Here is a 230,686-nt window from a genome sequence, read left to right on the forward strand (position 1 = left end):
AACAAATTCGTAAAAGAAGAAGATGGGGGTTTAGTAGAGTATCTCATTCTAATTGCAATCGCAGCTGTAGCAGCAGCACTTTTATTCCCAAAACTTCGTTCGAACTTAGTTGCTTGGTTTAACAGTATGGTTACTAACGTGCAAAGTGGTATTAGCGGTGGTAGCTCATCTACACCAGGATCAGCTGGTGGTAGCCAAATTTCTGGTACGGGCTGGAATTAAAACAGGGGTTATACTCCTGTTTTTTTAAACATCAAAATTGAAAGTAGTTGCATTACCGGGGGGAATAATAGGAGAAAACAAATCGGATTCATCTAATAATCTTATATAAATTTCAATTCCTTCGTCTGATTTTTCCCTTACTGGAACCCAGTTTGAAGATCCTCTATATACAAACTTGTCATCGGATATAACCCCAGGTTCAATTTCTACTAATTCATAGGAAGTATTTCCTTTTTTAGTTTTCTTAGCTTGTCCAGTCTCATCGTATTTTGTTAATTTCTTTTTAAGTGGTTGGAAGCAGTCCTGTACTGCTTTTTGTAGGTTATCAAGATCGAATTGGGCGTAATGCTCAGGTGTTAACATTCCATTATCATCTCTTTTAAATAAGGTGTAATGGTTTAAGGTGAATTCGTAATAGCCTTTAATGGGTCTTAACTCGGGAGGAAATGCTATGGAAAGGTGTTTTCTAACTTCATTTTCAAACTTTTTTACATCCTTCGGTTTAACTAATCCAGCGCTACCATCATTCTTTCTTACAATTTTTAATTGAGTCTTCACTTTTCCTGTAAAAGGGAAGAAAAATCGGTATACTTTATTCAATTTAATTTCCTCTCTTTTATATTTTTTGTCGGTATTAATTATAAAACATAAAGAATATAAAAAGAATGTTATAATATGCAATGCATAGAAGAGAGATAAAAGAGGTGAGTATCCATTGAAAATATATTTTATGCGTTCGGTAATGAAAAAAGCCATTGATAATTGCAAACGAATTTCTGATAAAAAGGAAGTTGCAAAGGTGTGGGTGCGTTCCTTTGGGAGTAACAATATACTTTTATATACGCAACGCGATGAGAGAGGGGTAAAATACTTTCATCAAATCAAAACAATCCGGCCGTTAGAAATGGATATTTCTTTCTTAGCTAGTCCTTATGAGTTAGAAGAGATATTAAAAGGGAAGAGTAAAGAAAAAGTATGGGATTTACACCTGAATAACGAATCTTCGTATGTAACAGATGAAACGAATTTAAAAATAAATATAGGGCTATTTACTGGAAAATTTCCAATAGAAAAATTACCTTATCAGCCATTGAATGATTCTGAAATGTTTAGAGAACTATTGGGTGAGGTAATAAAGGCTTCTTCAAAAGAAGTTACCGCTGTAGAGTTCGGGGGATATGAGATTTCTTTAAAAGCCCCAGTTTATTTAAAACGTTTTAATTTGGTAGAGGATATACCTAAGTTTATCTTCCCAATAGATTACATAAATCAATTAGCAAGAAATATTATTTGTCCAAAGAGTGCTAAGAATAAATTAGCTCATTATTTTAAAGGTAATGAATTATTTTTACGTGTAGAAAGTGAAAATGTTAAGAAGCCAGAAGAGAGTTTCAAACAATTATTCGTACTAACTCAAAAAGAATCGTTTTCACCTAAGGTAAAAGCATTGGAAGAAGAGATAATCGACTCATTTAGAATAAAGGCAGAAGAGCTTTGGGAATACCTTGATCGTTATCCAGCGGTAGTATCCGATGTGTACCTATACGATGAAAATGGTAGTTTAATAATTTCTCCATACGATCAAACAGATGAACAGATTGAAGATACTGAAGGTGTTGAAATGCATCCTACATATAAAATGTCTTATGATGGAGAAGTTAAAAGGACTAAGGTGGATAGAAAAGGATTGCTATCATTAGTTAGCGGGTATGCAGGGTATCAGGATGTGAGTATTGTTAAATATAATGACGGTGATGAGGATTGCTTTGCATTTAGAATCTACGATAAATATCTATATAGCTTAGTGATGACTAAAAAAGAACCAAATTATATGGAGATTCAAAAAGAATTAGATAAGCATTTAGAATACGAGAAAAGTTTAACCTTCTTAAACGAATAAACGCTAACCTTAAATAGGATAGCGTTTATTTTTTATACCTTCTCAACCTAAAGTATGCAAAAGGTTAATTAAAGAGTGAAATTCTAAATCGTTGAAAGTTTGCTCTGCGTCATTTTTATTTATATTGAGTTTCACATCATTAGTAGTTATGTCTTCGTAATCCGGAATGGATGTATGTATTGTCGCCAATTCTTTACTTAATAATGCGATATCTTTATTTTTTATTAAGTTTTCAATGTTTACTCTTTGAATGTTTTTTTCTTTTAATAATAATTTAGCATCTTTAAGACTGATATCTTCAACTGCCGCATAAAAACCCTCAATAGTAATGAAATTTTCAAGAAGGGGAATTGCAGATTTGTTTCCTACGTTTTTGACTCCAGGAATACCATCTGATTTATCACCGACTAAGCCTTTTAAATCGATTAATTGTTTTGGTTCGATCTTGTATATCGTTTTAAATGACTCAGGAGTAAAAGGAAAATAGCCTTTTAAAGGTTTTAATTGTTGTTCACTAAAGTTTGAAAAAGTGCTATATAACTTCTCGCTATTCTTTGTATTTAACCAAACAGTTGTATTTTCATCTATTAACTGAAGTGCATCTTGATCTTTAGTGAGAATAATAACTTCATTTGTGCTAGAAAACTGTTTAGCAAAGGTACCGATTAAATCATCAGCCTCAAAATTGTCTAATTTAAATTGAGGTACCCCTAAAGAACTTAAGACATCCTGCATTACCTTGAATTGGGGACTTAGCGCAAGGGGAGTTTCTTTACGATGACTCTTATAAGAAGAATATTTTTCTCTCCTAAACGTTTGCCGTGAGACATCCCAAAATACTGCTAAATGCTTAGGACCATAACTATCTATTAACTTTAAGATTGTTTTAGTCATCCCAAAAACACCATTTACATACTGGCCATTTGAGGTTTTAAGTACTTTTTCAAGGGCTACTTGACGTTCTTGCTCGGTCTTACTGTATGTGTAAGCAGGGGGGAGAGTGCCATAAAACTGAGTCGATAGCATAGAAGAGCCATCGATTAAAAATATTTTATCCATTTTGGTTATCACCACCGATTAAAAAGAAAACAAATATGTATTGGGACAACATTCGAACAATATTGAATAATTCACTGAGGTAATTTTTATATTTGAGTAAATGAATGCAAATAGAATTTAAAAAACATAATTGTTCTAACAAAAATAAGTTTTTACGAAACGTTGTTCCAAATTCACAACGTTTATCTATATTGCTCGTACCGTAATTCCAGAAAAAATTATAGATTGTTCTCGTCCGAGACTTAAAATACATTTTGGTAAGAAAAAAGCAATATGTTTTTTTGTTTTTTATTAAAGAAATTGTTTTTTAGAGAGAAAAACAGTATAAGAATAAAGTTATGTTGAAGGGGTTGATTGACGAAATGAACGATAAAAATAATTCTGATCAGGATTTAGGGTTAGATGTAAGCGAGTATTTAGATATGTTCATTGAAGAAAGCGAACAAAACCTACAGATAATCAGTGAAGAAATGCTGAGATTTGAACAGGATCCAAATAACTTAGAGATTGTAGCAGAAATGTTTAGAGCAGCTCATACGTTAAAAGGTATGGCTGGGACTATGGGATTTGCTAAAACGGAAAAATTAACTCATACGATAGAAAATAAAATGGATGATATAAGAAATGGAGTTAAGAAAGCAGATGAAGCTGTCATTGATTTTATGTTCAAAGGAGTGGCTCTTCTAGAAAGATTGCTTGATGAAATAAAAGAGAGTGGTAGTGAACAATCTGAAATACTAGATTTAATTAGTACTGATAAAACGAATGTATCCCAGGTTAATACGAAATTAGAAGTTAGTTTAATTGATGAACTTAGTGATTTAGAAAAAGAAGCCGCGGTTTCAGCTTTTAACCAGGGGCAAAAAGTGTATGAAATTGATTTTAGTTTAGAGGATGAATGTGTTTTAAAATCGATTCGTGTTCAAATGTTCTATAAAAAGATTAGTGAGCTAGGAGAGATATTAAGAGTTAGACAAACTGATGAAGACATTGAAAATGAATCCTTTAATGGCCAATTACAACTAATATTTGTCGGTGAATGCGGAAAAGAAGAAATAGAAAATCTTGTTGATAAATTATCTGAAGTAAAAAGTATAAAAGTGAGTCAAGTTACACATTTTTCAACAAATAAACCGGATATAGATACACAAGAACCTAATGATGAAAATGAAAATAACACTAAAAAAGAAAAGATTGAGCAAACACCAGCAGCAGCTAAACCGAAAGTTGAAGGCAAGGCTACTGACAACCATAGAAAATCTAATACTTCTATACGTGTAAATATAGAAAAAATAGAAAATCTAATGGGGCTTTTCGAAGAGTTTGTAGTGGAAAAGGGTAGATTACAAAATATAGCTAATCGCATTAAAGATAAAGAATTAATTGAAACGATTGAACGAATTTCAAGAAATTCTACAGAAATGCAATCAAGTATTCTTTCTATGAGAATGGTTCCATTAGAAACTATTTTAAATCGTTTCTCGACTATGGTAAGAAACACTTCAAAGGATCTTGGGAAAAACATTAATTTTATCATTGAAGGTGCAGAAACAGAACTTGATAGAACTGTAGTTGATGAGTTAGGAGATCCGCTTGTTCATTTAGTAAGAAACTCGTTAGATCACGGTATAGAATTACCTGATGTAAGGAAAGAAAGAGGGAAGAGTGAACAAGGAACAATACTGCTGCAAGCCTACCATAAAGGTAATGAGGCGGTCATTGAAATAAAAGACGATGGTAATGGAATTAATGTAGATAAAATTAAAAATAAATTAATCACTCAAAATGTACTTACGCAAAATGAAGCTGATGCTTTAACAGATGAACAGATCATTCAATATATATTCTCCTCAGGTTTGAGTACAGCTGATAAAATCACTAATTTAAGCGGTAGAGGTGTCGGTTTAGATGTTGTTAAAACGAAAATAGAATCTTTAGGTGGTAGTGTACGAGTAGAATCAGAGATAGGGGTTGGCTCTAAGTTCATTATTGTTCTGCCTTTAACATTATCTATTGTCGAAGCTCTATTAGTACGTGAAGGTTCTCAATCGTTTGCTGTTCCGCTATCCAACGTTAAGGAGATATTACATATAGACAAAAACCAAATCAAAAAGGTACTGAACAAACAAGTGCTGTATTCTAGAGGTGAAGTTTTAAATGTACATCAATTTAGTACATTGTTTAATACTGAAGCTGATATCCCTGATGAAGTGTATGCATTGATTATTCAAAATTCAGTCCAAAAATATGCACTATTAGTTGATGAGATTATAGGACAACAAGAGATAGTATTAAAACCGCTGCAAGGATATACGAAATTTGTTGCTGGTGTGACTGGTGCAACAATTCTTGGTGATGGCAGTATCTCATTTGTATTTGATGTTTCACATTTTTAAAATAGGGGTGAAAATATGAAAATATTAACTTTTTATCTAGATGGTGATAAATACGGTATTTCTATAGAAAAAATAGTTACCATAGAAAAAAATGATAGAAAAATAACAAGTGTACCAATGGCTGATAGAACGATTTTAGGGGTAGTTAATGTACGAAGTAAGATAGTACCAGTTATTGATTTGAAAATGGTCTTACGTAATTTAAAAGATAAAGATTCATCTAATATAGGCACAAGTTTAGAAAAAGTGAATTCTGATGTGATTGAAGGACCTTCAGTACAAGAAGATGCAATAGAATATAAAACATCTTCTGAAGATGATCTGAATACGAATAAAAAATTAATTCTATTTGAGATTGAAGATAAAGTAGGTGCTCTTTTAGTAGATGATACGGATAATATCATAAATGTTGAAAAAGATGAAATCGAAGACTTTGAATTTGATGGAGAAAAAGCAAAAATCGTTAAACAAGAAAAAGAAATTTTTGTGCTGATAGATATTGAGGAATTACTTAAAGAAAAATAAGAAATGAAAGAGACCTATAAACTTATAGGTCTCTTTTTTCTGGCCAAATTTTTTGGTGTAATTCAGTAACTGCTAACAGGCAGGTGCAGAACAATTTTTTTATTATCGTGTAATGTCTTTGTCTACGGAGAGTTAATAGGGTTTCTTTTATATCTTGATAACTTAAATCTTCAGGTCTTACGCAGAAAGTATGTAAGGGGCTCTCAACTACCATATATTCCATATTAATGTACTTATATAAGAAGAATACGGATTCTTGATCGGATGTAGTGTAAATAAGTTGGCTATTTGAAATCATATCAAGCAGTTCTTCGTAAGTCCAACCATCATATCTATCAGATTCTAGTAATGCTTTGTGTCCTAATGGATGCACAGTTATCTTAAATACCATATGGTCGAAAGTTCGATACGTTCCGGTGTACTCTCTGTATACGTCTGTAGCCCAAAGACACAACTCTAACTCTCGTTTTCTGTCTGCCAATATGTTTATAAGATAGTCTATAAAATTATTCAAAATGCTTCACTTCCTTCGGTCGTATTATAGCAAAATACGACAAAAAAGTAATATCCAATTTATTCTAATGTCATTTCGCTTAATTAGATTACCTATAAAAAGAAAAGCACATAGCTTTTAAAAGCTATATGCTTGGTTGAATATTTGTTTTAGGAAAATTCTTGTTATCATAGAGTATATTAGTCTCATCATCCATTGTTACGTATTTTTTCTCACCTAATTGAAGTAAACTGTCACTATGTAAATGCTGCACCTTAATATATCCAGAACGCTGTCTAAGATGGATTTTAATCTCATTTTGTTCACTAGGCCTGTATTCTTGAATGTCGATATGTTCATCTGCAACAATATTAGTAGACAAGCATTGTCCTTGAATAATTACTGAATCGTTTGATTCAATCATCGACTGGAATGTCCCGGATCCTGTTACGTTAATTTCTTTGTATGCAAATAGATGAGAACTATTAGCACTACCTAGCATTAGGTTTCCAGTATCTTCGTTTAAGAAAGATTTCGATTCAGAAATTAACGAATAGAATTTCTCCATTTGTAACCTAATTTCTTCAGTTCCGGATTGATCATTTAAAGCAGTTTTTACTGCTTCATCGCAAATGGTATTAAACATAGTGTATATGTCTCTGATTCCTTGGCATCCGAATTGTTCAATCAATGAAAGGAATGGCTCTATACCTTGTTTAATTGCAATGAATTCACTTTTTGCAAGTTCTAATGACTTTGTTTTCTCTTCGTAATTATATCCATCCTCCGCAGCAAAACTAGCCTCAAACATTATTCTTTCCAAAATCTCTAAGTATTTTAGGCAATATGTTTCGATTTGCTTAGCTGCAATTTTGGAAAATCCGGAATAAATAACAGATTGATTTGTATTACCTTCAATGGTGATCGTTCCGTCAGAAAATATATAGGAATCGAATACTGAACCTGTAATTCTTATATTTCCAGTACATTTGATTTGGCCACCTTCTTTTACATCACCATCAATTAACACGTCGCCTTCATAAACAACTAATCCATCCTCCCAATTTATGCTCTTCTGAACTGTTGACTCTTCTATAATGTCTATTTTAAAGGGAGAGAAGACTAATCTACCTTGTTTTAAGCTCATCAATCCGCGATCCTCCACCATAATATTTGAACCGAATTCAGGAAAGAAGCTTAATTCCTCTGGTGGTAATTCTATACCGTATATATCATAACCAGAAATTCCTGGGGTCTCATCAACATATACAGCAAAGAACTGCTCCTTATTTAAAACATTATTGTTCTCTAATCCATCTATCAATTCAAATCTTGCAGGTTTCCCAGGTATAGGCTCTTTAGAAACAACAACACATAACTTAATGTCTTCTTCACTAATAGCAATCTTATGGATGTTGTCGTCTAAAAATACACCATTGAGACCTTCTTTTCTTAATAGTGATTCAAGCTCATCAAAGTCAGTAGGTGGGGGAGAGGTTTTCGTTTTAACTATTTCTAAATGTGGAGTAAGAGTAAATTCACTTATACTCTTAATCTTGTATGCCTCTCCATTGGTAATTACTTTCTTTAATTTCGCTTCACTATTGGCGGAATTTGTTGTGACTTTATATGTGCAGCTAGCTTCAGAAATAACATTATCGCAATAGGTGATGTTTAATACATCGTTATGATTAATGGTTACTTCACCACTAACATCTTTCCCATTAAGAGCGTACATAACGTAAGCGCTTTCAATGAGTTTGATTTTTGCTGGCTTTTCAATGTCTTCGAAATAAACCTTTTCATTCATTATTTTCACTTTAGAATATAGTTCTTTTTCAGATTTTGAAAACCATTTCATCAGATTCACCCCCTAAAAAGGGAAAAAGATCCGCTAGCTGAACACTCTTATTGTAAAGGAGGGGTTTATGATAGACACAAAAAATTATCATTATTTCGTTCAAGAATTCAAGAAAATAACTCATATTGATCTCTTAAAGTATAAAGATGATCAAATGATGAGAAGATTAAACAATTTTATTCGTACAAACGATTATAAGGATTACTTGGGTTTGGCTCAAGCAATGCGTACAGATAAACAGTTAGTTAAAGATTTAGAGGAGTATGTAACAATAAATGTTACTGAATTTATGAGGAATGAAAAATCGTGGAAAGATTTTTACCAAAAAATTGTTCCGGAGTTAGTTCAGAAGAAGAAAAAAATTAAGATCTGGAGTGCAGCTTGTTCATCAGGTGAGGAACCTTATACAGTAGCAATGCTGATGAAAGAACACTTCCCAGGGATTGATGTAGAAATAATCGCAACGGATATAGATATAACTATACTCGAAAAAGCTAAAAAAGGGGTATATAGAAAAGTAGACCTAAAAGCATTGGATAAACGTTTATTAACTAAGTACTTTGACGAAGTTGATGACAAGACGGTGAAAATCAAAGAGGAAATAAAAAAGAAAGTTAAATTCGAGAGACATAACTTATTAGAAAATCCATATCCTAAATTCTTGGACATTGTAATATGTAGGAACGTGCTCATTTACTTTAAGGATGATGTTAAGACATCGATTTACAACAAATTTTCTCAATCATTAAATGAAGACGGTGTATTATTTATTGGTTCTACAGAACAAATATTTAATCCTAAACAATTTGATTTCACTTCAAAAATAAGTTTCTTTTACCATAGAAAAAAAGAGGGCAAATAATCCTCTTTTATTCTCGATACTAGTTGTCTTTGTGCAGCGCGTTACACTTCAAGAGTAGAAAACACTTTTAATACTGCATCAGGTTTAAATGGTTTGATAATAAATTCTTTTGCACCGATTTCGTATGCTTTTTTACTATAAGTATCTTGTCCCATTGCTGAGCACATAACTACAGTTGCATTTTCATCGATTTCTAGTATTTCTTCTAATGCCTCGATACCGCCCTTTAATGGCATAGTAATGTCCATTGTTACAATATCAGGGTTTAATTCTTGGTATAATTCCACTGCTTCAATACCATTCTTTGCTTCGCCAACTATTTCATATCCATCTTTCTTTAAAATGTCACCTAACATTTTTCTAATGAATGGAGCATCATCGACAAGTAGTACAGTTTTTGACATTATAAATCATCCCCTTTGTTAAGAAATGCCAAGTAATTCGCTTGCTAGCTTTCTAGCAAATGGAATATTAATGATTTGCATTACGTTAGAGTGTACAAAATCTCCAATCGTCAAATCGAAGCAAACCTGAATTAAGTGTTCCTCTGGGAACAGTTCGTGAAGTCTTGTATCGTTTTCAAGTTCCACGATTGTAGTGTTTGGAGGGCAAATATCTATTGTTTTATTTAGGAAGCCGGACATAGCAGTAGAGGCTGATCCCATCATTTGGTTCATCGCTTCTTGGACTGCACTTAGTTCTAATTCACCAAGTTCGCCCTCAGCACTACCGTCACCGCCCATCATAAGGTTTGCTATTACTAAAGCATCTCTAGGTTCTAGCAAAAGCACATTATGACCTTCTAATCCTTCTGCATATTGGACCTCTACAAGTACGTGTGGATTAGGAAAAGATTTAATTAATTCTTCTTTTGTCACAACTTCCACTTTAGGGGTAGAAATATCGATTGGCTGATTTACTAGCATACTTAGCGCGGTGCTAGCATTTCCAAATGTCATATTTCCGAGTTCCCCAACTAATTCTAAAAATTCATTTTGAAATTTTTCTTTAGACATTACATCACCCCTTTGTTTGTGATCGGGAACAATTTTAAACAAAAAAATTAAAAAGTAAAAAAACAAATGCATTTTTTTCATTTTGGAGGGAATTGAATGATTCGATTAATGCTAGTTGATGATTCATCATTTATGAGGAACTTAGTTAAAAATCTTGTTTCTAAGGGGACAGATATTGAGGTAGTAGCAGAAGCTAAGAATGGGGAAGAAGCGATTGAGCTATTCTCTGATCAGATTGATGTGGTTATGTTGGATATTGAAATGCCGAAAAAAACAGGATTAGAAGTTCTTAAAGAGTGGCAAAAGCGCAATGTAAAAGTACCGGTTATTATGTTTAGTTCACTAACGAAAAATGGAGCGAAGGAGACAATTCAGGCATTAGGTTTAGGTGCATTCGACTTTATCGAAAAGCCTAATAATCCTATCTTGCTGAATCAAAAAAGGGATGAAATATTAGAAAAAATACAACTGGCTTATAAAAAGAAAAGTAAACGTAGTGGTGAACCTAAAACACCTTCAAACTTAGTGATAAGCGGCCGTCCAAGTGGGGTTGTAAGAGATAGGGAAAGACCTCGGTTCTCTGGTAGAACAAACTTAATACTAATTGGCTGCTCTACTGGAGGAGTAAAGGCACTAAATAAAATTATTCCTATGTTCCCTAAGGATCTTAACGGTGCTATTTTAATTGTTCAACATATGCCTTCAGGGAATTACATACGTACTTTTTCAGAATCTCTAAATAGAACTTCTGAATTGATTATTCACGAAGCTAAGAATGGCCAAAAGATTATGAATGGTAATGTTTATATCGCTCCTGGAGGACATCAAATGAAAATAAATTCTGCTGGAGAGATAGTAATAAATGATGATCCAGCAGAAAGTGGACACGCTCCATCAGTTGATTATTTATTCCGTGAGGTTTTAAAAGAAAACAAAGAATTCAATTTGATACCGGTTGTTTTAACAGGTATGGGTGGAGATGGTTCTAAATCCTCGTTATTACTATCAGAGAAGGGGATAGAGACTATAGTAGAGTCTGAAGAAAGTTGTGTTGTATTTGGTATGCCACGTAAAGTCATTGAGTTAGGGGCTAAGTACAGTTCACATCATTTGGATGATATTACAGAATACATAATGAAAAAAATGAAATAATTTTTGACAACTTATACTTAGAAGATATAAAAATAGAAGGCTTTAAACTAGGAGGGATCGAAATTGTTTAAAAAACTATCAATGAAACAAAAATTATTAATGCTCGTATCTACAACACTGATTGTTCCTGTTGCTACGATTTCTATTTTTAATATCACAAGTGCAACTTCTGAAATGAGTGGTATTACTGAAAATTCTACGAAGGAAACAATTAAAACGGTTGATCGTATTGTCTCTGATAAATTCGAAAAACTGTACCAAAAAATTGATTATGCTTCAGAGAATCTGAATTTGTATACAAATGATGCAGAAAAACAAAAAAATATTACATTCCTAAATACAGTTAGTAGTACTGATAAGGATATCGCGCTTACTTATGTAGGATATGAAACAAAAGAACAATTAGCTGGGCCGGTAGAAAAATCAGCATCAGGAAAAGACTATGATCCAACTACAAGACCTTGGTACGTTGAAGCGAAAAACAATGGTGGTAAAACAATATTAACTGAGCCTTATGTGGATGCTGCAACAAATGAAGTTGTTGTTACTATAGCGAAAGAAACAAAAGATAAAAAAGGTGTAGCTGCAATCGATATAGAGTTAAATTCAGTAATGAATATTATTGATGGCGTAAAAATAGGTAAAAATGGTTTTGCGTTCCTTATTGATGGAGCAGGTAAGGTATTAGTATTTGAAAATTACAAAGCTGGAAAAGATATTAAAGAAATCGATTTCTTAGCAAATAATTTAAAAGGAAACTCTGGTGGTTTTGAGTTCGTACAAAATGACGCTACTAAGAAACTTTACTATGACAAAAATAAAACAACTAGTTGGGTTATAGGTGGAAGCTTCGATGCTAGTGAAATAGATGAATTAGCGAAGCCAATATTTATTAAGAGCACTATTATTGGGATCGCAGCTTTAATCGTTTCAATCCTTGCAGCATATTTTGTTGTAAGTGCGATGATTAAACCAATCAATAGACTAAAACGTATTTCTGAACAAGTAGCTGAAGGGAACCTTCAAGAAACTGTTGAAGTGAAATCAGCTGATGAAATCGGACAACTTGGTAACTCATTTAATAAAATGATCCTTTCTCTACGTGAAATGGTTGCCTCTATAACAGAAACTTCTGTGAATCTAGCTGCATCTTCAGAAGAACTTTCTGCAAGTACAGAAGAAAACGTTTCTTCTATCCGTCAAATCTCAGAATCTATTCAAGAGATATCTAATGGTTCTAAGAGTCAATCGGATAGCACGAAAACTGTATCTGAAGTAATTGGCGATATTTCTAATGATATTAATAGAATGAGTCAAAATGTAGAATCTATTACGGAATCTACTATAGATACGTCTACTACTGCGCATAATGGTGTAAATGTAATTAATGACGCTGTTAACCAAATTAATTTAGTGAAAGAAAAAGTGAATATCACAGAAACGAATTTCAAAGCTTTAATAGATCACATCAAAGAAATGATGAAATTCAATAAAATCATTATTGAAATTGCATCTAAGACTAGTATCCTAAGTTACAATGCTGCAATTGAAGCAAGTCACGCTGGTGAAAAAGGAAGAGGTTTCGCGGTTGTTGCTGATGAGATAAGAAATCTAGCGGTTGAGTCTAAGGTGGCTGCTGATAAAATGGGATTACTTATAGAGGAAGTCCAAGAATCTACTCATAATGCATCTATATCTATGACAGAAAGTTTAAATTCTGTTGATAGTGGTAGTGATATGGTATTAGCAGCAGGTAGATCATTTGAAGATATAGCTGAAAAGGTTAATGATTTAACTGATAAAATGAAAGAAATTAATTCATTCGTGGAAAATGTATCTCAAGGTACAGAAGAAATGGTTCAATCGTTTACTGAAATCACAAATGCTTCTGATGAAATTACAAGTAGCATTGATGATGTTGCTAGTGTAACGGAACAACAAAATGCTTCTATGGAAGATATCTCGAAATCTTCTGAGGCTTTATCTAAAATGGCTGAAGAATTAAAAGAATTAATTCAGCATTTTGAAACTGAAATAAAAAAATAACCAAGAAAATATAAAAAAGAGGTGTAAAACACCTCTTTTTTTCTTTACCGAAAAACATATTTAAAAAACTATATCAAAAAACCTACACTCCGTCGAAAGTGTAGGTTTTTCTTCGCCCCGGTTCAGGCAAATAACTTGGTAGAATGGCTGTACCAGTTAAAGTATTACTTTTGGTTGGGTTTAACTAATGATTGAAAAGTTATACGAAAAATGTAGAACACAATGCATACATTTCATCTTACAAATTCATTATACAATTTTTTTTAGTTGAAAAAAAGAGTTTTTTTGCTATTTTTATAAAAAGTGATAAAATATAAAAAGTAATATTGAAAAAGGGAGAATTGTTGTGGTGAAATTTAGAACTCGAGAACCATTAGAAAACATAAAAAATATTAATCCTAATGAAAACATAGATGAACTAACAAAACTTTTCAATGAGTTAGCTGATTACGGATGGAATTCACAGCATTGGTCTAAAAAGTCTCCTCATTATACGGCAGATGCCATATTAAAGTTTTGTCCTACATACTTTGAGGTTTCGGAAAGAGCTCAAGGCAGAATTAGAATTGAGTATTACAAAACGATACCTCCTGAATTTTTCATTGAAACATTTGGAGATGAAAAAGAGGGCCTGTTAAGAGCAGAAGGTAAAAGTTTAGTAGAGTGCGCTAAGATCCAGTTAGCAAAAGCTAAAAAACAATCCGTGTGTGAACATCGATGGGAATATACCCATAGCAATGGTCACAAAACTTGTGGAGAGTGCGGTAAGTTTACTGGATGTACGATAGAGGAAGCGTTGGAAAATTACACAGTTGGTAGTGTTGAATACGATGAAGATTCAACTATCTATTTCAATAACAGTATGCCTGTTTGTGGGTGTGGTAGTCATAAGGTTTTATACCTACAACACTCGATGTTCTTTGAAAAACAATTTAAATGTATGAGCTGCAAAACGTTCTTACCACTAAAGTTTAAAAACTTAAATTATTCGAGCGTACCAATTTACCCGAATAGTGTGGAGTATAAGACGGCAACATTAAACAATACTGATTCGATGTACGATCCCCATCGTTTTGTGACGTTAGGACTAGTAACTGAAGAAGATCTACATTCTAGAATTGTTGAGTACATAAAAAATATGTTGAAACACTACGCATATATAGAGGAGAAAACATCTATATCAGAATTTATTGACTGGGTGAAACCTTATGTAAGTGAAGTGGTAAAGAAGACAGATACTCAAGTTGTTGTAAATGGTCAAAAACTGAAGTTAGTAACTGTTAAAAATCTCTCACTTGATATTAACGTAAAAGAGCAAATCTTTAATGTTGATTACGAGTTAGAGACATTGGTACCGGAAACTGAAAATCCAGAACCAGTGGAAGTTTTCACTAATTTATTTGATGCAATATTAAAAGAGGGCGAGTGAATGTAATCAATCGTAGCCTCTTTTTGTTTGCAATTATTCATAAAGGAACGAGGAATTTTAGGAATGGCTAAGTTTGGGAAATGGTTAGTATTTGCAGGTATGAACATTACAGTGCTGAATTCGATGATTTTAAATGACAATTTTATTCATATGACAGGAAGTTATTTTGCTTTCGTCGGGATTGTAGCATCGTTAAGAAATAAGATTAAGAAAAATAAATACGCAAACCTATTAGAAATTGCAAAAGGAGAATACTCATTTTTTGCATTTGCAATTGGTATTGTACTATTTGGAGCTAAGAATTATTTTTCGCATTCTTTATCCAATGCATTTAATGTAACAGGCCTTTTGATTTTTGGTTGGTTACTACTTAGTGAACTTGAAGCAGAAAATAAAATCATTACATACTCTGAGAACGAACGCTAGGAATAGCAAAAAAACATATATCTTTAACTTAATTACATATAGGAGTGATTTATTTTGAATGCAGGTTTTGATAAAGAAAAGGCTACATTTTGGTCCGTAAAGTATTATGAGCAACTGAAAAAATGCATTGAAGACTATGAAACTGATTTTGATCAGTCTCGACGCATTGAAGAAAGAAACTGCAAGACGTGTTATTACTTGAAAAAACCAGGTGTGCTGCACGCGTTCACAAAATGGTATTGTCTGATTTGTGATAAGGAAGGATTGCATCCTGACTCTGGTACACCACATTATTGTAATGATTGCTCCGATAATTTACATATTTGTATTCGTTGTGGTTCGGATATTTAAACATAGATGTATAGAAAGATTTCTATGGAAGAATTATTTTTTATGAAATGGTGGAATCAAAATGAAATTTGAAGTCAACTATGCTGTTGAATTTACTATTCGTGGAGAGAAAGATGATAAATGGTTATGGGCAACTGTTGAAGCGGAAAATGAGGAAGAGGTAGCCCGAAAAATTTATGATGAAAAAAAAGCGAAGTACATTCTTAGTATTACTCCTGTAGAAGAATAACAATAAACTTGCTTTATGAAATTGGTGAAAGAGGGTTGTGTTTGATGGTACAACAAGTTACTGATGAGTTCCTCGAGAATCTCAAACAAAAAGCCGCTGATTATAGTATGAATGATGAGTTACCTATGGAGTTAAAGGTTATTTTAAATTGTATTCCGTTAGTTATTCAGGAGCTCATTAAGGAAAAAGAAGAACGTAAACAACTTAAAACTTCTTACGATAAAGTTGTTGGGCACTGGATTAGCACTTTAGTATCAAATATCGAGATGATGGATGAGCACTGTCCTCAATGGAGGATAATTGCTGGGAAAGAAATTAACCAATTAAAGCTGTTGTTACGAGATTCAAACGGTAAAAAATAAAAAAGACGTACTATTCTTCATAGTATGGAGAATAGAAGTGGAATGAATTTATAAAGAAAGTGACTGTGAATGAAATGACATTTTTAAAAGGTAGCTTAAAAGTTATAGGGACAACTATTGTTTGGTTATCAGTAGGAACGGCTTGGGGATTGTTTATTTTTAATTATTTTTCTAAGAATTCGTTAATGAATAACACAACAAGCGTTTTTATTTTAATGGTGCTGTTAGTTGTAACGTTTGATTTATTGAAGAAAAAGAAAGTTAGAAAATCACTTGTTTAATTGTTTTTTTATTTTAAAGAAAAATTGTTTTTTAGTTTAATTGAAAAATCTAAATAGAAGAGGGTGAGTGTACATTGAGTACGTCGCATAAAGAAATAAAGTTACAATACAGAGCAATACGAGGAGAATTTAAACGAGATATTTATGAAGTAGCAAAAGAAAACAGAGCGTTTGCAATGATGATTGTTGAAACGTATATTGCCAGCCAACATAGAAGGCATATAGGCGACATATGGGAGTTGCTAGGGTTAAACTATCCTGCTGCATATAAAGATTATAACGACAGAATATCCGGCAAACATTTGACTGGTGAAAATAATATTATGCGGTCATTATATTTTTCGGATCAAGTATTACATAAAAAATACTTCGGGAGGATACCTGAGTGCTTTGCAATGGGTGATGCTCTAGCAGTTGCTTATAAAATCCTTAAATAACAGGCTCTATCAAACTTGTAATATCCGGTTTGGATAAATGTCATTATGGGAGTGAACGTAACGTGTTTCAATATGAACTATGGTTTGAATTCAAAGACTGGGAATGTAGACATACTGAAATAGCTGAAACCCCGGGGAAAGCGAAATATCAATTTTATCAATATTTACAAGATGGTGTTTGGGAAACAGATTTCAAAACATTTGTAAAATCAGTTAAATGTAAAAAGAAAGGCATTGCCGACATTACTTGTATGTTTGGCCCAACGGATCAATTCGAAAGTATGTGTGTAAGGAGATATATTCCGTTTTGTTACCAAGGTATGCGTATTGAAGTGTGTGGTAAGCCGGGAATAGTAGTTGGAAGTAATTCAAATCTGAATTTACAAGTTGTATTTGATGAGCTTCAATGGGCTACTTCTAATTGTCACCCTTATTATGAAACTGTTTATTTTGATGAAAAAGGTAATGTAGTGGCAAATTATTGTAATGAAAAAATAGGTTAAATGAAAGTAACTATTAGATAAAGGGGTTTTTGAAATGGAAAAAGGGACTAAAGTAAAAACAAACGATAAGTATTTCAAAACATTCGGGAGAACTTCATTTGGAAATGTTGTTTTTTCGTTTAACAATTTGTTTTGCATTGTGAATGTAACACATCAGGTAGGAAAAGTTATTCCAGAACATACAGGACAAGATGTTACTTTTTTAATGAAGGATCTTGTTGAAGATATTAGTGTTTGAGGGGTGAAAGTAAGTGCAATTTACAAAACTTGAAACTCAAGAACAATTTAATCAATTAAAAAAAGGTAATGTTGTTATTTGTAGATGGAAAGAAGGTTCAAGGCAATATAAAGAACTTGGTGAAATTACACACCATAATTTCTATGAAATAAATAATTCAAATGAAATGATTTTGAATAAATTCAGAAACGATTATTTTAACGTTTCTATGTATTTAAAATCCACTTCATATGCTAGAGAAGTGTATTTAGTAACAATCTAGATTCGAAGTTACCTACAAGATGGAATTCATACTGAAATGAGGAATAGATGATGATTATTAATAAACCGGCAGAACAATTTGAAGGAAATGTGGTTTACGCATACAGTATCAAAGAATACCCGTATTCCCCAGAAGAGACAAATGAAGATATGTGGGAAAGCCGTAAGTTTAAAACATTAAGTCAATTTCTTAGATTGAACTCTCAAGAAACACTAGATGAAATAAAAGAAGATATGGCAGCTCATCGTGTTTGGATCGCAAGTATTTCTTTCTCCGCGAAAAGTGAGGATGATGAAACAAAGATGAACATTGCGTTGTTTGATAACGAAAGAGTGCAGAGCTGGGTAACAACAACCGTAAATAACGAGGACGTTGAAAACCGTGTACTTGAAAATATACAAAAGGTTAAACAGATTATTGATAACACTTTAAACGGGTACCCTACAAAATACTAAGGTACAGTAATCAATTGTTTTTGTTTTAAAAGGAGTGTACATAATGAAATACTTCGAGTTTGTAAATCGAATCTATTATGCTCTTATTATTGTTGATTCAGATGATATAAATGATGCAATAAAAAAAGCAACGAACATTTATGTTGAGTTATTAAAGAAAGAAGGATTAGAAAATAGGAATGTTGAGATTGAACCTATTGAGTTAATGAGAATTGAGGCTCTATCAAAATACTTGGATGCTTTAGCTGATATGACAATGCCTGATAGTAAAATCTCCGTGTTGGTACAGGAATTTGATGCATATAAAAATGATCCTGCATTGGTTTGTCGTTATAAAACAGGAAAAGAATTAGTTTAATCGATTCTAACGAATGAATATTCTAATGAACTTAAGTGATTAAGGGTAATGCTTATCCTTACGTAACAGAAGGAGAAAGAAAATGTATAAGTACATAGTAGAATACGACTCAAATAAGTTTGTACATAACATAAAAGAATGCAAGATTATTAAGGAAATTGATTCGGAAACGGATTTGTTTGGTAGTAATTTAATTATTGATGGAAAAGTATATGGTGTTTGCTCTACATCACTAGCAGATGCCTCCATTGCCGTTGAAGAATTAACATTGGTTGATACACCTCAAAATGATGTTAGATGCGAAGATGCAGTGAAGTGTCCGTTTTGTAACTATGAAGACTATGATGCTTTTGAGCTAGTGGAAGACCGCGGTAAAGATACGTGTGGAAGTTGTGGATCTGAATTTAGTTATGTGAGATACGCAATCATTAATAAATTTGGTGAATGTGAAGAAGTAGTTTATTTCAGTAGCCCGATTAAACTAAACACACCAATAGCAATTTAATTACACCTTAACTTAACAGATAGATAGGAAGGGCAGGTAGTAAGGTGAAACCACGCAGATTTGAATATTTAATTTGTTACACATTTTATCGCGGAAACCAAATGATGATTGGAAATTATACATTTGATAGTCGTACAAAGCTCAACAGTAAAAAAGATATTCAAGATTTAACGAAACTACTAATGGAAATAAATAATGCACACAATGTATTAATTAATAACATACATTTTTTAAGAGCTAAAAGAGCCATTAGGTAATGGAGAGAAATAAGAAATGAATAACAACGATAATCTAATTAAAAAGAGTTTGATTGAGAGAAAAATACGAACTAAAAGTTGGAAGATTAAACAGCGTTTGGACAAGTGTTTGACTCATAAAAACTTAGATAATGAATCGAGATTATTAATCCAATTGATACGTGATGATTTTGCCTGTGTAAGGGATCTACAACAATTCTCTAAGCGTAATATTGATGAATTGAATGAACCGTCTAAAAAAAGACTTGAAGCAATATTAGCTGATGATTAAGTTTGTTTTTTCAGATTAATAGTTGTTGAAACAAAAAAACAAAAGAGGTGATGTAATGGGTCCAGGTAAAAAGGTTGAAGATATCGTTAAAGAGGGGTTTATTATTCGGAATGTACCTTATAACGAATACGATTATCCTTGTAATTGTGGGTGTGGAGAGCCGATGAAGTCGCGTTCTACAGCCGTTATCATCCGTGTAATCTTCTTGGTTAAAAAGTATATGATCGAGAATAATTTAACTGAATTTGACTACAATCAATTCTCTTTAATAGATGAAGAGTTTAAAAAATACTGGTACGAAGACCGAAAAAAACAAAAAAACAATTCGCTTTAATAAATAAGAAATGTTTTTTTGTTAAATAGTCTGGTGGTAAGGAGAGGTTAAGTTGGGGAAATTCGAAAATGAGAAGAAATATGTTACGAAATACAATGGTACAGAAATTGAATATAATTTGGGGAAATCTTTTGTATCAATCACTAGAAACGGGAAATTGTGGGGTGTACCGCAAGGAGATAGGTTTTTCCGCGCTTTATTGGCTGACATCGAAATATTGCAACAAGATATTGCTATGCAAAAAGAAAATCAGAATGATCAATCTGATGAAAAACAAATTGTTTCCGTGGGTGAACCATCGAAGGATAATGATTTGATTATTAAAGTGATGTTCCCTAATAGGACAGTAAAAGAATTTAGTTTTGATGAGTTAAAAACTGAAGATAGAAACTCTTTCAGTATTGGGAAAACGATTGAAATTAACAATAGAGTACCGAAATATGTGATTAGAAATATAACCGTAGTAAAGGATGGAACAATCACGATTGAAGTATATTAATCAAACGTAGTCTTCATTGTATTGGATCAGATTTTGTGAAAAAGGGTGAAATGAATGGACATTTATTCAGGGTTTCGTTGGAAACTATACGATCAAAAAGTAAGTAAAGGAATCATAGAAAGAGAAGGGACACCGGAAGCAATTAAGTACTTTTCAGAAGTGTGTAATGGACTTTCTGATTATGGGTATTGGTTCTTTCTATCAACGCTATGGGTTAGTTATGCGGGACATTCAGATTTAAATCTTTGGAAGCAGCTATTTAGTAGTGACCGGCCAAACCGTAAGAAATGCATAATGAAACCAAGTGAACTCAAAGTATTTGAACAATTACCCTACTTTATTACGGTATATAGAGCTCACAGACCAAATGAAGAAGATTGGATTGCATATACGTTGGATCCTGTAATTGCAGCAAGATTTGCTAGAGAACGAGGCGTAAATCAGATTGCTGAATATAAGGTTAAAAAAAGAGATGTTGTTGCTCTATTCCTTAGACGTGGAGAAAAGGAAATAATCGTTCTTGATAAAACAAAAGTACAGTTTGTATCTAAACTTGAAGTGCTGGTAACAAGTAATTAAACAAGAGGTGAATTTCAATGAAAGATAGTACAATTTGCCCAAAATGTGATAGTGAAAACACCTATCAACTCCAAGATTGGTTGGGACAAGAAGTTCGTGTTTGTGAAAATATAGCGTGCAAATGCATTTATACAGTCAAGTATAAAATTATTGTAGAGAGTATCACGATCAAGGAATAGCGTAATTTACTTACAGTATGGACCTTGATTATCGAAAAGAGGCTAAATTATGAATTGTTCGGTCTGCGGTAAAGAAAGTAATGGTCCTGTAATTATTATTAGTAATTGTTATAAATGGACTTGTGGCGAGTGTTCGGAGAAACAAGAAGAAAACTAAGAAGTGTTTATCTTAATTTTTTGTGTGAGATTAAAAGAATGGTAGTCAAGGAGAGAAAAAGATGATTAAAGAAACAACTTTAATGAGCAACAGATACAAATTTGAGCACCTGGTTATAGAAGTATTGGAACGTGTTGGTGAAAATGTATGTGCCTTTAGTGCTACATTTGTACACATAGGGGTAAACGATAAGATGAGTAAAGGGCATATAGAAATAAATAGGACTCTGTGGAATCAACAATCTAATAAAAGGCCTAAAGGTTTCTGGATATTAAGAACTGTTAAGAAAGATGATGGAACATCTACAACGGTTTTAGTATCAGATGAATGGTTCTATAAACAACTATCAAAAGAGCAAAGAGATGTATTTGAAGAAAGATTAGATAAAGAAATTGGTGTTCGAACTAATTAATGGTTATATCTAAGTTCTTAAGGTGTTAATTATTTAGCGTATAAAAAGGAGAGAAAATACTAATGTTTGGTCTGTATTTAAAAGGTACATTAATGGAGAAATTCATTGAAAAAGGAGAGGCAGATGCGGCAGCTGTATTTGCAACTGAAGAAACTGGTATTTTGCATATGGTAAAGCCTTTAACAACCGAAAATAATAACGGGGGTATGGCATTAGAAGAATATATTGACTACCGAAATGCTGGAATGCAAATGAAGGAAATTCAAAAAGAGGGCAATATGAGTGAGAATACGGCATTAACACTTGAATTGGGATATAGATGCAGCATAAAAGACATTCCACTAAAATCAATGCTTAACCTGGCGGACAATATAGTGACAATGTCTCCAAGCGATCTAAATACTACAAAACCATTTAAATTAAATTAGAGTTTGCTGCATCGAGAAAAATAAGCTGAGCATATTTTAATCAGTATCGAAAGGAAAAGAGAAAAAGATGTTTGAAGATGAATTAGAAGTCACAGTTTCTGAAAATGATTTAGCAATGCTTAAAAAGATATCTAACCCTATTAGGATGCAAATAGTTGTTGAGTTATCTTTAGTTGATGAATATAGCGTTTCTGAACTTATGAAAATTTTAGGTGTATCTCGGTCAACTATTGCTATAGCTCTAATGGATTTGAGACGTCTAAATGTTGTGGCTTCCCGTCCAGTACTTCAACGTATGTATTATCGACTAATTAGTGAAAAAGCTCGAAGGGTAGTTATGGCCCTTATTTAAAGAGCTGTTTTTTACACATTAGTGATACCCAAAAGGGAAGTAGACAATCTGTACACCACTGTTATAAAACGTTTAGGTGGGTGTTGATTTAATCTTGAAAGGAAAAGAAAAGAAAATGAATACAAAAGGATCAAATATTAAAGTTGCTATTGAAGATTTAGAAATGATTAGAACTTTGTCACACCCTGTTAGAATGCAAATTGCAGTTGAATTAACCTTACATACAGAATATAACGTTGCTGACCTTATGGGTATATTAGATTTACCTCAAGCAGATGTATCTACAGCACTTAAGTATTTAAGAGGGAAGAATATTGTAACATTTCGGCAAGAAGGGCAAAGAAGATATTATCGACTTAACAATGAAAAGATTCGTAAAATTGTAGAAATCCTTATCTAAGGATTGGTCTTTATTCTGGTGCTATAAAAGGATATAGGCGTTTATGTCCTTGTGAAGATATTATTTTAAGGAGTTTTATGATGAATACCCGATTAAAAGCAAGACTGAGTTTCTTTATATATATACCTATACTTGCGGTTTCAGATACAAGATTCTCGTATATGATTCTAAATATGTTTCTCGCGTTCGCAGCTTTAGAAATTTCATTTCTCTTACCTTTATTTAAGGTGAATTCGAAAAGAGAGATTTTTGTGAGTACTTTCTTTTATGGCGTATTTATATTATTGGCGCCAAATGTCTTTTATGTTGTCACGGATTTAATTCATTTAAATGGATTTAAGTTCGATTATCTAAATGGCTTAGTTATTACAGAGTGGTGGAACTTTTTTATTTTGACTAGTGGCGTGTTATTAGCAATTTATTATTTTATTCTTATGTTAGAACAAATTGAAAGTTTGCCAAAAGATATTAAATGGAGAGATGTTTGTATAGGGGCTTTTATTATTTTATCAAGTATAGGGGTCTTTATAGGACGGTTCTTGCGTTTTCATTCTATCCATCTCTTTACTGATCCTATCTCGGTACTAAAGTTATTTGTCGGTTCACTAAATGGTGGAGCACTATTATTTATTTTTGGAATTAGCTTGTTACAATTTATTATTTACTGGCTGTTTACGGATTTAAAAAAGGTTAAAGGGGTCTAATGCGATGGATTATTACGTAAGGAATTTATTAACTGTGATTATCATATTCGGCATAATATTCATAGCTCTGCAAGTATACATAGGTATACTTTTTTCTTCTTATGAAAAATCAAAGTTATGGCGCTTTTTTGCTTTCGTGATTTTATTTGGTTTAACAATATACTGCTATCAAATTTTGAAGTTTGAAAAGAAAGCAGGGTATTCATATGAAAAATTAACTGCATCTGAGCGGAAATTATGGAGAAAAATTTACACAATGGCTCTTATACAATATTTACTTCTGTTCGCTCTGTTTGGATGGATATCATCACCTCTTTAAAGTATAAGGTTGAAGGGAGTACATATATGAATAAAAGTTTACGAGAAATTAGTGTACGCGGTACTAAGTATCAACTTAATGATGTGGTGGCCTTGAATGGTTATAACGAGCATAAGGGTTATACGGCTGTTATTAGAATCGATTCCATATATAAAAGTATTGGTGGTAGCCTCCACATTGCAGAGTACAAAGATGGCAAGAAACAGTATGTGGCAAATGCAGCATACATAAGATCTCTGGCTACTCCTGAGGAGATAGAACTAGAGAATATAAGAAGACAAGAATACAGTCAAAAAAAGAAAGAAGTGTTAATGTATGAAAACGATCAATATTAATGGTGTAGAAAAAGAAGTAGATTTCGTAAGGGTGAATCAAGAAGGAAAAACAATATCTATATTTTTCAGTGATAAAACGATGATAACGTTGGAAGATATAACTATTGTCTAAATGAAGTTTTAGATGATAAAAAGGTAAAAAGATTTTTATTCTTTTTGCCTTTTTTATTTTATTAATAATAAAATATCGTAATGGACAGATTCTCTCGACAAGTATAAAATAGTCACAATACAAGTAAAACGGATAGAATACACTACAAATAGGCTTTGTGGTGATAAGTATAAATAAATTATATATTTTTAAAGGGAGGAAGAATAATGACGAAACATATGGCGGAACGTGTTTATTTCGATGGATTAAAAAAAGAAATAGGGTTTGAAGAACAGCCAATCCTATCCATACACAAAACAGACTTTGAGAGTTGGAAGATAGAGTTTACAGTATATGAAGAAGATCAGGCCGCATTTTTTAAAAACGCGTTACTTAGCTTCGAACCAATAGAGGTTACGATTTATGTTCCATTTATGAGTCGTTTGACTGGGAAGGTAATCGTTCAGAGCGTTAAAGATAATGAGATTATAGCTAAGGGGAAAGACCTTTTAAATGGTTATAGAAGTGTTTATAATCGTGGTAAATTCGTAACTACTTTTTAGTACTAAAAATAGTAATGATAGTAACTTATGAGTTATAAAGAGTGGTACATTAAGGCTTACTTACAAACAAGAACTAAATTGAAAATTATTATTATTATTACAAAGATAAACTAGGTTATGGAATTAACCTGGTTTTTATTTTATTTATAAAAAAGTATGTTAAAATATTAAAGCGATAAAATATAAAAAGGAAGTGTAATAATGATTTTAAAATTGCGTATGGGCATCTTATTAATTGCTATAGCAATGTTTGGTGTAACGATTAATTCGATGTTTTTCGATTATAAATCAATCTATGTAATAGGCACTGGTGTATTAATTCTTGCTGGAGTAATAATTCTTAATGATAAAAAGAAAGTATACGGATACAGCAACTTTAAAGAGCTCTTTAAAAAGGAGTTTGATATATTTATTTTGTTATTTGCTGTTGTCTTATTTGGTGCGAGATTCTTTGCACCTAGTCCATATGAACAGATGTTATATTTACTTAGTTTAGGCTTAATGCTAATTGTAATGTCTGTTGGCAGTAAAATGAGATCAAGAGACTAACGTAGACTTGATAGGAAATGAAACTATTTGTATATCTAAAGCATAGAGAAGTAAAACAACTAGAAAATGAGGTATATTAAAATGAATATGGAAGAATTTTTAAAACTTATTGGTGATACTGGAGACCTTAGTGAAGATCAAAAAGTATTGAGACAACCTTTCAATATTGAGACTCACAAGAAACAGTTTGTAAACTATCTTGAAGTTATTATTTCGGAAGATGGTACAGTAATGTATGCAGTTCCGTCACATCAAGAAAAGTTAATTCAAATGGCTTGTGAAAAGTTAAATGTAGAAAGACAAGAGATACACGATCTATGTCCAGATGAGTATAAATGGGACTATATGGTGTGGTTATGTGAGGTTTCTGGCTGTGTTGCGTTGTGGAACGTTTGTATGCAAGGGCGAGCTAATGAATTACAACAAAAAACAATTAGAACGTTGATAGAAGAGGGACTATATAGAGGCGATATTTTAGTATAATTGCCGTCTATTATATAGAGCAGCTTAAATAAAAAATAACTGTAATTATTAAAATAAATAAAAAAAACCGGGAAATTTATTCCTGGTTTTTTAGTATCAATTTGATGTTTAAAATTCTAATTATCTTTCTTATATGATTTAACACTTTTTGTGAAGATTCCTAATCCTGCAAAGAAGAATCCTAAGCATAATAAGCTGGCAGGTGTTCCCCAAACAATTTGATCTAACATATTTATCCCCTCCTATATATTATTATATAGAGGTTGTTCGAATTCATCCAGTTATTTCCTTGTTAAATTTTGTTTTATCTTGTGTCGTAGATAAAACAAACTCCGATAATAACAGGGGGTAAAATGTCCAAATTCTTATATTATTTATTGCCTTTATACACCATTGTTAACTTTTCGTCACCTATAGTGATATGGATTGTTTTATTATCAATTTTCTCTACAGATGCCTTTTGGTTTAGCCATTTCTTTTTTCCTGGTGGGGTTTGTGTTACTTTTCCCTTAAAATGATTTTCATCGAATTCCTTTACAGCTATGTTTAAATCGTCACTCACATTATGGTCACTTAGACCTAACAATGGTTCTTTTTTATCGCCAGGCATTGCATAGAAATAAACATTTTTTTCTCCTGTACTCAATTCCCAATATAGAGTGTCATCTTGAAAATCGTTTGTAGTATCTATGAACTTGTCATATGTACTTTTTGGTTGGTTTTGTGCGTTAGTGTCACCAGCCCCTGATAATGCAGCGAGCAATCCTCCGGCAGCAACAACCCAGAATCCAATTTTATATCCTGCACCTAACAGCCCTAGAATTAAACCCGCTAGAGATGTTCCTCTTTTGTATTGCTTTCTCATTCCTATTAATCCGAAAATGATTGCTAAGAACCAAACAGGTGCCATAAACCAACCGATGTAAGGGATAAACCCAATTATTAATCCGATAAGACCTAGTACGAATGACGCGGTGGCCGCAGTGTTCGTTTCGTTGTGAATAACAATGGTTTGTTGATTGTTGTTTTCATCCATTCCGAATACCCCCTTAGGTTTTTTAAAATTATATAACTTAGCATAGAAATAAATTACAAATATTAAAATGTGGCTATGTAATTATTTTTATTTGTTTAGTCATATGAAAGGGAAGTAAAAAAAGACCTTAATAAAATAAATAAGGTCTTTAAGAGGAATTTAATTCGTATTAAATTAAGTAAACTTAATTACTGCATCAGGGCTTTTTTTATCGTCACTTTCAAGCCAAACTGCTGCAATGAAACCTGGAGCTCCTTCTGAAGGTGTTATACCGTCTAAACGTACAAAATAGTAGACATCTTCTTCAGGTAGTCGGTTGGATAACTTAACCTGTTTCTCCCAAATTTCTTCTAGCATTCCTTTCGCTTCAAAACTAAACTTGGTAGTATTATTTACTTGAAATTTACACCACTTTTTAATGTCAGAAGCTGTGAAACTATTAATTGAATTGCAAATTTGTGTATTCATATCTATTGTCATTTTGATATCATCCTTTACGATTGTTTTTTGCATTATAGTTTAAATATTGCATAGTGGGGCAAATAATCTATTTTAGAAAATGTACTAAATTACTGCTTTATTTTATGAGTTAGGATAAGTACTACCGACGAAATAGATTGAATTTTCTGTATGGAAAATTTATACTTATTAAAGTACGGAACTTATAAGTGGATATGGAGAGAAGGGATCTCGTGCAAAACGCTATATTCATCTTTATTATTGTGTTTATATTTATTTATGTTTTTTCATCTTATTTGCGGCTGGTTCAATCGAGTAATTATATATATTTGCTCCCAGGTGTGGGAATAGGTACTGTTAGTGGCGCTTTTTATCTATATGGCCATATGCATTCAAGTGGGAGAATTGGTGAGTCAGTTACAAATATGATCCTTAGTGTTATAATGGCGGCATTTCTCGGAACATTAAGTGCGCAGATATGTATAAGTGAAAAGTAAAATACAACCGTTAAAACTTAGGACCAGATCGTTACTATTCCAAAGGGGGGTAATAAGTGAAATATATTAATGGGTTATATGTATCGCTTGTATTAATGATGTTTGTTATTTTACTTAATACTACGGTGTTTAATAATGAATATTCAGGGATAGCAATGTTTATTTCATTAGGGATATTTCTAATTGGAAGTGCGTTTTTTGTAAATGCGAAACGGCTAAAAGTTAGTGAGAAGAAATAAAAAATTAAATTTAATCATATTATAAGGGGTGTTGAAAATTTTAATATCAGCTAAAGGTTGGAAACTAAGAGAATTTAGACTAAACAATTCGTTAACAATCCCTCAATTTTCAAAAGAGCTAGACTATGATCCTACGTTGATAGGAATGTATGAAAAAGGTATAAAACGTCCGGATAATTCCTTCTGGGATAAGATGAATAGCGTCTTTATGATGTCTCCTGATTCTTTTAAATAGAAAAAACGTGTTTTGTTCATTTCCAAATGCTCTTTTCGTATAACTAGATTATTTGTATGTAAAAGTGTGGGGTGGTAAATTGAATTTTATTACTTGGTCAATTGTTGCGGCAGAAATTGGTTTTTGGATTGTTATAATAATCGGTCTAACTTTACGTTATGTATTTAACTTTAAAAAAATGGGTTCGTTCTTTTTACTTCTAACACCCGTGATTGATTTGTTTCTGTTAATCGTAACTGCTATAGATCTATTAAAGGGTGGAGAACCAACTAAGTATCACGCAATTGCTGCTATCTATTTAGGTGTCTCGATTGCTTTTGGAAAGAGTATGGTTCGTTGGGCTGATGTAAGGTTCTTATACTACATAAAAAAAGAGGGAACAAAACCTGAAAAAAAGACTGGTTACGCATATGCTCGTAATTCTTTGAAAGGGTCTTTTCAGCATTTATTAGCTTTTATCATCGGAGCAGGATTTTTATTTATATTGATATACTTAGTAAATGATGCAGACCGTACCTCTATACTTTTTGATACATTAAAAGTATGGTCAATAGTACTGGGAATAGATTTTATCATATCTATTTCAAATTTCATTTGGCCACCAAGAAAATAGGTATTATAAATAGAAGTAAGTGAAATATTTTAAATTTTATATTCACGAAATATCAAACAGAAAAGACAGATTTATCCTACACATTTTGTAGTTTAAATCTGTCTTTTAGTTTTTACAGCAACAATCTTTGAGAAAATATTCTTTCCAAAACACGTTATTCTATTTGTCTTTTATTATGATTTATAGTGGTAAAACGTAAAAAAGTACGCAAAAGAAGTGTAACGAACTACCTGCAATAACGAACAAATGCCAAACAGCGTGATGGTATTTGAATCCTCTCCAAATATAGAAGATGGATCCCAACGAATAAACAACACCGCCAATTACTAAGAGTGTTAAGCCTGAAGTAGATAAATTTAATGCTAATGGTTTCCACGCTAAGACGATTAACCATCCCATTATGACATATAACAGTGTTGATACATATAAATATTTTTTTACAAAGAAACACTTAAATATTGTTCCCCCAATAGCCAAACTCCACACGATCGCTAATAAAGTCCACCCGATCCAACCTTTAACAACAATTAACATAAACGGAGTGTATGAACCCGCTATAAAGAAATAAATTGAAGAGTGGTCGAATATCTCAAAAAGGTCTTTTACGCGTCCTGCTGGGAAGCTGTGTAGCAAGGTAGATGCTAAATATAGAAAGAGCATAGTGGCCCCATAAATAGAGAAACTTACGATATGTTCAACATTCCCGTACATTGATGAAAATACAATTAACAATGTTAAGGCTGCTGCACTAAGTGGTATACCCAAGCCGTGAGTGATGGAATTAGCGATTTCTTCACCTTTTGTAAAAGTATGTGTATTTGCCATTATGTAGCTCCTTTATAAAAAGTTATTACTGTAAAATTAGTTTACTACTTTTTGTCTTTATAACATATACAACTTTCTGTTTTCCTTTATTGGTCCCTAATTTATTATATCTTTTTTCAATTTTTATCTGTTTTTGATTAATAATAAATGTAGGGAATGAAGGAGGAGTTGTTATTGATTTTCTCATATTGTATAGGTATATATTTATTAATCGGGCTTCTCATAATGATTATTTCGGTAGTTATAGAACGGATCACTGTTGGAATGTGGAATTTTAATTTCGGTGGTGGATTCTGTCCTAATTTTATTGCTATACCATTCATACTGATTCTCTGGTTACCACTCATTTATAAGAATGGAATAGAAAAGTGGGACAACTTTAAGGAGAAACGTAGAAATAGAAAAGAGTACGAATAGCAAAATAAGAGGCGGTTAGCTTCTTATTTTTTTATTTCGCAATGCATTGCATTGTTTTGTAATGCATTGCATCGTTTTACATTGCATAGGTCACAGAGCTCCAAATAATTGTTTATAAATGTTGTTAGCGAATAATTAGGCTGCTTGTAAATATCGATACGGTAAATAAGAGTTTTCCAATTGCAAATTTATTAATAGTATCATAATTATATAGACTGAAAATTTGGAGTGATGGATAGTTGAGCTTGTTATATGAAGACACTTTAAAACAAATAAAGAGAGAAATTGATGAAGCACTTTCGGCTAGTAAAAATGGTGTGGATCCGGCTTTGATAAAAAAAGTTGATTTTATGTTTGAAATGATAATGAAACAGAAAATGATTATCGGTTCGTTGTATTCTGGTACAGAAAAGTGGTTACTCTCATATATGGAAAAACTGGATGAGTTAATGCATCTAATAGACCTAATTAAGAAGAAATAATTGACTTCTTATTAATTAATATTTATTCTTTGCTGTTATAATAAAATAAATTGTATTGCAAGGAGAGTTTGTAAGTGAATATAACTGCAAAACGAGTGCATTTAGTAAGAATGAATAAAAAAATGACTATGGAAGTGTTAGCTAACAAAGTAAACAAATCAAAATCAACTATATCTCAAATCGAGTCTGGAAAAATTATGCCAAGTAGACAGCTAATTGGAGAACTTAGTAAAGCACTGGAAACATCAGCGGATTATCTGTTAGGTATTTCTAATGGTGAAGATGTAGTATTTGAACGGAATGATGATGTCGTGACATTCAATATGTCTAAACTTAAAGAGAGTGGTATGCTTTCAGAGACTGAATATAACATTTTAGATTTAATAATTAGTAAGTTAAACTAAATTCACATTATATTGAGGGGGTGTTCAACTTACGTTGACGCCTTTTTTATATGGAGATATTTTTTCACTTATGAGTATGTAAAGTAGTATACTAATTACAGTAATTAAGTATTCCTTGAATCTTAATAGAGAGATTTTTAGTATGAAAAGAAAATGAAATGAAACAATGAACGTTTATAATGAGGTGAAAGAATGACAACAGTTAATATTAGATGGTCTAAGCCATCTAGTTTAGAAGATTTACACACAAATCCCTTAGCGCTCCAAAAAGGAATTTATGCTATCTATCGACTATATGGTGGCAAAGAAACCTTAATTTACATTGGTAAGACTACTAGGAGTTTTTACGAAAGACTAACGGAACATTATAATGATTGGCTACATACCGTAAGAGGTCAAGTCTTTATTAGAATGGGGCTATTAGAGTATCCTGACAGAGGTAGATATTCTACTCAAAAGCTTTCTGATGTTGAGTCATTATTGATTGTTTGGCACGCGCCTTCGGAGAATACGGTGTCGTCTGTTTATTACCGTGGACGAGAAAAGCTTATTATTAAAAACAAGGGTGACAGAGGGCTTGTAGCAAGAACTGTTTCTGCGGAACGATTAGTTTGGGCCTAACGGCTATTATACTTTTAATTCCTATGAATTAAGGAGTGGGATGGTATATGGTGGTTCAAGATGGTAATGTGGATGATTTTGAAAGTAAATTGAAAACGTTTTTACTGAGTGAAGGTTTTTTAGATTTTGAAAGTGATAGATGGAAACAACTTCATTTAGATTTCCAAATTCCTGATGAAACTAAAAAGAAAGAAACATTAAAGGTAATTAATGCTTCTATTCCTAAGGATCAACCAGGTGTTTATGTAATTCGTAATTTAGAAAGTAAAAAAGTAATTTATATTGGATCGTCTGAAAACATTATAAGTAGAATTAAACGTCATTACAGGAAAATGTATGGAAACAATGGCTCTTTAAGCAAAAGAGCGTTTTTAGAAAACCAAGGGAAAGTTTTAATTACTTGGAGCATTTGTGAAGATATTAGAATGCGCGGGATTTTAGAAAGAGTGTTAAAATTGTATTTAGATCCTATCTACGATGAAGAACGGTAGGTTTGTATCGTAAATTATATATAATTAATTCAGAAAACAGAGTCCTTATCGGCTCTGTTTTTTTGTTTTTTCTCTTAACAAGCTACTTACATATTTTGTTTTTTTATATTTTCTACAAATAACGCATTTTATGGATACAATATTAAAAAAATAAAAGGAGCGTTATTACAAATGACTATTATTAAATTTGATGAAGTTACACTAAAAAAGGAAGCTATTAAGATTGGTGAAAAATCAAAACTAAAAGGTGTTGGATGTACAGTTACTTTCATTCCGTCTGGGAATTCGAGTAATAATATTAAAATGGGTGTGAGCAAAGAGCTTTTACAAGATATAGAAGGATCCAAATACACTCACCTTTCAGTTGAATATGATGCTGAAAATGAACTGTTATATTTAGTTCCAAACAGTAAAGAAGGTGTGTGCTTTGTAACAGAAAATGGCACATATAATCGTCAACGAAATGCAACTTATGTATTTGGAGCATTAACGCAAGTGGCAGAAGTTGAACTCCGTAAAACAATTGTTTTCGAAAGAGAAGGAAGAAAGTTTGTTGCGTCTGTGTCTAAACGATAAAAATAAAAGAAAATTAAGGAGAGATTGATATGACAACCAAATTTGAAGAAATTACAGAGGTTCACTTGTATAAAAATATTTTAATGGTGAGTTTTAGAAGAAGTGAAGATAGAGATGCTTGGGATACATTTTACCTAAATAAAGACACAGGTAAATTTGTTACGATCCATACTTCTTTTATCACTGAAAAGAGATTTATTCGACTTTCAGATGAATATCAAAATGAATTGTTATCTATCTTAAAGGGAGCTGCAAAAATCGTCGAAATTGGTGATGGAGCTTACAAACACGATAGTGCGTTTAGGGATAGAATTGATTCAGTATTTAAAGTTACAGCTGAAGATGCTGAGGAATTGGTATTTCTATTTTAAAACAATCAATATTAGACATTTTCATTAAAACTTATAAAACATAAAAAATATAAAAATACATATTTTAAGGAGAGATTTATATGACAATCAAATTTGAAGAAACTACGTGGGTATCTAAATACAATAATAACATTCTTATGACTTGTTACCGAAGAAGTGAGGATTTAGGTAGTTGGGAGACGTTTTATTTCAATGTAGAAACAGAAAGATATGTAAACTTTTATGCTCGTAATGATAAACAATGGAATTATAAACCGTTATCTGAAGAAGAAATCGCTTATCTATTGGAATATGTAAAAAAATGTCCTATTGAAGATATGGATATCTTCTCTTTTGAAGATGTCGTGGGTAATAAATGGTTTGAAGATAGAATGCAAGCGGTATTGAAGATTACTGATAAAGACTTTAATCCAGCCGTATTGAATTAAAGTGTAGAAATAGTTGATGATTTAGTAGATTCTCAAACTAAGACTATATATAGCAAAGATATTAAAGGAGCAGAAAACAATGACAATCAAATTTGAAGAGATCAGAAGTGTAATCGCATATAAAAATATCCGTATGGTAAGCTACCGTACTAGTACAGTATGGACTTCGACTAAAACGTTTTATTTAAATCTAGATACCGGAAAAAGTGTTAATTTGTATACTGGTTCTCATACTCAATGGCACTGGGATCCTGCTAGCGAAGATTTAGAAAAAATTATGTTAAATATACTTAATAACGCTAAAGTAGTTAAAGACATTACGGATACAGCTATCGCTAAGGATATGTGGTTCTTAAAGAAAATGGATGATGTTATCAGAATGACTGATAAAGATTTTAAACCAGTTGTAATGAACTATTAATATCAGGACTGCTATAGAGAAAATGAAATAAAACATCAAAGGAGATAGTTAGAATGATTAAATTTATTTGTAATGCGTGCAAAGAGGAAAATAAAGTTGAAAAGTTAGAAACAACCGAAACAGGTGAATGGGTTATTGCGTGCGAATGTGGTGATCGTGAAATCATTGAACTCAATAGTTTTCAGCCCGTCTCAAAAAAATAAATATTTAAAGCTACTTTCTATATGAAGTAGCTTTTTTAATTATTTAAGTTGAAATGAAAGAATTATCAGATATATAAGTTGCAAAGGGGGTGTTAGGATGCTAAAACGCTTTGCAAAAGAACAAAATGCTGCACTCGTGGATTATTTTATTCTATTAGGGATGATCGCGGTTGCTTCAGTTCTTATTTTCCCAGGTTTACGTAGTCAATTGGTAGAGTGGCATAATAATATGGTTGGAAATGTAAAAGTAGCAGTAAGTAGTAACCCTTCTGATGAATTAAAAGATGAGGATTTTACTCCTCCTGGTGGTAACGATTCTAATGCTAATAACCCTGTAATAAATCCAGATTCATTTAAAACTGTGATTCTAAATAATAGCATTCCAGTTGGCCTGAATTTCGGGGACAAGGAAAGAACAATAGGGACATCTATTGTAACTGATCATAAAATACGGTTAAATTCACTTTCATTTTTTATACAAAATACTACTATACCTAATGATGTGAAGATAGGGGTATGGGATGCGAAACAATCAATCGTAGTAGAAAGTAAGCAATTTGTAGAAGGTGAAAAAATCCTTTTTGGAGGTACAAATTGGAGGAATATAAAGTTTAAATTTAGTCCTGTTCAAATTGATGCAAATAAAAAGTATTACATAGGTATTTATACAACTAACTATTTCATCATACCGGGTTCACAGCTAAATCCAGAATCAGTTACAAGCGGAGGAGGAGTCTCTATTGTGCAAGTGGCGACTTCCACTGCTGAGAAGATATTTGCAGCACCAATTGCTCAGGTTTCTAGAGTTCCTAAGTTTATACTTGAATACTCTGTTGTGAAGTAATTATGTAGTAGATAAGAAGCGGCTGAATATATCGTATAACGATTATCGGTTGCTTCTTATATTTAGTAGAACTATTAGATATTACTAATAACAATTTTGTTAGCGCACTAATTTGTTTAATTGGGAAACTTTTAACCTTATCTTCGGATTTATGCTATACATAATAAAAAGAATTAAAGGAGAATTAACTATGGACTTAAGTACTCAGATAATAAACCGAGCTATCGGGATTGACCATCCTAGTGTGAATGATTTTATTGGAAATCACTTCGCAGATGTAGAAGAAGCATTAAAAGCTGTTCATAATGGAAATTATGAAATTATTAATCATTGTGATAGAAGTGATGTAGGGGATATTTATAATAGTATAAAGAACGGCAGTTACAAAGCTTATCCTTTGCAAAACGCTTCATATGATTTCCTTGTTGTTATTGATGATTATGAGTACTTCCTAATTGAATTTCAAAAAACTAACGAAAAGAAATAAAAAGAAAACGTAAAAGTTGAAACCACTCAATATAACTTTAGGGTGGTTTTTTTATTGTTTATTTAAGAAAAATCTTATTCTATGTACTCCGAGTTAGGAGATATTCTTAATAAATTAACATAAATCTAAAATGCGATGTATACTCTGAAAAAAGTTACGGAGGAATTGAATGATGACGAAATGTGAGAAAGAATTTGATGTATTAAAAGATCAATTGGAATATGAAATTGGGGATTTGGCTGAGTTTGGTATGGATGATCCAATTCCATTGACTAATGTAGAAGCAGGAGAGATTGCAGATTTAATACTGAAAAAAGATGAACAGATTGAAAGATTTTTTGATATGGATCCTAACATTGTACTTATAGAAATGGACAATGAACACTATGACTGGGCGGATTTACATAATCAGTTGATTAATGTTATTCGCTGGTATAAAACGGACCCACTGATTAAAGCCTTCGCAGATGATGCTTATTGGGAAGATTTCAAGTACTAAATATAAGTCAAAGTAAATTATAAAACCGTAAAGATCTATTCTTTATGGTTTTTCTTTTGTTATAGAGTTTCTCCACTAGCTAACTTGACATTGAATTCACACATCATTATAAGTGTGCATAATGGGAGGGGATTAAATGACAATTAATTATGAACGAAAGGTTTTGGAATTACAGACACCTGAGGGATCAACTAATAAGTCTTTGATATTTGTTTTTCAAGATGAACAGGATATTTTAACGACATTTTTACATAGTGATGTGCAAAGCAGTGGGTTGTTTATTAAAGAAGATGTTGAAGAAGTATTGAATGGCCAAAAAGAAAATAACACTTCAAAATATAACGTTTGTATTATAGATATTGAAAAAGACGTTACAAAGGTAACAGATAGCTTGGCAGAAAAGGCTGGTTTTGAACCTGAAAGTTGTATGGTTCCTACTCGCGATTTATATGAACTTATTTTAAAATGGTTAGAAGAAAAGAAACATTTTAATAAAACAGGGGAACTCTTATAAAGCTGAAAATATTAAGTTTAAAAAGCGACTGAATTTGTTTTAGTCGCTTTTTTATTTATTTTGTTAAAGTTATTGTTCTTTCGTAGAGTTAATTAAATGATGTGATAGCCAAAACGCAATTCTTTAATGTCTACTTCCTTTGTTTCTCCATTAGGTAGCTGTATTTTTTGCATTGTATCAATACCGTTCTCTTTGTTCTTAATTCTTTTAATTAGTTTAACTTTCTCACCGTTGAACGTTACTTTGTCAGTTTTAATAATTTCTGAATTGTAATCTATTTTAAAACTGTTACCAATTTCTTTACTAAGATCCCAAATATCTATATTAAGTTCTTCCTCTTTTTTTACTACTAAGCTTAGTAAGTACTCTTTAACTTTTGTTGCAGCTTCAAGACTAAACCAATGAAATTCTTCGTCATATTTTCTACCAATTTGTACGGTCAAAGCGACTGGTTTGTCGTCAAAGAAATACATTCTGTAACCAACATAAGAATCTGTACAGTGCCAATTCCCGATCCAGTAGCATTTTAATCTTTCTTGATTAACGTAAGGGACATCGATACCAAACTCTTCTCCCATTTCTTCCGTATCAATACAACTCTCATTTTCCTTTGATTTATCAAGTCGTTGTGCAATTTCGCTTATTTTCATTGTTCAATCTCCTAATTGAATAGTGTTTATCATTTAATTGTTAATAATTATACTGGGATAATCCAAGTGTTGGTAAAATTCTAGTTATTATGTTCAAAGTATGAGCTTTTATTAGCATATGCCTCAAGCTCTAAATAAAAGATTCATTGATAAAGCGAAGAAATTCTCTATTTTTCCACAACAGCATAATTATGAATAGAATATTAGTGTTTTATAGATACCGCAAAAAACTAAAAAAAGAGGTTATGAAAATGGCAATTACAGTATTAAAAGAAAAAGGTCCTTATAAATTTGTGGATTATGGAAATGGTTTCTTTGCAGTAGAATACAGTAATGAAAGTGTTGGCCAAACTCTCAAATACAATGATAATAAATCAGTAGTTGAAGAGGTATATAACGAAGTTACGGCATAAGACACTGACATTAATAACAGCAATTATATTTCTATAACGATAGACTTCTTTGTTGAAGTCTATTTTTTTCTGTAGAGAATTTTTCGAGCGGTAGATAGTGTATATGATTTAAAGGGAAAGAGCGGGTATGACGATTTTATTGGATAGACCTTAGGTTAGTTAATACTGTTTATGTGAATGAAGTGAAAAAGACAGTCTTGTAGTAGACTGTCTTTATATATTATGAATATATTAGATAGAAATAACCATATTGGCTTGTTTTGTTATTCATTTATGCAATCAATTAATTCTTGTAATTCTTTCATTTTTTTATTAAATAGGTCATATTGATTTGATTCAGCGAAATCTTTGTAATCTACGGTTGATAGTAAAGATAGTGCTGCGTCTATTTTCAAATCGTGATTCCAGAATGGCATTTCTGATTTACCTGTCACTTGTATTTCCAAATCTCCACTTGTTAATGTGAAAGAAGTTACTTCACCTTCTATTTCATCCGCTGGTTTAATTTTTTCGTTATTTTGCAGCGCATATGATTTCAATGCTTTGTTTAGAAGGGTGAGTCCGCTTTTAATTTCAGTTTTGGTTTCCTCTACATACTTCTTAATAGTTTCGTTATTCTCAAGGTAATCTTTTTTATAAGTGACTTTAAAAGTAACATCATCTTCTTTTAAAGTGCCTCTTACGACTACTAGTTCATCCGCTGGTATCCAAGTTTTATCTGGATCATTAAAACCCTCGATTATCATTTCTATGAAATGATGCCCTTCATTATTTATATCTTCAATACTGTTTCCGTCAATCTGTATATACTTCCACATAAAAATACACCTCGTATTCTATTATTTATCAGAACTAATCAAATTACAATTTTGTATCTCTTAGTATTAATGTTCTATAACTCTAATTATTATATTTAAATATCAAATTATTTACCAGTAATTTCAATATGTATTAGTACATTATTTTAATTTGTGAAGTATTTCGGCCAACATTAAACTTTTTTTGAAATATCTATATCTCTACATATTTTCCGTTATTATATAAAAAAATTAACGGAGGTTTTTTATTATGGATAGAATTGCACTTGTAACAGAATCATCTGCGCGAAAAGATGTGCCAATGAAAGCTAAGGAATTTTACCAAGGACCACGTAACAAATGGGTAAACAATATTATCAAATACCTTGATGTTACTGGAATGCCAGAAGAAAACTGTTACTTTTTAAGTTTTCATAATGAGCGAATTATACCTTTTGGTGATGTAGTGGATCCTTATCCATTGCAAAAGAAGGCTAGAACAGCAGCTGAAGGGAAGAAGTTTGCGTTTAAGATACTTGATTTCCTGCTTAAGTTTCAGGTTAAGCCGTTTGTTGAAATACATATGGGTAAATGTATTGCAACGCCTTTATGTAAGTTGTTAGACGAATATGGTTTTACTTATCGTATTTATGCAGAATCAGTACCTTTGGGACAAAAACCTAAAGCTTATGAGGAACTAATTGAAAAGGAACAAGAAGTACTGAAGGCGAAAGAAATTCAGCGCGGTAGCTGGAAAATTGTTAGCTCAATTGAGTATCAATCACCGGCTGAAGCAGAAAAGATTCTAAAGGAGTATGAATCAGTTGCAGCTTTATATGGTGTAGAGGATATCTTTCAAGAATTACGTGATTTTATGACTAAACATTATAAAAGAACAAAAGAAATGAAGAAGGCTTTAAATGAATTTGAGGAAGTTTTAAATGAAAACCCAGATAGTGATGAATTAATCGGTTTCATTAATCAGATTAAAACTGTCCAGGACTTAGTGAAGAATCTTGATACATATGAAAAATATAAACATAAGTTTGGAAAAGAGATTGCTAAGTTTACTAGATATAAAATTAAACAAGGTTATGTACAAGAGGTAGAAAAAACTATTAGCACAATTTTATTCCGTTTAAGTATTGTCTTATTTAAAGGTAAAACAATGCAAGCTAGTGCTTAAAGAATGAAAGTAAAGGAATGATTGAAATGAATAAAGTTAAGGTATGTAGGAAACCTCTGTAATTCAGGTGCGAAAGAGGAATATATAGCACAACTACTTGAGGGAGTGGTTTTGACTAACTATGTATTTGAGTCCAGTGTGGCCGCCTCTAGCTGAGCTCCCGATGTGGAAGAGTAGCGCCCGGCTTACCCCTTGTGTTTGTAAGTAGGGAAGGGATAACAATAGAATCCCGCCTCCATCCGGTAAATAAAACTTATCGGTATATGGAGTGTTTCCAATGACTAAGACAAATAAATTAAACTCACCAGTTAAACATATTAAAGAAGTGCATTCACCTATACGTTGGTTTGGAGGAAAGTATTATCTTGCGAAAGATATTATACCTTTAATGCCTAAGCATCATTGTTATGTAGAACCATTTGGCGGCGGTGGGCACGTACTCACTCAAAAAGAAGAAAGTAAGGTTGAAGTTTGGAATGATATTGATTCAAGTTTGATTAACTTCCTTATGACGCTGAGAGGGCGCAAAGAAGATTTAACGAAAGCGCTGGAGACTTTACCGACAAGTCGTTTTCTTACTGAACTCTGGTTAAAAGAACCAATGCCAGAAGATTCATTTGAAAAGGCTGTTCGTTGGTATTATCTACTTCGTCAAACGATTGTTCCAACTAACAATCAAAAGAGTGGATGGCGAGCTGGAAAGATTAAAAATACAGCTTTTGATTTCCAAAACTCGATACAACGTTTAAATGATTTTGAAAAACGTATTAGAAGAGTTATGATTGAGTGTTTAGATTTTCGCGAACTGATTCGTAAATATGACTCCCCTGAAACATTCTTTTTCATAGATCCCCCATACGTAGGGAGAGAAGGGATGTATAAAGGTGGATTCGAGGAGAAAGATCATCGTGAACTTGCAGAATTATTGCGTAACATTGAGGGTAAAGCCTTAGTTAGTTACTATCCAGATCCTCTAATCGAAGAGTTATATGGAGATTGGCGTTCTAATAGCGTTAAAGCTTTAGTTGGATGCAATGTTACAAAGGCATCTTTAGGACAAAAGAAGAAAGTTGAAACAGAATTATTTTTGATGAATTATGAAGAAGATGGGACAAAGATAAATTTCTCAAAAAGAGATTTATTGAACCAAGAACAACAAATGCAATTACTACTGTTTTGATTAATAAATATAAAAAAGACCAAAACCGAAGGGTTTGGTCTTTTTCTTTTTATTTCATTGTTAAAAAGAGTTCTATGAAGCTTTTTTTAGTGATTATTTATAAATTCGTTCAATTGTTAGCTATTTTATAAATAATAGTAGTTTTTTATATAATAATCTATATTTGAAGTATTATCTAAGAAAGAAACAAATAACGGATTGATTTTAGGAGGAATTAATATGATTACTAATGTAGAAAAAATAGGATTTATACGTACTTTTGATAATGAAGATCCTTTTACTGATAACCCTCATAAAGGAGTAGTTGTAAATTGCGAGATTTCATCTGATAAGATGAATGATTATGATTTAAGAGATTTTTATGAACTTCAAGACTTTGATGTATGTGTACTGTTCTATAATGACGGCAGAATTGCTGTTTATGTGTATGATGTAGACCTTATGGATTATAGAGAAGAGATTACATTTAGCGAAGAGGTAGTAGAGAAACTTAGCAACTTCGCTAGGGAATATTTGAATCAATAATTAGCTCAAAAAGTATTGTTGATTCATAATAAATTTGATGTAAATTATTAAAAGCACTTGAAAATTAAGTGCTTTTTTCTTTTGTTGTTTTCAAGATTTTTAATAATATTGATACCTTCATAGATTTTTGAACTAGAATATTAAAAATCTTAAGGAGGCATTTTATATGCAAGTAAAAAAAATGAATGAAAACAATTTTATCAACTTCTTGAATGATGTGAATACGTCAGATACTTTTACTGTTCAAGAATCTATTGTGGATGGAAATAATCGACCTATACGTTTGGTTAAAGAATATGATCCTACTGAAACCTTTGCAATGGTCTATGATACTTACAAACCAGAGGACTTAGATATTTCAGACGGTCGATATGGAAAGGGTTGGCTTTATATTGGGGTATATTTCAAAGACTTGTCTGCTTTTGTTTATAAAGAGCGGTATGTAAACTTTGTTACAGATTATTGCTCAGAAATGAATACTGTGTTGGAAGATGATATGTATAATGATTTATTTAACCGCGCTAATTTAGAACTTGTTTCCCGTAAGAACCAATTAACGGAAGTTTATAAAGAAGATCAAACTTTGATAGAAGATATTATTGAAATGAATAAAGGGAAGATGTTTGAAGAATTAGTAATCGGGGTTACTGATGATAAATTGGAATTACAGAGAAAGATTTTTAATATCTACCGTTCGTCCCAGCTAGCACATCTCTATTTAAGAGATAAGGAACAATGTGTAATCGAATTCATCAACAGATATATTGAGGAAAACGAAAGAGACATAAAAAATATGACTTTGTATCCGTTTGCCCGTGATAAATATGAAAATATAATGGAAACTAATGAATATTTTAAAAAAGTTAGAAGGGCATACATTCTATTAAACAGAAAATTTGTGAAGGCAGTTAATGTATGGATCGTCACAACGGAAGGGGAACGAGTTAAAGTATTTAATGAGTTTTCAATCGATGGGGAGGAAGCAGCGATTGGTATAAATGCTAATAGAATCTATCTAAAAGATGTTGTTCAAATAGAATATAAAGGATACAACGTAACAATTTAATAGTTTAATAAATTCTAATTGATTAATGATAACTAATATATAAATTAAAGCCTAAAAAACCGTGATATACATCGCGGTTTTTTGTATGGCCAAATGAAATAGTTAAGTTAGTAAGTAAATGAATTCTATAGTATTTTCGTTTTTTTTACCCAATATTAATATAACCTTCTAAAATATAAAAAACGCTTTAGGAGGCATTTATTATGGAACAGAACAAATATACATTTAATGAGAAAGAACTTGAAGGATTTTTAAATGATACGGATACAGCGAATACGTTTGAGATGTTATTTACAAAGGAGAACCACAAGGTTTCAGAAAGCGTAAGGATTATGAAGATGTATGATCCAAGTAGGGAATATGCGTTAGTGTATAATGTTGAATATTTACGTTTGGATGAATTAGCTTCAATTCAGAGACATCAAAGGTTAAATTACATTGGTATATTTTATAAGAATGTAAATTGTTTAGTGCTTGAAAATACATATTATTATAAAAAAATGGTGGGTACAAATCAGTCTTTACGTGTTTTAACTGAGGACGATGTGTATGGATCCGTACATACTAAAGTAAACCTAAATCTTTTGAATAGGAAAGAAATTCTCTTAAATAAATTTCCATATGAAGAGAAAGCGGTTCAATCCAAGCTGGAAGATAGGAAACTCGAAATTTACAGAAGTGCAATTTTAGGGTTGGAGGTTAGTAACTTTGAAATACATCCTACAACATTTGAAAGATTCCATTCTTTAGAAATGGTACAACGGTATTTAACAGAAGGTGATAGATATATTGAAGAATTTGTGGATTCTTATATTGAATCTAATGAAAATACGGTCCGACATTTCTGTTTATACGAGTATGCAATTAGAGAATATGGTTCAAAACTTAAAGAAGACTTATATGTGTTAAAAGCGAAAAGGATACATCGACTACTTAAAGAGGAACTATCAAAGGCTAAATCTATTTGGGTAGTAAAAAAAGATGGAGTAAAAGTAAAAGTTTCAAATAACTTACCCATTGATATTGAAAAAGTATATTTAGGAGATGCGTCAATGAAAGTGAACATAGATGATGCAATTGCTATTGAATATATCAGGAAAAGTTATGAAATCAATTAAGAAAGAGGAAACTTTATGTTATCAACAGTGAATTCAAGTATATATAGCCACTTGTGTAAGACTGTTCATAAATACTTTAATGATAGGTATAAGTGGAAGTTTGATGAGGAAGAAGGGATGTTTCAGTATTATAAAGGAAAAAGAAATTTAAAAGAGTTAGAATTTATTATTAGAACAGTATTTCAAGATATAGCAGATATTGTTCAAAGAGGTTATTATTATAATATAGAAGATGAATGTAATGGTGCTTATATCATTATTTATTTATATGTAGACGCGGACTTTAATGGTGCAAATCAAGGTACAGCTGGAGATTATTTGTACTGTAAGTTTAATTTGTTTTCAAAAGCGTTTTCATATGATCAGTCGCAAAATCTAGATTATTTACTTAATGTGGAGTATATGAAAAAGTTAGATAAGGAGAGTGTGTAAATGGATATCCTAGTCGGAAATTACTATGCAAATGATCATAAAGAAGATGGTGTAATTGACACAAATATTATTTTAATTCTTCCTAAAAAGGAAGACACTCCACAATTTCAAACGCGAACAGAAACAATGTGGATCCGTAATGGTGAAGTAAAACAAATATATGCAAACAATTGGATTTCAGATTTCTTTAAACGTGAAGCTACTGCGGAAGAGATTGCTCTATTTAAAGAACATAGAAGTCGTATTGATGAGTTACCCAATTATAGTGATGCAATTTTAGAAGATATTTCAGAGTAATACATTCTCTACTATTTAAGTAAGCTAATCAGGGGTACTGATACAATTAAGTAAATTAAAAAAGCTCTTATCAATAGGTAAGAGCTTTTTCTTTTTGTATGGATCAATAAAAAAAGAAAAAGAAACGAAAATTTATGTTTTCCATTTTTAACGAAAAGTGAGATGCTAATAAACATTTTTAATCCAAGTGATCATTCGGATTACTTGAAACGGGTCAAAATAAGTAATTAAAAACATCATTACGAAGAAAGAAATAAGTGATATGAATTTTAAGCTTCCGTCTTCACGCTTTGTAATAGCTATGAAACTGAAAACAATCCCTACTAAAAAAGACAAATATCCCGAAAGTACTATAGGTTCATAAAAACCTTCTATTGCCCAATTCAGTGCAAATAATAATACTCCCAAAATCAGAAAAGTTATTGATAATGTACTAAATCTTTTCACTATTTCACCTCTATTTTCACGCTATTAATACTTCCTTAATATTTTCCTGTTCGACTTTCATCTTTATCACTTAGTGTGGCGAAAACAGGGAAGATCCACAAAAATATTGGTTCTAAAGTTAATCCATCTCTTGAAAATGCCCTTAATGTATCGGCTGACAAATATTGCGTTTGAAGACAATGAGGACAATCTTTACCGTCTCTTATAAAGAAGAGCGACCATACCTGTAAAGCGTTCCATCTTTTTTTGCAATTTGTACAACGAGTCATAATGTGTCGCCTCCGTTGTTTTTTAGGGTTTTGGGGAGTATTCGTCTTAAAAATATTCTAGATTTATATTTAAATAACCTGCTAATTTATTCCATTTAAAAATGTAATTCTTAGGCTCATTTGAACTTTTTTAAGTATTTTTCCCTAATCTTGATAAACGAAACTATAATCCTTTTATGCAATGGAAAGAGTGAAAAAACAACAAGGATGGTGTGGAATGTTTAGTAGTAAATTCATCATTCTTATCCTGGGCATCATTGGTCTTATGCATCTAAGCGAAGGCACATAAAAAGAAAATGGAGTGGTTAGAATGTCAACTAGAAAAAAATTCAACAAATTAGGATTAATGAGTTTGGGAGTTATTTGTGCTTTACAAGTTTCACCTTTATCAACATTAGATTCAAATAAGGCTTTTGCTGCAACTGAGGAACAAAGTAGTCCAGAGAAAAATTTCGGTGATGCAAGATTCCACTATGCTAATGGCGCTTATTACAACGCAGTTCATTATGCATCATTAGCATTTAAAGGTGGTTTACAAACTGTAGAAGTTAAAACTTTATTAAATAATGCAGCTGCTCAGTTATCTGCAATTGCAGATCAACAAGCAAAGGACAAACAGTATAATGACGCAGTGATTAATTACCAAAAGCTTATCGATTCTGATGGTGTACCTGCGAATATCAAAAAGGCTGCACAAGCGAATTCTGATATAATCCTTGCAGAATTTAATAAAGGGACAACTGCTTTAGCAGAGGGTAAATATGCTGATGCTGTTAAGTATACGTCGCTATCGTTTGCAAAAGGAATTTATATAAATAGAGTAGTTGCGCAACTAAAAGAAGCTTCAACGCAACTTACGATCCTTTCTGATAAACAAGCGAACAACAAACAGTACAATGAGGCTGTAGAGGGTTATGAAATATTAAAGAATTATTATGGAGTACCAGCGGACATTAAACAAGCTGCTGAGAAAAATTATGATTTAATCTTTAAAGAGTATAATGCTGGGAAAGGTTATTTAGACAAAGGAGACTATTATAAAGCAGTGTATTTAACGTCACAATCGTTATCGAAAGGGTTAACCTTGCAAAAGGTTGTTGACCAATTAAACGAAGCTTCAACAATGCTTTCAGAGCTTGCTAAACAACAAGTGGACAACAAACAACTCAATGAGGCGGTATTGAATTATACTGCATTAAAGAACACATTTGGAGTACCAGCAAATATTAAAGAAGATGCGCAAAGAAATTGTGATTTAATTCTACGTGAATACTATGAAGCTATGTATCATTTCGAAAATGAAAACTATTATAATGCTGTTCATTATGTTTCACTTTCAATGGCTAAAGGCTTATCTACAGATGAAGTGAAAACGCTAATGAATAAGGCAGCCGATTCACTGTATAAAAAAGCGGAAGAAGCGGAAGATAACAAACAGTTCAATGACGCGGTATCGAAGTATGCTGAATTAATCAACGCATATGGAGTACCAGCAGATATTAAAGAAGCTGCGCAAAGAAATTGTGAATCAATTCTTAGTGATTACTATGAAGCTAAGAAACAATTCGAAAATGAAAGCTATTATAATGCTGTTCATTATGTTTCACTTTCAATGGCTAAAGGCATATCTACAGATGAAGTGAAAATGCTAATGAATAAGGCAGCCGATTTACTGTATAAAGGTGCGGAAAATTACGAGAATGCTGGAGAAATTGGTCCAGCGTTGTCTGATTACACTAAATTAGCACGTGCTTATGGAGTACCTGAAAACATTAGACAAGCAGCACAAAGTAAACTTAATAGTTTACAAAAATAAAACACAAAAAACCGTGATTTTACTCGCGGTTTTTTTCTTTAAAATAACTAGATAATAGTGCCTTATTCTTTTCTCCGTACACGTACCTTTGAATGAAAATCTCTGAAACATAAACATATTTAGTTCTTTATTAATGTATTAGATGATTTCATACTTTTTTTCACTAGTAGATGAAATTGTTATATAATCCTTAATTGCAAGGGTAAGAGTGAAAAAATAATGAGGATTATATTAAAGGTTTGTAATAAATTCATCGCTCTTATTCTAGGAATCATTGGTCTTATGCATCTAGGTAAAGACTCATAAAAAAGAAGACGGAGTGGTAGTATGTTATTAAGAAAAAGATTTAACAAATCAAGGTTGGTGAGTCTAGCGTTTATTTTCACTTTACTCATTCCATTGATTACAGCATTGGATCTGAGTAAGGTTTCTGCTGCAACTATTGATGAAATGAAAAATGATAAGTTCGTGAATGGGACAGGATTAACAGTTGGGGACCGCTCTACTAATAGGGTTACAATATTAGCCGAAGAAAAGAAAAATTCATTAGGTAATTTTCTTGCGGTTTCTTATCCGTATGACTCTAAAATGCAAAACAGTTCTAAAGCTTATTTTAAGATTAATAATGGTGACGATGATCTTTCTGATATTTTAGCTCGGTTGGTGCCAACTGCATTTCATAATGACAATGATTTATCAGCTGAGGTTATATCTGTTGGGCAATCGATTAATACTCGCTATGATAGTCAAGTCGCTTATATATTAAACAATGCTTCTACCAAACTTTTAATGGAAGCTGATGCTGATACAAATGCATATAGATTAAATGATGCCGTTATTAAATACCGTATTCTTATGAATACTTATGGAGTACCCCAAAACATTCGAGATGCTGCGATTAAAAACGAGAGTGATATTATGGTAGACTTCAATGCTGCAAAATATTTCTCTGCAAAAGGTGATTATTTTAATGCTGTTCATTATGCTTCAGTATCAGAAGTGTTTGGACTGAGTTTAGAAGAAGTTACAACCTTCTTAAATAATGCAGCTTCTCAGTTATCTGCTGTTGCTGATAAAAAAACTAATTACAAGCAGTACAATGAAGCGGTTTCAGATTATCAAAAGTTAATTGGTGCATATGGAGTGCCCGAAAACATTAAACAAACAGCACAAAGTAAACTGAACAATTTAACAAAAGAAAGTACAAAAAACCGTGAGTAACATCGCGGTTTTTTTCTTTGTAAAAACTTAAAAAAATGGTCCGTGGTTATACATTTATATACACGTTTACTGCGAGTGAAATCACGAAAAATTATAAAAAATTGGTTTTTTATTGATGTTTTAGATATATTTATACTTTTTTTCCACTAATTAATGAAACCCATATATAATCTCTAAATGCAAAGGTAAGAGTGAAAAATAATACAAGGATGGTGTTAAGGTTTGTTAGGGAATTCATCATTCTTATACTAGGCATCATTGGTCTTATGCATCTAAGCGAAGGCACATAAAAAGAAGACGGAGTGGTAGTATGTTATTCAGAAAAGAAATTAACAAATTAAGGCTGATGAGTCTAGCGATTATTTTCGCTTTACTTATTCCATTAATCACGGCATTGGATCCTAGTAAGGTTTCTGCTGCATCTATGGATGAAATCGATAATGATGAGTTAGTGTTTAGAACAGGGTTAACTGTAGGTGATAGTTCCACTAAAGGAATTACACTTCTTGCGCGTGGAAAAAAATCTGCATTGGGTAATTTCCTATTGGTTTCTCTCCCGTATGATTCCAGATTACAAAATAGTGGTAAAGCTATGTTTAAGATGAATAATGGTGACGATGATTTTTCTGATCTTTTAGATTGGCTGATGCCAAGTAACTTTTGGGAGGGTTTCGATCTAACAACAGAAGGTGTAGCTGAAGGGTTGGAGCATTATAAAGGCGGAAAATATAAAGGTTATGGTAAAGCGATTGGGGCAGCGAAATCTGCCAAAGATGTTAGAGATCTAGGAATCAACCTAGCTAGTGGATGGGCAGAAGATTTCGATGACTTAGAATATAGTAAAAGTCTTAAGGTGGTTAATGTAATTCTTGAAGCAATGAATCATCAAGAAAAAGAAATTAGACCTATGAAAGAAAAGGGGATTAAAGGTTGGTTAAATGGCAGATGGTATCAAATGAACGAAAAGAACGAAACATTGTATGTAACAGATGCTCATATAACTTATCCTCAGTTAAATAGTATGTACATCAATAAAAAGGCTGCTAAGTTACCGAAGTATGACGGTGTTAAGAATCCATCTATAACTAAAGAGAATCTTCAACTCCTTGTTTTTGATGTTTATCGAGTGTTAAATCATAAAACTCCTCAAACTAAATTTAGTGATTATGCTAAAAAATTAGTTGCTGATTATAACAATGGCTTTAAGAAAGTAATAAAAGCCGATGGTGAAGTTTCAAGACCTACACAAACTGCATCAGTTTGTACGCAATTTGGACAAGCCTATTATTATTTCGATGAAGATAATTATTTTAATGCTGTTCATTTTGGTGACCAAGCAGCTAGCTCTTGTAAAGAAGATGGATTGCCAATGTTTATGCAAATGGCTTCTGCACGTTTACTCGAAATAGCCGATTGGACGGCTTCTCAAGGTGATAAAAATAATGCGTTTAAATACTATGAAAAGTTAATCAAAACAAAATCAGTGCCGGGTGAAATTAAACAACAAGCTAGAAATCGTCTAAAAGACTATTATGATACTCAGGCTTATTATAATCTTGAGGATTATTACAATGCTGTGTATTATGCAGGGAAATCAATTAATGCCGGCTATGGTAGTCAAGTAGCTTCATTATTGAACAATGCTTCTACGAAACTTTCAATGGAAGCTGATGCTGATGCAAATGCAAAGAGATTTAATGACGCTGTCGTTAAATACCGTATCCTTAAGAATACTTATGGAGTACCGCAAAACATTAAAGATGCTGCAACAAAGAACGAGAGTAGCGTTATGAAAGAATTTAATGATGCGAAATACTACTACGCAAATGGTAGCTATTACAATGCAGTGCATTTTGGATCGATTGCTGTGGCCAAAGGCTTATGGTTAGAAGAAGTTACAACCTTCTTGAAAGATGCGTCTGGTAAGTTATCTGCACAAGCTGATCAAAAAGCAAACAACAAGCAGTACTATGAAGCAATTAACGATTATAAAAAGATAATTGGAGCTTATGGTGTTCCTGAAAATATTAAACAGGCGGCTCAAAAAAATATGGATTCCATTTACAAAGAATTCACTTTAGCTGATGGGTATTTTAAAAATAGTGATTACTACAATGCTGTTTATTATTCCACTCAGGCGTTAGCAAAAGGTTTATCAGAGCAGAAGGTTGTCGATTTGGTAAACAATTCATCTACCCAACTTTCAATGCTTGCTGACAAAAAGGCTACTAACAAGGAATATAATCAAGCAGCTAATAGTTATGGTTTGCTTATGAATGCCTATGGTGTTCCAGCTAACATTAAAACTGCTGCAACAACTAACTATAATAAAATTTACACAGAATACACACAAGGTAATAATGAGTATAAAGCCGGAAATTATTTTAACGCTGTTCACTATGCATCTTTATCTTATGCTAAAGGTGTAACAACGGCTGAAGTTAAAATATTATTAAATAATGCGGCTGGTAAACTATCTGCTCTTGCTGATGAACAAGCTAACAAAAAGCAATTTAATGATGCAATTGCTAATTACGAAAAGTTAATTGGAGCATATGGCGTACCTGAAAATACTAAACAGGCGGCTCAAAAGAATCTAAATTCAATCTTTAGTGAATATATCGAAGGTAAGCGATACCTTGAAAGTGGAGATAATTATAATGCTGTTCATTACACAGCCCTATCTCTTCAAAAGGGTGTTTCAGTGGCAATAGTAGTGAAACAATTGAACGATGCTGCAACAAAACTTTCTTGGCAAGCTGATGAAGATGCGAAAAACAAGAAATTAAATGATGCAGTAATGAAATATCGTAAATTGTTTAACACATACGGAGTTCCATCTGAGTTACAGAATCCTGCAATAGAGAATGAGAAGAAGATTATGTTAGAGTATCGTAATGCTCAATTCTACTTTGCGGAGAAGAGTTATTATAATGCTGTTCATTACGCTTCTCTATCAATAGCAAAAGGTGTAACTTTAGAGGAAGTAACAACATTTATGAGTAAAGCTGCTAGTGAGCTTTCTAAGACCGCAGATACAAATGCGAATGCTGGAAACAAAGAACTAGCAATTGATCAATATAAAAAGTTAATTGGAGCTTATGGCGTGCCTGATAACATTAAACAAGCTGCACAAAGTAATCTAAACAATTTAACAAAATAAACTATAAAAAAACCGTGAGTAACATCGCGGTTTTTTTTTTGTTGATTCTCCTTTATCGAACAAAGAATCGAAAATCGAACAAAACCTGTTCGATATGGTTTTTTTTGTTTTATTTTAAAAATTATAGAAATAGTATGACAAATGTTGTAAAATAAACCGGGCGGGGTATTACAAGATATTTTAAAAGGGGATGTTGAGATGAGTTGGAAAATGAAATGCCTGGGGATTGTGTCTGTGTTAACAATTGGTGTAGCAGGTTGCTCGAGTGACAAAAATGTAGAAACAACTACGAAAAAGACGACGGGAACACCAGAAAAAGTAGAAAACGAGAAATACGAGAATTCCCAAGGTGGAGGGAAAACTACAGATTCCAAGAGTCCGATTAAATTAGGGAAAGCGGAAAAACAATTGGGGAACGAAAGTTTTACTAATTTCGAATTAAGCGATAAAGATGAAAGAAGAATATACTTAATTGCAGATGGTGAAAATTTGGGCGTTCTGTTTGAAAAAGATTATACACCTTATTTCTCCAGTTATACGAATGGGAAATGGAAAAAAGATATTAAACTTGATGTTAAGTCAATCTATCCGGAGGGACGTATTCTTGGTATTGGTGAAGGATATTTAGAAGTTGCAACCGGAGAAAAAGAGGGAACAAATCTATTTTTAAACTATAAAGGGGAAGTTGTATTTAAAGAACAGCCGAGATCACTTGCCGTTGGTGGAAGTGATTTAACTGGTGGAAAAAATAGTAATGTAACTAGTTCTAACAAAGGTAATGTGATTGTTCATCGGGACGATAAAAATAAAAATGAAGTAACTTTATTTTCCCAGAGTGATGGGAAAGAAATTATGAAGTTAGATGGAGTAAAAGATTTCCCATCATCTCCTGGATATTTGGACTTCGAAAAGAAATTAATGTTCCAAAACAGGGAAATTTATGATTTCGGAAAGAAAAAGTTTGTGTATGACGAGAGTGGGCAAAAACTCGAACCAGATAAAAATGGTAAAGTTGTAGGATCGGATGATGGCAAGTATTTCTTTGTAGATGAATCTAATACTGAAAAATCTAACGGTTTAACTACGGGGCTATTCGATCTGTACGAACAAAAGCTAGGACCTGAGAATGAGAGAAAAAATAAGACTAGGTTTACAGGTCCATATGTTTGGAAAGAAAGTTATGCTTTAACTAATGCAGGTAATAAGATATATTATTATGGTTATTACAAATTCGAAGATAAGCCAGCAATTTATAAAACAGAACTCACATATAAAAATAGCAATAGTAAAAAGTAATGTTGCATTAATAAACGCCTTAGAACGAATTCTTTGGCGTTTTTCTACTTTAATTAGCTTCTTCTTCTATTTTCTAAGAATTTATATACCTGATTTTCGACTCTTCGATAATCGTCTCCTAAAAGGTCATCCAGAGCCATTTCCACAGTTTTGAGAGCATCGAAGAATTCCATTGCTTTTGGTAAATCAAAGTGCGGCACATAACCCTTCTGGAATGCTTCTACGGTTGGATAAGGTCTTACCCTTTCTGCATATTTAAAATAAGTATCCAAAATACTTTCAATGGAATGATCGGACACCATAAAACCTTTTTCTATTTTATATGGAAGGGTGACTTCTTTATCCTTATACTTAAGTGCTACTTTCCACTCATCGACATTCGTTCCAGGTATTCTTCCAACGAAATCAACTGTATGTTTTACGGTTTCTATTTCTTTCTCATCAGGTGTTTTTCCAGCAAATTCATTTGTTTGTTTTACAGATTTCATTTCTTTCTCTCCCTCGCAGCAATCTGGATTTGTATCTGATCGCTGATTGTTTTCCATATTATAGACTCACTTTTGGGAGTGTCAATTGAAATTCTACAATTTAGAAGAGTGTTTCATCTTATAAGATAAAACGCTAATACTTTGATTCTTGCTATAAGGTAGTTTTTAATTTTAAATACTTAATTAAAATGTTATACTATTGCAGTGTTTTTACTATTCAAATGAAAAAGAAACATTGTTTATGTATGTAATAATTGTGAATTAGTTGAGTTAGTAATTGGTGAAATGTGGAGGTAAAGATGTTGCAAAAAGTACAATTGAAAAACTGGGGAAATAGTGTGGGTATAAGAGTTCCTAAAAATATTTTAGATAGTTTAAATTTAAAGGTGGATTCTTCTTTAGGAATATCTGTGGATCCTAAAAATAAATCTATTATTTTGAAAGCTGATGACGGATTAACTCCATATGAAAGATTGATGGAAAAGGGTCAAGAGAACAAAGGAAAAAAGCAAGTGGATTGGGATAGAAACGAAGAGGAAGAACGCTTATATAGATAAATTGAATAGTGATAAGAAAGCAAAAGAACTGTGAGTTACATCACGGTTTTTTCTTTTACTAATAATCCCCCTTTATTGTGGATTATTAGTAACTACTTGCTTGTATAAACAACTTTTGATAAACGGTTCCTTTGCGGCAGCGTAAAGTTCTAAATAGGTTTCAAGTTCCTTGTGACTCATTGATACGTTTTTAAGATAATTGACCAGAATAGGAGTAGCCTTTTCAAAGGATAGATCACTTAATCTCTTGAAATTAGATATTAAATCTAGAATTTGCAAGAGTCTATAGTTTTCTTCGGTAATTAATGTTTTGGGTTTGTGTAATAATACTATTCTTTGGTTAAAGTTAACTTCTCGTTTTTTTGATTTCTCATTTTGTGTAACAATTTCAATTGTACTTGGTACCTGAGTTGTTAAGCTTAATGAATTTGCAAAGTCTAAACCTGTTACATATCCTATCCTTTGGCCCTTTTTTACTAAATACTTGTTTAAAAGAATTTTATTAAAGCTGATGGCTTTCACTTTGAGGATTCTATCGGGTGACGGAATGAAATATATTCCGTTCCTATATACACTTCTTGCTATCTTTTCAGCATCTGTAAGGCGCTTTAACTTCTGTCGCAAAGTGTTAGGGTTAATGTCCAGGTCTTCTAATAAGTATTCTAAGAAAATTGGCTCATCGTACCCGTACTCTTCAAACAAATAAGTATATAAATCCATTTACTTTTTCCTCCTGTATCTTATTTCTGACAATATGATTTTTGAATTATGTAGGGATACCAACTTGGTAACGTGGTGTGTAAGAGAGTTGTGTAATATTATTTAAGTGATTTCTAGAAATCCGGATATACAACCACTTATAAAGAAGGCATTACATTTGCTTTTACTGTTTATAGAACTTACCGATTGCGCAATTTCTTCTCCGAAATAATCTGAGATAGCTATGATTTCAGGAGATGAAGCGAAGTACTGTGCAATATCATCTTCTTTTATTTGTTGGAGCAGCATTATATGGTCTACTTTTTGAAGTAGGGTAAGATTGCTCTTTCTGCTGGAAAATCGATTGAAAGAGTCTTCAACCATTAAACAATCATAACCTTTGTCCGTAGCAAAAAGGTTTAAATACCACACGGCCACATAAATCTGAGTTTCTTTGTAATAATCTTGCATTCGATCTAAAACGATCGTAGTCTTATCTTTTGCATATAAAAAATGGTTTGCTAGGAAAGAAAAGTAAGCAGAAATAATTATATGATCAATTCTTGGATCTACCGATTTCATAGAAAAATGTATGATTGTTAAATCGTCTTTTAAATCAAGTACTGAGGTTTTATTTATTAAATCGTAATTACTGATTAATGATTGTAATTCCTTAGCCAGAGTTTTGTCTTCGGTTGATAATGTATTAAGAAACTCTTGCATAGTGGGTGTGGAGTATTGTGTATTTTCTTCCCTGCCGTTAGGACCTTGATATAACTTTTCTAAAACACCCCAAACTGTTTGTCTTTCCGATTTAGATAAATCTCGCTTATATAAAAACTCTATATGATTACGAAGTGCTAAAAGTCTATCTGTAAAAATAGCCTTATCTATATCAGTATCGTTTTCATATTTCTTTTTGCAGAAAGTAAATATGTCGGAGAGTAGGGGAGTGTCAACTTTGTGCAGCGTTCCATTATGTGTATTATTCATTTCCTGGTAAGTATCCATTTGTGTAACGATGACTATCTTTTCATTTACTCTTAGTTTCTCCTTCGTTTCTGTCTGCACAATATAATCTAGCATTTTGCTATCTTTACCAAATACCACGGAACGATTACCCATTGAGTTTACTTCCTGAAGTAAATATCTCTTCATAATACACACCTCTTTATTCAATTTCTTATATGGTGACAGTTTATATTAGAACTATCTGTTTGTTTTTTATTTACATTGTTTATTTTTAGACCTTCTGTTGATTTGAAAAATATATATAGAGGTTTATCTTTCGTGTTAATTTGTCTTTGGTGATATAATATTTGAATCTATTAATTGAACAGGGGTTTTGCATATGGGTATCTACTACACAAATCAGTCAATTGAGGCATATAAAAAGTTTGAGGAAAAGGGCTATTTAACAGGCAATGAAGTTTTTGTTGATAGTGATTTTCTTAGTTCATATAAATGGCTTATCGAGCAAATGAATAACAAAATTAACAATGATGGATCGTTTCCAGTGTGGTTATGGACAGAAAAACCTGATTTAAATGAGGAAGGTCATTTTGATAAAGGTACAAAAGCTGTCTGCTTAACAATAGAAATACCTGATGAGAAAGTCCTTCTTTCTGATTTTGATGCCTGGCATTGTGTATTAAATAATTGGTTTTGTTCTTTAACAGAAGAGGAAGATGAGTTGTTTGATCAAGGAAAATGCGAGATGACAAAAGAGCAAAGTTGGCAAAGAGTGTTTGACCTAGAACAGCTGCAACAATCAGAAATGTGGGGGAATGCAGAACAAATTCTTCAAGGTGTTACACCGGGCGTAAAGAAAAAACAAGTTTTAAACGTTGAATATTTTACAGCCCAGTAATCTCTTGTGCAGTTTGTTTTATACAAGCTTGTAAGGGTAGGATAGCGTATATTCTCCATCTAATAATAAATAAAGCAGAGGGTGGTTTTATTGGCTATAATTTCGAATGATGAAGTATCAAAGGTTTTCGATTGGCTGTATATAGGCGGATGTGGAAATATAAGAAAAACGTTACCATTGGTTGACGTATGGTATGACTTTAGATGGGACAAAAGTAAGCCTAAGAACCTTGTTATACCTTCTGAATTGATCGTACACAATGTACCTTTTGATGATGGTGATTTAGATGTAGCTAAGAATATATGGAAGAAATGTTTTGTGGAAATACAAAAATATAAAGAATTGAACAAAAAGGTTTTGATTTCTTGTTACGAGGGTGTATCAAGATCCGCTGTATTAACTTTGTGGTTATGTTGTGAGGAATTTGGTGATTATGAAACAGCACTAAAGCATCTCAAAAGATGCAGAAACATACATCCTGATAGAGATTTCAATCCGTTTTTAGATGAACTTAAGGAATCTTATACAAGTTGCGAATAAAAAAAGAGATATACAGGTGTATATCTCTTTTTAGTTGATATGATATGAAATGTAGCAAGTACTAAATCAATATTAATCTTCAACTATAAAATTGTCAATGAATATACCTTTTAGGTGGGGAATCCAGCAGTTTTAGAAAAATCGGCTGATTAACACACCTATAATAACCGCAATAGCCATTAGTAGTATAGCAGGTGTTTGTGGTAATAAAGTAATTAGTAAGAGCAAAGTTCCTACAATAATTGCAGTAACAGTTAATGCTAAGAGCAAACCTTTCCAAATTGGCTCTACTTGTACGAAAGATGCAACATATATAAACAAGGCCAAGAGAAGAGCATTATAAAATTCGCTATGCGGAATATTCTCTGGTATCAATAAAATTGCCATAAGAATTAATACTTGCATACCTTTTTGAAGATACAGGTTTGTTCGGAACGTTTCTAAAAATTTACTCATTTAAAATCTCCTTCTTTTGTTGCTGTTAGGCCTATTTTATCACAAAATAATAGATTTTCTTTTATTTTTTTTACTCTAAATTTTTATTCTCTATAAAACAAAATAAATGTTAAATTATGAAGATAAAGCTATTGTTTTATTGAACAACTTTATATAGTACAATAAGCATATTAAAGTAAAACGTAATTATTATTAAAGCCTATGTAGAGGTTTTAAATATTTCAGCCAGTACAGAATTTGAGTAAGCAAAATCTTAATATATTTCAAAATAAATGTTATATAAATTTTATACAATAGATGGGTTAAGCGTTTTAGAATTAGGAAGAATTTTAGGGGGCCAAACTCAAACGGCAAGATAATACTAAGATTTTGATAATAATCCATTAAGAATGCGTGCAGATAAAAAGAGGGGGAGCCTAATATGGAACCTAATAAAAAAGATAATTCAATTGAAAAAATTAGTTTGAATGAAAAGTTTGGAGAGAGGTTAAAAGCTTTAAGGCTTGAATTTGAAATGGTTCAACAGGAGGTGGCAGATCTATCTGGCTTAACTAAACCGACAATTTCAAGGTACGAAAGTGGTAAGAAGACTCCTTCTAGAGAGTCTGTAGAAAAACTGAGCGCAATATTCAAGGTTTCTTCAGATTACCTATTAGGTATTTCTGATAGCAAATATTCTAATATAAGTGGCTTGCTTGCAATTAATGAAGACTTAATAGGTTTGGCGCTTAGAATTGAACAATTAGATCCAATAGATAGAGAATATATTGTAAAGCTGCTTGAGAACGAATTAACTGGTATTAAAAATAAATAGTATATAAAAAATGACCTTTCTAAATTAGAAGAGGTCATTTTTTGTCGTATCAATATCAATTAGGGTTCAGAAGTAGAAATGTATCATTTCTCTTTTGAATTTCGGTTAAGATAGCTATGGCAAGTAGTTATCTTGTAACAAACTACTTTAATTATATAATCAAATAAACAAAAAGTAAATCATTATTCTCGTATTGTATTGTCTTGAACGTAAAAGTTCTTTTTATTTTTTCACTTATTAGGTCGATTTGACGTTACAATATTGAAAAATTGAAAGAGGGATTTTAATGAATACAATATTAAAAAATGAGAGTGCTAAAAAAGTAATTGAAGGAGCAATGCAAGCAGAATTCGATGGAGAGGGTAGAGAGTATGATCTTAAACGCTTCTCTGAACGTCTTGCGTACTTAAACGAATGTATCGAAAATAACGAGGGGCAAATCACACTTAAGGAAATGGACTTATGGGAAATAGTTGTAGATGCCATAGATGATATTTTAGAACTATTTGGATATAAAGTGGATGATAGTAAATCTAATTATGATGAGCATATTTGGGTGGCTGTAAAGAAAGAGATAGTAGAGCCTAGAGCATAATTAGAAACTACCATATAAATAGCTTTAAATACAAACAAAATGACCTATCTAAGTTAGATAAGGTCATTTTATTTGTATGATTATAATAAGGTTTCCACACCTGAAATGAGCGAAGTTAGAACTACAGCGGATAGCTTTTCCTTCACAAATTAATTATAAAAAGGTTATGGTAAATATGCAAATAATAACCTCTTAGCTGATTGTATATCTCAAGTTTGTATGTAAAAGGGAGATTTTTTGAATAGAAATGAAATAAAAAATGACCAATCTAAGTTAGATAAGGTCATTTTATTTGTATCATTATAATAAGGTTCCACACTAGAAATGAGCGTCCTCATTCCCATTATGTATTAAATTAGACTAGCTACAGCGAATAGCTTTTTCTTCATCAATTTATTATAAATGTAATATTGAATTGATGCAAATGATAACTATTCAACTGTTTGTATACATTCAATTTACCATTAAAACGGATATCTTATATATATAAATAAAATAAAGAATGACCCTCATAGCGAATGATGGCCATTCTTTAATTAAACGAAATGATTTAAGGCTAAAAAAAGAAAAGCGGTATATCTTTTTTTAGGCAATGAAATGTTCAGCTACAGCGAATAGCTAATTCTTCATAGTTTGATTATATAATACTAGTTTAGTTGGGTCAATTAAGAATTGACTATATATTGGTGTGATTCTTACTGGTAATTATATCTATTGTGTTTTTGAGCTTGGAAATTTCCATTTATATCATATTCTCAAATAGATTAAACTACCTTAGTTTTAATATGTGAATATAGTTTTAAGGTTTTCGTATTAAAATTATAAAAAACACTCTCTCCTAAACAGAGAAAGTGTTTTTACTCGAGAACTCTTATTTGATTTTCGAACTACTGTGGAGAATTTTTATGATAATTATTTGTGCGCTATAATTATCTTTAAAGTAATGTAGTGATTGTTATGACTCCTTAATTATATGATTAGGAACAAATAATTGCAATATATAATTTGAATACAACATTATTTAGATGCTAAATTCCGAGAATTATTCATAAGGAGCAGTTAAATGAACAGAGTAAATCTTTTAATGGCCTCAATACAGGTGAGGAGTAAAGTCGTTATAAAAAAAGATGATAAGGACTTTGTTGAGCTAATGAATTCAGTTTCGAAATTTCTTAGTAATTATAGTGTGGATCATAGCACCTCTGATTATTCTAATCGTGTAGAAATTTCAATGGAGTGGGATTAAATGTATCAGAGTAGGTTAACCGAAATGTAATTGTTTTAGTATTTTTGCTATGTTACAATTAATCTGAAGCAAGGTTTTGTTATGTAACTTTTTGTATCTACCTATATAAAAAGTAGAAGATATTTTTATCAAATCTTGTTTTCAGAAGTGTATTATTTATGGCTGAAGAAGCGTATTAACCTCTTAAAGACGACGGCAATCGTCTAAGTGGGGCGCAAGTGTTTGGTCACCTTGCGTTTAGAATCCCGTTTTTGCGGGTGGTTCTAGTATGGCATCGAAACGATAGGATTCGTTCCGATGCTTTTTTATATTGCTTGAAACTTATTGGTTGCTACACAGTACTTAATCTAAGTGGTCACAAAATATTAAAACACCCTAGAATGTTTACTAGGGTGTTAATTCATTAACGAGTTATTATTATTCCAATCTCTTCAATTTCTTTTCTAAGTGAATGGAATTCCTCTAGGAATTGCCTATTTGCAGGAGCAACGGCCATAATTACAAAATCATTGCGCTTATTTATTTCTTTTGTTTTCTTAGTAATTGATTTACTGATTTCATCTGTAATTTCATCAGAGATTATTAGTAAGTCTATATATGATTTTTCAGTGGATTGATCACCGCGAGCCTTATCGCCGTGAAAAATTGTATTAGCATTAACCTGAGAGTCTACATATTCTAGTAATTCTTTAACGCTTTCTTTTTCAGCTGATGAGAGGTGATTCAATTCATTAATACTTGCTTTCTTAAGTGTTGCGATAACCATATTTCTCACTCCTTGATATATTTTTTCTATTTTAATTCGAGTATGTATCTATACTTCTAATTATAAACGAAAATATCCTCTTTTCGCCAATTATATTATGATAAATGAATATTAAACCATATGCTATAATTTGCGTTGGGATTTCTTTGGTTTTAAATTCCTCTAGTCGAAGTAGAACAAACGATGTATAATAAGTATATGTGTTGTATCTAGTACTTGTATCATAGGCGTATGATTATACCACTAGATTATAAAAGCACCGCGTCTTAAGGCGCGGTGCTTTTTGATGTACTTAATTAAACTGTAATGTGAATATTTGATTTGATTGCCCGCTTAAGTGATTCATTCTTATGATTTGCTTCCTTAATGATAGAGATCAATTTGTTATTATATGTTAGTGCTTTACAAGTGAATAGTGTAGCCAATTGATGTATACAGAGTGTATTTTTGTAAATATTAAGGTTGTAAATTATAAATTAAGGAGGGCTTGTATGCGAAATCATAAAAAAGATATGGAAAAATCGGGTTCTGGTATGAAAACGAATTCTGCTGGAACTGATGCACAGAAAGTAAAACAAGAAATCCAAAATGATGTAAGTAGGGGACAAGGAGCAATGACTTCCAGAGAAGCTGGAGCAATGCGCGATTAAGAGTAAGAAGTTATCCTGCGTTCCGTCCGATTTCTGAGTAAAGAAATATGCGCATTTTTAAATTAAAATATAAAAAATAACCTTTCCTAAATTAGAAAGGTCATTTTTTAGTCATATATTTATTAATCTGGAGAGATTATTATGAGTTCATAACTAGGCCAATAGTTATGAGACAAACTAGATAATATTATTATAGCTGTCATCTTAAAATGATGTCAAACTATAGATACCATAAGAAAGCAAATAGTGAAAAATGAACACTTTAATTTCACTTTAAATATTGTTATACTATTAGTAGTGAGATGATGACATATCGTTTGCAATTGCCGTTGCTAACGAACAAACAAAAGTTTTGTAACTCCTTTACTTTTGTTTATAACTTTTATTTTTAATTAAAAGATTGCCGTCGTTAAAGTGGTTTTGAAAAATGACTCTTCGTTGAAGGGTCATTTTTTTGTTTATTTTTTAATAGATATTGATCGCAAAAGGAATTAATTCGCCTTCATCGTCATCATCAGCTTCAATGTAATCATTGAATTTTTCTTCATCAAATTTAGCTTTAAGTTTATGCCAGAAGTTTACCGCGCTATAAACTGATTCACCGGTTATCCTTGTAATTCCAGGAATGCTTTTCAATATATTTATATAGATTTTTCCGTGTCCTTTCTTTTGCCACTCAGGTGAAAGTTCAATATTTTCGATATATATTTCGTTTCCACCTTCATATAAATTGGCAAATCCGATAACTTCACCTTTATATAATAAATTAAACTCCACTTCGTAATCTCTGACGATTGAGTGTCCATCTAAGTTCCCGTAAACGTTCATTGTGTGTAGACCTCCGTTTTTTCTTATTATAGGGAAAATCTACGGTTTTTTTGAAATATTGTTTTTTTACAAGATTCCAATGGAAAGTTATAAATTTCCTTTGAATAAGAACGTGTGTTTCGTATATAATAAGAACATACGTTCCGAACAAGGAGAGAGGAAAATGTTCGATTATTCTCGATGCTCTAACCGAATCATATTATGTGTTGATTTGAAGAGTTTTTATGCAAGCTGCTCTTGTATTTTGAGGGGACTCGATCCATTAAAGGTGAAGCTAGCTGTCGTAGGGAGTACGGAAAGACCGGGTTCCGTCGTTTTAGCTGCTACTCCTTTACTTAAGAAAATGGGTATAAAGCAAGGTAGTCGTATGTACAATATCCCTAAAAGAAAAGACATTATTGTCGTCAATCCAGCAATGGCCACGTACATAAAAGTATCAACATTAATAACAAACATAGTACTACAATACGCACCGGCTGAAGATTTCCACCAGTATAGCATCGATGAAATGTTCATTGACGTCACTCAATCGATACATTTATTTGCTAAATCACCAGGGGAAATGGCTGCTCGTATTATAAAGGATATTTATTCGCGTACAGGCATAACAGCTACAGTCGGAATAGGACCTAACCTATTTCTCTCAAAGGTTGCGCTTGATCAAGAGGCGAAAAAAACAAGAAGTGGTATTGCTCGTTGGACGTATAATGATGTACCAAAAAAATTATGGAAAATACATCCCCTAAGTGAAATGTGGGGAATCTCTACTAAAACCGAAAAGAAGCTAAATGCTATGGGTATTTATAATGTTGGACAGTTAGCAAATCACCCAGTGCATCAACTAAAAAAGAAATTTGGCATTATAGGTGAAGAATTATACAGGCACGCTAATGGTATAGATGAAAGTAGAATTTCTGAACCATATAAACCTGCAAGTACTTCTATAGGGAAAAGCCAAATATTACTTCGCGATTATACAGATTTACACGAAATTCAAATGATTATACTAGAGCATTTAGAAGAAGTATGTTACCGATTAAGGTCCCAGAGTAAGTTAGCAAGAACTGTACAATTTAGTATTGGGTATAGCAAAGACTGGGGAGGCGGATTTTCTAGGTCCTGCACTATTCAAAAAGCTACGAATTTAACGATGGACTTTTATCATATATGTATGAAATTATTTAAAGAATCTTATACAGGTGAACCAATAAGGAGTGTTTCTGTTTCGCTTACTAACTTTCAGGAAGACGGAGAAATGCAATTGTCATTATTTGATTTTGATGACCAGTGGGAGAAAAAACAAAAGCTTGCCTTTACAATGGATGAAATAAGAAGGAAATACGGTAAAAATAGCATTTTAAGAGCAATCAGTTATGCACCAAGTTCTACCGCGCGCCACAGAAATAATCTAATTGGTGGACATCAGGCTTAAATGAGAGGAATGGTAATTATGGAAAGAGGTATGAAAAAATGGCGTCCGTTCGCGGCAATGCCTCAACAGTTCACTGCTATTCAGCAAATGATAGATAATCAAACTAAAATATCTAAACCGATACTAGACGAGGATCAACTAGAAGAAAATAATCGCATATTAATCGAAGCTTTAGAAAGAAACCCAAGTATAAGAATTACGTATTATAAAGATGGCCGATCTTGTTGCGAAGAGGGTCAAATTATAAAAATAGATCCATATCAACAACTTCTATATATGTTGGATTGTTTCGAGTTTAAATGTAAGTATCCATTACATAATTTAATTAAGGTTGAGTTGATTGAGGACAATTCTTCATATGATATAGGTAGTTCTAATCGTATATTTTAATTATTAGTTTCTTAATAGTGAAACAGCCAAACTAGAGTGGTTTGCTCTAGTTTTTTGCTTTTTTCTGATATAGCTTTTATATAGGAGTATAATATTTGAAACCTTTTAAGGAAAATAAAATATATGCTAGGAGAGATAAAAATGAATAATACAACTATTAAAACACTTGGTGATTTTGAAATGTATACGATTGTTTACAAATACAATGATAGTATCACATTTTTAGAGGCAGGTGATTTAGATAAATTCTCTGGAGAAATGGAAGATGCAGTTCGCATTTATGAAAAGCGCGCAAATATTTGTCATAAAGATTTTGCTCGAATTGATGATTCAAAAGAGGGTTTATGGTATGTATCGCAGATTAATAAAGATGGTTTTCATTTTGGTTTTGAATTTAAGACTGCTGGTGAAGTAAGACAAGCATTACCTGAATTATTAAAAGATGCTGATGTCGATGATAACGGTAGCCCAGAAGGATACGTTGTTATTTATGGCCCCGATGCAGAATTGGTAGACCTTAATCAATGGAAATCAAAAGATAAAAGTAAAAAATAAACATAAAAAGCGGTGTGTAAACTATACACATTGCTTTTTTTAGTCTGTATGGAAAAAACTTTGGCTATCAATATCCCTATCAATAATTAGGTGCAATACAGTAATTGGATTATGAACTAGGATGCGGACACTGAAGTTTTTTCTTTTTTTTCAAAGTTATTTAGTTATTCGAGTATACTATTTGTATTAAAAAGGAAAGAAAAAAACATATATATTGGGAGAGATACATAATGAAAAAAACTACATTAACAATTGAAGAGATTTTAAATTTAAATTACAAGGAAAACGAATTTTTCGTTAAGTTTTATGAGTTACATATGTTCAGAGAATTGGCTGCATTACAAAAGACAGTTTGGGGTGGCGGAGAGACAATAAAAAATCTTAGCATCAGAACATATGATGAACATTGTGTTGAACTGTTTGTATTTGCTTATAAAGGTAAACCTTTTGCAATGAGTCAATACAAACGAGAAAAAGAAGATGATGTTTACAATTATTCTTACTGTTTCCGAAATGAAACGATCTTTAATAATGCTGTTTATAAAGAAGTTTTAACTGATTTTATGACGCAAAGTGCAAAAACGTTAACAACAAACCTATATGTAGGTCAAGCTGATAAGTCTGGTACTGTTGAATTAGCAATTACAGATGAATTTAGTGAGAAAGTTAATGAAAAAGAATTAAAACGTGCAGAGCAAATAAAAGAAGATGAAAAATATTTATACAGATTGCAAGATATTCAAGATCCAGAGGATTCAAAAGTTGTAACGCTAAGTCAAGCTAAGGAACGTTTGCACAATATGTGGACCGAATTAGAAGCTGATGACCCGCATTCAATTGCAATTGACAATGCAACTTACGAAGAATTAGAAGATATGTGTAAAGGTGTAGATTATTTATTATCTCGCCGAAATATTATGGATGAAACGCAAGATGAATCACATAAGGAATTTGAATTGTATACCGCTGTCATTAAAAAAGAAGATAGTATTACATTCGTAGAATCTTCCTACTTCTCTGATGATTTTAAAGAATTATTAGAAGGTACGGTTCGTACTTATGACGCGAATACACATATTTCTCACAAAGAATTTACTAAAGTTGATGAAAAGACTGAAGGTATTTGGTTTGTTTCACAAATTAGTGATGAAGAACATTATGGATTTGAATTTGGAACTGCTGGAGAATTAAAAGCAGCTTTACCCAAAATATTAGAGCACGCTGATGTTGATGAAAACAATAATCCAGAACCATTTGTTGTTATTTATCCACCAGATGCTAAATTAGTAGATATTCACAAGTGGCTGTCTAACTAACTAAAACAAAAATAAATTTAAAAGCAGTATGTACTTATACATATACTGCTTTTATATTGGACGGAATTACATCAGCAAATATATAAATGATAGTGATATAAAGGGGACAACTAGAAAATGACTACAGAAAATACATTTCATCAAACGACAGCAAGCGAAGGTACATATATTGGAGTACGAGGTAATGATATGAAGGCCACGCATAAGATATTGGAGAAAATCTTTAATCTTATGCGTTCGAGAGGTTGGAAAGTGCAAACTGATCAAAAAGTGCTGGAGGATTATCCCTCAATAGCTAAAGATCACTTCGAAGGAGAAAAAGGAGACCTGAAATTTAAATCTCACCGTTATCCAGTAGGGTTTGAAATAGAATTTTATCAAGATGTAAATATAATAAATCGTAATGGCGGAAAGTATGACTTTAAAAAATTGAAATTGATGCCCTACTTAATTCGATGTCAGTTTTTAGCTGAATTAAAAAATATATCAAAGTTACTTGTAGACTCGGGATATGAAGATACAAGTAAGCCAATTTTAAAGACAGCGAAAGAAAAGGTAGAGTACCACATTGGTAAGTCAATTTCTCCTGAATTAGATGATAAAAAGATTGCATCATATGACGCTGAAGATAAAGATGGAAAGAGAATACATAATGGAGAAATTAAATACTTTAGGGATCATAAAGGAAGATTGAATAGAGGTATCGTGTATCACAACACAAATAATATGTGGTGGACTGTATTAAATAAATATGAGTATACAAATCTTGCATCCTTTGAATTATTCGATTTAGATTCAGAAGAAAACAGATTAATAAAACTGATAAAACCTTCAGGATTTCATAATCCAAAATCAAGAAAGTTACCAACCGAAGAGCAAATAGCGACCTGGAGCAAAGCGGCCAGAAAAACAACTAAAGAAGTAAGGGTAGATCAAGTGAATGCTTTTCTTTCTTGGTTGTACGATATAGATTGGGTTTCGAGGAAGTTTCAATTTTACATTAAGGAAAGTAAACGTCTTGGGTTGCAAGAAATAGAAAGTAACTCTTTTGGAATACATAAAACATTTGATAAGCCTAGAGAACTTAGATTGTATACCAAAGATTTACCAATGTCTTATACAGAAAGTAGTTGGATTAAAAATTTAAGAGAATATGTGGTTTATGGTAAACCGACTATTAAACAATGGTTTACAAATGATAAAAATGGGTACGGAAAAGATTCGTATGAATGGCCAGAAGTAAGGGAGAAATTATGGAAAATAGGCGCTTTAATTAGCTAAAAAATACATAATAAAAAGAGAGATATAAAGAGAAAAGGGTGAAGTTATGAAGACTTATATTTGGGTTAGAAATATAGATGGAAAACTATTTCAGATCTTCAATACGAATGATGGAGTGCTTGAACTTGGAAATAAATTGAATTACGAGTTACTCGGGTGTGATAAAACAGATTTAATTTATTACGCTCATATGATTGGAAGAAATTTACCGGATTCAAGATTAACATACGAAGTGATTCATCAAACAAATGATGAAAAAGAATCTTTAGAGATTAAAAGAATTATCGAACTCAAGCTTAAAGAAAAATCTGAATTAATGAAGCGAAAGCAAATATTAAAGAAGATGTTAAGAAAATCATCAGATAAAGAAAAAGAAAGTGCAGTAACTTTCTTAATACAAGATGTGGAAAGTGATATTAGGAATATATATTTTGAAATCTCTATACCAGAAATACTTGAGGGGATGAAAAAACAACTTCAAAATTAATACAGGAATAAGGAGGTATTCTGAGTATGAATGTACCTAAAAAAGTGCAATATGCCTTCTATAATAATATTTTAGGAGATGTATATATTGACGAGAAGGACAAGCTAGAAAACAGAGAGTATTTCGAAGAATTTTCTAGTTGGGTAACTAGCAAAGACGTAAATAAAAGAGAAAAGTTTTGGTACGATATGGTCATTGATGTAACGAGTGAAGTGATAGAAAGAAGATATTACATTAAACAAGAAGAGTTAGATCTTGCTATTAGAATCTTTAACAGAAAACCACTTGCAGAGAAAAGAGAAGTTGCTGATAAGTATGGTTGTAGAATAAATGAGATTAGTGATTTGTTCAAAGCGACCGAAGTGTATATCGAATGGTTTAATGAAATGTACTGGCGAACAGTAAAGTATATTGATGTTGAAATTTGGAAAAAGGACTCAGGTATATTATTGAAATAAGTAGTAATCTAGTTAACTATAATAAATTTATGTAAGCTAACTTTTTGAGTTAGCTTTTTCAAATTCTATTTATCAAATTATCACTGAAAATTCAGTGAATTATACATCATACAAATATTTAAATGTATATCCGGGAATAAGAGTATATATATGAATATATATTAGATATCATTAGTAAATATTAGTGTATTTGAGAAAAATGTAGAAATTTGTAAAAAGCTAAGTCTCTTAAGGGCAAAATAAGTTGGTAAAATAAGGTTATGGATTTTATATCCAAATAGATAGAAAAAAAGGGGATGTTTTTGTGTTTAAAAAGATGTTTAGAGGAGCTACAGTAGCAGCAATTGCGGCAAGCATATTTACTGGGGGAAGTTCTGCTTACGCAGTAACAGGACAAGATATTTCTATAACAAAACCATCAGGTTCTAACTATGTTTCAACTAAAGATAGACCAGCAGGACAACAATATATAAATGGTGCTGGTGTAAACGGAATTGTCTCTGGTGAATTTGTTTCAGGTAGTGGGGAAGCATATGTGACTGTTTGTAAAGTGAAAACAGGTCCATTTGGTGCAGCGGACGAATGTAAATTAGCAATTGAGTTTAAAAGTCATAATAGAGGGGAAATCTATTTAGAAAAAAATGCCTTGTATTATATTAAAGTTAGTACTGATTACGCGGATAATTCAAATAAAGCTGTAGTTAAAGGATATCTGAGAAATTACAAGTGATATAAAATAAAAAAATGAAGAAAATTTAATTTCAATTAAAGCTATTCTCTTTGTTTTCACTTACTGAGAGAATAGCTTTTTATTTTACATTAGTTTAGATGTAGATATAATACCCACTTTGATACTATTGAAATTCTCCAACTTTAAAAACTACATAATAAAAATAAATAAAATCCCCAAAATTTACTTTCCTTACTGTAAAATATTTAAAATTTACGGGAAAAGCATTGAAAGTACTATTTCATTGCTATACAGGAGGAAATAGAAATGATTGCAACATTACCAAATAAACAAAATGAAATGAACAAAACTTTCAAAGCAGCTATTAATAAATTACGTAAGGCTGCATTTACTCTTCAAAAGAGTATTGATAAAAAAAGGGAGCCTAGATTAGAGAATACTTATAGACGCGCTACTATGGCAGCAAACATTCAAAGAGAAGCAGATCGATTAGAAAAACTTCAAAGAGTAATGATAGATATTGCTGAAGGAATTGAGAAAGAAGAAATTCAATATTTAAAAGGTATTTCTACTAAAGTACAGGTTGAAAAATTGGTAAATGAATACAACCGTCTAAAATATCGTGCAAAAGTTGGAACATACGACTCAATTACTGAAGAAATCATTAACAATTCTTCTTTACCAATGCCTAGAATATATCTTTCACAATTAGAAAGTGTATTAAAAGAGCTCGAAAGAGACTTCCGCTTTAAGGATCGTACTATTAAGGGCGCTGTGGATCGTGTTCTTATAGAAATCGGATTGCATATGTTGCTAGATGGTGGTAATCATATGTTTAATCTATATCCTGTTCTAGAAGAAATGGAAATACTCATTCCTATAGCAATTAGTAATCATAATGCTAAGTGGTATGCAGAGAAAATTAAAGAGGAGATATTAGAATTTAAAAGAATGCTATCAGCTGGTATTAGTAATGATGAGGAATTTAAGGGTGCAATGAAAGAATTACGATTTATTTTATCAGGTGCACAAAAAAGTCCGGAGCAAATAAAGAAAGAATTGCTTCATAGAAAACAAAATGAAGTAGCTAGAATGAAAATCCCTGGTTACTTCCCAACACCAAAAAACATTGTAAAGAAAATGTTAGAAGAAGCTGAGATTTCTAGTGAAATGAAGGTTTTAGAACCAAGTGCTGGTGCTGGCCATATTGCTGAAGAAATTAAAAAAGTAAGTACTAATCTTGATGTAGTAGAATTTTCAATGACATTAAGAGAGCTATTAAAGGAAAAAGGATTTAATTTAGCTGGCCAAGATTTCTTAGAAGTTAAGGACTCTTACGACCGAATTGTAATGAATCCTCCTTTCGAAAAAGGTCAAGATATTGAACACGTTATGCACGCCTTTAGTCTTTTGAATCCTGGTGGAAGACTAGTATCAATTATGTCTGAAGGACCATTCTCTAGAAGCGATAAACAAGCACAAGCTTTCCGAGAATTCTTAGAAGAATCAGGTGGTATAAGTGAAAAATTACCTGAAGGAGCATTTAAGGAATCTGATCGCTCAACAGGTGTGAATACGCGTCTTGTGGTAATCGATAAATAAGTGATAAAATAATATAGGAATTAGAAAAGGAATGGTGTAATTAGAATGTGGAATTTTGAAAGAGGTTCAGCGACATTTGCTGTAGTTATTTTTGCTATTTTAACTATGTATCAAACATATAATTTAGTTTATGTTGATAAGAGTGAAGATTATATATTTAGCTTTATATTTGCTATTGTAATGTTTCTACTATATAGCATTCAGCTAATAATGGTCTTCAGAAAAAAACAAAATAAAAATGAACTTATAAAAACTAATAAATAAACACAAAAGACTCTCGATAACGAGGGTCTTTTTCTAATAATCTCAATTTAAAAAAGCACTCTAACAACGTAACAAAAAGGCCTAATTTCTCAAAATTATCTTGTTAGAATAGGCCTTTTATTATGCAAAATATATAAACGTTCTCAATTCGTCTTCCTGTCTCTAACACTTATTTTTAATAGGGAAAATAGTAAGTAGATGTAATAAATAAACATTCTTCTATTATATGAGGGGAGGGTTCAGGATGGATCCCTTAACAGGTTTTGTTGTTGCTTGTATCCTTTTACTTACTGCGATAGTGATTAAGAAAACACTTCTAAACTCGATTAATTCTGTAGGTACTACTAAAGACTACTCCGCTGGGGAATACATTATTTCGAGAGACTACGCTCGGTTTGAAAGAGTTATTGATAATGAAACAATTTCTTTAATTGTCGGAGGAAGAAGTTTTCATTACAAGTTTAAACCAGGTGTAAAAATAAGAATGTGGGATTTAGAAATAGTATTAAATTCGTTAAGCTTAGAAAACAATACTGTGAATATCTCTATAAATAAGAAAGATAGACATAATTGATGTAAAGGTGAATAATAATCTGACATAAGTACGTTCTAGATGTTAAAATATGAAAGATGGATAATAAGGAATGAGGGGTAAATATGGGGGAAAAGTGGACTGTCTTGCTATTAGTTGTCTTATTATTATTAACTGGATGTAGCTTTAATGAAAGTGAAAAATCCAGTAAAAAAGATGATAAAACATCTGATACATCAACGGAAAGTAAAGAAGTGGTGAAGGAAAACGATACACCGGCTAAAGAGCCAATTGCATCTGATACCGAAATAAGAACTAAATACCTTGATGATATGCATAAGGAATTAAGTTATTTGTATGCAGCTTTAAAAGGTTTACAAAATCATATTGATGTTAGTAAAACAGATAAAGAGGTTCCAAAAACGGACCTTTGGAAAGATGGAATGAACAAAGGATATAGTGCTGTTGAAAGTGTGAATACGAATATTAAAACGTATCCTGAAGATAAAATACCAAGTGAATTAAAAGAAAATCATAAAAAACTTGTAGAAGGATTAGGTCTACTTGTAAAAAGTAAAGAGTTTCTAATACGCGGCATACCAGAAAATAGTGAAGAAGTTATTTCTACTGGGAATATGTTTGTAAAACAAGGAACGAACTTAGTGGATCCTGCAACAAATTTCATTTTAGATCAAAAATAATAAAACAAAGAAACCGATTCTATTAAGAGTCGGTTTTTTGTTTTGAATAAATTTTAACGGTATTAAATTCTTGAATGTTTTATTCAGAAACAACCAGTAAGTATACCTCGCTAAATAATGTTTTTTTCAATCGGCTTTAAATATTGAGTAGAATTATAAAAAAGAACTGAAAAGAGTGAGAGCAATATGCAGAAAGTTTACTATCACATTACAACTAACTTGGAACATACAGGGAAATTCGAACCGCGTATTCCTGAGAATGCGTTTGAATTTGAAAGCAAAACGTTTAATAGAATCTGTGTTTCAGATTCAATCGAAGGATGTTTTAATGCTGTGCCTTGTCTAGATGAATTTAGTGCAGACGGAATTGGATACTTTAAAGTTTTTGAAATTGTACCAGAAGAACTTGGGTTAACTGATAATGATATAGTGGGTCCGGAATACCTATATAAAAATGAAAATATGCACGATGCGTTAATTACGAATGAACATTGGATTACAAAATCGTTTCAGGTGCCAAAAGAAAAACAGACAGTATGTAAAATGTCATTTTTTGAAGAAACAAGCCGTGTAATTATACCTTTTACATTAGCTGAGCAAATTAAAGAAGACTTCTCTAAGGAGATAGTAATGTACAAAAGAGAAAGACTATTGGCTACTGAAGATACAATTAGTTACAATGATATCTTTATGTTTTATGAGGAAGAATTAGCTGATCGAAAACTATATGAAAAGTCATTATTTAGTGTACCGGCCGTATATGACCTGGAGTTTTTTAAAGAAAAAAGTGAAGATGTTCAAGAGTTGTGGTTTTCAGGTGAACAATTAACTGACGTATTGGAATATGTACAATTTAACTTCCCTGATTTAACAGTAAACAAAGAATGTGAGGGAGAGTTTTCAATAGTTATTCCTGCTCATACCAATGTTAAGTCTATATTCTTATACGACTATAAGAATAATAAAAAAGCACTAGATAATCTATGTGCATAACAAATAAAGAAGAAAAGCCGATTCTTATATTTGGATCGGCTTTTTAATTAGGAACAATTTAACCTAAATCCGCCTATATCTTCTTGTAGCAGCTATACTCTAAACAAAATAACAGAATTAATCATTGGAGGAAAAAAAGAAATGAAAAATAAAGAAGTGTCACAAGTAGAAGTAAACGGAACAACGTATAAAATTGGAGATTTTGTTGTTGTGAAAGGACATTCTATTGAAAAACACACTAGAGTTATACGTATAGATACAATAATTAATCCTTATTTAAACTATGTGTGTGAGTGTGAAAATGGTCAAAGTATATTCGTTATTAATGCACTATACATTGAAGGTTTAGCGACGGTAGAGCAAATACAAAATGAGCTAGTGTTTAGGGATAGACAAGAACTATTATCAGCTTTTGGAGAAGATAAAGGGATAACAATGACATTTGAATGGGCTTCGAATATATGTACTTTAGCACTAGATAATGACTCCTCATTTAAACCTAAAATTAATGATTTATTTACTTATGATAATGGTGATGGTCGATACAGTATCTCTCTTGTGTACGATGAACCGGATCACGATGGTGAGGTTGCTGGGTATTTAGGTCTTAATTATAGTACTTATATGAAGGTTTTATTAAAGTTCAATGGTAAACCAGAAGCAAATTTAATGAACTTCAATCCTAAAAATGTTCATCATACTACAGATACTTGGTTTGAGAGCGAAAAAGATTGTGAGGATTGTATTCAATATATCGAGAGTTATATGCCTAGTAGATTGGTCGAAAATGAAAAGCAAAACTACTCTAAGAAAAAGTATCAAGTTATTCTAGGTGGAAAAAACAATTGAAAGTGAACCATTAAACGGAATTTGTATATGATTATAGAATTATAAAAAGTGAATCAAATGATATAAATGCATAAAATATAAAGCGAAAGAAACCGATTCATATTTGGATCGGTTTTTTAATTTGGAACGATTTAATCTAATTTCGCCTATATCATCTAGAATCATCTATACTCTAAACAAAATAACGGAATTAGCTATTGGAGGAAAAAGAAATGAAAAATATAGAAGTATCACAAGTAGAAGTAAATGGAACAACGTATCAGATTGGTGATTTTGTTGTTATAAATGAAATTTCATTGGAAATGCATACTAGAGTTATTCGCATTGATAAAATTGTTAGACCTCATTTAAGTTATGTATATGAATGTGAAAACGAACAAGATATTTTTGCGGTTAATTCGTTACTCATTCTCGGTTTAGCTACGAAAGAACAAATAATGAATGAGATACATTACAGAGATAAAAACACTTTGACAAATATTTTTGGACTTGCTTCAGATGATACTGATGATGATGCTCAAATTACTTATGCGTGGTCATTAGATAATATAGAAAACCTTGTGGAAGGTACATCACATATTAAACCTTCACAAAGTCCTTTGTATGTCTATCACGATATCCACGGTGATTTCTCTACAACCAACGTAGAAACAGGGGATTATTGTATTACCATTGAAGAGGATTGTCCCTATCACGACGGAGAAATTGCTAGATATTTAAATCTTGAATATGAAGATTATATTAAGGTAGTTTTGCAGTTTAATGGGAAACCTAGATTGAATGTGCTGCAATATGCTGACGACGATATACATCATTCTACTGATACTTGGTTTAAGAATAAAAAAGATTGTGAGGATTGTGTTCGATATATCAAAGATCGTATGGAAAGTTAAATAGATCAACTTAAAAAGATAAATTCATTCATTAGGAAAAAACAATTCAGGGAGGAAAGAAAAATGAAAAATAAAACAATGAGAGAGATTACAGTCTCAGGAAAGACTTATAGTATTGGAGATTATGTTGTAGTAGAAGGACATTCTATCGGAACGCATACCAGGGTTATTCGCATAGATAAAATCGTTGAACCATACTTTTGTTTTGTATGTGAATGTGAAGATGGAAAGGATATTTTCACTATTAACTCACTATACATTGCTGGTCTAGCCACGAAAGAGCAAGTGGAAAATGAATTTAAGTTCAGGGATAAGGAAATCTTAATGAGTACTTTTGGAAAGGTTACAGAAGGTCTTATAAGCTACGAATGGCCACTAGATAATTTTGAAAATATCACGGAGGGTACTTCATATATTAGACCTAATGATATTCATTTAGCTCTTTATCACGACACTCGCGTCTATAGCAATACGATTGGTGATTATTGTATTACCGTAGAAGAAGACTTGCTAAGTCACGATGGGGAAGTTGCTACCTATTTAGGTATAGACTATGTTGATTTTATAAAGATAGTATTACAGTTTAACGGAAAACTGCTGCCAAATCTAATAGAATATAATTCGAATGATATACATCATTCAACTGATACTTGGTTTACAAATCGAAAAGATTGTGAAGATTGTATTCAATATATTAATGAACTTATGGCTAGTTAAGCTAGTTTAAATTTATAGGTCGTATGTATTGTGAAAAATAACAAATCAAATTTTGGAGGAATGGTTGATGGGAAATGTAACAATAAGCGAGATAACTGTAGACGAAAAAACGTATCGAATAGGTGATTACGTTATGGTGGAAGGGCATTCCGATTTAAATCACAAAAGGGTTGTTCGTATTGATAAAATTATAAGTCCATACCATACCTTTGTGTGTGAATGCGAAAACGGAGAGGATATATTTATTGTGAACAGTCTTTTCATTGAAAGACAAGCCAAACCAGAGGAAATAATTAAAGAAATGAATTATAGGAACTGTGCCTATTTATCTGATACGTTTAGTGAAAATGTTGAGGATTATATAGGGTATCAATGGGGAGAAATCAACAAGCTGTATCCTGTTGAAGAAAAAGACATCAAGCCGAAAAAAATGAAGTTATTTACCTGTGAATTTTCCGGCGAATATCGTATTGCTATTGAGGAATCTGCTCCTTATCACGATGGTGAAATGGCGCATTCTTTAGAAATTCATTACACAAGTTACATAAAAGCTTTACTAAAATTCAATGGATATTCTACTCCTAATCTAACAATATATGATTCTAATGACTATGAGCATTCCACTGATACTTGGTTTGCAAATAGAAAAGATTGCGAGGATTGTATTCAATACATTGAAGAACATATGGGGGATTAAGATGGAACAATCAAATGTTAAGGAATTGAATGTAAATGGAGATACATACCGCGTGGGAGATCACGTTGTAGTTGTAGAATGGAATTATACATTGTGGTGTCAAGAAGATAGAGTTGTTCGTATTGATGATATTGAAATTGATCAAAGTCATTTTTATGAATATGAAAACGGTGATAAGAAGGATCCGATTCGTATATGCATTCCTGAAATAATTATAAGACACGCTACTGTTGATGAAATAAGAAGTGAAATGGAGAAAAGAGAAAAAGAATTTTTAATGGATGCCTTTAAATCGGCAATATAATACCTATATTACAAACTAACAAAAGGAAGTGGCCATATTGGAATTTATAGAAAAAATGTCTAATGAGAAATTATTAACGGAGTTTGAGTGGATGATTAATAGGCTTAGAAGCTACAACACAAATGAACAAGAAGCATACAAAGAAAAATTAAAAGCCGAGATACATAAAAGAATGAAATCGAATAATTAAATCTTCACAAAGGAGACTTATATAATGAACAAACAAAATGCAGCGGAAATAGATGATTACCTTTACGTTTGCAACAACTGTCAAAATATACACGAAGATGAAACCTTTAGTTGTGAAATGTGCGGGGGAACAATCCGTACAGAACATAAAGGGGATATAGAATAAAAAATATAAATTAAAAAAGCAATATGTAGAATGCGTATTGCTTTTTATTATTTGCATTATGTAAATTACGAAAAAACCTAAATTGTATTTTGAGTTATTTCTTCACTTCCTGTCAAAAAAGAGTAAAATTTAAAAAACAATAAAGGTGGCATAAATATGAGCGTATATGATTTAGGGAAACAAGAAATTACTTATTTAACAAATTCTCAAGGAGAAGAAACTAACAATGCTCCAATACCAGAAGGTGCATATGAATGGTACGAGAGACTTAATTGTACCTCTACCTGGCTGTTCTATCTTGTAAAATGGAATGGACAAGTTGGGATGTTGGCTATTGATGAGTTAAGTTGGGATGTTGAACCGGAACATATAATTCCAAATTGGATAGGTTTAACTATGTATGAAATCAGTGATAGATTAGATGTAGTGGCTAAGAAAATTGATACCAGCATTAACTTCAATGTCTTGTTAGGGAAGAACACAGGTTTTCTAGGAAAACACGAAATGTGTATTTGGTTCCCGACTGGTACAACTGGTAATATAATAGAATCGACATTAAACGAAGTCGAAAGAATAGGGTATTAATAAGTAAAATAGTAGATAGTAAAAAGATACTTGATAATAAGTATCTTTTTTCAATAATAGATATAAAAAATACAACTTAAGTAAGTGTATTTTGTTTGATTGGGTATTTATCTAACTTGAATAAAAATATGCACTAAAAAGCAATATGTAGGGTACATATTGCTTTTATTTTTATATAGATAATTTGTTATTAGAATACGATGAAATCTAACTTTTCTTTTCGGCCGATTTCCACTGCTTGTATTCTATTTAGTGTTCTATCAATCTTCCCAATGCGTCCCCCAGACCAGAATTCAAGTATTCCGAGAAGAGCAGAAGAGTTCTCATCATAGCTACCAATAACTGCTTCTCGATTCTCCTCTCCAATCATATTATCTAGGTTTTCACTAGTGATTTCTCTTTTTGTGAAGCGATCTTCTAACATCATAGTACTAACTTTATCGTTTTCAGACTCATAAGCAAATGCATAGCCGTATTCATTAATGTCTAAAAAGAAAATGACTGAGAAGTCTCCATTATGTTTTGCAATCTCTTCTAGTACTGGTTGTAATTTATCCATTATTAAAATCCCCTTTATTTTCATTTTTAGTATTATAATCGGGATTTTTTATAGTAGGAAAAAGAAACAAATTAACTCTTCAATTACACAAATCGTAACGAGTGCTGCCAATAAAATGTTTTACTATTTTCTCAAAAAAATAAAATGTCTGCTAAAATTCATACAGTATAAAAGACCAATATTAGGTTGTAACAAAAGGAGAGATATAAAAATGATGATTGAAAACTACAAATCAAAAAATCGAACACAAAAAGAAGATATAGAGTTTAGACGGGCGTTATTAAGTAAACACTCCCAGCTAATGCAAATGTACCGCCGTAATGGTAGTATGGAAAAGGCAAACGAACAGTTTGAGAGTGTTAAATCTCTCTTCACCTATTTGAATAATATAGGAGAAACAATGTACTATTATACTTTAGAAGAGTTTGAAAGTGATTCTAAACAATTTGAAAAGTATAATTCTGATAAAAAGGTTTTGACAATATAAACGCCACAATAAGAGTGATTTGTTCATATTATTGCGAATAATGATAGTCTATTTGATGAATAGTTAAACTAAAAGAAGATTTTGAAGGTAAAAACGATAAATGAATTCTTAAATTGAAATATGAATAAAAGGAGAATGATAGATATGTCAGAGTTTTATTTAAAAGAGGCAATAGGTGCGATAAATACACATTTGAAAATGGCAAATGATTTCGCTATAGAAGATGGTGATGGGAAAAAGGTAGTGGAATCTAAGTGGTACTATCAAATTGATGGTGAAGACCTAGTTGCGGCTGTTACTTCTAGAGGTGAGGAGATAGAGTTACGATTTACAAAAGAAGAGTGGAATTGTCCAGAGGCTAATATGCTAGGTAATTCTAAATTAGGCGGTTTTGTGAACAGTCTGATAGAGAAATATAAATTTTAAAAGCAATATGTATTATACATATTGCTTTTTTGCTTTGTTAAGGTTTCTAATTACAAGTATACGGATCAGCTATTTACCGACATAATTTCTATGGAAGTGAAAGAAATAACGATGATTGCTATGAGGGGGTGATTCTAAACAATTTGAAAAGTATAATTCTGATAAAAAGGTTTTGACAATTTAAACGCCGCAATACGGGTGATTGTTCATAAAAGAACGGAAAATAAATAAATTATAAAAGCAGATGCATACTATAAAATCATCTGCTTTTTCTATTGCTAATTTTTTGTAGGAAAATGTAATCTATTTTATTGTGAACTACACATCGAATTGCATTTTTCTTCTTCTAAACCGAACCTGTTACTATTCGTGTAAGTTATTTTTAGGGTTTCTATGTACTATGTGGTTTTAAGAAAATTATTTAGTAATTTTTGTTACGGTGGTTTTGATATCATTCCCTGTTCTAATTACAAGTTGATCGTATTCAACTGTACCAGTATGGGGACGACTAGAGTTTGCTTTAAAACCTATTTGTAAATATTCTGATGGTGCTTTCATCCAAAATTTAAAGTTAGTGTAGGGTGTGTTAGATGGATTAATCCAAAAACTATCGTAAGAACCTGTTTCCTTATAATATGAACCAAAAGGATTATAGTATAATTCGTAATCTACAAATTCTCCCAAAGAATAATAAGGTCTCGCAGTCGGACCTCCACAATTATTTTGTGTTGGGCCTGTAATACACAAACTCAATGAAAGGCCTTTTTCATTCTGAATATTTATATAGCCTACAGTATCATTTCTTACATTCCAACCATTGGATGCGCTTAGTTGTTTTGTATTAAGAATAATTCCTCCGTTAAACCAAGTATCCTTATCATCAGTGCTTATAACGTTTTGTCTAACCCATATTGCTTTCCCATTAAAATCGATTTTATTTTTCAATTCAATTAAACTATCTGTCATCCTTAGTTTCCCATCCTTTATAGTTATATTAGCTTTATAAATATCAGGAATAAGCCAAACTGTAGGATCTAATGGTTTATTAAAGTCTTCATAAAGATCGAATACTTCTTTAGGGTTATTTGTATTTTGAAGATTGTTCCCACTTAACAATGTGAGTTCTTCGGTTAACATTTCATCTACTTTGACCCAAATTACTGATTCACCTTTTGGGTTCCATTTCTCAATGTATCTTTTAAGTTGATTTTTATTTCCGTCGATAAATGAAATATCGGACCCATCAGCTTTTGCCTTTGAATAGTCGAAATTAGAAGGAGAAAGAGCAACACGAATTTGATGATTGTCAAAATACGTTGGTTCCTCAAGCATCACTTTATATTCCGTCTTTTGCTCAGGGGTAATAACGCTGCCACTACCGTTGTTATTATTCCCTATATTGGACCATTTATCGTCTCCATCAGATGGTTTTCCTGAGATACCCTTATCAATATTATGAACCGAATCGTTGTTCCAAGAAACCAAATTAGAGCGTAGAGATGGGAAAATTAGGACACTGCAAATAGCCATTGCACATAATAAAATTAAATACTCTACTAGTCCGCCTTGTTCGTCACTTAGAAATTTTTTGAACATAGCATCACCTCCTAATATCTATATAAATAAAGTTCTTATATATTCAATAACTTTAACGAAAAGATTCATTACAAATTAAATAAAACCCACTATTTAAAGTAGGGTTTTTGAAAGTAAAATGAGCAATTAATTGCTTTACATACTCAGTAAATAATCTTTTGTAAGTAAAAGTAATTATTTTCATTTATTCATTTAAACTAAACTATAATGTTTAAGGTGTGTTTCTAAAGAAGATTCAGAATGAAATTTGAGAGTACTATTTAGACAATAATAACCTATAAGGAGAATTTAAAATGAGCGTTCAAAAGCTAAATCAAGAAATGAATAAGGAAGAAGTTAGTAGAGGTTCTCTAACGTCTAAAGATTTTAAAGTAGGACAAACAATTTGGATTAAAGTAAAATGGCATAAACGAGACACAGTACAAGAAGGAAAAATAACAAAGGTAGGTAGATTATATGTTACAGTGAATAATCAATTTGAATTTACTATTAAAACGCTAAATTTAAAAAACAATAGTGGATACGGACGATTGTTTTTATCTGAAGATGCTTTTGAAATTGAAGAGAAAACAAAAGAAAATTTGAAAGAAATACGAAATCTCACACAGAATTTAAAGCCTGAAGAAATAGGTTTACAACAGACCGAAGAGATCTTAAAGATACTGCATTCAAAATAAAGATGGATAGAATAGAAAAGCTTATAGGAGTGAATTGTTTTGATTAACGTTCCAAAGGAAGTAAAAGAAGGACAAATGGTGGTAAATCTAGATTACAGTCGTTGTGATTTGGGAGTGCCGTATATGGTCGATAAAGTTTTTGCTGAAGAATACAACCCCTTGCATAGCTATCATCCATATGGACAGCCATCAATTCGATTAGTAGAACCACTAGAAAAGCATATAGGTGAGGTTGTAGTACGTTACAGTACAAAAGAAGCATTCGTTGTAAAAGTAAGAATCAAAGAATTCGAGTGTAGAACTGAAGCCAACTTAGTAATTACTAAAGAGGATGCTGAAAAGATAGGAATTACTAGTCTGGATATAGCAAAACAGATGATGCCTAAAATGAAGGGTTTCGTTTTAGCGCAAATTCACAAACAATATCCTCACTATTGGGATCTAAACTATTAATAATTGATTAATCCCTATATAATTTAATTTATGTAGATAAGGAAGCTGATTGGTTAGATGACAAGAAAAAGATTTATAAAATTAGCGATGTATCAGGGGTGTAGTAAGAGGGTTGCTGTTTGGGCAGCAATTTACAGCAGAGTATATTATGGAAGTTATAAAGTTGCTTTAGAAGCATATAAAGGAAACATAGCTAACCGTTTTGATGAAGAATGTCTTCATTATAGATGGAGCTATACTTAAACACTATATGAATTTAGTGTAAAAGGAGAATAATACATATGTCTGAAATATATTTAAAGGAAACTCTAGGAGCTATAGATACATTTATAAAAATAGTTAATGATTTCGCTATTAAAGATGGAGATGGGAAAAAGATAGTGGAAACTACTTGGTTCTATCGAAAAGATGGTGATAACCTAATTGTTACCATTACTTCTAGGGGTGAGGAAATAAGGTTACTCTTAACAAATGAAGAATGGAATCTCCCTCAAGCTAGTATGCTAGGTAATTCTAAATTAGATGTTTTAGTGAACAATCTAATAGAGAAATGCAAAGGTACAAAAGGAATGGTTTATTTAACACCTTTTATGTATACGAGGAAATACCAACCAGATAAACCCTACCTAGTATATTCCGTTAATTGTGATAAACCAGAAGCCACTCGTGGTTATATGCAGGGACATTGGAGATGTACTCATTGTGACGAAGGTAATCATTTCAGGTTTTATGATGATTCTTATTACCCTAAATACGTAGCAAAATGTCCAAAATGCAACAAAGTATTTATTGCAAATGATGATAGTGTATATGATGAATAGTTAGTATTAATTTCATTATTACGTAAAAGTAGGTGATAAATTGGAAAGTAGAAAAGCACCAATAGAGAGATGTCCGCATTGCGATTCAGATTGCGGATACTACACGAAATTACAAATCTACGGTTCTTCTTTTAGTCGATATAATTTCGATGGAAGCGAAGGAGAAAACAGTGATTGCTATGATGGGTTAAATCATAAGGAAGGGAAAGTTGCTTACTGTATTGACTGTAATAAAAAATTATTTAAATTAAGTGAATTAGAATAGAAAAATATAAATTAGAAAAAGCGATATGTTTAATGCATATTGCTTTTTTTGTATGAGTTTACAGTTTATACGAGTTTTCCCCATAGTGGCCATAACTGGATATACTAAGAAAAATGAGCTTATACATAGTAAGCAAAGGAATAGAGTAGATAGATAACTAGGAGGAAATAAAACTATGAAAATATGTAGTATTGATGGATGCAAGGGTAAGGTAGCTGGTAGAGGGTTGTGTTGGAAGCATTACGCTCGTTCTCGTCGGCAAGGTAATACAGATGATCCTGAATATACAAACGCAGGTAAAACTTGTTTCTTAAAAGATTGTGATGAAAAAGCAATTGCAGGAGGTATGTGTAGAAAACATCGCTATAGACTATTAGAAAACGGAAATCCTCACAAATTGGAGCGAACACAAACAATTAAGGGTGATATATGTTTAGTACCGAGATGCGATAAAGAAGTTAAATCCGGAGTGTTCTGTCATAATCACTACAATAATTATCGTTATCATTTAAGTCGTAAAAATATAGAGACGATTCCAGAATACTTGGAGTTACTAAAACAGAATGGAAAGCAATAGTAAATAAAATGGCGTTATCGTCCATTTAAATAATTCTAATAATAAATAAATTTACTAAGAACTCACAATTTATGTGGGTTCTTTTTATATGCATTCTTATTTAGAAAAGAATTGCGACTATTTACAGAGAGTATTGTGATTATGCGAAAAAGAGACCTTCCAGGAGAAGTTGGAATAGAACGTTACAATTATTATACAAATTTTCACAAGTGCGTTCATTAATAGATATAATTTTAAAAATGTAAAAAACAAGGATTGTAATACTGACTATTAGGGGGATTCCATAACTATGAGAATATGTAGTATTGATGGGTGCAACGGTGAACATCAAGCTAAAGGACTTTGTATGAAGCATTATATGCGTATGCGCAACTACAAAAATACAGATGATCCTAAATTTATAAATTCAGGTAAAACCTGCACCGTTGATGGATGTGATAACAAAGCAGTTGCAACAGGTCTATGTGGTAAACATAGATGGAGAAAAATAAAATATGATGATCCTCTGTTCTTAATGAAAACAAATAAGAATCTAGGTGAACCTTGTCAAGTTCCAAACTGTGATAAACCGATTAAATGTGGAGTGCTTTGTAACAATCATTATTGTAACTATCGATATCATCTAAGACGGAAAAATGTAGAGAATATTACTGGATACCTAGACTTGCTGAAGCAGAAAGACAGTGGTAAAAAGTAAAATCTAAGTAGAAAAAGAAATCTGTCTGAAGGTCTGTTTTTGTGGCTAACTAGAATTAAATTTAAAAGATACTTATTCACTAAGTGTCTTTTTATTTGTTATCTGATTCAATTGAACAAAATGGATATGCCTTAAAAATGCTTGCTTACAAATGTCCTTGTTCTTTTGATAAAATTTTGTCATTTATTTAATTTAATAGAAGCTAGAAATAGACGCTAAATTAAAAAAGAGCCTATTTTTTTAATTTAGCTGATAACAAATGTTGCTGTTAAATCAAAAATCCATCGTATTTTGTATTTAGCTTCTAGACTTCATACGAAAAGGTAGTTTTTCGACAAAATACTACAAATCATATTAGAAATAGATATAAAGTCCTAAGCGTGGAGGTGATGAATTGATTAAACGTTTTATGAAAGATGAACAAGGTGGCTTAGTCGAATATCTTATTTTATTAGCTGCTATGGCAGTATGTTCTGTCTTAATTTTCCCTTCTTTGCGAAGCAATCTAGTCGAGTGGAATAATAATATGGTTTGTAATGTTACAAAATCAATAGGTGGCGGCGGTCAATGCGCGGATAAAACAGAAAATGGAGGAGATGACGGCTTTAATACGACCGACCCCAATAAACCCCCTGTTACTGGAGATAATAAACCTCCTACTACTGTAGACCCGCCTAAGGAAGAAACAAAACCTCCGGAGCCAATAAAACCACCTGAGGAAACGAAACCTCCTGTGAAAGAGAGTAAATATGTTGTGAAATATGATCGTACGATACCGTTCCGATATAGTAATGTAGTGACACACGAGGTAAAAATAGAATTAAATCCTTCTAATTTTGATTACAGCCTTTCAAAAAAAGAAGGTAAGGATATCAAATTTATAAAACCTGGTGGCCAAGTATTAAACTCATTCATTGAAAAATGGGATCCAAATGGAGAATCCACTGTTTGGGTAAAATCTGTAGGAACAGATACGAACCAACTGGAAATGGTTATTGACGATACTTATACGAGCGCGAACGATCCGAACAAAGTCTTTATTTTATATGAGACTTTTGATAAACCTCTAGATCCAAACTTATGGTATGTACCACCAGAGTATAAAGACAGGGTTGAAGTTGAAGATGGAGTATTATACTTAGATAGAGCAACTATTGGTATAAAGAAAGCGTTGTGGATGCGTTATGCAACAATTCAAGTAGACTTCATAAATAATCAGGGTGGAGAACCAGCAGAAGCTCTAATGATATCTAATAAATTACTTAAAGATGCATCAAAACCAGGATTGGAGTTACTCTCTATACATCCGGGTGACACCGTTGAATATGATGAATATCCATATCTTGAAATGATTGATCATACAGGCTCAAAAGACTCTCAAAAAGGAACAAAATATTACTCTCACGGTTATCAGTTCTCGATATATGATTTTGCAAAATACGATATATTTATTGACACTGATTGGAGTGAAGAGGATCACCATTGGTATGATTATGCTCGTGCAAAAGAAAGAGGTCAAACTGAATATATAGGTAATGATGTAATGAACGAGCTACCGAACAGAAACTATATCTGGTTAGGGTATTGGAGAGAAGATCCTAATGAATTGGAGTATTTAATAGATTCAGTGGCTACTTTTGATTCGATTATCATACACCAAGGAGAAGAACCTATTATTGGAACTGTAGAAAAACAATAACAACAAAATGTATAGAATACGATATTTCCAGGATAAATCTGTTTGATGGGTAATGTATACATATAGCCAAGACGGCGTGTTAAGCTATCGCAGCTTACTAAAAGTCCAAAACCACCTTATCAATATTGGTAAGGTGGTTTTGTTTCGTTTTGTGACCATCTATTTTAATTTTTTTCCATAAAATGTTGCTGCTGCACTAAAATAAATAAAATAAAGAGCAAACTATGCTTAGAAATGAGTGAATGAAATGAATGAGAAGAAAATGAATTTTCAAGTTGGTCAAGACGTATGGTATATATTGAGCGTTGTTAGAGGCACTCCATTAACAAAAGGGAAAATCACGAAAGTTGGGACAATCTATATAACTGTAGATGATTTATACAGATTTGAGATAGATAAGAAAAGAGAAGAATACAGAAATGATAATGGGATAATGTTTTTGAAACGAAGATACGCTGACGGTGACGGAAGAATGTATTTCTCTGAAGAAGCTTATCTTGATGAACAAACAGTAAGGAAAGAGTTATTTGAAATCAAAGAACTTGTGAATGGAATTAGTCCTTATTACATTACCAAAGAACAAACGAATCGCATATTAGAAATACTAAAAGAGACGAATTCGTTTAAAGTAAGGAATAGCCGTAAATGAGTAATAAACCAATATGTGATTGCGGAAATGATTTATGCTTGGTGAGATACCCTATGATAGAACTAGTTTATAAAATTACTAGTGAGGGGCAGCTTGCAAAACGAAAACCTAAATTAGAACGTACTGCTGGAGATGATACATTTATCCCGCGCTTAAAATGCTATGAATGTAAGAAACAATACTATTATCACATTCATAACAATATGATTATCCGAGGAGATAATTTAGAATGAATTGCCTTTATATGATCCAAATAAGGTACATTCAAAATAAATGAATACATAAAAGAAAAAATCCGTTTCAATATGATTCGGATTTTTTTAATGATTATTTATCTTGGATTCTTTATATGTATTTTCATTACTTAAAAAACGTTTTATTAGCACTATAACTAATATTACGGCACTCACAAATAGTCCTATACTAAAGTCCAACCAGAAAAGGAAACCGAGAATTGATTCTACAAAAATGATAAATATATACTCAAAAAGCATCTGAACCACCTCCGTATTTGAAGAAATGTGGCCAATTATCAAATAAGCTAATGCCTACATTTATATGTTTTTCCACATAAATGTCAATTGGTAGGTAATATATAAAAAACAAACAACTAACGGAGGGAATAGAAATGATAGCAGAACTTTTTGAAGTAAATAATGGTGGACTTAAGGGTGTTTATTTAAAGGTTGATAATGCAATTCATAGTCTTGATCAATTCGAACTAATGTATAAAGGATTACAAGCAGTGTATATCGGTATAGAGAATAGTGATTTTTACATCGAGCACAGAGCTGCAAATGATGAAACGTTACAGACTTTAATTGCTTTTGAGCAATTGGCGACTATATGGCGATTAAATGCAAATGGAATGAGTAATCAGGAGACACTTGAGCTAAAAGGTCAAAAAATTACTGAAACAATCGGTAAATTAAAAACTATTTATTCACAAGCTTGAAATGATAGGTAATAAAAAACGAACTACTAACGGAGGGAATAGAAATGATTGCAGAGCTTTTTGAAGTGAAAAATGGTGATAATAAGGGTGTTTATTTAAAGGTTGATAATACGATTCCTAGAGATGACCAATTTGACCTTATTCTTAATGGATTACAAGCAGGATATATCAATTCGAATAATGTAGGGTTTTATAAGAGGCACGGAGCAGCAAATAATAAGACACTTCAATCCTTAAATACATTTGAGCAGTTGGCTACTATATGGAGATTAAATTCATATGGAATTTGTAATGAAGAAACTCTTGCGTATAAAGGTCAAAAAATCACTGAAACAATCGCTAAATTAGAGAGTATCTATTTAAAATCTGTATTTACACCAGCAAATAATTAATGAATTTACATAGTACTAGATTATAAAAACAGAAACATATATGGAAGGATGAAATAGTATGAAGAAAACATTAACGACTAAAAAAGTGAAAACGATGGAGGAACTTGTTGATCAATATGAATATCGTAGTGAATATTTAGCTGCATATGTAGAGGAATTAAATGCTTACGCTGTTGCAATAGCCTTTGAAGCATCTCATAGTTGTTATGTAGGTCATTCTGCAATTAAAACTGGAGGAGCATTAAAGAATGTCCTTCAAAGAGGCGATAATGCTAATAAGGTGCAATATTATATTTATGTTGCCTATGAATCAAAAATTGAAACTTATGTATTATCAGGAGATATGTTTGATTTATTTGGTTCTTGTAATACTTTTGATTTTAATAATGAAACAGTTGAATCTGTATACATTAAAGACGAAGTACTGTATGAAGCTGAACGCTTTGTTCAATCGCAAGTGGCTTCTTGTGCATTGTAATCATAAAAAATATACCGGTATTACAAAATACTAACTTAAGAGGAGCAAGTAAAGATGGAAGTTGTCATTGAAAAAGATTTCGAACTTAAGATGTTAGATGTAGAAGAAAATGGAGGTTTGGTTTCTGGTGTTATTCATTCTATTCAAATGTCTGATTTTGAGGACTTAGAAACAGAAGGGGAAATCGCCGAAGCAGGAACGCTAGTTTTTTCTTTAGAAGGCAGCGAGACATACCAAGAATACCCTTTAACAATTTGGGGAGATGGCTGTTCGGAAGCTTATCTATGTTTTCCAACTATGTTAGAAGAGAATGAAGATGATCAGTATGAGGATGATGAGGAGGGAGACAATCAAATTATCACCCTTACTGAATTAATGATAGGGGAAAAACTACAAGAAATGCTGGAATTGCTAGACAGTAAAATAATTCTTTCAGAGAATGAGCAACAACAGAAAAAAGCTATTAAGTCTGTTTTGAGAAAGATATAAATATTGTAATAGGAAGGAAAGAAACTAATGAAGAATTCTTTAACTGTAATTAAGGTAGAAACACTTGAGGAACTTGTTGACCGTTACGAAAATGGTAGTAAATTCGTAGCAGCCTATGTAGAAGAGTTAAATGGCTATGCAATTGCTGTTGCCTATGAATCAAAATATACCAGTAAACAGGGAGAATCAGTAACAAAAACAGATAAGTCACTAAAAAATATCATTAGCAGAATAGGAAAAGAAAATCGTTTTGCAATGTCTAATGCCTATACATCTTCACACACGGAATATTCGGGAATATCAGCTGCCAAAAAAGGTGGTACACTAAAAAGTATTATTAGCAGATGTAATGGTTCTAATAGAGTTGACTATCATATCTATTTAGTACATAAAAAGCAAATTGAACTCTTTTGGTTAGGTGGAGACATTTGGGATTCGTTTGGTTATTGCTATACCTTAAATCTAACGGATAAAACCATTAATAAAATGAGCTTAACTGATAAAGAACTTGTTAGCGCAGAAGATTATGTTAAAACTAAAGTAATCGCCTGTACGTTATAAATAAGTGTTATATAAAATAAAAATTAAAACCATTTCTTATAGAGATGGTTTTTTATTATTTACAAGTTTCGTATAAATGTGTTTTTAGTTGTTAATAAGTGGCCATTATAAAGACTTGAATGAATTTCAATAAAAACATACAAAAAAACGGCTCCCATATAGGAAGCCTCCAAACGAATTAAAACAAGAAACAGACCATCTAAACATAGCACTTTATGAATATAAAGTCAATAATCTGTATATATTAACATAACAATTATTGATAATAGATGAATATACTAATACGTAAATTACTCAACTAATTGAAGGGATTAAAGACTAAATCATAAAAAGAACTATATTCTAATTGATAGCAAGGAGAGGGAGATATTGAATCCTACATTAATATCGTATACATATAATGCTCGGATGAAGTCTTTAAATATGAAGATTTCTGTTGAACATAGCAAGTATGGAACTGTTTTATGCCAGTATCGCATAAAAAATAAACCAAATATGCATATACATTTAATTCGTTTTTATACGGAAGATAAAATGCTATCCATTGAAGAGTATGAAGAGTTGCTATTGGAACTTAGAGCAGATCAGGATCTACTTGAAGCAGTGAAAGAGTTGGGTAAAGACATAATCCATAATGAATCTATTGAAAATGGTGAAGCAAAACTTATAGAAGCTGGATCACTAAGTGAACTATCTTTACAGTATGTTGTAATTCGATATGCAAATTCTCGAAAAATAAAAAAAATCACTAGGACTGGTACGGAATTTGATTGTTTAGAAGAAACTAATAGACAAGAACATTCTTTGTCCATAATTGTTAAGTATAAAGAATTAAAAGAAGAATATTTAATGCTTGTTTCTTATGATAATGAACAAGGATATAGGATAGAAATACCTATGAATGAAAAAGAAAACAGAGGTAAATTAAATATCCAACCTTACTTTGATGAACGTGCTCGTAAAGGATTAATAAAAAAAATGTATGAAAAAGTTAATTTCTTACCATAGCGTAAAAAGAACAAATAAAAATACAAATGATTAATTTTATTGATTAAAACCAATAGAGATAGGGGAGAGAAGCATTGAAACTTGATATTAAAACCACTCCATATACATATGACAGAAAGAAATCAGCTCTTAATATTAAGTTACTATTAGAACATTCTAAGTACGATTCCGTCTTATGTCATTTTTATGTAACAACTAATAAAGAAATTGATGTTGAATTGGTACGTGCTAATGTAGTAAATACAGTAATACCGTATGAAGAACATCAGGAATTACTAAAAGAAATTAAAAATGATGAAGAACTTATTGCAGCAGTAAAGGATTTTAGTGCCCATACGATAGCCTTTGAAGAAATTGAAGTAGTTGGCATTCCAGACAAACAAATAGAAACAAAAAACAAGCAGAAACTAACTCTAGAGTATGTGAACATATTAGAGGCTAAATCATATTCTATAGAAGAAACGAAAAGAACAGGGCCTAAATTAAGTAATGTTGTTGTAGAAAAAGTAATTAAGCACAATTTCTTAACTTCAGTCAAATTCAACGAAATTAATTACGAATACAAGATAACAGTAATTTTCAATAGTTCGACAGGGTACTCATTTAAAATCTACAAGAAGCAGAATAGAAAAAAACCTTATATGATACTAGATGACGAATTAAAAATATTCATTGTTAGACGTATCCAAAAGCAAATTAAATATTCTCATACAAGCTTAGATTACGCTATATGATAATTATATAATATAAAACAAATTTTTCCGTCAAACTTAAGGTATTAAATAGAATCCAACATTCGTCATTAAGTACAGTTCAATGACAATTGTTGGATTTTTTAAATGACGTAGGAAACAGTGTTATACAAGAGAAAAACTAGGTTATAGCAAAACAGTATGACACAGAAAAACGATACCTGGATAAAGGAATGAATTTCAATTGTAGGTTGTGTAAAACATAAAAAAACGTTTTAAATAATAGCAATCAGAATCGTGATAAAACTTTGTAATAGTTGTGGGATTACATTTAAGGAGAACGAAATATCTAATGATCAAATCAAAATAAAATATAAAACAAAAAATCCGTTTCAATTTAGATACGGATTTTAAATTTCAAAAACAACAAAGATAATTTATTATCAAACTCAAAAATAGCTAAAAACCCTTTATTTTCAACGTGTTTGGCATTCCAGATAATATAGAATTATCTGGAATTATATACATAAATCTCAAATTGAAGAGTATACTTGTGATATTGAGATATAAAATGAAACAAAAAAACCAATTAAAAAATCAGTTTTTAAGTTTTGTTATTTTATGTACTTGTTAGTCTCTTTTAAATATATTCGATGTTCATAAAAATAAAATCAACATTGGCCCATCAATTAAGGTTACTCGAAACGTATTGCAAGTAACGCGAAACACATTAACAATCTACTAAGTAAGCATAATTTATTCTCATTCTTTAAAGCTGTTAATGTTGCTATAAGTTCTTTTTTCGAAATCTCTTTCGGATCTATGTAAAAACTTCCTAATTCCGCATCTACAATTGCATAATATTCTGTTTGTATTCTATACAGCTTTAATGAGCATCTTTCACCAGCTGTTTCATACATAAATTCGCCTATTGATTGAATAATATTTACATCTCTTTCAGACCAAGTATCACCAGTATCTGATTGTAAAACTTTTTTAGTACCAACTGGATGAACTTGCTGAACAATAGTATGGACCTCTCTCCCCTTTTGACAACAATTCAAATACTCTTTAACCACGTTTTGTGACCAGATATGTAATTGTATTTCCCTAATCGAGTCCGAAAATAATTCTCTTAAACTGTCTAAAATGTAACTCAAATCTCTTTTCCTCCGATAGTAGCGATTAAATATTACTTATTGTTATATTTTTTTACCAATAAGATTTTGATGTCCATTCTACCGAATACCCTGTGTCTCTTTTTCCATTCATTTTTATATTTAGTAATCTGTTCCATAAATATATTAAAAAACCCGTCGTCTTCACATACGTCGGGAGCCTTAACAGTTATTACTCTAAGGTGCTTTAGCGAACTATAGTTACAAAATGGTAACTAAGATATAGAATACTATATTATCTCATAATTTGTAAATATCTATTTACTGAAATGTAAAAATGCATATCTTGAAATAAAGATATAACTTAAATTCCCCTCCCCTATTTAGCTTATTTTGTTCCGAATTTAATAAAAAACACGACGTAATAGTATGCGTCAGGTAATATCTTTGTTATTACGGCCCGTTATTTTAATACAGAACATAAGTGTCATAGCTTATTATCCGTTACGAGTACATAGCACTATGTTATTTATACCCTGTAAACTAGAAACAACAGTATTACTCACTTTTCCCTATTGTGATAAAATCTTATATTTGGTATAATTTACTTGTTAACTATGTGTAGAGTATTGAGTATCTAGAAGTAGATTGCCCTCCGGTTTATACTGGGGGGTGTTTTATTGTGTTTTGGATTATACTCAGTAATCCTCGCTGCTGCTTACTATGGTAATAATAGCAAGGCAAAATATATGTATGTGGTGTGATAATTAATGAAAACGTTCAAAAAGACTATTATTTCATTGGCAGTTGTATCTTTAACAGCATTAAGTCTATTTGGTGCTTACAAGCTATTATTTGTTGAAAATAACGAAGAAAACTTACTAGTATTTACCCTTACAGTCTCTATGTTATTGATTTCTTTTATTATGTGGAATGATGCATTTAAAAAATGATATTCCTGTAATGAGATTTCAGATCTAGTAGAGCGCTTATATTTTGCAATGCTTCACTATGTTTTATATAATGTTTGTATCCTAAAGCAGTTAAGTTTGTTACGAAGAAAAACCGTTCTTATGCTCTAATGAGTAAAGAACGGTTTTTCTTTATAAACTATTTGTCCTTGATTAATCCTAAAAAACATTGGTTAATGTTTTTCCCTTTTTATGAAGAACAACATCAGCCTTGCATACATTCTCCCTAAGAAACCCATTCTTTTTTCTTTTTTAGCCATATCTAGCATTAATAAAATGTCTTCTTTACTAAGATCGTCTGGTCTTATGTAAAAGCTTCTAATGTCCGCTCTTATAAGGACTATATATGAATCTTCATATTCATAGAGAATAAGTTCACATTGGTCACCTTTTGTAGTACAATCTAATTTCCCTTTTTCTATAACGTCTGCTATTTTTTCTTCGGTCCAGCCGTTTGTTATACTGGAATCTGTAAGTTTTATTTCGCCTAAAGGATGAACTTTCTGAATGATAATATGAAAATTCCCTGGAGTATAACCCTCAAATAAGTCGTCTAATATAGTATCGGCCCAATCTACAAGATCGACTTCTCTTTTTATCTCTGACAATACATCTGTGGTGGTTTCTAAAAATAAACCCATTCTAACACCCCTATACACATTTATGATTGGAATCTATTGCTCTATGTTATGTAGAACGCATTTATAAGTATTGGTTGAGGATCGTTTAGTATGAATATGATTTTCTTAATAACTTTAATACTCTTATATGTACTTGAAATCCTTCTACTGAACTAACTTGTATGTAAATAATGATACAATATATAAATGGACTTGCAAGCTCTTCAACTTACTCTATATCATAAATGCTAATGGAATTCCGTTTAACAAGGTAGTGTATATGAATATTGAAATACGCTTTATAATATGTTAATATAATATTAGTTAAGGTTAATCAAAACGCTCCTATTAAATTAGTGGATTTGCTGCTGATCACAGTAAATGTGTTTTGTAATTGGATAACATAGTTAAAACACCCTACTTCGTACGTTGTAGGGTGTTTTTCTTTACTATTTTGTACTCTAGTACTAGTAAGTATCTATATATTTTTCAAGGTCATAAATATGGATAAGTATACTAAGTACTAATTTTCTAGTGAATTAATTACGAACTCTCTTAGATCAAGTGGACTACGTTCTAGTTCATTCGCTAAAACGTCTACTTCACTTCCTGTTGCATTCTCTAGGTTGCGACTCACAAAATCCCATAACTCGGTCGGATCTTTTAATAAATCATCTACTAATTCATCTATTTCTTCTTCAGTCATTTCTTTTTTAGTCATTTCGTCTTCCTCCTAGTAACCTTTGTTTATTTCACCATCTATATTTTAATATAAATTTTTATAAATAGGTGATAATTTATTCACAAAGGGACTATTTACTATATAACTTGTCGAATTAGATCTTTATAATTAGCTGATATCCATACATAGATAGTGTTAATTATTAAAGTTTAAATTGGAAAACGTAGTTATAACATCTTGAACTTAATCAAATAAATCTTCTTTGGTGAAATAACCTTTTCGTAATCCTATTTTCACTTCATTTATAATTTCTTCTTTTGTTAAAACTAGTTCTTTCCCGTTCTTTATAAATTTCACACCGTCATTTACAAGTCCTGCAATTGTATCACCGCTTAATACTACGCACCCCCAGCCTTCTCCGGAACTTCCTAAAACAAATTTGTGATTAAGCCTCTCAGGAGTCTCCAATAGGGCGATACCTAAAGGATTTAATTTATCTTCTGCCAACAAGATCACCTCGTTCTTTAAAAACATACATAAAAAGGGGTTGGACGCATCCTTCCCCTTCAAGTGAAGTCCGAAGACTGTCACCGCGATTCATTTTATTAATTAGTTATATTTGATAAGATACCTAGAGAATTTAATGAATTATAAGTAGCTTTATTAATTATGTTTCCATAAATAATAGAGGTAGTACCTTGTTTTTGTCTAAAGACTACATATAATATAAATGACAGAACCTAGCACGCCTCTTAACAATGCGGACCCTGCTAGGTCTTTTTTGCGTTGTTTTCGCAAAAAAATAGTTGCTGTTTGAGAGATAATATATAATATAGAAAGTACAACCAACCAGAACTGTGGGTGAATAAAATGGATTCCTATCCATCTGAACTTGATTTCATATCTTTATTTGAGTGTTTGCCAAGAAAAAAAGATGAAAAAGAATTATTCGAATACGATGAAACTACTTTTGTATTTCACATTAATAACAAGGCTTTTGAAGTAATGGTCTCTCCTTTTTACCATAGATTTTCACTTCAAGTAAGAACCATAGAAGATAATGAAACCATTGGTTATTACGACTTTAATACTGTTGATAGGATTGAGATAATTTCAAACGACAAAAACGATTCTTCTCTCCACTTATTACTGGGAAATGACCGTGACCGTTTTTTAACGCTTGTTGAAATCACATTTAAACCAAAGTTTAAGATAATTATGAAAGAATTGTTTCGCTAAAAACAATTTTTTCATATATAAGCAACAACATTTAAGAAAAGAGCCTTGTTTTTAACAAAAAAGCTTATCAATTCTAAGAGTTGATAAGCTTTTTATATTTTAATTTGTTCTATAATGTTTTTTTCAATCATTTCGTGAGACTTGCTACTATATACTTAAAGAGCTCATTTTGTATATTCTTCTGCTGGGTGAACTGTTTGATTAAATTTCTTCTTATATAGCAAATCGTATAGAGAGAAATATGCAATAGGTCCAACGATCATAAGTAGAATAACTAATACAAGGTGAATAATGAACAAAGGGGTATGCCTCCTTTTATTTTTAATAGAAACGAGTTGAATTGTAATATGTTGAAATTCCTGAAATTATTTTTTACTTCTGGTGTAATTATTTTTTCTCTACTTAACTTATTCGGGGCAATATGGATAAGTTTTGTTGAAAACAATCTAATTACATTGAAGTTGTATTCGTTATCTGTGTTTATTTTGTTTTTCCTTTTTGTGATATGGATGAGATTGTTCCCTTATGACGAAAACAAGGAAAAAGATAAATCAAATCTATTCTCGCGGTAAATTCGTACAAAAAAGCATTCAATAAAATGCTACATATTCCTATATGTAATTCATACTGCTTATGTTTTAATTATATGTAATTGCAATTAATAGCGGAAAATAAAAAAGTGAAGCAAGATATTATAGAATATCGCTTCACTTTTTTATTTTAAGGTACATTTTGTTTTAAAGAAAACGAAAAGCACCCTGTTCGCGGAAAAGTCGGGCGGTTCTCACTCGAAAAAAGTAATTTAATTTCAACTTCAACTTGATCTACGCCTACTACCTCTCACAGTAGTGACATAAATACTCAAGACAGAAATTTCTCAGGCTTCTGTTTTTTTATTTTATGTTTAAATCTTAAAACCTTCTACGCATTTTTCATTTTGTTTTCAATAATATATATTTCGTTAGCAACGTTTTTATCGTTTAAAAGCTTAATTAATTGTGGCATTTTTCCAGTCAATGAATGCTTATTGTTTTTGATTTCGTCGTAAACAGTCATTTTAAACTCTGTTTTTGAACTCTTTTTCACTTTCGTATAACCATCGGATGTCTCCCAAAATATATCAGTTCCATTATTAACTAGTTTGATTGCTTCTGCTGTAGAAACCTTTACTGTATTATTCATCTGTTCATTCCTCTCATAGCTAGGCTATTCATCATTCCGTAAGCAGTTTCTTTTAAATACATATTAATTTTATCATAATGGTATCGATTTAATGAAAAAAAGACCTAGCTGGTCCGCATTGTTAAGTGGCGTGCTAGGTTCGCGTGAATAGATTATATCTATAAATACTTAAAAAACCAATAGAAAGTAGTTTTATTTTAAACTAGTTAAATGACTAAATTTCAGGTATATACTTGTTACTTCCAGGAAGCCTCTTAATCTTATTCCAAGCTTCAATTGCTTCTGTACGACTCTTCCCTTTATTTTTTGAATCAGAAAAATAGTCACGAATGAACTGATTATATTCAAACTGAGGAGAAATTTTTTTCTGATATGATGGATCTTTCTTGAGTTTTTCTTCTTCATTCCAAGCATTTACAACATCACGATACGTTTTTCCTATATTGTTTTTAAAGTAGTTTTGGATATAGGTAGAAAAATGAAACTTTGGAATTACTGTCTTAAAAAAGACTCTCACTTCTTGACTACAACGATGATTTTCTGAAATGACGGTATCAAGACTGAGTTCGCAGTTAGTTCTAGGTTTTTTATTAGCCTTTGAATTTCTTTGTGGTTTTTTTATCTCTCCTGTCCTAAGAAATGTTTCAATTCTATCTGATATCTCTATCTTAGAGCCTGACGCGCTAATTCCATTATCTCTACAAAATGATTGCAATTCTTCTTTTAACCAATAATAATCTTTAAAATCCTCAATACTAATTTCTTTTGTAAGAATGGGTCTCATTTATAACACCTCCATATATAATGCATCCACATTATAGAACGTTTGTTCTTAATAATCAATTTTTATTAAATCAAAGAGAAAAAAACTTTATGAAAACAATCTTAAAAAATATAGATTGTCTTTAGTGAATAGGAAATTGTGTAGCGAGATACCTGGCTAAAACTAATACTTGTAAACAACTAAAATAGCCACCTCATAAAGGTGACTATACTCGTTCTTCAGGTACTTCTATACATTACTTCTGGTTTCTAAGTTATTTCTCTTCACGTTTATATCTTATTGTTTTGATTGAATAGACAATAAGATGTAAAGTAGTTGCTGCAAAGAATACTGTGGTTAATTTCAAAAGGAATGAGAAAAAAGCTCTATCTGAAATCGAATGAGCAACAAGTACAATACAAAGTATTAAAGCCCAAATAATGAATAGCATTATAGTTTTTGCCAATTTAATTGCTCCTTACAACTGGATTTTTTAGGGTTTATGTATTATGTGGGTTGCTGAACTTTCCACATCAGGATACCATCCGATTGCAAGGTAAAGAAAGAATTTATCATTCTTAAGTACAAGATCAGCTTGTCCACGAGTACGTTTACCTTGTATAGAATCCATACTATATCCTGTAACCACAAATGGAATTTCTATACGACCCTCAACTGTACTTAAAGAAATGTACTCTAGTCCTTTAACAGACATAATACGCTTATCATACAGAATGGATCCATCGAGGTTAAACTCAAATATTTCTTGCTGGTATAGTTCACCTCTTTTGTATACTTCACAAACTTTAGCGATAGCACGAATGACCAAATGAGATGATAGTGTAGGGAATTCCTTTCGAATATTGTGGTAACAGATTTTCTGAAGTTTTACTTTCGAGAAACATTTATGATCATAAGCTATTCGGCTGATTTTATTACACGCAATATGAAACTGATTTATTGTGTTCTTTAAGATTATGGATTGTTCGTTTGTAGGTAATAATTGAATATTAGTAACAGCTAGCATATGTATCACATCCTTCTATATAGTGAAATCTGGTATTGAATGATTTGTTCAATAGAAATATATCATATATTGAACGATTTATTCAATACATAAATAAAAAGACAGTATACAAACTGTCTTTTTATTTCATATGAATTTATATTTTGCTTTGCTTCTATACAAGTTGAACAATTGGCTTTCTTCTATAATAGATAACCTCATCCACACCATTACTTACCTCAAATGAATAGCTGAAAAATTCTTCAGCAGCTATTGGTTCAAACCCAATCTCAATTTGCTTATAAAATTCACTTTCATTTGAAAATAATAGTGATTCCAAATCGATTAATGACATTGATACATTTCTACTCATTTCATTTAAAAAGGATTCCATTACTTCTTCTGTTATACCAAAACGCATTAACATTACTCGGTGCAGTTTCGGGTATTTTAATTGTACCTTTTTAAATGTGTCGAATGCAAAAATCAATGTCAGTTTTGCAATATACTCTTTAATAAATAATAGCGCTTTAGTCGTGACCTCTCCGTCATAGAAAGTTCTTGTTTCATCTAAGCTTGCTACGATAGAAGCGGCTCTTATTCGCCAACTTTTCCCTCTAAGTTCCCACTTTACTTGGATCTGAAAGTCCTCTTCAAAAATATAAAGCCAGTTCCTCCCTGAATCCATAATATGTGTAAACGAGGCGCTTATCGATTGTAGAAACTCATTAAGTTGCTCAGCATATTCATACATCTTTTCTTTACTAAGCTCTTTTCTAAGTACTTCAGCATCTTTAAATGTATATGGGGTAATGCCAAAAAAGAGCATCACAAGCTCAGGATGAAAGTCTAGTTCAGTATTTTGAATACATTTTAAACCTAAATATGTATAACGCCATTGTTCATTTGGCTGCATCCAAACTCCTCGAAAACATAGCATATTGTATCTGGGAAGGAAATCATAGACAACTTTTTGTTGTGCGTTTAGTATTTTTTTAGTATCGGGATCATAAGAGAAATCCTCATTTGTTTCTTGCTTTAATTTTTGAAAGAAATCTGTAAACATTTGTTATCTCCTTAAGTCTAATTTGCAGCCTACATACAACTTGTATTCACTTGAATAAGCTCACTTTTTACTTTTAACAAACTGGTAAATTGAATCCTTATCTTTTTTAAAGTATATACGTTTCTGTGTTCCGCCTTTTGTAATAAAGTCATACGTCTCATACGTATCTGACATTTGTATTGGGGAAAATAATGAAATGTATAGACTCTGTGGTGTTAAAAATTGAGTATTAGAATTAGCAATCTCCAATTCTAACTCTAATGGTGTTAGTGCAGTTTTTCTCTCAATAATATTAAGAAACTTCTCGTGTTCCTTATCAATCAAATAAAATTTCTTACTAAGGAGTGAGCATAAACTTGGGTATTTTAGGTTAAATGTGTTTGTTTCTGCCTGGAATATATAGATCAATTCCATCTTATTTATAAAATCATCTAATATATTTTTTAAGTTTAACAACAAATTATCTTTTGAAATATCTACTTCTGTGTAATAATCTTGTCTTGTTGTATACATATGAAAGCTCCAGCCCCCATCATCATTTATCGACCATCTCATTTTTAGTGAAAATGAATCTAAAACTATATATGCTGTGGCGAAAGGTCCCACTAAGTAGCATTCATAATGGGTTTCCAAGAAAATTAGTAGTTCATTTAATTCATCCACAAATCCCCTTAATACTATTGGTGAATGTTTACTTATTAAGTCATTGGTTTCATTTAAATAGACTGATATTGGCTGGGTGTAAAATAAAAAGTTTGAAGCGTCATTGTAAGTAGCGGCTAAGTATATATACTCCCACCTTCTTCTTTTTAACAGTGTGTACGCACAAATAAAATAACTATCTGCTTCAGCTCCGATACAGTCAAAGATAACAAATTCATCTTCATCTATAATTTGCATATTCCGTTCGTAAAACCGATGTGGTCTTCCTGTTTTATCATTTATGTACCTAATGAATTTATTAATATATTCATTCGTTCCATTTGATTCTTCAACATAATTAGTAGTCATTATTTCCTCCGTCAACAAAAACACAAGCATTCTTTTAAATCTCCTGTATATTCGCTTATGATAATAACCATTATACGGGCCTCATTTTTAAAGTGGAAAAAACATTATTATGGCTTCATAAAAAATTTATTTTCTTTTACATTGAATTAAACGAAATCATAGTACATAATATATTCACCAGAACTTGTCACGCTTAAGTCATTGACTGCGCATTATGACAAGTCTTTTTTCTTCGTTCTTTTGTATTGATTAGCTGCGCACTTGGTGTGTACAGGACTAATAAGGACTAGTAATCAATACTAAGAAAAAAAGACCGTATCGGTTTCATTACCGTGCGGTCTTTTTTATTTTCCGGTAGTATAAGTTGAAAAATATGATTTTCTTATCGACACAAACTTCATCTTCAATTCCACGTTTAATTCATACTACACTCGTATAGAAAGCTCTTTTTTTTGCTCCAAAACCTTTCTGAATTTTATATAACAAGCGATACGCCACGGAACGATATAACAAATTATAAAGGTGAAAAGTAACATACTAAGTGTTCCTGAATCTACTGTAGTAATGTCTTGTCGCATAAAATAACGTAAAAGGATCATTACGATAAAAGCCACAACAAATTTCCAGCTTTTTACCGCGTATATGTTACCATCCTCTCTTATTTCGTAATCTGTCAAAATTATAATAACTACAGAGAAAGCAAGTCCTAAGACAAAAGTTATGCATAATTCTAAGGGCGTTGGGTGGCCGAATCGACTGAAAAATTGAAAACCCACCGCTAAGTATATAAGTGGCAGGAAAATTCGAATCCCTCTTCCCTTGATCGGTTTATACATTGAAATAACTCTACGTAGTAAAATGAGTGCACCGATAAATAAAAATAAATAAGGTGGTAATACAGTTTGCATAAACTAAAAGCCCCCTTTTAATATTTTTATATCCAGTATCTAACTTTCTCCCACTTCTATTGAAGAATAACTTCTTAAATTCATAATGTAAGGAGATTGTGTAATAGAATAATGATTTAATGGTGTTCAATAAAGAGAAACTTAATAGCCATTATAGATGCATTATTCTGTTCTCAACAATATTTCATATTCGCATTAATAGTGTATATCTTGTTTTATCAAGGGTTTTCCTTTGTTAGTTCTTCGTCTTAAATATAATTCTGCAATGATTAAATTCGGTACCCACGCTAACCAAGAAATAACGGCATAACAGCGTTCGAAATGCTCTATACCGAATAACACAATAAATAAAGGTAACCAAATTCTTAGTGTAACCGCACCAAAGGTTAAAGAATAATTTCTGATCATCCAATTTCGATGGTCCTGAATTTTTTTATTCTTAACTGTCATTAGTGCTTGATATGCTGTTACTAGCCATAGTGAGGAAAGTAGACCGAAACCCAGCTTTGCTACCAATCCACCTGTAGCGAAAAAGGCTAAGTATAGACCTGAAATACCCCCTAATAATATTCCAACCAGATAAATTCTTCCTATTAGTCGATGACGGTTTATATTCTTTTCTCTAAATTTTTCGGATAATGAAAATGGACCTATTACTAATGCTAATATACTTGTTGTAATATGTACGAATAACATAATGTACCAAAACGTACTTAATTTAGATACAGACATAAGCTTCATTTTGACGAGTCCTGTTTGAAGGCCATCCAAAATGAAATATTGTATAACAACATATCCAGCTACCAAAATTGCTAAAAAAGTAATTACAAACCATATCTTCCTATTCAACTTCTACTACCTCCTTTTACATTTGATAAACAGCTTTATTACCTAGTAATTAAAATTCTATAAATCCCAATATTATCCTTTTTATCTTTAGTATTATCGTTCGTCAATTTATAACTAAACCACTTCTATTAGCAAAATAAAAAAGCCACCAATACTGGTGACTAGTTCTTAAGATATAGAGTTTCTTATTAAAGTGCTTGCTTTTCTTCTGGTTCAGGACGGTTTTCATTAAGGAATCCAACAATATCGTAATGCAATTTGCTAGGGATTTTGTGCTCCTCTAGTAGTTCTCTCCAGTTTGAATATGGTGATACAGATTCATCAGATGGATTTTTTCTACCTATTGCAATCTCGTGTGGATCTGCGTAGATGCGTACACCATTTATTGTTTTGTAAAAATAAGCTTTTAATAACGCGTCACTACAGCAACTACATCCAAAACGTAGTTCTACACTGTCTACTTCAGAATTGATCTCGGATGCCACATAATACTTAAGTAATGAGCTGCTATGAACTTCTTTTAGTGATGGGTATACGTTAGCGAGCTCCTGAATTTTCTTTAAGTCCTTAATCTTTTTTTCTAAGTTTTCTATTTGCATTTGCATATTATCATAGATTGTTTGCGCCATTTCTAATACCTTCCTTATCTATCCTTTTAAAGTATATTCTTCTGTTACTACCTACACAAATACGAGAAGGGAAATCATAATGATGAACACCGTTTCCACCTATTTTATAAGTTGAAAAGACAATACTCTGAAGTCTATGTTTTTTTCTTCCGCCTGTTAATTCATATTCTAGTTCGGCAGCTGATAAGCCGGTATGAATTTCAACTTCTTTTGCAAGTGGTTCTGCCTCTTCAATTGGTAATTCCAAGCGTTTTCCGAAGTAAGCAATAAGCTGCGGATACTTTACAGGGAAAATAGACGTTGTATCAAATGTACTTGTCAAAACATAGGTATTAATGTGATGTTGCATCTCATTAGCAACCTCTAATATGAGTTGTCCGTGCGGTATCTTTTTATATTCTTTTACTGTATTTGCAGCATTTGAAATTCGAAGTAGCCAATTTGTTTCTGTGCTTCTTAGATGAACTTGGAATGATAATTCATCCGAAATAATTCGCGCTTTATTACCACGCTCAACCAGATTGTAAACGTAGTTACTGTCTAGAAACGTTAAATAATGATCATATTCTTCAGCAATTTTCTGCAATATAATTTCATCCGAATTATCACTCATAGTTCGTGTCCCTGTAAATGACTTTAGAGGACCGCAGTTAATTTTAATTGGTTCGTTTTTAAGAGCAATAAACATACCATAAATATAATTCCATCTATCTCTTTTACTTGGCCATCTTCCGATAAACTCAATTCTATTATCTTCCGGTGAGTAATGATAGACTGGTCGTTTTTCTGAATTTAAGATCGTATTCGTAATGTAGGAGAATTCCGAATCAAAATATTCATTTAAAAGCTTTAGTATTTTCTCTTTCATTATTTCCTCCGTTTAACACAACTAACGAAAAACACTAACTGTTGGTCCATCTTATAATAATGACTTATATGGATTGCTCTAAGCTAGTAGGAATCCATATAAAGGTTTCTGCTTCGTTGTATTTCATTTTAAATTTTTACTTTCTGCTTTTCATACAGTGGTAACGTTATTTCTCATTTCCTGGTTCACCGCTTTTTTAAAGTAAATTCTTCTATTTTCTCCTGTTAAAATAGAAGAAGGAAATTCATAATAATGAGCACCTTTTCCACCTATTGTATAGGATTGAAGATGTATGCTTTGAAGTCTTAGTTTTTTTCTACTTGCTGATAGTTCATATTCTAGTTCACCAGCAGATATTCCGGTATGTTTTTCAATTTCTTTGGCAAGTGATTCTGCTTCAATAAGCGGTAACTTCAATCGTTTTTCAAAATATTCGCTAAGATACGGAAACTTAATGGGGAAAATAGGAGCTGCATCAAAGGTATGAGTTAAGATCTTGGTGTTAATGTGTTCTTCAATCATTCTAACAGTCTCTTCAATTAACTTTCCGTGAGGTACTTTTTTCGTTTTCATAGTTCCCTTGGTAATGCCAAGAAGCCAGTTCTTTCCGTTTGTTCTTAGATGGACTTGAAATGATAAATCGTTCGTCATTATATACGCTTTGTTTCCTTGTTGTACTAAATTGTATACGTAGTTGTCATCAAGAAATTTTAAGTATAGATCATACTCAGTTGCGTATTTTAAAAGTAGTTCTGTATCGATTTCTTCATCCTTGCCAAATATTCCTATGAACGGCGATAATTGGCCATCGTGTACTTTTATAGACTCATTTCTAAGAGCAATAAATAAGCCATAAATATAATTCCACTTTTCTCTTTTTCTATCCGTTGGTCCTCTTCCAATAAATCGAATTTCGTTTTGCTCAAATGAGTAATGAAAAACTGGGCGATTACTCGGATTGTATATTGTGTTTTCTTCATAAAAAAAGTCTGTATCAAAGTATTCATTTAATAACCTTAGTACCTTCTCTTTCATCGTTCCCTCCATTTAATTCCGTTTCAAAACTCAAACGAATTAGTATTCTAATATATTCGATAACCAGCTATATGATAAAAATCGCGGGTTTTTACAAACAAAACATTATTTTAAAATAATAATTTATAAAACAATACGTAACAGACGCTTAAAATCTCCTCCATCACAATGTTTAGAACAAGTGTTCTTACTTGTTTCTATTGTACAATAAGGCGCTTCTGCTTTGCAAACAAACAGCCACCTCCAATCATAACACTATGGTTTTTTTTATTTTTTTCATCCAAAGACATAAAAATGACTAGAATTAAAAACAGAAAACAGTGTGATAAAAAACAATTAACGGAGGAATTTTACTATGTTTAAATTTAATGAAGATATGACTCATCTTGGACAAGGATTAAAAAGCGAAGCTGAATTACGAATGGCTATTAGAGCAAGCGCAAAAGAAATTCAAAAGTATCTAAATAGAATTGGTGAATTAGAAGGAAAACCAGACGTAGCATTTGTAAATCCATTAGGAACGGTTACCGTTTTATATAACAAAAATACAAATGATCCCCAGATACTTTTCCAATTTCAAAATACTTTTGGAGAAACATACGATCTTGCTTTAATCAAATTTGATTTTCAAAACAAGTATCTTATAGTGAAACTTTGGGAACAGGGTACTGATAAAGATAACGAAAATTTTATTGATGATTACAGATGGAATACAGAACCATTGAAGGTAGAGAATGTCGATAACAAAGACTACGTCAATATTTTCAAAGATGAATTAACTTCTATGTATGATTCATTAGAAAGTTTATCGGTAATTGAATTACGTGAGGTGCGTGTTAAACAAGCTCAATTAGAATTGGCGATAACTAAAAAAATGCATCGTATGGTATCGTCCTCTCTATTTGTTGAAACTCCATTAGGAACTTTAAGTGCTATTTATGAGCCGAACGATATGCCTGATCCATACCTCAACGTAATGTTTAAAAGTCACGGTGGAGATTATGAAAATGTAATCGATATTGAGTATGACACAAAGGAAAATTCGATTAAGGTACATAGCAAGGATATTCTTCAAGATGAATGGTCAACATACAGATTTGATAAAAACCCTTTAATTGACGCATTTTCAATCGCTCACAATTAAACAAAATATAATATAAAAATAAAAATTTACGGAGGAAAATATTATGACTAAGAACAAGGAAACTAAAATGACTTTAGAGGAAGTATATGCTACTTTGGAAAAACACCAACTATTCGGGATTAGTAATTTTATTGAGCAACAACAAAAGGAAATTAGAAAACTAAGTAGTGAGGTTGCTGTTAAAGATTCATTTGTTGTGAGTTTTAGACAAAAAAATATCAAACTAGAGAACGATAATGATGTCCTTAAAGAGCAAGTAGCTACTTTAAAGGAACAACAAAGTGTTTCTGTTCCTACACCTCTCGGTACTATTGTTGCATTAGAGTACGGTGATCCTAACTATCCAGGAGTATATATTGCTGTTCGTGATAAAGATGGATATAGTGAGAATGCTACTCTTGTAGAATATAGACGTAAGGAAAATGCTTTACACGTTGTGAACTGGACACAAGAACAAGAGGATTATATTAGTTCATTGAAATGGAATGAAGACTCTTTGACATCAGATAAAACTGAGGAACAAGTTAACCAATATGAACTTGGGAAAGTATTATATCGTGATTGGAAGCAAGGAGAAAGCGAAAAAAGTTATACGATTGTCCGAAATCTTGGAAAAGAAAACGTCAATGTAGAATTATTGAAACAAGGTTTTATTGAGGAACGAGCAAAGAGCGTTCAAGATGAAGAAGCAGAAGAATGTTTTTACGCAGCTATGGATGAAGTGGGTACTGATCACTGGAAATAATAACTACGTAAAGGAATTTAAAAGCTAAATAAATATAAAAAAGAGGAGTTCTATACCCCTCTTTTTCTTTTTCATATTTCATAGCACATACTAATAATTAATCGCTAAAGTATAGCTCTTATACACCGAATAAGACGGCCCCTCCTACCATCCATATGATAGGAACAAATAATAAAATAGAATTTAATATAAATCCAAGTTTCGACCATTTGTTTTTTTCTAACTTAAAATCAGCATACGCTAAAATAATTCCAATTGGACAAAAAACCAAAGGTAAAAACAAAGGCATTCCTTGAATTGAAGTTGGGATGAGTTCAAATACAAAATTAACAATAAGTAAACTTGAGACTACTGCTATTGCTATTGATAATGCTGTTCTTATTAACTTTATTTTCACGATTCCACTTCCCTTATATATAGAAAACTGCTAAACTTTTAACTTTTCACTTGTATTTGCTATTACTACTTTATTAAAACCTGGTGTATTTATAATGCAGTATAACTCTGCTATGGTAATACCCATAATTTTGCAAGTTTGCTTATATGTAAGCCCCTGATTAAGTAATTCTTGTACCATATTGTATCTACCTTTTAGGCTCAAGTTTATCCCCCCTACTATTTTTTTATGATTTATAGAGTTGCTCTTATCTAAATATCGCCGATCCATTAGAAATAAGAGTTCCTACCCTTCTGCTATTGTTTCTCAATTAAACTTACCCTTCTCGATTTTGGAATATTAATCCTGCTTTTCCTTTATAATAAATATCTTCCGTTCATCATTTGATAATTGAAGTGGTTCGATATTATGCTGCTTGCAGTAATAATACAACTCAGCCATATTATAATTCGGAATATCATTCGGCTGTGGAATAGCAAAGATACCATCCTCAGGCTCTATATCTTTTGTTTTCAATACGTTTCCCTCCCTCTATTTTTTATCATAAAAAACTGTTTTTTTCTTTATAATCGGCAATTTAGAATATAGTAAGAAAAAAGCAACGGAGTGAATTAATTATGGAAACATCCAATCAATTATTTTTATTAGTATCTAGCTTAATTAGAAAATTCAAATCTTCTATAGGAGGTACTAATGAACCGGAATTACCACTAGAAAAAACAACAAGATCCATTGTTGAAAGTATGGCTGAAATTGAGGAAGACTATGATATCTGCACTGATTGCAATTCTAGTATCATCCCGATTAACGATGAACATCCTGAACACGGATACACTTGTAAATGTGGTAAGATACACTGGCCAGAAGACAATTAAATTTTAAAAACCTCTCATCTAAATATAAGAGGTTTTTTTATTTCCTAACAACTAGATAAATTTCCATAGTAACGACTGTTACCTTTTTTTGCGATTGTTGCTATTTTATTAAACTACCAACCAAAGAAAGACCAAATATAGCTTCTTATACCGAACAGATTGGTGAGGAGTATAAGCATTATACTTGTCATACCTACAATAATATTTTGAAGCGTATCCGGAAATCCTAAAATATCAGCTATACCATACGGGTTTATGATGCCAATTAAAAACGAAACAATAATAACCCCAAAATAAATCGTCCCTAAATCAGAAGCTGTCACTATACCCCTCCACCTTCCTTATATTGCTTGTCCTTAGACACATATGATATTAAACAAGATATTTCTTATCGAAAAATTCTTTCTCCATAAGCTCTAGATTCTGTTCATTGATCAAACTAATGTCATATTTTGCAGCAGTACTTAGTCCTGCATCTATAAATGACTGAGATACTTCCTTATCGTTTAGTATCGTACTTACATACTCTCTCATTTTGTCGAATTCATTAAATGTATAGATGAAACAGTTTTCCCCTTTAATTCCGAACTGTAATATCCCCATATTGTTTGATGAAACAACCGGTGTACCACAAGCCATTGCCTCAAGCGCAGGAAGACCGAACGCTTCTATTAAGGAACCATTCACTAACACGTTTGCTTGTTGGATGTATCTAACGAGTTCCTGTTGTTTTGGATTTACAATTTTAATCACATTTTCGTGTTCAAACTGATCATCTCGAGGCGTAATCCAATATATTTTCATTTGATTTTCGATCGCTACAGGTAATAGATTTTCGATTGTTTTGTACACGTTTTTATAAGCGTTTAAACCATCACCTATAATAAGAATATAGTTCTCTTTTTTAAGTTCTTCATTGTAATTAAATTTATTAAGGTCTATGCCACAAGGAACGATCCAAGATTTCCTTTGAAATTTATCCTTTAATAAATGAGTGATAAAGCTTGAAACTCCCATATGATAAACGGGTAAAGAATAAAAACACTTTAAAATTGAAACTGTACTTTCTTGATTAGAAAATGTACTATAATCACCCTGATTGTAGAAAATTGCCTTATCAAAATGTAAGTATAACGGGTAAATTAAATCCCAATGCGTAGCGATCGCAATATCATAATTACTAGCAAATGTAGGAATGAATTCATCTTCTTTATAACTGATTACAGTAGCTCGAAACGGTCCCACTTCTAGTTCATAAACTTGGCCATTTGTATTGTATGGAATATAAAAATCTACTGTATAGCCTTTAGCGCGAAGAAGGTCTCCTAATGAAAATATCATTTTCATCCCACCAGTCCACTGGCAATGGGGCAGAAAAATAGCTATATTTTTTGTTTTATTTTCTTTATTCTTCTTAATTAATTTTGAATCCTTAATTCCATTTTTATAATAGTTTTTCTTTGCCGGCTGCTCTTCGTAGAACTTATATAAATTGTATAAAATCTTATCATTATATTGGTACTGCTCTACTAATTGTTCTAAAATGCCGGGTTCACCATCTATAAGTAGTGAAGTCCCAATTAACTCTCTTTGCTTACTCAATGTCATCTCTTCCCAAAATGTTTGTACCTCTGAAATCCTTCTATTGAATAATAAGGTAGCTTGCTCTTGTACGATAGTCTTATCCACTGACCTCTCCCCTTTCTTTCCTAATTTACTTTTTTATTTATTGTGTCCTGCTGCACAACAGGGAAATGTCTATATGAAATTTGTTAAAGGTTCATAGATCTGTGCAGATAAACAGAAAGAAAGATACTATATAAGGGAGGTTTTAATTATGCACGGTACATTTATGGGCAATAACAGGATGCTAGTAAGACCGAAATGGGGCGCTTATTTGTTTACGAAAGCAAACGATTTAAGCTTAACTCCTATCTTGGTTGCTGAAGGTATGCTTGAACCGAAATTAACTAAATATATGCTTAAAAACATTACTGAGGGAATGAAGGTAATAGACGTAGGAGCAAATATAGGATATTACACTGTTCTACTTGGTCATCTCGTAAAAGAAAAAGGAAAAGTCTACTCTTTTGAAGCGAATGCTGAAATGGTTGAACTTCTAGAGGACAATGTAAAAGTAAATTATCTGAACGATCGAGTTTCAACTTATCATAACGCGGTTTATTCTAGATCAGAATTGCTAAGTTTTTATGTTGAAGAAGAATTCAATGGGAATAGTTCTTTGTATGAACCGGATGAAAAATACTTTAAACAATTTGGTCATAACAAGGTAAGGAAAGTAGACGTTCGTGCTATTTCGTTAGATGAGAAATTTAACAAGTCTACTGATTACTTTGACCTTGTTAAGGTTGACGTTGAAGGTGGAGAATGCGAGGTATTTAAGGGTATGGAAAGATTGCTTCGCTGGGATCAAATTGGAAAGGTGGTATTTGAATGGAATCAGATTAGAACTGATACTACCGAGTTTAAAAAATTACTGAAAAAGTTACAGAAAGAACTTGGTTATTCATTCTACCTATTAGATAACGAATCAAATGCTCATCAGGTAACGCTAAATGAACTTTTTAAGATAGATTTTGTAGACACTGTTTTAATGACAAAAAATATTTAAACAGAAAAAACGTAAACATATATATAAAGTTTACGTTTTTTCACATTAGTAATTTCTCTCGTTGCTATAACAATGATTGATTGTAATTACACTTTTATTTTGCAACTCTATTTACTACTGTATAACCAATCTTTTAGTAGCTCTTGTACTATTTTTCTCTTCTCTATTTGGATCATATGTCCTGCACCGTCCAAAATTGCAAATGTGGAGTTCGGAAATTTTTCTAGAAGAAAGAAATGGTCTTTATAACCGCAAATTGAATCTTGTTGCCCTAGAATAATAAGAGCGTCTTGTATAAATGTCTCCGCTTTACTGAATGGATCTTCAGATAGGAAATATCCTTTCTCTCTCCAATTTGATGTTAAAAATTTTTTATTAGCTAATAATCGACCAGGCTGAATCTCTTCTACAAAAAGTTTAAAGTTATCTTTATCTTGATAATTCATCAATGTTTCAAAAGCGGTTCTTATATCCGTTTCTAAATTTGATAATAAATCTTCATCTCTTGCAAAAATTTTTTTTGCAGGAAGGTCCCTATTCTTCAAATGAAGTGAAGTGGCCAATAAACAAATGCTATTAACATTTTTATTTCTATTATTTAAGACACCTTGAGCTAAATACCCTCCGTATGAACAACCAATGAGAGAGAATTCTTGATTAGGGATTACTGTATCGATGAAATCTAAAATATTTGTAAGCATATCATCAGAAGAGTTAAAATCCTTATCAATTAAACTTCGACCGTGCGCAGGTAGATCGATATATACTCTCTTATAACCTTGAACCTCATCAAATAAAGGCTCTATCCAAACTTTCATAGAATTATGATCCGTCCCCATAGAATGCATTATTAATAACGGGAAACCGCTACCTATGATTTCGTAATAAATGCTACCTTTTCTGACTGGACAATTCATAGAACTTTTTTCTCCTTATGTAGTTTACATTCTTTCAACCAATAATAGGTTGTCATATAGGTATGATTCTTTCTTTAATCAAGGAAAACCTTTGAACAAATGAAGAACTAAAGTATCTATTCTTCTTTTAGCGAATGAATTAAACACTTAATATACAAAAAAGAAAATGGTTCTTCATAATTACAAAAGTGTAATGATAATGTCACGTTGATAAATTTCTCCATAAGAAAAAAGAGATTAAGATAACGATATAGAAAAAAACATATGAGGTGATCAGCGTGAAAAAATATATTGCACTTTTTAGTATTTTAGTCGTATTTGCTACGATGCTAGTTGGATGTGACTTGAACCGTATGGGAAAAGATAAGTATTATGTTCAAATTACAGTTGATGGAAAGGTATATAAAGGAAAAGCAGATGATGGCACACCATATACAGAATATCAATACAAATTGGCTGGATATGATGAAGATGGGAAAGAAAAAGAGATGGAGTTTGGCCACCATAAGAATCTTCGTAAAGAAGCGTTTCTTCGTGTATACCATTCTGATAAAAAAGGTGTAACAGCTTGGGAAGAAGTTAAGAAAGACGAGCTTCCTGAGAAGGTAAAAGAAAAATTAGGTGTTAAATAATTGCAAAGAAAGGAGATAGCATAAAAGCTATCTCCTTTTCTAAATTCTATATAAAAAGAGTCATAGACTATGACTCTTTTTTGCTTGTATTATGGATTATAAAATCAATTATCTTGAAAATGATTGCGTTCGTATTCCTCTGCCCATAGAGCAGCTCCACGTTTAATCGTCTCGATACAGAGTTTTGAAAATAAAGACCTACCATACTGTACCGCCTCTCCTTGCACTAGTCCACTTGTACAGAGAACGTAAACTTCGGACCGAATATTTTTGTACGTATCATTAACATACATTGTTATGCCATATTTTTTCGGACCAAGGATTTCAATGTCTTTTAAAGTAACTGTCGGGCGTTTTAAAGGTTTATTAGCAACCATACTATCACTACTTTCCTATTTTTTATTTTCGGGTTCTAATTCTTTTTATAAATTTTGTGTAATTGTAGGGTTACATTATTTTCTCACTCCTAATAGTCTATTATTTATACATTAAGATTCTATACTGATAAATTTATATAGTCCAACAAATTTCCAAAAAAGTAAAAGGATCACATTCGAAATAGTGATCCTCGTTTACTAATTTATATCTATTTCATATTGAACTCTTATAGTAAGCACTTTTTTAAAATAAAGTTATTTAGTTTCCTTGTAATTTAATGCAATGTCAACGATCTCTTCTGGTGATAATTGCTCAGAATTATAAAATATAATATCTCCAGGTGTTGGATGTGGAACATTATCAATGAAAATACCTAGATTATCATTTACCTCTTCTTGTGTTCCTTCGAAATTACAAATTTTCGTTACTAATGCAATTAACTCTTCTCTCGTCATTTTACTTTTCATTATTTTCATCCTTTCTTTCCAAAGTGGTAAGCTGGATCTAGTATTTGTTGGTGCATTTTTGGAGAAACGATCAGTATGTTATCTAGATCATATACGTCCCCACCTTGATGTATTGGTTGTTTATGATGCAATATATATACTCTATGTTTTCCGTGGTATTGTGAGGCAGGTGCAAAAGGTGCGAAACCTTTTTTCATCCCCACAATGTTCCAAGGGCTAAACTCTGCTGCATAACTTGAATCCGCAACAGCTTTCCACAATTCTTCTCTAAAGTGATCGAAATTTTTGAATTCTCTACCTGCAAGTTTTTCTCTTACTTCTAACGGGATAATACCTATTGAGCCTTCATTATACATCAGCTTTTTTTGCGATTCTAGACTTCTTTGTAGATTGAAACTTGTGGTAGCTGTACCAGGTGTATTTCTTGCCATTTTACTAGAAATTCTATTTGAAGCGAACCAATATGCATCGTCTAACTTATTTTGCAAGACCAACTCATTCTGCAAGTAATTGTTGTTTACAAAATCCTCGAAATACGATCCAGATCTATTCATAAATCCTGCTTCATCTATTCCATTAACAAGTGCTGGTGATGTTAATTCATCAAGTGACTTGGCTAATTTTTGCATACCTTTGTGCTCTAACTTATTTACATCTAAAGCTAATTCATAGCTATCCATTTTTAATCTGTTTGTAAACATATGCCTGTCTTTTTCTAATGACTCTACAATATGTTTAAGAGTAATTTGATCGGCTTTTGTTAACTCGCCGTTTTTACCTAACTTAACAAAAGATAATGTCTGGTTGCCTTTAAAAGCGCTACGGGCAGCACCTACACCTGATACCATATCCAATGTACCCCAAAAAGCCTTTTCACTTCGTTCATTATCACTAAGCTTCCTCTGAGTAGCCCAATCCTCACCTGTAAATGAGCTCTTGGTCTGCATTACACCATTAACGAAAGCTATTCCAAATCCAACTTCTGGACAAGCTATTGTTCCGGCAATTACTAAAGCACTAGCAATTCCATCACGCCACGATTCTATTTGTTTCTGCTCATCTTCTATCGAAATATAATTAAATACTCTAGGTGACAAACTTAATTCTCGAAATGCTACATAAGATAATTTATCATCTGGAAATTGCTTTTTATAATTCTGATATTCTTCAGTTAATACGTCGGCAAACAACTTTACGTCTTGAAATAAATCATCGACAGTTATTTTATCTTTCTTAACGGTCATAGACTGGGTACCATATCCACTAGAATTTATAGAAGTAACTTCGGTAGTTACTCCTAATCTATTTGTAGTAGAAAACTTTCTAATCGAAAGCCTTTCCATCTTTTCAGCAAACTCATCTAATTCTGTTAAAAATGGTTTATCTATATGTTCTGATACTAAATCACCTGCCTGATGACTATATTTTTGCAAAACTTTATAGTCATCAAATAGTTCTGTGATAACTCTTTCTTTGTTTTTATGATTGAAGTAAATACTATGATCCGAATCTAATTCTTCAATTGTATTGTTTATATCACTTAGTAATTTATTTGCTTGAAGCAGGTCATTTCTTGACTTATCCAGTCTGTTAAGACCTTCTTTCAATGAATCCCATTGATCCGGCCTATACTTTACGTCCATTTCCCATCTCTCCTAGCTATAAGAATCAAATGAAATAGATGTATTTTTCTAAGTTTGTATTTTCTTAAGATTAATTTTACCAAAAAAAGGGTAGTTGAACTATCATATTATTCTTTGTAGTCAGATTCTATGGTATTACGTATCATTTTTAAGAATTAGAAATTTATAAAAAAGAAGAGCCATTATGTGTATGGCTCTTCTTTTTATACTCTATATCCTCTTTGTTCAATTACATTTCAGCTTGCTCGCGTTCGTATTCCTCTGCACCGCGTGCTGCTTTAAACTTGATGGTTTGAATGCACTGTGTTGAAAATGGTGATTTCGTTCGAATGACAGCATCGCCTTCAACAAAACCCCCTGTACAAGTGACAAAGATTTCATCCTGAATACCGTTATACGTATCTACAACATCCATTAAAATTTCATATGTTTTTGGACCAACTTCTTCAATGTTTTTAATTTTCACCGAAGGGCGTTGGGCTGGTTTCTGTGTTCCCATTGTATCCCTGCTTTCCATTATTTTTTTGATACAGCTTCTAATTTGGCTTCTAATTCTAAATCTTCTTGGTGGATCTCTGCCCACCTTCTTACTCGTTTACAAATCTCCCAGATGAATTGCTGGGTATAACCTGACTTCTTTAAATGACAGCGTTCCAATCGAACTTCTCCATTTTTAAAAATAAACCACTCATAATTTACAAAACGTTTTTCAGAATCTTTTAGTCGAATATAAAACTTGTATTCGTTGGGCTGCACTGTCTCAATATGCAGCAAAAGAATTGGATCGTCTTCAATGTTACCGTGCTTAGACATACACTTCATTCTCACTCCTTTTAATATTTTTATATCAATATATTCATCATAATTTGTAAAAGGATATTAGTCTAATGATTTGCTTAAATAAAAAAACTAGAGCGTAATATGCTCTAGTTTACAAATTCTGATTCAAAATATAGATCGTGTAGGATAGTTGCTAAGAAAAATTGTACACCTGGGTTTTCAAAGTACTTTGCTTGTAACTTGTTCAGTTGCCCTTTAAATTTTTCTTCATACACTCTTGATCCTCTATTCATTTCCAATTGACTCTTAATTAAAGCGTCAATCTTATCCACAATATCAACACGAATTCCTTCAGGAGTATCATCTTTAGCGTTAATTAAGTAATCCTCTAAATGCTCTCTTAAGTATTCTGGTGCCCAACTCACGAAATCCTCAGCAACAGATTCCTCGTACTTAGCAAAGGCTTTACTTCGTCTTTCGTTCTTATGTTTTAAAGGGCCTGGGATGTCTCCTGTAATTGTTTCAGGTAAGTCGTGGAATAAGATTTTTCCCACTAACCTTTGAATATCTAATTCCGTACCGTGCTTTTCTTTTTCGTAATGCGCGAAGAATATCCCTAATGCAGCACATCTAAACGTATGACTAGCATCTTGGTCTTTATACGTATTAAATTGAAGTGACCATCTATCAATTTCATCTAATTTCAGGACATACATCAAAAATTTGTGATATTTACTTTGAAAGTCTCCTAGTACTTCTACCATTTCTTTAATAGATTCGAACTCACTGTTCATTAATTCTTTTTTAGATTCTTTTTGAACTCTTGGGAATTCATAACGATTATATGCCTTTTGTTCGCGTACACTAAATAATAATGCATCCATTGTATCTGCTAATTTAACGACTCTTCCTTCAGGAGTGCTGTCTTCAGCTAATACAATATAATCGTAAAAATAATTTTGAAGAGATGGAGATAAAAAACCTACAATTGATTCTGAAGCTTCTTTTTCAATTTCTTTGATTAAATCTCCTACAATTTCGTTCTTTTTTGTATTGTGTTTAATTGATCCGGTAATTACTTCGTTTAGGTCGTGGAAAACAGCACGACATACAATCTTGTTTAAATCTAAGTTTCTGTTGTATTTAATATTCTCAGTTAAGCCAATTAATAATGATAATACAGCAACTCGATAACTATGACTTGCTGTACTATCTTGGTACCTTGGAGAGAAGTCTCCAAATCGTTGAATAATTGGCAGTTTAAATAAGATGTGAAACAGTTCGCTGTTTTTTGGTTGATTTAACATTTCATTCATTTATATTTTCATTCCTTTTATTTTTTTCATTAGTTTTTTTTATTAATCTATAATAATAAATACTATCATTTTTTCTCTTCGATTTCAAACTTCATTTTTAGTTCATTCTCAATATCAAATTTCTCTTTAATTAACTTTTCTAATTTCGTCTTTTCTTCTTTATAAGTATTTGAAACATTTACTTTATCTAAGTTCTTAACTACAAACTTAATTAAAACAGTATTCCCTTCCAAAACAGAGCTTGAAATAGTAATATCATCAGTGTCACGATTCATCCCTTCAGATAAAACTTTTTCTAAAATTTGTTTTTCAATAGCAAACTTCTTAAAATACACTTTGTCCTCTGCAACTTCTTTTTTGTCTTTTTTCTCTTCTCCGTCTTTTGATAGGTATGCTAGTTCAAATAGAGTGATAGTTAGAAGAGAAACAATGAAAACTACTCCAATATTTGTATCTAGAAGTTCGTATAAATAGAATCCTTTGACTGCCGATAAGAAATAACCAAATAGTAATAAACTTATACACCCTAAATAAAATGGTCTAATTGCTGATAGAAATTTATTCATATTATCACCTCATTTTTTTAGTTTGTCGTTTACAAGGTTTTTCCTTGCTTTAGGAGGTATTACAATGAATGTCGAACAAATTATTTCTGAAGTTTTAACAAAATGTAATTCATATGGTAAGACTGTTGTGGTCGGAGGATATATCCGTAATACATTGTTAGGATACGATTTTAACGATATAGATATCCTTACTACCTGTTCCCCACAAAAAATAAAAGAACTATTTTCGCAACTAAGCTGGACTGAACAAGGTCTTTCTTTAGGAGTAACAAGGATGATGTATAGAGGGATACAATTCGAGTTTAGTTCTTGCATCGAAGAAGAATTCACTGAGAAACTTACAAGAAGAGATTTTACTGTTAATGCGTTTTATTATGATGGTAAGCAAACTGTTTCGCAGCTAACTGGGGATGAAGATATAAAACAACGATTACTAAGACCGATGCCAGGTTTCCAGGCTCATATGGAATTTAGTCCACATACATATATTCGTGCGCTTAGATTCACTAGTCTTTATGATTTAGAATGGACTGAAGAATTATATGAGGAATTAAAAAAATCTCCACATTTTTTCGAAGCGATTCCGAATGGGAGAATTCAAAGTGAAGCCTATGAAATTATAAAGGGTGAGTATATTATTAAGACTTTCTATTATTATCAGAAGCTAGGATTAATTAAACCAAATCCAAAGTTATTCCAAATGAAGGATCATAGGGTTCCTACGTACAACCAAAATATTTCTGCTAGATTAACTTATCTGAGCTATCTAATTGGCCAAGAAACCGTATTAAATTGGCTTTCCCTTCATTCCCTTTCCCAAAAGCTAATTGATGAAATCCAAGAGTATTTACCATATCTTGAAACTGAGAATATAAAGGTACCACCAAAGAAACTTCCGTTTGTAACTTTATTAAAGCGATATCAATTTAATGATGATAAAGAAGAGCTACGAAACTTTCTAATCAAGCAGCGCTCATAGTTACACCTTGTCTTTATGAGGTTTAGATAATATAATCCTATGAATTTACTTAATTAGAGGTGATTTCTTGAAAAAGAACAATCATATGTTTTGGAGAGTTTTATGGTTTGCTGGTAAGCTATTTTTTATGAATTCTTTGGTATATGTAGCTATGTATGCATATGTTGCAAAGAATAATGAAGTTACACCGTATTTTGAAAATCAATTCATCCTTGCTCCTTATTTCTTTGGTATAGGTGTCGTATTAATGGGAATTTCTCTAATAAGAGAAAAGCGTGTAAACAAAAAAATAACCGCTAGTGAATAACTAGCGGTTATTTTTTTTGCTCATCCATCATATTAGATAGTCTCTGTAAGCGCTCAAAGATGTCATCTTGCTCATCTTCAGCAGCATTTGGTACACTAGAACGACCTTTGTTATATTCTACTCCATTATTAGTTGGCTCTTCGTAATTAACACCTGCAACTGGTGGTAGGTCATTTTTAAGGTAATCAAAATCCCATTCATCTTCTATAGACTTAGGGTTTTGTTCTACGTGTTGTTCCGGCTGAAATGAATTTGAAGTCTTTTGATTGCGTACCTTCTCAAAAATGTCATCACTGATATCATCTTTTGGAGATGCTGCGAAATCGTAATTTTTTAAGAAGTCATATGAATTGTCCCCTGATGATTGTTCATCCTTACTAGGTTCTTCATAACCTACTGGATCTTTAAGATATTCAGGTTCTTCATAACTTCTAATATTTTTGTTTTGCACAGGCTCTTCATACCCAATTGGTTCTTCATCGCCAATAGTAAAGTTAGGTAAATCATCTAAATCTTTGAATAGATTCTCCTTTGTATTACTAATTGCTTTTTCTTCTTTTGGTTTCACAAGCTCAGGTTCTTTTTTAAGCTGTTCGTTAGAAGGCATTTCGAAACTAGAAATCTCTTCTGTTTCATCACCATCGAACAGTTCCTTAAATTCTTCCTCAAGTGATTTTGGTTTATTTTCTGTATTAGACTTTACTTGTTCTAAAAAGTCATCATTTCTTACTTTTTCTTTTTCGAATCCAAAGAAACGATCCATTTCGCGTTGGTCTTCATTTCCGTTTCTATCTCTCTTTTTCATACCATAGTTTTCCCAAGAAATTGGTTCATCCTGCGTATATGTATTATCTTCAATTTCACTACTATAATCTAACAAACTTTCGTCATTCTTATAGTTTTTGCGTGACGTCTCAGTTTTTTCTTTTTTGGGTTCTTTTGGCTTTTTAGTAAATGAAGTTTTATTTCCGCTTGCAAATGAATTAGACGTTGTTCCTTCAGCTAATATGAATCCTTCACTTTTTAGTTGGAACCAAAGGAAGAAAGTGAAGCCAATGAGGATTAATTGTACAATCAATAGTATATAAAACATTTCCTCACTCCCCTTCTTCTAGTTATTCATTAAAGGATAATTTCATTTTTAAAAAAATAAAATCCTAGTATATGTTGTTTTCATTTTACTTACAGTTTTAAGTTATTTTAACGACATTAAAATGATTTCTATATAAATTTCAAGTATTTTTTCATTTTTTTTAGGAGGTTTCACAATGGCTGAAAAGAAAATCCGACTTACGCAAGCTCAATATGACAATTTGGTAGTAAGACGAACAATCATTTTAGAAGAAGAAATGCCCCGCGTGGCTGAATTAATTGATATCGCTAGGGACTTTGGAGATTTATCAGAAAATGCCGAGTTCGATGCAGCGAAAGATGAACAAGGGTTGCTATATGCTGAATTACAAGAAATAGAACGAAAATTAAAATTCGCAACTATTATTAAACATAGTGGGAATGTTGATAACGTTGATGTAGGGCATACAATCACAATCAAGTCTTTAAATAGTGATGACAACATTTATACATTTACCCTAATCGGTGAAGATGGTGATGGTATTGATGAAATTGATGTATCATCAAAATTAGGTTCAAACTTATTAGGAAAATGCGTTGGCGATATTGTTTCGTATGAAGCAAATAATGACCCAGCACTGGGCATCCTAAAATTTGAAGTTTTGAAAATCCAATAATAATCCACAAAAGAAAAAGCTGATCTTATGTAGAAAAATAAGATCAGCTTTTTTTATTATTTGCCATATTTACGTCTTTTTAAATTTGTGTATAGATGTAGTACCAAGAAAGTGATAACTGGTAAAGAGAAAATCAAACCAATTGTCCAAGCGTAAGACGTTTCCGAGTTAGTAGGAAAAGCTGGACTTGAATCAGAAAAAGATTTATTAGCTAAGCTCTTTTTCTTTTTCATTATGGCATTAGGTTTAAATGCTTTATTTGTTTCTATTTCGAATTTACCTAGCTCTTCTTTTTTATCATTTTTGATAACAAGCCAGCCAATTGTATCACCCTTTTTAAACTCTTTTTTATCAGTACTGAATTCGATTTCTGAAACAAGTTTCTTAGGATTAACATCACTAGGGATAACTGCATTTTCTTTTAATATTGCCGGAATCTCTTCGTCGTTCATTTCAAAGACTTGTATAACATCGCCTTTGTCATATAGTTTTTTGGTTTTTATTTTATCGAATGCATACTCGGCCATTTTGTTCATATCATCGTATTTACCTTCTTTAGTTGTATGCATTGTTACTGTTATAACTTCTTTGTCTCCGGACTTTTGGTATTCAGTAAGTGTATGCTGTGCTGCATTAGTATACCCTGTTTTTCCTCCGACAGCATTTTGATTTTTAGTGGGTATATTATTAGTCGATTTTATTTTTACAACTCGTTCATTTGTTTTTATTTCAGCTTCTCTTTGCCCCATTCTTTCCAAGATTTCCGGATGCTTTATCGCTTCAGCTGTAAATAAAGCCATATCGTGTACAGTGGTATAATGATTTTCATTATGAAGTCCGTTTGGTAAGACGAAGTGTGTGTTAGTTGCGCCTAGTTCTTTTGCCTTTTTATTCATCATTTCTGCAAACTTTTCGGCTGAACCTGCGATTTTTTCAGCTACAGCGTATGCAACATCGTTTGAACTAATTATCATTATTGATTCTAAAGCATCTTCGGCAGAGATCTCTTCTCCTTTTTTGTAAAGAAGTTGCTGGTTACTAGGTTCTTGTTTTGCCGCTTCTTCACTTATAGAAATTTTATCTGTCTTTTTCAGGTTCTCAACTAGAAGAATCGCAGTTATTATTTTAGTGGTACTGGCTGGATATGCTTTCTCATCAGCATTTTTTCCAAATATGATCTTCTTTGTATTTTTATCAATTGCAACTCCGAATTGCCCTTGGATTTGAGGTTCTGTTACTGTATGTTCTGTTTTGTTTGATTCTATTGATTTTTCTAGACTTTTAGATTTTTCCACTTGTTTTTCATCGGAAGGTTTTTCAGCTTCTTTTTTCTCTTCTTGTTTTTCTTTATTGGTACCTTTAGAATTCTCGCTATCTATATCTTTTACTTTTTCAACCGAAATATTTTCTGTAGTTTCTGCACCTACTGTCTGTATTCCTCCTTGAAGTACTACACCAGCAGCTAGAAAAGTTGCTAACCATTTATTCAAAGTAATTCCCTCCATTTATTTAGTCCGTTGTTACTTTTTTGTAACTATTTTCCCTTATCCCTTTTGTTCAATTATTGGAAAAACCCTTATTTCACAATTGAAAAGGAGAAATATTATTAAACTCGAAAAAGTTATATGATTTATAGGAGGGGTTGCCAACGTGACATTTTTACATATTTTAATAGCAATACTTTCTTTCGGATTTATTGTATTTTTTCACGAACTATTTCACTTCTTGGCTGCTAAAGCTGTTGGAATTCATCCTAAAGAGTTTGCCGTTGGATTTGGAAAAAGTATTATTGTATACCAAAATAAAAAGTTCCATTTTTGGCCCAAAAAAGATTCTGATTCATACAATAAAGATGAAATCAGTTACCACATAAAACTTTTACCTCTTGGTGGGTATGTATTGTTTGATCGCCCAACTAAAGATGAGAATGGTGAAGTAGTAGTAAGTAATGATTATTTCTATAAGAATCATCCACTAAAAAGAATGTTTGTAGCACTAGCGGGTCCAATTGGTAACTTCATTCTAGCTTTTATTCTGTTATTTACTGTTGCGGCGCCATACATTTCATTTGATTTTTCTTCTAGAATTGGAATGATTGAAGATAAATCACTTGCTGCCACAATGGGTTTAAAAGTAAATGATAAAATTATTAGTATAAATAATAGACCAATTAAAGATATAAAAGATGTGTATACATATGTAAAAAAACAAGACAAGGTATGTATTTCTTTGGATGACGATAAGGGTACTAAAGAGAAATGTATTGAAAAGAAAAAAGGTGAAGAAGTAGGTTTCGCATTAAAATTGAGTGTATGGCAGGGTATTGAAGCATCATTTAAAGGTTTAGTAAACATCACCCAAAATTATGTTGAGAAGTTTATAGAAATCTTGTTCCATTTTGACGTCAAACAATTAGGTGGTCCTGTAGGTACAGTTGATGCAATACAACAATCGGTATCGGCTTGGAATCAATATGTAACTATAATGATTATCCTTAACATTGCGCTTGGTACAGTTAATCTGCTATTACCACTTTCGATTACAGATGGTGGCCGTATCATAGTTGACTTCATTTGCTTAATAAGAAGGAAAAGGTACATAAAAACTACAATTGTCGATGCGATAAGTGTTTGTTTTATGCTTGGATTATTCATACTTACATTCTTCCTAGACGTACATCGTATATTTGAAAGGTTCTTTTAATTAGGGGGGCTATAAGTTGTCAAAAATACTCAATTTCGAAGATTATTTGAAAATGGATCGATTTCAAGAACAAGTAATACTACCTCTAAGCGAAAAAAACCCTATATACGAATCATTAAGAGATGGTGATAATGCTGTTACCTATTTACATTACCACTTATACATTTATGCATTTCTAAAGTACATTCCGTATGGTGTAGAAACTGAATTACCAACTGTTAATGAATCCTTTCAAAACATTGTTAGAAAGCCAAGAATTTCTACAGGCGAGTGGGTTATCGAAGAATTTTACCGTTTAAAAAAAGAGGATGCTTTGAGTATATATCCTTTAATATACGTTAAAAACAAGAGTCCAAATTGGTTCACAGAACTTAAAAATACTATTAAGAATAAATCCGAACAAAGTATTATAAAAATCGAAAAGCAGCAATTAGAAGAAAAGCAAAGACGTTCCTAAATTAGGTTCTTCTTTGTTTTTTCAGTTTATCTCTCTATCCAAAGGTTAACCTCATATATAGGTAATATTTCATTTTACTGTTTACAAAAAATAGTTGAGCGAAAGGGAATTTGTACAATTTATGCCTATACTTATTTTTTTATATTATAAAAGGAAAAGTAAGTGGCGAATAGAATGGTTTTTTGGAAACAAATTTTTTTAACAATCCACTAGGGAGGTAGTAAATAATGCAAAATGAAAAACTAAAAATTGGTATTATATTAGGTAGTACACGTCAAGGTCGTGTTAGTCCTCAAGTTGGGGAATGGGTAAAAGGAATTGCGGATAAACGTGAAGATGCGGAGTATGAAATTGTAGATATAGCAGATTTTAATTTACCATTTGTGTTTACAACTGCTGGTGATGAACCTGGTATAAAAGCTTGGGCTGAAAAGCTAGCTAATTTAGATGGTTTTGTATTCGTTGTTTCTGAATATAATCACAGCATAACTGGAGCATTAAAAAATGCATTGGATTCTGCTCGTGATGAATGGAATAATAAAGCGGCAGGTATTGTAAGTTATGGTTCGACTGGCGGTGCGCGTGCAGCTGAACATTTACGTGGAATATGCGCAGAATTACAAATAGCTGATGTTAGGGTTCACCCTACTCTATCTTTATTTACAGATTTCGAAAATGGGGCTGATTTCAAACCTCAGGATCTACACCTTAATAATGTTAACGAAATGCTTGACCAAGTTATCGCTTGGAGTGGAGCATTAAAAACTATTCGATAAAATAACAATAGTACGTACTATCTATATCGAAGTTTACAACAACTAGTACCTCTTACGTGGGCCTAGTTGTTTTTTTATTCTTTTCAGAAGGTAAAATTACCACAAACTAAAAGAAGCATACGGGACAAAATTGAACGCTGTATGCTTCTAGTATTGGTTTTTATATTCAATCGTTTACTTGTTCCTTTTTATAAAAAATCAGACCTGTTTAGCAAATAATTCTGTTCTTTTTTATATTTTTATGATAAATTAATATAAGTTTTTATCTAAGAAAAAGTAAAAAAGAAAAGGTGACACATTGTGATTACTATTAATGGATTAGAGTTTATAAAAGGTATTAGTGTTTTTCTTTTATTATTAGTTTCTCTGGCTCTTCAACATTTTCTTATGCTCGCATCTAAAATATCGAAACATAGAAAAGGAATTATTGCAGTAACGATGATAACTATGTTTGTCACTGTACTAATTGTACTGTATCAAATAATTACTTATTAATTTTTGAAAGCAAACTTAAACGCTTAAAAATCCGAGATAAATTTCTCGTTTTTAACAAATATATATAGCTATTTATAATAATTATGGAGTGTGAAATAAATGGAAAAAGAAATGGATAGAAAAGAATTTTTCAATGCTATTAGAGACGGTTTCTATGAAGAACTATCTGTCGATATAAATGGTTTTAAAGGTATGATTCAAGGTGCAATGCCTATCTTCGGAACTTTGGAAACAGTTATTGAAGATAACGAATATGGCGGGAAAACTATTACATTTACTGACAAGCATAAAGCTGATATCATCATTGGTAATAAGGAAACAAATATTGATGACGTTAATACCGATATGTCCACAATTGTTATGCAAATAACTTTAGATGAGAATGGTGTAATCGGAACAGTAACTAATAATATGAGACTTTTCACTCGCGCAAATAAAGATCAGGTATTATTGTTAGCGAGTTTTATTGGTAAAAAAATTATATTATAAATATCGCTCAGCTCTCTTAGTAAAATAAAATAGAAAAAAGCAGGTGAATCAGTCACTTGCTTTTTTTCTATTTTATGTTCAAAAGTAACTTACCATCTATGGTTTTGAGTGTGTTGATGTCTACATAATAAGATCTCAAGTTTACACCCTATTTCAATTTAAATAGATCGATACATTTTCTATATCAATCCGTCTATTTTTATGTTCTTTTCTTTCCGCTTTTAAAAACAAATCTACCGTTAGGAAGTTATCTTCTGTGGATACAAAATGTAGATTGGTAGCTCCCATATCCACTGTTCTTTTACCTTGTTCTTCTATTAACTGAGGAAATATTTTTTTGATAAATGTCCATTCTTCGTCCGAAAAATTTTTATTCACTATAGCTTTATAAATGGAAGAAATACCAATATCTTGTGCATTCGGTTTCATAAAGTATTTTTTTGTAAATTCATATTTTTCTTCACTATCCATTTGTAGAAAAAATATTTGTAAATCACTGTTTGGAATAGGTTTTACATATACCGTCCTAAATGGCACGCTTTTTTTAATTAATCCGAAAAACAAAGAAAATGTAATTCTTTCTGGTCCTTCTATTTCCAAACCTCTTTCCAGTAAACCCTCTTTGATTTCATCCAGCGAATCTGTAAACAAACATAAACCAAAAATCCCCCTCTTTCCTTGGTTATACTTATCTACCCATTCACTTTTCCACCCTCCACCGTCTAAATTTTTTAAATATAGCAATTCTAAATATTGCTCTCCTGCCCAAAAATTTGCAACTTTAAATCCTTTAGTTCCTTTTCCTTTTTTCGGTTCGAATGGAATATCTAGTATATCAAACTCTTTTTTCAATTTATTTATTTTCTCAACATCATTATCAATATGGATTACAAAATGATCAAGACGTAACATAGTATTCTCCTTTCTATTTCAATCACATTTTTACATCCTATATACTTATTTTGACATATGCTAATAATTTCCCTTTCGCCTTTTCAAATGAAAGGTATATATGGTTTTTTTAATGGAGAAGGTGAATTGTCATTGAAAGAACAGGAATATGAAAAGACCAAATCAATATGTGATTTGGTCTGCTAATTAGTATTTTTTTAGTAGTCACCTAGTGACACATTCAATTTGGTAAGAATTTCTTTTACTTCTAATACGGATGTTTTACCCATATTACGAAGATCCCCAACCTCTGTTTCAGTCATCTTACGTAATTGACCAACAGTTTTGATGTTAGCTCCTTTAAGAGCATTTGTTGAACGCACACTTAATTTCAGTTCTTCGATAGTCATACTGTTGATGCTTTCAACTTCTTTTTCTTTTTCTTTAAAGATTTCGTATTCTGATAGTTTTTCTTTCATTTCGTAGAATGCACTCAGGTGGTTCATAAGAATCTTAACAGCTAATAATACTGCTGTCTTCGCTTCTATATTACCTCTTGTAGTTACATTTAAGATCAATCGTTGGTGAGTTACTTCTTCTCCTGAATAGATATCTTCAGTTTCAAAGCCTACTGTTTTAATAGGAGAGAATAAGCCGTCTATACCGATAATCCCATCAATATCTAATTTTGAATGTTCCTTAGCTTGAACAAATCCTCTTCCCTTTTTCAAGAAGATTTCTATCATAACTGGTTTTTCACCAGTTACATTCACAAGTTCGATTTCTTCAGATTTTAATTCTACGCCTTTAGGTAAAATTAAATCCGAGGTAGTATAAATCCCTGGTTTCGTTGCTTTAAGTACTAACGTTTCAATTTTATCGCTTTCTAATGAAAACTTTAATTGTTTTAATCTACTTACAAGTTCTACACCGTCAGTAGCAGTGCCCGGCATAGTCATTAATGAATGAGTAACACCCTCCATACGGAAACCTGCAACACTTGCCCCAGGCATAGAACTCATCATAATTCTTCTTAAAGCGGTACCTAAAGTTAATGCGAAACCTTTTTCTAATGGTTCGATATATATTTTAGCGAAGTTATCTTTTGTTTCCTCTTTATCTATTAAGACCTCTAATTTATTAAAATCCAGATTCAACTTGGTATCCTCCTTGATGCATATATAAAGAAGCGGGGGTTCCCGCTTCTATTTAGTTTTTATTATCTTTCTGTTTATTTCTTTTATATTCGTAATACCCTGTACCAGCAGGTATTAATTTTCCTACGATTACTGATTCTTTTAATCCTCGGATTTTATCCTTTTTACCTCTAATAGCTGCTTCTGCTAAGATTTCTGAAGTTCTTTCAAAACTTGAAGCTGATAAGAAGGAGTCAACTGATAAAGCTGCTTCCGTGATACCTTGTACCTTTTCGTTAACCGTGATTTCGCGCTTATCTTCATTTTTAAGCTTTTTATTAAGGCGATTTACCCTGTTTCGGTCAACTAAACGTCCAACATTAAGTTTTGATTCACCAGAATCTCTAACAACAACACGTTTTGTCATTTGACGAACGATTACTTCAACGTGCTTGTCTGAAATAGCTACCCCTTGTGATTTATAAACCTTCTGTACTTCGTCGATTAGGTAACGTCTAACTGTTTCAATGTTTGTTACTTTCAATAATTCGTGAGGATTAATCGGTCCAGTTGTTAGAGTCGTTCCTTTTTCAACTTTTTGCCCTTCTGTTACAGTTAAACCGAAACCAAATGGAATTCCGTACACTACAGGCTCAGACTCTTCGGTTTCTGAGATAATCATTACTTCTTTTAAAATCCCTTTTTCCTTGATAGAAACAATCCCATCAACTTCGGTTAATACTGCTTTTTTATCATTAGGACCACTGAATTTTCTTGCTTCGAAAATTTCTTCAACACGAGGTAAACCTTGAGTAATATCACCTTCACCGGCTACACCACCTGTATGGAAGGTTCTCATTGTTAACTGTGTTCCTGGTTCACCGATAGATTGTGCAGCAATAACGCCAACAGGCTGACCGATATGAACTAACTTTCTAGTTGCTAAATCCATACCGTAGCATTTTTGACATAGACCTCGCTTACTAGCACAAGTAACTACATTTCGAATTTTGACTTTATCTCTAATTTTTTCTATCTCAAGTGATTTTTCAGCAGAAATCATTTCATCTTTTGAGGCTATAAGCGTTCCGTTTTCATCATAGATTTCTTCAGCTAAGAAACGACCGTATAATCTTTCATTCAGCGCAGCAACTTTTGGCTTAATCGCTTCAATTGTTACATATTCTTCTGTTTTACAGTCTTCATCAACAATTACAACATCTTGTGCAACGTCAACCATACGACGAGTCAAGTAACCTGAGTTAGCTGTTTTAAGGGCTGTATCGACCATCCCTTTACGACTACCGTGAGTACTAATAAAGTACTCATTAACCGTTAATCCTTCTGTAAAGTTGGATTTAATAGGTTTTTCAATCGTTTTACCTGATGGATCTGCCATTAATCCACGATTAGCAGCAAGCTGTCTGTACTGCGCATTGTTACCACGAGCACCTGAACCCATCATCATTGCGATATTGTTATTCGGATCATTCATTAAGTTGTCATATGCGATTTTCGCTAATTGTTCACTAGTTTTAGCCCAAATGCCTACTGTTTGTTTGTAACGGTATTCATTTGTAATGAATCCATATGTATATAGCTCTTTAACTTTTGATACTCTTGTCTCTGCATCTTCCATTAAATCTTCTTTTTCTTTAGGGGTCTCAATATCAAATAACGAGATTGTTAGACCGCCTCTCATTGCATATTTAAATCCTAGATCCATCATTCCGTCTAAAAGTTCTACAGTTTTTTCTTCGCCAATAGTATCAAAGGCGTAGTCACTTACTAGACCTAGGAATTTTTTATCAAATGGAGAATTAGGTTTGATTGAAATGTAATTCTTAGCTTCATCAATGGAGTTAAATAATCCCTCAGGATTTGGAGTTAAGATTTTGGAGTTATTTAAGAAAGGTAATTCGCGAGGCATTGAGCGGTTGAAGATTACTTTTCCAGCGGTTGAGACTAAGTACTTATATCCAGCTAATTTGTAATGCTCTCTAACATCTAAAATAATCTTAGAATGAAGAGAAATCCATCCAAGTTCATATGCGTGAATTACTTCTTGTTCATTTGTAAAGTAGCTTCCTTCGCCTTTTTCGCCATCTTTTTCTATAGTTAAGTAGTGACAACCTAATACCATATCTTGAGATGGAGTTTTAGATGATTTTCCGTCCTGTGGGTGGATCAGGTTTTTAGAAGCCATTAGAAGAATTCTTGCTTCTAACTGTGCCTTACGTGAGATTGGAACGTGTACCGCCATTTGGTCTCCGTCGAAATCGGCATTAAATCCAGAACAAGCTAGTGGATGTAATTGAATTGCATTCCCTTCTACAACAACTACTTCAAATGATTGAATTGATAATTTATGAAGAGTTGGAGCTCTGTTTAAAAGGACTGGATGATTTTTAGTTACTTTTTCAAGTATAGGCCAAACATCTGGATGTCCATTCTCTATTTTATGCTTAGCATTTTTAATGTTAATAGCTTTTTTCTGTTGGATCATTTGGTTAATTACAAATGGTTTAAACAGCTCTATTGCCATTGTTCTTGGTATACCACATTGATTCATTCTTAATTTTGGTCCTGTGATAATAACAGAACGTCCAGAATAATCTACGCGCTTACCTAATAAATTCTGACGGAAACGTCCTTGTTTCCCTTTTAGTGAATCCTCAAGAGATTTAAGTGCTCTTCCACCAGGACCGGTAACAGGTCGTCTTGTTTTCTGATTCGCAATTAATGTATCAACTGCTTCTTGAAGCATTCTCATTTCATTTTCTATAACAATAAATGGAGCACCCATATCTTTCAGTCTTTTTAATCTGATATTTCTATTAATCACTTTTCGATATAATTCATTTAAATCGCTACTTGCGAAACGTCCACCATCTATTTGAACCATTGGTCTTAATTCAGGTGGCATAACTGGAAGAGCTTCTAAGATCATCCATTCCGGCTTATTATCAGAACTTAAAAATGCCTGTACAACTCGTAACCGTTTCTCAAGGGACTTTCTATTTTGTTGCGATTTTTCTGTTTTAAGTCTAGTTTTCAATTCCTCTTGAAGAATGTTTAAATCAATCTTCTCTAATAATTCGCGAATTACCTTTGCACCGATTCCTGCTTCAAAGCCCACTTTATAACCGTTCTCTTCTGTATACACATCTAAACATTTTGCGTATTCTGATTCAGATAATAACTGCATAAATTCTAAATCTGTATCACCAGGATCTGTTACGATACGACTGTCACAATAAATAACTCTTTGAAGATGGTCTCTAGATATATCTAGAAGGCTAGCAATATAGTTTTCTTTTCCTTTGAAATACCAAAAGTGTGCAACTGGAGCTTCTAACATAATATGTCCGAATCTTTCTCGACGTACTCTTGATAATGTTACCTCAACACCACATTTAGGACATACCTGTCCGATGTGTCGTTCTTTTCTATAATGCCCGCAATGAGAAGAACATTGATTATCTTTTATAGGTCCAAAAATACGTTCACAGAACAAACCACCTTTTTCTGGTTTGTGTGTGCGGTAGTTTATAGTTTCGGGTTTCTTTACTTCTCCGTATGACCACTCTTCTTTTATTTTTTCGGGTGATGCAATTTTTAATGGAATATGATCAATTTTATTTAATATACTCATCTGTTACCTCCTGGTTTTAAGGAAAGGAAGCCGCGTTTTCAAGCGGCTTTTAAATTAGTCTTCGTCTGGAATCGATTCTTCTTCTTCATCAAGCTCGGCATCATCTGAAATCGAGTCTTGATCGTCTTCTAGCTCATCTGATTCCTCATCCGTTTCAAAATCTTCTTCGTCTTCTAGAACAATTTGTTCTGGTTTATACTTTGGTTTTAAGAGCTCTAATCCATCCTTAGTTACTATGTCGGTATCCATACCGATTGCCTTCATCTCGGATAAGAGTAGTTTTAAACTCTCTGTTAAATTCGGTTCTGGTAATTCAAAACCGTGAACAATATTTTTATACATTTTTGATCGTCCGATAAAATCATCCGACTTTAATGTCATCATTTCTTGAAGAATGTTTGCAGCACCGTAAGCTTCAAGAGCCCAAACTTCCATTTCTCCAAAACGTTGTCCACCGTTTTGTGCTTTACCACCTAATGGTTGCTGTGTAACTAATGAGTAAGGCCCAATACTCCTAGCGTGTTTCTTATCTTTTATCTGATGATTCAATTTCATCATATACATAACGCCGACACTTACTTTGTTTTCGAATTTTTCACCAGTACGTCCGTCATATAAATCGAATTTCCCGTCTTCTGGTAGATTATTATCCTTAAGTATTTTCTGAATTTCTTCTTTTGCATTAACCCCACCAAATACAGGTGTTTCATATTTTATTCCCAGCGTTCTAGCGACCATTCCTAAGTGAAGTTCCATTACTTGTCCTATGTTCATTCGTGATGGAACACCTAAAGGATTTAACACTACATCTAATGGCGTGCCATCCGGTAAATGTGGCATATCTTCTTCTGGAAGAACGATTGAAACAACACCTTTGTTTCCGTGTCTTCCTGCCATTTTATCGCCTTTAACAATTTTTCTAGTTTCAGCGATAAGCACTTTTACTTCTTCAATTATTCCTTTTTTAAGGTCTGAATCTTTTAAAGTGTTTCTGATAACACCGATTACGACACCTTCTTTACCGTGATCCATTTTCAATGAATTATCACGGAAGTCATCAGTTTTTCCGATAAAAATAGCCTCTAATAAACGATTCTCAGCAGTCTTATCTTCTTTTGATTTAGGTGTACGTTTACCAACTAGGATGTCTCCGCCCTTAACAGCTGTCCCTATTTTTACTATGCCTGATTCATCTAGATTTTCCTTTTGGTTCTGACCGGTTTGTGGAATATCTAATGTTATTTCCTCTGGTCCTAAACGGGTAGATCTTACTTCGGTTTTGTATTCTTGAATCATTACAACCGTTAAAACATCTTCTTTTACGAGTCTCTCGCTTAATACGATACTATCCTCGTAGTTATAACCTTCCATAGGCATAAATCCTACTAGTAAGTTTTGACCTACGGCTAACTCGCCATTATTTGAAGATGTTGAATCTGCTAATACGTCGCCTTTTTTAAATTTTTGACCTACATAGCAACGTACGTAATGGTTCCAACAAGTACCGTCATTTGTTCTTCTAAATTTATTTAAGAAGAATTCTTTAAGTTCACCCGAATTGGTGCGGATTACAATTCTATCCTCTTTAATGCTGTCTACAATTCCATCTTCGTCCGCAATGATAGATGCCATTGTATCCTTTGCAATACGTCCTTCAATTCCAGTACCTATAAGCGGTTCAGTTGGATTTAATAACGGAACACCTTGTCGTTGCATATTCGCACCCATTAATGCGCGGTTCGCATCGTCATTCTCTAAGAATGGGATACAACAAGAACCAATACCGAAAGGCTGTTTAGATGAAACTGCTACATAATCAACATCATCAGAATCCACCGTTAAGTATTCTTTGCCATAACGTACAGTGGTTTTTTTGTCTTTAAATGAACCATCTTCGTTAACAGCTAAAGCTTCAGCAATATAATATTTTTCTTCCACATCTGCTGTTAGATAGTGAATAGAATCGCTTGCCTTTTTAGTTTTCTTGTTTACTTTTCGATATGGAGATGTAATGAAGCCATATTCGTTTATTTGGGCGAAAGTACTCAATTGGTTTATAAGACCAACGTTTTGTCCTTCAGGGGTTTCAATAGGACAGATACGTCCATAGTGAGTCGAATTTACATCTCGGACCTCAACACCTGCGCGTTCTCTTGTGAATCCACCGGGACCAACTGCGCTGGTTCTTCTTTTATTAGATAGTTCCGCAAGAACGTTTATCTGATCTACATACTGAGATAATTGTGAGCTTCCAAGGAATTCATTAAATTTAGCTTCGAGAGGTCTTGAATAAATGAGGGATTGTGGAGTTAATTCATCAACATCTTTCTTACCTGTGTTTGCATTTAACATCAGCTGGTCACGAATATTTTTTTCTATTCGTTTAGATCCAATGAAGAATTCTTTTTGAAGGTTTTTTCCAACTTGTTTAATATATCTGTTGGATAAGTGGTCAATATCATCGATATCCCCTATTCCGTCTCCCAGATGGAGTAAATAGTTGATTGTAGAAATGATATCTTGAATAGTTAAATAGCGTTGTTCTAACTTTTCGTTTCCAATTACATTTATAATATTTCCTTCTTTATTTTCTACCTTTATTTCAGTTACGTTTAAGTTTTCAAGCATCTCATCATCTATTAAAGTTCCTTTTGTATAACCGCCTATGTCCTCACCTAACGGCATTTTAAGAACACGCTGAGCTAAAGATAGCTTTTGGTTAATTTTATTTCGTCCAACCCTCTCTAAATCATATCGTTTTGGATCAAATAAAGAGGACTCAATAAAACTTTTTGCCCTGTCAATTGAAGGGATTTCGCTTTGTCGTACTTTCTTATAGAACTCAATAAGCGCTTCTTCATATGTTTCTGTTTTATCTTTTTCTAGTGTTGCTAAAATATATTTATTTTCACCAAAGATTTCTTTAATTTTATCGTTATTTCCGATTCCTAACGCCTTTAAGAACACTGTTAATGGCATTTTTCTAGTTTTATCAACTCGTGCCCAAGCTACATCGCGAGCATCAGTCTCAAAGTATAACCAAGTACCGCGGTCAGGCTGGATTCTAGAGGAGTATAAAACTTTCCCTTTATCATTTGTTTTTGATTCGTAAAATGCACCTGGTGATTTTAAAATTTGAGTAACAACTACTCGTTCATTTCCTTTAAAAATAAAAGATCCGCCTGGTGTCATATATGGGAATTCTGTAAAAAATACTTCCTGATCTTTAATCTCACCAAAGACTTTACTAATAAGACGTAAATCGACCATTAACTTGCCGTAATAACTAGTATTTTTATCCATTGCCATTTTAGGTGTTATTGCTGGTGGCACCACACGGTAACCTTTGTATTGTAATTCGTACATACCATCATTATCTTTATCTTTAATTGGGAAGATTTGTTGAAGTACTTCGTCAATCCCCTTGTCTAAAAATTCTTTGAATGAGTCTCTTTGATGATTAATTAAATCTGGTAGTTCTATAAAGTCTTTCATATTTGCGAAAGGTACACGACTCACTAAATTCACCTCTTTTTTCTCAATAAACAAAGCTAAAGGCTTTTTCCTTTAGCTTTGTTTGGTAATAATTAATTTACAAAAATATTATTTAATCCTTTTTATTTATCAAAATCTCGAATAAATTCAATCATTGGCACGATAAGTGGTCTTCTTTTTATATGATTGTAAATTACATCTGCAAAATCATCTATTAAAGCTCTTTTTAAAGTGCCGTCTTTCTTTTCAGAACCAAGACGTTCTTTCACTGCATTTGCTAATTCCTTGTTAAGCTCGGTTTTATCTAGTTTTGCTGCGATGCCTTTTAGTTCAAAACGAATTTGCACTTTCTTTTCTTTTGTTAAAACCTTAGCTTGTACAACTACTAGACCTTGCTCTGCCATACGTTTTCGGTCTCTCATTATATTGATATTTACATCTCCAAGTCCCGAGTCATCAACCATTACTGGGCCCGCTTGGACTTTTTCAAATAAACATCCACTTTCATCTGTAATTTCAACTACATCACCGTTTTCACAGATGAAAATATTATCAGCTTTAATTCCTACTTGAGTAGCAATTTCTTTATGTTTTACTAGCATTCGATATTCACCGTGACAAGGGATAAAGTATTCAGGGCGTAGTACGCTTAACAGAAGTTTTTGTTCCTCCTGATATCCGTGACCAGATGTATGAATCTCACTCTTTTGAACAACTTTTACTTCCTTCTTTAGTAAATTGTTAATTAATAATCCTACTGATTTTTCATTTCCTGGTATTACACCTGAAGAGAAAATAACAGTATCATTTTTTTCTATACTTACAAATTTATTTTCATCCATTGAAAGTTTGCTAAGTGCAGCTGTTTCTTCTCCTTGAGCACCAGTTGCCAAGAATAATAGTTTGTCCTTTGGATAATTATTAGCTTCCTTTTCTGTAATAATTGTGTCATCACTAATATTAAAATAACCTAATTGGCTGGCTAATTTGATATTCTTCTTCATACTACCGCCGACTACAATCACTTTTTTATTTAGTTTTTCTGCAATTTCTAAAATACTTTTCACACGATGTAAACTTGATGCAAAAGTCGCTAAAACAACCCTTCCTGTAGCTTGGAAGATTTCTTTTTCTAGATTAACTGCTACAACAGATTCCGGAACAGAGACACCGGGTTTCTCTGCATTTGTGCTATCAGATAGTAATACCTTTACACCCTGTTTCCCTATTTCGCCTAGACGTTGGAAATCAATAAACTTTCCATCTACCGGATGATAGTCAATTTTAAAATCACCTGTATGAACTACATTACCTATAGGTGTTTCGATTACGACTCCTACAGAATCCGGAATACTATGTACAGTTCCGAAGAAACTAACTCTTACTTTATTAAACTTTAATACATCATCAAGTGATTTAATGATTCTAATGTTTGTTTTAATCACTTTATGAAATTTTAACTTGTTATGGATCATCCCTGCCGTTAATTTAGTAGCATAAATAGGGATATGTCCAAACTCCTTCATAAAGTATGGTAAAGCACCTATGTGGTCTTCGTGCCCGTGTGTAATAAACATTGCTTTGATTCTATCTTTATTTTGTCTTACATATTCAAAGTCTGGAATAATAACATCTACTCCATACATATCTTCGTCCGGGAAAATAATACCTGCATCGATAATGAACATTTGACTGTTGTATTCAACCACAGTCATATTTTTCCCTACTTCACCTAGCCCACCTAGTGGAATAATACGTATCTTATCTTTCATAAAAAGAATGCTGTCTTCTTATTATAAGAAGAGCAGCAATTCACACTCCTTTCTTATATCTGCCTGTTCTTAATGAAGTCAGATTGTGGAACTTGTTTTGTTATATCTGCAATTAATTGCTTTACAATTGTTTTCTCGCCTTTTTTCTCATAAGCAAGAATAGTAAGTTCTATCGGTCTAAAATTATTCTTATCTATTTGACTAGCTTTTTCGGCAAATAAGATACTCTCATCCCATTTATCTTGTGTATACAGTAGTTCAGCTGTACGTAACCAAACTCCGAAATCACCGCTATTTGTCTTTAAATATTCAACGAAAATCGAAGTTGCCATTTCATCAAAATAGTATTTTTCAAGAACATAACCAACTTGCTTCCAATATTTTTTATTAAAATAATGGAACATTTGAATGATCTTAGAAAAATCATTAAGATTTCGTTGTTTTATAAGTTCTTCGATAATAGCTACATACATATCGCCATCAAATCCATATCGTTTTACTTCTACACCCAACCTGAATTGTTCTATGGCCTTAATTGTTTTATTTTGTAATAACCAATCTTGGAAACTGTCTTTTTTTCGTTCTAAGTTATAAATGTATAACGTTGCTAATATTTTGTTTTTTTCAGTTTCTTTTAATGCTTTGAACTCTTTTTGTATTTGTTCATATCTGTTAGATTCCCAAAGCTTAATAAAACGATTTTCATCAGTTGTTAGTTTATTCATAGGAATTTCTTTAATACCTTTTTTTATGCGATATGCGAAAAACATTTCTTTTTGTAATTCTTCTTCCACTATGTTTTGTTTTATATACTCATATAAACCATTTTGGTCATAATGATGTAACATTACATTTATCATTTCTTGTATTACTACTTTTTGATTACCTGTTATTCCAGCTAGTATTTGAATCGTTTTGGTGATGGATTCATAATCACGTTTGTTTTTTGCTACTTTTAGTAATTCCCAAAGTGTATAAATGTTTTCTGTTCCATCTACTGTTTGCAGATTATTTAAAAACGAGCCTAGCCCCCTTCTTAACTCTAATTCAGCGTCCTCAATTCTTCCGACTTTGAATAGCACTTGCGTCTTTTGAAAATGAAAACGAGTTTCCTCTGGGAATCTAATAATTGCTTCGTTTGCAAATGATTCTGCTTCTGTAAATCTACGTGTCTCAATTAAGCAATGGATAATGTTTCTATAGATTTCTCCTTCATAGCTGCTGCCTCTACCAAATTTCAATGATCGTTTTAGATGCATTAGGGCTTCATTAAATTTTTTAATGTTAATTAACTCATTAGACATATTAAAAAGTTGAAATGCGTTGTTTGGATTTTTTTGCAGTTCTTTTTCTAAAATACGCATATTTCTTTTTCTCTTATTTTTTTGCATTACTACTTGGGATAGATAACCATAATGTTGGATTGTTAATGGGGAAGCTTGGGGCGTATACCCTTCTTTGTGTTTTAATTGTTCGTGGATTGATCCTTCGTAATAGAAATTCCCATCATTTTTAAATAAACGTACATTTATATGAGAAGTATTTACTTTGTCTTTATCAGTAACGTTAATAATCTTTACTTTAAAGGCTTTTTCATTTGATGATATTAAAGCGTTCATTTCATTTACAAAGTTCTCGTCTATTCTCTCGTCTGCATCTAACATTAGTATATAGTCACCTGTCGCAATGTTAATTAACTCATTTCGAACAGCAGCGAAGTCATTCTTCCACTTCATTTCTTTGAAAATTATATTTTCATCTTCTAAGAATTTAACCGAACCGTCTGTAGAACCTGTATCTATAATAACAACCTCTGAGAAATGTTTTTTAAAGAACGGTATTGTTTCTTCCAAATTATTTTTTTCGTTTTTTACCATAAGTGCAACTGTAGTATTCATATGCACACCTCCATTCTCACTTTCTTTCGAACTGGTTTTTTATCCTTTTTTGAAATGAAAGTTTTATTTTGCGTTCAAATAAATAAAGCCCAACAAATGTTGGGCTTTATTTAAAATGATTGGAGTAATTCAATTGCTTTAATGTTTTTTTCAACTAGATCTTTTTCGTTTGGTACTTCTTCCAATAATTTGTTTAATATATAAATTGCACTTTCAAACTCCCCGGTCTTACAATATACACGGGACAAAAAGTAATATGACATTACGTTTTTAGAATCAAGGTTTATACTCTTTAAAAGAGAATCTTTTGCTTTATCAAATTCAAGTTCTTTCAGGTACGAATATCCTAGTTCATATAATAATTCGGTGTCCTGTTTTTCTTCAGGGATCTTATTCAGAATAAAATCATTAACTTCTTCATATTCGCCAAGTCGATTAAAAGTTTTAATTAAATATTGAACTGTTTTTTCATTATTTTCATCTAAGCTAAAAGCATATATTAAAACTTTCTTCGCGTCTGCATATCGTTGGTCCCTATATAAAGAAATTCCGTACCACATTTGATAATCTGGTTCAGTATCTTCTAGAATTGCTGCTTTTTCGAAGTATTCTGTTGCGCTGTCTTCCTGAAAATAATATGAAGATAACCCTGCAAAGAAATAGTATTTCACTTCTTCAGGATCCAAATCAATTGCTTCTCTAAAATAGTAGTAAGCCTTTGCGTATTCACCCTCTGTAATTTGATTCATTCCGCGTTGAAATGATTCTTTTGCCTTATCAGTATAGTAATTATCCGGGTACAATTGAAATATTTTTTTCAATATAAAACACCCCTTCTGTCTTGCCAAGACAAGCAAATTTCTTTAGCGAACATACTTTTTTTCTATGTTTTGTAAAGAAAAATAGGCTTTTTTTACTATGGAACATAAAGGATGTTTCAATATAAAGAAAGTAAAAAAGATGGCAATTAGAAAATACCATCTTTTTCAGGGTAACTATGCACAACTAATTATGCTTGTTTCTTTTTCATATACAGGTGTTTCGGTTTAATCGTATTGTCCTCAATTTCAGTTAGATATTTATTGATCACAAAATAAATACCTGACTCTTTTAATGGGTGACCGTGTTGATTAGTTAATATAAAGCCCTCACTATATATGTTTTTCAATTCTTCTAAGTTTCGAGCGGTTTCTTCACTAATTACAACTGACTTTCTCTCAAGATATATCATTCGCTTATCTAAGTCGCAGTCTTTAAATGTTATCTTAATCATTTCGTTAGGTTTAATGCCTTCATCCATTAAGAGCTTAAAAACAATTTTATCTCGAATACTCTCGCTATCATTCACTTTAGATTTAAGAATTTCAAGTTTTTCATTAGATATTTCAACGTTCTCTTTTACTATCTTAGGTTGTTGGATGTTATCCATTGGGTTATGTACCATTGAACCATTTTTTCTTAGCCATTTGAAATACTGTCTTAATAAACTTAGTTTCTTTGCCACGGTATCGCTGGTATACCCATTCTCGCGTAGTGTTTGTATAAATTCTCTAATATTTGCCTCTGAAGTCTGTTCTACACTAATTTGTTGAGTATTTATATAGTTAATAAAGTCTTTATAATCTTTAATGTAACCTTTAGCTACTTTTTCCGAATACTTATCTAGCAGATAGTTTTCAAACAAAATTAGCCCTCCTTTACATATAAATTGCAGTTAATTTTCATTCGCTTTCCTTTTATTGCAAGTAAAGAATTCATTTCCTTTACCTCATAGAAAACAGGTAACAAAAAAAGAACTGAATGGCCTATAAAACAGGCTTTGACAGCTCTTCTCTGAAAGATAGCATATTAATCATAAAAACGAAGTAAATAGTCTATAGATCTAAGGTAGTAAGAAGCATCTGGTGAGTTCTCCACTATCCATATTTTCTCTTTTACCTTTGGTTTGTTTAGAATGTGGTGATAACCTTGAAAACCTATCGTACCCTCACCTAATGGGGGTGGAGATTTATCATCTCTTCTAGTTCCAAGGGAATAATGAGTTTCATTTATATAAATCACCTTAATGTTTTCCCAACCAATATAACTATCGATTACTTGGTAAAAGTTTTCCGCCTTTTCTTCACCTAGAAAATCATACCCAGCAGCATATGCTCTCGCTAAATCTAAAGCTCCTTTAACTTGCGGATGAAAAGTAATTAATTCTTTCCACTCTCGTAAATCTGCTGCAATTTCTGTACCTGCTCCTCTCATATTCTTAACAAGGATTTGTCCCATCCACTCTGTTCTGTTAAGGATATCCCACAATTGATATTTCAAGTTTTCCATTGCAATGAGAGGGTGCTGATTTGTATAGTACCCGGGATGTACCACATAATAGGGTGATCTAAAATTAATTGCGTAAGTTAAGTCCTCTAATACTTTTTCCTCATCTAAACTCTCTAAATTCGCAAGGTTATATACATATGGAGCGTGAATTATTGCGGGTTTTATATCTTTATAATCAGTGAATTCTAAAAGTGTTTTTAGGTTCTTTTCTTTTAAATTATGAAGCTCTCCTCCACGTAAACCCCTTGCAAAAATTTGAAACGTATTCCCTCGACTAGAAGAAATACGTTCCTTTAATTTGATTAGCCCTCCAGAAAAGGGGAAATGGAACCCGATTCTCATCATTCCATCCCCCTTTCATATACAGTAACAAGATTTCGACCGTTTTCTTTTGAATGATACAATCCAATATCGGCCTTTTTAGAAAGGTCTTTCAGATTCATACCGTGAACACCAAAGGTTGCTACGCCTATTGATACCGTAATAGCTCTGTATTTAAACGGGAATTGTTCTATTGATTTGCGAATAGCTTCAGCTTTATGGAAACACTCTTCAGGTGTACCTGTTAAATATCCCATAAACTCTTCTCCGCCCCAACGACCAATTACATCTTGTCCGTTAAATCCTTCCACAGTTTCAGTTGCAATTCTAGATACTACTCTTAAAACTTCATCACCTATATCGTGGCCAAATGTATCATTAAAGCTCTTGAAATGGTCAATATCTAACAGTATAACTGTAAATGGTTTTTTGTTTTCTTTCATAGACTTTACTTTTTCGTTAAATAACTCACCTTCAAGATAAGCCCTGTTAGGGATTGTTGTTAGTCTATCAAATAAGGCTGCTTTCTTAAGCTTTTCGTTCTTTCTAACTTCTTTAAGCCTAGACATTGCCGATTCCGCGTAAATGGTAAGTATCTCAAAATCAGATTCTTCAAACGGGAAGAATACTATCTGACCGTCTTCACCTAATCTTGATCGTTTCCCATAGACTGCAATTGCACCCCAAGGTCTTTTTTCGTATGTTAATGGAACACGAAGTAATTGTCTGTCATAAAAAGATTCTTTCCCGGTTTCAAGATTTAATTTTTGTGGTACTTGATATTTTCCTTTATCGCCTTTATCAGAAATTTGATGGAAAATACCATCCTTAAAGTAATAAAGGACTACATAGTAAGCATTAAAATAATCCATTGAAGAATTAAGGATTTGTTCAACTAGGTTGTCTATAGTATTTATTTCATCTAAATTTTGCTTATGAATAAATAATTTTGAAACGACTTCGATTTGATTATTCTTCACTGAGTTTTCAATCAATAAATTTTCGTTTTCTTTTTGTTCGTTTTTCAAAATATTTTCTAGAACAGAAATCTTCCTGAAATTCATATTTAAAATTACGCCAGCAACGTATATAGCTGCCCCTATAGCAACTACCCCAAATAATTGATCTCCTCGGAACCAATGAAAAGCTGAAATAGTAATTGCTAAAAATAAGAAATCTAATTGTGATGCCTTCATTGAAATCAATTGAATAAATGGCATTAATAATAGGTAGTATATGAATGGAATACTTGGGAAGTAAAAGATTAATCCTAGTACCACTAGCCATTCGATATAAGAGACTATTCTATTTGAGGTAAATACTGAAAAAATAAGTGCATATCCCCCTAATAATGCCGTTTGAATCATTTTCATCTGGGTTATACCTGGATCACCAACGGTCCATAATATTGATATTGCTATTAAAGTGAGCAACACTCTGTATCCGATTGTTAAGAACAAGTAGACTCTATCCATCTGATCACCTCTCTTTCTGAAACCAGATTTTCATAGGTTCTACCACAAAAAATATAAAAGAGTAAGTTTTTCAATTAAATTTATTTAGTTTACATAACAATATTATTGGTGCAAACTAATGGACTACGCTGGGCTTTTTTCTTTATACACTTTTCGGCGGAAAATAGAAGAAAAAACTAATCAAAAAGATTAGTTTTAGTGACGCTTTAAGTATCTCTGCGTAGAAAGTATGCTACTGATTAAAGCAATTATTACCGCTACACCCAACATTGTTGGAGTTAATTTCAAAATAACGTCTGATACACTCATAAATAGATTTATTGGTAGGTCTTTCATTACAAAATGAATACCTTTTTCATAAACATAGTAAACACATACTAGTACCAAGCTTGCTGAAAATAACGTCAAAAGCATTGCCTCTAAAATAAATGGTATTCTAATATTCAGCATTCCAGCCCCTATTAGATCCTTAATTTCAATTTCCTTATTCCTATTAAGAATGTTCATTCTAATTGATGAATAAATTACTGCTCCTGTTGCTACAGACATAATAATTACTATCCAAAAAGCTGTTTGATTTATTTTGTCAGTGACTTTAAAAAAGTTATCTATAAACTCTTTACCGAATTTTATATCTTTAGCCACGCCCCAGGATTCAAGGGTTTTAACTACTTTATTTATATCTCTAGGGTTATGTAACTTTAATTCAAATGATGCTGGTAAAGGATTGAAACCTAAATTTGTTAACATTTTCTCTCTTTTCCCTAATTCTTGTTTCATTTTCTGATAAGCTTCATCTTTGCTGATAAAAGTATATGACTTCACTTGTTTCATTTCTTGAATCTTATTTTGTATTGATTGATAGTCTTTCACTTCATCTTTTAAATATAGAACAATTTGTATTTTGTCTTCTCCTGATGAAGAGATATATTTAGCATTCAATCCAATGATTGTAAAGATTGCTAATAAAGAAAAGCATACAACGGAGAGTAGTAATGCAAAGGAATTCATTAAGATGTTTCGAAACAATCCTTTAAAAGCTTCTTTAAACCATAGAATAAATGTCCACATCAATGATTGCTCCTTTCTCTTCGTTGAATGAAATCAGATAGACTTACATTATTTTTATAGGTTTTATCGATTATATTTCCGTCTTGGACATATATAATTCGCTTTTTCATTTCTCTTACTATTTCTTTATTATGTGTAGCCATTAATACAGTTGTTCCTCGTTCGTTTATTTCTTTTAGATAATGCATAACATTGTTAGCATTTTCATCATCTAAATTACCTGTGGGCTCATCGCAAATTAATATTTGCGGATCATTAATCATAGCTCTCGCAATGGCTACTCTTTGTCGTTCTCCCCCTGACATCTCGTGTGGAAATTGTTTTTCTTTCCCTTTTAGACCTAACATTTCAAGTGTTTTAGCTGCTCTCTTTCTAGATGTTATAGGACTGTGGCCATAGCATTCTAATACGTATGATACGTTTTCTATAGCTGTTTTATTTTCTAATAGCTCAAACGTTTGAAATACTACCCCTATATTTCGTCTTAGAGTCGTCTTTTTTATTTTTTTCATATCTTTACCAAAAACCATAATTGTTCCACTACTAGCTTTTTCTGCTTTGTACAGCATTTTTAATAAAGTGCTCTTACCTGCTCCGCTTTTCCCCATAAAAAATACGAATTCGCCGTTTTCAATTTTAAAACTTGCTTCTTTAATCGCGTGAATACCTGAACTAGGGTAGAACTTTTCAATCCCTCTATATTCAATCATCTTTTAACCACCTTTCAGTGTCACTACGTAGATACTTTAGGGATATCTGGGTGGTTTCCTTTCATATTTTGAACAACAAAAAAAGCGAGTATTATCTACTCGCTTTTAAATATTATGCTTTTTTTCTTTCAGCAAAGATTGAAAACCTAACATCATCAATTGAACCGAATTCTTGTTTAATTGCTTGCCACATTTCTTTATTTTCAGCTTTTAGTTCTTTTTCACCATAATTCATAGGTTTACTCTCAACAAACTCGATCATTTGTTCACGAGTAATGTTCAATGCACTCTTAATTGCAGCAGCATCGTCTTTTGAAAGATAGCCCCACTTAACTAATTTCTCCAAATCAACCCCTGCATCACCTGATAACATTGGCTGTTTTTCGACTTTCTTCTTAACAGGTTTCTTCGCTACAATAGTTTTTACTGCTGATTTGTTTTTCGCATTTTCAAGTGGCTGAATTAAAAATCTTTTTTGATATTCATCGTAAAAATGTTCTTCATCTATAAAGAATTTCCCTATGTGCTTAGCTAGTAAAGAGCGTTCTTTTTTTAAGTTATTTGGCTTTCCGCCAGTTATAAAGAATGTATGTGCTTCAAATAAAATGCGGTCTTGGTTCCATCCATCCAATATATCCTTTGTAAGCTTTTTAACAGTGCCAAAACCATTCATAATGCTTGTTTTAATACTATCTTCAATATTTTTATGTCTCATTGCCTCAATGCCGAAGCGCTCTTTACGTTCTTTCATCATTAAGAATAAGAAATACTTTTCACGTTCTTTAAAATGACGTTGTAATATACCTACTTCTTTTTCTAATTTGTGCCAAGAACCGAATACCTTTAAAACTAGATTGAAATAATCAGGATCTATATTAACAACTTCTTTTTCTGATAATGTTTCGTTCTTTAAGAATCTTCGTTTATATTCAGTAATTAATTCTTCTCTTAGTTCACATTCAGCTACTTCTATAAATGAATCATATGAATTAAATTCTTTTGTAATTGCACTATATAATTCAGGTTCGTTTTTTTCTAAATCAGTTTTAGATACAGACTCACCACTAAAAATTTTATTTTTATAGTTAAGGATAATGTCCTCTCTAGTCATAACCTCATCTCCTTTTTTCCTCTTCTATTATTATTAGCAAAAAAACATATAAAAATCTACACTTTTTTAATACATATTAAGTATTTTTAATGAAATTTAATATATATACATTAAAAAATGACTATTTATATAAATCAGCGGATTTTTTTGTCGTGTTTTTTAAAAACTTCAAGAAAATAAAAAAAGAGAAGTCTTATTGATTAGACTTCTCAATTTCGTTTGTTGTATGTGAGTATACATTATAAACAACGCCCATCATCATACACATTATTATATTCGATGTTCCTCCATAACTTATAAATGGTAATGGCATACCTGTTACAGGGAACAATCCTGATATTACTGCCATATTAATCGATGCTTGGAATAGAATAATTAACATTACACCCATTACAAGTAGAACTCCGAAATCATTTCTTGCGTTTAATGCGATAGTTGTACCAAAGATATATAAGAATACAAATATTAAAATTACGAATAATACTCCCATTAAACCAAGTTCTTCCCCGATAACACCCAGGATGAAATCAGTATGATTTTCGGGTAACCAACCGAATTTCTGCCTACCTAATCCAAGTCCTATTCCAAAAAATTCACCTGATCCAAGAGCGTACCAGTTCTGAGTTATTTGATATCCATCACCCATTTTATCTGCTAACGGATCAATAAAAGTTAAAACACGTTCTCTACGGAATTCAGAAGTTAATATAGTTAGTGCTCCGACAGTTATTCCAGATAAGACTGCACCAAAGAATAAAATACGGTTTATACCTGCAAAATACAACATAACACCAGAAACTAAGATAAGGATCATAACAACTGATGCGTGGTTCTGTGGAACACCTATCAATGCACCCATTGAAATAATATATAATCCTATTTTCCCTAAGGACTTCGCTGTATTTAGTTTATTTATCTTTTTAGCTTCTGAAATTAAATATGCCACTGTGATAATGATTACAATTTTCGCTAATTCAGATGGTTGAAATTGAACACCTAGATTTAGCCAACGTTTAGCACCGTTTACAACAATACCTAGTGGTGTAAAACCTACAAGAACAAGTAGTAATACGGTCACACCGTTCATCCAAACAATCCATTTTTTCCACTTTGTATATGGATACATAGCTACAACAATACCGGCAGCAACACCCAAGACGTTATTTAATAGCTGCTTTTGGAAAAACAAATACATACTTTTGTTATGTGTTTGAGCTAAGGATTTTACAGAACTAGCACTAAAAATCATCATTAAACCGAATACCATCAAAGTAATTAGTAACAATGTGAATAATGGATGGAATCTAACTTTCTGCATTCAATCCCCTCCTAGTCTTCCTTTAATTTTGTTAAAAAGAAAAAATCCCTCTTAAGCGAGGGATTAATAAATGAAGTTGAAGTACCATTGTGTAAAACACATCGAACTATTAAATATTAAGCACTGGCTTCTTTGGCTAAGCCACGTAATCTAACACTAGCACTACCAAGATTTTCAGTTAACACATCAAGTTTGTCTGCACTTGAAGCGATTTCATCTTGAATTTCGCGAGCTCTCTTATTTAATTCGTATTTTACTTCTTTTGCTTGGCGAATACGTTCATCTGCTGTCCTATTGATTTCATCAGCATTTTTTTGAGCTTCAGAAATTATTTGTTCTGCTTGTGCCTTAGCATCGCGGATAATTTTTTCTTTATCCATTTCTGCGTCGTTAACGATTTCATCAGCTTTCACTTCTGCGTTAGTTAATAGATCTGCCATATGCTTTTGCAGACGATCCATTCTTTGTCCTTTTGACTTAAGAACTGTTGCCATTTCATCAGAAGTTGTTTCTTCTTTGACTTCAGTTGGACCAGCGTTCGATTCAGCTACTCTACCATTCTTGTAATTATTATAGAAAGTATATAGCTCTGATGTTGCTTTTTCTAATCTCTGAACACCTGATACGACTCCTGTTAAAAATGTATCAACTTCTGATTGCTTATAAAAAATTTCTTTAGAAAACGGGAATTTCATTGTTTCGAATTCGACGTTTAATATCTCTACACTAATAGACTTTTTTTGCTGCGGGTTATTATTTTCCATTCCATCGGCCAATCGAGGCCTTTCCCTCCCTCAAATAATAATCTTACCGCCCTAAATAGAGCGGTAAGTGCTTTAATCAACCTTGGTTATATCTACGACGTAGGAAAGATGGAATCTCTATCTTATCGTTGTTTTCAATCTCTTTTTGAACATCTGCGAAAGAGTTGTATGACGCTCCATTAGAAACAGGTTGTTCTAACTCTTCTTTTTTTGGAACTGATAATTCAGTTTCATCTTTAGAAGTTCCTCTTATAGATAGGTCAATAGTACGTTCGCTCTTTTCACCGTTCCAAACGTTCGCTGCTTGGCCCTCTGAAAGCTCGTCGTTAAAACCAGTTGCAACGATTGTAACTTGTACACGATCTTCTTCCCAGTTTTCATCAGTTGCAAAGTTTTGACCGTATAAGATTTCAGCATCTTCATCAGCGTGCTCTTCAATCATAGTTGCAGCGCGTGTGATTTCCATAAACGATAGTTTTTTGCTACCAGTAAAGCTCATAATGATACCTTTTGCACCTGTAATACCGTGCATAAGTAATGGATTTGTCATAGCGATTTTAGCTGCTTTAATAGCTGCTTGTTCGCCTTTAGCTTCACCCATACCCATTAATGCTGAACCACCTACGCGTACAACTGTGCGAATGTCAGCATAGTCAAGGTTGATGTGACCTCTTTTATTAATTAAAGATGAAATACCACGAACTGAATGTGCTAGTACTGAGTCTGCGTGACCAAACGCTTCTTCAGTAGAAAGTTTTTCAGCTTCTGCTTCATCGATTGATTCTAGGATTTTGTCGTTAGGGATTGTGATTAATGTATCTGTAGAACCGAACGTTTCTTTGCGTCCTTTTTGACCTTGACGCATACGTTTACGGCCTTCAAATTTGAATGGTAGTGTTACTACACCAATTGTTAAGATATCTAGCTCTTTACAGATGCTTGCTACAACAGGAGCTGCGCCAGTCCCTGTTCCTCCGCCCATACCTGCTGTTACGAAAACAAGGTCCGCTCCTTCAACAGCTTGGCGAATTTCTTCTTTATTTTCTTCTGCTGCTCGTTTACCGATTTCAGGATCTGCACCTGCGCCTAAACCACGAGTAGTTTTAGAGCCGATTAAAACACTTCTTGCTGGAGAATTTTCTAATACTTGAAGGTCTGTATTGATTACAATATATTCTACTGAATCTTCAGTTGCATCTTCTATCATTCGATTAACTGCGTTGCATCCTGCACCACCGACACCGATTACCTTTATTACTGCGTTTTCTGCTCTTTTTAAGTCTTTTTCATTTTCCATTATTATTGTTACCCCCTGCAAAATTTCCATTTATTTATTTGTTGATATCTTAACGTTGGAAAAACAATCCCTCGTTTTTATTAATTTCGTAGACATTATATTTTCAAAGAAAAATAAAAAACAACGGGTATTAACTTTTTTTTTATTTTTTTTGTTTTCCACAAAAAAAGATTAAATCGACTATAATTTCAAAAAAGATTTTTCAAGGAGGAAATATTATGTTAGTACGTTGGTTGCCAGTTGAAATTAAAGGGGTTCAATTACCTATTGATGAGGTTGGCGAAGGTAAATATGAAATTTCACTAGCAAAAAAAATGAAGAAAAAATTAAAAAAGATTATTCGCCAATTCGAAAAAGGTGTTCAACCCGTAGTTGAACTGCCTGGTGAAGAACGAGTGATCTATAAAGTTCCACAAGGAAGTAATTTGTTCTATTTAATTGAGGATTATAAAGAAGGTTGTATGTATTGACTTTCTTAGTCTTAAATTCTGAAGATAATAAATTGATTTTTAAGGTATCAATCTAACAGGATTAATACCTTTTTTATTTACATAGCTTTTATTCATTGATTTATCCAAAAAACGTGTATAAAAGTAAAAAGTCCGAGGAGGTGATTTTGTGTTTAAACGTTTCTTAAAAGATGAAAGTGGTGGACTTGTGGAGTATTTAATACTCTTATCTGTAATGGCTGTTGCTTCAGTTTTAATTTTCCCTTCCTTAAAAACGAATTTAGTTGAATGGAACAATACTATGGTTTGTAACGTTACGAAGGCTGTAGGTAGTAGCGGTGAGTGTGGTGATAGTACTGCTGAAGGTAATAATAACTCTAATGGTGGTTTTGATAATAAGGAACCTGATAAGCCTGAAGAGAAACCACCAGTAACTGTAACCCCTCCACCTCCAGAGGAGAAAAAGCATATTTATAAACAAGTTGTTAAGTTTGAAGATGAAACAAGAAGTTACCAACAAATAAAGGTTTATTTAAACCCTACTAATTTTGATTATAAGGCTGTAGATAACGATTCAAGTAAAATTAAGTTTTGTGAAGACGATTCGTGCCTTAATGGTGGAGATTCGCTCTCTACGTTTGTAGAAAATTGGAATCCTAAAGGTGAGTCAACAATATGGGTTGGTGTAGGTAGTTATAAAGATCGGATAAGTATGTATTATGGGAATGAAATCAAAAATAAAAAGGAACAGGATCCAAGAGACTTCTTTAAATTTTATGAAGACTTTAAATCGGATGAATTAGATCCAGAATTATGGACAGTACCAAATGAAGTATGCCCTGACTACCACGATGCTCCATATATGTGTCATAGCATAAGTTTAGGAAATGGACAACTTACTCTTCATAATGCTGCGATTGGACTAAATACAGAATTTAATTTCAATGACTACTACGATGAAAAATCAATCACTGTTAGACTTAAGGTTGTAGATCAAGAGCAACCGGAAGGTATAATGTTTGCACCTATTAAAATTGAAGATGCTTTTGTTGATAGTGACGATAGGATTGAGTACGATGGCCTGTTAATAGGTTCTGATGGTTATGACGAAACTATAAAGCTAGGCGTTAGGTCATTGAATACTACAAAAGGAATAAATGGTTATAATAAATCTTATGGACGTAATTCCTTTGTTACAGGCGATGATTATAACATTCAACAAAATCAATTTAATACAATAGAAATATTTGGTGATAAAGTTAAACAATCAGGACCTAATTATGATTACAGTCGAGCTGATAGCCCGTTCTATGGAAATAAATATATTTGGTTAGGAAACATTTTGGACTGGGGTGGTTCTTTAGGAAAAGAGGATTTGATATTCGATAAGAACCTAGAAGTTGTATATGATACTTTGATAGTGAGTAAAGGTCCAGATATGAAAAACACTCTTCAAAAGGTTGAAGTAATAAAATGATATTTTAATTAATAAAACGAGGGAGAATAACTCTCCTTCGTTTTATTAATTAAAATAACGTGGATTCTTATATTACTCAAAGGACATTTCTATTGTTTTTTTAGCTTCGTTCCATACAAGGCGTGCTTGATAAGCTTTTCCTGCTTTGCTTATAAATCCATCTAGTTTTTCTGTTTTTTGTGCAGTTAATACCTCTTTGATAAGGTCTATAGTTATTGGTTTTCCACCGATGTTTTTCCATACAGTAAAAGTACACTTATTTGTCGCATAGTTACCGCAACCGAATTTCTTTTCTGTTTCTATTACATCTCCACCGCAACAAGGACATTTTAAATCAGTAGATTTTTTCTCTACTACCTTTCTTTCAGGGAACTTATATTCAACGCGGCCATTTTTCAGCACTAAATGAGCTGAAAACTTAGTTTTCTTAGTTTTACTTTTAAAACCGTCGATTAAATCACTTTCCCCTTTTTCTAATAAGTCTTTTATAGCTTTATTGGAAAGTTTTTTTCCTCCAACTTCCTTTGAAATAAATAAGCAAGGATTTTCTTTAGTATTAGTTTCGCAATATATAAAGTTTCCTCTTTCAATTACTTTTTTACTGCACTTAGGGCAATGGGAATCTAGTTCTTTTATTTCTGCGTTTTCGAAAACAAAGTCCATCCCAGTATAACTTTCATTGAATTTAAGTTTTGCATCAAACGTTTTACCTGCCTTAGTTTTAAACCCTTTTATTAAACTACTCTCTCCTTTTTCTAAAATTCGTTTTAAATGAGAAGCAGTTATTTTTTTATTTAAAAAACCTTTCCAAATCAAGAAACACGTATTCTCTCTAGAGCTGCTTTTACAAGCAAATCCTTTAGGAAACTCAGTGATATCTTGTCCACATTTAGGGCATTTACCTACGCTATCCGCTTCTTCAAAGTTGATATCGATTTCTTTATTTTTCAACTCGCCCAGCTCTTCAGTTACGAATTGAACGATTCTCTCATAGAAATCTTCTCTTTGAACCTGCTCCTCTTCCATAAGTCGAAGTTCTCTTTCCCACTCCGCTGTTACATCTGGTGATTTTAATCGCTCAGGTGCAATATTGATTAAGTTTACACCTAAATCAGTAGCTATAAGTTGTTTGCCTTTTCGTGCTATATAATTTCGTGATATTAAGTTTTCCACAATCTGTGCTCTTGTTGCTACAGTACCTAAACCTGCTTTTGCTTCTTTCATCTCTTCTTTTAAATTCTCTTCTTCTAAATAATCTCGAGCGTTTTCCATCGCTCCACCTAAAGTTGAGTCATTGTAATGTGGTGGTGCTTTGGTTTGTTTTTGAATTGGATCACTAGTTTTTGTAACGCTCTCTTCTCCTTTTTCAATTGGCGGCAATGTTTTTTCATCATTATCGCTTTCTTCGTCAGTTTCATTAACATCTTTCCCATACACTACTTCCCAACCTGCATCCTTTAAAATTCGACCATTTGTTTTAAAAGTCTCACCTTGCACTTCAGTAACTATCTCTGTCTTTTCATATATCGCTTCCGGATAAAATACTGAGAGAAAGCGTCTAACTATTAAATCGTGCAATTGCAGGATTTCTTGTTTTGTCGCTGTTTTGTCATCCACCACTTCATTAGGATCTAATTTCTTTTTTGTAGGTATAATTGCATAGTGATCAGTAACCTTTTTATCGTTTACGAATTTTTTACTTGTAGGGATACCGCGATTAATTATGTTATCTACAAATTCACCGTATTTATCATTTTTGAGAGGGTTTAAGAGTTGAGGGAGTTCCGCTACCTGTGAACTCATTATATATTTGGAGTCTGTACGAGGATAACTTGTAACTTTGTACTTATCATATAGCAGCTGTGCTACTTCTAATGTTTTTTGCATAGTAAAACCGAACTTTTTATTAGCCTCTCTTTGAAGTGAGCTTAAGTCGAATAGTTCTTTAGGATTTACTTTTTGCTCAATAACATCTTTGTTAGTAACAGTAGCCGTTTGATTGGAAATTTTCTTAATAACTTCCATAGCAGCATCTTTAGTTTCAAATTTTGTGTTGCTTTTACTATCTTTAAACCACATTCCATCATACTTATCACCGAACTTCGCTTTGATTTCAAAATATGTTTTGGGTTTAAAATTCTCTATTTCTAATCTGCGCTTTACTAATAGGCTCAGTGTAGGTGTTTGCACTCTACCAACGTGAAGTGTTTTCCCGGTTTTCACTGTAAAACCAACTGTTAAATTGTGGCCAAGTACCCAATCTGCAAATTGTCTAGAAAATGCTGATTCTTTTCTTGGAATAAAGAAGTCTTCATCCTTAAGATTATTAAAGGCTTTTTGAATGTCTTCATCTACTTTAGATTGAACCCATAGACGCTTAACAGGTGCTTTTAATTTTAAGACATTATAAATCTCCCAAAATATAAGGTCACCCTCTCTTCCTGCATCGGCTCCGTTTATTACTTCATCAAAAGCAATCTCTTTGCAAACTGTTTTTATATTTTTCAATTGGCCTTTTCTTACTTTGTCGAATTCCGTTTTATTTGGGGAATGGTATTCTAATTCACCTGAAGGTGGGATAAAGGGTATAGATTCCCAATTCCATCCGCCAAACTCATCTGGGTAATCAACTGGCTCTTTAGAATTTACTAAATGACCAAATGCCCAGGTAATAACGTATTGATTGTTTTTGAAATATCCATTACCTTTTGTAAATCGTCCGGTATGGCTCATAGCATCAGCGTATGCTTTTGCCATATCCGGTTTTTCTGCTATCACTAATCTCACTTTTTTATCACTCCCTTAACCGTTTAATAAAATTATAAAATGACAATAATCGCTTTACCTTTCTTTAGGGATAACTCTTGCAATTCTTACATCTCTATATCTATACAAATTTACTTTTGTATAAATCTCACCAGTATTTTCGTTATATACCCCTATTATTGGGAATAGTGGTATCTGAGGATTTACTTGAATGATCTTTCCTGTCATCCCATTGTTTAATTCAACAAGGGTATCTTCTTGATATGGATTGAACTTTTCAGTAAATAGACGAACATACTCTTCTGCAAATCCTTTGTTAATTTGTTCTTCAATCATTTTAGAAACATCTATTGGATGGAATGGAGGTCTATGTGGTCTAAAACTAGAAAGTGCATTGTACATTTCCGCTACGGCAATCACTTGAGCGATAGGCTGTATTTCGTAAGATTTTAAATGAAAAGGATAACCTGCACCATCATATCTCTCGTGAGTCTGCATAACAAAATACATATCTTTCTTACTGAACCCAAACTTCTCCAATAATTCTAATGAATACCGTGGATGTTCCTGTACCTTTTTAAATTCTGCTTCTGTCAATTCTCCTTGCTTTTGTATAATCTTCGCCACTTTTACTTTTCCGATGTCGTGTATTAATGTGAAAAATACCAATTCAATTAAATTTCTATCTACTCTATCGTCAACCATTAACAATTGTCCAACTAACATTGCTGTATTTATACAGGACACAAAAGAATATTGATCTACTTCTCTCATCAGGGTTAAGATAGATAAAAGTTTTTGATTCTTTAAAAACTTCTTTTCCATTCCTGAATACAGTCTTTTGGCAGAGCTTAAGTCCCATAAAGAGCAGCTATAAATAACATCCTCAATAATACTTAAAGTTTCCTCGTTCGAGTAAACACGTTGATAATATGGAGCTATGTATACATATTGCATTTGTAAGTCTTCAATATACAATTTTTCAATATCACGTACTGATGTACCTTTTGGAAGCGCTAAAAGTCCATCGTGACGATAAAGGTTTTGCTCTAAAAAGTCCCCATATTTAATTTTGGGTACTGCAATCATATCCATACTTTTATCACCTCTTTTCAGGATTTTATTTGTATTTTGATTTTTTTCAAATATAATCATAAAAATTAAGTTTTGAACTAATCATAAAAAAATATATGAGGTGATTTGAATGAGTAAATCAAAAGCTAAAAAATTAAGAGAAAAGAAAATTCGAGAGGGCGGATTGAACGCCGAAAACTCGCGTAGTATTTATACAAAAGATAAAAATGGATTTCAATTTACTGCGGAAAGAAAAGGGAAAACTAAAAAAGATATTTTGTATAGCAAAAAAAATAACCAACTCTTATGAGATGGTTATTTTTTATTTACCCAATCTTTCATTTGTTCGTACCAATCTTTTACGTATATGCGAACCTTATCTTGATTCTCGCTATTGTCTTTTTTCTTTGTTTTATCCTCTTCGTTATCGATATAGATTTTAATAGGAGTGTCTCCGCTTTTCACCATACCTAAACGTTCAGTAGCTTGCTTTTCGATATAAGCATCTGTTTTAGCTTGTTGTAATTCCTGCTTAGACCCTTTTAATCGGTTATCTAACTCAGCAATTTGGTTATTAAGTTCTCTATTTTCAAATTTCAATTGAATAGTAAATAATACATTCAATAAAAAAGCGAATGCAATTAAAAACGCTATAGCTATATAGGTATAAGTTTTATTTTCCTTAAACCAACCAAGTATCTTGATCACATTGTTCCCTCCTTTTTATCATTCAAAATTCATTTGTTATATTTTCCTTCTTTTCCTCTATTAAAAATTGATGGCTATAAGATTTTATTTACTTATTTCCTTCTTTGTTTTCTTCTTAGTTTTGCAATGACTCCATATAAATTCATAAATATGTAGCATTAGATAGAAAAAGCTAAATGATATGGCCGCAATTATTAAATAATAAAAGATATCTTTCTTCGGTTCTAAATCAGTTTTAAAAATAACAGAATCATCTTCAATTTTCTGTATCTTAATTTCACCTTTATTGTAATACTCATAATCTAGGTTTATTTCTTCTCCCTGAACTAATGAAAATGGCTTATTTGAATTGCTTCCTACTATAAAAGTAGCAACCCCATTTTTAATATTTATTAATTTTAATGGTCCAGCAGAGTTAGCAGCCTCATTTAACTCGTATTCCCCTTTTAATTCGTCAAACGTAGTTAAGGCGTCAACTAATTTAAAAGAAAAAAATGCACATATGATGAATAAAGGTAATAAAATAATATTACTCTTAAATATCTTAAACACCGCCCTTAAAATAAATGTATTATTTATTTCATTTGCAAGTCTCGATTCCCTTGAATTTCAAATATCTAATGGCATTAAAAAAGACAAATCATTATTATGATTCGTCTTTTATTTTTGCGTATGAAATTACTCTATCGTTTTTTAAATTTGGTTCAATAATAATACCTGTAGCTAATTTATTCTTTAAATTACTCCAAATATTATAGTAAGCGATTAGATCTTTTTTCTCATACTTCCCTTGTACTTGTATAAAGGCCATTAATCGTCCATTTCTATCTTTAATTTCTGTTATTTTTTCAACCATAAATTCATTTTCTTGCAGTGCATCTGTTAACTTCGATAGATCGCTAAATGTGTGTTGAAGCAATTGTTGTTCCCATTCGATATATAAGAGAGTTGGTTCTAAGTTTTTATCTTCATTTTGTCTCTTCTTATACTTAACACTTTGCCATAAGAGAAATCTATCGCCGAAACAATCAAAAACTCCGGCTCTAATTAAGATATCCATTGTTCTACCTGTCATCTTATTTTGGCTTAATTGAGTCTTAATTTCATCGAAAGTATTCTTTTTGTGTGATTTTATTATTTCTTTTATTTTTTTTGCTTGGATTAGACCTATACCGTTAATAGCTGCTAATCCCATTCTTATTTTCCCATCTTCTGTCGCAGTAAAGAATGGTTCACTTTTAAGAATATCAGGTTTTAGAATTTCAATCCCCATTCGATTTGTTTCAGATAGATAAGCCTTTAGTTTTTTTCTATCTGCTAAAGCGTTATTTAGAGAAGCGGTCATATACTCAACTGGATAATGAGCTTTTTGGAAACAGGTTTCAAATGAAAATACTGCATATCCACCTGCGTGAGAACGATTAAAACCATATTGTGCAAATTTCTCAATTAGCGAATATATATACTCTGTAACAGCCTTTTCTCTTCCGTTTAATTGAGAACGATCGATGAATTTAATTCTTTCTATTTCCATTAAAGTAATTTTCTTTTCCGAGATAGCTCTACGAAGTAAATCAGCTTCACCAAGCTCATATCCTGCCCATATAGACGCTATTTCCATTACTTGTTCTTGGTATACGATAATACCGTGAGTTTTGTTTAGAATTGGTACGATATCCTGAAACTCTTGTGAGTTCTGATCCATTTTGTCGAAAGACCAGTTCCCTTTCATTTTATTCTGTACATAATTAGGAATTTCGTCTTTAGGGCCGGGGCGGTACAGTGATAGAATGTCCATTAAATCTTCAAGTTTTTCTGGCTGCACACTTATACACGTATCCCTCATTCCTTTAGATTTCATTTGAAACACTCCAAAGGTTTTACCTGAACGATATAATTCATAAGTTTTTGAGTCGTTAAAATCTAAAGGTAATAATTTCTTACCTAATTTTCTACGTATATCCTCAGCTTCTTTAATTACATCTAGTGTTCTTACAGTTAAGAAGTCGAATTTCATACAACCTAAGCGCTCAATTTGATCGTCTTGTTTTGTAAAAGGAACTACAAGTTCTTCATCTCTCTCAATAAGCGGAATTTCGTTTAGCTCTTGGCTAATTACAACACCGGCTGGATGAACCGATAGGGATTGTGGTAACTCCGCAATACCATTCACATAGTCCATAATATGAAAGTAATTCTTTTCGATCATCTTGTTTTTTACAAGTTTGCCCTCATCACTATTCAAGAAAACTTCTAAATCGTTTAGACCTTTTGGAAACCAAGTTTCAATCTTTTCTTTAATGCCGAATACATTTTTTATAGATTGAATTGCATTGATTACGCCAAATGTAGTAAAGGTAAGAAGTTTTGCGACGAACTCTTCCCCGTATTTTTCTTTTACATACTGCGTTAATATGTGGATTTGAGAATAAGGTAGATCGATATCGATATCAGGTTTATTAGACCTAAATGGATTAATAAATCTTTCGAATTTCAATTCGTATTGTACCGGATCGATTTCAATAATGCCCAAACAGAATGCTAAAACACTTCCAACTACTGAGCCACGACCTTTACCCACTCTAACACCTTTACTCTTACAATGATGGATGAAATCTTCGACCATTAAGAAGTAGTTGTAAAACCTTTTCTCTGCAATGGTGGCTAATTCATTTTTTAAGCGTTCTAATGCTGCTTCTCTACGGATATCATCTTCCCCGTACTTTTTATTAAAACCTACTCCGGCCTTATAGCATAATAATGCCAGTTTCTTTTGCTCCCAATCTGATTTGGGTATCTTGACTTTCCTGTTAAAGAATTTCTTCCAGTCTTTTGGTATAGTGGTAGATTCAATTTCAGCTTTGTTCCAATACTCCATCTTCTTTTCTTTAAATCTAGGATGCCCCTCAATAATAAAATCCTGCTTTATCCCTTCGATAAACTTCTGAGTTCTATTGTACTCGTGGTTGCCTAATTCACCTCTAAGGAATTCGTTTGGAAATACGAAACCCCTATAATCATCTTCTTTAAACTCACCTGTTTTAATCGCTTTCCTCATTAAACTAACATCTCTATCGTTCGGTTCTAAATAAGATGCCTCTTTGAGATTGATAGGGTGAACTCCTGTTTTCCCCTTCAAAATTTTAATATTGTGTGCTGCTTCTTTTTTATTCAGTATATAAACCTTTTCAAACTTATTTTTCAGCCAAAGTAAAGTATCTATATCTTTTTGTAATACATCTCTTTTGGTAACAATTGAAGGATCTAAAAGGACAGAGAATTCATTTGGCTTGATTTCGTTGAATTGATTTTTTCTGTACGCATTTTCTAACTTTGCGATGTTCTTTAATATTTCTCCATTGGGTATCCAAATTAATTTGACACCATTTCTTTCTTTACTAATGGCATAAATTACATTCAGATTGAAATCCTTATTTAATCTCTCAATCTCTAACCAAGCATAAGGACCTTCATCTATAATAAACAGGTTTCTGTTATTAGTTTCGGTTGCCTTTTCCAACAAAGTTTTTGGCTCAATATTTGTTTCTAAACTATATTTTGTTTTTACTAAATACAATTACTTGCCCCCCTTCTCGAATTATCATTATACATTTTATTTTTCGCCTCAAAAAAAATAAATCTAGGAATAAATAAAAAAACCACTCTAAGTTTAACTTAAGAGTGGTTTTTAATTATGTAGATTACTCTTCGTCTTTGACAGGTGTGATACGTACGATAACAGGCTCGTATACATATTCACCTTCAAATCCGTTTTTAGGACGGCGACGGATGTAACCACGAACTTTTACTTTTGTATCTACTTCGATTTCTTTAGCAATTTGCCAAGCAACTGGGCCATAAGAAATCATAGGGATGTAGTCTTTGTAAATAGTTTTAACTTCACCGTTTTCAGTGATGATTTCTTTAGCAACTTCTAAAACGAAATCATTAACTGTAAGACCGTCTTGATTACGTCTAGTCCAAGGAATTTTGTTGCCTTCATCATCTAATACTGGTACTGGACGACCTTTTTCATCTTTTTCAAGAATGCCATCTTCAGTAAATTTAGACTTGTAAAGCTTATTTTTTAATACTCCGTGGAATTCAATTTTGTTACGAGTACGAGTGTAGTCTTCAACTTTTTCGCATTTTTTAGCTAATACACGAGTAATTGTTTGACGTTTTCCACTTTCCTCGTCGCGACGATCGTAAGCGCGGTATTCACCTTTAATGAATAATAAATCGCCCTCTTTAACGCCGCCAAGAGTATCCATCTTACTTTTTGTAAGTAAAACTGGTAAAGTTGAAGTATCTTTAACAGTTTGTTTACTGTTTTCGTATTCTACTTCAACATCAACTAAGAAATATTCTTCAATAATTTCTTGAGTTTCTTTATCACGTAATTCGTGGTTAAATTCAGGTTCTCCAATAACTTTACCACACCATACTCCACGATTTAATCCAAATGTTTTTTTATCCATAGTAGTCACCGGTCAAAGACCAGTTCGCACCTCCTATTAATATTAAATCCATATCTTTTGTAAATAAGCCCTTTATTGATTGAGAAGCTTTAAAATTACTTTCAAATAAATTATGTTTTACCTTCAAAACAACATAATCTTTTTGTGAAATACTAAATTTTTCTCAATTGACTCTATTTCTTTTTGTAACAAAGTATCTAGTAAAATAATCTGCTTTATCACCTAAATCAGTTCCTCTAGGGTTTTCAAGCTGTCGCATTTTACTATCTCCTTTGCCTTAACTCGTGTATATCCCTAACTCATTAAACTTTTAAATACTTTGAACTCCTGTTAAGACACTTTTACAAGTTACTTCTATACTCTTGAAAGGTATTGATTCTTGTTTTGGTTTTTCAGCTTTCTAATTCTCTCTGCTTTTGTAAGTTAAAGTTTTGTTTTAGAAAAGCTCAAATCAATATCTGATAGAAGATTGTCCATATAGGCAATGACTGTTGGTTCCTTTGCTAAAACTTCAATAATTTCAGCTCGTTTCGGATCCAAAGTAATTTGTGCTAACAGTGGATTTTCTAACAATTTGTCTATATTTGTATAACGATTACTTTCCTCATAAAATTTGGGCAGTGTATTTCTCCCTCGTTTTTTGGAAGAAAAGAACTTTCGCTATTCACTTTGATATTTTCAACTTCGAATGAATTATATTCTTCGCTTTTTCTGAAAAACAATAGTTGCTATTAAAAAATAAAAAAGAAAAATAGGAGCATTTTAGACTCCTATTTGATTTGCATCTTTTTCATTTATTTTATCCATAGTCATTGCTGCTTTAGAGTTTGCTTGAAACCCCTTTTGAGCAAGTAGCATTTCATTCATTTCATAGCTTATGTCAACGTTAGATTCTTCTAGCATTTGCTGTCTGACATTTACATCGTTCGTAGGTTTAAATATATTTATTTGTCCAGTACCCTGTGCCTCTGTTAATACATTAGGATTTTTAAGTATTTTTTGTAGCGATGGATTTTCATTAAATGAATCTATTATTTTATTGAGCGGACCGAAACTATTCTGTATTTCATCAACACTCATTACTTCGAACATATTACCGAATGCTTTCTTAAGATATCCTGTATTATTTTGTTCTACACTTCTAATCTGTAGTTTTGTAATTTCTTCTCCAGTCGCTTTATTTACCAAAGTTCCTTCTGTATCGATACTTAGTTCTACACCTTTAGGAACTTTAATATGTTGACCGTTGGAGTCTAAAATAAATGCCCCGTTCATTAAAGATAGGTTGTTTTCATTATCGATTTGAAATTTACCTTCTCGAGTTAGATACTTCTCTCCATTTAGTTCAACTTCAAAGAAAGAGATATCTTGTTTACCATCTTTATCCCGTTTATCATCCAGCGATACATCTAGGGCACGATCAGTTAATTTAAGTAAGCCTGGGCTAAAATTAGTCTGAACATTATCAACGTGTACCTCATCTTGATATGGTCCTATTTTTGAAGTTTTATCTGCTGAAATTATCTTTCTCATACCTTCTTCAAAAACTCTAAATGTCTCGTGATCTTTTTTATAACCTGCGCTTCTTGTATTTGCAACGTTGTTTCCTACAACTTCTAATTTATTTTGATAAGAGATCATACCCATAGCAGCTGTGTAGATATTACCCATTTCAACACCTCTATTCGTTATTTATCATAAGACGTAACTTCCTAATTGCATCGTGATGTATTTGTGACACTCGCGCTTGTGTTACGCCTAGCATATTTGCAATATAACCAGTGTTTTTCATCTTGAAATAATAGTTTTCAATAACTTCTCTCTCAACATCTTTTAACTTTTTTATGTATTCAGGAAGTTTATTGTTTATTTCTTCTAATATAATTTCACCTTCAGTATCAGTAGGTTCTTGCGTGTATTTTTTTTCATATCTAGGGTTTTCATAAAAAGCATCAATTGAGATACCATTATAAATTTGTGTTTTAAATTGCAACTGACTAAATTCTTTTTCTCCTAGATTTAGATACTCCATTAATTCTTTTTCGTTTACCTTATCGTTTTTCTTCATAAACAAATCTTTTTTCGCTTTTTCTAGTTCTCTGATTCGCTTAATCGTTGTTCTTGAAACTCCTTGAGACTGTTTACCAAACTGTCTTAACTGATCAAGAATTTCACCTTGGATTTTTATAGATGCATAATGTTCAAATCTAGCTCCTAAGCTATTGTCATATTTATCGACAGCTTTAATTAATCCAATGATGCCATATTGACGAATATCCTGTTTTTCTATACTGTCAGGATATTTCATTTTATTTGCAACCTTATTAACAAGGTTTATATATTTATTAACAATTTGATTTCTAAGTTCTTGGCTTTTTTCAATTTCAAAACGTTCCCATAGCTCTTCAGGAGACGAATTCATATAAGCCCCCCTCAAAATAAAATAATTATAAGGTCTTTTGCCTTATAGATATTATTCGTTAGTTGGTTAACCTCTTTTGAAAATATAAAAAAGCTTCTCTATTAAATAGAGAAGCTTTCCCATAATCTTTTTACATATGCGTTTGAAGAGAATGTTTCTATGTCTCCAGGTACTTTTTGTCCAAATGTAAGATACGAAATAGGAATGTTAAATTCTTTATATAGGTTATAGATAAATCCAAGTGAATCTGTTTCATCTATTTTTGTAATAATAAGATGGTCGATTTTCACATCATTATATGCTTGGATCGTTTTCACCATATCCTTGTATTTTTGGTTTGCTGCTAATACTAAGCTAACGCTTTCTGGATTAACAGTATTTAAATACATTTGAATTTCATCTTTCATTTCTTTATCTTTTGGGTTTCTTCCGTATGTATCGATTAGAATATAATCCATACCTTTTTGGTGCTTAAGAACGTTAACAGGTACAGTTAATTCATCAACATTGCTTTGAATTAGTGGGAAGTCCAGTTTTTCTGAGTAGTTCTTCATTTGTTCGTATGCGCCAACTCGGAAATTATCGGTCGTTATCACTCCAATTTTTTTATTACCACTTTGAAGACGATTCATAATTTTGATTAAAGTAGTTGTTTTTCCAACTCCTGTTGGGCCAAAAAGAGTTAAGATTTGAAAATCATTCTTCTCTACCCAGTCTTCCATTTGAGATTCAATTATATTACTTATTTTTTCTTTCCAATCTAGAACTGTTTGTGGTTGATCTTTTTCTGCTAATTCAATTAGATGCTTAATCCATTTTTCATCAAGCTCTTGTTCGAGTAAATAGTCATAGATTTCTGGTGAATGTACTGAATTTACCACCTGCACTTGCGCAGGTACTGATGCAGATTCAATATTCGGTGTATCAGTTCCCATCTCAACTTTTTTGGTTTTTTCAACTTTTGCTTGCTTTAGGACTTCAATAATGGCTTTTTTATCTTTTTTCGGCTGTTTCGTTAATTCGTATTCATAAATATATTCTGTTTTAAATTTAAACGGAAATATATATTTCTTCTTTTTATTTTTGCTACGTACGTTGTAATTCTTACCGTGTTCTTCTTCGATTTTTTGATAGATTTCTTCAGGAGATAATCCTTTTTCTATTCTTAGTTCTGACATTTATATGGAAAGCAAAGCTCTCCATTCACCTCCTAATTATATATTTGCTATTACTGAATTTTGTACATTTAGCGGCAACTCAAATACTGATATTACTGGTATATCAGCTTCAAAGCTCTCCATCATACGACTTATTGCAGGTCTTAATTCTGGTCTTTGTACTACTAATACTGGACTGATTTTACTTGTTCTTGCGACATCTTTTTCGTTCTTTACTTTCTGTACAAATTGCACTTGCCAATCGTAGTCCATTTTTAAAATATTTATACCGTCGTGAGAATTAACTTCTATTTCTTTTTCGTCTTTAAGAGATATTAAATATAATTTGCCGTCTTTGTTAATATAGTTTTCACAGATTTGACGAGAAATCCTTGTCCTTACAAAGGAAACGATAGTGTCTACATCTTTTGTTCGATGGTATACTTCAATGAATGCCTCGATAATTGTAGCTAAATCTTTAATTGATACCTTTTCTTTTAATAGAGAAACAATAACTTTTTGCAGAAGATATAAATCATCAATTTTATCCATTTTCTCTTTAAGAATTGGTTGCTCTTCTCCTACTTCGTTAACCATATCGGATACTTGTTGAAGAGAAATGAATTGGTATAAGTTATTTTCGATCATTTCGTGTAAATGCGTAGCAATAATTGTGATCGGATTCCAAACATCATATCCTTTTTCAGTTGCATCATCTAATTCTTCTTCTTTAATCCAGAATGCTTCCTGACCATAAATAGGATCCTTTGTTCTTTCTCCCTCTATATCGCTGATTACAAGGGGTGTAGGCAAAGCTAAAACTCTATCTTTCTTTATTTCTCCTGTAGCTACACTACATTCTTTAATTTTTATCACATACTTTGTGGAAGGATGAAGTGAAACGTTATCGTGGATTTTTATGGAGGGAATTCTAACTCCTAAGCGATTGGCGAATATTTGACGCATTATTTGAATTTTATCTTGAATACTCTCTTTTTTGTTACCAAATACATCGCGCTCCCCTTCCATAAATAAAGGGGCCAACTTATAACCAACTTCGAGAGTGATTGGTTCACCTGTTCTTTTAATTTTAATTTCTTTTGGTGCTTTCTTTTCAGCATTTCTTTTCTCTAATTCTTGCTGATTCTTATTTACTTCTTCTTTATTCTGGCTCTTTTGAACTGTGTAACCGGCGAATATTAAAAGCGCACCCGGTAAAGCTAATTGTAGGAATGGTAGCCCTACAATACCTAATAAAATCATTACTGCGCCTACAATATATAAATTTCTACTATTAGGAATTAATTCTAATATTATGCGCTGTAGAATACTCATTGACTTTTTATTTTCATTTGTTTCATCTTCGTCTTCATCTTCAACCTTTGCCATAACAATAGCACCCGCAACGGTAATCATTAATGCACAGACTAAGTTTACTACTCCATCACCAATTGTAAGTAATGTGAACTTTTTCGCTGCTTCTGCAAACGGAAGACCTAATTTAACCATACCAACAATTAAACCAACAACGAGGTTTACAACAATCATTGCTACGCTGGCCCATACGTCACCTTTAATATATTTACCAGCACCATCTAAATTACCGTAATAATCTACTTGTAACTGAAGTCTTCTCTTTAATCTTTTTGCTGTCTTTTCATCAATCGCACCTTGGTTAAATTCATTATCTATACTCATTTGTTTACCTGGTAGTGCATCTAACATAAATCTTGCTGATACCTCACCAAATCGACTTGCACCACTAGCTACAACAAATTGTACAATGATTAAGATTATGAACATAACTAAACCGACTAACACTTCATCTCTAACAATAAAGTGCCCTGCTTGTTCAATAACCGATCCCGGACTTTCACCTGATATTATTTTTCTAGTAGTAGCAATGTTAAAAGCAATGCGGAAGATTGTACTCATTAATAGAATCATTGGGAACGTTCTAAATTTATCCCAGTTATCAATTGTAGAGGATTGTATTAGTACAACCATTGCGAATGCAAGTGACCCAGATATACAAAGGTCAATTATTATGCCTGGCATCGGTACGATTAAGAAGATTGCCCACGAAATAATACCAAAAATAAAAATAGCCGTTTTAAATTCTTCATAAACTGATCTGAAATTCACGTTGTTCCTCCTAGTAAATACGCTAATCTATTTTAATCTTATTATCTTGAACAAGTTTAGCGATGATTTTACCAACCACTTCATATAAGTCCTCAGGAATATAATCCCCTTCTTCAATTTCCGCGTGCATTTTTCTTGCAAGAGGGACATTCTCAATGATTGGTATGTTCTTTTCTTTTGCTATTTCTTTCATATATAACGCTATGTGATCCACGCCTTTTGCAATCACTCGAGGGACTTTATCGCCTTCTTTTTTCTTATAACGAATTGCAACAGCGTAGTGAGTAGGGTTAACAATTATCGCAGATGCATCCGGTACCTTCTTGGCTACTTGTTTTTCTAATAACTTTCTAAACTGTGCCTTTTGACGTTGTTTGATTTCAGGGTTACCCATTGCGTTTTTCATTTCATCTTTAACTTCTTGTTTCTTCATTTTTAAATTATCTTCGTACTGATACTTCTGGAATAGATAATCTACAATACCTAATACAACAAAAACGATACCAAGTTTAATTAATAGTTCGTTTAATATAGCTTTAAACTGTTGAATTGATTCGAACCAAGATAAAAACAAAAACTCTTGAAATTTCGTAGCATTGTTTAAATAAATATTATATAGAACTGCTCCAATTATGATGGATACTAGTACATTTTTCGTTAGGTCAAATCCTGTTTTCTTCATATTTGCAATCTGCTTAAAATAATTAGCTGGATTAATCCTTTTCGGGTCCGGCTTTACGGCCTCAGGAGAAAATAAGAAACCAACTTGAACAATACCTGAAATGATAGAGAATACAATTGTTATAACCATTGCTCCTATAAGAAGAGGCGCAGCCTCTATCAACATCTCTTTAACTAACTGTGATGGAGTTGCACCTATTTGTATTTGTTCGAACATCGTATTCATTATTTTATAGAAAACACCTATTATATACGATCCTAAAAAAACCACTCCAATAAATAAAGAACCATAACTCATTAAATTACTAAATTCTTTACTTTTTAAAACTTGCCCTTTTTTTCTGGCGTCTTGTTTCTTCTTCGGGGTGGCTTTTTCCGTTTTACCGTCTTTGGCCAAAACGCCTCACCTACCTTTAAGATTTTCTTTCAAACATTAATTTCATTACATCCATAAAGTGTTCCATTAAACCTTCATTTAACTGCTGGAATACAATAGTTAGAGTTGGTATAGCGATAAAGATCAAACATAAACCCACTAGTATTTTGATACCGAACACGTTCATTAAAATGTTAATTTTATCTACAGACTTACTCATAAGTAATAAAGCTAAGTTAACTAAAAAGGTTGCCATCATAAAAGGTAACGCAATTTGTAAGGCACTAAAGAACATATAAGTGAAAGTTTCTAGAATAAAATTAAGTACTTTTCCGCCTGTAAGAAATTGACCAGATATATCAAGACCAAATGAATAAATAAACCCTGCAAACATCTGATTAAAACCGTCTAACACTAAAAATAGTAATACAAACATCGAGTAAAAAATACTAGATACAATTGTTGTTTGTGTATTATTCATATCTGCAAATGGATTGGCTAAACCAATGTCCATATCAATATATGAACCAGCAATTCTAACTACTGAAACCATCATTTCGATTATATAAGCCAGAATTAACCCTACAATAAACTCAAGTAAGAGTAAGCCGGCAAAATGCCATAAGTTTTCGATTTGTACTGGTTCCATTCTATAAGCAACAAATACCGCAATACCTAATGAGATTGCGATTTTAGTTAAATTTTGAATGCCTGGGTTCTTGAAGAATGGTAAAAAATATATAAATGCTATACACCTAGATAGCGCTAGTAGCACCAGTATCCAATATTGATCAAATGACAATGTTTTCACTCCTTAAAACAATGAAGATGACATCCTTAACGTTTCTTGAATCATTTGGACCATTTTTTCGAACATTATTGAACCACATAAAGAAACTATTAAAAAAATAATTATTAATTTCGGTGCAAATGAAAGTGTTTGTTCTTGTATTTGTGACATTGCCTGAAATACTCCTATAATGATCGCGGCAATAAAAGTAATAACCAGAAACGGAAATAAAATAACTATTCCAGTGGTCATTAGTGATTGAAATACATATTGTACGTTGGAGATATCCATATTCTCACCTCTTCTTATTCATTGCGATTATTTTCAATAAAACCCTGATTAAATTCACACAGAAACATAAAAAAAGAGAGCTTATTAGCTCTCTTATACTTTCGTGCCTTGAATTAAAATTTCTATGATCAGTTGGAAACCGCCAGCAGCTAGAAATGTTATTAATTTTATTGGCATACTTATTAAGTTTGGAGGTAACATAAACATCCCTAATAGCATTAAGATGGCAGCTACAATCATATCAATTACTACGAAAGCACACATTATGAGTACTCCCATTCCGAATGCATCGTGTACTTGTGTTATTAAATTAGCAACTGTAGCTACTAGAAAAGGAACATCCTCTTTTTTCTCAATCTTAACGTCTGCTATTTTCGCCATCATTTGAATGTTCTTTTCATCCGCATTATCAACCATATATTTTTTTAATGGTGCTTCTGCTTTTTTTATAGTTTCTTCAAAACCTATTTTTCCGTTCTTATAGGGTAAATAAGCATCATTATAGATTTTCTCACCAACTGGTGCCATAACAAATATTGTTAGTATTAATGCTAGTCCACTAATAACCTGGTTTGGCGGTGCTGTCATCGTCCCTAATGCTTGCCTTGTAAGGGATAAAACAATAGACATTTTAACGTAGCAAGTCATTGTAATGATAAGAGCGGGTAAAAATGAAAGTAGCGTTACAATAATAAAGATTTCTAAAGATGATGATAAATCTCCATTTTGACCAATCTTTAAATCTACTAATGGGGCAGCATATGCTTTTTCGCTGAGGGTAAGTGAGAGAGGAATTAATGAGAGTAAAGAAAGAGCAATTTTATTTTTCATTTTTAAATACTTCTCCTAATGCTTTGAATGAATCTTGATGATTCTCACCCATTATCTCTTTTTCCCATTTCGTTTCCTGACTCTCTATATGGCTTGCTTCTAGTTTTTGAAACCCTACACCATTTTGTCCATATGTATATAAGAAATATTCTTTCTCTACCCTGATTACCGATAACCTTTGTCCAAATCCCATCTGTATGCCGTCATCTACTACTTTAATATGTTCACTTTTCTTCATTCCGGCCCAAGTTCGGTTTTTCGCTTTTTTAGTGATAAACCAAATGAGTCCGAAAAGAATAGAAAATATAATAAAGATATTAATAAAATTTAATAACATTTTCCGTTCCCTACTTTACTCTAGTCTTCCAAACGTGAAGGTGCTAGCCTTTCGTCTGAAGGTAAAATTTCTGCAAGTCTTACACCAAAGCTATCATCAATTACAACGATTTCTGCTTTCGCTACAACTCTATCGTCCACAACAACATCAACAAATTCTCCGGCAAATCTGTTTAATGGAATTACTTCACCTTCTGACATTGCAAGTACTTCTTCAAACTTTTTAGTAATGCTAGCAAAAAGAACCCGTACAGGAAGTTCCACATCACCTAGTTTTTCAATTTCTTTTAGGGAAATTTCTTTATTAGTTTGGTTTTCTAATTCTTCTAATATTACTGGATTAACATCTTTAGTGTTATCTTGATTATTGTTTTCGTTTGTCATTACGTCCCGTTAACCGGTTCCTCCCTTCTTAACTATCTTTAGTTGGTTCTTCTATAAACTTCTCTTTAACTTTTTGTATCTTTTCTTCTTTTCCTTCAACTTCTTTTGCCATCCCAATGATTTTAACAGCTGCTTTTCCTTCTTTTGAACCGATTTTTCCTATAAATTTATCTTTTCCTCCAAATTTACATTTAACCGGCTGGTCAATTGGATTTAATATCAGGGTGTCGCCCTTTTCTAAACTTAAAAGCTCTTCCACAGTTAGTGAAATAGTACCAAGCTCTACCTCTAAATTACCCTCGAGTTGTAATAAATGATCTCTTAGGTAAAAAATTTGTTCTGCCGGAGTTTCCGTTTTACGATTTTTAAGAACATTATCTGTATTTAAGCGTTCGATATAACTTTCTATAGATAGGTATGGGATAACAATCTCCATAGTAGAATACTCAGTACCTATTCTTACGTCGAATGTTATGACCGCGACCATATCTTGTGGAAGTGTTATTTTTGCATATTGAGGGTCTGTTTCAGTGGTATAAATGGAGTATTCGAAGTCCCACACGTTTTTAAATGCTTCTTGCAACGGTGGGTATAAGTGATTCTCAATAAGATGTTCTGCGGTGATTTTTTCAAATTCAGTTATGCTTTTTTTAACCTTCTCAATTTTTCCAAATCTACCGCCGGTTTGTTTTGCGTGAACTCGTAGTAAGAAACCGACATCAAATTGTATTATAATTTGTTCTTTATCATCAATGTTAGTAACGCAAAAGATATGTTCATCTTTCTCTTTTTTCTCTAGATACTCAGAAGCAAACGGCAACTGATCAACCTTTTTCACTTCTATTTCAGTTGGCATTCTTAGAAATCCTGATAAATCTGTTGCATAGTTACGTGCAAAAACAGTTAAAATAGAATCTAAGCTTCTTAGATTTTCAAAACTAAATTTATCCGGACGATCAAAATCATATAGGCTATAACTTTGCTCTTTTTTATTTCCCATTTTATCACCTCATTAAATTTCAAGAACCATTGAGACCTCTTCTAATTTATATGGTTTAGTAAGAAATCTTTTCACTCCCATTTCCATAGATTTCTTAATATTCTCATCTGTTAGATGACTTCCACCACAAATTATTACTTCTACTAGTGGTTCAATTTCTCTTATTTTCTTTAAGATCTCAAGACTATCTTCTTTTTTCATTTCAAAATCTAGGAAGATATATTCGAACTCTCTATTCTTTTTTTTGCTGTCAGTTAAAGTTTCAATTACTTCCTTACCATTTTCTGCTTCTAGGATAATAAATTGACTAAGCTGATCCAATATGTTTTTTAACATCGCTCTACTATAAATTGTTTCATTGATTATCAGGATTCTTGGGTACAAGTTCATCTTCTCCTTTCATTATTATTGTTTTTTCTAATCTTAAATTCATTTCGCCGTCTGTATTTCTTAAAATGTGGCCGATACCGAACTGACGATTGTTTACATAGACCTTTAATTGGTTAACTATTGAGTCTTCTAGTTTAAGCGTTGTTCCTTTACGCCATAATAAGATTTCATCTACCGTTTTCATTGTTGTTCCAACTTCAACAATAAGATTAACGTCTATATCTTTTAACCATTTTGGATCACGATTTTTATTCATTTTCCACACACCTTTTGGCTTCAATAATTGCCGCCTTTATAATGTTAACTTTATATCTTTCAATCAATTTATTTATTTCTTCTTCAGTTTCAATTACTGTGAAGGTTTGTCCACCTTCCATTAATAGGTTATACCCCATCAATGATTTTTCGATTGAAATGATTTTATTATGATTCAATAAATATTTCGTAGAATCTGGCTTAGTTAAATAAATCATATATACCTCCTGTACAAGGAAACTTCTTTAAATTCTTTTCAAGTATTTTTGTATTTACCTTTAAAAAGCACTAGAGGAAAACCTCTAGTGCTTTTATCTAATTAGACCGATTGCAACGTTAGATATTTCATCGCTGACACGGATGTTTTTAGAGTTTGCAGTATATGCTTTTTGATAAAACATCAATTCAGTTAATTCTTTAGAAATATCTACATTCGAACTCTCAAGAGAACCAGCTTTAATTGTTCCTTTATTACCTAATCCAGAAGCACCTATTTCTGGTTCACCTGAACTCGCACTCACGTTATATAAATTTTCGCCTTGTGCTTGTAAGCCTGAAGGATTTGCAAAAGTAGATACTGCTACTTGTCCAATCTGTTTAATTGAACCATCGCTGAAATATCCATAAATCAATCCGCGGTCACCTATGTTATATCCTCTTAAAGTTGCAGCTGGGAAACCGTCAGATTCAGTTACGCTTAACTTACTATCGGCTGCTACACCTGTTAGAGCTGAAAAATCAACATTAATAGACATACCTTTTCCAGTAGTTTGAGGTACGAAATCGACTTTAGCAGTTCCATTTGGACCGTTACCAGTTGCTTTACTAATTTGTCCAGAATTGTTATATTCAACAGTTCCGACTTCAGCAACTTGGAATTTAGCAACTGAAGGAGCACCACCAGATTTATAGCTAATTGTAAACCAATCATTTTTGCCATCATTTAGTGTTACTTTTTGGTCGTTGTCAGAAACATTTTTTGTTAGAACAGCATTACCGTCAGGATCTCTTAAAGTAATATCTACTGTTCCAGCAACAGTTCCGGCAGCAGTACTAATTGTATACTCACCTTTTTTCACTGAATTTGCAATTTCACCTGAAGGTTGGAATACAGCGCGTTCTATACTCTTTGATTTTACGAAATCGTCAGCTGGGGAAATAATATATGTATATACATTTGGAGCTTTATTTGTTTTGATGAAGTTAACATCTAAATCGTGTTTTGCACCTAATGAGTCATAAGTTGCAATTTGTGTTCCTATAACCTTACCTGTTTCATCAGTAGCGTTTAAGTTACCTGCAACTTTTGCAGAAGTGGATTCTACTGGGTCTGAAACTTGATTTAGATTGATCTTAATTGGGGATACACCTGCACCTGTATTGATTTTTCCTGTGTTAGCATCTGCATTCCATCCTAGAACATACTGGCCACCTGTAGTTACTAGACTATTATCAGATGATAATTCGAATGAACCATCACGAGTATATAGTTTGTTTTGACCGTTCGCATCACCTACTACGAAATAGCCTTCACCTGAAATGGCTAAATCTGTAGAACGACCTGTGAAGAATACACTACCTTGAGAATGGTCAATTGCCACTCCCTTCATTCTAGCACCGTTACCTAGTTCAGTAGGGTTAATACCAGAATATTGTCCGTTCGGAGAAGTTGCAGCTTTATATTGTTGATAGTATAAATCTTCGAACATTGCTTGCCTAGCTTTATAACCGCTAGTTCTTGAGTTTGCTATATTATTACCTGATACGGATAAACCGTCAGACATTGCTTTCATACCCGCTATACCTTGATAAAATGATCGCATCATTTTTAAATCACCTCGTTATAAAAAGAGAAAAAAACTATTATTTATGTATATTTAATACTGGGAAGCCCCAGTAATTTGATTAACATTGAAAGATTGACCGTTCATAAATTCAAAAAAGACTCCATCTTTAGTATTTCCAACAGATAATACTTGGCCCTCAACATCTCCTTTATCTGTCTTTACTTTTACTTGTTTACCGATAAGGTCTAAGTATTTACTAATTGGATTAACTCCAGCTTCTTTTTGAACTAACTCTTCTACTGCCTTTTTCATATTCATTGTGTTTTGAATCATAGTTAATTGGTTTAATTGTTGCATCATTTCACCATTATTCATTGGTTCCATAGGGTCTTGGTTCTGCATTGATTGAAGGAATAGTTTTAAGAACCCATTTTCGTCTAATAGACTCGTATCTTTCTTTACAGCAGCCTTTGTATCTCCAGATTTAGTTTCAGTGGGTAATCCACTCATAGCTTGAAATTCAGTAGGCATAGAATCAATTGTGTTTTCCATCTTTGTTGTCACCTCTTTCTTGTTGTTCTTCTTTTTGATTATTTTTTTGCTTCTGTCCATCCTCACGCTTAATATCGACCTTTATTTCTATCCCTTTTTCACCCATTTCACTTTGGACTTCAGCTAATATATGGTCTAGCCTATCTCTCATATTGTCAGTTACGTTTGCTTCAACAATAATTAGGCTCCCTTTCTTCTCTACTACTATTCTTAGCTCCTCTTCTTGTTCCTTTAATATCATAGATACTTTTTGCTTGTTTTCGATACGGAAATCTGTCAATTTATTTATTTCATCTTTAAAACTATCTATCCAATCATCGATCTTCATCTGAGTTTTTTTTGAAGTGGTAACTTGCCAGTTTGTATTATTTATCACTACATTCTGTTCTTTTGGTTCTATTGATGATTCTTTCTTTCGAAGTTTTTTTAGCTCATCAAAAATGTCTTCCTTTATGACGTCCTTATCTTTTTCAACTTCCTTATGTAATTGCTTGACTGGTGATGAATTAGACTCGCTTTTTCCATTCATTACTTTTAAAATAGATATTTTGTTATCTACTTCTAAATTTGGATATAAAACTGTATCAATAACATCTGAAATGTTTACTTTTTGATTTAGTGCTGTTTCTAAATTGTTGATCAACTGTTTCAACTCAGATAAATTTAATTTAATATCTGTTTTTAAATGGTATGTATCTTTTTTCTGCTCAAATATGGGTTCATTTATGTTTGTTTTATTTTCGGTCTTATTGTTTTTTTGTTGTATTAGCGGAATTAATAAATCATTAATTACTATTTTTGTTTTTTCACTATCTACACTTTTATTTTTAGAGTTTATTAGATTAGTAACTTTCTCTTTAGATAGCGAATATACTGTTTCTATGGCTTTTTTAGATGCTTCAGGATGTATTTTGGTTTTATTTTTGTTGAATATCGCTTCAAAAACATCTAGATTTTTTTTGTTTTTATTTAAATGTTTTTTTGAGACTGCAACAAGATTATTTATATCGTTTGGAATTCTCAAACGTTTCACCTTCTCTCTCAATATAACGTTTTGAAATCATATCGTTTTGGATTTGTATGTATTCTTTTCTGTTGTTCAGCTCTTCTTTCTCTTTTTCCTTTTTTTCTTTTTCTTCAACAATTTTTTCTCTTCTATTTTTAATTCTTAAATACTCTTGCTTTAATATTTTTATCTCATACTCAATTTTTTGGATTTGAGCTAAAACTCTCTGTTTTTCCGAGTAGTCAATTTGTCTGTTCATATAAATAATGGAGGGAGAGATTCTTTTCTCTTCCTCCATTTCTTTTTTTACTAATTCTCGAAACTGGTCTTCTCTTTCTAAGTATTCTTCCAACTTTAATATCTTGTTGTGTTTTTCTTTCAACATCATCTCAAGCTTAATTTCTTCCCGCTGCACTTTAATAAGGGCTAAATCATATATGTTCTTCTTCATCTTTTTCTCCTAACTCACAATTTGCTCCATATTAACAAGTGTGTCTGTCATTTCATAAGACTCTTTAATATCCTGTTTTAAAAATGCATCAATTGCTCTGTGCAGGTGTACTGATTTGTCTATTTCAGGATCTTTTCCTTTTTCAATTAGTCCTAAATTGTATTGATCTTCAATTTCTCTATATATACTTATATATTTTTTCATTTGTCTTGCTACTTTCCAGTGAGTATCGTCAACAATGTCTTGCATTACCCGTGATACAGAAGATAATACATCGATAGCAGGAAAATGGTTTCTATCTGCTAGTTTCCTAGACAATACAATGTGTCCGTCCAAGATACCTCTGGCCATATCTGGTATTGGTCCATTTAAATCGTCGTTTTCTACTAGAACTGTATATATACCTGTAATAGATCCTTTATCGTTATTACCTGAACGTTCCAGTAAACGTTGTAAACTTGGTTCCATTCCTAGAGTTCTACCTCCAGCTACAGGTATATCGCCATTTGCAATATCTAATGTTCTTCTAGCTTGTGCATACCTAGTTACAGAATCCATCATTAGAAGGACTCTCTTTCCTTTATCCCTGAATTCCTCAGCAATTCTAGTCGCTAACTCGGCTGCCTTTATTTGCATTAAAGGGGATTCGTCAGATGTAGCGGTAATAACCACTGAACGTTTCATTCCCTCTTCACCAAGTTCTTTTTCAATAAATTCGCGTACTTCTCGTCCACGTTCCCCAATTAAAGCAATTACATTAATTTCTTCAGTAGACTCTTTCGCCATTAGTCCTAATAGTGTTGATTTACCTACCCCAGAACCTGCAAAGATAGCAATTTTTTGACCTCTTCCTATTGTTAACATTCCATCAATTGCTTTAATTTTTGTTTGGATGGAATTCTCTATTCTCTTTCTTTTTAAAGGGCTAGGAATTTTACTTCCCATTTCCCATTTGCTTATATTTAAAAACCTTTTACCACTTAAAGGCTCTCCAAATGCATTTAGAATGTTACCTAATAAGTCATATGGATCTTTTGGTAGTTCTATATCCTGATTTGTAGGATATAGTTTCTCACCTATTGTTAATTTTTGTCCGTATGTTAACGGCATTAGGGTCGTTTTGTTGTTTTTTATTCCAACTACTTCATACTTTGCGCCAGTATTTCTATTTTCGAAAACAGACCCAATCGATATGACTGGGCCCTTTGCTACTACGAAGTTTTCGAGTACTTCTTCTACAAAAGCTGGTTTAGAAATAAGTGTGGTATTCATTATTGTGTTTTTAAGGTTAGCTAAGGAGGTCATTTTGTTTTACCCACTCCTCAATAATTTTTTTCAAGTTCTCAATTTTATTTTTTAAAGTGGAATCAATCCATTCTGTTTCTGTTTCAATCATTACCTCTAACTGAGACAGGCTTGGATCAGCTATCCATTCTATCTGACGATCGTTCCATTCTTGCTTCGATATTTTATTCTTCACTTCAGGATTTACTCTAATCCAGATCGTTTTACTCTTATCGTTTACTTCTTTCATTGTTTCACGAACCAAGTTTTTAACTTCATCTTTTTCTAGATGAATTTCTCTTGCTATGATCTTTTTAACGGAAGCCATAAGGATTTCTACAATATCTTCTTCGTTTTTGCTAATCCATTCACTTTTTTTATTCTCTAGCTTTTCTTCCTGAGAAATCATATAGTTATTTGCCTTTAAATATTGTTCCTTTACCTTTTCGAATTCTTCTTTCCATTCTTTACGAACCGTAATCTCAACTTCTTCTCTAACCTCAGCAAGTGCTTCTTCCTTCGCTCTACTATAACCGTCTGTATAAGCATTTGTTCGGATTGCTTCAGCATCAGCGTTTGCTTTAGCAATCTCACGCATTCTATATTCTTCTAATTCTTCAGTATAAGCATCTAATTTCTTTTTAGATGTTTTATCAATGTACGCTTGCTGAGATGAAGAAATATGTTCATCTATATGGATAGCTTCGTCATTTTGTTTTACGCTTTTAATAATTTTTTTATTAGAAAATGACATCGCCGCCACCTCGATCAATTACGATTTCTTTGTTGCGTTCAAGCTCTTTTACGATATTCGCAATTTTTTGTTGCGATTCTTCAGAGTCGTCACGTCTAATCGGTCCTAAACCTTCAAGTTCCTCTTCTAAGATATCTTTACGCTGCTGCGGGAAAGAAGACATAATTTTTTCCCTTAATTCTGGACTAGCTGTTTTAACTGCTTTCGCAATAAGCTCGTTATCAGTAATAACAGAGAATACTTTTTGTAATGAACGTGAATCCAGTACACCAATATCTTCGAAAACAAATAAGTTATCTTTGATTTTTTTTGCTAAATCTGGATTTTTCTCTTCCATACTTTCAAATAAAGTTCTTTCAGTAGAACGGGTTACGTTATTAAGAATGGAAACGATATTTTTAATACCATTTGTTTCTGGAGAGGCATCTGAGAAATTAAGGTTTTGAATTTTTTTGTTTAAGTAAGCTTCCATTTTGGCAATTAAAGCAGGGTTTGTTTGTCCCATTTCAGCAATACCTTCTGCTACATCTCTCATTTTCTCTTTAGGTAGTGAAGATAGTAGGTCTGCTGCCATATTTGGTCTCATATACGTAGCCATAAGTGCGATAATTTGTGGTTCTTCGTTTAACATTAAAGTAACGAATGGAGAAATATCTTTAATTGATTTAAGTGATTCAAATAGGTTGCGTTCATCATTGAATAGACCTTGTAATATTTGATGCTGTTCGTCTTCTGAAAGAAATCCTTCCATTATCTGCATTACGCGTTCTATTCCACTATCTACTAATCCTGACGGGTTTCCTTTAAGGATTTGGACGTATTCTGTGATAGCTTTTTCTACTTGAGCGAAATCATCTACTTGTAATCTCCCTATCGCCTTTAATACTTCTCTTTTTTCACTGTCCTTTAAATGTTGGAATACTTCTCTTGCTGTTTCTAAAGGTACAAAACCTAGAAGTATTGCGGCTTTTTCTGATCCTGATAATTCTAAATTCAAATTTTCTCCTCCTATACAATAGGCCGACCATTAAGGTCGGCCTATCATCATTTTTTCAGTAATTTACTTATTACATCTGCTGTTTCTTTAGGATATTTATTTGCTACATCGCTTGTTAACTTACGTAAATCTGTTTGTTCTTTGTTCCACTCAATATTAAATTGTCCGCCCATAGATTCCATATTTTCTTCTTTATTAGTTTCAAGATTTATCTCTCTATCTTCAATGTCAATGCTTTCAGTTACGTCGTTTGGAATTTCAGTATTTTGTTGTTCAATAAGGATTTCCTCTTCTTCCAACAGTTTCTCTTTTTTCTTTTTAGAGCGCAGAACTAATATAATAATAGTAATGATTAGTCCTAGTACTAAAACTCCAACTAAAACATATGCATACCAAGGTATTTTATCGAAGAAGCCTTTCGTTTCCTTCGGTTTTGTTACCTTTTTATCTTTTACTGCAAATGCTTTCTGTGTAACTTTTACAGAGCCATTCTGATATACCGCTTTATCGTTTGCTACACGTTGAACTTCTCCAGTTAAACCTGAAGCTACTGCTAACATTTCTTCTGCATCGATTAACTCAGGTTGAGTAAGATTAGCATTATCAAACCATACCGCAATGTTAGTATTACGTAACTCAGGATGCTTTATGATTTTCTCAACGGTTTCGCCAACAGCAAAGTTTTCAATTAGACGATCTTTATCTTGAGCACTTAACACTTTCGTATTTTGATCGTTTTGGATCTCATAACGTGGTACCTCTCCGTTTTGATCCGTACCAGGTACTTGTACATTATCTCCTTCTACTTTTCTATCTCTATCTTTCTGCTCATCTTTCGATAACAGAGTTCCTTGTGGGTCGTACTTTTTAATATTTCGTACAATCTCATCGAAGTTTATATCAACATTTACAACAACTTTAACTCTGCCATACACCGCTGAAAGTGCATTGCTTAATTCATTTTCTAGTTTTTTCTTTGTTTCTTCTTGGATTTGTTTTTGTTTAGAAAGATTAGATCCTTTTCCTTCACTTGAAGATAATAGATTTAAATCTTGGTCCACAACTTGTACATCACTTGGCTCTACATCGCGAATAGCTCCAGCAACATATACCTGAACTGCTTTTACTTGTTCTGGCTCAAGAGAAAATCCAGGTTTTAGTTTTAATCCAACAGAAACACTTGTTTTCTTGTTATCCTTTTCAAAGATACTCTTATCTTCTGGTTTCGGTAATTTTACATCCGCACCCTGAATAACATCAAACATTCCTTCTAATCCCTGATTTAATTCTTCTTGTAAAGCGTTTTGATATTGTACATCCTTATCGTATTTGGTACTACCAATACTTAAGTTATTGAAAGATGCTAGTCCTCCTGCTGAACCACCTTTAGGCAGGCCTTCAAGAGCTAATTCCTTCTTTAACTGGATAACATCTCCGTCCACCATCAAAGTCTTTGTATCAGTTTCATACTTGTATTCTATTCCTTTACTAGAGAGGAATTTTTCGATTGCAGCTTGATCATTGCCTTCTATTCCAGTGTATAGGGCTTGGAATCTATTAGGCATAAAGAAAGTGAAAAACAAAAAGATTACTAAAGCTAATCCAATGGTTCCGGCAGCGATTTTTATAGGAGTCCCAACACTCCTCCACTTTTCTTTGAGAATTTGGATTCGTTGGTTCATTAGATCACACCTTATTTAGATTAGATTTGCATATTAAATAGTTGGTTAACACCTTGAACTACTTTATCTCGCGCAGAACTAGCAAAAGACATTTGTAATTCGGCCTTTTGAAGAGCTATTAATGCTCCGTGCGAATTGTCAGAGCGTCCCATTATAACGTCTGCCATTTGTGTTTTAGAATCCACTTGCGTCTTATTCATTTCTACAAATGAATCTAAAATTTGATTAAAAAGTCCACCATTAACCTTTTCTTTTTCTGATGAAATACCTAAATCTTTATCTACTCTATTTTCAATAGAAGAAGATATAGGTATTGGGCTTTGATTTAAACTAATAATGTCCAATTTCCTAAACCTCACATTTCATAAAACTAAACTCTACCGATCTCGTGTTCTTTTTCCATCATTTTTTTAGAAGCACTTAATACAGTTGCATTTTGTTCATAACCGCGTTGAGACATTAGTAAATCTGTCATTTCAGAAGTAACATTTATTTCAGGGTACTCTACATATCCTTCTTCATTAGAGTCCGGATGTTCAGGGTCATATACTAATCTAGTATTATTATCTTGAACGATTTGTTTTACTTGTACACCGTTCCCGATTTCCTGATTTAAAATGTCATCAAATTTTTTCTTCTCTTCAAAAACAACTGTTTGTCTCTTGTATGGACCGCCACTGTTTGTTCGAGTGGTATTCATATTCGCTAAATTATTACTTATGGCTTCTGTCCATTCTTTATTTGCAGTCATTCCTGCACCACTAATATCTAATACTGAAAACATTCCTGCACCTCCAGTTAGCGACCAATCGCTAATTTATGTAAAGAAAACTCCTTGTTTACCGCGTTAACACTAGTTGAGAAAATAAAGTTATTTTTAAGCATTTTAATCATCTCTGCGCTTGTATTTACATTATTCCCATCTATTCTTGCGTTACCATTACTTTCAATGGTCTCTTGGTAATTAGGGATGCTCAGGGGAGATGATTGGTTTGATATATGCTTTTCATCACCCGTTTGTAACCTTAAATGCATTTCTTTTTCGAGTACTTGTTCAAAACGAAGAGTTTTAGTTTTATATTCTGGAGTATTAAAATTCGAAATGTTATCCGCTATTACTTTACGATTCGTAGTAGAGTAGTCCATAACATCATTGATAAAAGGTATAAAATCTCCAAACATTATCTGACACCCCTTTCATAAAAAAAAGACGGGTTTCCTCCTCTTTATTCTCAAGCTTTTTCTTTTCTCCTTATTTTTTTATACGTAAAAAAACAGAGGGACGCTTATTCGTAAAGCATAAATGTCCCTCTGTTTCTATTAAACGAATCGTCTTGAATTATTTTCTCTTTAAGTGCTTCGGATAATTCTTTAAGTAATTCAGATAACTCCTCATCTTTTTCAATTAACCACAGGATAACCTTGTTTCTATCAGGCTCTTTATAAGAATAAATCCATTCAGTTCTTTCAGCAATAAGGGCGTTATACGTTTCTTTATCTGCTTTTATAATAGATTCTTTTAACTTGTCGTAAAACTCTACTGCTGTAGCATTCATTTTAATCCCTCATTTCTGAAAAACCTTCTAATAAGTCATTTATTACAGGTTCAGTCATTTTTATTTGTTCTAAACAAAATTCTATATCATCCGATTTATCAATTATTGACTCAAATACTTCGATCATCCATTGATAATGCAGGGAAACCCTATCAACCGTAGGATTTTCAGTATCTCTATTCAGCATTAAATCAAGTTCTTCTAAGATATGTATTGAATTATTTAATCTTAAAACATACTCTTCAATATCATTATTTTCTAGAAGTTTAATTGCGTTCTTATTATTCAAGATAATTTTCCTCATAAATTTTATAACAATTTGCTTTGGTTCGAAGGAAGCATATCCAGTAGTACCGTAATAATTTGCGTTCATTTAGATACCCCTTTCTATTTATTTTTATTTATCGTTATTTGACATACCTAATTGAGCCATTAGGTATTGGTTTTGTTGGTTCATACCGGCCATCATAGTTTCGAAAATCGCGTATTTTTTAATAATTGCTTTTTGTTGTTTCTTAAAATTAACTTCAAATTTATCTATTGTAGCGGTAATCCTTTTAATCCTTGTATCTAAACCATCAATTTCTGTTTCAATCATACCTTTAGCCTTCGTATAGCGATCTACTACATCGTAAAGTTTTCCACCGAATCCTTCTTTACCAGCTATCATATCCGTTGCTTTTTTAGGCGATTCAGCATACATCTTTTTAAATTTGTCTTGATCAAAGGAGATGGTACCATTTTTCGCATCCTTATCTAAGCTAATCCCTAATTCGTATAGCATTGTACCTGATTCCTTGACAGAGAACAGCAAGTCATTCATTTGCTTTTTTAACATTTTTGGAAGTTGCTCACCCTGAAAGAATCCTTTTTCCCCCGATACTGAGTTTATATCTTTAAGTACTTTGTTATAACCATCTACTAATTCTTTTACTTTTTTCACAACATCGTCCACTGACCGTTCAACACTAAAATCAATATTCCCTTTGGTTTCCTTTGTTAAATTAATAGTAATTCCATCAATTTCACTGTACGTATTTGTATCGCTTTCCATTTTAATTCCGTTGATTGTAAACTTAGAACCGACAGCTTCTTGTAATTGATTTTTCACTATACCTTGGCTTGTGATTCCGAGTTTTTCCCAAGCAGCAGAGTTACTAAATTTAAGCTCATTCGTTTTCCCTGTCTCTTTTGAAGTTAATACTAATTTGTTATCAATAACAACGGCATCCGTTTTAAAGCCACCGTCATTAATGGTTTTTGCAATAGCTTTCACATCCATATCTGCGGTAATTTTTAAATCTTTTCCGTTAAGTTTTACTGTTTCATCTATTCCTAATGGGCCGTCGGCTTGTTTATCTCCCATTAATCTATGTTTTGTTGCAACCTGCTCAACACTAATAGAATAAGAAGCGTCTAGCGCATCACCTTTTGCTGTAATACTAACAAATCCTTCTTCAGACATCTTTACTGCTTTACCATCAGTATTCAAATCCTTAACTTGTTTTACGATATTGTTGAAGTTTGTTAAAGATGATTTAAATGAATTCCAGACTTGTTTTTCAGTGTCTAATGTTTTTTGTTTATCTACATAAGGTTTTTGTCTTAATTGCATTATTTTTAGTTCTGCTTCAATGATTGCTTTTGTATCCCATTGAGAACCTAATCCAAAAATCTGCAATCTATCGTCCATTTGTGTAATTTGACCTTTATCAAAAATACTAGCCATTTACATCCCTCCCTTTGATATGTTTTTAAATATAATCAAGAATTGAATTTTTCATCATATTTACACTACTTTTTATTGTTGCTTGCATAATGTTTTGCGTATACATAAAGTCAGATATTGCATCTGCCATATTTACATCTTCCGTTTCTTGTTTTTTTAATGAAAGATCTGTTTTAGTTTGATTGTATGCATCGCTAAGTAGTTCAATAGATTGTAATTGCACACCAATTTTAGAGCGGTTATCTATAAAGTCGCTTTTCGATTTGTCAAAGTCTTTTAATGTCGCTTCTATTTTAGCTTGATCGTTTGATCTTAGAGCATCCCTAACTTTAACCAACTCTTCTAGAACAGGAATAAACACTTTATCTGCTGATTGAGACACAGTTGCCTCCATTTGTTCCGAAACTCTTATTTTCATATCTCCGTTGTTTCCGTTATAAGTAAAGTTTGTACCGTCATAACTTATTGGAGTAGTATTTAGCTTTTCGCCACTAAACATTTGTCTGTCTAAATGTTGCGCATTAGCAAAGCCTAAAATCTGCTTTATTGTTTCTTCTATTCCTTGAGCCATAACCTCTCTATCTTCCTTGGAGTATGTATCGTTGGCTCCTTTAACAGCTTGTTCTTTCGCCTCGTCTAACGAATTAATAGTTTTATCAAATGTCATATCCATAAACTCTAATAAACTTTTAGCATCATTTACGTTGTCATTAAATTGGTCAATTCGACTTTCAGTTACTTTAATTAACATTGATCTATTTACTCGAACAGGGTCATCACTAACTCTATTGAAGATCTTCCCTGTTGCAATTTGTTCTAATTTTTTATTACTTTCATATTGCATATTACTTATACGATGTTGTGTCATTTTAAACTTTTCGAAACTAGATACTCGCATTTAAACACCCCCTGAAAAAATAGAGAAAATACCTATAGTATAGAAAGTAAATCGTTTAGCATTGAATCTACTATTTTTAAAGTTTTTGCATTAGCTTGGTAATACTTTTGGAATACCATAAGATCAGTCATTTCCTCGTCAGTACTAACACCTTGTATTTCTTGTCTTTGACTTTCCATTGCTTGTTGTACATCTACGTGAATCAATTCACTTTCTCTTGCAATATTTAAATCAGATGCTAATCGAATCGTATAACCTTGGTAATAATTTATTGGTGATTTACCATCCATAAATGGTTTACTCTTTAAGTCAGCAAGTGCTTTTCCTATGTCAGCGTTACCTATAACACCCTGTTTACCTGAAAGGGCTAATTTATTGGGGTCATCGATTAATTCGCTGTTAATCTCTATTGTTCTAATGTCGCCACCCTTGAAAAATTGCACACCTTTCGAACCCTTCAAGTCATATCCTGATTCTTGTAAGGTATTTACCTCATTAATAATGTTCTTTACAAGTTCATTAAGTTCTTTTTCATATTTAGGTATGTTAACATCCCTTGCCTCGATAATTCCTGCTAGAGAACCCGATTTCGGCTTAAATTCAATATCTGATGCAGCTAATACCCACTTGTCTGTAGATGGTACATACATTGCATCAATATTGTATTTATTCTTCCCAGATAATAATGTCGCGTTACCTACTTTGATCTCCATATTCATTGGAGATGATTTATGAACAACCTCTACATCTATATAACTTGAAAGTTCATCAAGGTATTTATCCCTTTCATCCATTAAAGCGTTAGCCTTATCTGAATAAATGTTCTCCATTTTTTGATTCACGTTTGCTATTTTACTTATCAATTCATTAACTCTTTCAACTTCTGTAGTCAATTTTCTATCTGTTTGGCTCTTAACCTCATCAAGTTGATTTGCAACACCTCTGATTTTTTCCGCAAACATTTTCCCTGCATATGCAGTGTTTAATCTATATGAGCTTTGTTCTGGATATTTACTTGCCTCTTCAAATGAATTGAAAAATCCATTCATTAAATCAGAAATTGAGTTTTTACTTGTTTCGTTATATATAGTTTCTACATTTGAAAGTACATCTTTTATTGCACTATGATATCCAATAGTGCCTCCTTCAGTTCTTGATTGTTGGATAACTAATTCATCTCGAACTCTAGTAATCTGTTCTATTGAAACGCCTGTACCTAATTGAGCGTTAATTCCAGATACACCAGCTGGATAATTACTTGCATTTGCTTCAACTCTTTGGCGTGCATAACTCGTATTATGTGCATTGGCGATATTGTTTTGTGCAACTTGAATCATCTTTTCGCCAGCTCTTAGACCTGATAAAGGAATGTAAAAATTTAAACCCATAAGAGATCACCCCTTAAATAAAAAATTAAAACTCTTTGTTTAATAACATTGGTCCACCTTGGCCTTGTTGTTCTCTTTCAGCTGTATTAATTATGAATTCCACAGTATTAGATTTTACCTGACTAACAATTTCTGCATATTGAATGTTTCGTTTTAGATTAAAGTGAAATTGACCAATATTGGTTGTCATTTTATCTACTTCTTTTTCAACAGCATTTTTTTCATCTATATAAGGAAGAATTTCTAGTAATTTTTCTATCCTTCTATTTTCTTCAGTTAAACCGAGTGCTTTAGCTTTATCCCTTACTAATAGTATTAGTGTTTGTTCTATTTTATTTTTTTCTTCAAAAAGGCTGTTAGATTGTAATTCTAACTCTTTTCTTTTATCGTAATTTTTTTCTTTTAGAGCTTCATATATTTGATTAGTTACTTCCGCTAAATCGGAATAACTTTTAGATAAATTTTGAATTAGTTCTATAATCTCTCTCATATTTCTTCCCCCGTTTCTAAAAAGGTTTTTATTTTTAAAAATAATTATGTAACCCTTCAATACCTTTCGTTCTTTCCGGATATATTTTTCCCTTTAATTTTAAAAGTCTCCTCTATTTATATTAGAAGAGACTTTATTGTCAAACGATTAATTCAAAAAGCATACCTTGTATCTCACCAGTGAGTTGTAGAATTTCTAATCTACCCATTTGACTGTTAACCAATTTATCAGTTAATTCGTCTACTTTGTCATCAACCGCTTTTATAACTTGTATCTTTTTTGAGTAAAATGTGCCATCATTCATTTTATGCTCTTTTAAGTAAATATCGTTATTTACGTAGTAATCCAAAAACTTTTTCACAGATTCCTTATACATATCTAAGTTATCCTGAGTAATATCTTGTTCTAGCTGGGTTTTCATTTCTTCTAAAGACTTAATCCATTCTTCGAGGGTACGAGTTCTTTCAGTTCCCTCGACTTCTCCTGTCTTTAGTGCTTCTTCAAATTTATCGGCTTTTTCTTTCATTTCTAATGGATTTAATTGTTTTGTCTCTACAATATGCTCTATTTTTCCCAGCAGTAGTTCATTTGGCATTCTTATATCCAATACTTTCACCTCAATTATTATATTTATTAATGATTTACTACTAGTTAGCTAAGTTCCTACTTTTAAGTGAAAACGAGTAAATTGGTAGAAAGCATTTAAAATAATTCAAATCCGGTGGTCCCTACATTACCTGAACCCACGTTTAATAATTTGATGAACGTAATACAAAAAGATGTTAATAAGTTCAAAAGAACCTTTTAACATCTTTTTGTTTACATTCACCTGAAAGATTTTTCACACAATTTATTTCACTCAAATAATGTTACATCTCTCCCGGATTCATCTATATATCCAAATTCTTTGAATGTGTTCTTGATATCTTCAAGATTTTCCGTTGATTTAAAATAAATATATGGACTATTTATTTCAAAAAACTTTGGTTCAATCGAGTATTTTGGATTACCCTTTATCATTTTTTTAATTTTAGATTTAATTTCATATATCTTCGTTACGTTAGATGACTCATAGAATCCTAATACGTATTCTTTCTCAATATTTGTATTTTCTTTCACTTCAATCTTATTGTGCTTATCATTATTCTTAAATTCACTTTCGTTTATCGGATAATACAATAATCCCATACAGGTAATAATTATTAGTACAAATAATACTAATATAATTATTGAAAAGGTTCTAATTTTCTTTACTTTATTTATCATTCTCCTGTTCATAAAACCTCCCTTATTGAAGCTGTTGATTTACTACTTATACTTTTTATTACCTTCCATTCCCACTTTTAAAATAATTGGGTTCCTCCACCGTTGCCGTCGTTTATATATTTTACTTTTCCGTATTCTACTAGATCTAAACGTATATTTTCTATTTTGTCTGTAGATTTAAAACCTATAAATAGATCATCTGGATCATAGGTTGTAAAATACATTGGTATGATGGTGTAATTTGAGTTGCCTTTCATAAGCTTCTTTATCTGATTTTTTATTGTTTTAATTTCTTGTTTGTCGGTACTTTCATACAATGTTAAACCGTACAATGCATTTTCCGCTTTATTTTTATCCATTACATTTTCAGTTGCTAAATCAGGATTCTTTTTAACTTTATCAGTTTGATAGTTATCTATATTTCTGAAACACGCATAGAGAAAGAGCAGAATTATTAAGACTAGTATTGAAAAACAAACAAATAATTTACTCTTTCTGGTTTTGATATTTAGTAAATCAAACATCCATTCACCTCCATATAGAATACTGCTATATCATTTGAAGGAACCTATTACAAACTCTAGAAATTTTGAAAACACTTCAAAGACTTCTTCAAACACGGACTTAAATAAATCTACACAGGCTTTTGAAGTAGTTTTAAGTAATTCTTTAATTTGATTTAAATAAAAACATACACCCACATACCTTGGTATTAGAATAATTCAGTTGAGTTACCAAGTTTTTGTATTTCACCATATTTATCTAAACTCTTTTTTACTTTTTCGATGCTTTCATTTGTTCTGAAAAATATATATGGGTTTGTAGTATCTATTTGTTTTATTTCTGTATCATAATTAGACGATTTCTCTATAAACTTTACAATTTCAACTTTCATTTTTTTTATTTCATTTATATTTAATTCTTTATTAAACGACAATATATAGCTGTTTCTTTTCGACTTGTTATCATCACCTTTATTATTAAGGTTAGTAGAATCTGATACTGCTTCTTTTTTTTCATTTAAATACTGTGTCCAAGCCTCAGATGTACTTAAATTAAAAACTACAAAATTTGCGATTATTATAGCTATTAAGCAAATAAACGAGTTATTTATATAATTTTTTAATATCTTAATTCCGTTCATATCATTCCTCCATTAAAAGAAACGTTGAACTATTTAAAAGAGCTCGTAACAAAATCTAGAAGTTTAGAAAACACTCCAAAGACTTCTTCAAAAACGGACTTAAATAAATCTGCAAAGGCATCTGGACTAGTTTTAAATAATTCTTTAATTTGGTTCAAATAAAAATCTACACCCCACATACCTTTAGATACTAAGTAATCTTTAAATAGAAATACGTCAGCGAATGTGTAATTTGTAAATACCCATAGCATTAAGGCCATTAAGACGACATACCTTATCCACGGTAAATCTATAGTGAATCTTAGTAGTAAACCATATGTAGCTGCTGATAAGACTAAGATTATAATGAAATATACCAAATGGTTACTTAAACCTATATGTGAACTTAACCATTCGAATGGAATTAAGCTAGCAAAAGTTCTATACATAAACATAATAAAGAATAACCAAAGTAATTTAACTGATAATCCTAATACAACAACTACCGCTAGAATGTAACCAGCTATTTTTGCTAATATCATTTGCATCCCCCACTTTCTTAGAGTATAATAATGCAAATTTTCCAGAAGTAAAGTTATATTTGGGGGTGATTTGTTTGATTCGATTCTTAAAAGAAAATAAATTAATTTTGTTTCTTTCAAGTACAGTTTTTATAGTATTAATTGTGTTAGCTGTTAGTTTAGTGTCTTACTTTACTAATAATGAAAAAGTGGAAGATGTGAGGGTGTATAATAAACCTGATAAAAATGATGAAAAAGGTGAGCCACTTCATAAAGACTATAATCCTGATATTAAAGAGCCTTTTGATGAAAATAAAAAATCTTATGCTGTTTCTGATCTAGTATTCTCTAAACCTAATGAGCATAAAAATGTTACTGTTGCTGGGACTGGTGCAACTCTTACAGCCGGAGGAAGTAATAATATATTAATTCACGCTTACGGTGGTTACTTATATACCAATTACTTACCTTCAAATGAAACATTTACAGTAGAGAAGTTTACTGATTATAGTAATATGGATTCATCTGGAAAATACATATTCTACTCTGAATACGTTGATCCAGTAAAAAAAGAAGAACAAACTTTACGAGTGTTTACTAAGGATGAATATCTTAGAAAAGAAGTTGGTAAGTTAGAGAAAGGTATGAAAATAAATAATTCGGTTTATTACAAAGGAATGTTTTTATTTAGTGCTTCGGACCTAGCTGGTACCAAACAAAAAGCAGATGTTGTTATTTCAGATACTTCAGTTTCTCAACCGGAGTATGATAAATTAAAAGGTCTACTAAATAGTCATCAATTTACATTATTTAAAGTATATAAAGACCATCTATATGGATTCGATAAAAAGTCACAATCCATTTATGAATTAACTGGTGGTAATCTAGTATTAAAAACAAAAGTTCCTACGCAATATCTACTTAATTTTGCTCCTTCAGAGAATAATATGGTACTTATCTATAATGATTTAAAAAATGTATTCTATACAATTAACGGTAAAGAATCTAAAGAATTACAAGATGCTACTTATCCAATATGGTTCGATGATAATCAACTTCTATTCCTAAAACAATTCAATTTACATATATTTAATATGAAGAAACAAGAATTGAAACCAGTGTTTTCAGGAGTTAGTAGTCTATATGTAGATAAAAATAGAATTTATATGCAGGAACAAAATTCAAATAGCATTAAAACAATCGACATATTAAATCGATAATAAAAAAGAGAGGATTATATCCTCTCTTTTTTATTTCTTACCTTCAGCAGCTAATAGGTTAAGAGCATCCTGTTTCTCAGATTTAAACCTTGGTCTACAACAGCTCCATCTTTCATATCTTCTGTCATAGATTTTTGTTATTATGTCTGCGTCACTCATACTTCTCCAACCATCAACGCCACCTAACGCTTCTTTAAATAGTGCAGTCTTACCTCCTAGATCGTGCGTTACATTATATCTATGTTGTGTCGAAATTGACCACCACATCTGTTGAACTGCATTGGATCTAGTATTAGGATCGAAACCGAATTTACTAATTGCTGCTTCGCGAACTGAATTATAGTGGGTTTCATATTGGAACTGATATTGAGCTTGGAAGAATCCATTTTTATCAGATTCATATAACGCTCTCCAAGCAGGACCAAATGAACCAATTACTCTCGGTACACTATGTAATTTCTCATAATATTGTGGGTAATGTTGACCTAGAAACTTCATAAAATCATCCATTGTACCAGTATTTTGAGGAACCTGATAAGAACCGCAACTCATTCCACCTGGGTCGCTTGCGTGGTGAACACACATACCTGGGTCACCGGAACTCTCATATTTCTCAGCTAAAGCACCTAAGTTCGCGCTCATAGGAGTAAACCCTGGCATAATAATCACTTCTCCGCCTTTAGCTTTAGCTTTCCAGCTAGATTTAAACTCGTTTGCGTGATTATTTGTTTTACCAACATCTTGAGGTGTTCTAAAGCTCATTTTGAATTGTGGATCTTCAGGGTTAACCCTTTCACCACAAATAGTTAATGCGCCACCAGTTAAATCTGCCCCTGAACCTTCAGCTACACTTGTACAAATTTCAAAGTGTAAATGATATGGAACTGCTGGCTGATTACCCGCTGCACCAATTAATTGTCCCTGTGATACTTGTTGGCCTTTTCTAACAACGATATCGTCAGCGTGCATATGCGCATACATTGAGAAGAAGCCACTACCGTGATCGATTAAGACTATTCCTCCGTATCCGCCGTTGTTTACACCTGAACTTACTACTGTTCCGCCTTTAGCAGCAAATATAGGAACGCCTGTCACACCTGCAACACCCATATCTATACCTTTATGGAACTCTGGTTTTCCGCCTAACATACGATTACCATAGCCATCTGCGAAATTCCACGTACTAGGAATCATTGGAACTAGCCAATCCGTACCCATTACACCCATTGGGCTAGAAGTCGATGGATATGCAGGGTATTTTTCTGAAAACTTCTTAAGGTATAATTCTTTCCATTTATTGAACTCTTTTTTAGAGTCCTTACCTGAGCCTTTGTCACCATCTAAACTTTTCAATAAAGAAATTTCATAAAATTTATCTAGAATTTCCGCTGTCTTAGGGTATTTAAAGCTGTCGCCTTTTTTATCCCCTACAACATTAATGTATTTATCTGTACCCATTGATTCTTTTATACCGTCTTCATCACAGTCTTCACCAATAAGGAAACATCTATATACTACTAATCTATAATTCATAAAGTAATGAGTGAAATTCTTTCTAAAATCTTTTTCTTCATTTTCTTTAAATTTAAAGAAGTTTATTAATTTTCCATCAAATAATTCTCTCGCATATTTATAGTTCGATGCGAAAGTTGTTTTTTCTAATCTTCCGCCCTTTACAAAATCTTTATCGCCGATTCCATATAAACTTAATGTATTTAGGTCGATACCTGCCATTACACGAATCCAAGTTTCTGCTTGGTCGTATACATCAGGGTCATCAGTTTTAACACCTGCTTCTTCTTTAGTTCTAAAGATTTCAGCGTCACCTTTATTTTTTAAGCCGTCATATACTTTTTTACGAAGCTTGTACATTTCTTCAGATAAGTCTTCCACCGCGTCTACATCAATTGGTGGCTTAGGACACGATACTTTCCCTAGAGTAACTGCCTCTGTAATTCCTCCTAATAAGGATCCACAGAAAAAAGCTGATACTACTGAAATGATAATTAATATTGGGAATACAATAAAAAAGAAGAATACTAGAACTGCAATTAATATTACTCTTATAATATTATTGCCATTAGATGCAGCCTGTTTGCCTTTGTTCTTAAGGAACCTTTTAGCAAATTCGCCTAGTACTTTCATCCACATAGGCTTCACCTCCTAAAACTTTCAAATATTATAGTGTTAATGCTTTTAATTTCAATAAAATAAAAAGAATAAAAAGCAAATGACTGCTTTTTATTCTTCTGCACCACTTATACATAGTTGATGTTCGAATTGGTTGGCTTCTATTTTTACCAACGTTTTATTTTGACCAACATACATAAGTGCTTCTCCTCGATCGGCTGTTCTTAAGAGTCCTTTTTCACTTTCTGTAATCCCTAACACTTCTTCTAAATAATGAAGTTCGTTAGGGTTTTGTTTTAAGAGTATTTGCATACTTGTATTTGAAATAATACTCTCCCCGCCGTTTTCCATAAAGTCTCTTACGTTCTGGCTTATGATGGATAAACCTGCATTAAATTTACGTGCAGTTTTTGCCACTTTTTCTAAGAATCGACCAGAAGATTCGTTCTTTAACATAATCCAGGCTTCATCAACTACTATTAGTCTTCTCTTTTTGTCTCCTAATTTAATTTTGTTCCATATATATTCTAGACATATAAACATAGCAATATCTGTCATACTTTGTTCCAAATCGCGAATACCGAATACAACAAAGTCGTTATTTAAGTCAACGTTAGTTTCTCCGTTGAATAAATTCATTACACCCGTTACGAATGGCTCTAGCTCTTTGGCAATTTCTGAAGAGTCCTTAATCTCACGTAAAGATGTATCTAAATCAGATAAAACAGGCATTTTTTGTGTTGTAGAGCCTACTGTGATGAATTCTTCATCGATTACTAATTCATCCTCGTCATCTTTAACAATGCCGGCATCTGTAATACCGAAACGTTCGTACATTCTTTGAATACCAAATAAAATAGCCCTTTTTTCGTTAGGTGTTAGTTTTTTATCTTTACCTAACATAACTTGGATCATTAAGAATACATCCATTACTTTAGTTGATAAGAAACTTCGAGAATCGTCTTCCAGTTGAACATTAGTTGAAATTTCTAATGGATTAATTCTATCTTTGGAGTGTGCGCTCAAGTTAATAAACTGACCACCAAGTGCCTGAGTAATAGCTCTATATTCATTTTGTGGGTCTATAACTATTACTTTAGTACCCATTAGATAGTGTCTTATAGCTTCTAATTTAACGAAATAGGATTTACCGGCACCACTGGTAGCCAAAGTTACGGAGTTATAAGAGTTTAATTTGAAGCGGTCAAACATTACGAGGGAATTGTTGATTTGATTTATTCCGTAGAGGATCGGAATACCTTCAGTATCCGTAAGCTCAGCACTTACAAGTGGGAAACAAGTAGATAAACTGTCTGTATCGAAGTTTCTTGTTTTTCTTATTCTGTCGTCACCTATTGGTAATACAGTCATAAATCCTTTATCTTGCTGTAAAACAGCTATTCTTGTTGTTAACTGCATTGAACCACATAATGATTCGATTTCCTCTGTTAATTGATCCAAGTCATCTACATATCTTGCACTAACAGAAATATATATTGCTTGGTAGAAGAACCGAGATATACCAGTGTGAAGCTTGTCCCTTAAATCTTCAGCATCTTCTAATGCTGTAACAACTTCAACGTCTGTTATTCTACCATTCTTTTCATCCATTGAAAGAGTAGACATATATTGTCCAATTCTCTTGTTTAAGGTTTTTATTACCTTAGTTCGAGACCAAGGTGTTATATGAATGGAAATATCAATATTGGCATCATAAGAGTAAAGGGTATCTAGCCAACCCATTCTAACTGTTCTTGGATATCCTACAACAACAAATGTTCTTACTAATCTATTACCTACAACGTAAAATGTTTTCTCATTTTGAATTGTATCTGGTGCTATTAAATCATTTATTTTATTTTCTCCTTTAGAAAGGATATCTTTTTTTACCACTCCTTTATCTTGTTTTTTTATACCAAACATCGTTATTCGCCTCCCTTATCCTGCTTGACATAAAGTGATGTAAAGTTATTTGGATTTATACCTTTTAATGATTGGTATACTGAGCGTTCTTTGTTATATGCGATATAGAATAATTCGAAGGAATCCTTATCATTTAAGATTTTTCCAATGATACCGAAACGTCTTAATTGCTTAAGTAAAGTTTTCTCTCTTTGACTAAGAGTTTTAAAAGCTTTTTCAAACATTTTTTCTTCTATAAGTGCTTCTTCTTCATCAGTATTTTTTGAGTCTTCGTCTCTTTTTCTATATTTTTTTAAGTTGTCATTAGTTTCAGTAGAGTTCTTTTGAGTGTCTTCTCTAAATGAAATAACAAGAAAATCTCGTTTAGTTTGAACTGAATTTTCTTTAATTAGCTCTCTAATAAATCTTGAATACTCATTTAAACCTTTCATTTTGAATGCGTTATCAGCTGTGTTTTCTCTTTCTTTTAAGAAGGCAAGGTAATCATTAATATCAACTAACCTTGATTGTTTATAGAACTGAATTTTAAAATCTAATGAGTTTAGAACTCCAGCATAAACTTCTCGTACCATTTCTTTTTCTTCCTCTTCCATTAACTGAGTATTAATACAAGGAACTTGAATTAGTTTTATGTATTGCCCGTTTTTTAATTTAACAACCCCTCGTCTTATGTATTCGAAAGGCAGTTGCTCTTGTGTCGTATTAATTTTTTGTTCTGCTTCAATCTTTGCTTTTTTATTTCTCTTAACTAGCGCTGTGACTAGAAAAATTAACATTATTATTAAAAGTACAAATGCTCCTAAGATCGCCCAGATCATATGTTACCTCCCTAATTTAGTGATTAAACTAATAAAATATCTTCTTCTATTTGTTCTTGAATTGAATCTTCTTCAATTTCTTCAAGTTTTGAATCCGTAGCACTATATATCATTTCTTTCGGTAAAGACTTATAAATGATAAGTACCATTAAGAACTCATACATAGGCATATCGTATTTTTTAAAAAAACCAAGAATTATACAAGTTAAGAATATCGGTATCCCTATACACATAGATACTGACATAGGAATACTGTCAGTAATGAACATTATCATTACTGACAGTAAACCAAATGCAAGAAATCCTAGTTGAGGGAAAGTGAAACTACCAATTCTATCGGCAATGTTTAACTCTTGTGGTATTGTGAATTCATTCACATATATCCCCCCTATAAAGTCGTTTTAAATATTATTTTTTCTTATTCATTTGTGCTGAACCGAAGTTCTTTTTAATAGAAGTCTTCATTCTAAGAGCAGCTTTTTGACTTGCAGCTCCTTTTTGTCCGCTTGGTGCATTTTTAATATCTCTGCCCGATCTAGTTGCTGCTTTAAAGTTTCGTTTTCCTCTTTCTTTAAGAGAGTTAGTGAAACCCTTAAATCCTTGATACATATTATCAACGTTTCCGCCACCTACATTACCGTGAATCATTTCTGTTGCTAAGGCAGGGACTTGATGTAAGAAGTTAAGTGCAGCGTAAAGTGCGATCCCCAAACCAACTATTCCAATTCCGGTTGTTTTTGCTAATATAGGTAATTGTGCTAAAAATACACCAGTAGCGAACAACGCAATAATTACAAATAATTGACTAAATATTTCCTGGAATAAACCTCTAATAAACGTGTGGCCAGTTTTTTCTGTTTTATCTGTTGCTAAAGAAGCAAACATTAATGGGCTAATTGCTGTATAAATATATAACTTAAACATTCTCACATACCACCATATTATTGTTTTAATGAATGGTACTAAAGTGAAAATTACAACTATAAATAATACTAGAATTGTAAAGAATGTAGCAGCAGCTCCACCTGTTTCAGATGCAGAACTTACAAACCCAACAAATGACATAGGTAGTATCGCATCAATTGAAGCGCTGACTCCATTGGCAATTGGAACCTTTACACTAGATAATGCATAAACAATCTTATTATTTATATTTAAAATATCTTGTACAAAATATGGTGCATAGTAAACGAGTACCATTGTCATTAGGTATCTAAAACTAAATTTAAATGGATCTATTTCTACTTGGGCTGTTAATATTTGATAGCTATAATATAGAATTCCGAATACCATAAGAGTTAAAGATAACCATTGAATCATACCTGTAACACTCATTAAGCCTGAAATATTTGTAACGTTTACTGTTTCAGTGAATACATAAGCTTGATTCATTAAACCTAACCCTGTCGAATCCCCTGCACAAGTGCTAGAGCCTATTAAAGCACCAACTGTATCCTTAAATAATTGTGCGAAAAATCCAGTAATAATTTCTGTGAACATCCCGCTATTCAGTACACCTTCTTCTTTTTGTGTTTGGGCTGCATCACCAGATGGTGCAGGTGCAGTACCATTCGCTCCATCTTTTGCTCCATCTTTTTTACCGCCATTAGCAAATTCATAGATTGCTTTTTGTTCCCCTTCAAACCAACAAGTTTTTTTACCTTTCTGGTAATCCGTGAAGAAACCAGTAGAACTCACCATTTTTTGTGCTCCATCCACTTTTGCATCTGCTGCACTAACAACCACTGGACTAACTGTGGTTAGTATAGTGAAACTGAGCATTGTGAATGTAAGAAATTTCTTTAACACTTCGTTTCACCTCCTCTTTTATTAACCTTTCATAATACTCATTAAAAGTCTTACGATAGTAAAAGTTGATAGTATTATAATTATTGAAACACCTGATCCTAATAAGAGTGTTTTTGCAAGAGTAACTTTTTTATCATTACCTGCTGAAACAATTAATTTATAAGCAGCATAAATGATTACTAGAACCGCTATACCGAGCATAGCCCCCGCAATTGGGTTGTATATTTTCACAATTTCATCAACCAAATTGTTTTTTGCCCAGTTTTCACTTGCACTTTTATCACCTGAACACGAACCGCCTGAAGTTAATCCATCGGTTCCGTGATTCGCATACTGTCCAGGTGCACAAGCTGCCTCCACTTTTTCAATAGTTGAAAAGTTTCCTATTAAAAAAGCGGAGGAAAATGCTAACAGAGCAATTAAGAAAAGCTCTTTTAAGGTTTGCATTTCCTCCCCTCCTTCTGTTAAAACTTAGTATTAACCGAATTTCAATCCAGAGAATACCCTAGCGATTACAAATGCGCTTAATGCGATGACAATACCAATACCTGAGTAAATTAAAATCATTTTACCTTGTTCAGCTTGTCTTTGATCACCGTTTGCTAAGATGTAACGTAGACCACCAACAATGATCATAATGATTGAAATACCAAGTACGAATCCTGAAAAGATATTTGCTGCTTTGTAAATAGTTTTCATTATCTTATTAGCCTCACCTGAATTTGCATCATCAGATGCAATGTCCTTTCCAGCAAATACATCAGCGTGTACTGTATTATTAGATAAATTCACCTCGGCAACAGAACTAACGCTAAATGCCGCCATAAAGGCAAATGCAAATGTAACAAATAATTGTGTAATCTTTTTCATAAACATCCCTCCTTTGTTCTGTCAAAATATACATCAATTTTTTTCCTTTTCAAGAAAAAACACAAAAAAAAATAAAGGTGCAAAAACCTTTATTTTTTGGAGGTTATATCTTCTATTTCTTGTTTTATTTCAATAATTTCTTTTTCTAATGTTGCTAATTGAAGTTTTTCATCCATAGTCGCTTGTCCTGATTCTATATGTTCTTTCATAACCTTATGTTCCATTTCTAATACCGTAAGTTCTTCATTTAAGATTTCTAAGTCCTCATTATCTTCTTTTTCAATAGACTTAAATGTACCCACTGTTAATAAGAACATTAAAATTAAAATTACGAGTATCAGTTTAATGTCAATAAAGATAGAAAAAATTATTAGTATTGAGCCAAATATCCATAAGTTACGAACACGCTTATGACGTAAAATATGTTTTAACAAATCTTTCATAAGTTCTTTCAAATTGAATTTCATATTGAGCATCACCTCTCCTATTAATTATCCAGATTATACGTATATCTTTTTTATTTGGTAGTTTATTTAAATAAAAAAAAGACTCAAATATTATGAGTCTTGTCTGTCTTTACGGATCCAGTTTTCAATTCGAACAACATTTGCAAAAGATGCATTGTTTGGATCGATTTGCTCTTGTTTTGATTCATTCTCTTTTTTTACCTCAGTTTCTTTTTTAGTTTCTTCTTTTGGTTCTTCTTTAGTTTTACTCTCCTTATGCTCTTCATTTACTTCTGTAGTACTTGATTTTGAATGTTTCGCGAATAGGTTTAAAACCACATACAAAAATGCACTTAGTAGAAAAATTTCAAAGCGTCTTTCAGGTAATGTGTACCAATTAAACTTAAATACAGCGAATTCAAATGATTTTCCCATAAATCCAAATAATAGTGCAGTAATAGAAAAGATAAATCCATATGTTTTTAAAGAAATAAATCCTCTAACAGTTTTAGAGAAAGATGATATGTACATTAATAATCCAAAAAGTCCAAATACAAAAATTAGTGGTAGAGCGATTAATGCTTCACTTACTCTTTGATATTTTAAGTTTTGAACAAATAGTGGAATTAAAATAAAGAAAATCATAACTGCTGTATGGTTCATAACCATTAAAGCTGGTACTGCTGCAATCAGCGCTACTTGCACGACTGCTGGTAAACCCATAATCTTACTAACCAAATTATCAAAATTGTTGTTGTTCATAAAATGAACCTCCTTAAAATTTATTATATATATAGTACTCACTTTTATCTTTTTTGGGAAAAAAGATTGATTTCTTTTTATCCTTTATTAATATATAACCGTGAGGTGGTCGAAATGATTTCTATATTATTAGCAACGGGCTTTGAGAAGCTGGATAATACTCTAGCGAACTATTTTAAAAAAGATACAAAAATTGAAATACTAGAACAACGTGTTTATTTTAGAGAGGGTCTAACTGACTCTATAATGAGAAATAAACCTAGCATTGTATTATTAACAGATAAACTAGAGGGTAATACACTTTCTTTAGAACAATTAATTCGACTAACAAGAAGAAAGCACCCAAAAACTAGATTAGTCTTTATAATGAGCGACAAAGACAATCATAAGTTAAAAAAACTCCTTTATCAACTAAGTGTTTTTGATGTTTTTAGTTTAGAACCAAAATTAAATGTAAAAGAATTAACTGAGTCTTTTTTTAAACCAAAAGAGTGGAAAGATGTTGCGCATCATTTCCCAGACTTAGAAGATGAGGAAAATTTCGAAGTAGATGAGGATTTCATCTTAAATGCAAAAGATGGTTTGATTTTAGACGAAGATTATTCTTCATTTGAAACAAAATTAAAACAAAACGTAGGAAGTGTTTTTCATAAAACAGCTGCTATATGGTCAATTCGTCAACAATCAGGATCTACTTTTTTAGGCATTAATACCTCATTGTTACTCGCTCAACATTCTGACCAAAAAATATTACTTGTTGACTTCAATCCTAATAATCCAAACATACATATTCAATTTAATCTAGAGGATATGGATGGTAATCATAACTTAGCAGCTCTTTGTGAAGATATTGAATCAAACTACATAAGAGGGGCTTCAGAAGTGAGTGATTATCTATATACTCACCCATTCTACAGCAACTTAAATATTATGTTTGGTTCGATTCTTAAAAGCGCTAAACCTAAACAAGATACAATTATTCAAGCACTACATCTAATCTTAGAATTCGCGCGTACCGAAGAATATACCACTGTCCTATTTGACTTAGAGAGCGGTTTAGAAGAACCATTCATTTTAGAGGTTTTAAAAGCAGTGGATATCATCTTAACTCCAATTACTGATTCTCCTGGTAATATTATAGCTGCACAAAAAATATTTGATAGAGAATTTGGCCCCTTCTTCCTTAACTTCTTAGATTTAAAAAAGATGTATCCAATACTAAATAAAACAGGAGATGAAGAGAATCGAGATAAGATAAAACACTTTTTACAATCGATTCTAAACACTAAAATTGAAGTATCTATTCCTTTTAGTGATGAAATTACTGCTTCTATAAATTATGGTTCTCCATTACTAAAAAAAGGGACAACCCCTGAATTAATGGTTCCTCTTACGCGAGTGGCGAATAAAATTCATAATGTATTTTCTGTTCCACCGCTTAATGATAATAAAAAGCCAGAAAAGAAACGATTTGGCATATTTTAAAGGCTAGCTTATGCTAGCCTTTTACATTTTCTCTATCATCTTGTGAATTTTAACTAGCCCATCTACGTAGAAACGGTCCAACTTTCTTCTATTAGATTCAATTAAGAAGTTTAATGATTCCAATTTCAGTTTATCGATCATTGCTTGCCTTTCATTCCATTGACTTAGTAGTATTTCTTCACCGTTCAAGACAATATTTACATCTATTGAGAATGCTTTTTTAATCAACGGTAGTGATTCGTTGCTAACGAAGTGTGAAAAATCGACTATTTTATAATCCTTGTATAAATGTTTAACATATTGTTTTTCTAAATACGGCTCTTTAAATTCGTTATACCTGAATTCTTCTATACCTATTATCTTTTCAACAATAAAACCTAACTTCATATTCTTTGTTTGTATGACAAGCACCTTAGATTCCTTTGTCAATTTCGCTTCTTCAATTGATAGTAAAGCGACAGTATCTATGACTGGAAGTGTTCTATTATTCCAGAATGTTAGTTTCATTTCTTGTCTACTTGTTTTTACTATCTTATCTACATCTAATACTTCTACCACTTCATCAATCGACGTGGCAAATAGTTTGCCCATCCAACTAAAAACTAAATACTTATCATTCATATTTAATTCCCTCTTTCTATTTCTATACTTTGTTGTGTATCGCTTCTATTTCAATAATTAGTTTTTCTCCTTTCTTAACCTCTATTTCAAGTAATCTTATCGTCTCTCAAACAAACTGAATTATTGACTTCTTAAATTGACAATCCATATCAAATGAATATATTCCAAGAGTGTTTTTCTAAAGGAGGGATATCTTTGTTCGACTCTACAAAATTCGATTTTGGGGTATTCCAAACAGCATTAGTGTGGATTGGAGTTTTAATAATTCTATCTACAATAATTCATATCATTTGGATTATCCATCAAAATTCATTGATGAAACGTAATGGTAAAAGTGGTGTACTTTTACAGGTTCTTTTGGAAAAGGATGCTGAGGTATCACCATTTGAAATAAGTCAATTATGGACAGCCTTTCATTCTTACCTTCCTTGGTATAAAAGAATCGGGAAACCGCAAGATCACTTTTCTTTTGAAATCCGCTCAGTAAATCAATTAAAAGGTGGCGATAAAGAAAAGAAAATAACATTCAACTTTTGGGTTCCTGAAAATATGGCCGAATTAGTTGAAGAGCGCTTAAAATCTACATATCGTTATTGTGAAGTTATTAGAATGGACAGCGATTATATACCTGATCCAGAAGACCCGGACCTAAGTTTCGAAGCTGCTGAATTAACATTACGTGAAGACAGTGCCTTCTCTATTAAGCAATTTCACGATATTGAAGTTGATCCTCTTTCTTCTATCTTAAGTTCTCTGTCTACGGTAAACGAAAATGAGGTTGCGATTATACAAGTTATGATGCGACCAGCATCTTATAAATGGAATAAAACATCTGCAAAGACGTTAGCAAGATATGAAAAAACAAAGAAAAAGCCTGGAAAAATGCCTGAATGGACAAATTATGTAGGACGTTTCTTAAGAGGTTTCTTCTCTATAATTGACGAAATTGTTCACGGTTTTTCTGGTGGAAGACCTGAGGATATAAGAGTAGATGGCCCTCAACAATCTAGTTTGGATTCAGTGAATCAAAAATATATGCTTGAGAAAATACAACATTTAGGCTTTGAAACTCAAATTCGATTCCTAGTTGGTTCCCCTCTAGGACAAGATGCTTCAAAAGGTCGCCTAAGACGAATTATGAGTAATTTCCAAGAGTTAAATAGTGTACATAATGGTTTTAAAAAGAATAAATTCACTAACTCTACTTCGGTACATAATCGTATGCGCGACCGTTATTTCAACGTTATCAAGAATCAAGATATTTTATCTACAATTGAAATTGCTGGATTCTGTCATTTAGTTAATAAAACTACTACAACTCCAGGTATCGTTTATATTCAGAACAAGAAACAACCATTCCCGAATGGGATTGCTAAGGAAGATCCGTTTGCAATGGCACCGGATGAAACGGGAACGCTTCAACCTGTCGGATTAGATTTAAATGCACGTATGAGACACGTATACATAAGCGGTATGACCGGTGTGGGTAAATCTACATTACTTGAGAATATGATTATAAATGATATAGAGAGAGGCCGTGGAGCCGTCGTAATTGATCCACACGGTGAGTTGGTTGATGTAATCCTTGAAAAGATATCGCTCAGACGTAAAGACGTCTATATTTTAGATCCTTCTGATATTGCGAACCCTTTCGGATTAAATCTCCTTGAGATCTCTGCTAAAGACCCTGACCGAAGAGAAATGGAAAAAGCACTCGTGGTAGATGCTTACATTACTGTTATGAAAAGGGTATTTGGTGATGGTGCTATAGGACCTAATACTGATGATATATTTCGTATGTCAGCAGCAGCAATCCTAGATTCACCAGAAGGTGGTAGTTTATTAGAGATGTTACTAATGCTAGTAAATGATGGTTACAGAAAAACAGTGCTACCATATATAAAAGATCCAATCGTTAAAAACTACTGGGGAGAAGTTTTCCCTAGCTTGAACCAAAACAAACAGTTCGCTACAGCGAATCTAAACGCACCATTAAATAAAATTAGAAGATTCTTAGCTAATGGTGTAATTTCAAATATCATCTGTCAAAAGAAATCGACTATTGACGTTGCCGAAGTAATTAACTCTGGTGGCGTAATATTAGCTAGATTTAGCCGTGGGGATGTTGGTTTTGAGAACTCGGCTTTATTAGGAACAATGCTTATCTCTAAGATACAGATAGCAGCTATGCAACGCGTATCAATTCCTATGTCACTTCGAGTTCCTACGTTTCTTTATGTAGACGAATTTCAGAACTTCGTTGGGGATTCCGGGGGCGCAAAATCTTTCGCAGAAATACTGAGTGAAGCCAGAAAGTACCGCCTCGGCCTTGTAATTGCCCATCAGTTCTTAGATCAACTTCGTCAAAGTGGTGGTAACTTCCTAATGTCGGCCATCTTTAATAACTGTGGTACCATTATCACCTTTAGGGTTGGACCGACTGACGCAAAATTCTTTGCTGATATTTACTATAATCCGCGGAATAATACCGGTTATCAGGAGCAAGATATTGCGAATATAGGTAAGTTTACAGTTATCATACGAATAATGACGAAAACCGGTATTCAAAGTCATCCTTTTACTGCTTTCCCTCTGCCACCGGTGAAAGCAAACCCACACGCAAATCCGCAGCTAATGATTGATCGTTCTCGTAAAGCAATTGGTGTACCAAGAAGCTTAATTAGAAATTCGATTGAAGAACGTGCACAAATGGATACAATTTCTTCAAACGAATAAGAAAAACACCGAGGTTAAAATCCTCGGTGTTTTTTTATATGTATATCATAGTTATTTTTATTATTGTATACCCACTCTGAGAAGTTCTCTCTATGTAAGTTAGTATGATCCTCGTGTAAATCAAATTTCTCTAATCCAGAGGGTTCTGATTTAAACATACAGTGCATTTCATTCTTGCATAATTCGCAAACAGATATTTCATTATCTTCTATATTTATTTTTAAGTTATTATCAACGTCGCCCTTACAATCTATGTCCTTCCATACATTGTAACTTCCTACTTCAGTAGAATAGGCTTTAAACTTCGTAAGTTGTTTATATGTATTATTACTTTCCCCTTTAACGATTAAACACCCTTTTGGTGCCTGTATACTTTCTTTACTTAAAAGTCTATTTGTTTCCGGATACCACTCCACTAATTTGCTCTTTATCCTACTCTCCTCCTCACAAACTTATACTAAATTAAAAATTTTCAAGGGAATTAATTATCGGAATTGTATTGTATAAGAGATAAATAAAACAACACCTTAGGAGGCAATTTCTAATGACAAAAATTCATCTTAAATCTTCTGCTACAAAGCCGAAAGATAATAACTTAGGTACAGTAGATACTTATAAAACTGAAGTTAATTTAAATGTTACATATAATATCGTTGCAGGTGGTACAGAAACTATTAGTGCAGCGCCTACTGATCGTCTTATGATCATTACACAAGGTTTCGCTAATACAAAGGACAAAAATTTAGAAATTCGTGATGGCTCTATCATTGAAATCAAAGCCGGCGAAGAGTTTGCATACCAAGGACAGTTAAAATACTTCCTAGTATCAGTTAAGTAAGAAACGAGAGATTCTCTCGTTTCTTTTTTTGTTAAAAAGGTTTCAGACTTTTTTCTTTCAAAGGTTAGGTGATAACTTCCAAGAGGAGGAGCGTTATGGCTACTAAAATAGAAACATTGGACTTACAAGAAGTATTAATGTTAGCTAGGGAGAATGACGAACGTGCGACCCGCTATTTAATTAATCGTTATAAGTCTATGATTAATACCATCATAAATACAGAACAATACTTTTTACGTTCTGGAGACAGAGATGATTTATTCTCAGAAGGCCTAATTGGTTTAACTAGAGCAATAAAAGATTTTGACGAAACAAAAGGAAATGCGGGGAATTTCCAAAAAAACTTAGAGAACTTTTTATATATGTGTATTAGCAGGTCATTAATTAGTGCTATTAAAACATCAAACAGATTAAAACATAGTCCGCTGAATGATATGATTTCTTTTGATCGTCCTTTACAAGATAACGAAAATCTAACTGCGATGGACCTTTTTGCTGCCCGTCCTGAAATTCTACAAGCAACTAGCTTAGAGTTTATGAATGCAGAAGAGAAATTGATATTAGAAGAAAGCGTTGAACGTTATAAAGAAATGCTAAATCAAGAACTGAGTGAAAGTGAGCGAGATGTGTATACCCTTCGCTTGCAGAAATACTCTTATAAAGAAATCCAAGAAATTTTAGGATTAGATAAAGCTAAAAAGATTGATAATGCATTACAACGCGTGAAAACAAAATTAATGCAAATCATTGAGCAAGAAGAACGTAAAGCGCAAAGTTTTGAATAAAAACAAAAACACACAGTACCCTGTACTAGTGTGTTTTTGTTTAATTTGCTTTGTTAGAATTTACACATATTCTCTCAAACGTCTTCTTCTTTCAGTTCTTCCGCCACCGGCTTTTAAGGTTTGTAGAGCTTTCTTTTCTACTTGTCTAACCCTTTCTTTACTACATCCTATTAATTCTGCTACCTCTTTAAGGGTACGCCCTTCAGGTTTTCCATCTAAGCCGAATCGATAATACAATACTTCCTGGGCTCTACTCGATAAAGTGTCTAACGCATCAAATATAGCTTTTCGTCGATCTATATCTTCTTCACTTTTTTCGAATTGTATTTCAGGCAATTCAAATGTTTTTTGTTCAATTGTGTTTGAGAACTCCGAATTCTCTTTTTCATATTCTAAGCTTAAGTTTCTCTTCATATGGCGCATAGCCATTTTTACTTTCTTTTCGCTTTCCCCAATGGTTTCTGCTATGCTGCTTACTGTTACTTTTTCACCGTTCTTACACAGTTGTTCTTTTGCAAGAGAGATTCTGTTAATGATTTCGTGTATATAAACTGGGACACGTATTACTCGAGATTTATTTTGAATTACTTTATATATTCTTTGAATAATCCAGTAATAAGCGTAAGTGCTAAATTTATATTCGCTTGCTAAGTCAAAACGTTGAATTGCAACGATTAACCCTTCTGATCCTTCTTGGATTAAATCTTCTAGATCAACACCGCGATTGTTAAATTTCTTTGCAACATTTACAACCAACTTTAAGTTATGTTGAATCATAATATCTCTTGCATCAATATCCCCACGCTGTGCTTTCTGCAAGTAATCTCTTTCTTCTTCTGCTGTCAATAAATCATATTGAGCAATGCCTTCTAACAACATAGTTAAAGCAGATTTTGTCATTCCTTATCCTCCCTTGCAAATTGACCACAATATCATTTTAGTTTTTTGGTCATCTGAGTTTATATTCTTTTTCTAGGTCAAATCGTTCAATTGCATCGATTAACCCTTCTGTTCCTTCTTGAATTAAATCTTCTAAATCAACACCGCGATTTTTATATTCTTTTGCTATATTTACAACCAACTTTAAGTTGTGTTGAATCAAAATATTCCTCGCATCTATATCTCCGCGCTGTGCTTTTTGTAAGTATTCACTTTCTTCTTCTGCTGTTAACAAATCATATTGTTCGATGTCTTCTAACATCATAGTTAAAGCAGATTTTGTCATTCCTTATCCTCCCTCAACACTTGACCATAATACCATATGAGTTTTTCAGTCATTTTTCTGTTCTTTTTATATTATACGGGTATTTTATATTTCATAGTAAAAAAATAAATAGGAGGTGCTTATTTTTGAAATCACACGATATTGAATACGATATAAAAGGTGCAGATATACAAATGGTTGATATAATACTAGATCCGGAGGAAACTGTAGTAGCTGAAGCTGGCGCAATGCTTGCTATGGATGGATGCATTGAGATGAAAACTTCCGTATTAGATGGTTCTTCTGCAATGTCAGGTTTATTAAATATGGGTAAACGCTTAGTAACTGGAGAAAGTTTATTTTTCACTAGATTTACGAATAAAGGTAATGGAAAAGCTAAAGTGACTTTTGCAACGCCTTATCTAGGTAAAATTGTCCCAATTGATTTACAAGAAACTGGCTCTGCTTTCCTATGTAACAAAGGTGCTTTCTTGTGCGCGGCACAAGGTACTGATATTTCGATTGGTTTTCAAAAAAATATAAAATCAGGTATATTCGGAAGCACTGGATTTATTTTACAGAAAATAAAAGGAGATGGACTAGCATTCTTGCATTCTGGAGGCAATTTATATAAAAGAGTTTTAAAACCAGGTGAAGAAATCTTTGTAGATTCAGAGGCTTTAATCGGTTTTAATGAAGGAATTAAGTTTGATTTAAAATTCGTTAAAGGTGTTAGAAATATGTTATTTTCCGGCGAGGGAATGTTTTTATATAAGATAACTGGACCTGGTATCGTTTTAGCCCAATCCTTCAACTTTAAAAAGTGGGCTGAAACTTCAAATGTTCATTCAAACGAGGCAATAAATACAGCAGTAAAAAGAATAATGGAACAAAATGAATAATAGGTACAAAAAAAGAAGAGTTATGCTCTTCTTTTTTTGTACTTTAATGAATAAATTAGTTTTTTAAAACCGGTTGGTGAACTACTTTTTTCATCTTTTATTTTGAAATTTGTAACCATTGTTTCTAATCTTTCTAGTTCATTTACTGTTTCTACTAATGCATTTACTATAGGGAATAATCTCCACCATAATTCTTCGTTTTTAGGATCATAGTGTTCCATTAATTCATTTACTGTGTTTCTTAACTTATCATCTATTCGTTTTCTTTTCTGTTCAGTATGTTTTTTAGGTTTTGGAATTGTTTTATCTTCGTACATTAAGAATATTGTTTCCTGGTACTGCAACAATTCGTTAATTGTGTCCATTACTTCTTCAGACTCTTTACTTGAAGTTCGGGTCATAATATTTAAATGCTTTTCTATTTTTTCAAACAGAAGTATTTCTCTTTTAATAACCCTTAGCATCTGTCGGAATATAACTAGCTTTCTAATAAAGTTATATTTATTACCGAATCGGATTCTATGCTTTTCTTCATTTAGTAATTCATAGTACCCTTTTGACTTATTATAATTCTTATCCAGTTTCTCTTTCTCTTTTTTAAAGGTGATAACAGAAATTTCTTTTTGTGGTACTACCCTTAATAGAACGCTTAATCTCTCTTTTAATCCTTTAATAGATTTTAAGAATCTATCATCGTGTTTAGGTGGCATTACTAATATATTGATTATGAATGAAGAAAATACACCTATTCCAACTAAAGTAAAACGATTCATAACAGTAAATACTGTTGTACCGTGTAAATCAGAGGTTAAAATTGCTATGACTGTTAGTACGGATAGATTAACTGTTTTATTTAATCCGAGAGCAAGGTTTACTGAAATTGTGATTATGACTATGATACCTATATATACAGGTTCTGTCCCTAAGAAGTAAAACCCCAGTGTAGCAAACACTCCGCCAATAAAATTGGTTAATACTACTTCCTTTAAATATTTCCAAGATCTCATAATAGAAGGTTGGATAGCAATCACAGCTGCAACTGCTGATAAAACTGCTGGTTGAAAGTTTAGCCAATGTGCAATCATCAAAGCTAATGCTACGGATAATCCTGTTTTTATTATTCTGGCACCTATATTCATTATCGCTCTCCTTTCGATAAAATACATAGTAAAACAAATACTTAAAAACCGCAGATAGGATTTTATAAGGATATTGTTCTAATAATGTATATCAAGCGTATTGATTATTTTTTTAAAGTAAAAACGCCTGAAGGTACAGGCGCTTAGTAGTTTTTACCCTCTTCTAAGAACTCTTCGCTACTCATATTTTTAGAGTATTCGACTAGGTTAACATCCATCTCAATTTTAAAACGGTAATCATTTATTACCATCGGCTCTTCATTTAAATAATTTTCTAATCTCTTAATGTATTTTTGAGCACCTTCTAAATTAGTCTCATATAATAGAATGCCAAATACTTCATCACTAATACGAGATGGCATATCTGTTTTTCTACTTTCTAATTTTAGAATTGTGCCAAAGTTTTTTAATACCTCTTCGCCGCCTTCAAAACCTAGTTTTTTATTTACTTCTGAAAAGTCCTTTATTTTTATTACAGCAAGCGTTAATGGTTTTTTAAATCTTTTTGCTTTTTCAGCTTCTAAGTCGATTTGTAAGCGGAAGTGTCTAGAATTATATAACCCAGTTATTACATCGATAACTGACATTTCTTTCATTGTTTCAACCATTTCATAGTATTTAAGAGTAAATCCTAGTAATTGTACAATGATATATACATCTGACCATTTTTCTCCTAAATCAATTTCTTTATGTAAGCAGAAATAACCGACCACTTCTTCCCTTGAAACAATAGGTAACATTAAATAGAAACCTTCATCATTATAATCACCTATTGGTTTTTTGTTTTTATATACTTTAGAGAATATTTCTTGTTTGTTTTCATACGCTGCTCTTTGTTCGTTATCACCTTTGTACCAAAGCAATTCGATTTTTTTATCTCTATTATATTGCCAAATAGAATAATCCGTTTCTATTTCTTCTAAGAACTTATTTACTTTCTTAAACACATTTTTTGATTCTTGCTGATTTCCTAACATCTCGAATATTTCAGTTATTTCTTTGAACTTCCCCAGTTCGATATTATTGTTTTTTAATAGTATTTTTAAATGTTCCAAATTACAGCCCCCTTTTGGAGAATCCTATGCAATTTACCATTATTTAAAATTGAACTCAAGGAAACAGATAAAAAAATACAATTGCTTATATTTCTCCCTTTAAAACCATATATACTACCTTCAAACAAAAGAAAAAGGGCAATAAGCTTTATATAGGCTTACTACCCTTTTTCTTTATATATATGTTAAAAGAAATTTTATTAAGATGCTTCTTGATTAGTATGGTCCTCTTGCTTATTAACCATATGATAAATTTCTTCATATGCGTTAATTAATAGGTTCTCATATTCATTAAGTGAACCATTCAATTGGTTTTTGTGCTCTTCGAAAGACATAATAGTCTTTCTTAAAACATTTTCAATGTACTGATTTCCTTGATTGATCAGTTCATTTTTAACTTTTTCTCCGTGTGCGATAGTGCTATCCTTAATTTCATTGGCTTCCATTCGAATTTGCTCAGCTTTTTCTTGAGCTTCTTCAATTATTTGTAAAGCATACAATTCTGCTTCTTTCACCGGATTTAACTTTGCAATCATTTCTTCAGTTTCACGTAATCTATGTTCAGCTTGCTTTTCAGCTTCTTCAAGGATCTTGTTTTCTCTTGTTTCAATTTTACGTGCTTTTTCCAATGATGCTTCTACTCCGGCACGGGCATTTGCTAAAGCTTCGATAAAGCGCTCTTTATCTAATACTATTTTACCAAATCCTTTAAATGTTGCAGCTTCATAAACAAATTCTAAATCATCTAAGTAATCGTATGCGGTCTTTTTATTAGTTTCTGGCATATTATTCACCGTCATATGACGGATAGCACTCCCTTCAAATACATTCCTTTTTTAGATCAAAGTATCCCATTCCCCGTTGTTTGTGACTTCAATAATTGTCATTGGATTTAGGAACCGTTTAAATGTTTGGTATGTTTTTTCGATATTGGAATCGTTTTTCAACATTACCAAAAATTTTACGTCTTCATTTTCTACTTCTTTTTTCAAATTTTCAAGGGGTAAACACTTAGAATAATAAATTTTATTTTTTGTAATAATAATTTCATCATTTGAAGTGAAAATTTCATTAATAGTATCTTTAATTTTCAGCAGATTATTAAAATTAAACTCTTCTATATTAATTGAAAGGACATTAAAATCTTCTTGTTTTCTAGCAGGGAAGCTGGACCATTCATTAGCTTCAAAAAAACTATAATATCCGTATTTAGAAAAGACCATATAATCAGCAATCTCTATTGCTAAGATCGAGGCCCAAGTATTTAGAAGTTCCGCATTTTTATAATCCATTAAAGAAGGTTCCGGTGATACTTTAGGATGATTATGTACGATTACTGGATTTTTACCATTAATCTCCTTGTACTGTAGGACTGCTTTCGTAAACTTCTCAAAAGAACTATTTGTAGCACTATCTGATACATCGTTACTTATCCAAAAGTGATGGAATTTATTATTTTGATCCTGGAACACCAGGTATTGTTTTTCTAATAATTGATCTTTATATAAACTGTTTAAGTAGTTGAGTAATTTTTTCATTTATTTTCACCATAGTTTCATTTTATTTTACTCCCTATTATAAACAGATAAATGCATATTTTCCCATAACAAAAAAAGACTAAAGGGAAAATCCCTATTAGCCTAATTTTTTTTGAACATCTTCTTTATTAATTGTTCTTTTTTCACCATTATAGATGTAATCAAAAGTTACTTCCTCTAGAATAGCGCGTAAGCCCCTAGCCCCAACTTTCTTCTCTATTGCTTTTTTCGCAATTTCATTAATCGATTCAGGCTCAAACTCAATTTCGAACTGTTTATATTCGTTTTCTAAATTTAATTTCATTACTTGTACCAATTGTTCTTGAGTGAGTTCTTTTAATGAAGCAATAACTGGAATACGGCCAACGAATTCACGGATTAACCCATATTTTACAAGGTCTTCTACTGTTACTTCTTCATTAAATAGATTTTGTGTTTCTGTGCCCACTTCATTTTTATTTTCAAATCCTATTTTCTTGTTTTTAGTAGTTCTTTTTTCGATAACTTTATCTAAACCGTCGAAAGCTCCGCCAAGAATAAATAGGATATTACTTGTATCAATTTGTATAAACTTAGCGTTTGGATGTTTTCTTCCGCCTTCTGGTGGAACGCTAGCTACTGTACCTTCTATAATTTTTAACAGTGCTTGTTGTACACCTTCACCAGATACATCTCTTGTAATAGAAACATTTTCACTTTTTTTGGCTAACTTATCAATTTCGTCGATATAAATGATTCCATTTTCCGCTTTTTCTATATCATTATCAGCTGCGCGAATCAGGTTTAATAATACGTTCTCTACATCTTCCCCTACATAACCAGCCTCAGTTAATGAAGTTGCATCAGCAATAGCGAATGGCACATCAATGATTTTAGCAATAGATCTTGCTAACTCTGTTTTACCAACTCCTGAAGGACCTAGTAATAAAACATTACTTTTAGATACACCTTTTTTACGAGCTAGGTGCTTATAAATAGCAACTGAAAGCTTTCTTTTAGCTTCATCTTGACCAATTACATATTTATCTAACTCTTCTTTTATAGCAATCGCTGTCTTAAACTTAGATTCTATATCAGTTGTATCTTTTAATTGTTCTTCTAAAAGTTGTGCACATCTTGCAACACAGTTATCACAAATCGCGGAACTACCAATTCCTTTGATTATTTGTTTAACTTCTTCTGCTGTATTATTACAAAAACTACAATTTATAGTCATAAATACCTCCTACCAACGTAAAGCTTTTGGATCTTTTGCTTTCGTTCCCCATTTAAAAATATTTTTATCCTCTGCTTTTTGAGAGACGATTTTTTTAATAAATTCTTCTTTTGTTACCTTTTTCATAGCTTCTCACCTCCTAATCTATTGTTTTTATATACTTTTTTCCCTGCATATGGATTCAGATAAAAAAAGACGAGCCCCGTTATGAGCTCGTCTTTTCTGACCAAATTGTTAATTTGTTTATCTTTTTATTGTATTCTCCAGGTTTGACTTCTTGGTATTTCACTATACCTTCACCGTGAGAAGTAATGTCGATATTATACCTTTCAAATAAGTGATGTGCTTCAGCATCTGATACACCTTTTAAATTAGGTATGTATGTTTTTCCTTTACCTTTTATATTTTCAGTTTTTAATTCGATATACAATTTGTCTTTTTGTTGTTTATACTTTTGACCAACAACTACTTCTCCTGGTCCATTTTTTGTAACCTTAACTTCTTTCTTCATTTTCTTTTCAATTTTTTCTTTTGCAACATCATATAAATTATATTTCACATCAGGAATATTATATTCCTTAGCTTGTACAATCTTATCTTGTCCGTTTGCTGGCTTCGTTCGTTTGTCACCTGTATATCTTAGAATTTCTGTCATAGCTTCGTGGAATACTGGACCACCAGATTGACTACCGAATTCTACACCTTTTGGATCATCCACTACAGCCAACATAACATATTGTGGGTTGTCGTAAGGTACGAATCCTAAGAAACTACCAATGATTGTACCTTGTTTGTACACACCATTTTCTACTTTCCAAGCACTACCTGTTTTACCTCCACCGTCAAACCCTTCGATTTGAGCACCTTTACCTGATCCTTTTTCCATATTAGCCTTTAGATAACTTCTCATTAAATCTGATGTTTTTTGTTTGTATACTCTATTTTTCTTTTCTTGACTCCACTCATACTGTATATTACCGAATTGATCTTCAACTTTTTCAACAACAGTTGGTTTAACATCATACCCACCATTTACAACCTCAGAAAATGAAGTAGCTAATTGAATTGGTGTGATACTAATACCCTGACCGAACGATACCGTTGCTTTTGCTTGTGCATCGCCATCTAGTCTTTTCACGCTCGGTATTAATCCAAACTCTTCGTTCGGAAGTTCGATACCTGTTTTTTGACCTATACCAGCTTTTTTAAGGCCATCAAGCGTTTGTTTACTTGTCATTGATCTGGAAATGTCAATCATACCAATATTTGAAGAGTTTACAATGATATCTTCAAGGGTCATAGTACCTAAACCTACACCGTTCCAGTTTCGAATAGTTGCTCCACCAATGTTTATGTGTCCTGTACCATCGTACCACGTAGAATTTTCGTTAATATAACCTCCATCTAGTGCGGCTGCCATATAAACTGGTTTGAAGGTAGAACCCGGTTCATAAACATACGATGCTGGATTTCTATTAATTGCCTCTTGTTTATGAGCTGTATAATCGTTTGGATCAAAATGAGGATAACTTGCCATTCCTAAAATCTTTCCGTTATTTGGATCCATTACAATAGCGTGCATTTCCTTTGGTTTCATTTCTTTTGCTGCTTTATCCAATGTTTGTTCTAATGCATATTGAATATAGCTATCTATTGTTAATGTCACTTGTTGGCCCGGTACCGGTTTCGATGCTGTTTGGAATCCTATCGGAATTTCTTTTTTAGAATGATCGAATTCTGAAACTGTATAACCTGGGATACCAGATAAATAATGATTTAATGACATTTCTATACCTGCTCCAGGTGCATTTTCATAGTTAACAAATCCTAGTAAAGTACTAGCTAAGTTTCCATTTGGATAATATCTTTTTGGGGCGTTACTTATTTCAATATAACCTGATACTTCCGATTCTTTCAGTTGCTCCGCTTTTTCAGGGTCCACGCGATTTGCTATTGAAGTCCAAGCAATCGGTTTACCTTTTTTATCTTTTGACTCTAATTTCTTCATAATATCTTTATATGGAAGTTTTAGTGTCTCACTTAACGTTTTTGCAACTTTTTTTCTAGTTTTTTCACTTTCTATCAAGTTCGGATATGTAGCAATATTTTTAGCGTTTAAACTCATAGCTAGTGTCCGACCTTCTCGATCCTTGATTTCCCCTCTCTCAGGCATTTCTTTTACCTTTCTTACCCTTTGTTCAACCGTGTCTTTTTGTAGTTCGCTAGCCTGAAATAGCTGAAGGTATGCAAATTTACCAGCTATAATCAAAAAAACTACTAAAACTACGATTAAGGTTCTTGCAATCGTCTTTTTCAAGTTCGGAACACCTCTTATTCTATTGTGACTGTCATTAAACAGACTTACTTTTTTTTAGAAGAAACCATTGTAGCTATTTCTATTTCTTTTTAAAATTCAAGGTTTTAAGACTTGTGAAGATAAAATACTCTTAGATTATCTTTGATACCAGGGGGTATTATATGAAAAAGAAAAAAAGACCGAATAAAGTAGAACAACAAAAGAAAAAAATTCTACTGGATTCCATTCTAGAAAAATGGGTTTGTGTTAAACAAATAGTTGATGATCAAGAATGCTATTTGTATATCAAACACCGATTACGTGATCCTAATTCTCATAATAGAATTGAGCAAATCGTTCTTAGTCCAGAACCATTTGAATGTGGAATCTATTACATAACGGAATATGAAATCGATAAAATCCTAGATATGTCTTTAAATGAAGAAATTTTAGAAATTCGCCCAGTTAGGTTTGATCTAGAGATAGGATTATATTCTGAAAAAGAAAAAATAACATCATTTGAAGAACTAAAACAATATCTTGTTGAACAAAGATATGTAACGAAACAAGATATTAGTCACTACTCTAACTATGAGCAAAAACCGCCGGGCACTCAGGAAATACTATTAGGATACAACTCTACGAAAAGAACTATGTAAAGGGGGTAAATTTTTGAAAACTATACATACAAAACCTTTTAAAAACAAAATAACTTTAAGCGGTGAAATTGTTGCTATGGATGATATGATCCGCTATATTCCCATTCCTTTAGCTGGGTTTGATATTCATTGCTATAGAGAACAAAAAAATGATGGGGAACCACAATTTGATCACATTCGAGTTATTACTTTTGATAATGAAACAGTCTTAGATGATTTCGAAATTGGGAATCGAGCGCTAATTAAAGGTGAATTACAGAGTAGAAATTTTACGACTACACATCCAATAACTGATGAGCTTATTCAAAATGGTGTAGAGTTGTATACAAGTATGTTCGGTGATGGTTTACCTGCCGAAATCCAACCTACTTCTAGAATAAAACAACCACTTTCTTGGGATATGCTTTTAGAGCATCATCTCATTACTGAAATTCCTCCTGATTCTATGATTAGAGAGAATGGCGTAAAAGAAAAAAATGATATTCAATGTTATATATATAGAATCGACCATAATGGTGAGGTCTATAAAGAAATGGAACATACAGCCTTTGAAGTTATTGCTCACGAAATTACAAAAATTGAAGAACCTCTAAATGCTCAAGAAGGCGATGTTAATCACGTCGTATTCCACGGTAGAGTTAGTCGCCCACCGATTTTTGATATTATCGATGGTAATCCTTTTGCTAAAGTTACAGCACAATCATTTGTAGAGTATTTTCAACCTGATGAAAAGCGCTTTGTATTTTTCAACTTCTTCGTATGGGGAAAAAATGCAGAAATATTATTATCTGATTTAGCTGAGGGCGATCAAATCAGATTCACTGGTAGAATCCAGAGTAAAGAAATAGAGCGTTTATTAAGATTAAAAAAGAAAAACGCTGCCGGTAAAACAAAACGAAAAAAGATACCTATTATTGAAATTACTAGAGAAGTATCTGTAGGTAAAATGGCTAAAATAATACAAAAGACACCGTAATTAACGGTGTCTTTTTTTTATATTTTCCTGTTCAATTTCTTGCTTTTTCACTGATTTTATTTATCTTGCAAACAAATATTTGTGGTGACTGGTTTTACATATTAATTAAAAATAGTGTTTACATTCAATAATTATATATTCTATATGATAAAAATCTTAGACCACTACTAAATTGATTTTTAAAGGGGGGAAACTTATGGCTGATAATATTTTTAAATTACTGTTAGAAGGTACAAGAAAAACTAGAGAACGTTCTAGTACTGACGATAAATTGAAAAGTATATTAAACAATCAAGAAAGTATGGATTATAAAAATAGAAATAGCGGCCAAAAATCAAATGATTTGTTATCAGATTTTGATGATTTTTCAATTGGTGAAGAAAGAGAAAAGGTCGATTATTTATCTGACATAGATAAACTATCTATGAAAGAATTAGATAAGAAGGCCCCTAAAGAGCAACTGAAAATACTTAAATTAGAATACAACAGACTTTATGATAAATTAACTTCATTAAATAAAACAATTACGGCTAACGAACGAGTTATAAGTGATATTCAAATGGAACGAAGAGAAGAAGAAAAACAGATACAACAAATGAAAGATTTAATAAGAAAGATTGTTCACCTATTCCCAGGTCAAAGACATATAAAAGATCTAGTAGATAGAGGTAACTGGGATATTAATGAAGTCTTTGATGATATTGAAGAAATTGTACGGTCAGTTTTAGATAAACTAAGAGAAATGGATACTTTTATTGAATCGGAAATAAGTAAATACAGTGAAGAAAATACAGTTTTAAAACAAAAAATACTTCAATATAAAGAGTATGTTGCAAAAATAGAACAATTAGAACAGATGATATTAAATGGTGGCCATACTCCTCCTGCTCAACAAAACGTTACAATAAATGAACAGATAAATGATGAAGTTGAAGTAGAACAACCAGATCCAGTAAATGTTGAGCCTGAATTAGATGAAAATCAGGAATCTATCCATAACGACACTCCATCAAATTCAACTGATGATTCTGCCCAACCAACTGTTCCAGAGCACAATCCTCACTTTCAAAGTTTCTTTAATGAGTTTACAACATCAGTTACTCGTATGAAGGACGAAGAGACAAAAAGTAAGACTCCTGCACCTGCTCCTTCGCCAACTCCTGCTCCCTCCCCTGCTACTCCTCGCATTGAGAAAAAACCATCTCCTTCTACTGTTCAAAAACCAATTCATAACCCAATCAACGATACTATTCCTACTACCGAAACAGGAACAAAAAAACATCCTCTATCACCAGATTATGTAGAAACGGAAAAACAAGAAGTTGAAGATTTATTTGATTCAAATATTGAAGAATACATACAGAACTTAAGTGCTCAACAAGAATATGTTCTTACCATTATTGGTAAAACGGGTATTTCGAGAAATCCAGACTTAAAAGAATACCTAAAAGATGATCCTATCGGTCAAAGCTTCTATGTTAGTGGCAAAAAGTTTAATTACACTTCACTTTCCAAAGATGTAAGTGAATTGAGAGATAAAGGTATTCTTAGTGATCAACAAGTAAACTATGGCGGTAAAGGTGGCGGCTCAATATTCATAGTCTATGAACTATCTAAAGTTGGTAAAGCTTGCTTTAAAATGTTGAATGATGATAACCCTGTAGTTCCGGAAAAGAAACGTATTGTTGATCTTCACGCTAGCTTAGAACACGGTTACTTAATTAAAGATAGTGCTAAACTGTTCCAAGAAATGAACTATAAAGTCTATACGGACCTAGATGATGTATCATTTAAAATTGATAAAACTCACCGTAAAGTATTTGATTTTATTGTTGAAAATGATGAAGGAAAGTTAATGTACATTGAAGTTGAGCGCGGTACACACACACAAGAAGGATTCTCTAATGCTATGGACAAAATCTATCAGATTACAAAAGAGTTCTATTTCATTTGCCCTAATGACACAATTAAGAATAAGGAAACAAAGAAAAAATTCTTTACTTGGATTACAAAAACACTTGGTGGAATTAAAAATGCAGATGTAATCTTAAATATGACGACAATTGAGCAACTTAGAAAGAAACCGAAAAACGTGTGGGAAGTTACTGACTTAAGGAACATTAAATAAATGCCTTTTATGGCATTTATTTTTTGCTTTATTTCTTGATTTTTTCTTGAATATCGATAGATTTTTTTTAAGCGAGGTGATTTAGATGAAAGGTCGCTTTAAAGATAATGCAAAGCGAATCACTCTGATTGTGCTTTTCCTTATTATTTCTATATTAACGATTAGTCTTATTTCAGGAAGAATTGGTACTGAACAAATCATTCTTCTAAAAAAAGATGGATTAAACGTATCTTTACCGCTCGACCAACAATTAGAGTTCTTTGAGAAAAAAGAAATATCAAAAGGTGATATGAAAGCCTTTAAAGGAACTGTGGTAACTGATTTAGCTCAATTAAAAGATAAACGTCTTATATATGAGTTGAAACCAGGGAGTCCTGTTCCACTAGCATCATTAATGGAGCCAAATGGCGCTGGACAATTTGCAGCATTAATGCCAAAAGGGAAAACTGTTCACTTACTACCTGAAGCTAAATTAGGTCTTCCTCCTGTTCAAGAAGGAGATTTCATTAACATTGGTCTTTCTTATAAAGAAAAACAAGCTGATGATTCTGAAGGTGTTAGAACGGGTGTTTTAATGAGAAACTTGAAAATATTTAAGATCATTGAAAATAGCATTTATGTAGAAGTTGATCTAGAACAAGATTTAGTTTTATCTACTGCTTCGCAATTAGGAACATTTATCTATCAAATACCTGGCCAAAATAGTGGTTCTATATGTGACCCAGCGCAAGGTAAAGAATGTAAACCTGAAGATAGCAAGCCAACTATTATTCAACAAAAAGATATTTTCGATGCAATTATAAATGGAACTTATTCTGGTTTAGATACCGAAACTGTAAAAAAGGCTATTGAAAACCCAATAGAAAATGCTGATGAAATATCTAACAAACTGGTAAAACCGGATAAAAAGGAAAAAGCATCTAAAGAAGATAAAGATGCAAAAGATGATAAAAAAGAAAAAGATAAATCTAACAATATAGATGATAGTAAAGAAAAAACGAAAAAAGATAAACTTAGCGGAGGTGAATCGAATGAACAATAATAAAATAAAGCTTTATATTGTTGATCCAAATCCGAATTTTATAGACACGATTGAAGGAGTATTTTTTGATAAGACCGATCTCGGAATTTCCGTGGTCGGTTCTGCTACTAATACTTCTTACTTCGAAAAAGATAAACAAAAGATTGCTCAAGCTGATATTTATTTAATATCTGCAAATTTACCGGATGGGACTGGATTAAAACTTGTTGAATTTATAAGAAAAAATTCTGTAACAAAAGCAAAGCCGATAATTTTTACGATTGATACACAAACTCGTAATCACGCCTCGGTCGCAAAAGAAAAAGGTGTAAATAAGATATTCCAAAAGCCGTTTTCTATTAAAGATCTTATTTCAGCTATTTATACATTAACAGATACTCCTTTTGGTAACCCCTCTTTAGCAAAGCAACCGCAACCTTCAAATGAAGAGCCGCATTTACCTTTTAGAAAAAATATACAAGATGAGCCCAACCAACAAAATGGAGCAATTAGGCCAAGTAATACTATTGCTCAGAATGAAGATGAAGAAGGTCCATTTAGAAAAGTAATGAATAAGGCGATACCGAAAAAGAACAATGACTCACCATCTGAATCTACATCCCCTTCCACTTCCACTTCTAGTCCTTTTCCTACTAAAAAGAAATCAAATCCTGACGATTTATTTTCAAAACTTGAAAACAATCCCCTTTTAAATACAAATGAGGTAGTGGCTGCCCCAACTAAAGTAGATGCTCCGACAAAAACAATTGTTACTTTTACTTCTGTTGCTAGTACTGGGAAAACATCTGTAATGACTAATGTTGCGATGGCAATTCAAAAGTACGCGAAAAACAATCCAAAAATATGTTTAATTGACTTGAACCTACTTTTCCCTACCGTACAATTTCATTTCTTAATGAAAGAAGTTAAGCAAGCACAAAAAGATATTTACGATTTAAGTGCAGACTTAAATTATTTAAATGAAGACTTGATCCGTTCTGCTTTGAACCTTCATCAACCGTCTGGGATTTATATACTTAATACACCTCCTGAACCTGAATTTATCCATAAAACAAATAGTATTAATTCAGAGCAACTTGAACGAATCTTAGTTCACCTACGAGATATGTTTGATGTTATTTTAATAGATACTTCGAACTTAATTACGGAAGAACTTGTTTTATTCCCTATTCAATTCGCTGATAAAAATATAATTATGATGGATCCTAATTTCACAAATGTTGTTCGAGTGAATAAATTCTTTTATGTTCTAAAAAGACTTGAAGATTCTATAAAAGAGCCACTACTTAACAAAACGCATTTAGTGTTAAATAGAGAAGCAAAAAATAAATCAATTCACACCGATACTGCACGCGACTTTCTTTATGATAAGAGCTTTATAGTGAGAATACCAGAGGATCCAGATTTCCTAGAATATACGAATAAAGGTAAATTCCTTGTTAACGGAGAAACACTTTCGTCTTCTGCAATTATCGACTTAGCAAACTTCATTTATCCTATTAATCCAACGATTGAAAAGAAACAATTCTTCAAACTTCCGATATTTAAAAAGTAGCTTATATCTCTTCTAGAGATGTAAGCTACTTTTTTACACATTTCCTTGATTTTTCAACCACTTTGAATACTTTATATGTAGCTTTTTTTAGTGGTTTCGGGGGTGTAAACAATGTCAGATTTTTTTAACCGAATGGTAAATAACAATATAGAAACTGAGAACAACTCTAGAGAAGTTGAGGTTCAGAAATTAAAAGATGTTGTCCAAAAGAAATTGCCTAATTATATTGATAACCAAGTAATATTTGGTATTTCGGACAAACAACAAATCGAAACAATTAAAAATCATATGAGACATATCATTCACCAGACCGGTACTTTTCTAAGAAATTATGAAATTGACCAGTTAGTTGAATCATTTGTATTAGAAATTACTAGTCTTGGTAAATTATCAGCTTTAATGGAAGACCCAACAATAACTGAGATTATGATCAATGCACACGATGAAATATGGGTAGACCGCAGTGGTACAAAACAGATTACTGATATAACATATGCCAATGAGCAGGAAGTCCTTGAATTAGCCCAACGTATCGCCCGAAATGTTGGTCGTTTAATTGATGTGCAGCATCCATTTGTTGATGCTCGTTTACCAGATGGTTCTCGTGTAAATATCATTATCCCTCCTGTTGCACGTAAAGGTGTAACAATAACTATTCGTAAATTCTCCAAAGAAAAATTAGGTATTGAAGACCTAGTAAAATTCAATTCACTTACTCCGGAAATGGCTCGCTTTTTACGAAATCTTGTTTTCGCTAAATGTAATATTATCGTTTCTGGTGGTACTGGTTCAGGTAAAACTACTACCCTAAACGTTATTTCTAACTTTGTGCCTGACGATGAAAGAATTATTACTATAGAAGACTCTGCCGAACTTCAATTAAGTAATGCTCATTTCGTTTCATTAGAAACAAAAGACGCGAATGCTGAAGGTAAAGGTCGAGTTACAATTCAAGATTTAGTTAAGAACTCCTTACGTATGTATCCAGATAGAATCATTCTTGGTGAGGTACGTGATCATACTGCATACGATTTACTGCAAGCTATGAATACAGGTCACGAAGGTTCAATGGCTACAATTCACGCAAACAACCCTGATGAGTGTATATCTCGTATGGCTTCCCTTATCTTAGAGCGCGGTCAGCAAATGGAAGTAAGACAAGTTAGACGTGACATTGGCCATTCACTAGATATCGTTGTGCAAATCAATAAAATGCGTGATAAAAAACGAAGAATTGAATGTATTTCTGAAGTTATCGTAACGGATGATGGCGTAGTGAAAACCGTTCCAATCTATGAGTTTAAAGTAGAAGGATTAACAGAAGATAACAAAATAGTTGGAGAATTCGTAAGAACAGATTATACTCCATCTGTAAATCTACTATATAAATTTAAACAAAACGGAATACCTACAAATGGATTTTAATACCATAGGGGGTGAAATCATTGTTTATCATTGAAAAGATAATGGAACTCTATAGAAATGAACTGATTTCAATGTTACAGATTAATGCTCTGACATTAATATTCTGTGTGATTTTCTATGATTACTGGAAGAATCGAAATAACCCATTATCAAGACAAGTTTTAGACAGAATGAAAAAGAAAAAAACAAAAGGTATAAAGAGATTTTCTATTAACTTTGATGAGTTTTTCGATTTCTGGAGAAAACGACTTGTTAAAGTAGAAAAAAGAGCAGAAATAAGATTAGCTCGTGCGAATCTAGACTTCCGCCCTAAAGAGTACGTAACATTCTTTATTATAGGTGTTATGGTAGGTGCAGTAGTTGGTTTCGTGATCTTCCCCTTCTCTAGTATCTTTAAAAGTGTGTTATTCTTCCTCGGAGACAATTACTTCAGAACATTTGTCGCGAGAATATTGGCGACTGTAGCGTTTGGTGCAATTGGCTCATTAACTCCTTATCTATGGACACAACGATTAATTAAAATACGAATGAAAAAACTAGAAGAACAACTATTAGAATTCCTTATGAGTTTAGCAGATGGTGTTAAATCGAGTCCGACAGTTCAAGAAGCCCTTAGTACGGTAGCAAATGAAATGCCAGAACCACTCTCTTCTGAATTGAAGAAAACTGTACAAGAACTTCAATATGCAAAACCTTTCGAAGAGGCACTTGAAAACCTCTCAAATCGGATTGGTATGAAAGAATATACATTAGTAATAAACGCAATGCAGATACAAGATAAAACCGGTGGAGAACTTGAAAAATTACTTCGCAATATGGCTAAAGTGTTCCAGGAAAGACAGGAATTGATAGCGGAAGTGAAAAAGATCGTTCGCGGTCCGAAAACAACAAGTTATATCTTATTATTCTCTCCATTTGGGTTAATTGCTATGTTTGCAATGATGTCAGATGACTTCTTCTCCGCATTATTCACATCACCTATTGGGTGGGGAGCGATTATTGCTTCTTGTGTTCTTTATGTAATTGCTGGTTTCCTAATTTATAAAATTAATAAATACATAGATAAAGTTGTTTAAGTAAAGGAGGTATCTGCTAATGTTTAGTATCATCACTTCATTTGGAATAGTCGAATACATCCTTATCATCTTGCTTACTGTTTTCCTAGCGATTATTGGAATACCACTCTTTACAACTAACGCTGAACGAGCGCATACACGGCTAACTTCCCTTCTGTTTATCTCAAAACCAAAACAGGAAGCGAATTTTAAAGAAGGTTCTATCTTTGTCAGAACGTATAAAATGGTTGAACGTTATATTGCTAATATCGTGGACAAACAGATTCGTAAAGGTAATTTCGCTAAGTTAGAACTAAAACTTAAGCAAGCTGGTAATCACTCTACTACCCCTATCCAATATTGGACTAAGAAAATTATATTTGCTATTGTTGGTTCATTTATTGGGATACTTACTAAAAATCCTGCCTTCATATTATTATTTGCAGCACTTGGGTTCTTCCTATTGGATCTACGATTAAAAGATGCAATTGATAAAAGGCAATTCATATTAAAAAATGAAATTCCCGATTTCTTAGATTTAGTTTCAGTTACTTTTCCAGCTTGTGCGAATATCGAACAAACCTTTGAACTCGTTTGTGGGAAAGTAGATAGTGAAATATCAAGAGAATTTATGATTGCACTTACTGAGATAAAATATGGACGTAAAAAAAGAGTAGTATTCAATGAGTTGGCTCTACGTACTGGGATTCGCGAGGTTAGTTCGTTAATTACACAAATTAACCAAGCAGAGACATTTGGTACTGGTTTAGAAGAAGTGTTAATATCTCAAGCACAAAGTATTCGTCAAGCGAAAAAAGAATTAGCTGAATCTCGAGGTAATAAAGCATCCTTCTATATCCTTGCTCCTGCTGCTCTTCTATTAATAACTTGTATTCTAGTTATCGCAGGACCATTCATTATTCAATTCATTAATTCAATGGCTATGTTCCAATAAAAAAACAACAGGTATATCCCTGTTGTTTTTTGCTAATTTCTTTTGAAAAATCTACAAATATACATATAGTGTAAATGGGTTAATACAACGATTACCTTGGCCCTAACCGAATTTTGTTAATCGGAGGCGAAACAATGTATATTCTGTTTTTATCCATTTTACTATTTATCGCCGCCTATTTGGATTGGAAAACCTTAAAAATTCCAAATTGGCTTCATTTAATTGGATTCAGTTTAGCTGTAATAATGACATTACTCGGTTATAACTCGATGACATTTAAAGAAATGCTATTGAATTCAATGTATGTCTTTCTACCTTTATTTATGTTGTGGTTCGTTTCTACCTTACTACACTTTAAGGCGATAGGAGCTGGTGATGTTAAGTTATTCGGTATCTTAGCGTTATTTATTCCAGTTGCAGATTCATACTTGCTTTTACTAATCACATTAGTACTTGCTTCGATATTAGCACTTACTAAAATTCGTTCGAAACGATTCTTAGAAATGTTCGAAGACCTAAGTTATTTTGTTTTTTATGGCATTCCTGGGAAAAGTGATGGTAAGATGCAAAAAGTCCCTTTAGGCCCTATTCTATTTTTGGCGTTCTTATTCTACTTAACGCCTTACTATGATGTCTTTTCTTCATATTGGGGGTGAAACAAATGAATTTTTTAAAAAGATTTCGTAAAGAAGGACAACTATTTATTCAATATCTTATCGTACTGCCTTTAATGATTATTACATTATGGTTAATGTTGCAATTAATTGTTTACGTATACGCAAATAACCAAGTTGATAATGCTGCTGACAATGGCGCGCTCATTGTAGCTCGTGAGCTTAGAGGGACAACTGATAAAATCAATGTACTCTCTACAAAGGACCAAGTAATGAATAACTTAATCATTGGTCTAAAACAAGATGTTGATAATAATGGATTCATTTTATTCTCAAAGGATTACGATAATAATGACATCGATAAGACTGGCTACTCGTTATTGGTTGAGAATGAAGCAGGATGTAAAACTGCACTACAAGACAATTCTAAACAACGAGTAATTTGTGCATATACGAATAGTATTACTTCTAATGGTAAGTCACACGATCAAATCACTGTGAGAGTTAAAGTACCATTCCGTATCATTGGTAATTTTGTACCGTTCTTAAAAGATAATATATTCTTATATGGAACTGGGTCAGCAACAAAAGATATCTCTGGACGATTCCAATACTATTGATTCTTCAGCTTTTCCGAGAAAAAGGGGGTGCATATATGAAGAACTTTAGGGTAATGAAAGACAAAATAACAAACCTCAACTTTAAAAAATATCGAAAAAAAGGCGATATCTTCCTTCTATCACTCTTCTACTTTCTCTTTATCACATTAATATTTGCTATCTTTGTGAGTTTGACGTTAATGTCTGAGACATTTCAACGCGCGCAAAATTCTGCTGAGACTGGGGCTAGAACAAGGGCATTAGCAGTTAATGTTCCGTTAAAAGAACAATACGGTATTGTTGATGCGTTTAGACAACCTGTTTCTGAAGGATACAAAGTCAATTATAAGGAACCTCCTTATAGTATTGTTCCTTCCCCAGGTTACGATTTAGCTGTTTTGGATCCTGCATCCACGGCGTATAAACTTGCTTATAGCAATGCAGATTCAGCTGCTAAGCACGCAGTAATCGAATCTATCAATAGTACTCTTGGTTCCAATGAAGCAGGTAAAAAAATTATTGATTTAAAACCGGAAAATATTTGTGTACAAGTCCTTCCTTTACCTAAAGGTGGTTCTATAACTAAAAAGGATAAACTTGATTTCAAGTGTAACGCAACGGTAAATGGTAAGGCTGCTACAATATCTGCTGACAATGTAGAAGTATATGGTACGGACCATAATACAAATAACGCTGGAAACTTAAAAGTCCATAACGTAGTCTTTGTTGGTGTAGCGTATGAAGATCATCACTTCTTCTACAAGTTGTTCCAACGTATGGCTCACGGTGAGGATGAATCCACTTGGGATGCTCCACCTGTTAGACGAGTTTGGGCAATTGCTTATCCACAATTAGATGCTTGTACCGGTTCTGAATGTTAAAAGACACGTATTATACGTGTCTTTTTTTAATTCTATTTCTTTATGTTATTATCCCCTCTTCCTTTATATCACCTTTGCTGTTTACAAAGAAATGCTATAGCAACTATGGATAATAGTTTTGATGACTTTTTAATTATTTTTAATGTTTTTCTGGATATACTTCGAAAAAAATAATAGAGCTGCTTATCTATAAAAGGAGTGTTTAAATGTTTGATAACAGGCCTCTATCGATGAATGAGAAAAAGAAATTGCATCCTAATTATTATCAAGTTATTCAACACTACGAATCTGTAACAAAAAGAAGATTTATGAAAGATGAACTAGTTGTCTTAAAGCTTATGGTTGAAAGTGCTTATCCCGCACAAATCAATCAAATGATTAGTAGATATTTTAAATTATATCCTGATCGCTTTACTTCTCTGCACTACATCTATAAACCGGTGTGTAATATGTTTAAAAATAAACGAGGTGGTAACAAGTGAGTAAAGATGTAAATGTATTCTTAGATGTTATTGGTAAAAATACTGGTAAGACAAAAGAAGATTCTGCATTTGAAACAAATGTTGATCCCGTATTAGAACAAAATGAATGCCCTTTTGGGGTGTGTAATGGTAGTGGGATGATAAAAATAGATGGCCATAAAAGTTCTTCCTATATTCAATACTGTAAGTGTTATGAGGAAGCTGTAGTTGTCCAAAAGTTGAAAAACGCGAAAATATCTTTAAACTATCAAAATAGAAACTTTGATTTTGATGACGGAAAAACGAATGCTATTTTATTGAAACCGAAGCTTGAGGTTGAAGAATTTAAACCGAAAAAGAAAAACCAAACAGTTCTTGATGAAAGTGCTGAAGAATTCATAAATAGGCATTTCATATTAAAAAACCAAGACCGAAAGTTAGGAGAAATTCTAAGCTCTTTCTCTGAAAAGAATTTAGATTTAATGAACAATAAAAATAAGCCTGGTAATCTCCTATTATTCGGGGATCCCGGTAACGGAAAAACTACGTTGGCTTGTATTATAGGCACGTATTTTCTTAGACAAGGTAAAAGCGTCTATTTTTCTACAATGGATGATTTCTTAAATGCTATTTATGATAAGAAAATAAATCCGATTAAATTAGCGAAAGAAATTGATGTACTTATTTTAGATGAATTTTTCAACGAATATCATACGGATTCACAATGGGCTAAGAAAAAAATTAAAGAGATATTAAAAATTCGTGATGAGTACAAACGAATGACCATATGCACATCTAATGGTAATCCAAAAGATTTCTCTTTACTTTACGGTAGCTCTATTATGAGCATCTTGAAAGGTACTTTCTTCTTATTCTATCTAGAACGCAATGGAGATGGACGAGTAGAAAATATGCACCAGTTATATAACGATTTTGGCTTTTAGTGGTTAAAGGGGCGATATGATTTGACTACAGTGCAGCAAGTTACACCTGAAAACAAACTCTCTACGAGAAGGAGAGAAAATGCAATCCTCTCTTCTATCTTATTTAGTAAAGAATGTAGAGAATTAGCAATCCAACGAAATGTGAATACTGATTTTTTTGTAGATAAACGAATCAGAAAACTAATCTACATATTCAATGGTCTTTCCCGCGCTAACATCCCTCCTACTCTTGATATCATTGTTGAACAATATTATCCCAAAGATGAAGATGATGAAAAAAGAACGAGACTGTTAGAAGATTTAATGAAGTTACGTGATGCCTGTCCCCCTTCTGAAGTAGAACTATTTAAACAGCATATGTTTTTCTTGAAGAAACATAAGAATCTTGAAAAGTTACGCAAGCTTTTAAATAAAACACTTGTGATGATAGATACAGAAGAACAGTCCCCTTCCTTTGATAAAAAAACCACATCTTTCGATTTTCTAAATGCTCAATTTGATGAATTAATGAAAGATTTTACCTCTGAAGAAGCGAAAAGCTTAAATCTTTCTGAAGGACTATTAAACCTTGTAGAACAAATTCGTAAGCAAAGTAAGAATCCTACCATTAGTGAAACTGTTAGTAGTGGCTATGATGAGATTGATGATGTTTTGTCTGGTGGATATCGAAAAGGCGGTTTTACTCTTATTTGTGCGCGGCCAGCAATGGGAAAAACAGTATTTATGTTAAATCACGCTATTGAGGCAGCAAAAAAAGGTTCAAAGGTTCTCTTTATATCGATAGAAATGAGTTTAACACAATGTCTACAACGAGTTTTATCAAAGGTGTCCTCTGTTAAAATGAAACACATTCTTCAACCTTCTGAGCTTTCTGAAAAAGAAATTGTTGATTTAGATGCTGCCGCAAAGGAAGCTTCTAGTGTATACGGTAAAAATCTATTCTTTGAAGAAGTTACCTCTATAAATGCTCCTCAATTAGAAGAAAAAATAAAATTTTATAAAAAACAGTTTGGAGTAGAACTCGTCTTTGTGGATTACATTCAAATAATGAGAACGAAAAAGAATGTCTCTCCTAACTTAGTCGCTGATTACTCAGAAATATCATATGATTTACGAGAAATCTCTAAAGAATTGAATATTGCCCTTGTTCTTGGTGCTCAATTGTCTAGGGATCCTGAAAAACGCGAGGATAAGCGTCCAATGGATTCTGATTTAAAGAACTCCGGTAGCTTTGAACAAGATGCGATCGCTATCCTCCACCTATATCGAGATTATGTTTACAATAAAGAAACTGAGGATAAGAATATTCTTGAAGTAATATTCGGTAAGAATCGATTTGGAGCTGGTAATGTAACTATAAAATTACCGTACGATTATTCTCGACAATCGATTTACCAAAAAGTCGCCTAAGAACGTCCAAATATTTTGGACGTTCTTTTTCTTTAAACAATGTATTACAGGGAATTGTTTTTTTAGTTTTAAAAATACCATATATGGTTTCGAAATATTGGAGGTGTTCCCATAAGAATCTATAGTCTTTAGATTCTTATTCATATATGGATTATTTTGAAGGCTTAACCTTAACAAAACCTTTGTCTTACGTAACAGTTATATTGTGTAAGAACCCTAGTGGATTTCTAATTGAATTCCCTCAAAACAAAAAAATATTCGCCAAATTGGTTAATATACCCGGCGCTCTATTTGGAGACGATTCCCCTTTTAATAGGTCATTTTATATACCTAGAAATCAATACCAGACTTTACGACAGGTATTAGAAGAATCTGCTGTTTGGAGAGACCAAAAGGAACTGCAAGCAGACTTAGACTTTTTAGGTATCCCTGAAGAATCGTTACAAGATGTTTTAGGTAGATTGCCTAATGATATTGATACATCGTTTATGAAAATTGAACCATATGCATTTCAAAAATTGGCGATTGCTTGGGCTGCTGCCGATAAAGGGCTAGGGAAAGAGATAAAAGGTGGATTACTTGGGGATCAAATGGGATTAGGAAAGACTATTGAAGCGATGGCCATTGCCGGATACTTCAAACAGCAGGGGTGGATACGAAATTGTCTTGTTGTTACACCTGCCACTGTTAAAACACAATGGGCTCAAGAAATTGATAAATTTGCAAATGAACGTTCTATCATTGTTCGCTCAAAATATAAAGGCTTCGATGACAGAAAAGAACTGTATGAAAAAATCAAACAAGACAAACCCTTCTTTACCATTATTAATTACGAACTGTTATACCAAAAAGAAGTTACGGATACTGTAGTAGTAAATAAAAATAAACAATCAGGAAAAGAGAAAAAGAAAAAAATATTTGGTGATTATCTAGATTTAAAAGAAATACAATCTATTGGCTACGATATGATCATTATTGATGAAGCTCACAAAATGAAGAATCCTGATACAGAGATTGCTAAGGTCATTAGACAAATTGACGTTAAATATAAGTTACTTATGACTGGTACCCCTATTCAAAAAGAACTAAAAAACATCTTTCAACTTTTTGATTATATCGATCCAGGTATTTTATCTAATCCTAATTTAGATTTTGAAAAACGCCGCCTTGCATTCGAAACTCAATTTTTAATGGTCAGATTAAATCCTTTTGTTTACTCCAACCGTAAGCAAAAGATACCTGAAGTATTTGGCGAAAAGAATGAGATAGCTCTTAGAAAAAGATTTAATCCTTTCTTATTAAGAAGACTTACTCAAGATGTAAGTGATGAAATGCCAGACCAAGTAATTATAGAAATAGTTGTAGAGTTTAATGATGAACAGCTAAAAATCCTAAGTAAAATTAAAGAACAAATTGATGTCATTAAAGGTAATTTAGAAAAAGAAAAAGATATGGAGAAAATCATAATCCTCGAAAACACTCTCAAAGGACTATTACAAACAAGAATGATTGTTTGTGACTCCCCTTCCCTCTTGCTTGAAAGTAACTCCAATTTAGTAAAGCGTATTGTTGGCAAAAAGAAAAACTTTGCAAGAGTACAAAAACTTGATCGCTTGCTTGAAATAGTTGAAGAAATTGTTTTTGATAACAATGAGAAAGTCGTTATTTTTTCAAAATATGCTCGAACTGCTGACCTGCTTCAAGATGAAATTAAGAAATTAATTAATAAGAAAGCAAAAGAAGAAAAGCTTCCTGTTTATGATTCATTTGTTTACAAGGGTAAAACGAAACAAGGATGTAAGTTTAGGGATGTTTTAGTTAAAGAAAATAAAGATACCTCGGCTGCTGTATGTTCAGGGTGTCCATATTTCAAAGAATGTGATACTAGAACGAAGTATGCTTGGTTATTCCAGAATGACCCCTTAACGAGAGTTATTGTGGCCACTGACGCCGCTAATTTTGGTGTAAATCTACAAGAAGGTAATCATCTTATTAATTACGACTTCCCTGATGAATTTAGTACTTATTTACAAAGAAATGGTCGTATTCGAAGACTTGGTTCAAAACACGATAAAGTATTTATTTATAATATGTTTACAATTGGTGGAAAAGATGAACAAGTTTATAAAGCAATTGAGCGTCAAATT

277 protein-coding genes (1 of these 277 cut by a window edge) are annotated in these 230,686 nt (G+C 32.3%); 149 read left to right on the top strand and 128 right to left on the bottom strand.

Features of this window, described 5'->3' with window-relative positions; translation table 11 throughout:
- Positions 1-222, top strand: a 222-nt coding sequence (locus tag VF726_RS12105; protein WP_440168311.1) for a hypothetical protein, incomplete at its 5' end; no start/stop codon positions are given.
- 24 nt (positions 223-246) lie between these two features.
- On the opposite strand, the gene VF726_RS12110 is transcribed toward VF726_RS12105, so the two are convergent.
- Complete coding sequence (locus VF726_RS12110) at positions 247-822, bottom strand: RusA family crossover junction endodeoxyribonuclease (protein WP_440168313.1); 576 nt, start codon at positions 820-822, stop codon at positions 247-249.
- Between the two features lie 115 nt (positions 823-937).
- Between VF726_RS12110 and VF726_RS12115 the strand changes: the two genes are divergently transcribed.
- On the top strand, positions 938-2,122 hold the full coding sequence (locus VF726_RS12115) for a hypothetical protein (protein ID WP_440168315.1): 1,185 nt from the start codon (positions 938-940) through the stop codon (positions 2,120-2,122).
- 42 nt (positions 2,123-2,164) lie between these two features.
- Here the strand turns inward: VF726_RS12115 and VF726_RS12120 are convergent, their stop codons facing one another.
- Positions 2,165-3,181 (bottom strand): 5'-3' exonuclease, encoded by a 1,017-nt coding sequence (locus tag VF726_RS12120; RefSeq protein ID WP_440168317.1) that lies wholly within the window; start codon positions 3,179-3,181, stop codon positions 2,165-2,167.
- A 362-nt stretch (positions 3,182-3,543) separates the two neighbouring features.
- Here VF726_RS12120 and VF726_RS12125 point away from each other — a divergent pair, with 362 nt between their 5' ends.
- Both VF726_RS12125 and VF726_RS12130 read left to right on the top strand, forming a co-directional pair.
- Positions 3,544-5,577, top strand: a complete 2,034-nt coding sequence (locus VF726_RS12125; protein WP_440168319.1) for a chemotaxis protein CheW — start codon at positions 3,544-3,546, stop codon at positions 5,575-5,577.
- Positions 5,578-5,592: 15 nt separating this feature from the next.
- Positions 5,593-6,102 (top strand): chemotaxis protein CheW, encoded by a 510-nt coding sequence (locus VF726_RS12130; protein WP_440168321.1) that lies wholly within the window; start codon positions 5,593-5,595, stop codon positions 6,100-6,102.
- A 638-nt stretch (positions 6,103-6,740) separates the two neighbouring features.
- On the opposite strand, the gene VF726_RS12135 is transcribed toward VF726_RS12130, so the two are convergent.
- Complete coding sequence (locus tag VF726_RS12135) at positions 6,741-8,456, bottom strand: FapA family protein (RefSeq protein WP_440168323.1); 1,716 nt, start codon at positions 8,454-8,456, stop codon at positions 6,741-6,743.
- A 67-nt stretch (positions 8,457-8,523) separates the two neighbouring features.
- Here VF726_RS12135 and VF726_RS12140 point away from each other — a divergent pair, with 67 nt between their 5' ends.
- Complete coding sequence (locus VF726_RS12140; protein ID WP_440168325.1) at positions 8,524-9,318, top strand: CheR family methyltransferase; 795 nt, start codon at positions 8,524-8,526, stop codon at positions 9,316-9,318.
- 41 nt (positions 9,319-9,359) lie between these two features.
- Here VF726_RS12140 and VF726_RS12145 read toward each other — a convergent pair whose 3' ends face one another.
- The gene (locus tag VF726_RS12145) at positions 9,360-9,722 is read right to left on the bottom strand and encodes a response regulator (RefSeq protein ID WP_440168327.1); all 363 of its coding nucleotides are present in this window, start codon (positions 9,720-9,722) and stop codon (positions 9,360-9,362) included.
- Positions 9,723-9,740: 18 nt separating this feature from the next.
- Positions 9,741-10,334: a flagellar motor switch phosphatase FliY gene (fliY, locus tag VF726_RS12150; RefSeq protein ID WP_440168329.1), complete on the bottom strand. Its 594-nt coding sequence runs from the start codon at positions 10,332-10,334 to the stop codon at positions 9,741-9,743.
- A gap of 96 nt (positions 10,335-10,430) precedes the next feature.
- Here fliY and cheB point away from each other — a divergent pair, with 96 nt between their 5' ends.
- The 31 genes from cheB to VF726_RS12305 all read left to right on the top strand — a co-directional run bounded on the left by cheB (position 10,431) and on the right by VF726_RS12305 (position 26,280).
- Positions 10,431-11,486: a chemotaxis-specific protein-glutamate methyltransferase CheB gene (gene cheB / locus VF726_RS12155; RefSeq protein WP_440168331.1), complete on the top strand. Its 1,056-nt coding sequence runs from the start codon at positions 10,431-10,433 to the stop codon at positions 11,484-11,486.
- A gap of 63 nt (positions 11,487-11,549) precedes the next feature.
- Entirely contained in the window at positions 11,550-13,532 is a 1,983-nt protein-coding gene (locus tag VF726_RS12160) for a methyl-accepting chemotaxis protein (RefSeq protein WP_440168333.1), read from the top strand.
- A gap of 349 nt (positions 13,533-13,881) precedes the next feature.
- Positions 13,882-14,961, top strand: coding sequence for a hypothetical protein (locus VF726_RS12165; protein ID WP_440168335.1), 1,080 nt, complete (start codon positions 13,882-13,884; stop codon positions 14,959-14,961).
- 63 nt (positions 14,962-15,024) lie between these two features.
- Positions 15,025-15,387 (top strand): hypothetical protein, encoded by a 363-nt coding sequence (locus VF726_RS12170; RefSeq protein ID WP_440168337.1) that lies wholly within the window; start codon positions 15,025-15,027, stop codon positions 15,385-15,387.
- Positions 15,388-15,441: 54 nt separating this feature from the next.
- Positions 15,442-15,738 carry a hypothetical protein gene (locus tag VF726_RS12175; RefSeq protein WP_440168338.1) on the top strand — a complete coding sequence of 99 codons (297 nt, stop codon included), beginning with the start codon at positions 15,442-15,444 and terminating at the stop codon, positions 15,736-15,738.
- 61 nt (positions 15,739-15,799) lie between these two features.
- Positions 15,800-15,967: a hypothetical protein gene (locus tag VF726_RS12180; RefSeq protein ID WP_440168340.1), complete on the top strand. Its 168-nt coding sequence runs from the start codon at positions 15,800-15,802 to the stop codon at positions 15,965-15,967.
- Between the two features lie 41 nt (positions 15,968-16,008).
- Positions 16,009-16,329, top strand: coding sequence for a hypothetical protein (locus VF726_RS12185; protein WP_440168342.1), 321 nt, complete (start codon positions 16,009-16,011; stop codon positions 16,327-16,329).
- 65 nt (positions 16,330-16,394) lie between these two features.
- Entirely contained in the window at positions 16,395-16,610 is a 216-nt protein-coding gene (locus VF726_RS12190; RefSeq protein WP_440168344.1) for a hypothetical protein, read from the top strand.
- Positions 16,611-16,684: 74 nt separating this feature from the next.
- Complete coding sequence (locus VF726_RS12195) at positions 16,685-17,047, top strand: hypothetical protein (protein ID WP_440168346.1); 363 nt, start codon at positions 16,685-16,687, stop codon at positions 17,045-17,047.
- Between the two features lie 62 nt (positions 17,048-17,109).
- On the top strand, positions 17,110-17,550 hold the full coding sequence (locus VF726_RS12200; protein ID WP_440168348.1) for a hypothetical protein: 441 nt from the start codon (positions 17,110-17,112) through the stop codon (positions 17,548-17,550).
- A 34-nt stretch (positions 17,551-17,584) separates the two neighbouring features.
- Entirely contained in the window at positions 17,585-17,788 is a 204-nt protein-coding gene (locus VF726_RS12205) for a hypothetical protein (protein WP_440168350.1), read from the top strand.
- A 13-nt stretch (positions 17,789-17,801) separates the two neighbouring features.
- Positions 17,802-18,050, top strand: coding sequence for a hypothetical protein (locus tag VF726_RS12210; RefSeq protein ID WP_088363802.1), 249 nt, complete (start codon positions 17,802-17,804; stop codon positions 18,048-18,050).
- Between the two features lie 50 nt (positions 18,051-18,100).
- Complete coding sequence (locus VF726_RS12215; RefSeq protein ID WP_440168351.1) at positions 18,101-18,505, top strand: hypothetical protein; 405 nt, start codon at positions 18,101-18,103, stop codon at positions 18,503-18,505.
- 43 nt (positions 18,506-18,548) lie between these two features.
- On the top strand, positions 18,549-18,863 hold the full coding sequence (locus VF726_RS12220; RefSeq protein WP_440168353.1) for a hypothetical protein: 315 nt from the start codon (positions 18,549-18,551) through the stop codon (positions 18,861-18,863).
- 82 nt (positions 18,864-18,945) lie between these two features.
- Positions 18,946-19,368, top strand: coding sequence for a hypothetical protein (locus VF726_RS12225; protein WP_440168355.1), 423 nt, complete (start codon positions 18,946-18,948; stop codon positions 19,366-19,368).
- 44 nt (positions 19,369-19,412) lie between these two features.
- Positions 19,413-19,625, top strand: coding sequence for a hypothetical protein (locus VF726_RS12230; protein WP_176397895.1), 213 nt, complete (start codon positions 19,413-19,415; stop codon positions 19,623-19,625).
- Between the two features lie 16 nt (positions 19,626-19,641).
- Positions 19,642-19,896, top strand: a complete 255-nt coding sequence (locus VF726_RS12235; protein ID WP_440168357.1) for a hypothetical protein — start codon at positions 19,642-19,644, stop codon at positions 19,894-19,896.
- A 55-nt stretch (positions 19,897-19,951) separates the two neighbouring features.
- The gene (locus VF726_RS12240) at positions 19,952-20,230 is read left to right on the top strand and encodes a hypothetical protein (RefSeq protein ID WP_440168359.1); all 279 of its coding nucleotides are present in this window, start codon (positions 19,952-19,954) and stop codon (positions 20,228-20,230) included.
- Positions 20,231-20,282: 52 nt separating this feature from the next.
- Positions 20,283-20,729 carry a hypothetical protein gene (locus tag VF726_RS12245; RefSeq protein WP_440168361.1) on the top strand — a complete coding sequence of 149 codons (447 nt, stop codon included), beginning with the start codon at positions 20,283-20,285 and terminating at the stop codon, positions 20,727-20,729.
- 54 nt (positions 20,730-20,783) lie between these two features.
- Positions 20,784-21,308, top strand: a complete 525-nt coding sequence (locus VF726_RS12250; protein ID WP_440168363.1) for a hypothetical protein — start codon at positions 20,784-20,786, stop codon at positions 21,306-21,308.
- A gap of 397 nt (positions 21,309-21,705) precedes the next feature.
- Positions 21,706-22,056, top strand: a complete 351-nt coding sequence (locus VF726_RS12255) for a hypothetical protein (protein WP_440168365.1) — start codon at positions 21,706-21,708, stop codon at positions 22,054-22,056.
- Positions 22,057-22,118: 62 nt separating this feature from the next.
- On the top strand, positions 22,119-22,484 hold the full coding sequence (locus VF726_RS12260; protein ID WP_440168367.1) for a hypothetical protein: 366 nt from the start codon (positions 22,119-22,121) through the stop codon (positions 22,482-22,484).
- Between the two features lie 67 nt (positions 22,485-22,551).
- On the top strand, positions 22,552-22,836 hold the full coding sequence (locus tag VF726_RS12265; RefSeq protein WP_440168369.1) for an ArsR family transcriptional regulator: 285 nt from the start codon (positions 22,552-22,554) through the stop codon (positions 22,834-22,836).
- 94 nt (positions 22,837-22,930) lie between these two features.
- A complete protein-coding gene (locus VF726_RS12270; protein WP_440168371.1) occupies positions 22,931-23,236 on the top strand; it encodes an ArsR/SmtB family transcription factor in 306 nt (101 codons plus the stop codon).
- Positions 23,237-23,316: 80 nt separating this feature from the next.
- The gene (locus VF726_RS12275) at positions 23,317-23,940 is read left to right on the top strand and encodes a DUF1361 domain-containing protein (RefSeq protein WP_440168373.1); all 624 of its coding nucleotides are present in this window, start codon (positions 23,317-23,319) and stop codon (positions 23,938-23,940) included.
- Positions 23,941-23,944: 4 nt separating this feature from the next.
- Complete coding sequence (locus tag VF726_RS12280; protein WP_440168375.1) at positions 23,945-24,259, top strand: hypothetical protein; 315 nt, start codon at positions 23,945-23,947, stop codon at positions 24,257-24,259.
- A 26-nt stretch (positions 24,260-24,285) separates the two neighbouring features.
- Positions 24,286-24,594 carry a hypothetical protein gene (locus VF726_RS12285; protein ID WP_440168377.1) on the top strand — a complete coding sequence of 103 codons (309 nt, stop codon included), beginning with the start codon at positions 24,286-24,288 and terminating at the stop codon, positions 24,592-24,594.
- Complete coding sequence (locus VF726_RS12290; protein ID WP_254919335.1) at positions 24,575-24,706, top strand: hypothetical protein; 132 nt, start codon at positions 24,575-24,577, stop codon at positions 24,704-24,706. Before VF726_RS12285 ends, VF726_RS12290 begins: the two co-directional genes overlap by 20 nt.
- Positions 24,707-24,912: 206 nt before the next feature.
- The gene (locus VF726_RS12295; protein WP_440168379.1) at positions 24,913-25,248 is read left to right on the top strand and encodes a transposase; all 336 of its coding nucleotides are present in this window, start codon (positions 24,913-24,915) and stop codon (positions 25,246-25,248) included.
- A 201-nt stretch (positions 25,249-25,449) separates the two neighbouring features.
- Positions 25,450-25,797: a hypothetical protein gene (locus VF726_RS12300; RefSeq protein WP_440168381.1), complete on the top strand. Its 348-nt coding sequence runs from the start codon at positions 25,450-25,452 to the stop codon at positions 25,795-25,797.
- An 81-nt stretch (positions 25,798-25,878) separates the two neighbouring features.
- On the top strand, positions 25,879-26,280 hold the full coding sequence (locus VF726_RS12305; RefSeq protein ID WP_440168383.1) for a hypothetical protein: 402 nt from the start codon (positions 25,879-25,881) through the stop codon (positions 26,278-26,280).
- A gap of 370 nt (positions 26,281-26,650) precedes the next feature.
- On the opposite strand, the gene VF726_RS12310 is transcribed toward VF726_RS12305, so the two are convergent.
- The gene (locus tag VF726_RS12310; protein WP_440168385.1) at positions 26,651-27,316 is read right to left on the bottom strand and encodes a hypothetical protein; all 666 of its coding nucleotides are present in this window, start codon (positions 27,314-27,316) and stop codon (positions 26,651-26,653) included.
- Between the two features lie 174 nt (positions 27,317-27,490).
- Complete coding sequence (locus VF726_RS12315; RefSeq protein WP_440168387.1) at positions 27,491-27,796, bottom strand: hypothetical protein; 306 nt, start codon at positions 27,794-27,796, stop codon at positions 27,491-27,493.
- 532 nt (positions 27,797-28,328) lie between these two features.
- On the opposite strand from VF726_RS12315, the gene VF726_RS12320 reads away from it, so the two are divergent.
- Both VF726_RS12320 and VF726_RS12325 read left to right on the top strand, forming a co-directional pair.
- Positions 28,329-28,511 carry a hypothetical protein gene (locus VF726_RS12320; protein ID WP_440168389.1) on the top strand — a complete coding sequence of 61 codons (183 nt, stop codon included), beginning with the start codon at positions 28,329-28,331 and terminating at the stop codon, positions 28,509-28,511.
- Between the two features lie 314 nt (positions 28,512-28,825).
- Positions 28,826-29,359: a hypothetical protein gene (locus VF726_RS12325; RefSeq protein WP_440168391.1), complete on the top strand. Its 534-nt coding sequence runs from the start codon at positions 28,826-28,828 to the stop codon at positions 29,357-29,359.
- A gap of 180 nt (positions 29,360-29,539) precedes the next feature.
- Here VF726_RS12325 and trhA read toward each other — a convergent pair whose 3' ends face one another.
- Positions 29,540-30,184 (bottom strand): PAQR family membrane homeostasis protein TrhA, encoded by a 645-nt coding sequence (gene trhA / locus VF726_RS12330; protein ID WP_440168392.1) that lies wholly within the window; start codon positions 30,182-30,184, stop codon positions 29,540-29,542.
- A 174-nt stretch (positions 30,185-30,358) separates the two neighbouring features.
- Between trhA and VF726_RS12335 the strand changes: the two genes are divergently transcribed.
- From VF726_RS12335 to VF726_RS12400, 14 genes are all read left to right on the top strand, one after another.
- Positions 30,359-30,601: a hypothetical protein gene (locus VF726_RS12335; protein WP_440168394.1), complete on the top strand. Its 243-nt coding sequence runs from the start codon at positions 30,359-30,361 to the stop codon at positions 30,599-30,601.
- A 239-nt stretch (positions 30,602-30,840) separates the two neighbouring features.
- A complete protein-coding gene (locus VF726_RS12340) occupies positions 30,841-31,083 on the top strand; it encodes a hypothetical protein (RefSeq protein WP_440168396.1) in 243 nt (80 codons plus the stop codon).
- Positions 31,084-31,178: 95 nt separating this feature from the next.
- Complete coding sequence (locus VF726_RS12345) at positions 31,179-31,487, top strand: helix-turn-helix domain-containing protein (protein WP_440170168.1); 309 nt, start codon at positions 31,179-31,181, stop codon at positions 31,485-31,487.
- A 192-nt stretch (positions 31,488-31,679) separates the two neighbouring features.
- Entirely contained in the window at positions 31,680-32,108 is a 429-nt protein-coding gene (locus VF726_RS12350) for a GIY-YIG nuclease family protein (RefSeq protein ID WP_440168398.1), read from the top strand.
- 47 nt (positions 32,109-32,155) lie between these two features.
- Positions 32,156-32,599, top strand: coding sequence for a GIY-YIG nuclease family protein (locus VF726_RS12355; protein ID WP_440168400.1), 444 nt, complete (start codon positions 32,156-32,158; stop codon positions 32,597-32,599).
- A 171-nt stretch (positions 32,600-32,770) separates the two neighbouring features.
- Positions 32,771-33,175, top strand: a complete 405-nt coding sequence (locus VF726_RS12360; RefSeq protein ID WP_440168402.1) for a hypothetical protein — start codon at positions 32,771-32,773, stop codon at positions 33,173-33,175.
- A 29-nt stretch (positions 33,176-33,204) separates the two neighbouring features.
- Positions 33,205-33,546 carry a hypothetical protein gene (locus VF726_RS12365; protein ID WP_440168404.1) on the top strand — a complete coding sequence of 114 codons (342 nt, stop codon included), beginning with the start codon at positions 33,205-33,207 and terminating at the stop codon, positions 33,544-33,546.
- A gap of 80 nt (positions 33,547-33,626) precedes the next feature.
- Entirely contained in the window at positions 33,627-33,974 is a 348-nt protein-coding gene (locus VF726_RS12370) for a hypothetical protein (protein ID WP_440168406.1), read from the top strand.
- A 79-nt stretch (positions 33,975-34,053) separates the two neighbouring features.
- Positions 34,054-34,395 carry a hypothetical protein gene (locus VF726_RS12375; protein ID WP_440168408.1) on the top strand — a complete coding sequence of 114 codons (342 nt, stop codon included), beginning with the start codon at positions 34,054-34,056 and terminating at the stop codon, positions 34,393-34,395.
- 53 nt (positions 34,396-34,448) lie between these two features.
- Positions 34,449-34,598, top strand: a complete 150-nt coding sequence (locus VF726_RS12380; RefSeq protein ID WP_440168410.1) for a hypothetical protein — start codon at positions 34,449-34,451, stop codon at positions 34,596-34,598.
- A gap of 97 nt (positions 34,599-34,695) precedes the next feature.
- Positions 34,696-35,442: a hypothetical protein gene (locus tag VF726_RS12385; protein WP_440168412.1), complete on the top strand. Its 747-nt coding sequence runs from the start codon at positions 34,696-34,698 to the stop codon at positions 35,440-35,442.
- 190 nt (positions 35,443-35,632) lie between these two features.
- The gene (locus VF726_RS12390) at positions 35,633-35,929 is read left to right on the top strand and encodes a hypothetical protein (protein ID WP_440168414.1); all 297 of its coding nucleotides are present in this window, start codon (positions 35,633-35,635) and stop codon (positions 35,927-35,929) included.
- Between the two features lie 169 nt (positions 35,930-36,098).
- Complete coding sequence (locus VF726_RS12395; protein ID WP_440168416.1) at positions 36,099-36,428, top strand: hypothetical protein; 330 nt, start codon at positions 36,099-36,101, stop codon at positions 36,426-36,428.
- A 136-nt stretch (positions 36,429-36,564) separates the two neighbouring features.
- On the top strand, positions 36,565-36,942 hold the full coding sequence (locus VF726_RS12400) for a hypothetical protein (protein WP_440168418.1): 378 nt from the start codon (positions 36,565-36,567) through the stop codon (positions 36,940-36,942).
- A 92-nt stretch (positions 36,943-37,034) separates the two neighbouring features.
- Here the strand turns inward: VF726_RS12400 and VF726_RS12405 are convergent, their stop codons facing one another.
- Positions 37,035-37,592 (bottom strand): hypothetical protein, encoded by a 558-nt coding sequence (locus tag VF726_RS12405; protein ID WP_440168420.1) that lies wholly within the window; start codon positions 37,590-37,592, stop codon positions 37,035-37,037.
- Positions 37,593-37,843: 251 nt separating this feature from the next.
- Here VF726_RS12405 and VF726_RS12410 point away from each other — a divergent pair, with 251 nt between their 5' ends.
- Entirely contained in the window at positions 37,844-38,005 is a 162-nt protein-coding gene (locus VF726_RS12410) for a hypothetical protein (RefSeq protein ID WP_440168422.1), read from the top strand.
- A gap of 263 nt (positions 38,006-38,268) precedes the next feature.
- Here VF726_RS12410 and VF726_RS12415 read toward each other — a convergent pair whose 3' ends face one another.
- Positions 38,269-38,823 (bottom strand): hypothetical protein, encoded by a 555-nt coding sequence (locus VF726_RS12415; RefSeq protein WP_440168424.1) that lies wholly within the window; start codon positions 38,821-38,823, stop codon positions 38,269-38,271.
- A gap of 250 nt (positions 38,824-39,073) precedes the next feature.
- On the opposite strand from VF726_RS12415, the gene VF726_RS12420 reads away from it, so the two are divergent.
- The 7 genes from VF726_RS12420 to VF726_RS12450 all read left to right on the top strand — a co-directional run bounded on the left by VF726_RS12420 (position 39,074) and on the right by VF726_RS12450 (position 44,606).
- The gene (locus VF726_RS12420) at positions 39,074-39,988 is read left to right on the top strand and encodes a hypothetical protein (RefSeq protein ID WP_440168426.1); all 915 of its coding nucleotides are present in this window, start codon (positions 39,074-39,076) and stop codon (positions 39,986-39,988) included.
- A 277-nt stretch (positions 39,989-40,265) separates the two neighbouring features.
- Entirely contained in the window at positions 40,266-41,168 is a 903-nt protein-coding gene (locus VF726_RS12425; protein WP_440168428.1) for a DNA adenine methylase, read from the top strand.
- Between the two features lie 219 nt (positions 41,169-41,387).
- Positions 41,388-41,693: a hypothetical protein gene (locus VF726_RS12430; protein WP_440168430.1), complete on the top strand. Its 306-nt coding sequence runs from the start codon at positions 41,388-41,390 to the stop codon at positions 41,691-41,693.
- Between the two features lie 166 nt (positions 41,694-41,859).
- The gene (locus tag VF726_RS12435) at positions 41,860-42,759 is read left to right on the top strand and encodes a hypothetical protein (protein WP_440168432.1); all 900 of its coding nucleotides are present in this window, start codon (positions 41,860-41,862) and stop codon (positions 42,757-42,759) included.
- A gap of 203 nt (positions 42,760-42,962) precedes the next feature.
- A complete protein-coding gene (locus tag VF726_RS12440) occupies positions 42,963-43,877 on the top strand; it encodes a hypothetical protein (protein WP_440168434.1) in 915 nt (304 codons plus the stop codon).
- 15 nt (positions 43,878-43,892) lie between these two features.
- Positions 43,893-44,309 carry a hypothetical protein gene (locus VF726_RS12445; protein WP_440168436.1) on the top strand — a complete coding sequence of 139 codons (417 nt, stop codon included), beginning with the start codon at positions 43,893-43,895 and terminating at the stop codon, positions 44,307-44,309.
- Positions 44,310-44,606: a hypothetical protein gene (locus tag VF726_RS12450; protein ID WP_440168438.1), complete on the top strand. Its 297-nt coding sequence runs from the start codon at positions 44,310-44,312 to the stop codon at positions 44,604-44,606. It begins immediately after the preceding gene.
- Between the two features lie 165 nt (positions 44,607-44,771).
- Here the strand turns inward: VF726_RS12450 and VF726_RS12455 are convergent, their stop codons facing one another.
- Together VF726_RS12455 and VF726_RS12460 are read right to left on the bottom strand one after the other, a co-directional pair.
- A complete protein-coding gene (locus tag VF726_RS12455; protein ID WP_440168440.1) occupies positions 44,772-45,053 on the bottom strand; it encodes a hypothetical protein in 282 nt (93 codons plus the stop codon).
- A gap of 35 nt (positions 45,054-45,088) precedes the next feature.
- Positions 45,089-45,322, bottom strand: coding sequence for a hypothetical protein (locus VF726_RS12460; protein ID WP_440168442.1), 234 nt, complete (start codon positions 45,320-45,322; stop codon positions 45,089-45,091).
- 310 nt (positions 45,323-45,632) lie between these two features.
- On the opposite strand from VF726_RS12460, the gene VF726_RS12465 reads away from it, so the two are divergent.
- From VF726_RS12465 to VF726_RS12480, 4 genes are all read left to right on the top strand, one after another.
- Positions 45,633-47,138, top strand: coding sequence for a hypothetical protein (locus VF726_RS12465; RefSeq protein WP_440168444.1), 1,506 nt, complete (start codon positions 45,633-45,635; stop codon positions 47,136-47,138).
- Between the two features lie 327 nt (positions 47,139-47,465).
- Positions 47,466-48,359: a hypothetical protein gene (locus VF726_RS12470; protein WP_440168446.1), complete on the top strand. Its 894-nt coding sequence runs from the start codon at positions 47,466-47,468 to the stop codon at positions 48,357-48,359.
- A 310-nt stretch (positions 48,360-48,669) separates the two neighbouring features.
- On the top strand, positions 48,670-51,522 hold the full coding sequence (locus VF726_RS12475) for a hypothetical protein (RefSeq protein WP_440168448.1): 2,853 nt from the start codon (positions 48,670-48,672) through the stop codon (positions 51,520-51,522).
- A gap of 198 nt (positions 51,523-51,720) precedes the next feature.
- Positions 51,721-52,818, top strand: a complete 1,098-nt coding sequence (locus VF726_RS12480; RefSeq protein ID WP_440168450.1) for a hypothetical protein — start codon at positions 51,721-51,723, stop codon at positions 52,816-52,818.
- Between the two features lie 53 nt (positions 52,819-52,871).
- Here VF726_RS12480 and VF726_RS12485 read toward each other — a convergent pair whose 3' ends face one another.
- Positions 52,872-53,306 carry a hypothetical protein gene (locus tag VF726_RS12485; RefSeq protein WP_440168452.1) on the bottom strand — a complete coding sequence of 145 codons (435 nt, stop codon included), beginning with the start codon at positions 53,304-53,306 and terminating at the stop codon, positions 52,872-52,874.
- A 302-nt stretch (positions 53,307-53,608) separates the two neighbouring features.
- Here VF726_RS12485 and VF726_RS12490 point away from each other — a divergent pair, with 302 nt between their 5' ends.
- Entirely contained in the window at positions 53,609-53,863 is a 255-nt protein-coding gene (locus VF726_RS12490; protein WP_440168454.1) for an AbrB/MazE/SpoVT family DNA-binding domain-containing protein, read from the top strand.
- A 72-nt stretch (positions 53,864-53,935) separates the two neighbouring features.
- Here the strand turns inward: VF726_RS12490 and VF726_RS12495 are convergent, their stop codons facing one another.
- Together VF726_RS12495 and VF726_RS12500 are read right to left on the bottom strand one after the other, a co-directional pair.
- Entirely contained in the window at positions 53,936-54,583 is a 648-nt protein-coding gene (locus VF726_RS12495) for a DUF6088 family protein (protein WP_440168456.1), read from the bottom strand.
- Positions 54,584-54,685: 102 nt separating this feature from the next.
- Positions 54,686-55,720, bottom strand: a complete 1,035-nt coding sequence (locus VF726_RS12500) for a hypothetical protein (protein ID WP_440168458.1) — start codon at positions 55,718-55,720, stop codon at positions 54,686-54,688.
- Positions 55,721-55,913: 193 nt separating this feature from the next.
- Between VF726_RS12500 and VF726_RS12505 the strand changes: the two genes are divergently transcribed.
- Both VF726_RS12505 and VF726_RS12510 read left to right on the top strand, forming a co-directional pair.
- A complete protein-coding gene (locus tag VF726_RS12505) occupies positions 55,914-56,432 on the top strand; it encodes a DUF3841 domain-containing protein (RefSeq protein WP_440168460.1) in 519 nt (172 codons plus the stop codon).
- 90 nt (positions 56,433-56,522) lie between these two features.
- Positions 56,523-56,972 (top strand): protein tyrosine phosphatase, encoded by a 450-nt coding sequence (locus VF726_RS12510; RefSeq protein ID WP_440168462.1) that lies wholly within the window; start codon positions 56,523-56,525, stop codon positions 56,970-56,972.
- 132 nt (positions 56,973-57,104) lie between these two features.
- On the opposite strand, the gene VF726_RS12515 is transcribed toward VF726_RS12510, so the two are convergent.
- Positions 57,105-57,428, bottom strand: coding sequence for a hypothetical protein (locus tag VF726_RS12515; protein WP_440168464.1), 324 nt, complete (start codon positions 57,426-57,428; stop codon positions 57,105-57,107).
- A 421-nt stretch (positions 57,429-57,849) separates the two neighbouring features.
- Between VF726_RS12515 and VF726_RS12520 the strand changes: the two genes are divergently transcribed.
- Positions 57,850-58,242, top strand: a complete 393-nt coding sequence (locus tag VF726_RS12520) for a helix-turn-helix domain-containing protein (protein WP_440168466.1) — start codon at positions 57,850-57,852, stop codon at positions 58,240-58,242.
- Between the two features lie 286 nt (positions 58,243-58,528).
- Positions 58,529-58,837 (top strand): hypothetical protein, encoded by a 309-nt coding sequence (locus VF726_RS12525; RefSeq protein WP_440168468.1) that lies wholly within the window; start codon positions 58,529-58,531, stop codon positions 58,835-58,837.
- Positions 58,838-60,486: 1,649 nt separating this feature from the next.
- Here the strand turns inward: VF726_RS12525 and VF726_RS12530 are convergent.
- The gene (locus VF726_RS12530; RefSeq protein ID WP_440168470.1) at positions 60,487-60,849 is read right to left on the bottom strand and encodes a hypothetical protein; all 363 of its coding nucleotides are present in this window, start codon (positions 60,847-60,849) and stop codon (positions 60,487-60,489) included.
- A gap of 491 nt (positions 60,850-61,340) precedes the next feature.
- On the opposite strand from VF726_RS12530, the gene VF726_RS12535 reads away from it, so the two are divergent.
- Complete coding sequence (locus VF726_RS12535) at positions 61,341-61,499, top strand: hypothetical protein (protein WP_440168472.1); 159 nt, start codon at positions 61,341-61,343, stop codon at positions 61,497-61,499.
- A gap of 465 nt (positions 61,500-61,964) precedes the next feature.
- Here VF726_RS12535 and VF726_RS12540 read toward each other — a convergent pair whose 3' ends face one another.
- The gene (locus VF726_RS12540) at positions 61,965-62,327 is read right to left on the bottom strand and encodes a GNAT family N-acetyltransferase (RefSeq protein ID WP_440168474.1); all 363 of its coding nucleotides are present in this window, start codon (positions 62,325-62,327) and stop codon (positions 61,965-61,967) included.
- A 163-nt stretch (positions 62,328-62,490) separates the two neighbouring features.
- Between VF726_RS12540 and VF726_RS12545 the strand changes: the two genes are divergently transcribed.
- From VF726_RS12545 to VF726_RS12645, 21 genes are all read left to right on the top strand, one after another.
- Entirely contained in the window at positions 62,491-63,759 is a 1,269-nt protein-coding gene (locus tag VF726_RS12545; protein ID WP_440168475.1) for a Y-family DNA polymerase, read from the top strand.
- Between the two features lie 18 nt (positions 63,760-63,777).
- Positions 63,778-64,149, top strand: a complete 372-nt coding sequence (locus VF726_RS12550) for a YolD-like family protein (RefSeq protein WP_440168477.1) — start codon at positions 63,778-63,780, stop codon at positions 64,147-64,149.
- A gap of 141 nt (positions 64,150-64,290) precedes the next feature.
- Positions 64,291-64,704 carry a hypothetical protein gene (locus VF726_RS12555; protein WP_440168479.1) on the top strand — a complete coding sequence of 138 codons (414 nt, stop codon included), beginning with the start codon at positions 64,291-64,293 and terminating at the stop codon, positions 64,702-64,704.
- Between the two features lie 230 nt (positions 64,705-64,934).
- Positions 64,935-66,020 carry a hypothetical protein gene (locus VF726_RS12560; protein ID WP_440168481.1) on the top strand — a complete coding sequence of 362 codons (1,086 nt, stop codon included), beginning with the start codon at positions 64,935-64,937 and terminating at the stop codon, positions 66,018-66,020.
- Positions 66,021-66,137: 117 nt separating this feature from the next.
- Complete coding sequence (locus tag VF726_RS12565; RefSeq protein WP_440168483.1) at positions 66,138-67,301, top strand: hypothetical protein; 1,164 nt, start codon at positions 66,138-66,140, stop codon at positions 67,299-67,301.
- A gap of 46 nt (positions 67,302-67,347) precedes the next feature.
- Positions 67,348-67,788 carry a hypothetical protein gene (locus VF726_RS12570; RefSeq protein ID WP_440168485.1) on the top strand — a complete coding sequence of 147 codons (441 nt, stop codon included), beginning with the start codon at positions 67,348-67,350 and terminating at the stop codon, positions 67,786-67,788.
- Positions 67,789-67,814: 26 nt separating this feature from the next.
- Positions 67,815-68,246 (top strand): hypothetical protein, encoded by a 432-nt coding sequence (locus VF726_RS12575; protein WP_440168487.1) that lies wholly within the window; start codon positions 67,815-67,817, stop codon positions 68,244-68,246.
- A 304-nt stretch (positions 68,247-68,550) separates the two neighbouring features.
- Complete coding sequence (locus tag VF726_RS12580) at positions 68,551-68,976, top strand: hypothetical protein (RefSeq protein ID WP_440168489.1); 426 nt, start codon at positions 68,551-68,553, stop codon at positions 68,974-68,976.
- Positions 68,977-69,243: 267 nt separating this feature from the next.
- Complete coding sequence (locus VF726_RS12585) at positions 69,244-70,539, top strand: methyltransferase (RefSeq protein ID WP_440168491.1); 1,296 nt, start codon at positions 69,244-69,246, stop codon at positions 70,537-70,539.
- A 45-nt stretch (positions 70,540-70,584) separates the two neighbouring features.
- Positions 70,585-70,803: a hypothetical protein gene (locus VF726_RS12590; RefSeq protein WP_440168493.1), complete on the top strand. Its 219-nt coding sequence runs from the start codon at positions 70,585-70,587 to the stop codon at positions 70,801-70,803.
- 244 nt (positions 70,804-71,047) lie between these two features.
- Complete coding sequence (locus VF726_RS12595; RefSeq protein ID WP_440168495.1) at positions 71,048-71,377, top strand: hypothetical protein; 330 nt, start codon at positions 71,048-71,050, stop codon at positions 71,375-71,377.
- An 83-nt stretch (positions 71,378-71,460) separates the two neighbouring features.
- Complete coding sequence (locus tag VF726_RS12600) at positions 71,461-72,036, top strand: hypothetical protein (RefSeq protein ID WP_440168497.1); 576 nt, start codon at positions 71,461-71,463, stop codon at positions 72,034-72,036.
- Positions 72,037-72,222: 186 nt separating this feature from the next.
- Positions 72,223-73,029 carry a hypothetical protein gene (locus tag VF726_RS12605; RefSeq protein ID WP_440168498.1) on the top strand — a complete coding sequence of 269 codons (807 nt, stop codon included), beginning with the start codon at positions 72,223-72,225 and terminating at the stop codon, positions 73,027-73,029.
- Positions 73,030-73,170: 141 nt separating this feature from the next.
- A complete protein-coding gene (locus VF726_RS12610) occupies positions 73,171-73,878 on the top strand; it encodes a hypothetical protein (RefSeq protein WP_440168500.1) in 708 nt (235 codons plus the stop codon).
- Positions 73,879-74,090: 212 nt separating this feature from the next.
- Positions 74,091-74,771 carry a hypothetical protein gene (locus tag VF726_RS12615; protein ID WP_440168502.1) on the top strand — a complete coding sequence of 227 codons (681 nt, stop codon included), beginning with the start codon at positions 74,091-74,093 and terminating at the stop codon, positions 74,769-74,771.
- A 63-nt stretch (positions 74,772-74,834) separates the two neighbouring features.
- Positions 74,835-75,488, top strand: a complete 654-nt coding sequence (locus tag VF726_RS12620; protein WP_440168504.1) for a hypothetical protein — start codon at positions 74,835-74,837, stop codon at positions 75,486-75,488.
- 67 nt (positions 75,489-75,555) lie between these two features.
- Complete coding sequence (locus tag VF726_RS12625) at positions 75,556-76,185, top strand: hypothetical protein (protein ID WP_440168506.1); 630 nt, start codon at positions 75,556-75,558, stop codon at positions 76,183-76,185.
- A gap of 1 nt (position 76,186) precedes the next feature.
- On the top strand, positions 76,187-76,489 hold the full coding sequence (locus tag VF726_RS12630) for a hypothetical protein (protein WP_440168508.1): 303 nt from the start codon (positions 76,187-76,189) through the stop codon (positions 76,487-76,489).
- 37 nt (positions 76,490-76,526) lie between these two features.
- Positions 76,527-76,679, top strand: coding sequence for a hypothetical protein (locus tag VF726_RS12635; protein WP_440168510.1), 153 nt, complete (start codon positions 76,527-76,529; stop codon positions 76,677-76,679).
- A gap of 24 nt (positions 76,680-76,703) precedes the next feature.
- Positions 76,704-76,844, top strand: a complete 141-nt coding sequence (locus VF726_RS12640; RefSeq protein WP_440168511.1) for a hypothetical protein — start codon at positions 76,704-76,706, stop codon at positions 76,842-76,844.
- Positions 76,845-77,000: 156 nt separating this feature from the next.
- Positions 77,001-77,429, top strand: a complete 429-nt coding sequence (locus VF726_RS12645; RefSeq protein WP_440168513.1) for a hypothetical protein — start codon at positions 77,001-77,003, stop codon at positions 77,427-77,429.
- A gap of 190 nt (positions 77,430-77,619) precedes the next feature.
- Here VF726_RS12645 and VF726_RS12650 read toward each other — a convergent pair whose 3' ends face one another.
- Complete coding sequence (locus VF726_RS12650; protein WP_440168515.1) at positions 77,620-77,988, bottom strand: hypothetical protein; 369 nt, start codon at positions 77,986-77,988, stop codon at positions 77,620-77,622.
- 211 nt (positions 77,989-78,199) lie between these two features.
- Here VF726_RS12650 and VF726_RS12655 point away from each other — a divergent pair, with 211 nt between their 5' ends.
- Both VF726_RS12655 and VF726_RS12660 read left to right on the top strand, forming a co-directional pair.
- Entirely contained in the window at positions 78,200-78,475 is a 276-nt protein-coding gene (locus VF726_RS12655) for a hypothetical protein (protein WP_440168517.1), read from the top strand.
- A 144-nt stretch (positions 78,476-78,619) separates the two neighbouring features.
- Complete coding sequence (locus VF726_RS12660; protein ID WP_440168519.1) at positions 78,620-78,901, top strand: hypothetical protein; 282 nt, start codon at positions 78,620-78,622, stop codon at positions 78,899-78,901.
- 417 nt (positions 78,902-79,318) lie between these two features.
- Here VF726_RS12660 and VF726_RS12665 read toward each other — a convergent pair whose 3' ends face one another.
- Positions 79,319-80,497 carry a DUF2341 domain-containing protein gene (locus VF726_RS12665; RefSeq protein WP_440168521.1) on the bottom strand — a complete coding sequence of 393 codons (1,179 nt, stop codon included), beginning with the start codon at positions 80,495-80,497 and terminating at the stop codon, positions 79,319-79,321.
- 293 nt (positions 80,498-80,790) lie between these two features.
- Between VF726_RS12665 and VF726_RS12670 the strand changes: the two genes are divergently transcribed.
- The 17 genes from VF726_RS12670 (at position 80,791) to VF726_RS12750 (ending at position 90,952) form a co-directional block, all read left to right on the top strand.
- On the top strand, positions 80,791-81,174 hold the full coding sequence (locus VF726_RS12670; protein ID WP_440168523.1) for a beta barrel domain-containing protein: 384 nt from the start codon (positions 80,791-80,793) through the stop codon (positions 81,172-81,174).
- A 39-nt stretch (positions 81,175-81,213) separates the two neighbouring features.
- A complete protein-coding gene (locus tag VF726_RS12675) occupies positions 81,214-81,627 on the top strand; it encodes a hypothetical protein (protein WP_440168525.1) in 414 nt (137 codons plus the stop codon).
- A gap of 57 nt (positions 81,628-81,684) precedes the next feature.
- Positions 81,685-81,870, top strand: coding sequence for a hypothetical protein (locus VF726_RS12680; RefSeq protein ID WP_440168527.1), 186 nt, complete (start codon positions 81,685-81,687; stop codon positions 81,868-81,870).
- A 38-nt stretch (positions 81,871-81,908) separates the two neighbouring features.
- Positions 81,909-82,448 carry a hypothetical protein gene (locus tag VF726_RS12685; protein ID WP_440168529.1) on the top strand — a complete coding sequence of 180 codons (540 nt, stop codon included), beginning with the start codon at positions 81,909-81,911 and terminating at the stop codon, positions 82,446-82,448.
- 40 nt (positions 82,449-82,488) lie between these two features.
- A complete protein-coding gene (locus VF726_RS12690) occupies positions 82,489-82,713 on the top strand; it encodes a hypothetical protein (RefSeq protein ID WP_440168531.1) in 225 nt (74 codons plus the stop codon).
- A gap of 175 nt (positions 82,714-82,888) precedes the next feature.
- Entirely contained in the window at positions 82,889-83,290 is a 402-nt protein-coding gene (locus tag VF726_RS12695) for a hypothetical protein (RefSeq protein ID WP_440168533.1), read from the top strand.
- 289 nt (positions 83,291-83,579) lie between these two features.
- Positions 83,580-83,987 carry a hypothetical protein gene (locus VF726_RS12700; RefSeq protein ID WP_440168535.1) on the top strand — a complete coding sequence of 136 codons (408 nt, stop codon included), beginning with the start codon at positions 83,580-83,582 and terminating at the stop codon, positions 83,985-83,987.
- Between the two features lie 394 nt (positions 83,988-84,381).
- On the top strand, positions 84,382-85,686 hold the full coding sequence (locus tag VF726_RS12705) for a DUF2341 domain-containing protein (RefSeq protein ID WP_440168537.1): 1,305 nt from the start codon (positions 84,382-84,384) through the stop codon (positions 85,684-85,686).
- Between the two features lie 247 nt (positions 85,687-85,933).
- A complete protein-coding gene (locus VF726_RS12710) occupies positions 85,934-86,335 on the top strand; it encodes a beta barrel domain-containing protein (RefSeq protein WP_440168539.1) in 402 nt (133 codons plus the stop codon).
- Positions 86,336-86,388: 53 nt separating this feature from the next.
- Positions 86,389-86,568 (top strand): hypothetical protein, encoded by a 180-nt coding sequence (locus VF726_RS12715; protein ID WP_088363005.1) that lies wholly within the window; start codon positions 86,389-86,391, stop codon positions 86,566-86,568.
- A gap of 395 nt (positions 86,569-86,963) precedes the next feature.
- Positions 86,964-87,290, top strand: coding sequence for a hypothetical protein (locus tag VF726_RS12720; protein WP_440168541.1), 327 nt, complete (start codon positions 86,964-86,966; stop codon positions 87,288-87,290).
- Positions 87,291-87,334: 44 nt separating this feature from the next.
- A complete protein-coding gene (locus tag VF726_RS12725) occupies positions 87,335-87,682 on the top strand; it encodes a hypothetical protein (RefSeq protein WP_440168543.1) in 348 nt (115 codons plus the stop codon).
- Between the two features lie 58 nt (positions 87,683-87,740).
- On the top strand, positions 87,741-88,160 hold the full coding sequence (locus tag VF726_RS12730) for a hypothetical protein (RefSeq protein WP_440168545.1): 420 nt from the start codon (positions 87,741-87,743) through the stop codon (positions 88,158-88,160).
- Positions 88,161-88,214: 54 nt separating this feature from the next.
- The gene (locus tag VF726_RS12735) at positions 88,215-88,649 is read left to right on the top strand and encodes a hypothetical protein (protein ID WP_440168547.1); all 435 of its coding nucleotides are present in this window, start codon (positions 88,215-88,217) and stop codon (positions 88,647-88,649) included.
- Between the two features lie 27 nt (positions 88,650-88,676).
- Entirely contained in the window at positions 88,677-89,210 is a 534-nt protein-coding gene (locus tag VF726_RS12740) for a hypothetical protein (RefSeq protein WP_440168549.1), read from the top strand.
- Between the two features lie 369 nt (positions 89,211-89,579).
- Complete coding sequence (locus tag VF726_RS12745; RefSeq protein WP_440168551.1) at positions 89,580-90,218, top strand: hypothetical protein; 639 nt, start codon at positions 89,580-89,582, stop codon at positions 90,216-90,218.
- 74 nt (positions 90,219-90,292) lie between these two features.
- Positions 90,293-90,952 (top strand): hypothetical protein, encoded by a 660-nt coding sequence (locus tag VF726_RS12750; protein WP_440168553.1) that lies wholly within the window; start codon positions 90,293-90,295, stop codon positions 90,950-90,952.
- A 653-nt stretch (positions 90,953-91,605) separates the two neighbouring features.
- On the opposite strand, the gene VF726_RS12755 is transcribed toward VF726_RS12750, so the two are convergent.
- Positions 91,606-92,070, bottom strand: coding sequence for a hypothetical protein (locus VF726_RS12755; protein ID WP_440168555.1), 465 nt, complete (start codon positions 92,068-92,070; stop codon positions 91,606-91,608).
- A 728-nt stretch (positions 92,071-92,798) separates the two neighbouring features.
- On the opposite strand from VF726_RS12755, the gene VF726_RS12760 reads away from it, so the two are divergent.
- Positions 92,799-92,981: a hypothetical protein gene (locus VF726_RS12760; protein WP_440168557.1), complete on the top strand. Its 183-nt coding sequence runs from the start codon at positions 92,799-92,801 to the stop codon at positions 92,979-92,981.
- Positions 92,982-93,172: 191 nt separating this feature from the next.
- On the opposite strand, the gene VF726_RS12765 is transcribed toward VF726_RS12760, so the two are convergent.
- From VF726_RS12765 to VF726_RS12775, 3 genes are all read right to left on the bottom strand, one after another.
- Positions 93,173-93,640 carry a hypothetical protein gene (locus VF726_RS12765; RefSeq protein WP_440168559.1) on the bottom strand — a complete coding sequence of 156 codons (468 nt, stop codon included), beginning with the start codon at positions 93,638-93,640 and terminating at the stop codon, positions 93,173-93,175.
- Positions 93,641-94,142: 502 nt separating this feature from the next.
- Positions 94,143-94,340 carry a hypothetical protein gene (locus VF726_RS12770; RefSeq protein WP_440168561.1) on the bottom strand — a complete coding sequence of 66 codons (198 nt, stop codon included), beginning with the start codon at positions 94,338-94,340 and terminating at the stop codon, positions 94,143-94,145.
- 204 nt (positions 94,341-94,544) lie between these two features.
- Positions 94,545-94,808: a hypothetical protein gene (locus tag VF726_RS12775; RefSeq protein WP_440168563.1), complete on the bottom strand. Its 264-nt coding sequence runs from the start codon at positions 94,806-94,808 to the stop codon at positions 94,545-94,547.
- Positions 94,809-95,171: 363 nt separating this feature from the next.
- On the opposite strand from VF726_RS12775, the gene VF726_RS12780 reads away from it, so the two are divergent.
- Positions 95,172-95,540, top strand: a complete 369-nt coding sequence (locus tag VF726_RS12780) for a hypothetical protein (RefSeq protein ID WP_440168565.1) — start codon at positions 95,172-95,174, stop codon at positions 95,538-95,540.
- A gap of 164 nt (positions 95,541-95,704) precedes the next feature.
- Here the strand turns inward: VF726_RS12780 and VF726_RS12785 are convergent, their stop codons facing one another.
- The 12 genes from VF726_RS12785 to VF726_RS12840 form a co-directional block, all read right to left on the bottom strand.
- Entirely contained in the window at positions 95,705-95,839 is a 135-nt protein-coding gene (locus tag VF726_RS12785) for a hypothetical protein (RefSeq protein ID WP_440168567.1), read from the bottom strand.
- A 622-nt stretch (positions 95,840-96,461) separates the two neighbouring features.
- Positions 96,462-96,722 (bottom strand): hypothetical protein, encoded by a 261-nt coding sequence (locus VF726_RS12790; RefSeq protein WP_440168569.1) that lies wholly within the window; start codon positions 96,720-96,722, stop codon positions 96,462-96,464.
- Between the two features lie 214 nt (positions 96,723-96,936).
- Positions 96,937-97,506 (bottom strand): DUF6434 domain-containing protein, encoded by a 570-nt coding sequence (locus VF726_RS12795; protein WP_440168571.1) that lies wholly within the window; start codon positions 97,504-97,506, stop codon positions 96,937-96,939.
- Positions 97,507-97,759: 253 nt separating this feature from the next.
- Positions 97,760-97,951 carry a hypothetical protein gene (locus VF726_RS12800; RefSeq protein ID WP_440168573.1) on the bottom strand — a complete coding sequence of 64 codons (192 nt, stop codon included), beginning with the start codon at positions 97,949-97,951 and terminating at the stop codon, positions 97,760-97,762.
- Positions 97,952-97,978: 27 nt separating this feature from the next.
- The gene (locus VF726_RS12805) at positions 97,979-98,512 is read right to left on the bottom strand and encodes a hypothetical protein (protein ID WP_440168575.1); all 534 of its coding nucleotides are present in this window, start codon (positions 98,510-98,512) and stop codon (positions 97,979-97,981) included.
- A gap of 154 nt (positions 98,513-98,666) precedes the next feature.
- On the bottom strand, positions 98,667-99,557 hold the full coding sequence (locus VF726_RS12810) for a hypothetical protein (RefSeq protein WP_440168577.1): 891 nt from the start codon (positions 99,555-99,557) through the stop codon (positions 98,667-98,669).
- Positions 99,558-99,617: 60 nt separating this feature from the next.
- Positions 99,618-100,568: a hypothetical protein gene (locus VF726_RS12815; protein WP_440168579.1), complete on the bottom strand. Its 951-nt coding sequence runs from the start codon at positions 100,566-100,568 to the stop codon at positions 99,618-99,620.
- 425 nt (positions 100,569-100,993) lie between these two features.
- Positions 100,994-101,476, bottom strand: coding sequence for a CcdC protein domain-containing protein (locus VF726_RS12820; protein ID WP_440168581.1), 483 nt, complete (start codon positions 101,474-101,476; stop codon positions 100,994-100,996).
- A gap of 195 nt (positions 101,477-101,671) precedes the next feature.
- Positions 101,672-102,325, bottom strand: coding sequence for a DUF2306 domain-containing protein (locus VF726_RS12825; protein WP_440168582.1), 654 nt, complete (start codon positions 102,323-102,325; stop codon positions 101,672-101,674).
- A gap of 188 nt (positions 102,326-102,513) precedes the next feature.
- Positions 102,514-102,954 carry a hypothetical protein gene (locus VF726_RS12830; RefSeq protein ID WP_440168584.1) on the bottom strand — a complete coding sequence of 147 codons (441 nt, stop codon included), beginning with the start codon at positions 102,952-102,954 and terminating at the stop codon, positions 102,514-102,516.
- Complete coding sequence (locus VF726_RS12835; RefSeq protein ID WP_440168586.1) at positions 102,935-103,822, bottom strand: hypothetical protein; 888 nt, start codon at positions 103,820-103,822, stop codon at positions 102,935-102,937. The genes VF726_RS12830 and VF726_RS12835 overlap by 20 nt, the downstream gene beginning before the upstream one ends.
- A gap of 150 nt (positions 103,823-103,972) precedes the next feature.
- Positions 103,973-104,857 (bottom strand): hypothetical protein, encoded by an 885-nt coding sequence (locus tag VF726_RS12840; RefSeq protein ID WP_440168588.1) that lies wholly within the window; start codon positions 104,855-104,857, stop codon positions 103,973-103,975.
- Between the two features lie 355 nt (positions 104,858-105,212).
- Here VF726_RS12840 and VF726_RS12845 point away from each other — a divergent pair, with 355 nt between their 5' ends.
- Positions 105,213-106,001: a hypothetical protein gene (locus tag VF726_RS12845; RefSeq protein ID WP_440168590.1), complete on the top strand. Its 789-nt coding sequence runs from the start codon at positions 105,213-105,215 to the stop codon at positions 105,999-106,001.
- Between the two features lie 43 nt (positions 106,002-106,044).
- Positions 106,045-106,746 (top strand): hypothetical protein, encoded by a 702-nt coding sequence (locus VF726_RS12850; protein WP_440168592.1) that lies wholly within the window; start codon positions 106,045-106,047, stop codon positions 106,744-106,746.
- Positions 106,747-106,864: 118 nt separating this feature from the next.
- On the opposite strand, the gene VF726_RS12855 is transcribed toward VF726_RS12850, so the two are convergent.
- The 3 genes from VF726_RS12855 to VF726_RS12865 all read right to left on the bottom strand — a co-directional run bounded on the left by VF726_RS12855 (position 106,865) and on the right by VF726_RS12865 (position 107,659).
- Positions 106,865-107,143: a hypothetical protein gene (locus tag VF726_RS12855; RefSeq protein ID WP_440168594.1), complete on the bottom strand. Its 279-nt coding sequence runs from the start codon at positions 107,141-107,143 to the stop codon at positions 106,865-106,867.
- A gap of 30 nt (positions 107,144-107,173) precedes the next feature.
- Positions 107,174-107,347, bottom strand: a complete 174-nt coding sequence (locus VF726_RS12860; protein ID WP_440168596.1) for a hypothetical protein — start codon at positions 107,345-107,347, stop codon at positions 107,174-107,176.
- A gap of 135 nt (positions 107,348-107,482) precedes the next feature.
- On the bottom strand, positions 107,483-107,659 hold the full coding sequence (locus tag VF726_RS12865; protein WP_440168598.1) for a hypothetical protein: 177 nt from the start codon (positions 107,657-107,659) through the stop codon (positions 107,483-107,485).
- Positions 107,660-107,760: 101 nt separating this feature from the next.
- Here VF726_RS12865 and VF726_RS12870 point away from each other — a divergent pair, with 101 nt between their 5' ends.
- On the top strand, positions 107,761-108,018 hold the full coding sequence (locus tag VF726_RS12870; protein ID WP_440168600.1) for a hypothetical protein: 258 nt from the start codon (positions 107,761-107,763) through the stop codon (positions 108,016-108,018).
- Positions 108,019-108,131: 113 nt separating this feature from the next.
- Here VF726_RS12870 and VF726_RS12875 read toward each other — a convergent pair whose 3' ends face one another.
- Positions 108,132-108,341 (bottom strand): hypothetical protein, encoded by a 210-nt coding sequence (locus VF726_RS12875; protein WP_440168602.1) that lies wholly within the window; start codon positions 108,339-108,341, stop codon positions 108,132-108,134.
- Between the two features lie 49 nt (positions 108,342-108,390).
- On the bottom strand, positions 108,391-109,707 hold the full coding sequence (locus VF726_RS12880) for a glycosyltransferase family 4 protein (RefSeq protein ID WP_440168604.1): 1,317 nt from the start codon (positions 109,705-109,707) through the stop codon (positions 108,391-108,393).
- 148 nt (positions 109,708-109,855) lie between these two features.
- Here VF726_RS12880 and VF726_RS12885 point away from each other — a divergent pair, with 148 nt between their 5' ends.
- Positions 109,856-110,650: an FkbM family methyltransferase gene (locus VF726_RS12885; RefSeq protein WP_440168606.1), complete on the top strand. Its 795-nt coding sequence runs from the start codon at positions 109,856-109,858 to the stop codon at positions 110,648-110,650.
- A gap of 107 nt (positions 110,651-110,757) precedes the next feature.
- Here the strand turns inward: VF726_RS12885 and VF726_RS12890 are convergent, their stop codons facing one another.
- Positions 110,758-111,567 (bottom strand): alpha/beta fold hydrolase, encoded by an 810-nt coding sequence (locus tag VF726_RS12890; protein ID WP_440168608.1) that lies wholly within the window; start codon positions 111,565-111,567, stop codon positions 110,758-110,760.
- 278 nt (positions 111,568-111,845) lie between these two features.
- Between VF726_RS12890 and VF726_RS12895 the strand changes: the two genes are divergently transcribed.
- Positions 111,846-112,199: a YxeA family protein gene (locus tag VF726_RS12895; RefSeq protein ID WP_440168610.1), complete on the top strand. Its 354-nt coding sequence runs from the start codon at positions 111,846-111,848 to the stop codon at positions 112,197-112,199.
- Between the two features lie 104 nt (positions 112,200-112,303).
- Here VF726_RS12895 and VF726_RS12900 read toward each other — a convergent pair whose 3' ends face one another.
- The 7 genes from VF726_RS12900 to VF726_RS12930 form a co-directional block, all read right to left on the bottom strand.
- Positions 112,304-112,576, bottom strand: coding sequence for a hypothetical protein (locus VF726_RS12900; protein ID WP_440168612.1), 273 nt, complete (start codon positions 112,574-112,576; stop codon positions 112,304-112,306).
- 255 nt (positions 112,577-112,831) lie between these two features.
- Complete coding sequence (locus VF726_RS12905) at positions 112,832-113,044, bottom strand: bacteriocin immunity protein (RefSeq protein ID WP_440168614.1); 213 nt, start codon at positions 113,042-113,044, stop codon at positions 112,832-112,834.
- A 5-nt stretch (positions 113,045-113,049) separates the two neighbouring features.
- Entirely contained in the window at positions 113,050-114,687 is a 1,638-nt protein-coding gene (locus VF726_RS12910) for a hypothetical protein (RefSeq protein ID WP_440168616.1), read from the bottom strand.
- 229 nt (positions 114,688-114,916) lie between these two features.
- Positions 114,917-115,186: a hypothetical protein gene (locus VF726_RS12915; RefSeq protein ID WP_440168618.1), complete on the bottom strand. Its 270-nt coding sequence runs from the start codon at positions 115,184-115,186 to the stop codon at positions 114,917-114,919.
- Between the two features lie 17 nt (positions 115,187-115,203).
- Entirely contained in the window at positions 115,204-115,509 is a 306-nt protein-coding gene (locus VF726_RS12920) for a hypothetical protein (protein ID WP_440168620.1), read from the bottom strand.
- A gap of 104 nt (positions 115,510-115,613) precedes the next feature.
- A complete protein-coding gene (locus VF726_RS12925; protein ID WP_440168622.1) occupies positions 115,614-116,783 on the bottom strand; it encodes a YfbR-like 5'-deoxynucleotidase in 1,170 nt (389 codons plus the stop codon).
- A gap of 65 nt (positions 116,784-116,848) precedes the next feature.
- Positions 116,849-117,349: a hypothetical protein gene (locus tag VF726_RS12930; RefSeq protein WP_440168624.1), complete on the bottom strand. Its 501-nt coding sequence runs from the start codon at positions 117,347-117,349 to the stop codon at positions 116,849-116,851.
- 64 nt (positions 117,350-117,413) lie between these two features.
- On the opposite strand from VF726_RS12930, the gene VF726_RS12935 reads away from it, so the two are divergent.
- Positions 117,414-118,328 (top strand): hypothetical protein, encoded by a 915-nt coding sequence (locus tag VF726_RS12935; RefSeq protein WP_440168626.1) that lies wholly within the window; start codon positions 117,414-117,416, stop codon positions 118,326-118,328.
- 67 nt (positions 118,329-118,395) lie between these two features.
- Positions 118,396-118,635 (top strand): hypothetical protein, encoded by a 240-nt coding sequence (locus VF726_RS12940; RefSeq protein ID WP_440168628.1) that lies wholly within the window; start codon positions 118,396-118,398, stop codon positions 118,633-118,635.
- 7 nt (positions 118,636-118,642) lie between these two features.
- On the opposite strand, the gene VF726_RS12945 is transcribed toward VF726_RS12940, so the two are convergent.
- Positions 118,643-119,728 carry a hypothetical protein gene (locus VF726_RS12945; protein ID WP_440168630.1) on the bottom strand — a complete coding sequence of 362 codons (1,086 nt, stop codon included), beginning with the start codon at positions 119,726-119,728 and terminating at the stop codon, positions 118,643-118,645.
- A 175-nt stretch (positions 119,729-119,903) separates the two neighbouring features.
- On the opposite strand from VF726_RS12945, the gene VF726_RS12950 reads away from it, so the two are divergent.
- Positions 119,904-120,383 (top strand): GreA/GreB family elongation factor, encoded by a 480-nt coding sequence (locus tag VF726_RS12950; RefSeq protein WP_440168632.1) that lies wholly within the window; start codon positions 119,904-119,906, stop codon positions 120,381-120,383.
- A gap of 56 nt (positions 120,384-120,439) precedes the next feature.
- On the opposite strand, the gene VF726_RS12955 is transcribed toward VF726_RS12950, so the two are convergent.
- Positions 120,440-121,873, bottom strand: a complete 1,434-nt coding sequence (locus tag VF726_RS12955; RefSeq protein ID WP_440168634.1) for a serine hydrolase — start codon at positions 121,871-121,873, stop codon at positions 120,440-120,442.
- Positions 121,874-122,033: 160 nt separating this feature from the next.
- On the opposite strand from VF726_RS12955, the gene VF726_RS12960 reads away from it, so the two are divergent.
- The 5 genes from VF726_RS12960 (at position 122,034) to VF726_RS12980 (ending at position 125,303) form a co-directional block, all read left to right on the top strand.
- Entirely contained in the window at positions 122,034-123,086 is a 1,053-nt protein-coding gene (locus tag VF726_RS12960; RefSeq protein ID WP_440168636.1) for a site-2 protease family protein, read from the top strand.
- Between the two features lie 16 nt (positions 123,087-123,102).
- Positions 123,103-123,543: a hypothetical protein gene (locus VF726_RS12965; protein WP_440168638.1), complete on the top strand. Its 441-nt coding sequence runs from the start codon at positions 123,103-123,105 to the stop codon at positions 123,541-123,543.
- A gap of 227 nt (positions 123,544-123,770) precedes the next feature.
- Positions 123,771-124,319, top strand: a complete 549-nt coding sequence (locus tag VF726_RS12970) for an NADPH-dependent FMN reductase (protein ID WP_440168640.1) — start codon at positions 123,771-123,773, stop codon at positions 124,317-124,319.
- Positions 124,320-124,619: 300 nt separating this feature from the next.
- Complete coding sequence (locus VF726_RS12975; protein ID WP_440168642.1) at positions 124,620-124,814, top strand: hypothetical protein; 195 nt, start codon at positions 124,620-124,622, stop codon at positions 124,812-124,814.
- 99 nt (positions 124,815-124,913) lie between these two features.
- Positions 124,914-125,303, top strand: coding sequence for a hypothetical protein (locus VF726_RS12980; RefSeq protein WP_440168644.1), 390 nt, complete (start codon positions 124,914-124,916; stop codon positions 125,301-125,303).
- Between the two features lie 153 nt (positions 125,304-125,456).
- Here VF726_RS12980 and VF726_RS12985 read toward each other — a convergent pair whose 3' ends face one another.
- The 16 genes from VF726_RS12985 to ftsZ all read right to left on the bottom strand — a co-directional run bounded on the left by VF726_RS12985 (position 125,457) and on the right by ftsZ (position 148,545).
- Positions 125,457-126,215 carry a hypothetical protein gene (locus VF726_RS12985; protein ID WP_440168646.1) on the bottom strand — a complete coding sequence of 253 codons (759 nt, stop codon included), beginning with the start codon at positions 126,213-126,215 and terminating at the stop codon, positions 125,457-125,459.
- A gap of 197 nt (positions 126,216-126,412) precedes the next feature.
- Positions 126,413-127,351 (bottom strand): DNA-directed RNA polymerase subunit alpha, encoded by a 939-nt coding sequence (gene rpoA, locus VF726_RS12990; protein ID WP_440168648.1) that lies wholly within the window; start codon positions 127,349-127,351, stop codon positions 126,413-126,415.
- A 52-nt stretch (positions 127,352-127,403) separates the two neighbouring features.
- Positions 127,404-130,985, bottom strand: a complete 3,582-nt coding sequence (gene rpoC, locus VF726_RS12995; protein WP_440168650.1) for a DNA-directed RNA polymerase subunit beta' — start codon at positions 130,983-130,985, stop codon at positions 127,404-127,406.
- 54 nt (positions 130,986-131,039) lie between these two features.
- A complete protein-coding gene (rpoB, locus tag VF726_RS13000; protein ID WP_440168652.1) occupies positions 131,040-134,504 on the bottom strand; it encodes a DNA-directed RNA polymerase subunit beta in 3,465 nt (1,154 codons plus the stop codon).
- A gap of 98 nt (positions 134,505-134,602) precedes the next feature.
- Positions 134,603-136,252, bottom strand: coding sequence for a ribonuclease J (locus tag VF726_RS13005; RefSeq protein ID WP_440168654.1), 1,650 nt, complete (start codon positions 136,250-136,252; stop codon positions 134,603-134,605).
- A 53-nt stretch (positions 136,253-136,305) separates the two neighbouring features.
- Positions 136,306-138,150, bottom strand: coding sequence for a glycosyltransferase (locus tag VF726_RS13010; protein ID WP_440168656.1), 1,845 nt, complete (start codon positions 138,148-138,150; stop codon positions 136,306-136,308).
- A 110-nt stretch (positions 138,151-138,260) separates the two neighbouring features.
- On the bottom strand, positions 138,261-138,971 hold the full coding sequence (locus tag VF726_RS13015; protein ID WP_440168658.1) for a tetratricopeptide repeat protein: 711 nt from the start codon (positions 138,969-138,971) through the stop codon (positions 138,261-138,263).
- A gap of 188 nt (positions 138,972-139,159) precedes the next feature.
- Positions 139,160-139,834 carry a tyrosine-type recombinase/integrase gene (locus VF726_RS13020; RefSeq protein WP_440168660.1) on the bottom strand — a complete coding sequence of 225 codons (675 nt, stop codon included), beginning with the start codon at positions 139,832-139,834 and terminating at the stop codon, positions 139,160-139,162.
- Between the two features lie 164 nt (positions 139,835-139,998).
- On the bottom strand, positions 139,999-140,823 hold the full coding sequence (locus VF726_RS13025) for a TIM barrel protein (RefSeq protein ID WP_440168662.1): 825 nt from the start codon (positions 140,821-140,823) through the stop codon (positions 139,999-140,001).
- Positions 140,820-142,274, bottom strand: coding sequence for a GGDEF domain-containing protein (locus VF726_RS13030; protein ID WP_440168664.1), 1,455 nt, complete (start codon positions 142,272-142,274; stop codon positions 140,820-140,822). Before VF726_RS13030 ends, VF726_RS13025 begins: the two co-directional genes overlap by 4 nt.
- Before the next feature lie 195 nt (positions 142,275-142,469).
- A complete protein-coding gene (locus VF726_RS13035; protein ID WP_088362372.1) occupies positions 142,470-143,345 on the bottom strand; it encodes a permease-like cell division protein FtsX in 876 nt (291 codons plus the stop codon).
- Positions 143,345-144,055, bottom strand: coding sequence for a cell division ATP-binding protein FtsE (locus tag VF726_RS13040; protein WP_440168667.1), 711 nt, complete (start codon positions 144,053-144,055; stop codon positions 143,345-143,347). The genes VF726_RS13035 and VF726_RS13040 overlap by 1 nt, the downstream gene beginning before the upstream one ends.
- A 112-nt stretch (positions 144,056-144,167) precedes the next feature.
- Positions 144,168-145,166 carry a hypothetical protein gene (locus tag VF726_RS13045; RefSeq protein ID WP_440168669.1) on the bottom strand — a complete coding sequence of 333 codons (999 nt, stop codon included), beginning with the start codon at positions 145,164-145,166 and terminating at the stop codon, positions 144,168-144,170.
- A 193-nt stretch (positions 145,167-145,359) separates the two neighbouring features.
- The gene (locus VF726_RS13050) at positions 145,360-146,484 is read right to left on the bottom strand and encodes an FtsW/RodA/SpoVE family cell cycle protein (protein WP_440168671.1); all 1,125 of its coding nucleotides are present in this window, start codon (positions 146,482-146,484) and stop codon (positions 145,360-145,362) included.
- Between the two features lie 116 nt (positions 146,485-146,600).
- On the bottom strand, positions 146,601-147,260 hold the full coding sequence (locus tag VF726_RS13055) for a DivIVA domain-containing protein (RefSeq protein WP_440168673.1): 660 nt from the start codon (positions 147,258-147,260) through the stop codon (positions 146,601-146,603).
- A 64-nt stretch (positions 147,261-147,324) separates the two neighbouring features.
- Positions 147,325-148,545: a cell division protein FtsZ gene (ftsZ, locus tag VF726_RS13060; RefSeq protein WP_440168675.1), complete on the bottom strand. Its 1,221-nt coding sequence runs from the start codon at positions 148,543-148,545 to the stop codon at positions 147,325-147,327.
- Positions 148,546-148,763: 218 nt separating this feature from the next.
- Here ftsZ and VF726_RS13065 point away from each other — a divergent pair, with 218 nt between their 5' ends.
- Entirely contained in the window at positions 148,764-149,015 is a 252-nt protein-coding gene (locus VF726_RS13065; RefSeq protein WP_440168677.1) for a hypothetical protein, read from the top strand.
- Positions 149,016-149,163: 148 nt separating this feature from the next.
- A complete protein-coding gene (locus tag VF726_RS13070) occupies positions 149,164-150,471 on the top strand; it encodes a DUF2341 domain-containing protein (RefSeq protein ID WP_440168679.1) in 1,308 nt (435 codons plus the stop codon).
- A gap of 72 nt (positions 150,472-150,543) precedes the next feature.
- On the opposite strand, the gene VF726_RS13075 is transcribed toward VF726_RS13070, so the two are convergent.
- Together VF726_RS13075 and VF726_RS13080 are read right to left on the bottom strand one after the other, a co-directional pair.
- Positions 150,544-153,258, bottom strand: a complete 2,715-nt coding sequence (locus tag VF726_RS13075; protein ID WP_440168681.1) for a DNA topoisomerase 3 — start codon at positions 153,256-153,258, stop codon at positions 150,544-150,546.
- 54 nt (positions 153,259-153,312) lie between these two features.
- Positions 153,313-154,332 carry an HD-GYP domain-containing protein gene (locus VF726_RS13080; RefSeq protein ID WP_176397786.1) on the bottom strand — a complete coding sequence of 340 codons (1,020 nt, stop codon included), beginning with the start codon at positions 154,330-154,332 and terminating at the stop codon, positions 153,313-153,315.
- 109 nt (positions 154,333-154,441) lie between these two features.
- Between VF726_RS13080 and VF726_RS13085 the strand changes: the two genes are divergently transcribed.
- On the top strand, positions 154,442-154,621 hold the full coding sequence (locus VF726_RS13085; protein ID WP_440168683.1) for a hypothetical protein: 180 nt from the start codon (positions 154,442-154,444) through the stop codon (positions 154,619-154,621).
- A 5-nt stretch (positions 154,622-154,626) separates the two neighbouring features.
- Here VF726_RS13085 and VF726_RS13090 read toward each other — a convergent pair whose 3' ends face one another.
- From VF726_RS13090 to VF726_RS13285, 40 genes are all read right to left on the bottom strand, one after another.
- Positions 154,627-155,019 carry an FtsB family cell division protein gene (locus VF726_RS13090; protein WP_440168685.1) on the bottom strand — a complete coding sequence of 131 codons (393 nt, stop codon included), beginning with the start codon at positions 155,017-155,019 and terminating at the stop codon, positions 154,627-154,629.
- An 84-nt stretch (positions 155,020-155,103) separates the two neighbouring features.
- Complete coding sequence (locus VF726_RS13095) at positions 155,104-155,571, bottom strand: hypothetical protein (RefSeq protein WP_440168687.1); 468 nt, start codon at positions 155,569-155,571, stop codon at positions 155,104-155,106.
- 94 nt (positions 155,572-155,665) lie between these two features.
- On the bottom strand, positions 155,666-158,596 hold the full coding sequence (gene dnaE / locus VF726_RS13100) for a DNA polymerase III subunit alpha (protein WP_440168689.1): 2,931 nt from the start codon (positions 158,594-158,596) through the stop codon (positions 155,666-155,668).
- Positions 158,597-158,720: 124 nt separating this feature from the next.
- A complete protein-coding gene (locus VF726_RS13105; RefSeq protein WP_088362388.1) occupies positions 158,721-159,500 on the bottom strand; it encodes a hypothetical protein in 780 nt (259 codons plus the stop codon).
- Positions 159,501-160,262: 762 nt separating this feature from the next.
- Entirely contained in the window at positions 160,263-161,171 is a 909-nt protein-coding gene (locus VF726_RS13110) for a flagellar hook-basal body protein (RefSeq protein WP_440168691.1), read from the bottom strand.
- Positions 161,172-161,181: 10 nt separating this feature from the next.
- On the bottom strand, positions 161,182-161,922 hold the full coding sequence (locus VF726_RS13115) for a sigma-70 family RNA polymerase sigma factor (protein ID WP_440168693.1): 741 nt from the start codon (positions 161,920-161,922) through the stop codon (positions 161,182-161,184).
- A gap of 101 nt (positions 161,923-162,023) precedes the next feature.
- Complete coding sequence (locus tag VF726_RS13120; RefSeq protein WP_440168696.1) at positions 162,024-163,100, bottom strand: hypothetical protein; 1,077 nt, start codon at positions 163,098-163,100, stop codon at positions 162,024-162,026.
- A 36-nt stretch (positions 163,101-163,136) separates the two neighbouring features.
- Positions 163,137-165,224, bottom strand: a complete 2,088-nt coding sequence (locus VF726_RS13125) for an FHIPEP family type III secretion protein (RefSeq protein WP_440168698.1) — start codon at positions 165,222-165,224, stop codon at positions 163,137-163,139.
- A gap of 22 nt (positions 165,225-165,246) precedes the next feature.
- Complete coding sequence (locus VF726_RS13130) at positions 165,247-166,302, bottom strand: EscU/YscU/HrcU family type III secretion system export apparatus switch protein (RefSeq protein WP_440168701.1); 1,056 nt, start codon at positions 166,300-166,302, stop codon at positions 165,247-165,249.
- Between the two features lie 16 nt (positions 166,303-166,318).
- A complete protein-coding gene (locus tag VF726_RS13135) occupies positions 166,319-167,083 on the bottom strand; it encodes a flagellar biosynthetic protein FliR (RefSeq protein ID WP_440168702.1) in 765 nt (254 codons plus the stop codon).
- A gap of 12 nt (positions 167,084-167,095) precedes the next feature.
- Positions 167,096-167,362: a flagellar biosynthetic protein FliQ gene (locus VF726_RS13140; protein ID WP_088362395.1), complete on the bottom strand. Its 267-nt coding sequence runs from the start codon at positions 167,360-167,362 to the stop codon at positions 167,096-167,098.
- A 93-nt stretch (positions 167,363-167,455) separates the two neighbouring features.
- A complete protein-coding gene (locus tag VF726_RS13145) occupies positions 167,456-168,193 on the bottom strand; it encodes a flagellar type III secretion system pore protein FliP (protein ID WP_440168706.1) in 738 nt (245 codons plus the stop codon).
- Positions 168,183-168,530, bottom strand: coding sequence for a flagellar biosynthetic protein FliO (locus VF726_RS13150; RefSeq protein ID WP_440168708.1), 348 nt, complete (start codon positions 168,528-168,530; stop codon positions 168,183-168,185). Before VF726_RS13150 ends, VF726_RS13145 begins: the two co-directional genes overlap by 11 nt.
- Before the next feature lie 20 nt (positions 168,531-168,550).
- Complete coding sequence (locus VF726_RS13155; RefSeq protein WP_088362398.1) at positions 168,551-168,913, bottom strand: FliM/FliN family flagellar motor switch protein; 363 nt, start codon at positions 168,911-168,913, stop codon at positions 168,551-168,553.
- A 28-nt stretch (positions 168,914-168,941) separates the two neighbouring features.
- A complete protein-coding gene (locus VF726_RS13160; protein ID WP_440168711.1) occupies positions 168,942-169,913 on the bottom strand; it encodes a flagellar motor switch protein FliM in 972 nt (323 codons plus the stop codon).
- A gap of 12 nt (positions 169,914-169,925) precedes the next feature.
- Positions 169,926-170,297: a response regulator gene (locus VF726_RS13165; protein ID WP_440168714.1), complete on the bottom strand. Its 372-nt coding sequence runs from the start codon at positions 170,295-170,297 to the stop codon at positions 169,926-169,928.
- Positions 170,269-170,559: a FliM/FliN family flagellar motor switch protein gene (locus VF726_RS13170; protein WP_440168717.1), complete on the bottom strand. Its 291-nt coding sequence runs from the start codon at positions 170,557-170,559 to the stop codon at positions 170,269-170,271. Before VF726_RS13170 ends, VF726_RS13165 begins: the two co-directional genes overlap by 29 nt.
- Positions 170,552-170,776 (bottom strand): flagellar FlbD family protein, encoded by a 225-nt coding sequence (locus VF726_RS13175; RefSeq protein WP_088362402.1) that lies wholly within the window; start codon positions 170,774-170,776, stop codon positions 170,552-170,554. The genes VF726_RS13170 and VF726_RS13175 overlap by 8 nt, the downstream gene beginning before the upstream one ends.
- A 93-nt stretch (positions 170,777-170,869) precedes the next feature.
- On the bottom strand, positions 170,870-172,384 hold the full coding sequence (locus VF726_RS13180; RefSeq protein ID WP_440168719.1) for a flagellar hook protein FlgE: 1,515 nt from the start codon (positions 172,382-172,384) through the stop codon (positions 170,870-170,872).
- 51 nt (positions 172,385-172,435) lie between these two features.
- Positions 172,436-172,897: a flagellar hook assembly protein FlgD gene (locus VF726_RS13185; protein ID WP_440168722.1), complete on the bottom strand. Its 462-nt coding sequence runs from the start codon at positions 172,895-172,897 to the stop codon at positions 172,436-172,438.
- Positions 172,881-173,921 (bottom strand): hypothetical protein, encoded by a 1,041-nt coding sequence (locus VF726_RS13190; RefSeq protein ID WP_440168724.1) that lies wholly within the window; start codon positions 173,919-173,921, stop codon positions 172,881-172,883. The genes VF726_RS13185 and VF726_RS13190 overlap by 17 nt, the downstream gene beginning before the upstream one ends.
- Positions 173,896-174,354 (bottom strand): hypothetical protein, encoded by a 459-nt coding sequence (locus VF726_RS13195; protein WP_440168727.1) that lies wholly within the window; start codon positions 174,352-174,354, stop codon positions 173,896-173,898. The genes VF726_RS13190 and VF726_RS13195 overlap by 26 nt, the downstream gene beginning before the upstream one ends.
- Before the next feature lie 9 nt (positions 174,355-174,363).
- On the bottom strand, positions 174,364-175,659 hold the full coding sequence (locus VF726_RS13200; protein ID WP_440168729.1) for a FliI/YscN family ATPase: 1,296 nt from the start codon (positions 175,657-175,659) through the stop codon (positions 174,364-174,366).
- Positions 175,643-176,392, bottom strand: a complete 750-nt coding sequence (locus tag VF726_RS13205; protein ID WP_440168731.1) for a FliH/SctL family protein — start codon at positions 176,390-176,392, stop codon at positions 175,643-175,645. Before VF726_RS13205 ends, VF726_RS13200 begins: the two co-directional genes overlap by 17 nt.
- Positions 176,379-177,389: a flagellar motor switch protein FliG gene (fliG, locus tag VF726_RS13210; RefSeq protein WP_440168733.1), complete on the bottom strand. Its 1,011-nt coding sequence runs from the start codon at positions 177,387-177,389 to the stop codon at positions 176,379-176,381. The genes VF726_RS13205 and fliG overlap by 14 nt, the downstream gene beginning before the upstream one ends.
- A gap of 47 nt (positions 177,390-177,436) precedes the next feature.
- The gene (fliF, locus tag VF726_RS13215; protein ID WP_440168735.1) at positions 177,437-179,071 is read right to left on the bottom strand and encodes a flagellar basal-body MS-ring/collar protein FliF; all 1,635 of its coding nucleotides are present in this window, start codon (positions 179,069-179,071) and stop codon (positions 177,437-177,439) included.
- 20 nt (positions 179,072-179,091) lie between these two features.
- Positions 179,092-179,415 carry a flagellar hook-basal body complex protein FliE gene (locus tag VF726_RS13220; RefSeq protein WP_176397794.1) on the bottom strand — a complete coding sequence of 108 codons (324 nt, stop codon included), beginning with the start codon at positions 179,413-179,415 and terminating at the stop codon, positions 179,092-179,094.
- Positions 179,416-179,441: 26 nt separating this feature from the next.
- Positions 179,442-179,855 (bottom strand): flagellar basal body rod protein FlgC, encoded by a 414-nt coding sequence (gene flgC, locus VF726_RS13225; RefSeq protein ID WP_440168738.1) that lies wholly within the window; start codon positions 179,853-179,855, stop codon positions 179,442-179,444.
- Between the two features lie 14 nt (positions 179,856-179,869).
- A complete protein-coding gene (flgB, locus tag VF726_RS13230) occupies positions 179,870-180,253 on the bottom strand; it encodes a flagellar basal body rod protein FlgB (RefSeq protein WP_440168741.1) in 384 nt (127 codons plus the stop codon).
- 104 nt (positions 180,254-180,357) lie between these two features.
- On the bottom strand, positions 180,358-180,627 hold the full coding sequence (locus tag VF726_RS13235; protein ID WP_440168744.1) for a hypothetical protein: 270 nt from the start codon (positions 180,625-180,627) through the stop codon (positions 180,358-180,360).
- Between the two features lies 1 nt (position 180,628).
- On the bottom strand, positions 180,629-181,000 hold the full coding sequence (locus tag VF726_RS13240; RefSeq protein ID WP_440168746.1) for a flagellar protein FliS: 372 nt from the start codon (positions 180,998-181,000) through the stop codon (positions 180,629-180,631).
- A gap of 24 nt (positions 181,001-181,024) precedes the next feature.
- Entirely contained in the window at positions 181,025-182,356 is a 1,332-nt protein-coding gene (fliD, locus tag VF726_RS13245) for a flagellar filament capping protein FliD (protein WP_440168749.1), read from the bottom strand.
- Between the two features lie 25 nt (positions 182,357-182,381).
- Positions 182,382-183,254 carry a flagellar hook-associated protein FlgL gene (gene flgL, locus VF726_RS13250; RefSeq protein WP_440168751.1) on the bottom strand — a complete coding sequence of 291 codons (873 nt, stop codon included), beginning with the start codon at positions 183,252-183,254 and terminating at the stop codon, positions 182,382-182,384.
- A 32-nt stretch (positions 183,255-183,286) separates the two neighbouring features.
- Positions 183,287-184,642, bottom strand: a complete 1,356-nt coding sequence (gene flgK / locus VF726_RS13255; protein ID WP_440168753.1) for a flagellar hook-associated protein FlgK — start codon at positions 184,640-184,642, stop codon at positions 183,287-183,289.
- A 25-nt stretch (positions 184,643-184,667) separates the two neighbouring features.
- Positions 184,668-185,132, bottom strand: a complete 465-nt coding sequence (locus tag VF726_RS13260; RefSeq protein ID WP_440168756.1) for a hypothetical protein — start codon at positions 185,130-185,132, stop codon at positions 184,668-184,670.
- 139 nt (positions 185,133-185,271) lie between these two features.
- Positions 185,272-185,739 (bottom strand): DUF327 family protein, encoded by a 468-nt coding sequence (locus tag VF726_RS13265; protein ID WP_440168759.1) that lies wholly within the window; start codon positions 185,737-185,739, stop codon positions 185,272-185,274.
- A 248-nt stretch (positions 185,740-185,987) separates the two neighbouring features.
- A complete protein-coding gene (locus tag VF726_RS13270) occupies positions 185,988-186,410 on the bottom strand; it encodes a hypothetical protein (RefSeq protein WP_440168761.1) in 423 nt (140 codons plus the stop codon).
- Positions 186,411-186,475: 65 nt separating this feature from the next.
- Positions 186,476-186,922, bottom strand: coding sequence for a hypothetical protein (locus VF726_RS13275; RefSeq protein WP_440168763.1), 447 nt, complete (start codon positions 186,920-186,922; stop codon positions 186,476-186,478).
- A 188-nt stretch (positions 186,923-187,110) separates the two neighbouring features.
- On the bottom strand, positions 187,111-187,542 hold the full coding sequence (locus tag VF726_RS13280; RefSeq protein ID WP_440168765.1) for a hypothetical protein: 432 nt from the start codon (positions 187,540-187,542) through the stop codon (positions 187,111-187,113).
- Between the two features lie 29 nt (positions 187,543-187,571).
- Entirely contained in the window at positions 187,572-188,063 is a 492-nt protein-coding gene (locus tag VF726_RS13285) for a hypothetical protein (RefSeq protein WP_440168768.1), read from the bottom strand.
- A 74-nt stretch (positions 188,064-188,137) separates the two neighbouring features.
- Here VF726_RS13285 and VF726_RS13290 point away from each other — a divergent pair, with 74 nt between their 5' ends.
- Positions 188,138-189,262 (top strand): hypothetical protein, encoded by a 1,125-nt coding sequence (locus VF726_RS13290; RefSeq protein WP_440168770.1) that lies wholly within the window; start codon positions 188,138-188,140, stop codon positions 189,260-189,262.
- A 30-nt stretch (positions 189,263-189,292) separates the two neighbouring features.
- Here the strand turns inward: VF726_RS13290 and VF726_RS13295 are convergent, their stop codons facing one another.
- The 9 genes from VF726_RS13295 to VF726_RS13335 form a co-directional block, all read right to left on the bottom strand.
- The gene (locus tag VF726_RS13295) at positions 189,293-191,413 is read right to left on the bottom strand and encodes a M23 family metallopeptidase (protein ID WP_440168772.1); all 2,121 of its coding nucleotides are present in this window, start codon (positions 191,411-191,413) and stop codon (positions 189,293-189,295) included.
- Positions 191,414-191,503: 90 nt separating this feature from the next.
- Positions 191,504-193,315 carry a VirB4-like conjugal transfer ATPase, CD1110 family gene (locus VF726_RS13300; RefSeq protein ID WP_088362425.1) on the bottom strand — a complete coding sequence of 604 codons (1,812 nt, stop codon included), beginning with the start codon at positions 193,313-193,315 and terminating at the stop codon, positions 191,504-191,506.
- 2 nt (positions 193,316-193,317) lie between these two features.
- A complete protein-coding gene (locus VF726_RS13305; RefSeq protein ID WP_440168774.1) occupies positions 193,318-194,133 on the bottom strand; it encodes a hypothetical protein in 816 nt (271 codons plus the stop codon).
- 23 nt (positions 194,134-194,156) lie between these two features.
- On the bottom strand, positions 194,157-194,510 hold the full coding sequence (locus tag VF726_RS13310; RefSeq protein ID WP_176397795.1) for a PrgI family mobile element protein: 354 nt from the start codon (positions 194,508-194,510) through the stop codon (positions 194,157-194,159).
- A gap of 31 nt (positions 194,511-194,541) precedes the next feature.
- Entirely contained in the window at positions 194,542-195,942 is a 1,401-nt protein-coding gene (locus VF726_RS13315) for a hypothetical protein (protein ID WP_440168777.1), read from the bottom strand.
- A 21-nt stretch (positions 195,943-195,963) separates the two neighbouring features.
- Entirely contained in the window at positions 195,964-196,389 is a 426-nt protein-coding gene (locus VF726_RS13320; protein ID WP_440168779.1) for a hypothetical protein, read from the bottom strand.
- A gap of 30 nt (positions 196,390-196,419) precedes the next feature.
- Complete coding sequence (locus VF726_RS13325; RefSeq protein WP_440168781.1) at positions 196,420-196,812, bottom strand: pilin; 393 nt, start codon at positions 196,810-196,812, stop codon at positions 196,420-196,422.
- Between the two features lie 89 nt (positions 196,813-196,901).
- Positions 196,902-197,279, bottom strand: coding sequence for a hypothetical protein (locus VF726_RS13330; RefSeq protein ID WP_440168783.1), 378 nt, complete (start codon positions 197,277-197,279; stop codon positions 196,902-196,904).
- Positions 197,280-197,369: 90 nt separating this feature from the next.
- Complete coding sequence (locus VF726_RS13335) at positions 197,370-198,020, bottom strand: hypothetical protein (protein WP_440168786.1); 651 nt, start codon at positions 198,018-198,020, stop codon at positions 197,370-197,372.
- 114 nt (positions 198,021-198,134) lie between these two features.
- Between VF726_RS13335 and VF726_RS13340 the strand changes: the two genes are divergently transcribed.
- On the top strand, positions 198,135-199,505 hold the full coding sequence (locus VF726_RS13340) for a MinD/ParA family ATP-binding protein (RefSeq protein WP_440168789.1): 1,371 nt from the start codon (positions 198,135-198,137) through the stop codon (positions 199,503-199,505).
- Positions 199,506-199,526: 21 nt separating this feature from the next.
- Here VF726_RS13340 and VF726_RS13345 read toward each other — a convergent pair whose 3' ends face one another.
- Positions 199,527-200,126, bottom strand: a complete 600-nt coding sequence (locus VF726_RS13345) for a chemotaxis protein CheW (RefSeq protein ID WP_440168791.1) — start codon at positions 200,124-200,126, stop codon at positions 199,527-199,529.
- Between the two features lie 195 nt (positions 200,127-200,321).
- Between VF726_RS13345 and VF726_RS13350 the strand changes: the two genes are divergently transcribed.
- Positions 200,322-202,862 carry a type IV secretory system conjugative DNA transfer family protein gene (locus VF726_RS13350; protein ID WP_440168793.1) on the top strand — a complete coding sequence of 847 codons (2,541 nt, stop codon included), beginning with the start codon at positions 200,322-200,324 and terminating at the stop codon, positions 202,860-202,862.
- Positions 202,863-202,876: 14 nt separating this feature from the next.
- Here VF726_RS13350 and VF726_RS13355 read toward each other — a convergent pair whose 3' ends face one another.
- Positions 202,877-203,278, bottom strand: a complete 402-nt coding sequence (locus VF726_RS13355; protein ID WP_440168795.1) for a hypothetical protein — start codon at positions 203,276-203,278, stop codon at positions 202,877-202,879.
- Positions 203,279-203,406: 128 nt separating this feature from the next.
- On the opposite strand from VF726_RS13355, the gene VF726_RS13360 reads away from it, so the two are divergent.
- Positions 203,407-203,700 carry a hypothetical protein gene (locus VF726_RS13360; protein ID WP_440168798.1) on the top strand — a complete coding sequence of 98 codons (294 nt, stop codon included), beginning with the start codon at positions 203,407-203,409 and terminating at the stop codon, positions 203,698-203,700.
- A gap of 95 nt (positions 203,701-203,795) precedes the next feature.
- Positions 203,796-204,485: a sigma-70 family RNA polymerase sigma factor gene (locus VF726_RS13365; protein WP_088362438.1), complete on the top strand. Its 690-nt coding sequence runs from the start codon at positions 203,796-203,798 to the stop codon at positions 204,483-204,485.
- A 60-nt stretch (positions 204,486-204,545) separates the two neighbouring features.
- Here VF726_RS13365 and VF726_RS13370 read toward each other — a convergent pair whose 3' ends face one another.
- Together VF726_RS13370 and VF726_RS13375 are read right to left on the bottom strand one after the other, a co-directional pair.
- Positions 204,546-205,385: a sigma-70 family RNA polymerase sigma factor gene (locus tag VF726_RS13370; RefSeq protein WP_440168801.1), complete on the bottom strand. Its 840-nt coding sequence runs from the start codon at positions 205,383-205,385 to the stop codon at positions 204,546-204,548.
- 49 nt (positions 205,386-205,434) lie between these two features.
- On the bottom strand, positions 205,435-205,710 hold the full coding sequence (locus VF726_RS13375) for a sigma-70 family RNA polymerase sigma factor (protein ID WP_440168804.1): 276 nt from the start codon (positions 205,708-205,710) through the stop codon (positions 205,435-205,437).
- A 125-nt stretch (positions 205,711-205,835) separates the two neighbouring features.
- On the opposite strand from VF726_RS13375, the gene VF726_RS13380 reads away from it, so the two are divergent.
- Positions 205,836-206,591: a TIGR00266 family protein gene (locus VF726_RS13380; RefSeq protein ID WP_440168806.1), complete on the top strand. Its 756-nt coding sequence runs from the start codon at positions 205,836-205,838 to the stop codon at positions 206,589-206,591.
- Between the two features lie 20 nt (positions 206,592-206,611).
- On the opposite strand, the gene VF726_RS13385 is transcribed toward VF726_RS13380, so the two are convergent.
- From VF726_RS13385 to VF726_RS13410, 6 genes are all read right to left on the bottom strand, one after another.
- Positions 206,612-207,730, bottom strand: coding sequence for an FUSC family protein (locus VF726_RS13385; protein WP_440168808.1), 1,119 nt, complete (start codon positions 207,728-207,730; stop codon positions 206,612-206,614).
- A gap of 143 nt (positions 207,731-207,873) precedes the next feature.
- A complete protein-coding gene (locus VF726_RS13390; protein WP_440168811.1) occupies positions 207,874-208,785 on the bottom strand; it encodes a GGDEF domain-containing protein in 912 nt (303 codons plus the stop codon).
- A 200-nt stretch (positions 208,786-208,985) separates the two neighbouring features.
- Positions 208,986-209,585, bottom strand: coding sequence for a hypothetical protein (locus VF726_RS13395; RefSeq protein ID WP_440168814.1), 600 nt, complete (start codon positions 209,583-209,585; stop codon positions 208,986-208,988).
- Positions 209,586-209,621: 36 nt separating this feature from the next.
- Positions 209,622-210,323, bottom strand: coding sequence for a JAB domain-containing protein (locus VF726_RS13400; protein WP_440168817.1), 702 nt, complete (start codon positions 210,321-210,323; stop codon positions 209,622-209,624).
- 97 nt (positions 210,324-210,420) lie between these two features.
- Entirely contained in the window at positions 210,421-211,539 is a 1,119-nt protein-coding gene (clpX, locus tag VF726_RS13405) for an ATP-dependent Clp protease ATP-binding subunit ClpX (protein ID WP_440168820.1), read from the bottom strand.
- A gap of 205 nt (positions 211,540-211,744) precedes the next feature.
- Positions 211,745-213,856, bottom strand: coding sequence for a penicillin-binding transpeptidase domain-containing protein (locus tag VF726_RS13410; RefSeq protein ID WP_440168822.1), 2,112 nt, complete (start codon positions 213,854-213,856; stop codon positions 211,745-211,747).
- A gap of 161 nt (positions 213,857-214,017) precedes the next feature.
- On the opposite strand from VF726_RS13410, the gene VF726_RS13415 reads away from it, so the two are divergent.
- The 15 genes from VF726_RS13415 to VF726_RS13485 all read left to right on the top strand — a co-directional run.
- Entirely contained in the window at positions 214,018-214,494 is a 477-nt protein-coding gene (locus tag VF726_RS13415) for a hypothetical protein (RefSeq protein WP_440168824.1), read from the top strand.
- Positions 214,495-214,507: 13 nt separating this feature from the next.
- A complete protein-coding gene (locus VF726_RS13420) occupies positions 214,508-215,470 on the top strand; it encodes a single-stranded DNA-binding protein (RefSeq protein WP_440168826.1) in 963 nt (320 codons plus the stop codon).
- Between the two features lie 196 nt (positions 215,471-215,666).
- Positions 215,667-217,598 carry a hypothetical protein gene (locus VF726_RS13425; RefSeq protein WP_440168829.1) on the top strand — a complete coding sequence of 644 codons (1,932 nt, stop codon included), beginning with the start codon at positions 215,667-215,669 and terminating at the stop codon, positions 217,596-217,598.
- Between the two features lie 85 nt (positions 217,599-217,683).
- On the top strand, positions 217,684-218,640 hold the full coding sequence (locus VF726_RS13430; protein WP_440168831.1) for a hypothetical protein: 957 nt from the start codon (positions 217,684-217,686) through the stop codon (positions 218,638-218,640).
- Entirely contained in the window at positions 218,630-220,195 is a 1,566-nt protein-coding gene (locus tag VF726_RS13435; RefSeq protein WP_440168834.1) for a response regulator, read from the top strand. Before VF726_RS13430 ends, VF726_RS13435 begins: the two co-directional genes overlap by 11 nt.
- Before the next feature lie 111 nt (positions 220,196-220,306).
- Entirely contained in the window at positions 220,307-221,620 is a 1,314-nt protein-coding gene (locus VF726_RS13440) for a CpaF family protein (RefSeq protein ID WP_440168837.1), read from the top strand.
- Positions 221,621-221,640: 20 nt separating this feature from the next.
- Positions 221,641-222,696 (top strand): type II secretion system F family protein, encoded by a 1,056-nt coding sequence (locus VF726_RS13445; RefSeq protein WP_440168840.1) that lies wholly within the window; start codon positions 221,641-221,643, stop codon positions 222,694-222,696.
- 19 nt (positions 222,697-222,715) lie between these two features.
- Complete coding sequence (locus VF726_RS13450; protein ID WP_440168842.1) at positions 222,716-223,630, top strand: type II secretion system F family protein; 915 nt, start codon at positions 222,716-222,718, stop codon at positions 223,628-223,630.
- Positions 223,631-223,764: 134 nt separating this feature from the next.
- Positions 223,765-224,286: a prepilin peptidase gene (locus VF726_RS13455; protein WP_440168845.1), complete on the top strand. Its 522-nt coding sequence runs from the start codon at positions 223,765-223,767 to the stop codon at positions 224,284-224,286.
- 5 nt (positions 224,287-224,291) lie between these two features.
- The gene (locus VF726_RS13460; RefSeq protein WP_440168848.1) at positions 224,292-224,864 is read left to right on the top strand and encodes a TadE/TadG family type IV pilus assembly protein; all 573 of its coding nucleotides are present in this window, start codon (positions 224,292-224,294) and stop codon (positions 224,862-224,864) included.
- 35 nt (positions 224,865-224,899) lie between these two features.
- Positions 224,900-225,724: a hypothetical protein gene (locus VF726_RS13465; protein ID WP_440168850.1), complete on the top strand. Its 825-nt coding sequence runs from the start codon at positions 224,900-224,902 to the stop codon at positions 225,722-225,724.
- Positions 225,725-225,930: 206 nt separating this feature from the next.
- Positions 225,931-226,206, top strand: coding sequence for a hypothetical protein (locus tag VF726_RS13470; protein WP_440168853.1), 276 nt, complete (start codon positions 225,931-225,933; stop codon positions 226,204-226,206).
- Positions 226,203-227,129 carry an ATP-binding protein gene (locus tag VF726_RS13475; protein WP_440168855.1) on the top strand — a complete coding sequence of 309 codons (927 nt, stop codon included), beginning with the start codon at positions 226,203-226,205 and terminating at the stop codon, positions 227,127-227,129. The genes VF726_RS13470 and VF726_RS13475 overlap by 4 nt, the downstream gene beginning before the upstream one ends.
- Positions 227,130-227,159: 30 nt before the next feature.
- Positions 227,160-228,539, top strand: a complete 1,380-nt coding sequence (locus VF726_RS13480; protein WP_440170170.1) for a replicative DNA helicase — start codon at positions 227,160-227,162, stop codon at positions 228,537-228,539.
- 146 nt (positions 228,540-228,685) lie between these two features.
- Positions 228,686-230,686: the 5' portion of a DEAD/DEAH box helicase gene (locus VF726_RS13485; protein ID WP_440168858.1), read on the top strand. 96 nt of this gene lie beyond the right edge of the window; 2,001 of the gene's 2,097 nt are visible here — the first part of the coding sequence; its start codon is at positions 228,686-228,688; its stop codon lies beyond the right edge, outside the window.

It is taken from the genome of Bacillus sp. Brlt_9 (genome assembly GCF_051948935.1).
Taxonomy (GTDB): domain Bacteria; phylum Bacillota; class Bacilli; order Bacillales; family Bacillaceae_G; genus Bacillus_A.

What these genes read in the sequence shown, in the direction of transcription:
- VF726_RS13160 (WP_440168711.1), bottom strand. Translation starts at nt 169,913, where the DNA reads ATGGGAAATAAAAAAGAGCAAAGTTATAGCCTATATGATTTTGATCGT.
- VF726_RS13345 (WP_440168791.1), bottom strand. Translation starts at nt 200,126, where the DNA reads ATGAATGATAAGTATTTAGTTTTTAGTTGGATGGGCAAACTATTTGCC.
- VF726_RS12220 (WP_440168353.1), top strand. Translation starts at nt 18,549, where the DNA reads ATGAAATACTTCGAGTTTGTAAATCGAATCTATTATGCTCTTATTATT.
- VF726_RS12405 (WP_440168420.1), bottom strand. Translation starts at nt 37,592, where the DNA reads ATGAAAATAAGCGAAATTGCACAACGACTTGATAAATCAAAGGAAAAT.
- VF726_RS12740 (WP_440168549.1), top strand. Translation starts at nt 88,677, where the DNA reads ATGAAGAATTCTTTAACTGTAATTAAGGTAGAAACACTTGAGGAACTT.
- VF726_RS12420 (WP_440168426.1), top strand. Translation starts at nt 39,074, where the DNA reads ATGGATAGAATTGCACTTGTAACAGAATCATCTGCGCGAAAAGATGTG.
- VF726_RS13040 (WP_440168667.1), bottom strand. Translation starts at nt 144,055, where the DNA reads ATGATTGAATATAGAGGGATTGAAAAGTTCTACCCTAGTTCAGGTATT.
- VF726_RS12380 (WP_440168410.1), top strand. Translation starts at nt 34,449, where the DNA reads ATGATTAAATTTATTTGTAATGCGTGCAAAGAGGAAAATAAAGTTGAA.
- VF726_RS12180 (WP_440168340.1), top strand. Translation starts at nt 15,800, where the DNA reads ATGAAATTTGAAGTCAACTATGCTGTTGAATTTACTATTCGTGGAGAG.
- VF726_RS12685 (WP_440168529.1), top strand. Translation starts at nt 81,909, where the DNA reads ATGTCTGAAATATATTTAAAGGAAACTCTAGGAGCTATAGATACATTT.
- VF726_RS13335 (WP_440168786.1), bottom strand. Translation starts at nt 198,020, where the DNA reads ATGAACAACAACAATTTTGATAATTTGGTTAGTAAGATTATGGGTTTA.
- VF726_RS12795 (WP_440168571.1), bottom strand. Translation starts at nt 97,506, where the DNA reads ATGAGACCCATTCTTACAAAAGAAATTAGTATTGAGGATTTTAAAGAT.
- VF726_RS13400 (WP_440168817.1), bottom strand. Translation starts at nt 210,323, where the DNA reads ATGAAAAAATTACTCAACTACTTAAACAGTTTATATAAAGATCAATTA.
- VF726_RS12520 (WP_440168466.1), top strand. Translation starts at nt 57,850, where the DNA reads ATGGAACCTAATAAAAAAGATAATTCAATTGAAAAAATTAGTTTGAAT.
- VF726_RS12145 (WP_440168327.1), bottom strand. Translation starts at nt 9,722, where the DNA reads ATGTCAAAAACTGTACTACTTGTCGATGATGCTCCATTCATTAGAAAA.
- VF726_RS12925 (WP_440168622.1), bottom strand. Translation starts at nt 116,783, where the DNA reads ATGAATGAAATGTTAAATCAACCAAAAAACAGCGAACTGTTTCACATC.
- fliF (WP_440168735.1), bottom strand. Translation starts at nt 179,071, where the DNA reads ATGAACCAACGAATCCAAATTCTCAAAGAAAAGTGGAGGAGTGTTGGG.
- VF726_RS13455 (WP_440168845.1), top strand. Translation starts at nt 223,765, where the DNA reads ATGTATATTCTGTTTTTATCCATTTTACTATTTATCGCCGCCTATTTG.
- VF726_RS13330 (WP_440168783.1), bottom strand. Translation starts at nt 197,279, where the DNA reads ATGAAATTCAATTTGAAAGAACTTATGAAAGATTTGTTAAAACATATT.
- VF726_RS13195 (WP_440168727.1), bottom strand. Translation starts at nt 174,354, where the DNA reads ATGAAGAAGAACATATATGATTTAGCCCTTATTAAAGTGCAGCGGGAA.
- VF726_RS12440 (WP_440168434.1), top strand. Translation starts at nt 42,963, where the DNA reads ATGGAACAGAACAAATATACATTTAATGAGAAAGAACTTGAAGGATTT.
- VF726_RS12255 (WP_440168365.1), top strand. Translation starts at nt 21,706, where the DNA reads ATGATTAAAGAAACAACTTTAATGAGCAACAGATACAAATTTGAGCAC.
- VF726_RS13105 (WP_088362388.1), bottom strand. Translation starts at nt 159,500, where the DNA reads ATGGATAAAAAAACATTTGGATTAAATCGTGGAGTATGGTGTGGTAAA.
- VF726_RS12720 (WP_440168541.1), top strand. Translation starts at nt 86,964, where the DNA reads ATGATAGCAGAACTTTTTGAAGTAAATAATGGTGGACTTAAGGGTGTT.
- VF726_RS13175 (WP_088362402.1), bottom strand. Translation starts at nt 170,776, where the DNA reads ATGATTTATTTAACTAAGCCAGATTCTACGAAATATTTATTGAATCAT.
- VF726_RS13415 (WP_440168824.1), top strand. Translation starts at nt 214,018, where the DNA reads ATGAAAAAGAAAAAAAGACCGAATAAAGTAGAACAACAAAAGAAAAAA.
- VF726_RS12620 (WP_440168504.1), top strand. Translation starts at nt 74,835, where the DNA reads ATGAAAAATAAAACAATGAGAGAGATTACAGTCTCAGGAAAGACTTAT.
- VF726_RS13150 (WP_440168708.1), bottom strand. Translation starts at nt 168,530, where the DNA reads ATGTTATTAAATTTTATTAATATCTTTATTATATTTTCTATTCTTTTC.
- VF726_RS12765 (WP_440168559.1), bottom strand. Translation starts at nt 93,640, where the DNA reads ATGGGTTTATTTTTAGAAACCACCACAGATGTATTGTCAGAGATAAAA.
- VF726_RS13205 (WP_440168731.1), bottom strand. Translation starts at nt 176,392, where the DNA reads ATGTCATTTTCTAATAAAAAAATTATTAAAAGCGTAAAACAAAATGAC.
- VF726_RS12900 (WP_440168612.1), bottom strand. Translation starts at nt 112,576, where the DNA reads ATGGTTGCTAATAAACCTTTAAAACGCCCGACAGTTACTTTAAAAGAC.
- VF726_RS12655 (WP_440168517.1), top strand. Translation starts at nt 78,200, where the DNA reads ATGATGATTGAAAACTACAAATCAAAAAATCGAACACAAAAAGAAGAT.
- VF726_RS12465 (WP_440168444.1), top strand. Translation starts at nt 45,633, where the DNA reads ATGTCAACTAGAAAAAAATTCAACAAATTAGGATTAATGAGTTTGGGA.
- VF726_RS12265 (WP_440168369.1), top strand. Translation starts at nt 22,552, where the DNA reads ATGTTTGAAGATGAATTAGAAGTCACAGTTTCTGAAAATGATTTAGCA.
- VF726_RS12920 (WP_440168620.1), bottom strand. Translation starts at nt 115,509, where the DNA reads ATGAAGTGTATGTCTAAGCACGGTAACATTGAAGACGATCCAATTCTT.
- VF726_RS12915 (WP_440168618.1), bottom strand. Translation starts at nt 115,186, where the DNA reads ATGGGAACACAGAAACCAGCCCAACGCCCTTCGGTGAAAATTAAAAAC.
- VF726_RS13050 (WP_440168671.1), bottom strand. Translation starts at nt 146,484, where the DNA reads ATGCAGAAAGTTAGATTCCATCCATTATTCACATTGTTACTAATTACT.
- VF726_RS12565 (WP_440168483.1), top strand. Translation starts at nt 66,138, where the DNA reads ATGACTACAGAAAATACATTTCATCAAACGACAGCAAGCGAAGGTACA.
- VF726_RS13435 (WP_440168834.1), top strand. Translation starts at nt 218,630, where the DNA reads ATGAACAATAATAAAATAAAGCTTTATATTGTTGATCCAAATCCGAAT.
- VF726_RS12390 (WP_440168414.1), top strand. Translation starts at nt 35,633, where the DNA reads ATGGACTTAAGTACTCAGATAATAAACCGAGCTATCGGGATTGACCAT.
- VF726_RS12830 (WP_440168584.1), bottom strand. Translation starts at nt 102,954, where the DNA reads ATGGCGCAAACAATCTATGATAATATGCAAATGCAAATAGAAAACTTA.
- VF726_RS13395 (WP_440168814.1), bottom strand. Translation starts at nt 209,585, where the DNA reads ATGACGGTGAATAATATGCCAGAAACTAATAAAAAGACCGCATACGAT.
- VF726_RS12485 (WP_440168452.1), bottom strand. Translation starts at nt 53,306, where the DNA reads ATGAAATCTGTAAAACAAACAAATGAATTTGCTGGAAAAACACCTGAT.
- VF726_RS12290 (WP_254919335.1), top strand. Translation starts at nt 24,575, where the DNA reads ATGAAAACGATCAATATTAATGGTGTAGAAAAAGAAGTAGATTTCGTA.
- VF726_RS12525 (WP_440168468.1), top strand. Translation starts at nt 58,529, where the DNA reads ATGAATACAATATTAAAAAATGAGAGTGCTAAAAAAGTAATTGAAGGA.
- VF726_RS12985 (WP_440168646.1), bottom strand. Translation starts at nt 126,215, where the DNA reads ATGTTACGTCTTGATCATTTTGTAATCCATATTGATAATGATGTTGAG.
- VF726_RS13030 (WP_440168664.1), bottom strand. Translation starts at nt 142,274, where the DNA reads ATGGATAGAGTCTACTTGTTCTTAACAATCGGATACAGAGTGTTGCTC.
- VF726_RS13375 (WP_440168804.1), bottom strand. Translation starts at nt 205,710, where the DNA reads ATGACAAAATCTGCTTTAACTATGATGTTAGAAGACATCGAACAATAT.
- VF726_RS12575 (WP_440168487.1), top strand. Translation starts at nt 67,815, where the DNA reads ATGAATGTACCTAAAAAAGTGCAATATGCCTTCTATAATAATATTTTA.
- VF726_RS12680 (WP_440168527.1), top strand. Translation starts at nt 81,685, where the DNA reads ATGACAAGAAAAAGATTTATAAAATTAGCGATGTATCAGGGGTGTAGT.
- clpX (WP_440168820.1), bottom strand. Translation starts at nt 211,539, where the DNA reads ATGACTATAAATTGTAGTTTTTGTAATAATACAGCAGAAGAAGTTAAA.
- VF726_RS12640 (WP_440168511.1), top strand. Translation starts at nt 76,704, where the DNA reads ATGAACAAACAAAATGCAGCGGAAATAGATGATTACCTTTACGTTTGC.
- VF726_RS12125 (WP_440168319.1), top strand. Translation starts at nt 3,544, where the DNA reads ATGAACGATAAAAATAATTCTGATCAGGATTTAGGGTTAGATGTAAGC.
- VF726_RS13080 (WP_176397786.1), bottom strand. Translation starts at nt 154,332, where the DNA reads ATGGATATGATTGCAGTACCCAAAATTAAATATGGGGACTTTTTAGAG.
- VF726_RS12570 (WP_440168485.1), top strand. Translation starts at nt 67,348, where the DNA reads ATGAAGACTTATATTTGGGTTAGAAATATAGATGGAAAACTATTTCAG.
- VF726_RS12585 (WP_440168491.1), top strand. Translation starts at nt 69,244, where the DNA reads ATGATTGCAACATTACCAAATAAACAAAATGAAATGAACAAAACTTTC.
- VF726_RS12215 (WP_440168351.1), top strand. Translation starts at nt 18,101, where the DNA reads ATGATTATTAATAAACCGGCAGAACAATTTGAAGGAAATGTGGTTTAC.
- VF726_RS13430 (WP_440168831.1), top strand. Translation starts at nt 217,684, where the DNA reads ATGAAAGGTCGCTTTAAAGATAATGCAAAGCGAATCACTCTGATTGTG.
- trhA (WP_440168392.1), bottom strand. Translation starts at nt 30,184, where the DNA reads ATGGCAAATACACATACTTTTACAAAAGGTGAAGAAATCGCTAATTCC.
- VF726_RS12445 (WP_440168436.1), top strand. Translation starts at nt 43,893, where the DNA reads ATGTTATCAACAGTGAATTCAAGTATATATAGCCACTTGTGTAAGACT.
- flgL (WP_440168751.1), bottom strand. Translation starts at nt 183,254, where the DNA reads ATGCGAGTATCTAGTTTCGAAAAGTTTAAAATGACACAACATCGTATA.
- VF726_RS12770 (WP_440168561.1), bottom strand. Translation starts at nt 94,340, where the DNA reads ATGACTAAAAAAGAAATGACTGAAGAAGAAATAGATGAATTAGTAGAT.
- VF726_RS13025 (WP_440168662.1), bottom strand. Translation starts at nt 140,823, where the DNA reads ATGATGAGAATCGGGTTCCATTTCCCCTTTTCTGGAGGGCTAATCAAA.
- VF726_RS13460 (WP_440168848.1), top strand. Translation starts at nt 224,292, where the DNA reads ATGAATTTTTTAAAAAGATTTCGTAAAGAAGGACAACTATTTATTCAA.
- VF726_RS12885 (WP_440168606.1), top strand. Translation starts at nt 109,856, where the DNA reads ATGCACGGTACATTTATGGGCAATAACAGGATGCTAGTAAGACCGAAA.
- VF726_RS12300 (WP_440168381.1), top strand. Translation starts at nt 25,450, where the DNA reads ATGATTTTAAAATTGCGTATGGGCATCTTATTAATTGCTATAGCAATG.
- VF726_RS13270 (WP_440168761.1), bottom strand. Translation starts at nt 186,410, where the DNA reads ATGAACAGGAGAATGATAAATAAAGTAAAGAAAATTAGAACCTTTTCA.
- VF726_RS12905 (WP_440168614.1), bottom strand. Translation starts at nt 113,044, where the DNA reads ATGAAAAGTAAAATGACGAGAGAAGAGTTAATTGCATTAGTAACGAAA.
- VF726_RS12730 (WP_440168545.1), top strand. Translation starts at nt 87,741, where the DNA reads ATGAAGAAAACATTAACGACTAAAAAAGTGAAAACGATGGAGGAACTT.
- VF726_RS13425 (WP_440168829.1), top strand. Translation starts at nt 215,667, where the DNA reads ATGGCTGATAATATTTTTAAATTACTGTTAGAAGGTACAAGAAAAACT.
- VF726_RS12840 (WP_440168588.1), bottom strand. Translation starts at nt 104,857, where the DNA reads ATGAAAGAGAAGGTACTAAGGTTATTAAATGAATACTTTGATACAGAC.
- VF726_RS12550 (WP_440168477.1), top strand. Translation starts at nt 63,778, where the DNA reads ATGGAAAGAGGTATGAAAAAATGGCGTCCGTTCGCGGCAATGCCTCAA.
- VF726_RS12205 (WP_440168350.1), top strand. Translation starts at nt 17,585, where the DNA reads ATGGAAAAAGGGACTAAAGTAAAAACAAACGATAAGTATTTCAAAACA.
- VF726_RS12395 (WP_440168416.1), top strand. Translation starts at nt 36,099, where the DNA reads ATGATGACGAAATGTGAGAAAGAATTTGATGTATTAAAAGATCAATTG.
- rpoC (WP_440168650.1), bottom strand. Translation starts at nt 130,985, where the DNA reads ATGAGTATATTAAATAAAATTGATCATATTCCATTAAAAATTGCATCA.
- VF726_RS13140 (WP_088362395.1), bottom strand. Translation starts at nt 167,362, where the DNA reads ATGGATATCTCCAACGTACAATATGTATTTCAATCACTAATGACCACT.
- VF726_RS12415 (WP_440168424.1), bottom strand. Translation starts at nt 38,823, where the DNA reads ATGTGGAAGTATATACAGATTGACGGAAACAGTATTGAAGATATAAAT.
- VF726_RS12970 (WP_440168640.1), top strand. Translation starts at nt 123,771, where the DNA reads ATGCAAAATGAAAAACTAAAAATTGGTATTATATTAGGTAGTACACGT.
- VF726_RS12980 (WP_440168644.1), top strand. Translation starts at nt 124,914, where the DNA reads ATGGAAAAAGAAATGGATAGAAAAGAATTTTTCAATGCTATTAGAGAC.
- VF726_RS12545 (WP_440168475.1), top strand. Translation starts at nt 62,491, where the DNA reads ATGTTCGATTATTCTCGATGCTCTAACCGAATCATATTATGTGTTGAT.
- flgK (WP_440168753.1), bottom strand. Translation starts at nt 184,642, where the DNA reads ATGGGTTTAAATTTTTACATTCCTTTATCAGGTCTAAGAGCTGGCGAA.
- VF726_RS12315 (WP_440168387.1), bottom strand. Translation starts at nt 27,796, where the DNA reads ATGACAATAGATATGAATACACAAATTTGCAATTCAATTAATAGTTTC.
- VF726_RS12665 (WP_440168521.1), bottom strand. Translation starts at nt 80,497, where the DNA reads ATGTTCAAAAAATTTCTAAGTGACGAACAAGGCGGACTAGTAGAGTAT.
- VF726_RS12310 (WP_440168385.1), bottom strand. Translation starts at nt 27,316, where the DNA reads ATGGATGAAAACAACAATCAACAAACCATTGTTATTCACAACGAAACG.
- VF726_RS12260 (WP_440168367.1), top strand. Translation starts at nt 22,119, where the DNA reads ATGTTTGGTCTGTATTTAAAAGGTACATTAATGGAGAAATTCATTGAA.
- VF726_RS12470 (WP_440168446.1), top strand. Translation starts at nt 47,466, where the DNA reads ATGTTATTAAGAAAAAGATTTAACAAATCAAGGTTGGTGAGTCTAGCG.
- VF726_RS12425 (WP_440168428.1), top strand. Translation starts at nt 40,266, where the DNA reads ATGACTAAGACAAATAAATTAAACTCACCAGTTAAACATATTAAAGAA.
- VF726_RS13005 (WP_440168654.1), bottom strand. Translation starts at nt 136,252, where the DNA reads ATGAAAGATAAGATACGTATTATTCCACTAGGTGGGCTAGGTGAAGTA.
- VF726_RS13200 (WP_440168729.1), bottom strand. Translation starts at nt 175,659, where the DNA reads ATGACCTCCTTAGCTAACCTTAAAAACACAATAATGAATACCACACTT.
- VF726_RS12540 (WP_440168474.1), bottom strand. Translation starts at nt 62,327, where the DNA reads ATGAACGTTTACGGGAACTTAGATGGACACTCAATCGTCAGAGATTAC.
- VF726_RS12375 (WP_440168408.1), top strand. Translation starts at nt 34,054, where the DNA reads ATGACAATCAAATTTGAAGAGATCAGAAGTGTAATCGCATATAAAAAT.
- VF726_RS13155 (WP_088362398.1), bottom strand. Translation starts at nt 168,913, where the DNA reads ATGACAAACGAAAACAATAATCAAGATAACACTAAAGATGTTAATCCA.
- VF726_RS12250 (WP_440168363.1), top strand. Translation starts at nt 20,784, where the DNA reads ATGGACATTTATTCAGGGTTTCGTTGGAAACTATACGATCAAAAAGTA.
- VF726_RS12370 (WP_440168406.1), top strand. Translation starts at nt 33,627, where the DNA reads ATGACAATCAAATTTGAAGAAACTACGTGGGTATCTAAATACAATAAT.
- VF726_RS12280 (WP_440168375.1), top strand. Translation starts at nt 23,945, where the DNA reads ATGGATTATTACGTAAGGAATTTATTAACTGTGATTATCATATTCGGC.
- VF726_RS13440 (WP_440168837.1), top strand. Translation starts at nt 220,307, where the DNA reads ATGTCAGATTTTTTTAACCGAATGGTAAATAACAATATAGAAACTGAG.
- VF726_RS13320 (WP_440168779.1), bottom strand. Translation starts at nt 196,389, where the DNA reads ATGCAAACCTTAAAAGAGCTTTTCTTAATTGCTCTGTTAGCATTTTCC.
- VF726_RS13045 (WP_440168669.1), bottom strand. Translation starts at nt 145,166, where the DNA reads ATGACTAGAGAGGACATTATCCTTAACTATAAAAATAAAATTTTTAGT.
- flgB (WP_440168741.1), bottom strand. Translation starts at nt 180,253, where the DNA reads ATGTTTGGAGATTTTATACCTTTTATCAATGATGTTATGGACTACTCT.
- cheB (WP_440168331.1), top strand. Translation starts at nt 10,431, where the DNA reads ATGATTCGATTAATGCTAGTTGATGATTCATCATTTATGAGGAACTTA.
- VF726_RS12505 (WP_440168460.1), top strand. Translation starts at nt 55,914, where the DNA reads ATGGGTATCTACTACACAAATCAGTCAATTGAGGCATATAAAAAGTTT.
- VF726_RS13365 (WP_088362438.1), top strand. Translation starts at nt 203,796, where the DNA reads ATGGCTACTAAAATAGAAACATTGGACTTACAAGAAGTATTAATGTTA.
- VF726_RS12530 (WP_440168470.1), bottom strand. Translation starts at nt 60,849, where the DNA reads ATGGTTATCGCAACACTTAAGAAAGCAAGTATTAATGAATTGAATCAC.
- VF726_RS12475 (WP_440168448.1), top strand. Translation starts at nt 48,670, where the DNA reads ATGTTATTCAGAAAAGAAATTAACAAATTAAGGCTGATGAGTCTAGCG.
- VF726_RS12760 (WP_440168557.1), top strand. Translation starts at nt 92,799, where the DNA reads ATGAAAACGTTCAAAAAGACTATTATTTCATTGGCAGTTGTATCTTTA.
- VF726_RS13240 (WP_440168746.1), bottom strand. Translation starts at nt 181,000, where the DNA reads ATGAACGCAAATTATTACGGTACTACTGGATATGCTTCCTTCGAACCA.
- VF726_RS12130 (WP_440168321.1), top strand. Translation starts at nt 5,593, where the DNA reads ATGAAAATATTAACTTTTTATCTAGATGGTGATAAATACGGTATTTCT.
- VF726_RS12480 (WP_440168450.1), top strand. Translation starts at nt 51,721, where the DNA reads ATGAGTTGGAAAATGAAATGCCTGGGGATTGTGTCTGTGTTAACAATT.
- VF726_RS12400 (WP_440168418.1), top strand. Translation starts at nt 36,565, where the DNA reads ATGACAATTAATTATGAACGAAAGGTTTTGGAATTACAGACACCTGAG.
- VF726_RS12735 (WP_440168547.1), top strand. Translation starts at nt 88,215, where the DNA reads ATGGAAGTTGTCATTGAAAAAGATTTCGAACTTAAGATGTTAGATGTA.
- VF726_RS12630 (WP_440168508.1), top strand. Translation starts at nt 76,187, where the DNA reads ATGGAACAATCAAATGTTAAGGAATTGAATGTAAATGGAGATACATAC.
- VF726_RS12410 (WP_440168422.1), top strand. Translation starts at nt 37,844, where the DNA reads ATGGCAATTACAGTATTAAAAGAAAAAGGTCCTTATAAATTTGTGGAT.
- VF726_RS12805 (WP_440168575.1), bottom strand. Translation starts at nt 98,512, where the DNA reads ATGCTAGCTGTTACTAATATTCAATTATTACCTACAAACGAACAATCC.
- VF726_RS12600 (WP_440168497.1), top strand. Translation starts at nt 71,461, where the DNA reads ATGGGGGAAAAGTGGACTGTCTTGCTATTAGTTGTCTTATTATTATTA.
- VF726_RS13295 (WP_440168772.1), bottom strand. Translation starts at nt 191,413, where the DNA reads ATGTGGATGAAAGTACTAGGCGAATTTGCTAAAAGGTTCCTTAAGAAC.
- VF726_RS13285 (WP_440168768.1), bottom strand. Translation starts at nt 188,063, where the DNA reads ATGATATTAGCAAAAATAGCTGGTTACATTCTAGCGGTAGTTGTTGTA.
- VF726_RS12595 (WP_440168495.1), top strand. Translation starts at nt 71,048, where the DNA reads ATGGATCCCTTAACAGGTTTTGTTGTTGCTTGTATCCTTTTACTTACT.
- VF726_RS12555 (WP_440168479.1), top strand. Translation starts at nt 64,291, where the DNA reads ATGAATAATACAACTATTAAAACACTTGGTGATTTTGAAATGTATACG.
- VF726_RS12430 (WP_440168430.1), top strand. Translation starts at nt 41,388, where the DNA reads ATGATTACTAATGTAGAAAAAATAGGATTTATACGTACTTTTGATAAT.
- VF726_RS12225 (WP_440168355.1), top strand. Translation starts at nt 18,946, where the DNA reads ATGTATAAGTACATAGTAGAATACGACTCAAATAAGTTTGTACATAAC.
- VF726_RS12670 (WP_440168523.1), top strand. Translation starts at nt 80,791, where the DNA reads ATGAGCGTTCAAAAGCTAAATCAAGAAATGAATAAGGAAGAAGTTAGT.
- VF726_RS12120 (WP_440168317.1), bottom strand. Translation starts at nt 3,181, where the DNA reads ATGGATAAAATATTTTTAATCGATGGCTCTTCTATGCTATCGACTCAG.
- VF726_RS13370 (WP_440168801.1), bottom strand. Translation starts at nt 205,385, where the DNA reads ATGACAAAATCTGCTTTAACTATGTTGTTAGAAGGCATTGCTCAATAT.
- VF726_RS12500 (WP_440168458.1), bottom strand. Translation starts at nt 55,720, where the DNA reads ATGAAGAGATATTTACTTCAGGAAGTAAACTCAATGGGTAATCGTTCC.
- VF726_RS12515 (WP_440168464.1), bottom strand. Translation starts at nt 57,428, where the DNA reads ATGAGTAAATTTTTAGAAACGTTCCGAACAAACCTGTATCTTCAAAAA.
- fliY (WP_440168329.1), bottom strand. Translation starts at nt 10,334, where the DNA reads ATGTCTAAAGAAAAATTTCAAAATGAATTTTTAGAATTAGTTGGGGAA.
- VF726_RS13450 (WP_440168842.1), top strand. Translation starts at nt 222,716, where the DNA reads ATGTTTAGTATCATCACTTCATTTGGAATAGTCGAATACATCCTTATC.
- VF726_RS12870 (WP_440168600.1), top strand. Translation starts at nt 107,761, where the DNA reads ATGGAAACATCCAATCAATTATTTTTATTAGTATCTAGCTTAATTAGA.
- VF726_RS12350 (WP_440168398.1), top strand. Translation starts at nt 31,680, where the DNA reads ATGACAACAGTTAATATTAGATGGTCTAAGCCATCTAGTTTAGAAGAT.
- VF726_RS12935 (WP_440168626.1), top strand. Translation starts at nt 117,414, where the DNA reads ATGAATGTCGAACAAATTATTTCTGAAGTTTTAACAAAATGTAATTCA.
- VF726_RS13145 (WP_440168706.1), bottom strand. Translation starts at nt 168,193, where the DNA reads ATGAAAAATAAAATTGCTCTTTCTTTACTCTCATTAATTCCTCTCTCA.
- VF726_RS12835 (WP_440168586.1), bottom strand. Translation starts at nt 103,822, where the DNA reads ATGAAAGAGAAAATACTAAAGCTTTTAAATGAATATTTTGATTCGGAA.
- VF726_RS12780 (WP_440168565.1), top strand. Translation starts at nt 95,172, where the DNA reads ATGGATTCCTATCCATCTGAACTTGATTTCATATCTTTATTTGAGTGT.
- VF726_RS12240 (WP_440168359.1), top strand. Translation starts at nt 19,952, where the DNA reads ATGGGTCCAGGTAAAAAGGTTGAAGATATCGTTAAAGAGGGGTTTATT.
- VF726_RS12535 (WP_440168472.1), top strand. Translation starts at nt 61,341, where the DNA reads ATGCGAAATCATAAAAAAGATATGGAAAAATCGGGTTCTGGTATGAAA.
- VF726_RS12700 (WP_440168535.1), top strand. Translation starts at nt 83,580, where the DNA reads ATGAGAATATGTAGTATTGATGGGTGCAACGGTGAACATCAAGCTAAA.
- VF726_RS13235 (WP_440168744.1), bottom strand. Translation starts at nt 180,627, where the DNA reads ATGAATGCTACAGCAGTAGAGTTTTACGACAAGTTAAAAGAATCTATT.
- VF726_RS13035 (WP_088362372.1), bottom strand. Translation starts at nt 143,345, where the DNA reads ATGTGGACATTTATTCTATGGTTTAAAGAAGCTTTTAAAGGATTGTTT.
- VF726_RS12140 (WP_440168325.1), top strand. Translation starts at nt 8,524, where the DNA reads ATGATAGACACAAAAAATTATCATTATTTCGTTCAAGAATTCAAGAAA.
- VF726_RS12645 (WP_440168513.1), top strand. Translation starts at nt 77,001, where the DNA reads ATGAGCGTATATGATTTAGGGAAACAAGAAATTACTTATTTAACAAAT.
- VF726_RS12590 (WP_440168493.1), top strand. Translation starts at nt 70,585, where the DNA reads ATGTGGAATTTTGAAAGAGGTTCAGCGACATTTGCTGTAGTTATTTTT.
- VF726_RS12235 (WP_440168357.1), top strand. Translation starts at nt 19,642, where the DNA reads ATGAATAACAACGATAATCTAATTAAAAAGAGTTTGATTGAGAGAAAA.
- VF726_RS12305 (WP_440168383.1), top strand. Translation starts at nt 25,879, where the DNA reads ATGAATATGGAAGAATTTTTAAAACTTATTGGTGATACTGGAGACCTT.
- VF726_RS12810 (WP_440168577.1), bottom strand. Translation starts at nt 99,557, where the DNA reads ATGTTTACAGATTTCTTTCAAAAATTAAAGCAAGAAACAAATGAGGAT.
- VF726_RS13185 (WP_440168722.1), bottom strand. Translation starts at nt 172,897, where the DNA reads ATGGAAAACACAATTGATTCTATGCCTACTGAATTTCAAGCTATGAGT.
- VF726_RS13260 (WP_440168756.1), bottom strand. Translation starts at nt 185,132, where the DNA reads ATGAGAGAGATTATAGAACTAATTCAAAATTTATCTAAAAGTTATTCC.
- VF726_RS13385 (WP_440168808.1), bottom strand. Translation starts at nt 207,730, where the DNA reads ATGAATATAGGTGCCAGAATAATAAAAACAGGATTATCCGTAGCATTA.
- VF726_RS13325 (WP_440168781.1), bottom strand. Translation starts at nt 196,812, where the DNA reads ATGAAAAAGATTACACAATTATTTGTTACATTTGCATTTGCCTTTATG.
- VF726_RS12295 (WP_440168379.1), top strand. Translation starts at nt 24,913, where the DNA reads ATGACGAAACATATGGCGGAACGTGTTTATTTCGATGGATTAAAAAAA.
- VF726_RS12715 (WP_088363005.1), top strand. Translation starts at nt 86,389, where the DNA reads ATGATAGAACTAGTTTATAAAATTACTAGTGAGGGGCAGCTTGCAAAA.
- VF726_RS12710 (WP_440168539.1), top strand. Translation starts at nt 85,934, where the DNA reads ATGAATGAGAAGAAAATGAATTTTCAAGTTGGTCAAGACGTATGGTAT.
- VF726_RS13170 (WP_440168717.1), bottom strand. Translation starts at nt 170,559, where the DNA reads ATGAATAAAAATCGTGATCCAAAATGGTTAAAAGATATAGACGTTAAT.
- VF726_RS12650 (WP_440168515.1), bottom strand. Translation starts at nt 77,988, where the DNA reads ATGGATAAATTACAACCAGTACTAGAAGAGATTGCAAAACATAATGGA.
- VF726_RS12385 (WP_440168412.1), top strand. Translation starts at nt 34,696, where the DNA reads ATGCTAAAACGCTTTGCAAAAGAACAAAATGCTGCACTCGTGGATTAT.
- VF726_RS12850 (WP_440168592.1), top strand. Translation starts at nt 106,045, where the DNA reads ATGACTAAGAACAAGGAAACTAAAATGACTTTAGAGGAAGTATATGCT.
- VF726_RS12365 (WP_440168404.1), top strand. Translation starts at nt 33,205, where the DNA reads ATGACAACCAAATTTGAAGAAATTACAGAGGTTCACTTGTATAAAAAT.
- VF726_RS13275 (WP_440168763.1), bottom strand. Translation starts at nt 186,922, where the DNA reads ATGTTTGATTTACTAAATATCAAAACCAGAAAGAGTAAATTATTTGTT.
- VF726_RS13280 (WP_440168765.1), bottom strand. Translation starts at nt 187,542, where the DNA reads ATGAACGGAATTAAGATATTAAAAAATTATATAAATAACTCGTTTATT.
- VF726_RS13180 (WP_440168719.1), bottom strand. Translation starts at nt 172,384, where the DNA reads ATGATGCGATCATTTTATCAAGGTATAGCGGGTATGAAAGCAATGTCT.
- VF726_RS13305 (WP_440168774.1), bottom strand. Translation starts at nt 194,133, where the DNA reads ATGATCTGGGCGATCTTAGGAGCATTTGTACTTTTAATAATAATGTTA.
- VF726_RS12910 (WP_440168616.1), bottom strand. Translation starts at nt 114,687, where the DNA reads ATGGACGTAAAGTATAGGCCGGATCAATGGGATTCATTGAAAGAAGGT.
- VF726_RS13465 (WP_440168850.1), top strand. Translation starts at nt 224,900, where the DNA reads ATGAAGAACTTTAGGGTAATGAAAGACAAAATAACAAACCTCAACTTT.
- VF726_RS12615 (WP_440168502.1), top strand. Translation starts at nt 74,091, where the DNA reads ATGAAAAATATAGAAGTATCACAAGTAGAAGTAAATGGAACAACGTAT.
- VF726_RS12815 (WP_440168579.1), bottom strand. Translation starts at nt 100,568, where the DNA reads ATGACTACTAATTATGTTGAAGAATCAAATGGAACGAATGAATATATT.
- VF726_RS12275 (WP_440168373.1), top strand. Translation starts at nt 23,317, where the DNA reads ATGAATACCCGATTAAAAGCAAGACTGAGTTTCTTTATATATATACCT.
- ftsZ (WP_440168675.1), bottom strand. Translation starts at nt 148,545, where the DNA reads ATGGAAAATGAAAAAGACTTAAAAAGAGCAGAAAACGCAGTAATAAAG.
- VF726_RS13340 (WP_440168789.1), top strand. Translation starts at nt 198,135, where the DNA reads ATGATTTCTATATTATTAGCAACGGGCTTTGAGAAGCTGGATAATACT.
- VF726_RS12660 (WP_440168519.1), top strand. Translation starts at nt 78,620, where the DNA reads ATGTCAGAGTTTTATTTAAAAGAGGCAATAGGTGCGATAAATACACAT.
- VF726_RS12435 (WP_440168432.1), top strand. Translation starts at nt 41,860, where the DNA reads ATGCAAGTAAAAAAAATGAATGAAAACAATTTTATCAACTTCTTGAAT.
- fliD (WP_440168749.1), bottom strand. Translation starts at nt 182,356, where the DNA reads ATGGCTAGTATTTTTGATAAAGGTCAAATTACACAAATGGACGATAGA.
- VF726_RS13065 (WP_440168677.1), top strand. Translation starts at nt 148,764, where the DNA reads ATGTTAGTACGTTGGTTGCCAGTTGAAATTAAAGGGGTTCAATTACCT.
- VF726_RS12495 (WP_440168456.1), bottom strand. Translation starts at nt 54,583, where the DNA reads ATGGATTTATATACTTATTTGTTTGAAGAGTACGGGTACGATGAGCCA.
- VF726_RS12820 (WP_440168581.1), bottom strand. Translation starts at nt 101,476, where the DNA reads ATGCAAACTGTATTACCACCTTATTTATTTTTATTTATCGGTGCACTC.
- VF726_RS12135 (WP_440168323.1), bottom strand. Translation starts at nt 8,456, where the DNA reads ATGAAATGGTTTTCAAAATCTGAAAAAGAACTATATTCTAAAGTGAAA.
- VF726_RS12890 (WP_440168608.1), bottom strand. Translation starts at nt 111,567, where the DNA reads ATGAATTGTCCAGTCAGAAAAGGTAGCATTTATTACGAAATCATAGGT.
- VF726_RS12845 (WP_440168590.1), top strand. Translation starts at nt 105,213, where the DNA reads ATGTTTAAATTTAATGAAGATATGACTCATCTTGGACAAGGATTAAAA.
- VF726_RS12360 (WP_440168402.1), top strand. Translation starts at nt 32,771, where the DNA reads ATGACTATTATTAAATTTGATGAAGTTACACTAAAAAAGGAAGCTATT.
- VF726_RS12605 (WP_440168498.1), top strand. Translation starts at nt 72,223, where the DNA reads ATGCAGAAAGTTTACTATCACATTACAACTAACTTGGAACATACAGGG.
- VF726_RS12930 (WP_440168624.1), bottom strand. Translation starts at nt 117,349, where the DNA reads ATGAATAAATTTCTATCAGCAATTAGACCATTTTATTTAGGGTGTATA.
- VF726_RS13120 (WP_440168696.1), bottom strand. Translation starts at nt 163,100, where the DNA reads ATGTCAGAACTAAGAATAGAAAAAGGATTATCTCCTGAAGAAATCTAT.
- VF726_RS12560 (WP_440168481.1), top strand. Translation starts at nt 64,935, where the DNA reads ATGAAAAAAACTACATTAACAATTGAAGAGATTTTAAATTTAAATTAC.
- VF726_RS12950 (WP_440168632.1), top strand. Translation starts at nt 119,904, where the DNA reads ATGGCTGAAAAGAAAATCCGACTTACGCAAGCTCAATATGACAATTTG.
- VF726_RS13300 (WP_088362425.1), bottom strand. Translation starts at nt 193,315, where the DNA reads ATGTTTGGTATAAAAAAACAAGATAAAGGAGTGGTAAAAAAAGATATC.
- VF726_RS12285 (WP_440168377.1), top strand. Translation starts at nt 24,286, where the DNA reads ATGAATAAAAGTTTACGAGAAATTAGTGTACGCGGTACTAAGTATCAA.
- VF726_RS12725 (WP_440168543.1), top strand. Translation starts at nt 87,335, where the DNA reads ATGATTGCAGAGCTTTTTGAAGTGAAAAATGGTGATAATAAGGGTGTT.
- flgC (WP_440168738.1), bottom strand. Translation starts at nt 179,855, where the DNA reads ATGTTTTCAGTATTAGATATTAGTGGTGCAGGAATGACTGCAAATAAA.
- VF726_RS13115 (WP_440168693.1), bottom strand. Translation starts at nt 161,922, where the DNA reads ATGAATTCGTCTCCTGAAGAGCTATGGGAACGTTTTGAAATTGAAAAA.
- VF726_RS13085 (WP_440168683.1), top strand. Translation starts at nt 154,442, where the DNA reads ATGAGTAAATCAAAAGCTAAAAAATTAAGAGAAAAGAAAATTCGAGAG.
- VF726_RS13470 (WP_440168853.1), top strand. Translation starts at nt 225,931, where the DNA reads ATGTTTGATAACAGGCCTCTATCGATGAATGAGAAAAAGAAATTGCAT.
- VF726_RS13110 (WP_440168691.1), bottom strand. Translation starts at nt 161,171, where the DNA reads ATGGGTAATATCTACACAGCTGCTATGGGTATGATCTCTTATCAAAAT.
- VF726_RS12695 (WP_440168533.1), top strand. Translation starts at nt 82,889, where the DNA reads ATGAAAATATGTAGTATTGATGGATGCAAGGGTAAGGTAGCTGGTAGA.
- VF726_RS12355 (WP_440168400.1), top strand. Translation starts at nt 32,156, where the DNA reads ATGGTGGTTCAAGATGGTAATGTGGATGATTTTGAAAGTAAATTGAAA.
- VF726_RS12790 (WP_440168569.1), bottom strand. Translation starts at nt 96,722, where the DNA reads ATGAATAATACAGTAAAGGTTTCTACAGCAGAAGCAATCAAACTAGTT.
- VF726_RS12610 (WP_440168500.1), top strand. Translation starts at nt 73,171, where the DNA reads ATGAAAAATAAAGAAGTGTCACAAGTAGAAGTAAACGGAACAACGTAT.
- VF726_RS12460 (WP_440168442.1), bottom strand. Translation starts at nt 45,322, where the DNA reads ATGACTCGTTGTACAAATTGCAAAAAAAGATGGAACGCTTTACAGGTA.
- VF726_RS12170 (WP_440168337.1), top strand. Translation starts at nt 15,025, where the DNA reads ATGGCTAAGTTTGGGAAATGGTTAGTATTTGCAGGTATGAACATTACA.
- VF726_RS12625 (WP_440168506.1), top strand. Translation starts at nt 75,556, where the DNA reads ATGGGAAATGTAACAATAAGCGAGATAACTGTAGACGAAAAAACGTAT.
- VF726_RS13360 (WP_440168798.1), top strand. Translation starts at nt 203,407, where the DNA reads ATGACAAAAATTCATCTTAAATCTTCTGCTACAAAGCCGAAAGATAAT.
- VF726_RS12450 (WP_440168438.1), top strand. Translation starts at nt 44,310, where the DNA reads ATGGATATCCTAGTCGGAAATTACTATGCAAATGATCATAAAGAAGAT.
- VF726_RS12945 (WP_440168630.1), bottom strand. Translation starts at nt 119,728, where the DNA reads ATGTTTTATATACTATTGATTGTACAATTAATCCTCATTGGCTTCACT.
- VF726_RS13010 (WP_440168656.1), bottom strand. Translation starts at nt 138,150, where the DNA reads ATGAATACTACAGTTGCACTTATGGTAAAAAACGAAAAAAATAATTTG.